Below are 200,439 nucleotides of genomic sequence, written 5' to 3'. Positions count from 1 at the left end.
CGTCCCGCGATGACCGCGGCAGCGTTCTCACGAACGCCCCCAACGTTCCTGGGACATCAAGCCCTGGCAAGCCTCAGACAGCGACGGTCATAACAACCACCCCCTTGAGTCCCGGCTTGTCGCTGACATAGGAACCTTCCACTTTTCCCCCGCACCCTACAAGCGCGAGGGCGATCGCCGCAATAGCAGCTGCTCGCATCGATGCCTCCCTTTGGTTTCATCCGTGCAGACGCGTCGCATCGAACTAACCAACGATTTGTACGAAATCTTATTGTGACTTAAACGCGGGTGACCGAAAGGCGGGTGACGCAAACACTGCCGTAGGTGCCGACCAGAACGCAGATCCCAGCCAAAAGAGTCACGAGCGCGCGCGAAGTGTTGGCGCTCAACATGATTCGCCTGCGCGCAGAGCGGGGATGGAGTCAGGAAGCGTTGGCGTTTGAAGCAGAGCTGCACCGCACCTTCATCGCGCATGTAGAACGCCAAGTCAGGAACATCAGCCTGGACAACGTTGAGCGCATTGCAAAGGCCTTTCAAGTGCCGATCGCTGAATTGCTGACGCCTGAGTTGCTAGAGGCCTGAGACCGATGCTGGCCGCTTGTCGGCTTTTGCTGCCAAAGCCTTGACCGTCCAGCCCCGTGTCGTTCAGCCGGGGCTGAGGCTTCAGTCGTCGGCATTCAGCCTGCAACGCCCCCCGCTTCGGCCGGCAAACAGCTCTGCGGAGCCTTCTTGGCCGCGCCGGACACCGCTCACCTGCCAAATTCGCTGGGCGAGCAGCGCCAAGAGCTTGGTGGCGCTGTACCCGCCGACTTCTGAGCTGCGCCCGCCGACGCCTTGACGCAGGCGGCCCACCGGCCCGCCGACGAAGGCTTAGCCCTCCTCCGCCCTCCCCGCGCCTGCCGGACGCCACCAACAAAAAGTTCAGAGTTGAGTGAACAAAGTTCAGAGATGAATGGTTTTCGACATTTCACGCAGCCTTCGCGTAAACCCCAGCCCCACTTCGCCGCCGCCGTGAGCCCGGCGGTCGCGCCCGCATGGGCTTATTCCGGTTTTGCATGACCCCACCGATCCCGGTGGTTACGGCGTGATTACATTGGATTCGACAATCCTGCCCCCGGGCCCGTGTGCTTGGGCCAGCTCCGACCGGCTGCCCCAAACACATCACCATGATCGGAGCTTTCGCCATGAACCAACCCGCGATGCAGGGCCTGCGTCTGAACCTGCCTGCCTATGTGAAACACGCCCGGCTGATTGCCTGGGTGGCCGAGATCGCGGCGCTGACCGAGGCGGCCGAGGTCTATTGGTGCGATGGCAGCACCGACGAGTACCAGCGCCTGTGCGATCAGTTGGTCGCCGCCGGTACCTTCAAGAAACTCAACCCCGCACTGCGCCCCGGCAGCTACCTGGCCAACTCCGACCCGAGCGACGTCGCCCGCGTCGAGGACCGCACCTTCATCTGCTCCGCGCAGAAGGAAGACGCCGGCGCCACCAACAACTGGATGGCCCCTGCCGAGATGCGCGAGCTGCTGCAGACCGGCCAGGCTGACGGAACCCCGGCGCTGTTCAAGGGCTGCATGCGCGGCCGCACGCTCTACGTCGTGCCCTTCAGCATGGGCCCGCTGGGCTCGCCCATCGCCCACATCGGCGTGGAGCTGTCGGACAGCCCCTATGTGGCCGTCAACATGCGCACGATGACGCGCATGGGCCGCGCCGTCATCGAGCTGCTCGGCGCGGACGGTGATTTCGTGCCCTGCGTGCACAGCGTGGGCGCGCCGCTGGAGGCCGACCAGGCCGACGTGAGCTGGCCCTGCAACAAGACCAAGTACATCGTTCATTACCCCGAGACGCGCGAGATCTGGAGCTATGGCTCGGGCTATGGCGGCAATGCGCTGCTGGGCAAGAAGTGCTTCGCGCTGCGCATCGCGTCCACGATGGGCCGCGACCAGGGCTGGCTGGCCGAGCACATGCTGATCCTCGGCGTCGAAAGCCCGGCGGGCAAGAAGTACCACGTCGCCGCCGCCTTCCCCAGCGCCTGCGGCAAGACCAATTTCTCGATGCTGGTGCCGCCCAAGGGCTTCGAGGGCTGGAAGGTCACGACCATCGGCGACGACATCGCCTGGATCAAGCCGCATTCGGACGGCTCGCTGTACGCGATCAACCCCGAGGCGGGCTATTTCGGCGTCGCGCCCGGCACCAACCACAAGACCAACCCCAACTGCATGGCCAGCCTGGACCGCGACGTGATCTTCACGAACGTCGCGCTGACCGATGACGGCGACGTCTGGTGGGAAGGCATGGAGGCCGACTCGGCCGACAAGGCCCTGCCCGCCCATTTGATCGACTGGCAGGGCAAGGACTGGACGCCCGCGCACGCCCGGGAGACCGGCGCCAAGGCCGCGCATCCGAACGCGCGCTTCACCGTCGCCGCGACCAACAACCCGGCGCTGGACGCCAACTGGGACAACCCCGCCGGCGTGAAGATCGACGCCTTCATCTTCGGCGGCCGCCGCTCCACCACCGTGCCGCTGGTGACCGAGGCGCGCAACTGGACCGAGGGCGTCTACATGGCCGCCACGATGGGCTCCGAGACCACCGCCGCCGCCGCCGGCCAGCAGGGCGTGGTGCGCCGCGACCCGTTCGCGATGCTGCCCTTCATGGGCTACAACATGGCTGACTACTTCCAGCACTGGCTGGACCTGGGCGCCAAGCTTCAGGCCGCGGGCGCCAAGCTGCCGGCCATCTACTGCGTCAACTGGTTCCGCAAGGGCGCCGACGGCAAGTTCGTCTGGCCCGGCTATGGCGAGAACATGCGCGTGCTGAAGTGGATGCTGGACCGCATCGAAGGCAGCGGCAAGGGCGGCGAGCATGTGTTCGGCGTGACGCCCGACTACGGCGACCTGAACTGGCAGGGCCTGGACTTCGGCGCCGACCAGTTCGACACCGTGACCCGCATCGACGCCGCTGAGTGGCATGCCGAGATGAAGCTGCACGCCGACCTGTTCGCCCAGCTCGGCGCCAAGGTGCCGGCCGCGCTGCTGCAGACCAAGGCGGCTATCGAGGCCCGCCTGCTGGCCGAGATCGGCTGAGCGACCTCGACGCATCTGACGACGGGCGCCCTGGGCGCCCGTTTTTGTTGGCGCCGGCCGGTCCGCCGCCCGCCCACCACAGGATCGGCGCCAAGCCCTCCCTGAGCCCTGCCTGCGTCGTCCTGAGGGACCGCAATCGATGCCATCGATGTCATTCCGGCGCCACACTGGTGTTTACCCAAATGACATCGATAACATTTGCCATCAAAGTCCGCTCCATCGAAAGTCGACGACGGCCGCGCCGGCTTTCGGGCCCTACAACAACCACCGGAGACACCTGATGAACAGCTCCCAAGCGCCGCGCGCCGGCGCACGCGCCCTCTTCCGCCCGCAGCTGATCGCCCTGGCGGCAGCCGCCCTGTGCGGCGCCGCCTTCGCCCAGGAGGCCACCAAGCCCGCCGCCAAGCCTGGCGCGGAAGCTCCCGAAGTGAAGGAGCTCGAGGCCGTCGTCGTCACCGGCACGGCGCGCCGCGAAGGCGTGCGCAAGCTCGAAGCCGGCTTCTCGATCACGACCGCGACCGAGGAACAGATCAAGCAGGCCGCGCCCACCAGCACGGCCGACATCCTGAAGACCGTGCCCGGCGTCTTCGTCGAGAGCACCGGCGGCCAGAGCAATGCCAACATCCGCGTGCGCGGCTTCCCGACGCCGGGCGACGGCCCCTACTCCACCTTCCAGCAGAACGGCGCGCCGCTGTATGCGCTGCCGGCGCTGAGCTTCCTGGAACATTCGCAGCTCTTCCGCCTGGACGACACCATCGAGCGCATGGAAGTGCTGCGCGGCGGCCCCAGCCCCATCTTCGGCAGCGGCCAGCCCGGCGTGACGGTCAACTTCATCCAGAAGGACGGCCGCAACCCCGAGGGCAGCCTGCGCGTGACCACCGGCACCGGCGACCTCAAGCGCGTGGACGGCGTCTACGCCGGCCCGCTCTCCGACAAGTGGACCGTCATGGTCGGCGGCTTCTGGCGCCAGAGCCAGGGCCTGCGCGACACCCAGTTCCCGGCCGACGACGGCGGCCAGCTCAGCCTGGTGCTGAATCGCAAGCTCGACGACGGCAACCTGCAGCTCTACGCCCGCGCGCTGAACGACCGCAACGCCTTCTACACGGCCATCCCGGTCGTCGGCAGCGCGGACGGCAAGAGCGTGTCCAGCTACCCCGGCTTCGATGCCAGCACCGCCTATTTCTACGGCAACGAGCTGCGCAACATCGTGCTGGAGACGGGCCGCGCCACCGGCCGCACCCTGCCCAACGGCAAGCCCGAGATCCTGCGCAGCACCGTCACCAAGGACCTGGCCGAGGGCCGCGGCGCCACCGTGCAGACCTTCGGCGCCAACCTCGACACCAGGCTCGGCGACTGGACACTGACCAACAAGCTCGGCCACACCGGCGGCGACGTGCCGACCTATGCGCTGTTCTCCGGCGCCAACCCGCAGACGCTGGGCAGCTACATCGCCTCGCAGGTCACGGCGGCCAACGGCGATGCCGGCGTCGTCGCGGCGGCCGGCAGGGCGGCCACCGGCGGCACGGCCACCTTCACGAACGGCGGCGGCGCCATCACCAATATGGCCATGCCGGTCATCGTCAACGGCATGTGGGCGGTGGACAAGACGCTGCGCTCGACCACCAACGAGACCCGCCTGTCCAAGGAGATCGCCCCGGGCAACAACCTGACCGTGGGCCTGTACCTGGCCGGCTACAGCTCGCACGACGTCTGGACCCTCGGCCAGGCCCAGCTGATGACGGTGCAGCCCCATGCCCGCCTGATCGACGTGGCGCTGGACAACGGCGTCAAGGCCTCGCGCAACGGCTATGTCACGCCGCCCTTCTCCTTCGACCTGGACGCCAGCTACAGCGGCGACACGCGCGCCTTCTTCATCGCCGACGAATGGCAGCTGACCAAGGCGCTGCGCGTGGACCTGGGCGCGCGCCGCGAGACCCAGCACATCACCGGCAGCATCGCGAACGTCAGCAACGGCGACCTGGACAACGACCCGACCACCCTCTACAACAACAACCTCGCCTACTTCAACGGCAGCAACACGCTGATCGACAGCAAGCTCAGCCGCAACTCCTTCACCGGCGGCGCCAACTACGCCTTCAGCCGCGAACTCAGCGCCTTCGTGCGCGTGAACAAGGGCCATCGCATGCCCGACTTCGACGTGCTGCGCGGCCGCAGCGCCAACGAGGCCAAGGCTCCGGTCGAGGACATCAGCCAGTACGAGATCGGCCTGAAGACCGCCACCAAGCTCTACAGCGCCTTCCTGACCGCGTATGCGAACAAGCTGACCAACTCGCAGACCCAGCAGTTCACCAACGCCGGCAACGTCGTGCTGCGGCCGAACAGCAAGGCCACCGGCCTGGAGTTCGAGCTGGCGCTGCGCCCCGGCATGGGCTTCGAGATCGCGGCGACCGGCAACTTCCAGGACGCCAAGTACGAGGACTTCCAGCAGTACAGCGGCAACCGCGTCGAGCGCGCCCCGAAGTTCCAGGCCCGCCTCACGCCGAGCTGGCAGACGCAGACGGCCTATGGCCAGCTGCGCACCTTCGCCACCTTCAGCCACGTCGGCGAGCGCTTCGCGGACCAGACCAACACGCTGAAGCTGCCGGCCTACCAGACCATCGACGCGGGCGCCGTGTTCACGATGGACAGCGGCCTGGAGATCCGCCTGACCGGCACCAACCTGAGCAACAAGGTCGGGCTGACGGAAGGCAACTTCCGCGTGCCGGGGCAGGCGGTCGGGCAGGATGGGGTGTTCCTGGCGCGGCCCTTGTTCGGCCGGGCGTATGAGCTGAGCGTCGGGTTCCAGTTCTGAACGACCGGCCCGCTTGTTCGGAGCGCTGTCTCGATGCAAAAGGCCCAGCCGGGGTTTCGCCCTGGCTGGGCCATAGCCACCAACCAGAAGCCGCAAAAGCCATGACACAGCCATCCAGCTCGCTTCATGCAGCGCCCGCCGCCACCGGCACGCTGCGCATCAAGCTCGCCATCGTCCTCACCTACATGCTGTTCGGCGCGCTGCTGAACAGCGTCGGCGCGGTCAACCTGCTCGTCGTGCAGACGCTGGGCGTTGCAAGGCAGGACGCCGCCCTGCTCGACGCCTGGAAGGACCTGCCCATCGCGCTCACGTCCTTCCTCGTCGCCTCGCTGCTGCCACGGCTGGGGCTGAAGCGATCGATGCTGCTGGCCCTTGCCGCCGTCGGCGCGGCCTGCCTGGCCATGCCGGTGCTGTCGGCCTTCTGGGCCATCAAGCTGCTGTTCGCCACGCTCGGCGCCGGCTTCGCCCTCGTCAAGGTCTCGGCCTATTCCATGATCGGCCTCGTCACGCGGGACCGCGCCGGCCACGCCCGCTTCACCAACCTGCTCGAAGGCCTCTTCATGGTCGGCGTGTTGAGCGGCTACCTGCTGTTCAGCCAGGCCGCCCACGCCGAGGGCCGGCACTGGTTCGACGTCTACCCGCTGCTCGCTGCCCTCTCCGGCGCGGCCTTCGTGCTGCTGCTGCTGAGCCCGCTCGACGAAGGCCCGATCCGCTCGCCCGGCACCACGGTCGCCCAGGACCTCCTCGCGATGGCGCCGCTGCTCAGGCTCGCCCTCGTCGTCGTCTTCCTGCTGTCGGCCTTCCTCTACGTGCTGGTCGAGCAGGGCATCTCGACCTGGCTGCCCAGCTTCAACAAGGAGGTGCTGCACCTGCCCACCGCGATGAGCGTGGGCCTGGCCGTCATCATGCCGGCCAGCACGGCGCTGGGGCGGCTGACGAGCGCCGCCGTCATCGGGCGCCTGGGCTGGTTCGCCGTCGTCATCGCCTGCCTGGCCGGCATCGCCGCCCTCATCCTCGTCGCCCTGCCGCTGGCCGGCCATGCCCAGGCCCTGGGCAGCGACGCCGGCTGGCTCAACGCACCCGCCACGGCCTATCTGCTGCCCGCCACCGGCCTGCTGCTGGCGCCCATCTACCCGGCCATCAACTCGGCCATGCTGAGCGCGCTCCCGCAGCGCCAGCACGCGGCCATGACCGGCCTCATCGTCGTCTTCTCCGCCCTCGGCGGCACGCTGGGCAGCTTCATCACCGGCCGCCTCTTCGTCGCCTTCGACGGCACCACCGCCTTCGCCCTGCTGCTGGTGCCCGTCGCGGTACTGGCCGTCTCGCTCACCCGGCTGCGCCGCCAACTCGCCCCATGACCTCCTCCCGCCAGCGCCCCGGCGACCCGCTCGCCGCCGCGCCCATCCACGCCGTCGCCCCGGCCACCTCCCGCAGCACGGCCACCCCTCACGATCTCTACGGCGAGCTCTTCGTCGACGTGCAGATGCAGCGCGTGTTCGGCGACGGCAAGAGCTTCGTCGATGCCCGCCCCAAGGCCCCGCCGGCCCTGATCCGCGCGCGCTTCGAGGCCGAGCGCCGCCTGCCCGGCTTCTCGCTGCCCGGCTTCGTGCATGCCCACTTCGCGCTGCCCGGCCACGCCGCGGCCAGCGGCCCGCGCCTGGGCATCCGCGAGCACATCCAGGCGCTGTGGCCGCTGCTGGTGCGCGAGCACCGCGACGCGCAGGAGGGCGACAGCCTGCTGCCGCTGCCGCGGCCCTATGTCGTGCCGGGCGGGCGCTTCCGCGAGCTCTACTACTGGGACAGCTATTTCACGATGCTGGGCCTGGCGGCCGACGGCCGGCGCGAGCTGGCCGAGGACATGCTCGCCAACTTCGCCGAGCTGATCCACCGCCACGGCTTCATCCCCAACAGCAGCCGCAGCTACATGCTGAGCCGCTCCCAGCCGCCCTTCTTCTTCAAGATGGTCGAGCTGCTGCACGAGGGCGACCCGGCCACGGGCTTCGCCGCCCACCTGCAGGCACTCAGGGCCGAACATGCGTTCTGGATGGACGGCGAGGCCGGCCTCGCCCCCGGCCAGGCCCACCGCCGCGTGCTGCGCCTGGCCGACGGCGCGCTGGCGAACCGCTACTGGGACGACCGCTGCACGCCGCGCGAGGAGAGCTGGCGCGAGGACGTCGGGACGGCCGAGAAGGCCGGCGGCCGGCCGCGCGAGCAGGTCTGGCGCGACCTGCGCGCCGGCGCCGAGAGCGGCTGGGACTTCTCCGGCCGCTGGTGCGCGGACCCGGCCGACATCGCCAGCATCGAAACCACAGCCATTGCGCCGGTGGACCTCAACGCGCTGCTCGCCGGCCTGGAGGACGCCATCGCGCTGGGCGCCGCGCGCAGCGGCGACGCGGCCACGGCAGGCGCCTTCGAGGCCCGCGCCGCCCTGCGCCGCCAGCTGCTGCAGACGCGCTTCTGGCTGGCCCAGGACGGGAATGGAAGCGGCCATTTCACCGACCTGCACCGGACCGATGCCCAGGCCCGGCGCCCGCTGACAGCCGCAGCCCTCGTGCCCCTGTACCTCGGCATCGCCACCCAGGCCCAGGCCGACGCGATGGCCGCCCAGGTGCAGGCCCGGCTGCTCGGCGCCAACGGCCTGCTGTCCACGACGCTGAACACCGGCCAGCAATGGGACGCCCCCAATGGCTGGGCGCCGCTGCAATGGATGGCGGCCCAGGGACTGGTCCGTTATGGTCACGCGGCGCTGGCGCGCGACATCGCCGAGCGCTGGTGCGCCAGCGTGCACCGCGTCTACCTCGCCACCGGCCGGCTGCTCGAGAAATACGACGTGGCCCAGGACCGCCCCGGCGGCGGCGGCGAGTACGAGACCCAGGACGGCTTCGGCTGGACCAATGGCGTCTTCGTCGCCTTCAAGGATGGACTGCTGAAGGCGCCGGCCCCCTGAGGCTCGGGGTTCGCTCCAGACCGGGCCGTCATCCCGCCGGGCTAAGCTGCGCCCGCCATGCCCGCCACCCCACCCGCATTCAGCCCCGCCGCCGTCGCGCGCTGCCTGCCCTTCGTCGCCTTCATGGCCCTGCTGGCGCTGCGGGGCTATCTGCCGGCCAGCCTCGGCCTGGATGCACGCTGGATCTACGGCCTGCAGACCCTCGTCGTCGCCGGCCTGCTGGCCTGGTTCTGGCGCGGCTACGGCGAGCTGGCGCGCCAGAACCTGCCCGAGGCCCGCGAAACCGGCCGGGCCGTCGTCGTCGGCATCGCCGTCTTCGCCCTGTGGGTGCGGCTGGACGCACCGTGGATGCAGCTCGGCGAGGCGACGGCCAGCTTCGTGCCGCTGGACGCGAACGGCCAGCCCATCTGGCCGCTGATCGCGCTGCGCCTAGCCGGCGCGGCCCTGGTCGTGCCCGTCATGGAGGAGCTGTTCTGGCGCAGCTTCCTGATGCGCTGGGTGCAGCACCCGGGCTTCGAGCGCGTGGACCCGCAGACCGTCGGCATCAAGGCCGTCACGCTGTCGACCTTCGTCTTCACGCTGGCCCACACCCTGTGGCTGGCCGCCGTCATCGCCGGCCTGGCCTATGCCTGGCTCTACCGCAGCAGCGGCAAGCTGTGGACGGCCGTCATCGCCCACGCCGTGACCAATGCGCTGCTGGGCGTGTGGGTCATCTGGACCGGCCGCTGGGAGTTCTGGTGAGGCCGGGGTCACAGCGGGCTGCTACCCGCGCCTTGCGCGGCGTCTGAACAATGGGCGCACGGCACCGCACTCCGGTCGGAGCGGGCCGTGGCAAGACACCCCAAGGAGACGACGATGGCACGCAAGATCCTGATGCTCTGCGGCGACTACGCGGAAGACTACGAAACCATGGTGCCCTTCCAGGCGCTGCAGGCCGTGGGCCACACGGTGCACGCCGTGGCGCCGGACAAGAAGGCCGGCGACTGGGTGCACACCGCGGTCCACGACTTCGAGGGCGCGCAGACCTACAGCGAGAAGCCCGGCCATCGCTTCACGCTGAACGCCAGCTTTGCCGACGTGCGGCCCGAGGCCTATGACGCGCTGCTGATCCCCGGCGGCCGGGCGCCGGAATACCTGCGCATGAACGGCCAGGTCGTCGCCATCGTCAAGCACTTCCTGTCGGCCGACAAGCCCGTGGCGGCCATCTGCCACGGCGCCCAGCTGCTGGCGGCGACCGGCCTGCTGCGCGGTCGCAAGCTGTCCGCCTACCCGGCCTGCCAGGTCGAGGTCGAACTGGCCGGTGCCGAGTACGTCGGCATCCCGGTCGACCAGGCCGTGACCGACCGCAACCTCGTCAGCGCACCGGCCTGGCCCGCGCATCCGGCCTGGATCGCCCAGTTCCTCCAGGTGCTGGGCACGCGCATCGAGCACTGACCAGCGCCGCGGCGCTAGAGTCGGCCGTCGCCGCCCGCGGCACGAAGGAGACGAGGCATGTGCGAGGTGTTCATCAGCGCCGACCCGCAGAGCTACGAGAGCCGCACGCGCTCGGTACGGCTGCACGGCGTCGTCACCAGCATCCGGCTGGAGAACCTGTTCTGGCAGGTGCTCGAGGAGATCGCCGGCCGCGACGGCATGGGCGTGGTGCAGCTGATCGAGAAGCTCTACGACGAGCTGGTGGTCGCGCGCGGCGAGGTCGGCAACTTCGCGTCCTTCCTGCGGGTCAGCGCGCTGCGCTACGAGGCCCTGATCGCGCAGGGGCGGATCCCGGTCGACACCGAGGTGCCGATCCGCTCGCTCGACTCGCCGACCGTGCTGCGCGACCTGCAGGCGGGTTGGGGCCGCCCTCCGCGCCGCATGGCGAACTGAGCCTCAGCGGGGCCGGCCGTTGGGCGTGCGAGCGAGGCCCAGGCCGGGCCGTTCCAGGTCCCTGAAGGCCTCGAACACCCAGGACCTCAGCCCGATGACGACGCTGTAGGGCCGCTTCTCGGCCGACGGCAGCTTCTGGTCCAGCAGATGCTGGCGCGCGAAGTCGTCGGCCGCGCGCTGCAGCCGCTCGGCCAGCTCGCGTGCATGGCCGGCGCCGAACTCGCCGTGCACCAGGGTCAGCAGCTCGCCCTCGCCGTCGAAGCCGCCGGCGAAGAAGTCGGCCATCACACGCTCGCGGAAGTACTGCATCACCGGCCCCTGCGGGCGCCAGCGCAACGTCTTGGCGACCTTGAGCTTGTAGCGGTTGTGCGGCCGCAGCTCGATGACACCGAGCCGGTCCAGCTGGGCCAGCGCCGCGATCGCATCCGCCTCGGCCAGCCGATAGCGCGCCAGCACGTCCTCCAGCGCCCAATGGCTCAGGCAGCAGATCGCGATCAGTAGCAGCTTGGGGTCGGCAACGACGGCGCGCTCCTGCTCCAGGCTCAGCTCGCGCAGCTCCGGCGCCTGCGCGGCCAGGCGGCCGGCCAGCTCGGCGAAGTCCAGCTTCAGCGCGCGGCAGATCTCGTCCACGCGCGACAGCGGCATCTCGCCGCCCGGCGCCAGCATGCGCTTGACGCTGGACTCGGACAGCTCCAGCGCCTGGGCCAGCTCGGCATAGCTCAGGCCCTGGCTCTTCAGCTCGGCCTTCATCAGGGCCACGAGGGATTGCGTGCTCGACATGGGCATGAACGGTAGCGCATGGCGGCACCGAGAGGCCCGGCCTGCGCGCCGCCCCGACAAAAACGGCCGTGCGCGCAACCCGCGGACCGAAGCTCGCGGCCCCACCACTCTCGCCTCTCGACATGCTCACCCGACGCCACCTGCTGTGCTGCGGCGCAGCCGCCGGCCTGTTCACGTCCCTGGCCGGCCCGGCCCGCGCCGGCTTGCTCAACCAATGCCGCGGCAGCCTCCCCGACGCGCTGCGGCCGTTGGTCGAGCGTGCCTTCGATGGCATCGACCCGCCCCAGCTCTGGGACGTGCACACCCATCTGCTGGGCACCGGCGACTCCGGTTCGGGATGCTCTGTCAACGCACAGTTGAGCCAGTGGTGGCACCCGGTCGAGATGCTGCGCAAGCGCCTCATCCTGAATGCAGCCTGCGTGCCGTCCGATGCGCCCAGCGTGGACCGCGCCTATGTCGAGCGCCTGCACGCGCTGGCCGAAGATTTCCCCGCGGGCGCGCGCTGGATGCTGTTCGCCTTCGACCAGGCCTGCAGCGAAGCCGGCCAGCCCGACGCGGCGCGCACGACCTTCCATGTGCCCGACGCCTATGCGGCCCGGACCGCCGCTGCCCACCCACGGCGCTTCGCCTGGGTCGCCTCCATCCACCCCTACCGGCCGGATGCGCTGGCTCGGCTGGAAGCGGCCATTTCAGGCGGCGCCGTCGCACTGAAATGGCTGCCGTCCAGCATGAACATCGACCTACGCGACACGCGGCTGCGGCCCTTCTACGAGCGGCTGGCCGCCACGCGCCTGCCCGTCATCGTGCATTGCGGCGAGGAGCGTGCAGTTCCCGGTGCCGGCCGGCAGGAGCTGGGCAACCCGCTGCTGGTGCGGGCCGCGCTGGAGCAGGGTGTCCGCATCGTCGTTGCACACTGCGCGTCGCTGGGCACGGCGCTGGACCTGGACCGCGGGCGCCCGCGCCCGGCCAGCTCCTTCTCGCTGTTCGCCCGGCTGATGGACGAGGACTGGGGCGGCCGGCTGCTGGGCGATGTCTCCGTCGTGCTGCAGGCCAACCGCGGGCCCGATGTCGCCCGCATGCTGCTGGCACGCGAGGACTGGCACCCGCGCCTGCTGCATGGCTCGGACTACCCGCTGCCCGGCATCCCGGCCGCGATCCGCCTGCCCGCCCTGGTCGGCGCGGGCCTGCTGGAGGCCACCGATGCGCCCGCGCTGGAACGGCTGCGCGAGCACAACCCGCTGCTCTTCGACCTGGCCCTCAAGCGCCTCGCGCGCTGGCGCGGTGCCGCCTTCACCGCGCCCGTTTTCGCGACCCGCCCCCACTTCGAACGCCCATCGGGCGCATGAAACGCTACCTCGCGGCGCTCGCCGTGCGCCTCGGCACTATTCCCGAGCCGGCCTTCGCAGGCATCACGCAAGATCGCGCCCATCGCAACAGCCGGTCACACGACGACAACATGGCCAACGCTCCCGTCATCCGTCGCGACACCGGCGCCTGGCGCCTCCAGGTCTGGGTGTCCTTCGCCATCAGCGTGATGCTGTGCGGCTCGGGCCTGGCCTGGCTGCCCGGCGCCGACCTGGACCGCGCCTTCATGGTGATGGGCTATGTGTTCTGCCTGTCCACCGCCTTCGCGCTGGCCAAGTTCATCCGCGACAACCAGGACCGCCAGGTAGACACGCCGATGTGGCGCCTCGTCGTCTGGAGCGGCTTCGCACTGGCCATGGGCCTGACGGGCTGGGGCCTGTGGCGCATGGAGATACAGCCGGTCTGGAAGGCCTACCTCGGCGTCTGCTGGCTCTACCTGATCTCCAACGTCTTCACGCTGGCCAAGATGCTGCGCGACGCCCACGAGGCCGACCTGTTCGAGGCCCGCCTGCAGGGCCGCCGCGAGGCGATGGCCGCCAGCGCCGAAGCCCAGTGACCCACCCCCGGGAGCCCTCGACATGAAGCCCTTGTTCGCCGCCCTCACCCTGTCCCTGGCCCTGTCCTGCGCGCAGGCCCAGTCAGAGCTCAGCGCGATCTCGGTCGCGCCGGTCGCCCTGTCCGTCATGGCCGTCAGCGCCACCGGCGCGGCCCTCAGCGTCGCGCCGTCGGCCATCCTGGCCGCGGGCGTCACGCTGACCGTCGTCAGCGTCGAGGTGGTCGGCGGCGCGACCGTCTGGGTGCTGGAGCGGGCCTCCGACGGCGTGCGCATCAGCCTGCGCACTTCGGGCCAGCTGGCCAGGGGCGTCGTCGTGTCGACCGGCGCCGCGGTGACCGTCTCGGTCATCGGCGCGGGCACCGTGCTGTCGGTGGCGGGCGAGGTCATCGCCTTCATCCCCAACGAGATCGGCAAGGCCCTGCTCTACAACGAGCAGGTCAGCCGGTGAAACGCATCGCTGCCCTGCTGCTGCTCGCCGCAGCGGCCGCAGCCCAGGCCGGCCGGCCCTGCGAGGAGAAGCCGCAGACGGTTCGCCAGGTCGAGCAGGGCCTGGCCCTCGCCCAGGCCACGGCCCGCCAGCTCGACGCCAGTGGCGCCCAGGTCGTGCTGCTGGCCCGCGCCGGCCAGGATCTCTCCAAGTACGGCCTGCAGTGGTCCCACCTGGGCTTCGTCTACAAAGACACGACGCAACAGCCCGCCGTCTGGCGCGTGATGCACAAGCTCAACCACTGCGGCACCGACCACGCGGCCCTGTACCGCCAGGGCCTGGGCGAGTTCTTCATGGACAAGCCCTACCGCTATGACGCCGCCTATGTCGCGCTCAAGCCCGAATTGCAGCAGGCCCTGCTGCCGGTGCTGACCGACAACGCCCGCGTGGCGCGCTTCAACGAGCGCCGCTACAGCATGGTGGCCTACCCCTTCGCTACGACCTATCAGCAGAGCAACCAGTGGGTGCTGGAGACGCTGGCCGGCGCGGCCGCGCCGGGCCTGGCCACCCGCCGCGACGCCCAGGCCTGGCTGCGCGCCCAGGGCTACCAGCCCACCGACCTGCACCTGTCCACGCTGACCCGCCTCGGCGGGCGCATGACCCAGGCCAACATCGCCTTCGACGATCATCCGAGCGCGCGCCGCTTCACCAGCCACATCGACACGGTCACCGTGGACTCGATGTTTGCCTGGCTGCCGCGCGCGAACCTGTCCGAACCACCGCAACCGGTCAAGCCATGAGCAACGACTCCATGACGCCAAAGGGCCCAGCGCCGGGCCGCCCCCAAGCGGGCCCGCATCCCCTCGGGGGATCGGCCGACGATTTCGTCGGTCGAGGGGTGCCATCTCACCCGAACCAGTTCGCCCTGCTCGGCCAGCGCCGCTTCGCGCCCTTCTTCTGGACGCAGTTCCTCGGCGCCGCGAACGACAACGTCTTCAAGTTCGCGTTCACGCTGATGATCACCTACCAGCTGCAGCTGGCATGGCTGCCGCCCAAGATGGCGGGCCTGGTCATCGGCGCGCTGTTCATCCTGCCCTATGTGCTGTTCTCGGCCACCAGCGGCCAGCTCGCCGACAAGCACGACAAGGCGCGGCTGATGCAGCTCGTGAAGAGCCTGGAGATCGCCATCATGGCCATCGCCGGCTGGGGCTTCTATGCCACCCATGTGCCGGCCCTGCTGCTGTGCGTCTTCCTGATGGGCCTGCACTCGACGCTGTTCGGCCCGGTCAAGTACGCCTACCTGCCGCAGCAGCTGAACGAGCGCGAGTTGACCGGCGGCAACGGCATGGTGGAGATGGGCACCTTCGTCGCCATCCTGCTCGGTCAGCTGCTCGGCGGCGTGCTGGTGGACCAGGCCGTCGTCGGGCCGCAGCATGTCGCCTGGGCCTGCATGGGGCTCGCCATCGCCGGCCGCGCCACGGCCCAGGCCATCCCGGCCAGCCCGTCCACCGACGCCGGCCTCGTCATCAACTGGAACCCCGTCTCCGAGACCTGGCGCAACCTGAAGCTCGCGCACGAGGGCGTGGCCGTGTTCCGCTCGCTGCTGGGCATCTCGTGGATGTGGTTCTTCGGCGCCGTCTTCCTCGCCAACTTCCCGGCCTTTGCCAAGGAGGTGCTGCACGGCGGCCCGCAGGTCGCGTCGCTGCTGCTGGCGGTGTTCTCCATCGGCATCGGCATCGGCTCGCTGCTGTGCGAGGTCATGTCCAAGCGCCATGTCGAGATCGGCCTCGTGCCGCTGGGCGCCATCGGCATGAGCGTGTTCGCCATCGACCTCTACTTCGCCTCCACCGGCCTGCCCGCGAGCGAGCCCTACAGCGTGGGCGGCTTCCTGGTCTTGCCGGCGCACTGGCGCGTGCTGGCGGACTTGGGCGCGTTGGCCCTGTTCGCCGGCCTGTACAGCGTGCCGATGTATGCGCTGATCCAGCTGCGCGCCCAGCCCACGCACCGCGCCCGCATCATCGCGGCCAACAACATCCTGAACGCGGTCTTCATGATCGCCAGCTCCGTCATCGCCGGCGCGATGCTGGGCGCGGGCCTGTCCATCCCGCAGGTCTTCCTGGCCGTCGGCATCGCCAATGCGGTCGTCGCGGCCTACATCTTCCTGATCGTGCCCGAGTACCTGCTGCGCTTCGTCGCCTTCGTGCTGACGCGCCTGGTCTATCGCTTCCGCATCGTGCACGACGAGCGCCTGCCCACCGCCGGAGCGGCCGTGCTGGTCTGCAACCACGTCAGCTTCGTCGACGCCGTGCTGCTGATGGCCGCCAGCCCCCGCCCCATCCGCTTCCTGATGGACCACCAGATCTTCAGGACGCCAGTGCTGGGCTGGATGTTCAGGCTCGCCAAGGCCATCCCGATCGCGCCACAGAAGACCGACCCGGCCACCTACGAGGCCGCGTTCGCCGCGGCCCGCGCAGTGCTGGAGGACGGCGAGATGGTCTGCATCTTCCCCGAGGGCGGCATCACGCGCGACGGCGCGCTGCAGCCCTTCAAGGGCGGCGTCATGAAGCTCGTCGAGGGCCTGCCCGACGTGCCCGTCATCCCGATGGCCCTGGGCAATCTGTGGGGCAGCTATTTCTCGCGCGTCGAAGGCGGCCGAGCGATGGTCAAGCCAGTGCGGCGCGGGTTCTGGAGCCGGGTGAGCCTGAGCGTGGGCACGCCCGCACCTGCCGCCAGCGTGTCGCCAGAAGGCCTTCAAACGAGTGTTCTCGGCTTGCTGGAGGCCGCGGCATGAGCCAATTCGAACGCTTCTTCACGATTGCCCTGCTTGCGGTCGCCACGCTGGGCTTCGGCGCGATGGGCTTGTGCGGAACCGTGTTCACCGTGAGCGCCGTGCCGGACATCTTCCGCCAAGGCCCCAACAGCTACGGTACGGTTGTCCTTATCTTTTCGGTCCCCTGCCTGATTGGCGGCGGGGTGCTGACATGGTGGGCCGGACGCAGGCTGTGGCGGCTGTTCAAGCCTCAGCCGTGATCGCCGACGCCACTACCGGCGCCTGGGTGCACAGCGCCTTCACCTGGGCCGGCATGGCTCTGGGCGCGGCGATGTGGCGGGCAACGCAGCGCCGCCTGGGCGGGGACGGCGTGCTGGCGCCCGGCAACTTCGCGGTCCTCGTCGGTCTGCTGCTTGGCGCCGCCATCGGCAACAAGCTCGTCTTCCTGATCGAGCGCCCCGACGTCGCGTTGGCCGCCTGGCGAGGCCAGGCGCTGTGGCCCGGCCAGAGCATCGTCGGCGGCCTGCTCGGCGGCCTCGTCGGCGTCGAGATCGCGAAGCAGCTCACCGGCCAGACCCGCAGCACCGGAGACGCGATGGTGTGGCCCATCGCCGTAGGCCTCGCCATCGGCCGCATCGGCTGCTTCCTCGCCGGCCTGCATGACGACACCTATGGCCTGCCGACCGACCTGCCCTGGGGCGTGGACTTCGGTGACGGCACGCCGCGCCATCCGACCCAGCTCTACGAGATCGCCGTCGTGCTGCCGCTGGGCTGGGCGCTGTACCGCGCACGCTTCGCAACACCGGGCCTGGCCTTCAAGCTCTTCCTGAGCTCTTATCTGCTGTGGCGTTTCGCGGTCGAGTTCCTGAAGCCCGTCCCCGTCGCGTTTCCGCTGGGCCTGTCGGGCATCCAGTGGACCTGCCTCGTCGCTCTGGCCGCCTACCTGCCCGTCGTCGTGCGTGGCGCACGGCAAGCACCTCCCGTTCCCGCATGAACCGCAAGACCCGCCCCTATCTGTTCTACGACACCACGCAGTCCGTCTGCACGACCTGCCTGCACCCCTGCGAGGCCAAGATCCTCATCAAGGACGAGCGGGTCTACATGGACAAATGGTGCCCGGCCCACGGCACCGAGCGCGTGCTGGTCAGCGACGACGCCGACTACTACCGCCTGTGCCGCGAGGTCTATGTGAAGCCGCCCGAGATGCCGCAGCGCTTCGCGACGCCGATGACCTACGGCTGCCCCTACGACTGCGGCCTCTGCCCCGACCACATGCAGCACAGCTGCCTGTCCATCGTCGAGATCAGCGACCACTGCAATCTGCGCTGCCCGACCTGCTATGCCGCCTCCGGGCCGGAGCGGCTCTCGCACCGCTCGCTCGAAGAAGTCGTCGCGATGCTGGACGCCATCGTCGCGAGCGAGGGCGAGGCCGACGTGGTGCAGATCTCCGGCGGCGAGCCGACGCTGCACCCCGAGTTCTTCGCCATCCTCGACGCCGCCCGCGCCCGACCCATCAAGCATCTGATGGTCAACACCAACGGGCTGCGCATCGCCCAGGACGCCGCCTTCGCCGAGCGCCTGGCCAGCTATGCGCCGGGGCTGGAGGTCTATCTGCAGTTCGACTCGCTCAAACGCGAGGCGCTGATGGACCTGCGCGGCGCCGACCTGCGCGGCCCGCACGAAGCAGCACTGGCCCGGCTGGACGCGCTGGGCCTGTCGACGACGCTGGTCATGACCGTCAAGCGCGGCGTCAACGACGACGAGATCGGCGACGTGATCCGCCATGGCCAGCGCTATTCCTGCGTGCGCGGCGTGACGCTGCAGCCCATCCAGAACGCCGGCCGCGTCGAGGCCTACGACCCGGCGAAGCACCGCCTGACCGTCAGCGAACTGCGCCGCCGCATCGCCGAGCAGAGCGGCGTGTTCACGCCGGCCGACGTGCTGCCCGTGCCCTGCAACCCCGACACGCTGGCGATGGCCTATGCCCTTCGCAATCCTGGCGGCCCCGAAGGCCTGGTGCCGCTGACCCGCTATCTCGACGCCGCCACGCTGCTGGCCGGCGAGCGCAGCACCATCGTCTTCGAGGGCGACCCGGCGCTGAAGGCCCAGGTCTTCAAGCTGTTCTCCACCAACCACTCGCCCGAGAGCCAGTCCAGCTGCCTGTCGGAGCTGCTGTGCTGCCTGCCCAGGATCGAGGCGCCGCGCCTGAGCTATCGCGACGTCTTCCGCGTGCTCATCGTGCAGTTCATGGATGCCCAGTCCCTGGACATCCGCGCGCTGAAGAAGAGCTGCATCCACATCGCCCGACCCGACGGCCGCCTCATCCCCTTCGAGGCCTACAACCTCTTCCACCGCGACGAGCGCGCCCTGCAGCTCGGCCGCATCCAGCGCGGGCTGGACCAGGCCCGCCGCCGGCGCGAGATCCCGATCGCCAGCGCCGCGCCGGCCCGCTGAGGCCGCTGCCTTGGTGGCGAGCCGCGCAGGAGTTCACGGAAATCCGCCGGACCGGCGGGCCGCGTGGCCCGCCCTTGACGCAGCCCAAACGGAAAAGTCGCGGCCCTGCGCTCAAAATCTGCCCTGGCGCGCCCGCGTCGCGCCGATGGAGCATTGATGAAGGCCCTGTTCTCGCTGCTGGCCACCCTGGCGATGGCCCTGCCGGCCGGCGCCCAGACCGAATACCGCTTCTCACCCGTCAACCAGGCCAATCTCACGACGGCGGCGTCCTACTGGAACCCCATCGTGTCCTATGTGTCCGAGAAGAGCGGCGTGAAGCTCTCGCTCAAGCTCGGCCGCACCTCGGCCGACACGACCGCCTTCGTGCTGGCCCAGGAGGTCGAGTTCGCCTTCACCAACCATCTCTTCAGCCCGGAGCGCGAGCAGCTCGGCTGGAAGGTCTTCGGCCGGCGCAACACACCGCCTCTGCACGGCCAGATCGTCGTCGCGGCCGACTCACCCATCACCGAACTCGGCCAGCTCCAAGGCAAGGAGGTCGGCTTCCCCGGCCCCGAGGCCTTCATCGCCTACAAGACCACCTACGCCCAGATGCTGCAGCGCAAGCTCGATGTGCGCACCGTCTTCGGCGGCAACATGGACGGCGCCTTCGCCCAGCTCTTCAGCGGCAAGGTGGCGGCGGTGGGGGCCAACTCGCAGCTGGTCGAGGGCTATGCCAGGCGCGAGGGCCGGCAGTTCCGCGTACTGTGGACCTCCGAGCCCTATTACGATCTCGCACTGATGGTCTCGCCCAAGGTGCCCGAGCGCGATGCCCAGGCCGTGGCCCGCGCCTTCATCGGCATGGCCGCCGACCCGCGCGGGCGCGAGATCCTGGCCACCACCGGCAAGCTCATCGGCCTGCCGCCAGACGCCGTCTTCGTCGCCTCCGATGGCCGCGAATACGCGGCCTACCGGCGCTTCTACCAGAGCGCCCCGCCGCAGCTCCGCTGAGCATGGCCGCCTTCATCGCCCTGTTCCCGCGCTCCCTGGTCGGCCGCGTCTTGCTGCTCTACATGGCCGCGCTGACGCTGCTGGTGACACTGGCCTTCGGCATCTTCATCGCCTATGAGTTCAACTCGAGCCTGGAGGACGCCGAGGCCGATTCGCAGGCCATGCTGGCCATGCTCGCACCGGCCATGGCGGATTCGGCCGTCATCGGCGACTACGACACCATCAAGCGCACGCTGGACCGCGCCATCGCCCACCCGCTGTTCCAGCGCGCCGCCTTCATCGACCTCAAGGGCGGGCGCATCGAGGTCGTGCGCCAGGACCACCCCAGCCCCACGCCGCCCGACTGGCTGGTCGCACGCATCGCCGCACAGCTCGAGCCGGCCAACGCCACCATCTCCGTCGGCGGGCGCGACTACGGCGTCACGCGGCTGACCCCGTGGGGCGAGCGCATCGCGGCCGACATCTGGCAGGTGGTGCGCCTGGCAATGCTGTTCTCCGTCGTCGGAACGCTCGCCGGCGGCGCGCTGGTGTGGTGGCCGCTGCGGCGCTGGCTGGGCCAGCTCGACCGCGTGCGCGACCTCGGCGCACGGCTGCAGCAGGGGGGCGGCCAGGCCATCCAGCCGATGCGCACCGACGAGGCCCCGCTGGAGTTCCAGCGCACCTTCGAGATCGTCAACCAGGTTGCCGCCTCGCTGCAGGCCGAACGCGCCCAGGCCGCCGTCACGCTGGCCTCCATCGCCGAGGGCGTCGCCACCGTCAATCGGGCCGGCGACGTCGTGCTCGCCAACCCCGTGCTCGGCCGCCTGCTCGGCAGCAGCAGCCCCGCGCTGCTGGGCCGGGCCGTCGCCGAGCTGCTGCCCGAGCTCGACATCGACCCCGCGGCCGACACCGGCTGGCAGGGCCGGCGCTTCGAGCGCGGCGAGCAGGTGCTGGAGGCCAGCCTGGCGCCGGTGCGCTCCGAGCAGGGCGAGGCGGCCGGTGCCGTGCTCGTGCTGCGCGACGTGAGCAAGCAGCAGGCGCTGGAGGACCGGCTGCGCGCCGAGCTCGACACCCGCGCTCACGCGATGCAGGCCATGAGCGAGCTGCTCGGCTCTGCCGGTTCGGCGCCATCGGCCGCCCACAGCAATGCCATCGAGCAGCTGTCGCGCCAGGTCGGTGACATGGTCGCGCGGCTGCGCCGCCAGACCGACCAGCTGCACGCCATCTTCAACCTGACGCCCGACGGCTTCATCTCCTTCGATGCCGAGCGCCGCGTGCAATACGTGAGCCCGGCCTGCGCGCTGCTGACCGCGCTGGCCGACCGCGATGTTCTCGGCCGCGACGAGGCCGGCCTCGAGGACCTGCTGCAGGGCCGCTTTGCGGAGGCCGGCACCCAGCGCCCGCTGCGCCTGCAGGAGCTGCGCGACGAGCCGCGCATCATGCGCATGGCGCGGCCAATGCCGCGCATCCTGTCCTTCGCGCTGCACGACGGCGGCGGCGCCGAGACGCCGCAGCTGCTGCATATCCGCGACGTCAGCCAGCAGTTCGAGGTGGACCGGCTGAAGAGCGAGTTCCTGACCACGGCCGCCCACGAGCTGCGCACCCCGATGACCAGCATCTTCGGCTTCACCGAGCTGCTGATCCACCGCGAGCACCCGCCCAAGACCCAGCGCGAACTGCTGCAGCGCGTACACCGCCAGAGCCGCGCCATGATGGACATCCTCGACGAGTTGCTGGACCTGGCGCGCATCGAGTCGCGCCACGCGCTGGACTTCCAGTTCCGCCCCGCCGCCCTGCAGGGGTTGGTGCGCCAGACGGTCGGGGACTTCGGCGTGCCCGAGGGCCGCGAGCCGCCGGCCCTCGCGCTGCCGGAGGCGCCGCTGTGGGTGCACGTCGACACCGGCAAGCTCGGCCAGGCCCTGCGCAACCTGCTGTCCAACGCCTACAAGTACTCGCCGGGCGGCGGCGGCGTCGCGCTGCGCGTGGCGCCGAACGGGCCCGGGCATGTGGACATCGAGATCGAGGACCACGGCATCGGCATGACGCCGCAGGAGCTGGAGCGCGCGGCCGAACGCTTCTACCGCGCGGACAAGTCCGGCGCCATCCCCGGCACCGGCCTGGGCATGGCCATCGTCAAGGAGATCGTCGAGCTGATGGGCGGCAGCCTGCACCTGCGCAGCGAGCCCGGCCGCGGCACGACCGCGACGCTGCGGCTGCGCCTCACCGCGGCGCCTGCGACCGCCCCCGCCACCAGCGCCGCAGGCGCAGCTTGATCGCGCGCGCCGTGCGCCACACCGCGCTGGCCCTCACCCAGGCCAGCAGCTCGGCCTTCCAGCCCGTCCAGCGCGCGTAGAAGCGGGCGAACCACGGCAGCTGCATCAGCGCCGGCTGGATCAGCTGGAACAGCCAGGCCAGCAGCGCCGTGCCGCCCACCTTGGCCGCGACGATGACGGCAACGCCGAACACGACATGGCCCCTGGCGACGAACCAGACGGCCAGCAGCTTGATGGGCAGGATGAACAGGCTGGGCAGCAGCAGCACGACGAAGGCCCAGCGCGGCGGCAGGCGGCGCAGCAGGGCCTCGACATGCCGGATGACCGGCAGCCGCGCCAGCAGCGCAAAGGCCCGCCGCAGCGGCTCCCAGCCCCATTCCTCGAACAGGATGAGCAGCGCGAAGACGACCCGGAAGAGCCAGCGCAACGGGGCGAACAGGAGTCTCAGCATGCCGGCATCTTGCGGGGCGCCGCGGCGGGATGACTAAGGTCAGACCCCGCGCGCGCGGTCGGCCGCGAACTGGGTCCGCCAGGCCGCGAAGCGGCCGGCGTCCAGCGCATCGCGCATCTCCTGCATCAGGTTCAGGTAATAGTGCAGGTTGTGGATGCTGGTCAGCATCGGGCCCAGCATCTCGCCGCAACGGTCGAGGTGGTGCAGATAGGCGCGGCTGAAGCCCTGGCAGCACTCGCAGCCGCAGGTCTCATCCACCGGCTTCTCGTCGCTCTTGTAGCGGGCATTGCGCAGGCGCAGGTCGCCGAAGCGCGTGAACAGATGGCCGTTGCGCGCGTTGCGGGTGGGCATCACGCAGTCGAACATGTCGATGCCCTGGCTGACGCCCTCGACCAGGTCCTCCGGCGTGCCCACGCCCATCAGATAGCGCGGCTTGTGGGCCGGCAGCTGGTGGCCGGTGTGTTCCAGGATGCGCTGCATCTCGGCCTTGGGTTCGCCCACCGACAGGCCGCCGATGGCATAGCCGGGCAGGTCCAGCTCGGCCAGGCCGGCCAGCGAGGCGTCGCGCAGCCCGGTGTACATGCCGCCCTGCACGATGCCGAACAGCGCGTTGGGGTTCTGCAGGCGGTCGAATTCGGCGACGCAGCGCCGTGCCCAGCGCAGCGACATCTCCATCGACTGCCGGGCCTCGCGCTCGGTGGTGAGCTGGCCCTTGCTCTCGTAGGGCGTGCACTCGTCGAACTGCATGACGACGTCGCTGTTCAGCGTCGTCTGGATCTGCATGCTGATCTCGGGCGTCAGGAACAGCTTGTCGCCGTTGACCGGCGACGCGAACTTGACGCCCTCCTCGCTGATCTTGCGCATGTCGCCGAGGCTCCAGACCTGGAAGCCGCCGGAGTCGGTCAGGATGGGCTTGTTCCAGCTCTCGAAGCGGTGCAGGCCGCCGAACTGGGTGATGACGTCCAGGCCCGGCCGCATCCACAGGTGGAAGGTGTTGCCGAGGATGATCTGCGCGCCCATCTCTTCGAGCGAGCGCGGCGTGACGCCCTTGACCGTGCCATAGGTGCCCACCGGCATGAAGATGGGCGTCTGCACGACGCCGTGGTTGAGCGTGAGCGCGCCGCGGCGGGCGCGGCCTTCGGTCTTGAGCAGGTCGAACTTCAGCATGGGGCCGGGATTGTCGCGCGCCGCAGCAGCATCGCGTCGCCGTAGCTGAAGAAGCGGTAGCGCTCGCGGATGGCATGGCTGTACAGCGCCATGACCAGCTCGTGGCCGGCGAAGGCGCTGACCAGCATCATCAGCGTGCTGCGCGGCAGGTGGAAGTTGGTGACGAGGCGGTCGACGACGCGGAACTCGAAGCCCGGCGTGATGAAGATGTCGGTCTCGCGGGCGCCCGCCTGCAGCTGGCCGCCGCGCGCGGCCGACTCCAGCGCGCGCAGCGTCGTCGTGCCGACGGCCACCACGCCGCCGCTGCGCGCACGGCAGGCCGCCACCGCATCCACTGTCGGTTGCGGCACGTCGAACCATTCGCTGTGCATCTTGTGCTCGGCCAGGGTCTGCACGCGCACAGGCTGGAAGGTGCCGGCACCGACGTGCAGGGTCACGTGCGCACTCGCCACGCCGCGCGCGGCCAGCCGCGCCAGCAGGGCTTCGTCGAAATGCAGGGCCGCGGTCGGCGCGGCGACGGCGCCGGGCTGCTTGGCGAAGACGGTCTGGTAGCGGCGCTCGTCCTCGGCCTCGTCGGCATGGTCGATATAGGGCGGCAGCGGCACATGGCCGTGGGCCTCCAGCAGCGCGAAGGGGTCGCCGTCGAAACGCAGGTGGAAGAGGCCGTTGTCCGGCCCGCAGCGGCCCAGCACCTCCGCGTCGAAGGCCTCGGCGAAGCGCACCCGGCTGCCGGGCTTGGGGCTCTTGCTGGCGCGCAGGTGCATCCAGACCTCCCGCGTGCCCGGCAGCACACGTTCGACCAGGGCCTCGACGGCCCCGCCCGAGGCCTTGGCGCCATAGAGCCGTGCCTTGATGACGCGGGTGTTGTTGAAGACCAGCAGGTCGCCGGGCGCGAGCAGCTCGGGCAATTCGCGGAAGACCCGGTCGACCGCCTCGGTGCCGGCCGCGTCCAGCAGCCGCGAGGCGCTGCGCTCGGGCGCGGGATGCTGGGCGATCAGCTCGGGAGGGAGGTCGAAATCGAAATCGGCGACCGCATGGGTCGTCGGCGGGGAGGAGCTCATGGGCGCGCTTGAGGGCCGGACAGACCCGTGCCAAAGGTGGGGCATTGTCCCATTGCCCCGTCTTGACCCATCTCAAGGAAGCGGCCGGGCCGCGGTGGGAGCATGAGCCATGGGGTTCGGCGAGCCCCGGCGCCGCAGGTCGGCGTCGGCGCCGCGCGAGCCCGGCAACCCGGAGAGCCCGATGTTCCATGCCGTCGTCCACCTCGACCACCACCATGCCCAGGTGCTGCATTTCGATGCGCACCAGGTGCACGCCGCGCGCATCGAGCCGCACCACCGGCGCCCGCATGGCGACGACCAGCACGCCGAAGAGCATGCGCTGTTCGAGGCCGTCTGCCAGGCCCTGCAGGACACCCGCGAGGTGCTGGTGACCGGCTCTCACCCCGTCATCGGCCTGTTCAAGCACTATGTCGAGGCCCACCGGCCGCAGCTCGCAACGCGCATCGCCGACTACCGGCCCGCCGCGGAGCTGAGCCAGGGCCAGTTGCTCGCGCTCGCGCGCCAGTTCTTCAACGCCTTCGACCGCATGGCCGGCGTGCCGACGCCGAGCTGAAGCCCGGAGCCCGCTCGGGCGCGTCCCGGGTCGGAACCGGCAGCGTCACGATGACGGGCCAGAATGCGGCCTCGTGAAGCGCCGCTCCTGTCTCGCCCTGGCCGCCCTCGTCGGCATGGAAATCCCGGCCCTGGCGGCCGGGGCCGAGCGCGGCCTGTTCGGCTTTACCGAGAACCTGCCGCCGCTGAACTACCAGGACGAGGCCGGGCCGCAGGGCTTCAGCGTCGAGTTGCTGCGCCTGATGGCCGCTGGCGCCGGCCTGCCGCTGCAGCTGCGGGTGCTGCCCTGGCAGCGGGCCGTGCAGCAGGCCGAGGCCCAGCCGGGCAGTGTGCTGTTCTCGCTGACGCGCACGCCGGAGCGGGAGGCGCAGTTCCAGTGGGTCGGCCCGATCGCGCAGCGGCGCGTGCTGATCTACAAGCTGGCCCGCCGCAGCGACCTGACGCTGACGCAGCTGAGCGAGCTGGGCGATGCACACATCGGCGTCGTGCGCGATTCCGCTGCCGACAGGCAGCTGCAGGCTGCCGGGCTCAGGCCCGGCCAGCAGCTCGAGCACGGCCTGGACGATGCCACCAACGTGCGCAAACTGCTCGCCGGCCGCATGCAATACGTGGTCCTGCTGGACTGGGCCGCCGCCTGGAATCTGCGCCAGCTGCAGTTGCCCTACGACACGCTGCAGGCAGTGATGGAGCTGGACGGCACGCGCAGCTATTTCTACGGTCTGCACCCCGACGCCGACCCGGCCCTGGTGCGGCGCTTGCAAGCAGCGCTGGACGCGATCAAGCACGACGGCCGCTACGAGCGGCTGAGGCAGCGCTACTTCCGCTGAGGCCGGAACCGCGGCCCGGCGGGCACGCTCGGCCCGCGATACCTGGTTTCGTGAGGTGCGCCGGCACAATGCCGGCCATGCCCGAGGCCAGCGTCAAATCCGCACCCCAGAAAGCGATGGAGAAGCTCGGCCTCGTACGCGACATCGACCTCGCGCTGCACCTGCCGCTGCGCTACGAGGACGAGACCCGCATCACCCCCATTGCCGCGCTGCGCGAGAACGAGCCGGCCCAGGTCGAGGGTGTCGTCGTCGACTGCCAGATCGAGATGCGCGGCCGCCGCCAGCTGCTGGTGCGCCTGAAGGACGAGTCCGGCAGCCTGCTGCTGCGCTTCCTGCACTTCTATCCCTCGCAGCAAAAGCAGATGGCGGCCGGCGGCCGGCTGCGCGTGCGCGGCGAGGCGCGCATCGGCTTCTTCGGGCGCGAGATGGTCCACCCCGTCGTCAAGGTCGTGGACGAGGACACACCGCTGGCGCAATCCCTGACCCCGGTCTACCCGGCGTCGGCGCAGCTGCCCCAGGCCTATCTGCGCAAGGCCGTGGCCTCGGGCCTGGCGCGGGCCGACCTGCGCGAGATCCTGCCGGTGGGCGTCGTGCAGAGCGTCGGCATGGGGGGCCTGCCGAGCCTGAAGGACGCGCTCAACTACCTTCACCACCCGCCGCCCAGCGCCTCGCAGGAGGCGCTGCACGAGCACCACCACCCGGCCTGGCACCGCCTCAAGTTCGAGGAGCTATTGGCCCAGCAGCTGTCGCAGCTGCAGGCCCAGCGCGAACGCGCGCTGCTGGTCGCACCGGCGCTGCGTGCGCGGCCCGGCGGTCTGCACGAGAAGCTGCTCGCGGCCCTGCCCTTCCAGCTGACCGGCGCGCAGCAGCGCGTGGCCGAGGAGATCGCGCAGGACCTGGCCCGGCCGCAGCCCATGCACCGGCTGCTGCAGGGCGACGTGGGCTCGGGCAAGACCATCGTCGCCGCGCTGGCCGCGGCCGTCGCCATCGACGCTGGCTGGCAGTGCGCGCTGATGGCGCCCACCGAGATCCTGGCCGAGCAGCATTTCCGCAAGCTGGTCGGCTGGCTGGAGCCGCTGGGCCTCAAGGTGGCCTGGATCACCGGCAGTGTGAAGGGCAAGGCCAGGCAGAAGATGCTGGACGCCGCCGCCTCGGGCGAAGCCCAGCTCGTCATCGGCACGCATGCCGTCATCGAGGACAAGGTGCGCTTTGCGAAGCTGGGCCTGGCCATCATCGACGAGCAGCACCGCTTCGGCGTCGCGCAACGGTTGGCGCTGAGGAACAAGCTGAAGGCGATGGACCTGGAGCCGCATCTGCTGATGATGAGCGCCACGCCGATTCCGCGGACGCTGGCGATGACCTATTTCGCGGACCTCGACGTCTCCACCATCGACGAGCTGCCGCCCGGCCGCAGCCCCATCGTGACCAAGGTCTTCACCGAGTCCAAACGCCACGACGTCGTCGACAAGATCCGCGGCGCGGTGGCCGACGGCGCCCAGGTCTATTGGGTCTGCCCGCTGGTGGAGGAGAGCGAGGTGGTGGACCTGCGCAACGCCACCGAGACGCATGCGGAGCTGAGCGCGGCCCTGCCCGGCGCGAGCGTGGGCCTGCTGCACGGCCGCATGTCATCCACCGACAAGGCGGCCGTGATGGCGCAGTTCTCGGGCGGGCAGATGAGCGTGCTGGTGGCGACGACCGTCATCGAGGTCGGCGTGGACGTGCCCAATGCCAGCCTGATGGTCATCGAGCATGCCGAGCGCTTCGGCCTGGCGCAGCTGCACCAGCTGCGCGGCCGTGTCGGGCGCGGCGCCAAGGCGAGCGCCTGCGTGCTGATCTACAGCCCGCCGCTGTCCGACACCGGCAAGGCGCGGCTCAAGGCCATGGCCGAGACGACCGACGGCTTCGAGATCGCGCGCCGCGACCTCGACATCCGCGGCCCCGGCGAATTCATGGGCTCGCGCCAGAGCGGCGCCGAGCTGCTGCGCTTTGCCGACCTGCAGGAGGACGCGCCCCTGCTCGTCGCCGCCCGCGCGCTCGCGCCGCGGCTGCTGGACGAACACCCAGAGGCCGCGCGCCGCCAGGTGGCGCGCTGGCTGGGTACCAAGGCCGAGTACCTGAAGGCCTAGCTCACTTGCAGGTGAAGCTCTTGGCGTTCACTTCCTTCACATTGCCGGCGCCGCAGGTGGCGACGGCCTGCTCGCTCATCCGGGTGATGGAGACCGAGTCGGTGGAGGTCGTGACCGGCGGCGCGAAGACGCAGGCGCTGAGCAGGGCGGCGGCGGCCAGGGTGGCGGCGAAGGCGATGAAGCGGTTCATTCGAGTTCTCGAGGACAGGGGTTGAAAGAGGCGCGCATCGTCGCCGACGCCGGGGCCCGTGTCGCGCCACAGCCGACGAAGCGCAGAAGCGCGGGGCCGGGCCGCAGCGGCGCCCGACGCGCGGGCGGGCCTCAGCCGCCCAGGCAGATGCCCAGGTCGCGGGCGGTGGCCAGCGTGTCGCCGTCCAGCGGCACGGCCTTCATGCGGCCGGCGACGTCGGCCAGCGGCACGGGGCGCACGTCGTTGCCGTCCAGCGCCACCATGACATCGGCCTGCCCGGCGGCCAGCGCACGCACGGCCGCCGCGCCGAAGCGCAGCGCGGCGACGCGGTCGAAGGCGCTCGGGCTGCCGCCGCGCAGCAGGTGGCCGAGCACGACGCAGCGCGCATCCTTGCCCGTCAGCCGCGCCAGCGCGGCGCTGACCTGCTCGCCCATGCCGCCCAGGCGCTCGGCGTGGCCGGCTTCGGCGCCGCCCAGCAGCGCATGCACGCCGTCCCTGGGGTAGGCGCCTTCGGCGACGACGACGATGGAATAGGCCAGGCCGCGCGCGTCGCGCTGCGCCACCAGGCCGGCCACCGCCGCCAGGTCGAAGGGCAGCTCGGGCAGCAGGATGGCGTGGGCGCCGCCGGCCAGGCCGGCATGCAGCGCGATCCAGCCGGCATAACGGCCCATCACCTCGACGACGAACACGCGGTGGTGGCTGGCAGCCGTCGTGTGCAGGCGGTCGATGCACTCGCTCGCGAAGCCGACGGCGGTGTCGAAGCCGAAGGTCGTCACGGTACCGTCGAGATCGTTGTCGATGGTCTTGGGCACGCCGACGACGCACAGGCCCCGCTGCGCCAGCCGGTGGGCGATGGCGAGCGAGCCGTCCCCGCCCACGGCCACCAGTGCATCGACGCGCTCGCGGGCAAGGGCGTCCAGCAGGTCCTCGGAGCGGTCGAGCAGCGCGATGCTGCCATCGGCCTGCGCGGTCGGGAAGGCGAAGGGATCGCCCTTGTTGGTGGAGCCCAGCAACGTGCCGCCGAGGGCCGCGATGCCTTCGACGCGCTCGCGCGTCAGCGTGATGCAGCCACCCTGCGGGTAGCGCTCGGGCCGCAGCAGGCCGTCGTAGCCGTCGCGGATGCCGATGCAGTCCCAGCCCCGCTGCAGCGCCGCCCGCGTGACGGCGCAGATAACGGCGTTCAGGCCCGGCGCGTCGCCGCCGCCGGTGGTGATGGCGATGCGGCGGATGGGGCGGGTGTTGGCAGGGGGCATGGGTGCAAGTCTGCCACCCGCGGAGGCGGCGCCTACTTCAGGCGCTGCACCCAATAGACCAGCACCTCGGTGCGGGGCTCGATGTCGGTTGGGCTGTAGGTATAGGTCGGCACGACATTGATCGCATCCAGCGTGGCCAGGCCCGAGATGATGCGGCCGAAGACGGCATATCCAGGGTTGGCCGCGCTCTGGTAGTCCAGGCTGGCGTCGTCCTGCACGTTGAAGAAGAACTGGCTGGTCGCCGAGTCGGGGTCGCTGCGGCGGGCCATCGCGATCGTGCCGCGCAGGTTGGACAGCCCGTTGTTGCTCTCCAGCTTGATGGGCGCGTACAGCGGCGCCTTGGCGACCATGCCACTCGTGTAGCCGCCGCCCTGCACGACGAAGTCGCGGTCGACGCGGTGGATCAGCGTGCTCGTGTAGAAGCCCGCGGACACGTAGTTGTAGAAATTGGCCACCGTCTGCGGCGCATAGCTGTCGTAGAGCTCGACGACGATCTCGCCGCTGCTGGTCAGCATGCAGACCGTGCTCCACTTGCTGGCCGCCGATGCGGCGAGGCCGGCCTGGCTGCAAGACTGCGTGGGCGGGTCGGGGTTGGGATTGGGCTGCGGGTAGAGCGTGCCGCCACCACCCCCTCCGCCACCACCACCGCCACCACTGATGTCGATTTCGGCGCCACCGCCGCAAGCGCTCAGCAGCGCGGCCACACTGGCGGTGAGCAACAGGCCGGCGAGGCGGGCATGAAAGCGGCTGGGCAGGCGCATGGGCATCTCCGTGGATGGGAGTTCAACGCGATGTTTCCGGAGCTGTTGACCTGGCTTACAAGCGTTTACACGCGCTGGCTATAGTCCGCGCCGCTGCCCTGGGGCGGCGCGCCTTTCCACTCCTGCCGTACCTGCCATGCACGCCTTTCGCTCCCGCCGTCTTGCCCTCCTGCTCGCCCTGAGCGCCAGCCTCGGCCTCGCCGCCTGCGGTGGCGGCAGCAGCAGCTCGAGCACGTCCACGGACTACTCGGCCTATGGCTGGGCCAATGTGACGGCGCTGAAGATCGTCGACACCACGTTGGGCACCGGCACGCAGGCCGACACGACGAAGAACGTGTCCGTGAACTACACGGGCTATATCTACGACGTGCGAGTTGCCGACACCAAGGGCACGCAGTTCGACACCTCCGTCGGCAAGACACCACTGACGTTCACGCTTGGTACTGGCGCCGTCATCCCGGGCTTCGACCAGGGCGTCACCGGCATGAAGGTCGGCGGCAAGCGCACGATCACCATCCCGGCCACGCTGGCCTACGGCAGCACCGGCGCCGGCAACGGCACCATCCCGGCGAACGCCGCGTTGGTGTTCGACATCGAGCTGGTGAGCGTCAACAACTAACCGGTGACTTCGAGGTTGTCGATGAGCCGCGTGCCGCCCAGGCGCGCGGCGGCCAGCGCCACCAGCGGCTGGCCGTCGACGGCCTCGCCCAGATCGTGCTGGCGGCGCAGCGTGACGTAGTCAGGCGCCCAGCCGGCGTCGCGCAGGGCCTGCATCGCATCGGCTTCCATAACCGCCAGGTGGCGCTCGCCGGCCTGCCAGCGGGCGATCAGGGCCTTGAGCGTGCGCGAGAGGCGCAGGGCCTCGGCCTTCTCGGCCTCACTCAGATAGCCGTTGCGCGACGACAGCGCCAGGCCTTCGGTGCTGCGGCGGGTCTCGCCGCCATGGATGGCGATGGGCAGGGCCATCTGCGCCACCATGCGGCGCAGCACCATCAGCTGCTGGTAGTCCTTCTTGCCGAATACAGCCAGCGTCGGCTGCACGATGTTGAAGAGCTTGTGCACGACCGTGCAGACGCCGGTGAAGAAGCCCGGGCGGAAATGCCCCTCGAGGATGTCGGCCAGCTCGGCCGGCGGCATCACCTTGTAGCCCTGGGGCTCGGGGTAGAGCTCCTTCTCGCTCGGCGCGAAGACGAGGTCGCAGCCAGCGGCTTCCAGCAGCTCGCAGTCGCGCGCCAGCGTGCGCGGATAGGTGTCGAAGTCCTCGTGCGGCGCGAACTGCAGCCGGTTCACGAAGATGCTGGCGACGACGGCGCCGGCCGGGCCGACGAGTTCGCGCGCCTGCTTCACGAGCGCCAGATGGCCGTCATGCAGGTTGCCCATCGTCGGCACGAAGCCGCGCGAATGGTGGATGGCGAGGGCCTCGCGCAGTTCGTGGATGGTGTGGATGACTTGCATGTCAGTGGCGCCCGGCCGCCCGAAGCCGCTGACGCTCCCCATCTGGGGGCAGCGAGCGAAGTGAGCGTGGGGGCATTGTTGTCCTAGAACCCGTGCACCTCGTTGACCGGGAAGGTCCCGGCCTTGACCTCGTCCACATAGCCCTTCACGGCCGCCAGCACGGAATCCTTGCCGGCCATGAAGTCCTTGACGAAGCGGGGCTTGCGGCCCGGCGTGATGTTGAGCATGTCGTGCAGCACCAGCACCTGGCCCGAGCAGCCCACGCCGGCGCCGATGCCGATGACGGGCACCGGCGAGGCGGCAGTGATCTCGGCGGCCAGCGCGGCCGGCACCATCTCATAGAGCAGCATGGCGGCGCCGGCCTCGACGGCCTCCTGCGACTCGCGCTTCATGCGCGCGGCGCCGGCCTCGTCGCGGCCCTGCACCTTGAAGCCGCCCAGCGCGTTGACCGTCTGCGGCGTGAAGCCCAGATGCACGCAGACCGGGATGCCGCGCTCGCTCAGGAAGCGCACGGTCTCGGCCGTCCAGCCGCCGCCCTCGAGCTTGACCATGTGGGCGCCGGCCTTCACGAGGGCGGCCGAGCTCTTCCAGGCCTCTTCCTTGGACACGTGGTAGCTGTCGAAGGGCAGGTCGGCAATGATCCAGGCCCACTTGTGGCCGCGCGACACGCAGAAGGTGTGATAGACCATGTCCTCCAGGCTGACCGGCGCCGTCGAGCCGCGGCCCTGCAGCACATTGCCCAGCGAGTCGCCGATCAGCAGGATGTCCACGCCGGCCTCGTCCAGCAGGCTCGCGAAGGCCGCGTCATAGCAGGTCAGCATCGCGATCTTCTCGCCCGTGGCATGCATCTGCGCGAGGCGCGGCAGGGTCATCGGCTTGCGGTCCGTCATGAGGCTTCTCCGTATAAACCCTGAAGCACCACCCAGGGCGGCCGCAGTGTAGCGTTCGGGTCCCCGCCGAGAAGCTCCCAGCCACCATGACCCTGACCGAGTTGCGCTACATCGTCGCCGTCGCCCGCGAGCGCCATTTCGGCCGCGCGGCCGAGGCCTGCTTCGTGTCGCAGCCGACGCTGTCGGTCGCGATCAAGAAGCTGGAGGAGGAGCTGGACGTCAAGATCTTCGAGCGCGGCGGCAGCGAGGTCAGCGTCACGCCGCTGGGCGAGGAGATCGTGCGCCAGGCGCAGTCGGTCATCGAGCAGGCCGGCGCGATCAAGGAGATCGCCAAGCGCGGCAAGGACCCGCTGTCCGGCGCGCTGCGCCTGGGCATCATCTACACCATCGGCCCCTATCTGCTGCCCGAGCTGGTCAAGCACACCATCGAGCGCTATCCGCAGATGCCGCTGATGCTGCAGGAGAACTTCACCGTCAAGCTGCTGGAGATGCTGCGCACCGGCGAGCTGGACTGCGCCATCATGGCCGAGCCCTTTCCCGATGCGGGCCTGGCCACCGCGCGCCTGTACGACGAGCCCTTCGTCGTCGCGCTGCCGGCCACGCACGCGCTGGCCGGCCGCAAGGCCATCTCCGCCGAGGAACTCAAGCGCGAGACCATGCTGCTGCTGGGCACGGGCCACTGCTTCCGCGACCATGTGCTGGAGGTCTGCCCCGAGTTCGCGCGCTTCTCCAGCGACGCCGAGGGCATACGCCGCAGCTTCGAGGGCTCGTCGCTGGAGACCATCAAGCACATGGTGGCCTCGGGCATGGGCGTGACGGTGGTGCCGCAACTGTCGGTGCCGCGCGAGCCGTCGCCGCATCTGGCCTTCGTGCCCTTCAGCCAGCCCATCCCGACGCGGCGCGTCGTGCTCGCCTGGCGGCGCAGCTTCACGCGCTACGAGGCCATCGCTGCGCTGCGCAATGCGGTCTACGACTGCCAGCTCGACGGCGTCGAACGCCTGTCCTGAGCATCTGCGCCAGGTCTCGCAAAAACTGATGATGACGCCCCGCCGGGGGCTGCCGAGCATGCAGCCCTCGCCGCCTCAAGAGCGGCACAACCGGGGACCGTCACCATGAAGCCGCTCCGTCCCGCACTGCGCCGCTGGCCGATTTCACGGCCGCCAGCGACGCCGCCAGCAAGCAGGCCACCCTCGTCGCGCGCCTCGTGCAGGCCACGACGCTGGCCCGGGCCGATGCTCAAAGCCGTGGCCGGCCAGGCCGACCTCAGCGGCGGCACCGCCTCGGCGGCCGACGTGGCCAGGCAGGTGACGAGCGCCGTCATCGGCGCCCTGCCCGCCATCGCCGGCAAGACGGCCGAGAGCAGCGTCAGCGGACAACACGCCGGACGCGGCCGGCAACATCCACTACACCTCGGTCAACAGGCTCAGCCAGAGCAGCGGCTACAGCGCCGCCGGCACGAACCAGGCCTGGGCGGTCGGCGGCAGCTGCGCCCGCCGCGGCGACCTGCACTGGAACGGCACCGCCTGGGTGGCCTGCCAGCTGGGCGACCGCTTCACGGCCAGCGTGCGCGACGCCCAGGGCCGCGGCACCTACAACTTCTGCAGCGGCCTGGAGAAGGCCGCAGCGTGTGCAGCGCGCTGGACCTGGCCGGCCAGAGCATCGCGAGCACCTTCACGACATGGGCCCGCCCGGCGGCGCTTGATGATTTTGGCTATTGTTAGATTAGTTCTATTTAGAACCATCGCTCAATAGTTGTCATTAAGCTTTGCTTCTCTCTCAGCCCAACCCAGGAGCAGACATGACCGACAACCCCGCCAAGATCGAAGGCAAGTGCCCCTTCCACCATGCCGCCGGCAGCGGCACGACGAACCGGGACTGGTGGCCGAACCAGCTGCGCGTGGACCTGCTGAACCAGCATTCCAGCAAGTCCGACCCGCTGGGCGCCGGCTTCAACTACGCGGAGGAATTCGGCAAGCTCGACTACCGCGCGCTGAAGGCCGACCTCGTCAGGCTGATGACCGACACCCAGGACTGGTGGCCCGCCGACTTCGGCCACTACGGCCCGCAGATGGTGCGCATGGCCTGGCACGCGGCCGGCACCTACCGCACGCTGGACGGCCGCGGCGGCGGCGGGCGCGGCCAGCAGCGCTTCGCGCCGCTGAACTCCTGGCCCGACAACGTCAACATCGACAAGAGCCGGCGCCTGCTGTGGCCGATCAAGCAGAAGTACGGCCAGAAGATCTCCTGGGCCGACCTCTTCATCCTGGCCGGCAACGTCGCGCTGGAATCCATGGGCTTTCGCACCTTCGGCTTCGCCGGCGGCCGCGAGGACGTGTGGGAACCCGACCAGGACGTGAACTGGGGCGCCGAGACGAAATGGCTGGCCGACGACAAGCGCTTCAGCGGCGACCGTGAGCTGGACGCCAACCTCGCCGCCACCCACATGGGCCTGATCTATGTGAACCCCGAGGGGCCCAATGCCAGCGGCGACTACCTGGCCGCGGCCAAGGACATCCGCGCCACCTTCGGCCGCATGGCCATGGACGACGAGGAGATCGTCGCGCTGATCGCCGGCGGCCACACCTTCGGCAAGGCCCACGGCGCCGCGCCCGAGTCGCACAAGGGCCCCGAGCCCGAGGGCGCCGACATCGCCGCGCAGGGCCTGGGCTGGAACAGCGACTTCGGCAGCGGCCATGGCAAGGACACCATCTCCAGCGGCCTGGAGGTGACCTGGACCAAGACCCCGGCGCTGTGGAGCAACAACTTCTTCGAGAACCTGTTCAAGTACGAATGGGAGCTGACGAAGTCGCCCGCCGGCGCCAAGCAATGGGTGGCCAAGGATGCCGAGGACGTCATTCCCGACGCGCATGTGAAGGGCCTGTTCCACAAGCCCACGATGCTGACGACCGACCTGACGCTGCGCTTCGACCCCGAGTTCGGCAAGATCTCGCGGCGCTTCTTCGAGGATCCGCAGGCCTTCGCCGACGCGTTCGCCCGCGCCTGGTTCAAGCTGACCCACCGCGACATGGGCCCCAAGGCGCGCTACCTCGGCCCCGAGGTGCCCAAGGAAGACCTGCTCTGGCAGGACCCGCTGCCTGCCGCCACGCACCAGCCGGGCGCGGCCGACATCGCGGCGCTGAAGGCCGCCATCGCGGCCTCGGGCCTGAGCGTGGCCGAGCTCGTGTCGGTGGCCTGGGCCTCGGCCTCGACCTTCCGCGGCGGCGACAAGCGCGGCGGTGCCAACGGTGCACGCATCGCGCTGGCGCCGCAAAAGGACTGGACCGTCAACCGGCCCGTCGCGAAGGCCGTGGCCCGGCTGGCCGAGATCCAGCAGGCCTCGGGCAGGGCGTCCCTCGCCGACGTCATCGTGCTGGCCGGCAGCGTCGGCATCGAGCAGGCGGCCAGGGCCGCGGGCGTCGCGGTGGAGGTGCCGTTCACGCCGGGCCGCGTCGATGCCAGCCAGGACCAGACCGATGTCGAGTCCTTCGCCGTGCTCGAGCCGCTGGCCGATGGCTTCCGCAACTTCCGCAAGAGCGGCCTCGGCGCGCCCACCGAGGCGCTGCTGATCGACCGCGCCCAGCTGCTGACGCTGACCGCGCCCGAGTTGACCGTGCTGGTCGGCGGCCTGCGAGTGCTGGGCGCCAATGCCGACGGCAGCGCGCACGGGGTCTTCACCGACCGGCCCGGCACCCTCTCCAACGACTTCTTCGTCCACCTGCTGGACATGGGCACGGCCTGGCAGGCGGTGGACGGCGAGGCCGAGGTCTTCGAGGGCCGCGACCGCAGGAGCGGCGCCGTGAAGCACACGGCCACGCGGGCCGACCTCGTGTTCGGCTCCAACTCGGTGCTGCGCGCCTATGCCGAGGTCTATGCCAGCGCCGACGCGAAGGCGAAGTTCGTGCAGGACTTCGTCGCCGCCTGGACCAAGGTCATGAACCTCGACCGCTTCGACCTGAGCTGAAGGAGGACGCCATGGCAAGGACCCTGCAACACGGCCTCGGCTGGGCCATCTTCACCGGCGGCAACCTCGCCGCGCTGGCGGGGCTGCTCCAGGCCGAGCAGCTCGGCCACTGGCTGGCGCATTGAGGACGCGGGGCGGGGCGGGGCGACCCGCCCCGTCACGTCAACCTGAAAGCACCGACCGCCGCCGCGAGGCGCTCGGCCTGCTGCTTCAGCGCCTCGGCCGCGGCGGCGGATTCCTCCACCAGCGCCGCGTTCTGCTGAGTCAGCTGGTCGAGGTGGCCGACGGCCGTGCTGACCTCGACGATGCTGCCGCTCTGCTCGCTGCTGGCCGCGGCGATCTCCTGCATGATGCCCGTCACCTGGCCGACCGAGCCGACGATCTCCGTCATCGTCTCGCCGGCCTCGTGCACGAGGCGCGAGCCGCTCTCCACCCGCTCCACCGAGGCCGAGATCAGCGTCTTGATCTCCTTGGCCGCATCCGCCGAGCGCTGCGCCAGCGAGCGCACCTCCGAGGCCACGACCGCGAAGCCGCGCCCCTGCTCGCCGGCGCGCGCCGCCTCCACGGCCGCGTTCAGCGCGAGGATGTTGGTCTGGAAAGCGATGCCGTCGATGACGCCGATGATGTCGGCGATGCGGCTGGAGCTGGCGCTGATGTCCTGCATCGTGCTGACGACGCGCGACACCACGTCGCCGCCGCGCTGGGCCACGCTGGACGCCGCCGACACCAGCTGGTTGGCCTGGGCCGCGCGCTCGGCATTGAGCTTCACCGTGTCGGTCAGCTGCTCGGCCGAGCTGGAGGTCTGCTCCAGGCTGCTGGCCGTCTGCTCGGTGCGGGCCGACAGGTCCTGGTTGCCGACGGCGATCTCCTGCGAGGCCGTGCGCACCGACTCGCTGCTGTCGCGGATCTCGCGCAGCACGCCGCTGAGCTTCTCGACGAAGGTGTTGAAGCTGCGCGCGATCGCGGCCAGTTCGTCCTCGCCGGCCGTGCTGACGCGGCGCGTCAGGTCACCGTCGCCGGAGGCGATGTCCTGCATCACCTCGTCGAGCTGGGCCAGGCGGCGCAGCCGCTGCGCCACCAGGCCGCCGATGACCAGGCCGGCCAGCACCAGCACGATCGCTGCCGCCACCACCGAGCTGACCGCCAGGCTGCGCAGGCTGGCCAGCGCCTCGGACTTGTTCAGCGCGATGACCAGCACCCAGTCCGTGCCCCTGACCTCGGTGGCCAGCAGCTCGTGGGCCACACCGTCGATATCGGCGGGCTCCAGCCTGGCGCCCGCCGCCAGCTGGTGCAGCCGGTCCGGCGTCAGGCCCGTCACCACGTCCTTGGCCGGCGTGCCACCGCGCTTGAGGTCGGGGTGGGCGATGAAGTTGCCGTCCTTGTCGGTCAGGAAGGCGAAGCTGCTCGGCGTCGGCTTGATGGACTTGACGATGTTGACGACGTTGTCCAGGAACACGTCGCCCGCCGCGACCGCGGTGGTGTTGCCGCCCTCCTTCACGGCGACGGCGAAGGTCACCACCATGCGCTGCGTCGCCGCGTCCTTGTAGGGCGAGGTCAGCACCGGGCCGCTGGCGCCCGCGGCCTGCAGATACCAGGGCCGGCCGGTCGGGTCATAGCCCGGCGGCAGGTTCTGCGGCGCGTTGAACAGGATGCGCTTGTCGGCGAAGGCGACATAGCTGTTGTCGAAGCCGCCCGAATCGTGCGCCTGCACGAGGAACTTCGGCGCATCGGCCTCCGGCACGGCGGCCACCGGCGTCGTCGATTTGACGACCGCCGCCTTGGACGCCGCCCAGTCCGAGATTGCCTGGGCCTGGGCCTGGGCCAGGCCCAGCGTGTTCTTCTGCAGGTCGTCGAGCACCTGGCCGCGTGCGGTCAGGTAGTTCGCCACGGCCAGGGCCAGCAGGCCCAGGGCCATCGACAACACCGCCAGCGCGACCAACTGGGAACGCAGGGACTTGAACTTGGCAAGCATGGGGCCCCTCCTGTGCAGGGCCGCCGGGCACCGCGACGGCCTTCGGATGACACTCCCTGGCGCCGACTCTATCGACCGCCCGGCCCAGCGTCCACGCCCTGCGGGGGCGCCGGGAATCCGTTAGGCTCGGCCGTCTTCTTCAGGAGTGTTCATCCATGGCCAAGAAATCCGCCGCCCCCACGCTCGGCATCGGCATCAGCGAGAAGGACCGCGCCGCCATCGCCGCCGGCCTGTCCAAGCTGCTGGCCGAGACCTACACCCTCTACCTGACCACGCACAACTTCCACTGGAACGTGACCGGGCCGATGTTCAACAGCCTGCATGCGATGTTCATGGCCCAGTACACCGAGCTGTGGAACGCGGTCGACCCCATCGCCGAGCGCATCCGCTCGCTGGGCCATGCGGCCCCGGGCAGCTATGCCCAGTTCGCCAAGCTCAGCGGCCTGCCCGACGCGCCCGCCGAGCCGCCCAAGGCGATGAAGATGGTGGAGCTGCTGATGCTGGGCCACGAGGCCATCGCACGCACCGCCCGCTCCATCTTTCCGCTGCTCGACAAGGCCGGCGACGAGCCGAGCGCCGACCTGCTGACGCAGCGGCTGACCGTCCACGAACAAACCGCGTGGATGCTGCGCAGCCTGCTCGAAGAGTGATGAAGATCGCCGTCGTCACCTTCGACGGCTTCAACGAGCTCGACAGCTTCATCGCGCTCGGCCTGATCAACCGGCTGCACCACCTGGGCTGGCAGGCCGAGATCACGAGCCCGGGCGCCCAGGTCACGTCGATGAACGGCGTGACCGTGCAGGCCCAGCAGCCGCTGGAGTTCGCCAACGAGGCCGATGTCGTGCTGTTCGGCAGCGGCATCCACACCCGCGCCATCGCCACGGACGGCACGCTGCTGGACCGGCTGCGCCTGGACCCCTTGCGCCAGCTCATCGCCGGCCAGTGCTCGGGCACGCTGCTGATGGCCCGCCTCGGGCTGCTGGCCGACATGCCCGCCTGCACCGATTCGACGACCAAGCCTTGGGTCGTCGAGGCCGGCGTGCGCGTGCTGGAGGAGCCCTTCCACGCCCGCGGCCCCATCGCGACGGCCGGCGGCTGCCTGGCCTCGCAATACCTGGCCACCTGGGTCATGGCCCGCCGCGCCGGCCTCGATGCGGCGCGCGACGCGCTGCGCTACGCGGCGCCGGTGGGCGAGAAGGACGCCTATGTCGAGCGCGTGCTGGGTGTCGTCAAGCCTTTCTTGCAAGCGGCATGACGTCTTTCGCCGGCCGACCCGGCTCCGCTCGTGTCGGGTTTTGACCCCCTGTTGCAGCGCCAGCGACCGTTCGCCGCGTCATGCCACGGGCGGGGTCGTACAACCCTAGCCTGCGTGCGGACCGATTCGTGTCTGCCACGGGAGAAAGATCGATGAAAACCTATGCGCTTGTCGCCGCCATCGGCGTCGGCGTGCTCGCCACGGCACTGGCCAGGCCCACCGGCCTGCCGGCGGGCTGGCAACAGTCTGGTGACGCCCAGACCTGCGCAGGCCGCGTCGTGGCCGTGGACGGCGCGCCCAGCCCCCGGGCCTTCAGCATCGACTGCAAGCCCGGCACGTCGGGCTTCTCCAGCCTGATGCAACAGATCGCCGGCACCGACTACGCCGGCAAGCGCGTGCGCCTGAGCGCCGAGTTGCGCGCCGACCGGCTGGCAGCCTGGGGCGGTCTGTGGATGCGTGTGGACAGCGGCCAGCGCGTCGCGGCCTTCGACAATATGTACGAGCGACCGTTGCGCGGCAGCTTCGGCTGGCAACGGGCGGAAGTGGTGCTGGACGTGCCGGCCGACGCCACCGCGCTCAGCTTCGGCTTCCTGCTCAACGGCCCGGGTCAGTTGCAGGCGACGCATTTCCAGCTCGACATCGTGGCGCAGGACGTGGCCACCACCGGCGGCCCCGGCGCGCCCGTGCTGCCCCGCCAACCCAGCCACCTGACGCCTCCTTGAGCCGCGCCGAACACACGCTGGGCAGCGAGCTGGCCCAGGCCCTGAAGGAAGAGCAGCTGGGCTGGCAACGCACCGGCCCGCTGGCGACCGGCGTGCTGGTGTTCGGGTTGGACGGGCTCTGGATGCGCGAGTACGCGTTCTGGCCGCTGGCCCTGGGCCTCTGGCTGGGCTACGCCACCACCGACGGTCTGTGCGGGCTACTCGGCCGCCGCGCCGGCCCCGGGCCACGCGCCACGCTGATCGGGCTGCTGCTCGCGCTGCTGATAGGTGCGGCACTGGGATGGGCCGTCGAACAGGGCCTGCTGACCCAGCCCATGACGGCGGCGGAGCGCATCACCCGGGCGGGGTTGCACCTGAGCTTCGGCGCGCTGCTGCTGGTCCTGCCGCTGGTGCAGGGTCTGCGCCGGCTGCGCGCTGTGCGTCGCGTGGAGCAGGAGCGCGCACGGCTGCGGGCCGAGCTGCAGATGCTGCAGGCCCAGATCGAGCCGCACTTCCTGTTCAACACGCTGGCCACGCTGCGCAGCTTCGTACGCCAGGGCTCGGCGCGTGCGCTGCCGCTGCTCGACGCCGTCAGCGGCCTGCTGGCAACCACGCTGAGCCGCGTGCGGCAGGCAGACGAATCCACGCTGGGCCAGGAGTGTCAGATCGTCGAGCACTACCTCGCCATCATGGCATTGCGCCTGGGCGAGCGGCTGAGCTACCGCATCGACGTGGCCGCCGACCTGCACGCGCTGCCACTGCCGCCGCTGATGCTGCAGCCGCTGGTGGAAAACGCCATCCAGCACGGCATCGAGCCGAGCGAGCATGGCGGGGAGGTGCTGATGCAGGCCCAGCAGGTCGGCGGCCAGCTGCAACTGCGCGTCACCAACAGCGGCCAGGCACTGACCGGCGGCCCGCCCTCGGGCCACGGCCTGGCGCTGGCCAACCTGCGCCAGCGCCTGCAGGCGCTGCACGGCGATCAGGCCCGCCTGACCCTCGCCACCAACGCCCAGGGCCTCACCGAAGCCACACTGCTGCTGCCGCTGCCATGACCACCGCCCTCCTCGCCGACGACGAACCCCAGCTGCTCGACGAGCTGCGAGAACTGCTGGCCGAGGCCTGGCCCGAGCTGGACATCGTGGCGCTGGCCCGCAACGGCACCGAAGCACGCCGCCTGCTGGACAAGCTGCGACCCGACATCGCCTTCCTCGACATCCGCATGCCCGGCATTGACGGCCTCGCACTCGCCCAGCTCGTGCCAGCCGGCACCCGCCTCGTCTTCGTGACCGCGCATGCCGAGCACGCACTGGCGGCCTTCGAGCGGGCCGCGGTGGACTATCTGCACAAGCCCGTCACGCCCGCGCGCCTCGCGGCCACGGTGCAGCGCCTGCAAGCCGCGCAGCTGCCGCGCGCAGGGCTTCGCTTCCTGCAGGCCTGGACGGGCAACACGATGAAGCTGCTGGACGTGGACCAGCTCGCCGCGCTGCGCTCCGAGCAGCGCCACACGCGGGCGCTGAGCCAGGGTGGCGAGCAGCTGCTGCTGCGCACATCGCTGGGCGAACTGCAGCAGGCGCTGGACCCACAGCTGTTCTGGCAGATCCACCGCGGCTCGGTCGTCAACGCCCGCGCCATCGAGCGCATCGAGCGCCGCGACGACGGCGATCTGTGGGTGCATATGCGCGGCCTGGCCCAGGCCCTGCTCGTCAGCCGCGCGCATCGGGGGCGCTTCAAGGGGATGTAGCCGGCGGGCCGGCACGGATAATCGCGGGTTAGCCCGCCCAAAGAACTCCATGTCCGAACCCACCGCCAGCCGCATCGAGACGGAAGTCCGCCGCCGCCGCACCTTCGCCATCATCAGCCACCCTGACGCGGGCAAGACCACGCTGACGGAGAAGCTGCTGCTGTTCTCCGGCGCGATCCAGATCGCCGGCTCGGTGAAGGCGCGCAAGGCCAGCCGCCATGCGACCTCGGACTGGATGGAGATCGAAAAGCAGCGCGGCATCTCGGTGGCCTCGTCGGTCATGCAGATGGAATACCGCGACTGCGTCATCAACCTGCTGGACACCCCCGGCCACCAGGACTTCTCGGAAGACACCTACCGCGTGCTGACCGCCGTGGACGCGGCGCTGATGGTCATCGACGCGGCCAACGGCGTGGAGCCGCAGACGCGCCGCCTGCTGCAGGTCTGCCGCGCGCGCAACACGCCCATCCTGACTTTCGTCAACAAGATGGACCGCGAGGTGCAGGAGCCGCTGGCGCTGATGGACGAGATCGAGCGCGAGCTGGGCATGACGGTGGTGCCTTTCACGTGGCCGGTCGGTATGGGCAAGGCTTTCCACGGCGTGATGGACCTGCGCCAGAAGCGCATGCGCGTGTTCTCGCCCGGCGAGGACCGCGTGGCCGGCACCGAGGAGGTGCTGGAGGGCCTGGACAACCCGGCCTATGCCGAGCGCTTCGGCATGCAGTACGACAACGCCCAGGGCGAGATCGAGCTGGTGAGCGAGGCCGCGCCGGCCTTCGACCGCGAGCAGTTCCTCGTCGGAAAGCAGACGCCGATGTTCTTCGGTTCGGCCGTCAACAACTTCGGCGTGCAGGAGGTGCTGGACGCCTTGGTGGAGCTGGCCCCCGCGCCGGATGCGCGCCAGGCCATGCAGCGCACCGTGCAGCCCGAGGAGCCCAAGTTCAGCGGCGTCGTGTTCAAGATCCAGGCCAATATGGACCCGGCCCACCGCGACCGCATCGCTTTCCTGCGCGTGGCCTCGGGCCACTTCGAGCGCGGCATGCGGCTCAAGGTCGTGCGCTCGGGCAAGGAGCTGCGGCCCAACACGGTCGTGAGCTTCCTGAGCCAGCGCCGCGAGCTGCTGGACGAGGCCTTTGCCGGCGACATCATCGGCATCCCCAACCACGGCGTGCTGCAGCTGGGCGACACCATCACCGAGGGCGAGGCCCTGCAGTACACCGGCCTGCCCTTCTTCGCGCCCGAGATGTTCCGCTCGGTGGAAGTGGCCGACCCGCTGAAGACCAAGCAGCTGCGCGCCGGCCTGACCCAGCTCGGCGAGGAGGGCGCCATCCAGGTGTTCCGCCCCATCGCCGGCAGCGTGCTGCTGCTGGGCGCCGTGGGCCAGCTGCAGTTCGAGGTTGTGGCCCACCGGCTGGAGCACGAATACGGCTGCAAGGCCCGCATCATGCCCAGCCGCTTCCAGGTGGCGCGCTGGGTCACCTGCGACGACCCGGCCGAGCTCAAGCGCTTCATCGACGCCAATGACCACCGCATGGCCTACGACGCGGTGGACGCGCCGACCGTGCTGGTCGAGTACGCGCCCGAGCTGCGCGCCATCGAGGCCAACTGGCCCAAGATCAGGTTCCACGCGCTGCGCGAGCACGCGGGGCTGGTGTTCCAGCAACGGCTGGACGGTTGAACCTGGGTTGAGGCCCGCGCCGGGCCTTCAGAACTTCTTCGGCAGATCCTGGCTGGGCGCGTCGCCCGGCAGGGCCTTGGCCGGGCCACCCGCGCGCGCGGCATGCCGCGAGAGCAGCCGCCACGGCGTCACATCCGACTGCCAGAGGTCCACGACGAAGACCGCGGCCTGCCTGGCGCGCGGCTGCAGCACGAGGCTGGACAGCACCCGGCCGGGCGCTACCTCCTGCGCCAGCACGGCACGCACGGCATAGTCGCCGGCGCCGGGCCGCACCATCGCATCCACCCAGGCTTCGTAGGGCACCGGGCTGTCCGCGTGGGTGGCGGAGATCATGGAGAAGTCGTCGCCGAGCAGGCCTTCGAGCTGGCGCGCGTCATGGGCGCGGGCCGCCGCGAGCACGGACTCTTCGGCCTGCACGGCGGCCTGCACCAGCCGCGTCGGCAGCGGCGTGCCATGGTCGGCCGCCCCGGCCGGGGTGGCCAGGGCGAGCGCCGCGAGGCTTATTGCAGCTTGTTGGCGTAGTCCGTGTAGCACTTGCTATCGACCGCGGACAGGTTGCGCTGGATCAGGTAGTTACGACCGGCCAGCGTCTGGTTGTAGGACGAGCCGTTGGCGGCCGTCTGCTGGTGGCTGCCGAAGGTCCAGGCGCACTTGTCGGCGTTCTCGGCGCCGCTGGCGTCGTACCAGGCATTGGCCTGCGGGTCGCTCAGCGTCTCCTCCAGCTCGTGCGAGACGACCGAGGCCATGCCGTCCACGCCGGGGTTGCCGTTCGGGCTGATGGTCTGGGCCGCGCAGGAGCTCAGGCAGCGGTTGGCATTGCCGACGAAGCTGTACTTGACGACCTGGCCGGAGATCGTCGCCGAGGTGTGCCAGCCGCAGTACTGGTTGCAGAAGCCCGAGGACTCCGACACGTTGGTGGAGGTCAGCACGAAGTAGATCGCGTTGGGGTCGGCCGCGCCCTTTTTCGTGATGTAGCTCTGGACGATGGACTGCACACGCGAGTCGCTCAGCCGCGTGCCCTGGCTGCCGGTGTCCACGCCCTCGTTGTAGGTGCCCAGCAGGCCCGAGACGGCGCCGTTGGTCGAGCTGTAGCTCTTGGTGATGCCCAGATAGTTGGAGCCGCTCAGGCCGGCGATCAGGTCGCGGATGATCTGCTGGCCCGCCGGCGTGTCGCTGCCATTGGTCTGGTTCCAGTTGCCGTACCAGATCACGTGGACGTTGGGCTGGCCCGCCATCACGGGACCGCCGTGGTTGGTGATCGGCGACAGCGAGGTCGTGCCGCCCGCCGTGGGCGCCTCGTTGCTGGCACTGCCATCGTTGATGCGATGCTGCACATGCCGGTTCGGGTTCAGTTCGGAGTTCGACTGCGCCATGGCGGCGCCGGCGAGCATGGCGGCCGCTGCCAGCAGGCCGATTCGAGTTGATTGGTTCATGATGGATTTCCCTCAACGATAGTTGGTCGGTCTGCCACGGCCGTGGGTTTGGCCGAGGAGACCCGCAGGCTAGACAGCGGCCCGCCAGTCCAGCAGCGCAGAAACCCTGAACGGCGCCCCGCCAGACTGTCGCCGAGCTGTCTGCGCCCCGGCGGGTTAGCGAGGAGTGCGGGTTGGCCCTGAGGGGCTTGGAAACTGCGAGCATCCGGCCCGGGAGAACCACATGCAGATACACATCCTGCGCCGGCCTCTTGCGGCCGGCCTGCTCGCCGCCCTCGCCTTCACAAGCGCCCCGGCCGCGCCGCTGACACCCGCCGAGCTGCCCGCCGCCGCGCGCGACTGGCTGCCATGGGCGCTGCAGGGCCAGCCGCCACTAGGCTGCCCGGCGCCGCATGACGCGGCCGAGCCGGCCGTCTGCGTGTGGCCGGGCCGGCTGCAGCTCAGCGTCGGCGCGCGCGACGCGGGCTTCCGGCTCGAGATGCAGGTCTTCGGCGCGCCCGCGCGCGTGGCCCTGCCTGGCGAGGCGGGTGCCTGGCCGCAGGACGTGAAGGCCGGCGGCAAGGCCCTCGCCGTGGCCGAGTCCGGCGGCCACCCGGCCGTGTGGCTGCCGCCGGGCGCCCATGTCGTCGAGGGCCGCATCGCCTGGGGTGCGAAGGAGATGCCGCAGAACCTGGCCGTGCCGGCGGGCCTGGGTGCCATCGTCGTGACCAGCGACGGCGCGACGCAGAGCCGCGCGCCCGACGCCGAGGGGCGGCTGTGGCTGCGCGCCGTTGCCGGCCCGGCCGAGGCCAGCGACAGCCTGGACCTGAAGACCGTGCGCCTCGTCGACGACGATCTGCCGCTGGGCGTGACCAGCGCCTTCGAGCTGCGCGTGGCCGGCCGCGCCCGCGCGGTGGAGCTGCCGCGTGCGCTGCTGCCGGGCTTCGTCGCGATGCAGCTGGACAGCCCCCTGCCCGCGCGCCTGGCCGAGAACGGCCGCCTCGTCGTGCAGGCCCGGCCCGGCGCCTGGCACATCGAGCTGCAGGCGCGGCTGACGGCGCCGGTGCAGGCGCTGAAGCTGCCGCAGGGCGAGGGCGGAGAAGAGGTCTGGGTCGTCAAGGCCGAGCCGGCGCTGCGCCTGATCCGGCCCGAGGGCCCGGCCAGCGTGGACCCGCGCCAGATCGAGATGCCCGAGGCCTGGCGCGCGCTGCCGGCCTTTCGCCTGAAGCCCGGCGACACGCTGAAGCTGACCGAGCTGCAGCGCGGCAATGCCAGGCCGGCGCCGGATGCGCTGAAGCTGACGCGCCGGCTGTGGCTGGATTTCGACGGCGGGGGCCTTACCGCTAACGACCATTTCAGCGGACAGCTGTCGGCCAGCTCGCGGCTGACGATGGCCGCGCCGGGCCTGCTCGGCCGCGCGGCGCTGGCCGGCCAGGACCAACCCATCACCCGGCTGGCGCCCGACGGCCCGGCCGGCTTCGAGGTGCGCCGCAGCGGCGACGGCATCGCGGCCGACAGCCGCTGGCCGCGCGGGACGCTGCCGGCCAGCGGCTGGAGCGTACCCGTGGACCAGCTCGAGGCGACGCTGCAGCTGCCGCCCGGCTGGCGCCTGCTGCACGCCCAGGGCCCGAGCCGCGCCGATGGTGCCTGGGTGTCGATGTGGACGCTGTGGGACTTCTTCTTCGTGCTGCTGGCCGCCTTGGCCGCCTATCGGTTGCTGGGCTGGCGGGTGGGCCTGCTGCTCGGCGTGGCGCTGGCGCTGACCTGGCACACGCCGGGCAGCCCGCCCGCGGCGCTGTGGTTCGGGCTGCTGGCGCTGACGGCGCTGGCGCGCGTGCTGCCGGCCGGGCGGATGCAGACCGGCTTCGCGCGCGGCCGGCTCGCCGTGGCCGTGCTGATCGGCCTGGTGCTGCTGCCGTATGCGGTGCAGGAGGTGAGGCAGGCGATCTACCCGAGCCTGGAACGCGGGGGCATGGCGATGGCCGAGGAGCCCGTCGCCGCCCCTGCGGCCGTGGTCCTGCAGCAGAAGCGCATGGCCAGCGAGCTGCGCAGAAGCGCGCCGGCTGCGCCCTTGGTGCCGCCGCCCAAGTTTTCCGTGCCCTCCAGCAGCGACATGGACCGCGTGGACCCCACCGCCCGCGTGCAGACCGGCCCCGGCCTGCCGGCCTGGCAGTGGCGCGGCCACCATCTGAGCTGGAGCGGCCCCGTCACGCCTGCGCAGACGCTGAAGCTCTGGCTGCTGCCGCCCTGGGCCACGGCGCTGTTGAAGCTGCTCGGCCTGGCCCTGCTCGCGCTCGCGCTGGCGGCCGTGGCGGGGTGGCCACTGCCCCGCTTTCCCCGCCTGCCGCGCGGCGGTGCCGGTGCCGCCCTGGCCCTGCTGGCCGCCCTGGGCCTCGCACCCACACCCGGCGACGCGGCCACGCCAACCCCCATCAAGGCCGAGGACATGGGCGCGGCCTGGCCCAGCGACGCGCAGCTGCAGGCGCTGCGCGGCAAGCTCGCGACGCCGCCGGACTGCCTGCCACGCTGCGCCGAGCTCGCGCGCCTGCTCGTCAGCGCCCAGGGCCCGGCCGTGCAGCTGCGCGCCGAGGTGCATGCCCAGGCCCTGGTGGCCGTGCCGCTGCCCGGCCAGGGCAAGGGCTGGCAGCCGTCCAGCGTGCTGCTGGACGGCCAGCCGGCCGCGACGCGGCGCGACGACCAGGGGCGGCTCTGGGCCGCCGTGCCGGCCGGCGTGCACCAGCTCGTGCTGGCCGCCGACGTGGGCGATGCCAGCGGCCTGGACATCGCGCTGCCGCTGCCGCCGCGCGAACTGCAGACCGAGCTGCGCGGCTGGACGCTGGCTGGCCTGGACCCGCGCGGCCAGAGCAGCGGCGCGCTGACGCTGAGCCGCGAGGCCGCCACGGCCGGCGGCGCGCGCGCCGAAGACGCCGGCACGCAGCGCGACGCGCTGCCGCCGCTGGTGCGCGTGCAGCGCCGCCTGGAGCTGGGCCTGCGCTGGCAGGTCCAGACCCATATCGAGCGCGCCGCCCCCAGCCGCGCGCCGCTGCGCGTGCGCTGGGCCCTGCTGCCCGGCGAGGCCGTGGGCGATGCGCGCGTGACGGTGGAGGGCGGCATGGCCAGCCTGCAGCTGGGCGCCGAGGACGAGGCCGATGTGGCCAGCAGCCTGCAACCCGGCGCGGCGCTGACCCTGGCGGCCGGCCACGAGCCCAACCAGGTCGAGCAGTGGACGCTGGCCGCATCGACGCAATGGCATGCCGAGGCCAGCGGGCTGCCGCCGACGGCCCTGCAGCAGGGCGGCGAATGGCTGCCCGAGTGGCGGCCCTGGCCCGGCGAGACGCTGAAGCTGGCCGTGAAGAAGCCGGCCGGCGTCGACGGCCAGACGCTGACGCTGGACGGCGTGCAGACCCGCATCGAGCCCGGCGAGCGCAGCAGCGACGTGGCGCTGGAGCTGAAGCTGCGGGCCAGCCTCGGCGGCCCGCACACGCTGAAGCTGCCGGCCGGTGCCGAGCTGCTGGGCGTGAAGATCAATGGGGAGCCCCTGGCCCTGCAGCTGCGCGACGGCGCACTGACGCTGCCGCTGACGCCGGGCGCGCAGGCCGCCGAGATCCGCTGGCGGGTGCCCGAAGGCATGGGCGCGGGGTGGCGGCATGCCGGGCTGGCGCTGGGCCTGGGCGGCGTCAACGACAGCCTGACGCTGGCGGTGCCCGAGGACCGCATCGTGCTGGCCGTCGGCGGCCCGCTGATCGGGCCGGCCGTGCTGATCTGGGGCGCGCTGGCCGTGGCGCTGCTGCTGGCCTGGTGGGCGCCGCGCGGCGTGCCAGGCCTGATGGGCCGGCCGGCCTGGGTGCTGCTGGTGCTGGGTGTGGCGCCGGTGTCGCTGTGGGCTCTTGGCGTGCTGGCCGGCTGGTTCGGCGCGCTGGAAGCGCGGCGGCGCTGGGCCGGCCAGGGCTCGCGCGGCCTGCGCATCGCCGTGCAGCTGGGCCTGGTGCTGTTGACGCTGTGCGCCGTCGGCGCACTGCTGGACGTGCTGCGCACCGGCCTGCTGGGCTATCCGGACCTGCTCGTCGCCGGCCCGGATTCCAGCAGCCATCTGCTGAGCTGGATGGGCGACCGCTTCACCGAACACACGGCCGGCGCCTGGGTGCTGAGCGCGCCGCTGTGGCTCTACCGCGCGGCCATGCTGGCCTGGGCGCTGTGGCTGGCGGCCTCGCTGCTGCGCTGGGTGGGCTGGGCCTGGGCCGCCTTCAGCGCGGGCGAGGCCTGGCCGGGCAGGGCGGTGGTGATCGAATCTCGGCCGGAGGCGCCTCCACCGGCGGACCCGGCCTGACGGGCGGGCGGCGGCGCATCGCCGCCCGGGCAGCCTGTTTCAGCGGTTGGTCGAGTAATTGACCGGCAGCCAGTCGTAGCCCTTGCCGTCCGCGCGCAGGTGGCCGATGCCGGGGAAGCTGACGTGGGCCACGGCGACGTAGTAGCCGCCCTGGGCTGCGGCGGCGTAAGCCTTCTCGCGTGCGGGTGCAGCGGCCTTGGGGTCGGAGTCGAATTTGACGGTCACCGCGGGCTTGGGGAACTGCACCGCGGCGACATGCATCAGGTCGCCCCAGAACATGATCTTCTGGCCCTGGCTCTCGGCGACGTAGTTGCTGTGACCGGGCGTGTGGCCGTAGGCGGGGTAGGCCTTCACGCCGGGCACGATCTCGACGCCGGCCTGGCTGCCCTCGAAGGGCTTGAAACGGCCCGCGTCGGCAAAGCCCTTGACGATGGCAGCGATAGCCTTGCCACCGTCGCCGTTCTTCGCAACCTGCTCGGGCGCCAGCCAGAAGTCGCTGTCGCGCTTGTCCAGGCGCAGCGTCGCGTTCGGGAACACCGTCGCGGCCGCGCCGCCGATGTGGTCGCCGTGCATGTGCGTGATGACGATCTCGTCGACCTGCTCGGGCGCATAACCCGAGGCCTTGAGGTTGTCCAGCATGCGGCCGGCGGTCGGCCCGAACAGGCCGGCGGTGCCGGTGTCGACGAGCACGAGCTTGCCGCCGGTGTTGACGAGGTAGGCGTTGACCGAGGTCTCGAGCGGCAGGCCGAGATAGGCATGCTGCAGCGCGCGCACGGTGTTGGCCGCGGGCTGCTGCAGCAGCTTGTCCACGGGCAGGTCCAGCACGCCGTCGTTGAGGGCGGTGATCTCGAAGTCCCCCAGCTGCAGGCGATACCAGCCGGGCGCCTGGCCCTTGAGCTGGGGGCCGGCGGCCAGGGCGGTGCTGGCGCTGAAGGCCAGGGCGAGGGCAACGGAAAGCAGGCGCTTGGGCATCACGGGTCTCCGGGGGTTGGGGCAGCGGCGCAGCATATCGGCGAGCCGATTCCCTGGGTATGGGCCGGCCGATGCCGGCGCTCCTGTCTGCCGACTGGACAGCGGCCGCCCCCCGCATTGGCTGATCTCCGGACAGTGCCGGCCTTGCAGGCAGCAAAACCGCGGGTAAGCGCGCAAGGGTTTCCACCCGATCCGCCCCGTTCTGGCGCGGGCACGGCTTTTGCGCTTTGGCGCCTGGCATCCGACACGACATACACAACCAGGAGACAAGCCATGCCCCGACGCCATCCGGCGCGCTCGCGTCTGCATTTCGCCATCCTCGCCACGCTGGGCGCCACCGCCGCCCTGCCCGCGGCCGCGCAGACCGCGCCCGCCGCCGAGCCGCAGGTGACGACGCTCGAGGTCGTCAAGGTCACGGCGCGCAAGCGCGAGGAGTCGCTGCAGGACGTGCCGGTGGCCGTGACCGCGCTGACGGCCGAGCAGCTGGACCGGCTCGCGGTCAAGGACCTCGGCGACCTGCAGGGCCAGGTGCCCAACCTGACGATCTATGCCGCGCGCGGCAGCAACACGACGATCACGACCTTCATCCGCGGTGTCGGCCAGGCCGACCCGCTGTGGGGCGTGGACCCGGGCGTGGGCATCTACTTCGACGACGTCTACATCGCCCGCCCGCAGGGCGCGCTGCTGGACGTCTACGACGTGCAGCGCGTCGAGGTGCTGCGCGGCCCGCAGGGCACGCTGTACGGCAAGAACACGGTGGGCGGCGCGGTGAAGTACGTCTCCAAGCCGCTGCCGCAGAAGACCGAAGGGGCGGTGACGCTGGCGGTGGGCGACTACGGCCAGGTCACGGCCAAGGGCGCCGTGGGCACGGCCGCGGACGACGGCCAGCTGCGCCTGCGCCTGGCCGGCGCCAGCCTGAACCGCGACGGCTACGGCAAGAACCTGACCGATGGCAGCCCGGTCAGCGACCAGAACACGACCAGCGGGCGCTTCTCGGCCGGCTGGTTCCCGACGGGCTCGAGCTTCAACGCCCAGGTGTCGGTGGACCGCACCCAGGACGCCTCGCACATGCGCGGCTTCCAGCGCCTGGCCGTCAACAAGTTCGACCCCGCCAAGACGCCGCCCGGCGACAGCCGCTACGACATCGCCAGCGGCATGCCGAACGCGAATTCGACGAAGAGCGAGGGCGAGTCGCTGACACTGAACTGGGGCGTCAGCGAGGCCTGGGGCCTGAAGTACATCGCCGCCCACCGCGCCTCCGACACCAGCACGGCCATCGACTTCGACGGCCTGCCCGCCAAGATCGCCGACGTGCGCGCCGAGTACCACGACAGCTCGCAGAGCCACGAGCTGCAGGCCACCTACGAGGGCGCCAGCAGCTCCGGCGTCATCGGCCTGTACTACTTCGACGGCCGCGCCGGCGGCACGGTGCGCAACAACTTCTTCAACCTGAGCTTCGGCACCACCAACGGCACGGTCTACACCAAGGGCAAGGCCGTCTACGGCGACTGGAGCTGGCGCCTGACGCCGCAGTTCAGCGTCAGCACCGGCCTGCGCTACACCGACGAGAGCAAGCGCGCCGTGGTGCTGAACCAGGCCTTCGCGAACGACACCTTCAGCGGCGCGCCCCTCGCCACGCTGGCCAACTTCGACAGCTCGCGCTCCGTGACCAACACTTCGCCGCGCCTGTCGCTCGAGTACAAGGCCAGCAATGCCGTGAAGCTCTACACGACGGCCTCGCGGGGCTTCAAGAGCGGCGGCTACAACATCCGCGCCAACACGCTGGCCGTGCCGGCCTCGGGCCGCCCCTTCGACGACGAGAAGCTGGACTCGCTGGAAGTCGGCGCCAAGATGATCCTGGACGGCGGCCGGCTGGAGCTGAACACCGCCCTCTTCCACAACAACTACAAGAACGTGCAGCTGTCGGTGTTCACCAGCTACACCCAGGCCAACGGCCAGCCCGGCTTCTTCGGCGACTTCACCAACGCCGGCAAGGCCACGCTGCAGGGCGGCGAGCTCGAGTTCCTGTGGATGCCCACGACCGACTGGCGCATCAGCGGCAACCTGGCCGGCATCGACGCCAAGTACGACGAGTACATCGACCGCGGCGTCAACGTGGCCAGCCAGAAGAAGTTCACCAACACGCCCAAGTTCCAGGCCGGCCTCAACATCGAGAACAGCACCAAGCTGCCGCTGGGCCTGCTGCGCTCGCGCCTGGGCCTGACCTATCGCACCAAGGTCTACCCGACGACGGACCTGTCCGAGTCGCTCGCGCAGGACGCCTACGCCCTCGTCAACGCCGGCCTGATCTGGGAGAAGGACAGCCATCTGAGCTTCTTCCTGCAAGGCAGCAACCTGACCAACAAGGCCTACAAGACAGACGGCTACAACATCCCTGCCCTCGGCGTGCTGGATGCCTTCTACGGCCCGCCGCGCACGTTCACGCTCGGTGGGACGTACAAATTCTGATGGCGGGACCCACGCTGGCCTGGCCGCGGTACATTGCCGCGGCCATGCCGCTGTCCAAATCCCAGACACCCGCCCAGCACGACTTTCCGCAGGACGTCGACGGCCTGCTGCGCCTGGCCGCGCAGTCGATGTTCGACGTGCTGGCCCGGTCGACGGAAGGGATGATGGTCATCGGCCGCGACCACCGCGTCGTCTGGATCAGCGACGGCTACAAGCGCTTCCTGCCGGCGCTGGGCTTCAACGACGAGCACGAGTTCGTCGGCCGCCCGGTCGAGGACGTGGTGCCCAACACGCAGATGCTGCAGGTGCTGGAAACCGGCAAGCCGGTGCTCGTCGACCTGTTGACCAACAGGTCCGGCACCTTCCTCGTCAGCCGCCTGCCGCTGCGCAACGATGCGGGCGAGGTGGTCGGGGCGCTCGGCCTGGTGCTGCTGGACCATCCCGAGACGACGATGCAGCCGCTGATCAGCAAGTTCTCGCGGCTGCAGCAGGAGCTGGAGGACACGCGGCGCCAACTGGCCGCGCAGCGCCGGCCCAAGTACACCATCGCCAGCTTCATCGGCGCCAGCCCGGCGGCGCTCGAAGTCAAGCGCCAGGCCCGCCGCGTGGCGCAGACCGATTCCACCGTGCTGCTGCTCGGCGAGACCGGCACCGGCAAGGAGCTGATGGCCCATGCCATCCACTCCGCCTCGCGGCGCGCGCACCGGCCGCTGGTGGGCGTCAATATCGCCGCCGTGCCCGAGACCCTGCTGGAGGCCGAGTTCTTCGGCGTCGCGCCGGGCGCCTACACCGGCGCCGAGCGCAAGGGCCGCGACGGCAAGTTCAAGCTGGCCGACGGCGGCACCCTCTTCCTCGACGAGATCGGCGACATGCCGCTGGCGCTGCAGAGCAAGCTGCTGCGCGTGCTGCAGGAGCAAGAGGTGGAGCCGCTGGGCAGCAACACCGTCATGCGCGTGGACGTGCGCGTCATCGCGGCCACCAGCCGCGACCTGGCCGCAATGGTCGCCGCAGGCAGCTTCCGCGCCGACCTCTATTACCGCCTCAACGTGCTGCCCATCCGCGTGCCGGCGCTGCGCGAGCGCCTGGACGATATCGAGGCCCTGGCCGAGGCGCTGGGCGAGGACATCGCCCGCCGCAGCGGCATGCCGCAGAAGCTGCTGAGCCCCGACGCCATCGAATGGCTGATGCAGCAGCCCTGGCCGGGCAATATCCGCGAGCTGCGCAACACGCTGGAGCAGGTCAGCCTGATGAGCGACGACATGCAGCTGACGGCGGCGCATTTCCAGGGCGACGCGGCGGCACCGGCGCCTGCCGAGGCGCCCGCGCCGGCCACGGCCAGCGCCTTGACCGCCCAGGCCGTGGCGCCGCTGCCCGAGCTGATCGAGGCGCTGGAGCGCGACGCGATCCGCCGCGCGCTGCAGGCCACCGGCGGCAACCGCATGGCGGCGGCCCGGCTGCTGCAGATTTCGCGGGCGTCGTTGTACGAAAGACTGGCGAGATGGCCAGACCTGGAAGTCCAGGTTTCAAACAACGCCTGAATTTCGGACACTCGCACCGTCCCTAACGGCCAGAAACCTCGGGACAACCCGCAGAAAAACCGCCCCGGCGCCCCCTTCCCCGCCGGGCACGGCCCTTGCAAAAAGGGAAGACACCGTCTGCCGACAGAGCAGTGTGAAAAACGAACTTCAGGAGACAAGCCCATGCGCCCCATCACGTCCGTTGTGACGCGCCGCCTCGCGCTCGCCGCCGTCACGCTGGTCACCACCGGCCTCGCGCTGGCCGCCGGCAATGAAATCCGCATCGCCCACGTCTACAGCAAGACCGGCCCGCTGGAGGCCTATGGCAAGCAGACGCAGACCGGCTTCATGATGGGCCTGGACTACGCCACCGGCGGCACGATGACCGTGGCCGGCAAGAAGATCGTCGTCATCGAGAAGGACGACCAGGGCAAGCCCGACGTGGGCAAGAGCCTGCTGGCCGCCGCCTATGGCGACGACAAGGCCGACATCGCCGTCGGCCCCTCGTCCAGCGGCGTGGCCCTGGCCATGCTGCCGGTGGCCGAGGAGTACAAGAAGATCCTGCTCGTGGAGCCCGCCGTGGCCGACTCCATCACCGGCGACAAGTGGAACAAGTACATCTTCCGCACCGGCCGCAACTCCTCGCAGGACGCCATCGGCAACGCGGTGGCCTCGGACATCGCCGGCCTGAACATCGGCATCCTGGCCCAGGACTACGCCTTCGGCCGCGACGCCGTGAAGGCCTACAAGGAAGCGCTGAAGAAGGCCAGGATCGTCCACGAGGAATACCTGCCCACGCAGACGACCGATTTCACCGCCGGCATCCAGCGCCTGGTGGATGCGCTCAAGGACAAGCCCGGCCCCAAGGTCATCGCCGTCGTGTGGGCGGGTGCGACCACGCCCTTCGGCGCGCTGGCCGCGCTGGACCTGCAAAAGCGCTATGGCATCGCCGTCGGCTCGGGCGGCAACATCCTGCCGGCCATGGCCGCCTACAAGCAGTTCCCGGGCATGGAGGGTGCGACCTACTACTACTTCGGCATCCCGAAGAACCCGGTCAACGAGTGGCTGGTGTCCAACCACTACAAGCAGTGGAAGACCCCGCCCGACTTCTTCACGGCCGGCGGCATGAGCGCGGCCATCGCCCTGGTCGAAGCGCTGAAGAAGACCGGCGGCGACACGACGACCAACAAGCTCATCAAGACCATGGAAGGCATGAGCTTCGAGACGCCCAAGGGCCGGATGACCTTCCGCGCCGAGGACCACCAGGCCATGCAGTCCATGTACCACTTCAAGATCAAGGTGGACCCGGCCTTCCCCTGGGGCGTGCCGGAGCTGGTGCGGGAGATCAAGCCCGAAGAGATGAACGTGCCCATCCGCAACAAGCGCTGATTGCGGACGACGGCCCGTGCTCGAAACCAAGAACCTGACGATCCGCTTCGGCGGCCATGTGGCCGTCGACGGCGTGTCCTGCGCCTTCCAGCCCGGCACGCTGACGGCCATCGTCGGCCCCAATGGCGCGGGCAAGACGACCTATTTCAACCTGATCTCGGGCCAGCTGCCCGCGAGCAGCGGCGAGGTCTGGCTGGACGGCGAGAACCTGAGCGACCAGCCGGCCCCGGTGCGCACGCGCCGCGGCCTGGGCCGGGCCTTCCAGCTGACGCAGCTGTTCGCCCACCTGAGCGTGCTGGAGAACGTGCGCCTGGCCGTGCAAGCGCGGCATCGCAAGGGGCTGAAGCTGCTGTCGGTGTGGCTGTCGCACCGCGAGCTGATCGCCGAGGCGCGCACCATCCTCGAGCGCGTGCGCCTCGCCTCGCGCGCCGACGACCTCGCCGCCAGCCTGCCGCATGGCGACCAGCGCAAGCTCGAGGTGGCGATGCTGATCGCGCTCGACCCCAAGGTCTATCTCTTCGACGAACCGACGGCCGGCATGAGCGTGGACGAGGTGCCCGTGGTGCTGGACCTGATCCGCGCGCTGAAGGCCGAGAAGCGCCACACGCTGCTGCTGGTGGAACACAAGATGGACGTCGTGCGCGAGCTGGCCGACCGCATCATCGTGCTGCACCAGGGCCGGCTGGTGGCCGATGGCGACCCGGCGACGGTCATCGCTTCGCCCATCGTGCAAGAGGCCTACCTCGGAGTCGCCGCATGAACCTGCTGGAACTCCGCGGTGTCCATACCCACGTCGGCGCGTATCACATCCTGCACGGCGTGGACCTCGAGGTGCCGGCCGGCCAGGTGACCATGCTGCTAGGCCGCAACGGCGCCGGCAAGACCAGCACGCTGCGCACGCTGATGGGCCTGTGGACGGCCAGCCGTGGCACGGTGAGCTTCAAGGGCGAAGACATCACCCAGCTCGCCACGCCCGCTATCGCCGCGCGCGGCATCGCCTATGTACCGGAAACCATGGGCGTGTTCGGCGAGCTGACGGTGGCCGAGAACCTGCTGCTGGCGGCTCGTCGGGCCAGGAAGCTGGCCGAGTTGGACACGGCGCGGCTGGACTGGCTGTTCGGCTTCTTCCCGGCGCTGAAGACCTTCTGGGGCCATCCGGCCGGCAAGCTGTCGGGCGGCCAGAAGCAGATGCTGGCGATTGCCCGCGCGCTGATCGAGCCGCGCGAGCTGCTCGTCATCGACGAGCCCAGCAAGGGTCTGGCGCCGGCCATCGTGCTGAACCTGATCGAGGCGCTGCGATCGGTGAAGGCTGAGGCGGGGACGACGGTGCTGCTGGTGGAACAGAACTTCCGCGTCGCGGCGGAGCTGGGCGACCGGGTGGCGGTGATGGACGACGGCAAGGTCGTGCATCGCGGGGCGATGGCTGCGTTGATTGCAGATACGGAGTTGCAGCAGCGGCTGCTGGGGCTGTCGTTGGGGGCGCATCAATGAGTTCCATCCCCTGCTTGATGCCAGGGCCCGAGTCATTCGAGGCAGGCGCATGAAACTCGACCCCAAACCCTTGGCCCTCCTCGCCGCGCTGATGCTGCTGGCCCTGCCCCTCACCGGCAGCCCCAGCACCTGGCTCAACCTGACCCTGGCCGGCCTCGCCATGGGCCTCATCATCTTCGTCATCGCCTCCGGCCTGACCCTGGTGTTCGGCCTGATGGACGTGTTGAACTTCGGCCACGGCGTCTTCATCGCGCTGGGCGCCTTCATGGCCACCACCGTGCTCGCCGCCCTCGCCCCCTGGGCCAGCAGCGAAAGCGTCGCCGCCAACCTCAGCGCACTGGCCGCCGCCTGCCTCGCCGGCATGGCCATCGCCGCCGCCGTGGGCGTCGTCTTCGAGCGCGTCCTCGTCCGGCCCGTCTACGGCCAGCACCTGAAGCAGATCCTCATCACGATGGGCGGCATGATCATCGGCGAGGAGCTCATCAAGGCGAGCTGGGGCGCCCAGCTCATCCCGCTGCCCATGCCCGAGACGCTGCGCGGCATCTTCCTGGTCGGCGACGTGGCGGTCGAGAAGTTCCGCCTGCTGGCGATGGCCATCGGCATCGTCGTGCTGGTCGCGCTGCTGCTGGTGCTGAACCGCACCAAGATCGGCCTGCTGATCCGCGCCGGCGTGCAGGACCGCGAGATGGTCGAGGCCCTCGGCTACCGCATCCGGCGCCTCTTCGTCGGCGTCTTCGTCGCCGGCTCGGCGCTGGCCGGCCTGGGCGGCGTGCTGTGGGGCCTGGTGCAGCAGGGCGTCACGCCGCAGATCGGCGCCCAGGTCAACCTGCTGCTCTTCATCGTCATCATCATCGGCGGCCTGGGCTCCACCGTGGGCTGCCTGGTCGGCGCGCTGCTGGTGGGCCTGGTGGCCAACTACGCCGGCTTCATCGCCCCCAAGGCGGCGCTGTTCTCCAACATCGGGCTGATGGTCGCCATCCTGCTGTGGCGGCCCCAGGGCCTCTATCCGGTGGGAGCCAAGTGATGCGCGCGCTGCTGTCCCACGACCTGCCGCGCAGCCGCGTCCTGGCCGCGCTGCTGATCGCCTGCTTCATCGGCCTGCTCGGCGCGCCCTTCATCTTCCCCGGCACGCAGGCGCTGAACGTCGCGGCCAAGATCATCGTCTTCATCCTGCTCGTCGCCAGTTACGACCTGCTGCTGGGCTATACCGGCATCGTCAGCTTCGCGCACACGATGTTCGTCGGCATCGGTGCCTACGGCATCGCGATCGCATCGACGCGGCTGGGTTCGGACTGGGCGTCGCTCGCCATCGGCTTCGCCGCGGCCCTCGCGCTGAGCGCCGTGCTGGCACTGGCGATGGGCCTTGCCAGCCTGCGCGTGAAGGCCATCTTCTTCGCGATGATCACGCTGGCCGTGGCCTCGGCCTTCATGACGCTGGCGTCGCAGCTGAGCGACTTCACCGGCGGCGAGGACGGGCTGAACTTCCAGCTGCCCGAGATCCTGCGGCCCTCGACCGAGTTCATGGACGAGCCGCTGCTAGGCGTCACGCTGGACGGCCGGCTGCTGACCTATTACCTGCTGTTCGTCGCCGTGGCCGCGCTGATCCTGCTGCTGCTGCGCATCGTCAACTCGCCCTTCGGCCGCGTGCTGCAGGCCATCCGCGAGAACGAGTTCCGCGCCGAGGCCATCGGCTACCGGCCTGTCGTCTACCGCACCGGCGCCAACATCATCGCGGCCCTGCTGGCCTGCTGCGGCGGCGCACTGCTGGCGCTGTGGCTGCGCTACACCGGCCCGGAGACGGCGATGAGCATGGAGATCATGCTGGACCTGCTGCTCATCGTCGTCATCGGCGGCATGGGCTCCATCTACGGCGCCGTCATCGGCAGCGTGCTCTTCATCGTCGCGCAGAACTATCTGCAGGCGCTGCTGAAATGGGCCGGCAGCCTGGTGGAAGGCGTACCGATCGTCAGCACGCTGGTGTCGCCCGACCGCTGGCTGCTGTGGCTGGGCCTGCTGTTCGTGCTGGCCGTCTACCACTTCCCCGGCGGCATCGTCGGGCGGCTGCGGCTGGCGGCCTGGACGCGAGGGAGGAGGGTCAAAGCATGAGGTCCCGCTACGTCAACTGCCTGGGCCGCGAGCTGCACGTCACCGAATGGGGCGACGCAGGCGCGCCGACCGTCATCGCCTGGCATGGCCTGGCCCGCAGCGGCCGCGACTTCGACGACTTCGCCACGGCGCTCAGCGCACGCTGGCATGTCGTCTGCCCCGACACCCTGGGGCGCGGCCTGTCGCAATGGGCCGTGGACCCGGCACGCGAGTACTGCCTGGACTTCTACGTCGAGCAGGCCGAGGCCCTGCTGGACCAGCTCGGCCTGCAGAAGGTGCACTGGGTGGGCACGAGCATGGGCGGCGCCATCGGCACGCTGGGTGCGGCAACCCGGCTGCGCGGGCGCATCCGCCGCCTGGTGCTCAACGACAACGGCCCCGAGCTGGCCGCACCGGCGCTGGTGCGCATAAAAGCCTATGCCGGCCAGCCGCCAAGCTTCGCGACGGTGACCGAGCTGGAGGCCTATTTCCGCGAGATCTACGCCAGCTTCGGTCACCTGAGCGACACACAGTGGCGCCACCTGACGGAACACTCCCTGCGCCGCCTGCCCGACGGCCGCGTGACGACACACTACGACCCGGCGCTGGTGGCGCAGTTCGAGCACCACCCCGACGACTATCTGCTGTGGGAGGCCTGGGACCAGCTCGACCTGCCGGTGCTCTGCCTGCGCGGCGAAGACTCGACGCTGCTGACCGCCGAGACCGCCCAGGCCATGCGCGAGCGCGGCCCGCGTGCGGCTGTGGCGTTGATCCCCGGCTGCGGCCACGCGCCGGCCCTGAACACGCCGGAGCAGATCGGCCTGATCGAACGTTTCCTCGCCGCTGACGCCGCCACCCCGTGAATGCCCGTAAGCCGGCCCCGGGTCCCAGGGCCTAGAGTCGCGCAGCCAACCCCAAAGTCCATGAGCGAATTCATCCTCGAGACGCAAGACCTGACCAAGGAGTTCAAAGGCTTCACCGCCGTGGACTCGGTCAAGCTGCAGGTGCAGCGCGGCCACATCCACGCACTGCTGGGCCCCAACGGCGCCGGCAAGACCACCTGCTTCAACCTGCTGACCAAGTTCCTCACGCCCACGCGCGGCCGCATCGTGTTCGCGGGCCACGACATCACCGGCGAGAACTCGGCGCAGATCGCGCGGCGCGGCGTCATCCGCAGCTTCCAGATCTCGGCCGTCTTCCCCCACCTCACGGTGCTGGAGAACGTGCGCATCGGCCTGCAGCGCTTCACCGGCACGAGCTTCCATTTCTGGAGGGGCCTCACCGGCCTGAAGACGCTGGACGCCAAGGTGCTGGCGCTGCTGGAGCTGGTGGACCTGCGCGACATGGCCCAGCTCAAGGCCGGCGACCTGCCCTATGGCCGCAAGCGCGCCCTCGAGATCGCGGCGACGATGGCCATGGAGCCGCAGCTGATGCTGCTGGACGAGCCGACGCAGGGCATGGGCCACGAGGATGTAGACCGCGTAACCGCCCTCATCAAGCGCGTGGCCGAGGGCCGCACGGTGCTGATGGTGGAGCACAACATGAAGGTGGTGTCGAGCATCGCCGACCGCATCACCGTGCTGGCTCGTGGTGCCGTGCTGGCCGAAGGCGACTACGCCACGGTGTCCAGGCATCCGGCGGTGCTGGAGGCCTATATGGGCACCGAGGCGACCGAGCTGGCGGGGGCTCACTGACATGGCAACACCTGCCCTCGAAATCACCAACCTCCACGCCTGGTACGGCGAGAGCCACATCCTGCACGGCATCAAGCTCAGCGTGCAGCCGGGCCAAGTCGTCACGCTGCTGGGCCGCAACGGCGCGGGCCGCACGACGACGCTGCGCGCCATCATGGGCCTGACGGGCGCCCGCAAGGGCTCGATCAAGGTCCATGGCGACGAGACCGTCGGCCTGTCCACGCACCGCATCGCCAACCTGGGTCTGGGCTACTGCCCCGAGGAGCGCGGCATCTTCGCGAGCCTGACGACCGAGGAGAACCTGCGGCTGCCGCCGCTGCTGAAGGCCAGGCGCGGCAAGGTCATGAGCGAGACCGAGATCTACGCGATGTTCCCCAACCTCGCGGAGCGCCGCCACAGCCCCGGCACACGGCTGTCGGGCGGCGAGCAGCAGATGCTGGCCGTCGCGCGCATCCTGCGCACCGGCGCCGACATCCTGCTGCTGGACGAAATCTCCGAGGGCCTCGCACCCGTCATCGTCCAGGCCCTGGCACGCATGATCCGCGCGCTGAAGACCCAGGGCTTCACCATCGTCATGGTGGAGCAAAACTTCCGCTTCGCCGCGCCACTGGCCGACCACTTCATCGTCATCGAGCACGGCGAGGTCGTGCTGTCCTTCCCCGCAGCCGACCTGCCCGCCCACCAGGCCCAGCTGGACGAGCTGCTCAGCGTCTAACCCGCAACCACGCGGTCATCAACCACTGGAGACAACCATGAAGAAAACCCTGATCGCCGCCACCCTCGCCAGCTGCGGCTTGGCCGCCCACGCGCAGATCTCCGGCGACGTCATCAAGATCGGCTTCCTGACCGACATGTCCAGCGTGTATGCGGACATCGACGGCGCCGGCGGCGTCGAGGCCATCAAGATGGCCATCGCCGACATGAAGGGCATGGCCGCGGGCAAGAAGATCGAGTTCATCTTCGCGGACCACCAGAACAAGGCCGACGTCGCCTCCGCCAAGGCGCGCGAATGGATCGACACCCAGGGCCTGGACCTGCTGGTCGGCGGCACGAACTCCGGCGCCAACCTGGCCATGGCCACCGTGGCCGCCGAGAAGAAGAAGCCCTTCATCTCCATCGGCGCCGGCAGCTCCGCGCTGACCAACGCCAACTGCACGCCCTACACCATCCACTACGCCTACGACACCGTGGCCCTGGCCAACGGCACGGGCGCGGCGGTGACCAAAGGCGGCGGCAAGACCTGGTTCTTCCTGACCGCCGACTACGCCTTCGGCGCGGCCCTGCAGTCCGACACGGCCGCCGTCGTGGCCAAGAGCGGCGGCACGGTCAAGGGCAGCGTCAAGCACCCGCTGAACGCCAGCGACTTCTCCAGCTTCCTGCTGCAGGCCCAGAGCTCGGGCGCGCAGATCCTGGGCCTGGCCAATGCCGGCGGCGACACCATCAATGCGGTCAAGGCGGCCAACGAATTCGGCATCACCAAGAGCATGAAGCTCGCCGGCCTGCTGATGTTCATCAACGACATCCACTCCCTGGGCCTGAAGACGACCGAGGGCATGTACCTGACCGACTCATGGTACTGGAACCAGAGCCCCGAGGCCCGCGCCTGGAGCCGCCGCTTCTTCGAGAAGATGAAGCGCATGCCCTCCTCGCTGCAGGCCGCCGACTACTCGGCCGTGAGCCACTACCTGAAGGCCGTCGACGCCGCCAAGACCGACGACGCCGACAAGGTGCTGGCCAAGATGAAGGCCACGCCGATCAACGATTTCTACACCAAGGGCACGATCCGCAAGGAAGACGGCCGCGGTATCCACGACATGTTCCTGCTGCAGGTCAAGTCGCAGAAGGAGTCCACCGAGCCCTGGGACTACTTCAAGGTCGTGACCCGCATCCCGGGCGACGAGGCGTTCACCAAGCTGGCCGATTCCAAATGCCCTCTCGTCAAGAAGTGATCCTCTGAGGACGCTGCGCGATGACTGAGATCTTCGGTATTCCCCTGCCCGCCCTGCTCGGCCAGCTGCTGCTCGGCCTGGTCAACGGCTCGTTCTACGCGATGCTGTCTCTGGGCCTGGCGGTCATCTTCGGCATGCTCAACATCATCAACTTCGCCCATGGGGCGCTGTACATGATGGGGGCCTTCTTCGCCTGGATGGGGCTGGAATACCTGGGCCTGAACTACTGGTTCATGCTCGGTCTCGCGCCGCTGGCCGTCGGCCTCGTCGGCATCGTCATAGAGCGCACGATGCTGCAGTGGCTCTACAAGCTGGACCACCTCTACGGCCTGCTGCTGACCTTCGGCATCACGCTGGTCATCGAGGGCGTGTTCCGCTCGGTCTATGGCGTCTCGGGCCAGCCCTACTCGGTACCCGACCAGCTCACCGGCGCCACCAACCTCGGCTTCATGATCCTGCCCAACTACCGCGGCTGGGTGGTCGTGGCGTCGCTGGTGGTCTGCTTCGCGGTCTGGGCGCTGATCGAGAAGACCTCGCTCGGCGCCAAGCTGCGCGCCGGCACCGAGAACCCCAAGCTCGTGCAGGCCTTCGGCATCAACGTGCCGCGCATGGTGACGTTGACCTATGCCGGCGGCGTCGCGCTGGCGGCCTTCGCCGGCGTGCTGGCCGCGCCCATCCTGCAGGTGTCGGCGCTGATGGGGTCCAACCTCATCATCGTGGTCTTCGCCGTCGTCGTCATCGGCGGCATGGGCTCCATCCTCGGCTCCATCCTGACGGGCCTGGGCCTGGGCCTGGTGGAGGGGCTGACCAAGGTCTTCTACCCCGAGGCGTCCAACACGGTGGTGTTCGTCGTCATGGCCGTCGTGCTGCTCGTCCGACCGGCCGGCCTGTTCGGCAAAGAGAAATGAACAAGAAGCTCATCGGCTACATCGCCCTCTTCGTCGGCATCGGCCTGCTGCCGCTGTTCGGCGCCTATCCCGTCTTCGTGATGAAGGTGCTGTGCTTCGCGCTGTTCGCCTGCGCCTTCAACCTGTTGGTCGGCTTCACGGGCCTGCTGTCCTTCGGCCACGCGGCCTTCCTCGGCACGGCCGCCTATGTGACCGGCCATGCGCTCAAGGTCTGGGGCCTGCCGACGCCGGTGGGCCTGCTCGCCGGCATGCTGGGCGCGGCCGGCGTGGGCCTGGTGTTCGGCCTGCTGGCCATCCGCCGCTCGGGCATCTACTTCTCGATGATCACGCTGGCCCTGGCGCAGATGCTGTACTTCTTCTTCCTGCAGGCGCCCTTCACCGGCGGCGAGGACGGCCTGCAGTCGGTGCCACGCGGCAGCTTCCTGGGCCTGAACCTCGAGAACGACCTGGTGCTGTTCTACGTCGTGCTCGGCATCTTCATCGCGGCCTTCTGGCTGATCTATCGCATCGTGCACTCGCCCTTCGGCCAGGTGCTGACCTCCATCCGCGAGAACGAGGCGCGCGCCACGTCGCTGGGCTATGACACGGCCCAGTTCAAGCTGCTGGCCTTCGTGCTGTCCGCCGGCCTGGCCGGCCTGGCCGGCGCCACCAAGACCCTGGTGCTGGGCTTCGCGACGCTGACCGACGCAATCTGGACCACCTCCGGCCTCGTCATCCTGATGACCCTGGTGGGCGGCATGGGCACGCTCGTCGGCCCGATGGTGGGCGCCCTGGTCATCATCGCGCTCGAGAACAAGATCGGCGACCTCGGCAACCTGCTGGCCGACCTGACCGGCGTGGCCTGGTTCCAGGGCCTGGGCGAATCGGTCAGCCTGGTCACCGGCCTGATCTTCATCGTCTGCGTGCTGGCCTTCAGGCGCGGGCTGGTGGGCGAGACGGTGGCACTGTGGGAGCGCTGGTCTTCGAAGCGCGCCGCCTGAAGACGAGCACATTGCCGGCCATCACCAGCACCAGGCCGGCCAGGGCCGGCGCCGTCCAGCGGTAGCCCTCGGCCCAGGCCGACACGTTCAGCGCGACGACCGGGAACAGCACCGTGCTGTAGGCGGCGCGCTCCGGCCCGAGGCGCCCGACCAGCGTCAGATAGGCCGTGAAGCCGATGACCGAGCCCGGGATGGCCAGGTAGAGCCAGGCGCCGACATAGCGGGCACTCGCGTCGAAGGCCAACGGCAGGCCGGCCAGCAGCGCATAGCCCGCCAGCAGGGCCGTGCCGACCGCCATGCCCCAGGCATTGGTCTGCACCGGTTTCAGCCCCTGGCCCTGCAGCGCGGCCGACAGCAGGTTGCCGGTGGAGAAGCACAGCGTGCCGCCCAGCGCCCAGGCCAGGCCGGCCAGGCTGGCTTGGCCGCCGCTGATCTCGGGCCAGAACAGCAGCACCAGGCCCGTCAGCCCCAGCGCGCCACCGGCCAGCACCTGAGGCGCGATGGTGCGACCGTGCACGACGCGCGCCAGCAGCGCGTTCCAAAGCGCCGCGCTGGAGAACACGACGGCGACGAGGCCGCTGGCCACCGTGCGGCTCGCGTTCAGGAAGCAGACGAAGTTCAGGCAGAACAGGCACAGGCCCTGGGCCAGCACCCAGACGAGCGCCCGGCCGCGCGGCACGACGAGTTGGCGCCGCCACAGCAACCAGGCGAACAGCAGCAGCGCCGCCAGGCCGAAGCGGTAGGCGATGGACAGCGCGATGGGCACGGGGCCCAGCTGCCACTTCAGCGCGATCCAGGTCGTGCCCCAGATCAGCACGACCAGCACATACAGGAATGCATTCATGCCGCCAGCATGGGGCTCCAAGCCGCCGCGCGATTGCATATTCCTGCGCTTCGTCGCCCCCACCACGGCAGGGGCAAGGCCGCCGGCCCTAGCATCGCGGCATGCTCGACCTGACCGCCGGCGCCACCGACCAGCAGCCCGTCTTCGACGTGCTGGGCCGCTCCAGCGCGCGCCGCGAGCGCGAGCTCGGGCTCGGTGACGGGCTGCGCCTGGTGCAGTGGCACAACCACGGCGGCCGCATGGACTACCGGCGCCCCGGCCACCACACGCTGTCGGTCTATCTGCAGGGCGGGCATGCCACCCACCTCGTCGAGACGCCGCGCGAGACCGGCCGCCCCGGCTGCCACTGCGTGCTGCCGGCCGAGCACGAATCGCGCTGGAACGTGGCCGGCCCGCTGCGCTTCGTGCACCTCTATCTGTCGGACGGCGCCTGGGCGGACCGCGTCGTGCGCCTGCTGGACGCCGAGCCACGGGCCATCACGCTGGAGCAGCGCATCTTCGGCGAAGACGCCGTGCTGGCCGCCTGGGCCCAGGACGTGGCCGCGCGCGACTGGCAGGCGCCGGACGAGCGCCTGCGCATCGACGCGCTTAGCCAGGCCGCGCTGGACCACCTGGTGCTGCAGGCCGCCAGGCCCCGCCAGCGCGAGCGGGCCGAACGGGCCGAACGGGCCGCCGCGGGCGGCCTGTCGGGCGCGGCGCGCCGGCGCGTGCTGGCCTGCGTCGACGCCCATCTGGACGGTGGCGAGCTCAGCCTGCCGCGGCTGGCCGCCGAGGCCCACCTGTCGGAGTTCCACTTCGCGCGCATGTTCCGCGCGTCGATGGGCTGCAGCGTTCACGACTGGGTGGCCGCGCGCCGGCTGGAGCGCGCCCGCACGCTGCTGCGCGACACGCGCCTGCCGCTGGCCGATATCGCCGCCGCCTGCGGCTATGCCGGCGCCAGCCACCTGAGCCAGCGCTTCAAGGCCGGCGTCGGCGTGACGCCCGGCGGCTACCGCGGCGCGCTCGGCGCGCGCTGATGCGCGTGGCTGCTGCCAGCACGTCGTCAGCAATCACGGCGAGTTAGGGGGCACATCGGGCAGCGCTGTGGCCCACTATCCACCTCATGTTCACGCCCGCCCGACTCCGCGTCGCCGCCGCCCTGCTTGCGTCGGTGCTCGGCTTCGTCGTGGCACTGACACTGCCCGCCAGCGGCCTGCTGCCGTAGCGCCTCCAGGCCCTGAACCTGGGGAATTTCTCCGTCCGCCAGGCCTGCCTTCCGTCCCTAAACTCCGCCCGCACTCTGTGAGGGATTCGGATGGCTTCCAGCATCGTGAAGGCCGCTGCTGCGGCGGTGGCCGTGGCCGGCGCGGCCGTGGCGGGGTATTTCGCCTGGCAGCACGCCAAGGCGCCCAGCCTGCCCAACAGCGCCGACATCGGCAGTGAGCAGGCGTTCGCGTTCACCGAGTGCCGCGCGCGGCTGTTCGACGGCTCGCCGGCCATCGCCGTCGTCTTCACGCAGCCGCTGGACGGCAAGCAGGACTTCGCCAAGCTGCTGACGGCCAGCGAGGGCGACGCGCCCAAGGTCAAGGACGACGGCAGCAGCGAGAAAAAGACAGCGCCGGCCGACGCCAGCTTCAAGCCCTTGGCCGCACGCTGGGTGCTGGCCGACAACCCGCGCGTGCTCTACCTGCCCTATGTCACGCCGGACCGCAGTTACCGCATTGCGCTGACGGCCGATATCGCGTCCCGCGGCGGCGCCAAGCTGGCCACGCCGCAGAGCTGCGAGGCCGTCAGCGAGGCCATGCCGCAGAGCTACTACTTCGCCAGCAAGGGCCTGGTGCTGCCGGCGGGCCAGAACGGCGGCCTGCCCATCGTCACCGTCAACACGCCCGAGGTGGACGTGCAGTTCCTGCGCATCAAGCCGGCCTCGCTGCCGGCCTTCCTGGAGCAGGTGGGCGGGCGGCGCGAGCGCAACGCCCAGGCCGGCGAGGACGACTGCGAGGGCGGCTGTTACTACGACGGCTACAGCGACAACCAGCGTCGCCTCAAGGGCACCGTGGGCGGCTGGGTGCTGGACGAGCTGCGCGCGATGAGCGACAGCGTCTACATCACCCGCTTCACGACCGACCCGCGCCCCAACCGCCGCAACGTCAGCTTCCTGCCCGTGGAGGGCATCAAGGAACTGCAGGAGCCCGGCATCTACATCGCGGTGATGAACACGCCCGGCCGCTTCGGCTGGGACTACCAGGTCACGCACTACTACGTCACCGACATCGGCCTGCACCTGCGCCGCCATGCCGCCCAGCTGGACGTGTTCACGACCTCGCTGAAGAGCGGCAAGGCGATGTCGGGCATCGAGCTGAGCCTGGTGGACGACGCCGGCAAGGTGCTAGCCCAGGCCCAGAGCGACGGCGACGGCCATGCGGTCTTCAACGGCAACAGCGACAAGGCCCGCGCGGTGCTGGCGCGGCGTGAGGGCAAGGAGATGTCCGTGCTGTCGCTGCGCGACGCCGCGCTGGATCTGACCGAGTTCGAGGCCACGGGCTACCCGTCGCGCAACAACAAGCTCTTCGTCTACGCCGGCCGCGACCTCTACCGGCCGGGCGAGAACTTCCAGCTCTCCGTGCTGGCGCGCGACGCCGACGGCAAGCCTCAGCCCAAGCCCCTGCCCATCACCATCACGGTCAAGAAGCCCGACGGCAGCAAGCTCGTCGAGCAGCTGGTTCAGCCCAACAAGGCGGGCACCGGCTACTACCAGCAGGGCATCACGCTGCCGGCCGATGCGCCCACCGGCGGCTGGACGGTCCAGGCCCGCATCGACCCCGGCGCCAAGGTGCCCGATGCGCAATGGGCCTTCAAGGTCGAGGAGTTCCTGCCCGAGCGCATGAAGCTCACGCTGACCGCCGCCGAAGGCCCGATGAGCGGCGACGGCGCGCTGCCGGTGCAGGTGCAGGGCGACTACCTCTACGGCGCGCCCGCTGCCGGCAACCGCTTGCAGGCCAGCGCCTACAGCGAACGGCTGCTGAACCCGCTGCCGCAGCAGCTGCCCGGCTTCATCTTCGGCACGCTGGACGACGACAAGGCCAAGAACCGCCAGGACCTGGAAGCCCAGGACCTCGACGAGCAGGGCCACGCCGAGATGACGCTGGCGCCCCAGCTCGCCGAACGCAAGTCGCCGATGAAGCTGCGCGCGGCCTTCAGCCTGCTAGAGAGCGGCGGCCGGCCGGTCGTGCGCGCGCTGGAGCGCGTGTGGTGGCCCGCGCCGGTGCTGGTGGGCGTGCGCCCGCTGTTCGACCGTAACGTGGCCGCCGAGGGCTCGCTCGCCGAGTTCGAGCTGGTGCGCGTGGACGCCAAGGGCCAGTTCAGGCCGGCCAAGGCGCTGGACCTGAAACTCGTCTACGAGGAGCGCCAGTGGTATTGGCGTTATGACGACGGCCGCGGCTGGAACTCCGGCTTCAACGTGAGCGAGGAGCTGGTGGAGGCGCGCACGCTGGCGCTGAACGCACGCACGAAGATCAGCCTGCCCGTGCGCTGGGGCCGCTACCGGCTGGAAGTCACCGACCCCGAGTCCAAGCTGACCACGCGCTACGCCTTCTATGCCGGCTACGGCGCGCAGGATGCCGACGATGTCGGCAACCGCCCCGACCGCGTGCAGCTCAAGCTGCAGGGCGCGCCCTTCAAGCCGGGCGACGTGGCCAAGCTCGCCATCAAGCCGCCGCACGACGGCGAGGCCATCGTCACGGTGGAAGGCGACCGCGTGCTGTGGGCCAGGCGCATCGGCGTGAAGGCCTCGGGCACCGACCTGGAGATCCCGATTTCGAGCGACGCCGCCTGGGCGCGGCACGACCTCTACGTCACCGTCGCCGCCTTCCGCCCCGGCAGCGAGGGCGACCGCGTAACGCCGGCCCGCGCGCTGGGCCTGGTGCACCTGCCGCTGAACCGCGAAGACCGCAAGCCGAAAGTGACACTGACCGCGCCGGCCAAGGCCGTGCCGTCCACGCCGCTGACCGTGGGCGTCAAGGTCCCCGCGCTGGCCGGCAAGGCGGCCATCGTCACCGTCAGCGCGGTGGACGTGGGCATCCTGAACATCACCAACTTCAAGACGCCCGACCCGCAGGACTTCTTCTTCGGCAAGCACCGGTTTGGCGCCGACATGCTGGACCTCTACGGCCGCCTCATCGAGAAGATGGAGGGCAATGCGGCCAAGCAGCGCTTCGGCGGCGATGCGGGCAAGCGCGATTCGCAGTCCATGCCGCGCAAGCTGCTGCTGGTGGACCTGTTCAGCGGCCCCGTGGCGCTGGACGCCAAAGGCGAAGCCACCATCAACCTGAAGCTGCCCGACTTCAACGGCACGCTGCGCGTGATGGCCGTGGTCAGCAGCGCCGACAGCTATGCGTCGGCGCAGGCCGAGACCGTCGTCGCCGCGCCGCTGGTGGCCGAGCTGAACATGCCGCGCTTCGTGTCGCCCGGCGACAAAGCCACCATCGCGCTCGACGTGACCAACCTCAGCGGCGCGCCGCAGGAGGTCAAGGTGGCCGTGTCTTCCAGCGGGCCCGTGCGCATCACCGGTTCGACCGAGCCGGTCAAGCTCGCCGACAAGCAGCGCCAGATCCTGCGCTTCCAGGCCGAGGCACTGGACGCCTACGGCCTGGCGCCCATCGAGGTCAAGGTCGGCGCCGGGGCCCTGAGCCTGACGCGCCAGGCCGCGCTGCAGGTGCAGCCCGTCACGCCGCTGACGCGCGAGAGCCGCCGACTGCGCCTGGAGCCCGGCGCCACGCAGGCGCTGGACAAGGCCCTGCTGGACGCCTACTGGGCCGGCTCGGCCAGCGTGGCGCTGACCGTCTCCAACACGCCGCCCATCGACATCAAGGATCAGGTGCAGGGCCTGCTGATGTACCCCTACGGCTGCCTGGAGCAGACCACCTCCAGCGCCTACCCCCTGGTCTTCATCGACGACGAGGCCGCCAAGCGCTGGGGCATGACGCCGGTGCCGCGCGAGGAGCGCGCCAAGCGGCTGGACAGCGCCTTCGCCCGCCTGGCCGGCATGCAGCAGCCCAAGGGCGGCTACGGCCTGTGGGCGGCCAGCAGCCCCTACGAAGCCTGGCTGAGCGCCTACGTCACCGGCTTCCTGCAGGACGCGCGCGACGCCGGCTTCGCCGTGCCCGAGGCCATGCTGAAGCGCTCGCTGGACAACCTGCTGGAGCAGTTCCAGCGCAGCCCCGCCCAGCAGACCGTGCCACCCAAGGCCCCCAGGCGCGACGACAAGGGCCACCTCAGCGACTACCGCGACGCCGAGCTGCTGCGCATCGCCCACCAGCGCTTTGCCGAGGCCGCGCACGCCGGCTACATCCTGGCCCGCGAGCAGAAGGCGCCGCTGGCCACGCTGCGCACGCTGCACGACCAGTACCGCGCCAATGCGCTGTCGCCGCTGCCGCTGGTGCAGCTCAGCCTGGCGCTGAAAGCCATGGGCGACGAGCCCCGCGCCAAGGTGGCGCTCGACGACGCGATGGCCCGCGGCTACGGCTACCAGCCCGAAGACCTGGGCAACACTTGGTGGGGCCAGTGGCTGGGCGACTACGGCTCGCGCGTGCGCGACCGGGCGCTGGCCTATGCGCTGCTGCTGCGCCACAAGGTGCAGCACGAGCGCCGCGAGAACCTGCTGTTCGACCTGTCCGACGACTTCAGCCGCCGCAACTACTACTCCACGCAGGAGCGCCTGGCCCTGTTCCTGGCCGTGCAGGCCGCGGGCGCCACCAAGGACGACAGCTGGAAGACTGCCGTCACCGTCGGCGCCAAGGCCGAGCCCTGGACCGGCAACGGCGTGGGCCAGCAGAGCTTTGCGGCCGCGCAGCTCAAGTCAGGCATTGCGCTGAAGAACGACGGCAGCGCACCGCTCTTCGTCGACATCACCGCCCAGGGCTATCCCGTCAAGCCGCCGGCGCCCAGCAGCGACCGCATCTCGGTGGAGCGCGCGATGTTCACGACCGACGGCAAGCCCGTGACGGCGCGCCAGTTCAGCACCGGCGAGATGTTCGTCGTGCGCTTGCGCGTGAAGGCCAGCCAGGCCATCAAGGACGGCCTGGTCGTGGACCGCATCCCGGCCGGCTTCGAGATCGAGAACCTCAACCTCAGCCAGGGCCCCCAGGCCGGCGAGTTCACGGTGGAGGGCGTCAACGTGGCCCAGGCGAATGCGAACGAGCGCATCGTGCACACCGAATACCGCGACGACCGCTTCGTGGCCGCGGCCCAGCTGGGGCAGCCGCTGGAGATGTTCTACCTGGTGCGGGCGGTGACGCCGGGGCGCTATGTGGTGCCGGCGACTTTTGCGGAGGATATGTATCGGCCGGAGGTGAGGGGGATTGGGAAGGGGGAGGGGGAGATCAACGTGGTGGACAAGAAGTGAGCTCGCCAAGGCCGACCCTCTTACCATCCGCACGATGGGCCCATGCCCTGAGGAGTGATTCATGACAGCGATCGAAGCCCAATTGATCGAGCGGCTGAAGAAGCTGCCACCGAACCGCGTCGCCGAGGTCATGGATTTCGTCGACTTCCTGACCGCGCGCGAGGAACGCGCCGCGGCCGCGCAGCGCCTCACCGCTGGCCTGGCGAGGCTGGATGGGCTGGAGCTGCCGCCCGTCAGCGACGACGAGGTCGAAGCCGAGATCCAGGCGGCGCGCGCAAAGGCGCAGCCCCCAAGGCGCCTGAGCGGCGGCAGGCATCGTGCGGCTATTGCTCGACACAAATCTGCTCGTCTCGGGCGTCATCGCAGGCGGGCTGCCTCGGCGCTTGCTGTTGAGCGCCTTGGCGGGCGATTTCGAGCTTTGCACCAGCGAGGTGTTGCTGGCTGAGTTGCTCGACCTGCTCAATCGGCCCAAATTCGCGGCTCGGCTCGAACAGGTTGGGCTAACCGCGCAAGCCGTCGTCGACAACCTGCGCCGGATCGCCCTCGTCGTCACGCCTGCCGAAACGCCGAGCGTTGTGCCCAGCGCACCCCGATGACGATCATGTCCTCGCTGCGGCCTTGGCGGGCACGGTGGAATTGATCGCGACGGGCGACCGGCGCGACTTGTTGCCACTGGGGAGTTATCAGGGCATCCCGATCGTCGATGCAAGAAGGGCGGTGGAAGTGCTGGAGACAGGATGGCCGCAACTTGATATTTGAGACCCGGATTTCTGCGGAAGTTCAAACCAGGTGGGTCGGGGTGAACGGAGCAACTCCCAACAAACCATGCCGACCCAGCTGCTGCGGTCCTCAGAAGACTGGCGCGCCATCCGGAATACGCTGCACCTGTTGACCGTGCCGGACATGCGCAAGCCCATCAAGGAAGGCGTGGCCGAGTCCGTGGATCATTGCGCGACTGAGCCCGGCTGGCGAGCTAGCGACTGCGCCAGCTTCAGCAGCTGAAGGCGACACACAATCCCCCATGGCCAAACCCGCTCCCAAACTCAGCCCCGAAGAAATCAAGCGCGTGATCGCCACCGCTTGGGATGACCGGCCGCCCTATGACAAGGTGATGCTGGAGCACGGCATCGGCCACGGCCAGTTGGTGGCCCTGCTGAAGCGCGAGCTGACGCCGGCGGCCTACAGGCTGTGGGCGGCCAAGGGCAAGGCCGCCAAGGGCCCCACCAAGCGCTCGACCTGGCCTCACGGACGCTGAACGGTGCGTATCGCCCCCGCTTTTTTTGCCTCGCTCGCCTTGCTTGCCGCTGCCGGTGAAGCCATCGCCGCCCCGCTGCCTCCGGCCGCCCGCGCCGAGGTCAACGCCCTGCTGAACCGCCTGCAGGCCTCCGGCTGCGAGTTCAACCGCAACGGCAGCTGGTACACCGGCGCCGAGGCCAAGGCGCACCTGCTGAAGAAGCTGGACTACCTGGAGGGGAAGGACATGGTGCAGACCCCCGAGCAGTTCATCGAGCGCGGCGCGTCCGACAGCAGCATGAGCGGCAAGCCCTATCTCGTGCGCTGCGCGGGCAGCAAGGCACCGGTGGAGAGTGCGCAGTGGCTGAAGGCCGAGCTGCAGACGGTGCGAGCGATGCGGGCCGCGTCCAGCCCGCGCTGAACAATTCGCGCCGCATTTGCTTGCCACGGCTTTCTTGAGTTTGTGTAATCGTTCGATTACAGTTCGCCGATGACGTACACCGTGAGGCGGCTCGAGCCCTTCTCGGACTGGCTCAGGGGCCTGAAGGATGGCCTCGTCAGGCAGTCTCATCAAGCGGCTGCGCAAGGTGCAACTGGGCAATCTCGGCGACATGGAAGCTGTTGGCGAAGGGGTGTACGAGATGCGCGCGCACTTCGGTCCGGGCTGGCGCATGTACTACGTCCTGCGGGGCAACACGCTGATCGTCATGCTGGGCGGTGGCGACAAGTCGATGCAGCTTGCCGACATCAGCCGGGCCATCAAGCTGGCCCGCTCCCTGGAGGATTGAACGATGACCCAGAAGATCAAGGTTTCCGAGCTGCCCGAGTTCGATGCCGCCGAGTACCTGAACAGCGAAGGAGAACTGGCGGCCTACCTCACGGCGGTTCTGGAAGAGAACGATCCGGCGCTGCTGGCTGCCGCGCTCGGCGATATCGCCCGCGCTCGCGGCATGACGCAGATCGCCAAGGAATCGGGCATCACGCGTGAGGCGCTGTACAAGGCGCTCCGGCCCGGCAGCGAGCCGCGCTTTGACACGGTGAGCCGCGTCTGCGCGGCGCTCGGCGTGCGCCTGGTGGCCCAACCCATGCATCCGGCCTGAGTGCCGACAGCACAAACGACGGGCATGCCAAGCCCTCGCCGCCTGCGCCGCTTCGAACTCACCCTCGCCGCGCTGCTGCTGGCCGTCCTCGCGCTGGACTTCGCCTTCCCGCTGCCCCGGCCCGCGGCCGACTCCCCCACGCTGACCGTGCTGGCCGCCGACGGCACGCCGCTGCGCAGCTGGGCGAGCGAGGACGGCGCGCAGCGCCAGCCGACGACGCCCGAGGCCGTGTCGCCGCGCTACCTGGAGGCGCTGCTGCACTACGAGGACCGCTGGTTCCGCTGGCACCCGGGCGTGAACCCGGTGGCGCTGGCGCGCGCGGCCTGGCAGTGGGCGCGGCATGGGCGCATCGTGTCGGGCGGGTCCACGCTGACGATGCAGGTCGCGCGGCTGGTGGACGACAAAGCCGCCGGCCGCAGCGTGCCGGCCAAGCTGCGCCAGATCGCCCGCGCGCTGCAGCTCGAACTCCACTGCAGCAAGCGCGAGATCCTGACCCTCTACCTGAACCTCGCACCGATGGGCGGGCCGCTGGAGGGCGTGGAGACGGCCAGCCGCGCCTACCTCGGCAAGGGCGCGGCCGAGCTGTCGCCCGCGGAGGCTGCGCTGCTCGTCGCGCTGCCGCAGTCGCCCACCCGGCTGCGCCCCGACCGTGCCGTGCAGGCCGCCCAGGCCGCGCGCGACAAGGTGCTGACGCGCATGCAGACCCTGCACGTCTGGCCCGCCGCCGAGGTGGCCGACGCCAAGCTGGAGCGCGTCTTCGCGCCGCCGCTGCGCGCCCGCTGGCTGGCCCCGCTGGCGGCCGAGCGGCTGCGCCAGCAGGCCCGCCGCGAGGGCAAATCGGAAGCCGTCATCCAGACGACGCTGGACGCCGGCCTGCAGGCCCGCCTGGAGCAGCTGCTGACCGACCGGCTGAACACGCTGCCCGAGGCCAATTCGATGGCGGCCCTCGTCGTCGACAACCGCACGCTGGAGGTGCGCGGCTATGTCGGCTCGGCCGACTTCGGCGATGCGCGCCGCGGCTCCCACGTCGACATGGTGCGCGCCCAGCGTTCGCCGGGCTCGACGCTCAAGCCCTTCCTCTACGGCATGGCGCTGGACGAGGGCCTGATCCATTCCGAGAGCCTGCTCATCGACGCGCCGCAGAACTTCGGCGGCTATGCGCCTGGCAACTTCCAGGCGGATTTCTCGGGGCCGGTCAGCGTGTCCGAGGCGCTGCAGCGCTCGCTGAACGTGCCCGCCGTGGACCTGCTGGACCGCCTCGGCCCCGAGCGCTTCGCCGGCCGGCTGCGCCACGCGGGCCTGCGGCTGCGCATGCCGGCCAACGCGGCGCCCAACCTCAGCCTCATCCTCGGCGGCGGCAGCACCTCGCTGGAGGAGCTGGTCGGCGCCTACACGGCGCTGGCCCGGGGCGGTCTCGCCGGCCGGCCGCGCCTCACGCCCGAGGCGCCCGCCCAGGAGGTGCGGCTGATGAGCGAGGGCGCCGCCTTCATCGTGCGCGAGATCCTGGAGAACGGCGGCCGGCCCGGCAGCCCGTTCCGCGAAAGCAACCAGCGCGTGGCCTGGAAGACCGGCACCAGCTTCGGCTTCCGGGACGCCTGGGCCCTGGGCGTGACGGACCGCTACACCTTCGGCGTCTGGGTCGGCCGGCCCGACGGCACGCCCAACCCCGGCCATTTCGGCGCCAACACCTCGGCGCCGCTGCTGCGCGACATCGCCGCGGCCCTGGGCCCGGCCGAGGCCAGGCAACAACTGGCCCCGCGCCGCCAGCCCGGCAGCGTGCGCGCCGTCGCCATCTGCTGGCCGCTGGGCCTGGCCGAGGCCGCAACCCGGCCCGACCACTGCCTACAGCGCCGCACCGCCTGGACGCTGGACGGCGCCGCGCCGCCGACGCTGCCGGACCGGCTGCAGCCCGGCGGCCTCGTCGAGGCCGCGTGGACCCAGGGCAAGACACGCGTGCGCCCCGACTGCGCCGCCAGCGCAACGCCCGTCGAGGCCCTGCGCTGGCCCACGCTGCTCGGGCCTTTTCTGGATGCCACCCAGCTCGACCCCGTCGAGCGCCTGCCCTGGGCTGCCGGCTGCGCGCCGCGCACCGCGACGTCGCAGGCCCTGCGCATCGTCGGCCTGGAGCCCGGCACCGTGCTGCGCCCCGCGCCGGGGCAGCGCGACGTGACGCTGCGCCTGCAGGCCATCGGCGCACAGCAAGGCGTCAACTGGCTGCTCGACGGCCAGCTCGTTGGCAGCAACGACAAAGCCGGCGCGCTGCAGCTGCTGACGCTGCAACAGGCCGGCGCCCACGCGCTGACGGCGCTGGACGGACGCGGCCGATGGGCGCGCGTGGCCTTCTCGCTGCAGGCCGGGGCGCCGCCCCGAGCGAGCAAAACTGCCGCGCAAGCGCCCATGACCGGCGCCAGCCCCGCCGCTCTTCGCTAAGCTGCCATCCTTGGGCCCGATGATGTGGTGTTCGCTGCACGTGTGGCCTCCCCGACGATGAATGAGCTGTTGATCTGGATCCTGGGCGCCGCGCTCGCGGCGGTGTTTGTTTGGCTGCTGTGGCTGGGCCGGCGGCGCCAGCAGCGCGTGCGCGAGGCTTCCGCCCACCGCGAGGCCCAGCGCCTGGCGCTGGAACAGGCCGAGCATGTGGCCCGCGCCCAGCGCCTGGCCGCCGAGATGGCCGCCCCCGCCGAGGCCGGCGAGCGTGAGGCCCAGCAGCAGGCCGAGCAGCAAGCCGCCCAAGCTGCCCAGCGTGAGGCCGAGGAGGCCCAGGTCCGCCGCCAGGCCGAGCGCCGCGCCCAGGAAGAAGCCGAACGCCAGGCCCGCGAGGAACTCGAAGCCCGCGAAGCTGCCCGCCGCGCCGAGGAGGCCGAAGCCGCCCGGGCCGCCGCCGAGGCATCGGCCCGCGCCGAAGCCGAACGCCGGGCGCGCGAACAAGCCGAGCGCGAGGCTGCCGAAGAAGCTGCCCGCCAGGCCGCCGCAGCCGAGGCCGCACGCATCGCCGCCGAGATCGAGGCCCGCGAACGGGCCGAATGGGAGGCCGCCCGGGCCGCCGAGCTGGACCGCCTGGCCGCCGAGGCCGCAGCCCGCGCGGAAGCCGAGCGCCTGGCCCGCGAACGCGCAGAGCAGGAGGCCGCAGCGCAGCGCGCGGCAGCCGAAGCCGCGGCGGCCCGTGGCGAGGCCGAGCGCCTCGCACGCGAACGGGCCGCGCAGCAGGCGGCAGCAGCAGCAGCCACCCGCGAGCTGCGTGCCGACGAAACCCTGGTGCTGGTGGCCGACGACTCCAAGATCGTGCGCGTCAAGCTCAGCCGCCTGCTGGCCACCAAGAGCTACCGCGTGGCCCTGGCCGAGAGCGGCGAGCAGGCGCTGGCGCTGATGGCCGCCGAGCGCCCGCATGTGCTGATCACCGACGTCGAGATGCCCGGCATCGACGGCTTCGAGCTGACCCGCCAGGTGCGCGCCGCCGCCGCCACGGCCGCGCTGCCGGTGCTGATGATCACGTCCTCCGACGACAAGCAGGAAGCCGCCGCCGCCGCCGGCGTGACCCAACTGCTCGGCAAGCCCTTCTCCGAGGGGGCCCTGCTGGCCGCCATCGAGCGGGCGCGGCTGGCGGTGCGGGTGGCGGCCTGAATCACAGCCCCTCGTCCAGTCCCGCCGCGCTGAACGCGGGCGCGCCTGACCGGTCTTGCAGACCGCGCTGCGACTTGCGCCGCAGCCCTTCGGCTGGCGCATCGCGCCCGCTGGGCGCAATGTGTCCGGCCTCAGCCCCCGCGGGGACGGCGATGCTTGCGGCGTCGAGCCGCAAGCACATCGCCAACGCGGGCCGGCTTGGGGCGGCCCGGCGCTCGGCCCGCCAAGGCCGGCGTCGGTGTCAGCCCGCGTTGCCGGCCTTCTGCACCTCGCGCGCCCACCTGGGCGCCCATTGCAGCAGCGGCGCAATCGCCACCAGCAACGACCGCCCCTGGGCGCCAAGCCGGTAGCCGCTGCCCGCGTCGTGCTCGACGAGCAGGGCCTCGCGCAGCTCGGTCAGGCGCTGGTTCAGCACCGAGGCCGACAGGTCGCCGCAGGCGGCCTGCAGCGCGCGGAAGTTCAGGCTCGCATCCTCGGCACGCAGCTCCCACAGGATGCGCAGCGTCCAGCGACGCTGGAAGAGCTCCAGCGCCGCATTGATGGCGTCCTTGCCCGAGGGTGGGCTCTCGGCCGCCGCGAGCCGGGCCAGGCGTTTCGTCGTCATTGCTTTGATTTTAGAAGCAGATCCGACTAGAGTCCGATCACCCAACGCTTCTGATTTCGAAGCATGAACACCTCAGCACATTCGCCCCGCATTGCGCCCCAACCCCTGCCGCTGCCGCCCGAGCTTGCCGAACGCATGGCCCGGCTGCTGCCCGCCGGCACGCCGCCACCGCAGATCTTCCTGACCGTGGCCCGCCACGCCGAGCTGTTCAAGGAGATGGTGGACAGCGGCTTTCTCGGCCCCACGGGCCTGGCGGACCGCCGGCGCCTGCCGCCGCTGCTGCGCGAGGCGCTGATCCTGCGCACCTGCGCCGCCACGCGCTGCGGCTACGAGTTCAACCTGCACGAGCAGACGATCTCGCGTCGCATGGGCCTGAACAGCGCGCAGATCGACGACCTGCGCCGGCCCGCGCCGGACCCGACGCTGTGGACGCCGGCCCTGCTCGCCGCGCTGCGCCTGGTGGATGGCCTCGTCGCGCGCATAGACGTGGACGACGCGACCTGGGCGGCGCTGCGCGAGCACTTCGACGAGCCCACGCTGATCGAGATGACCCAGATCGTCGGCCACTACACGGGCGTGGCGATGCTGGCGGCGTTGGCGCGGCCGGCCTGGGATCAATACCGCTGACTAGGCCCGCAGCCTCTCCAGCCTCTGCGCGCGGAACGCCGCCAGCTTCTGCGCGTAAGGGTCGAGCGCGTCCTCGGGCCTGCCCAGCGGCAGCCCCACCACGGTCGCGAACCTGTCCGGCGTAACCTGGCCATGCGCCAGCAACTCGTCCACCAATGCTAGCAATGCGCCCCGATGGATTTCGAGCAGCTGCGTTGCGCGCGCGTGCTCGGCCTGCAGCAGCGCCTCGATGGGCGCGTTGCTGGCCTCTACGTCGGTACAAAGGTTGTCCTCGCTGTCGACCGACACGTCGACGCGGCCGATACGCGCGCCGTGACCGAGGTGGCGCAGCATGCGCGCTGCCGCTTCCGTGGCCTTGCGCAGGTCGCTCTCGGCACCGCTGGAGCTCATCTCCGGCCCGAAGACGAGCAGTTCGGCGGCACGGCCGGCGAGGCTGGTGCAGATGGAGTCGAGCAGGTTCCGGCTCGACCAGACCTTGCGCGAGGTGTAGGCGTTGTAGCCGCCCTCGAAGCTGGCCACATGGATCTTGATCTCGGTCGGCGCACGGTCAAACAGCAATGCGTGCACCAAGCCGTGGCCGGCCTCGTGCACGGCCAGCAGCGCGCGGAAGTCGGCGTTGCTGCGCTGGCGCAGGCGGCTGATCTCGAAGGGCGCGGCGATGGCCTGCGACTGGCCGCGCCAGTGCACGACCAGGCTGCGACCATCCGCGGTGAGGCCCACGCCGTCGCCAGCCACCGCTCCGCGCTCCAGCGCCCACAGCGCGGCCTTGGCCAGGCCCGCACCGAGGATGGCATGAAGCGACGAGAACAGCGGCCGGGTGCCCTGGGCGGGGAAGACGGCGTTGGCGTAGATCTGCTCGCGCACGCTGGCGGCCAGCTCGAAGTGCAGGCCGCAATGTGCCTCAGTCTCGCGGGCATAGCGGGCACAGTCCTGCTCGATCAACTGCTCGTAGGCGCGACGCGACAGCGAGGGGTAGATCACATGCTCGTTACCCAAGCGTGCCACCTGCTCGGGCTTGAAGCGCCTGTTCAGCGCCTGCTTGACGTCGATGACGCTCAGCTTGCCAGTCAGTGAGTGGAAGGTGTCGGCATCGCTGTCGCAGTCGTCCACACTGGTGGCGAGCTCCTCGTACATCTCGTCGAGATTGCCGCAGACGAACACGAGCAGGCGGCTGTAGTCGGTCTCCCACTGCTGCTGCCCGCTCTCGTGGAAGGCGCGCAGGCGCTGCTGGATCTGCTCAGGTGTCCAGGCCATGATCTCCAGCAGCGGCGCGTCGAGCTTGAGCTGACGCTGCAGCTCCTGGGCCTCCCAGCTGCGCAGCTTGAAGCGCAGCCCGGCGTCGGCGGCGTCGGCGCGTTCGGCGTCGAAGGCCGCCTCGGCAATGGCTGATTCGATATCACCCAGCAGCGATAGCGCCGGCGGCAGACGGCCATCGGACAGCAGGGCCCAGACGTCCTGGTAGCGCTCGACGCGTACCTCGCCGCGCTTGTTGTCGATAGTGCGAAAGCGCTGGAACTCGTCGAGCGCGAGGATGCCTGGCTCGCCCTCACGCACGCCGGACTGGGCCAGCATGCCCGAGATGCTCTGTGCACCGCGCCAGCCCGCACCGTTGGAGAAGCCGTCCATCTGCACTTCGACGAAGCGGTCGTAAAAACCCAGCAACTGCGCCAGGCGGCGCACGAGCTGGGTCTTGCCGGTACCGGTCAGGCCCCAAAGGCAGACGATGACGGGCCGCGAGACGAGCTCGGGCAGCACATACCAGGCACGCACCGAATCGATGACGCGGTCGATGATGGGGTCGATGCCAAAAAGCTCGGTCTTGAGCTGGGTGGCAATGGCCTGCAGCTGCTGGTTCTTCTGCGCCAGCTGCGCGCGCAGTTCGTTCTGGGAATCACTCATCCCAATCCTTTCTTCGCAGCAGCGCCTGCAGCGCCACGCGGTCGGCACGGCGCTGGGCGCCGCGACTCTGGATGTGCTGGCCGGCGCCACGCAGGCCACGCTGGACCATGGCGCGCGCGCCGGGGCTCGCTTCGAGCACCAGCGTCATCGGCTGTTTCATGCGGCGCAAGGCCTTGACCCGGCCTTCTTGCAAGGCGCGGGAACGGAGTTGGTCACTCATTCGGTTTCCGAAAAGCAAAAGCCCCGGCTCTTTGGAGGCGAGGCTTTGCACGCCACGCGGTCTGAGGCCGTATCTGGGAACAGACACGGTCCGGCCGGGGCTCGGGAACCGTGTTCAGTCGATGGTCGAGATGAACAGGGAGGACATAAGAGGGATCTCCGTCATGCGGGCGCTGTCGTGGGCGCCGTCGGCAATGGGGAGCGAATGATGGGGGCGTCGGCAGCCTGGCGCAAGCGGGATGGGGCCGCCGCGTTGTGATGCACCAACGGGGCGGATGAGGCGGACGCCAGTCATCCTGGCGTTAGGTGGCGGCGGTTTCAGCGCCAACCAGGCATGCGCGCTGTACCCAAGCGCGACACCGGCAGCCGTTCGTACTGCTCCACGCCGGAGCACCCCCGTGGCCACGACGCCATGCGCCTGTTCCACGATGGCAATTCCGCCGGCGCGGTTGACGATTGTCAAAGCTGGCTCAGTTAGGCCTGCCTAGCCTGCAGGCGAAAACGGCTTTCATCCACGGAGAGAACCTCATGAAATCACGCCTCCTTTCGCTGCTCGCCCTGTCGATCACGGCGTTGCCGGTCTGGGCCGCGCCGGCCGCCGAGGACGCCGCCATGCTCAAGCTGGCCACCGGCAGCGGCTGCATGACCTGCCACCACATCGAGCCCGGCGCCAAGGGCCCCGAGGGCCTCGCGCCCATCGGCCCCGCTTGGCGCGACGTGGCGACCAAGTACCGTAGCGTGGCCGACGCCCAGAACCAGCTGACGCGCACCGTGATGACCGGCTCCAACCCCTACAGCAGCCACTGGAAGGGCAAGGTCAGCGGCCTGGCCATGCCGCCCAACGAGGTCGCGATCAAGGAGGCCGACGCACGCCTGCTGGTGGGCTGGATCCTGAAGCTGGACGCGCCGAAGTAGCGGGGCCCGCGGCCGGCTGTCAACGGCGCGACGGCCGGGCGCGCTATCGTTGGCCTGTCGTTCCATCACCCGCGAGCCCCACGATGCGCCTCGTCCTCATCACCACCCTGGCCCTTGCCTCGGCCGTCGCCGCCACGGCTGCGCAGGCCGACTCCTTCGTCTCCTCCGCCGCCGGCGCCGGCTCGGCCTCGTCCGGCAGCGTGTCCGACTCCTTCAAGCAGTCCTCCGGCAGCAGCAGCGGCGGCGAACGCCATGCCGAGGGCCGCTACCGCGTCACCGAGGTGGCCCGCGCCGACGAGGCCGGCAAGTTGCGCCTGACGCTCAGGCGCGATGGCGCCGAGCCGGTCGAGCTGACCCTGCCCCAGCAGGCCCTGGCCGCGCGCACCGTCAACATCGGCGACGAGGTGCAGGCCACGCCCCAGCCCTATGGCATCGCGTTCGCGCATGCCGACACCGGCCAGGCCTTCTACCTCGTGCTGGAAGACGCCTGGCATCGCGAGCTGGCGGCGCGCGTCGTCACGCCTTGATCCTCCGCTTCGCCGCGGCCGCCGCCCTCGCGCTGGCCGCCGGCGGCGCCCAGGCCGGCTCGCCGCCGCGCGGCTGCGACCGCAGCCACGACATCACGGCCGCGCAGCAGGACCGTCTGCTGCGCTTCGCGGCCGCCATCCGCGAGGTGCTGGCCGGCTCAGGCGCCCAGGCCGCGCTGATCTCGCGCTCGGGCACCGACCTGTCGCGCTTCGGCCTGCGCTACTCGCATGCCGGCATCACGCTACCCGACGGCCTGGGCAGCCCCTGGGCGGTGCGCCAGCTCTACTACGCCTGCGCCGAAGGCGCGCCGCGCCTGTTCGACCAGGGCCTTGCGGGCTTCGTGTCGGGCAGCGACGACGCGGACGTGGGCTTCGTCAGCCTGCTGCTGCTGCCGCCCGAGGCTGCAGCGCCGCTGGCCGCGGCGACGCTGGACAGGGGTCTCGCCCTCGGCCTGCTGAACGCGCGCTACAGCGCCAACGCCTACCCGTTCAGCCCGATGTTCCAGAACTGCAACCAGTGGGTGGCCGAGCTGATCGCGGCCGCCACGGCGGGCAGCACGACCCGCGAGGACGCCCAGGCCTGGCTACGGCGCGAGGGCTATGCGCCCGAGCCCGTGCATGCCTCGCCCTGGCTGATGCTGGCCGGCCGCTTCGTGCCCTGGCTGCATTTCGGCGACCACCCGGCTGAGCAACTCGATGCCGGCGCCGTGCAGACCAGCCTGCCCGCCAGCCTGGAAGCCTTCGCGATGCAGCGCTGGCCCGCGGCGCGGCGCATCGAGTTCTGCCACGGCCCGCAAGGCGTGCTGAGCCGCGACGACGGCGAGCCGCTGCCGGCGGGCTGCGTGCCTTAGCCCCGCGCCGGGATCCTGAGCCCGCGCTGCACGGCCGGGCGCGCGAGGAAGGCCTGCAGCACGCGGTCGACCTCGCGGAAGTCGTCGTAGCCGACGAGGTCGCGCGCGCCGTAGAAGCCGATCAGGTTGTTGACCCAGGGCCAGGTGGCGATGTCGGCGATGCTGTATTCGTCGCCCAGCAGCCAGGCCCTGCCCTTCAGGTGGGCGTCGAGCACGCCCAGCAGGCGGCGCGCCTCGGCGGCATAGCGGTCGCGCGGGCGCTTGTCCTCGTAGTCCTTGCCGGCGAATTTGTGGAAGAAGCCGACCTGGCCGAACATCGGCCCAATGCCGCCCATCTGGAACATCAGCCACTGCAGCGCCTCGTAGCGCCGGGCGGGCTCCGCGGGCAGCAGCTGGCCGGTCTTGTCGGCCAGGTAGACCAGGATGGCGCCGCTCTCGAACAGCGGCAGCGGTGCGCCGCCCGGGCCGTCGGGGTCGAGGATGGCGGGGATCTTGAGGTTCGGGTTCAGCGAGCCGAACTCCGGGCTGCGCTGGTCGCCGCTGTCGAAGCTGACCAGATGCGGCTCGTAGGCCAGGCCCGTCTCCTCCAGCATGATGCTCACCTTCACGCCGTTGGGCGTGGGCAGGGAGTAGAGCTGCAGGCGCTCCGGGTGGGCGGCGGGCCATTTCTTCGTGATGGGGAAGGCGCTGAGGTCGGGCATGGCGGGGAATGGTTTTCCGAAGCGGCGGACTGTAGGTGCCGCCGCCATGGCCTGATGCGGGCGGGGATTTCGGCGTCGGCGTAGGAAGCTACGCTAAACATCCATGGGTGCAAGCGCAGCAGGCGCTGGTCAGTGCTCCCAGCTCGGCTTGCGCGTCGCCTTGCAGAACCGTTCGACGGCCGCCTTGTCGTCCGGCTCGATGTGGGGCTCGAAGGCTGCCAGGGCATCCATGACATGCGCACTGCGCCGGTACTTGCGCTTCAACCGCGCCAGTTCGGCATCCGTGCCGCGGCAGCTCTGGCAGATCGACCAGTCGATGTCCTTCCGACGCTCCTCGTCATAACCGCCTTCGCCCCGCCAGTGGTCGCAAGATTCCCGCGTCTCGACAAAGGCCTGCACGTCGCGAGGCAGCGGAGCCGGATCGGCCCAGGATGCCAATGACGCCCACAGCAGCAACAGCCCGATGGGACTGGACAGTCTCATGGAGATCAATACCGCTCCACATGCGCCGACGCCCGCGGCCCCGGCTCGTAGGGGTCGGGCCAGTAGTCGGTCACGCGCACGATGAGGCCGTCGCGGACGTCGAAGATGGACAGGCCCGTCATCGTCGGCGCGCTGCTGAAGAAGTCGATTGGGTCATCGCACCGGCCGCGTCGGCGATGCACCGGAGCACCTCGACCCGCCAGGGCTGGGGCCAGGTGGCGAAGAAGTCCACATAGCCCGGTGCGCCACGGATGCGCTCGCGGCTTTGCGGCGCCTCGTAGACCATGCCGGGATGCAGCAGCCGGCCGAACGCGACCCATTCGCGCGCGTTGGCGAGCTGCCAGTGGCGCAGGACGAGGTCGCGGGTCGACGGGCTCATGGTGCGGGCGTGGCGTGATGGCGGGGCTGGGCAGACTATGCCAACAAAGCCGGGCCCGGGCGGCGTGAAAATGTCCGCCATGACTTCCGCCGCCCCCGTCGCCGCGCCGCCGTCGCGGCTCGCGCTCTACCTGCAGCTGATCCGCTGGGACCGCCCGGCCGGCTGGCTGCTGCTGCTGTGGCCGACGCTGTCGGCGCTGTGGATCGCGGCGGACGGCTTTCCCGGCTGGCATCTGCTGGCCGTGTTCACGCTGGGCACGGTGCTGATGCGCTCGGCCGGCTGCTGCGTGAACGACGTGGCCGACCGCGACTTCGACCGCCATGTGAAGCGCACCGCGCAGCGCCCGGTGACGACCGGCGCCGTGTCGGTGAAGGAGGCCCTGGGGCTGGGCGCGGCGCTGGCCCTGCTGTCCTTCGGCCTGGTGCTGACGACCAACCCGCCGACCATCCTGCTGAGCTTCGGGGCCCTGGCCGTGGCCATCGTCTACCCGTTCGCCAAGCGCGTGCTGGCCATGCCGCAGGCCGTGCTGGGCGTGGCCTTCTCCTTCGGCATCCCGATGGCCTTCGCGGCGGCCCTGGGCGGCACGGAATGGAATCTGCGCTCGGTGCCGCTGTCGGCCTGGGCGCTGCTGGTGGCCAACCTGTTCTGGGTGCTGGCCTACGACACCGAGTACGCGATGGTGGACCGCGACGACGACCTGCGCATCGGCGTGCGCTCCTCGGCCGTTGCGCTGGGCCGCTTCGACGTGGCCGGCATCATGGCCTTCTACGCCATCCACCTCGGGCTGTGGACCTGGCTGAGCCTGCGCCTGGGCCTGGGGCGCTGGTTCCTGCTCGGCGTGGCCGTAGCGGCGGCGCAGGCGGTCTGGCATTTCCTGCTGATCCGCGGGCGCGAGCGCGATCCCTGCTTCCGCGCCTTCCGCGCCAACCACTGGCTGGGCTTCGCCGTCTTCGCCGGCACGGTGCTGGACCTGACGCTGCGGCACTGAACGTGCAGGCGCCAGTGTCGGTACCTACCGACATTGCATGACATTCCCGTTACATTCGCCGCGAGGCGGCAACGACCGCCGTGCGATGAACGCGTTTGCAGGGAGTGATGCGATGACGAATCCGATCCGCGGTGCCGCGGCGCTGGCCGTGGTGCTGGGCCTGGCATTGAGTGGCTGCGGCGGCGGCGGTGGCGGGGCGGCAAGCCCTGGCGGCAGCTCGGGCTCGTCGGGTTCCAGCGGGTCTTCGGGCTCCTCGGGCAGCGCCTCCTTCGGCCCCGCCGGCCCCTCGGCCAGCTTCGCGCAGCAGTGCGCGGCCAACAACACGCTGGCAGCCGCCAGCCTGCGAACGGCGACGCTGGACACCGAGAAGAAATGGCTGCGGGCCTATTTCGACGAGGCCTACCTCTGGCGCGACCAGGTGCCCAGCGTGGACCCGAGCTGGGCCGCCTACAGCGACAGCGACAGCTATGTCGCGATGGACAACTACTTCCAGGCTCTGAAAACGACGCAGCTCACCGCCAGCGGCAACAAGCGCGACCGCTTCAGCTTCACGATCTCGACCGCATCCTGGAACGCGCTGTTCACCGACGCCGTCGAGGCCGGCTATGGCATCGAGTGGAAGCTGACGAACACGACGCCGCCGCGGCTGATCCGCATCGCCTATGTGGAGCCGGGCAGCCCGGCCGAGCAGGCGGGCCTGATGCGCGGCGACCAGCTCGTCAGCGTGGACGGCACCAGTGCCGATGCCGCCGACCAGGCCGGCGTGGACGCGCTCAACGCCGGCCTCTTCCCCACGGCGCTCAACCTGCCGCACAGCTTCGTGTTCACGCGCGCCAACGGCACGACGCTCAACCTCGGCCTGACCAGTGCCAACGTGACGAAGACGCCCGTGCCCATCGCCCGCGTCGTCACGACGCCGGCCGGCACGCGGGCCGGCTATCTGCTGTTCAACGACCACATCGCGCCGTCCGAGGCCCAGCTCATCACGGCCATGCAGGGATTCCAGGCCCAGGGCCTGCACGAGCTGGTGCTGGACCTGCGCTACAACGGCGGCGGCTATCTCTACATCGCCAGCGAACTGGCCACGATGATCGCCGGCACCGCCGCCACCAGCGGCCACAACTTCGAATCACTGACCTACAACGCGCGGCGCAGCAGCGAGAACACGGCCAACCCCTTCCAGAGCACGTCCTGCTACCTCGTCGGCAACAACTGCACGAGCCAGCAGCCGCTGCCGGCGCTGAACCTGACGCGCGTCTATGTGCTGGCGCAGTCGGGCACCTGCTCGGCCAGCGAGACCATCATCAACGGCCTGCGCGGCATCAATGTCGACGTGGTGCTGGTGGGCGGCAAGACCTGCGGCAAGCCCTATGGCTTCACGGCCCGGGACAACTGCGGCGTCAGCTACCTGCCCATCGAATTCGGCGGCGTCAACGACAAGGGCTTCGGCGACTACGCCGACGGCTTCGAGCCCACCACCGGCGCCGACACCAGCACGCGCTTCGTGCACGGCTGCAGCGTCAGCGACGACTTCGCCCACGCACTGGGCGACCCGGCCGAGGCCATGCTGGCCACGGCCCTGGGCCATCTGGACAAGGGCAGCTGCCCCGTGCTTGCGGGCGCGTCGGCCACCACCATGCATGCGCTGGACGCGGCCACCGGCAAGGGCGGCGTGCCGCTCGTGCCCAGGCGCCACCCGGGGCGCAGCAATGCCGTGCTGCTGACGCATTAGGGCCTGTTGACACTGCGGCAGCAGGCCCTAGCCCTTGCGGTTCACGCCGCCGGAGAAGCGAGCGCGGATGGCGTCCATCCAGCCCAGCAGGGCCAGCGTCTCGGCGTGCGGCATGCGCGGGCTCTCCGGCAGGCCGGCGCGAATGCAGGCCTGGGCCTCGGCGATCTCGCCCTCGAAGCCGTTGACGACGAAGGGCGCCGCCTCGCACCGCGTGGGCGCCTTGCGCGTGACCAGCTCGGCGGCCTCGGCCTGCCAGAAGTCCGTCGGGAAGCGCAGCGCCGCCTTGCTGCCCAGCGCCTCGAAGGCATTCATCGAGTGGGCGTCGAAGCCGCAGCGGAACTGCGAGCTCACGCCGCCGGGGAAATGCAGCGTCACGACGACGGCCGCGTCCACGCCGGTGGGTGCGAGCTGGGCGCTCACGTCGATGGCCGTCGGCTCGGGGCAGGCGCCGTCGTTCATCTGCTGCAGCACCCAGCGTGTGACGGCGAGGTTGTAGATGCCAATGTCCCACAGCGCGCCACCGGCCAGCGCCGGGTTGAAGGCGCGGTGCTGCGGGTCGTAGGGCGCCGAGAAGCAGAAGCTCGACTGCATCGCCCGCAGTTCGCCGATCGCGCCCTCGCGCAGCCAGCGGCCGGCCAGCTCGTAGGCCGGCAGGAAGCGCGTCCACAGCGCCTCCATCAGGAAGACGCCGCGCTCGCGTGCCAGATCGACCAGGGCCTGGCCCTCCTCCAGCGAGGTCACCAGGGGCTTCTCGCACAGCACGGGCTTGCCCGCGAGCAGGGCCGCGCGGACGTATTCGCCATGGTTGGAATGGGGCGTGGCGATGTAGACGGCGTCCACTTCGGCGCTGGCCAGCAGCTCGGCGAGGTCCGTCGTCACGCGGGCGGGCTCGCCGGCCTGCTGCCACTGCCGGGCATAGGCCAGCCCCTTGGCCACGTCGCGCGCGAACACGGCCGCCAGGCGGGCGCCCGGCACGGCGGCCAGCGCGCCGGCAAAGCGGTTGGCGATGCCGCCGGGGCCGATGACGCCCCAGCGGAAGATGTCGTGGTCAGGGGCCATGGCCGAGTGCTTTCACCAAGTCGGATTGCGTCAGGATGCCGACGAGCCGGGCCTGCTCGCCGACGATGGGGATGTGGTGGTGGCCGGTGTCGGAGAACAGCGGCACCAGCTCGGCGATAGCGCGCTCGGCGCTGGCCACGCGCACCTGGCGGCTCATGATCTGGCCGACGACCTCGGGCTTGATCGAATGCGTGGCGGGCGAGGGCTTCAGCAGCGCCTGCAGCCGGCCGGCCAGGCCCTCGCGCTGCTGGCCTTCAGCCGCGCGCATGAAGTCGGCCCGCGTGACGATGCCGACGATGCGCTGCACGCGGTCCACCACGGGCAGGGCCTTGATGCCGTGGCGCTGCAACAGCGTCCAGGCCTCGGCCAGCGGCGTGCCGAACTCGACGGTGATGACGGGGCTGGACATGATGTCCGCGCAGCGCAGCCGCCCCAGGCGCTTGCCATAGCTGAGCAGCTCGGCCTCGTGCAGCAGGTCGGCGAGGTCGTCGCGCGGCACGTCCAGCACCTGGTTGTAGCGGGCCAGCACGGCGTCGAGCTCGGCGTCGCCGAAGCGCGGCGGCGCGATGCTGGCACCCAGCGCCGGCGCATGCGGCTGCTGGGAGTGCGGGTAGCGCCGGCCGGTGAGCGTGTTGTAGGCCATGCCGGCCAGCACCAGCAGCAGCGAGTTCAGCGCGACGGGCAGGAAGGCGAAATGCCAGTCATGCGTCGCGGTCAGCACCATCAGCAGGCCGGCCGCGCCGCCGGGCGGGTGCAGGCAGCGCAGCAGGAACATCACGGCGATGGCCCCGGCCACGGCAACGGCGGCCACCACCAGCGGCGGCAGCGGCAGCCACTGCATGCAGGCGATGCCGACCAGGGCCGACAGCGTGTTGCCGCCCACCACGGCCCAAGGCTGGGCCAGCGGGCTGGCGGGCAGGCCGAAGACGAGCACCGCGCTCGCGCCCAGCGGCGCGACGAGCCAGGGCAGGGCCGGCGCCATGGCCGCATGGCTGAACGCCCCCGCCAGCAGCAGGCCGAGGCCGGCGCCAAGCACGACGCGCAGGCGCTCGCGCGCATTGACCGCCTGCGGCGCAGGCCGCAGCGCGTTCAGCCAGGCGAGAACGCGGTCGGGTGGCGGGGAGGTGTCGGGCATGGACGGCGGGGCAGGGAAGGCCAAGCCGCCGATTGTGTCCGCCGCCGGCACCGCGGCCGGTTCAAGCTGGTTTCAGCTCAGGCGCGACCGAGCAGGCCGGCCATCTGCACTTTCAACGTCACGGCCTGGGCACGGCGCTCCTTGGTCGCGGCGCGCTGGTAGGCGGCCTCGGCCTTTTCGCGCAGGGCCACGGCCCGCTCCAGCGCCTCCTGATAGCGCTCCACCGTGTAGGTATTCTCGGTGCCGATGTAGACGCTGCGCGCCAGCGGCGTTTCGCCGAAGCGCGGCAGCGTCACCGCGAAGCTGCAGTCGCGCACGCGGCTGCCCGCGCGCTGGCGCACGATGGGGCCGGAGATGCCCGAGGGCAGGTCGCTCTGCTTCTTGCGGCTGGGGGTGCGGCGCAGCCTGGACGGCGCCGGCATCGTCGCGATGCGTTTGAGCAGCTCTTTGGTGGCCAGCGCCAGCGCCTTGCGCGCGCCGCTGCCGTCCTGGCTGTGGTCCGAGTACAGCTTGGTGCCGCCATAGCGCAGCTGCCAGCCATGTGTCGACAGATGGTCGATCCGTTGAATGCACTGCGGCACCACAAAGTGTTCGCCGCTGAAGATCACCACGTCTCGGGTCTTCATGTTGCTGCCCCTCTTGCTTGCCCACCGTCGCAGTGCGCGGCGGGTCGTCTAACGCCCCTTTGGTACGGTTGAGTTTATGAGCGTTTATGGGCACGCCGCTAATTTATGACTCCGTAAAAACACTTCCATCACCACGTCGTCAGGTCCGCGACAGCTGACGCGACGGTCGGGCGGGTCGCGGCCCGGCCGGCGCCCAGGCGAAGCGCGGCTGCGGCCAGCGGCGGTTGATGAGGGGCACGGCCAGGCTGGCGACGAACAGGGCGACGATGAGGCCATGCGGCCGAAAGCCCAGGTACTGCCAGCCGAAGGCGCCCGCCGCCACGGCTACCGCATAGGCCAGGCGGGCGTCGCGGCGCTGCGGCGTCGTCATCGGGTCGGAGATCATGAAGAAGGCGAACAGCAGCACGGCGCCGTTGCCGACCTGCTGCAGCCACATCGCGGCGCCCGGGTCCCAGGCATAGCCCAGCCACAGCAGGCGGCCGGCCAGCAGCACGGCCCAGCTGGCCAGGAAGACGAGGCTGACGTCCCAGCGCTGGGCGCGGCGCGTGACGACGAGGCCGAGCGCGATGAACCACAGCGCCGCCAGCGTCTGCGCGCCCCACTGCCCGGGGCTGAGCCAGGTGCCCGGCAGCCAGGCCCAGGCCGCGAAGGCCGCCAGGTTGGCCGGGTTGAACACATGGCTGCGCACGGCGCCGCTGCCGGCGCGCAGCAGGTATTTGCTGCTCATGGCCACGGCTGCCAGCAGCGGGTGAGCCCAGAGGTTCTCGGCGCGCACGAGGATGCAGATGCCGAAGGCCGAGACCAGGGCGCTCAGGTAGCCGCCCCACTGGCGGCGCTGCGGCAGGGCCAGGCCCCATTGCCAGGCGGCCTGGGTCGCCAGCGCGGCGCCGAAGCACAGCGCGACCTGGGCCGGCGTGATCGCGAAGTCGCGTGCCAGCGCGCCCAGCAGCAGGAAGCTGGCCAGGAAAACGATTTGCAGCCAGCGCGCGTCGAGCTTCATCGCGTGCCGAACAGGCGCTGCCACCAGGGCCGGTCGGGCATGGCGGCCGGCGCGCCGTAGCGCTGCGCGTCGGGCAGCGCATCGATGCGCGCCAGGCTCCAGCCGGTCAGCTGGGCCAGCGCCAGCTTCTCGCGCTGCAGGCGCTCGGGCAGCTCGCGCTGGTAGTAGCTGCCGGCGGCCTGCAGGCCGGCCCGCTTGGCGGCCGTGCAGACGGACTCGCAGTCACGCTGCAGCACGGCGGGGTCGTCGGAGTCCACGCCGGGCTTCTCGCGGTAGCTGCCCTTGGCGCCCAGCCAGCTCGCCACCTTGGGCTTGCACAGCGCCGGGCAGTCCTTGCCGTTGAGGTTGGCAAAGCAGGCGCCGAGCGTGCCGTCATAGGGCTGCTGGATGACGTAGCGGGCCTGCCAGTTCTGCTGGTCCGAGGTCTGCGTCAGCATCAGGTCCTCGGGAAAGCTGTTGGCCGTGTAGCGCAGGTGCAGCCGCGTGACCATGGTGGGTGTGCCGCCCCAGCGCTGGTTCATCAGGGCCGCGTCCATCTTGCCGGCCTCGGCACCGGGTGTGACCAGGGCCTTGAAGTTCTGGATCGGGTCGCCACCCCCCGTCCAGAAGGCACCGAGCTTGCGCTGTTCCTGCAGCGTCAGCGGCTCGGCCGCGCAGGGATCGCAGAAGCCCATGTTCCAGAAGTATTCGGTCCACACGACGCGGTAGTCCTCGCGCCTAGCCTGTTCGCTGAACATGTCCTGGTAGACCTGTTTGAACAGCGGCTTGGCGAAGAAGGGCAGGTTCACGCCGGTGGGCAGGCGGGCCGTGCGGTAGCTGCTGCTCTCGACGCGGCCTCGGGCGCTCAGCACGTAGACGATCAGGTCCTGCGGCTTGTCGGGCGGGGCGTTCAGCATGCCCAGCCGCATTGGCAGCATGAACTTCTCGCTCTCGAACGCGAACTGCAGCGGGCGCAGCATCGTGTAGCCGGTCCGGGCCTGGTTCTGCAGGTTGACCTTGGCGACGAAGAACTTCATGCCCTGGGCGATATAGGGCCTGAGCGCCGCGCTGGCGCCCTTGGGGATGCGGTAGCCGTTCTCGGCCAGCCAGGTCTCCAGCCCGTCGGATTGCGTGGCCGACAGGCTGACGATGTCGTATTCCTCCAGCGTGTAGCGGGCCTCGACGGTGACGCCGAGGGCGGCGTCGCGGGCGGATTTGGCCGCCGGCGTGGGCGCGTACGCGATGGGCATGGGCGGTGGGTAGGGAATCTCCCCCCACCTGAAATCGAACCTGCACGGATCGCTGTCGTGGTACTCCGCCAGCCGCGGCGCCGAGAACGCGTCGAGGTGCTCGACGATGGCCTTGTCCAGCACCCGCACCTGGCCCTCGCGGATCACCTGAGGCGTGGGCACGACGAGGGCGAACTCGGTCAGCGCGCCCTTGTAGTCGTTGACCATCGTCAGCACGGTGCGCGGGCCATCGCGCGCGATGACGACCTGGCTGGCCTCGTTGAACAGCGAGGCATCCGCCTTGCCGGCGTAGAAGCCGCAGAAGGCCTGGGCGGACAGGCTCAGCAGCGCCAGCGTGGCGGCGCAAGCGAAACGGCGCATGGGGGCTCCCTGGAATGTGTCCAGTGACTCTAGCGGCGCGGCCGCCCGGGGCGTTGTCCGGCCAAACCCGGAGCGAACAGCTCCATCACGCGCAGTTGCGCGCCGCTGCGGCTGAACACCGAGTTGCGCGACCACTGCATCTGCGCCGGCAGCGGCGTGCCGACCGCGGCCTGCCACTGGCGCGCGGCATGGCGGCGCGTGTGGCCCTGGCGGGCCAGGCGGCGCGGCTGCAGCTCGCTGCGGTGGATGCGGTAGTCGTCGTAGAGCAGATGGGCCAGCGGCTTGGCGCCCAGGCCCTTGAGCGCGCGCCAGGGGCCGGTCGTCGCGCGCTGGTGCACGGCGGAGCGCGCCCATACCAGCGGCTCGCCGTCGACACGCAGGATCACCTCGCGCACGACGGTCAGCCCGCGCGGCGGCAGCCCCAGGGCCAGTCGCTCCAGCGCACGGAAGGGCGCCACGCCCTGGCGCAGCACCTGCACCTCGAAGCGTTCACCCAGCCGGGCCAGGCGGCGGCTCAGGGAGCCCGGCGCCCGCAGCCAGTCGCGCAGGCTGTTGCGGCTCGCAATCCCCATCAGCCGAATTCGCGGCCCAGCTCGGCGGCGCGCTGCTGCGCCGCCAGCACCGCGCGGCGGATGGCCGCGTCGACCGCGTCGGCCTGCATGGACGTGATGGCCGCATGCGTCGTGCCGCCCTTGCTCGTCACGCGCTCGCGCAGCGTCGTCGGCGACTCGTCGGAGGCCAGGCCCAGGGCCGCGGCGCCCGCGCAGGTGGCCAGCGCCAGGCGCCGGCCCTGCTCGGCCGTCAGGCCCATCTCCACGGCCGCGGCCATCATGGCCTCGACGAAGAAGAAGAAATAGGCCGGGCCCGAGCCCGACAGCGCCGTGACGGCGTCGAGGTCGGCCTCGCGCTCGACCCACAGCGTCTGGCCGGTCGGCGCCAGCAGGCGCTCGACCGTGGTGCGCTCCTCGGCCGACACCGCCGGGCGCGCGTACAGCCCGGCGATGCCCTGGCCGATCAGGGCCGGCGTATTGGGCATGCTGCGCACGACGCGCTCGCTGCCGGTGGCCCGCACGAGCGAATCCGACGGGATGCCGGCCATCACCGACAGCTGCAGCGCGCTGCCCACCCAGGCGCGCAGCGGCGCGGCAGCCTCGACGAACAGCTGGGGCTTGACGGCCCAGACGACGGTGCCGGCATCCCCCAGGCTGGCGTCGCCCGCGGCCAGGGCCCGCACGCCGAACTCGGCCAGCAGTTTGTCGCGCTGCGGCGCGTGGGGCTCGACGACGCGCAGCTGCGCCGCGGCCAGGCCGGCACGCAGCAGGCCGCCGATGACGGCGCTGGCCATGTTGCCGCCGCCGATGAAGGCAATCACTTGGGAGCTCATGGCATGAAGTCTAAGCGTCGTGTTTTCCCGCAGCCGCCGGGACACAAAGCAGCGACATGGCCGGGCTATCGTTGCGCGGCAACCGACTCCCGCCCCGCCCATGACGTCTGCCCGCTCCGTCCTGTTGCTCTGCGCTGCCCTCGCCGCCTGCGCCGGCGGCCCGCCCGCACCCAAGCCCTGGGCCGAGACGGCGACGCGCGAGCTGCACCTGTCGCTGGCCAGCTTCGAGGCGCAGGGCCGGCGCGTGAACATCACGCGCAGCGCCGCTGCCGCTCCGGGCCAGCCGGTGGTCGTCTACCTGCCGGGCCTGGGCCAGGGCAGCGAGGCCGGTCAGCGCTGGGCCGCGGCCTGGGCCCAGGCCGGCTACACCGTGCTGGGCCTGCAGCCGCTGGAGGCCGACGCCGCGGCCTGGCGCTCCGAGCTGGCGCGCACCGGCGAGTTCCGCGAGCTGGGCCTGCTGCACTACGGCGACGCGCTGCGCGCCGAGCGCCTGGACGTGCTGCGCCGCCTGCTGCCGGCTCTGCGTGCGGCCCAGCCGGCGCTGGACTGGAGCCACGCCGCGCTGGCCGGCTACGAAACCGGCGCTCAGACGGCGCTGGACGCGCGCGCCGATGCCGGCTGGCAAGCGGTCGTCGCGATCAGCCCGCCGGCCATGCAGGCGCCGGCCGGCGGCGCCGCCACGCTGCTGGTCACCAGCGACACCGACCAGGACCCGCTCGGCCTGCTGCGCCGCCCCGCCGAGCGCCGGCAGGCCTTCGACGGCCTGACACCGGGCAACGGCTGGCTGCTGAACCTCGGCGCCGTCTCGCATGCGGCGCTGGCCGGTACGCTGGCGCCCGAGGGCTGGCATGCGCAGGACCAGCACCGTGGCCAGGCCGGCGGCATGGGTGGAGGCCGCGGGCGCGGCGGCATGGAGGGCGGCGGCCCGCAGGGGCCGGCAGGGGGTGGCGCGCGCGGGCCGCGCAGCGGCAGCGCGACCGAGGCGGCCCAGTCCGACCTGGGCGAGGCCCTGCACGCCAGCACGGCCTTCCTGGATGCACGGCTGCGCGGCCAGCCGCTGGACTTGCCGCAGCTGCTGAAACGCTAGTCAGCCTCCAATCCGAGGAAGCCGCCGCTCTGGTGCGCCCAGAGCCGCGCATAGATGCCGTTGCGCGCCAGCAGCTCGGCATGGCTGCCCTGCTCGACGATGCGGCCGGAGTCCATCACGACGAGGCGGTCCAGCGCCGCGATGGTGGAAAGGCGGTGCGCGATGGCGACCACCGTCTTGCCCTCCATCAGCGAGTACAGCGACTGCTGGATGGCCGCCTCGACCTCGCTGTCCAGCGCGCTGGTGGCTTCGTCGAGCAGCAAGATGGGCGCGTCCTTCAGCATCACGCGGGCGATGGCGATGCGCTGGCGCTGGCCGCCGCTGAGCTTGACGCCGCGCTCGCCGACATGGGCCTCGAAGCCCGTGCGACCCTTGGCGTCGGACAGGCCGGCGATGAACTCCTCGGCATGCGCCCGCTCGGCGGCACGCTCCAGCTCGGCCCGGCTGGCGTCGGGGCGGCCGTAGAGGATGTTGTCGGCGACGGACCGGTGCAGCAGCGAGGTGTCCTGCGTGACCATGCCGATGTGGCGGCGCAGGCTGTCCTGGGTGACGCTGCGGATGTCCTGGCCGTCGATCAGGATGCGGCCGCCGCCCTCCTGCAGGTCGTGCAGGCGCAGCAGCAGGTTCACCAGCGTGCTCTTGCCCGCGCCGCTGCGGCCGACCAGGCCGATCTTCTCGCCGGGCCTGATGGCCAGGTCCAGGCCGTCGACGACCACCTTGCCGTTCGGGTAGGCGAAGCACAGCTGCTCGAAGCGCACCTCTCCGCGCGGCACGGTCAGCGCGGTCGCGTCGCTCGCATCCGTCACCGTCTGCGGCCTGGTCAGCGTGGCCAACCCGTCCTGCACGGTGCCGATGTGCTCGAACAGGGAGGCCATCTCCCACATGACCCAGTGCGAGATGCCGTTCAGCCGCATCGCCATCGCGGTGGCCGCGGCGACCGCACCGACGCCGATGGCCGACACGCCCCACAGCCACAGCGCCAGCAGCGCCGTGCTGCCCACCAGCAGGCCCGACAGCACCGCGTTGACCACCTCGAAACCGGTCACCAGGCGCATCTGGCCGTAGGCCGTCAACATGAAGTCCTGCATCGCCGACTTGGCATAGGCGGCCTCGCGGCGGCCGTGGGCGAAGAGCTTGACGGTGGCGATGTTGGTGTAGGCGTCGGTGATGCGGCCGGTCATCAGGCTGCGCGCGTCGGCCTGGGCCTGGGCCACCTTGCCCAGGCGCGGCACGAAGAAGCGCAGCGCGACGAGGTAGAGGCCCAGCCAGGCCGCGAAGGGCAGCATCAGCCGCGCGTCGAAGCTGGCGACGATGCCGACCAGGGTGCCGAAGTAGACGGCCACGTAGACGAGGATGTCCACGACGATGAGCCAGGTATCGCGCACGGCCAGGGCCGTCTGCATGACCTTGGTGGCGATGCGGCCGGCGAACTCGTCGCCGAAGAAGGCCAGGCTCTGGGCCAGCATGCGGCGGTGGAAGATCCAGCGCAGCCGCATCGGGAAGTTGCCGAACACGCCCTGGTATTTGGTCAGCGCCTGCGCGGCCGCGAACGCGACGAGGGCGGCCAGCGTGGCCAGCAGCATGAACACGACGGGCTGGGGCCGGTTCCACAGCTCGGCCGGCTTCACCCGCGCGAGCCAGTCGACGAGGGAGGCCATCAGGCTGAACAGCAGGGCCTCGGACGCCGCGATGCCGGCCGTGAGCAGCGTGACGACGAGGAGATGCCGCCTCACGCCATCGGCGCAGCGCCACAGGAAGGCGAAGAAGCGCGTCGGCAGCGCGTCGGCCTGGGCCGCGGACTCGGGGTAGGGATCGACGAGGCGCTCGAAGCGCGCGGTGAGCGGTTGGAACAGCGACATGCCGGGAGTGTCGCCGGGCAGCGCTGTCAAAACATGGCATTAGGGCTCGGCCGCCGGGCCCTGGCGGCGGCCTACTGGCTGGCGGCCGAGGCCGGCGGCACCGGCACGACGACGCCGGGCGTCAGCGGGATCTCGTCGGCCGCGGTGACGCCGGTGACGAAGTAGCGCGTCTCGCCGAAGCAGGAGCCCGGCAGGCCGACCTTCTCCTCGTAATGCAGGTTCACGCGCTTGCCCATGACCTTGTTGATCGCCTCGGCCGTGGCCTGGTCATGCACGGTGAACTGGAACTTCTCGACCGTGCTGGTGCCGGGCAGGGACACCAGGGCCTGCTCGCCCTCCCAGGTCTTGCAGACCCAGCCCTTGCGCGAGAACTTCTGCACCCAGCCGGCGCGTTCGCCCTCCGAGTAGCTCCAGTGCCAGGCAAAGGCGAACCAGGCCGCGATGAGCAGCAGCAGGGCGACGACGGACAGGGCGATCTTCAGGCGCATGGCGGACGATGGGAGGAGCCGGGGGCGCGGCGATTGTGCGTCAGCGCATGCCCGCGATCATCATGCCCAGGCCGACGATGCCGACTGCCCAGACCGCCGTGCGCAGGAAGGGCAGGCCCAGCAGATAGACCGGGATGTAGGCGATGCGTGCCCACAGGAAGACCTCGGCGCCCAGCAGCACGCGCTCGCCGGTGGCGCCGGCGAGCTGGGCCGTCAGCGCGAGCGCCGCGAACAGCACGAAGTTCTCCAGCGTGTTGGCCGCCGTGCGCTGGGCGCGGCCGGCCAGCGGCGTGGCCTCGGGCAGGTCGGCACGGTTGCCGAAGGCCAGCATCAGCCCTTTAGGCGTCCAGGCGCGGGCGCGGATCAGGCTGGCCACGAGCAGCATCAGCCAGGTCAGCACGGCCATGCAGATCACCAGGGACAAGAGCTTGGGCATCGCACACTCCTCGGGTCAAAGGGGGCGCCAGCCTACGTCAGCCCGGGCGCGCGCCAAAGCGGGTTTGCGAGCGCTCGCGCGCCCTGGCGGCCTCGACCTCGCGGTTCTTCGGCTCGGCCGAGGTCGTCAGCGAGGCGATCAGCGTGCGCGCCTCGGCCGCGATGGCCGCCACCGCATGGTCGAAGGCCGCCGCATTGGCCTGCGAAGGCACATTGAAGCCACTGAGCTTGCGCACGAACTGCAGCGCCGCGTCGCGGATCTCGACCTCGGTGGCCGGGGGCTCGAAGTTGAACAGGGTGCGGATGTTGCGGCACATGCGGGCCTCCTTCAGTCAGCGTCGGGATGCCGCTCGCGCCAGGCCCGCAGCGCGCGGCGGTACTCGTCCATCGCCAGGTCGTGCAGGTCGAAGATGCAGGGCGAGCAGCCGTTGCCGCAGCAGGCATCGAAGTCGGGCTCGGGCGGCGGCTGGGGCATGGGGTCGGGATCGGGCGCGGGGCAGGGCGTCATCGGGCCGATTTTCCGGCACGGCCGTGGCTATCATCGCCCGCCACCCGCACGCAGAGTCCCGAGCTTTCATGACCCCCACCATGGCACGAGCGCTGCTCCTCGCGGGCGCCATGCTGCTCGGGTCGATCGCGGCGGCCGTGCCGGCGCAGGAGCCGCCCCGCGTCGTGGTCTATCCCGCGACCAGCGCCGCCGGCGACCAGCGCGGCGACTACTACGTCAACCTGCTGAAGCTGGCCCTGGCCGGCGCCGACGGCCACTTCGTCGTGCAGCCCTCGGCCGATCCGAGCGTCGCGACGCGCGCCTTCGCGAACATGGGCACCGGCCGCGGCATCGACGTGATCTGGGCGCCGACCACGGCCGAACTGGAGCGCGACTACCTGCCCGTGCGCATCCCGCTCGACAAGGGCATCCTCGGCTGGCGCATCTTCCTGATCGCCGAACACGATCAGGGCCTGTTCGAAGCCGTCAACTCGCAGGAGCAGCTCAAGGCCTTGCCGGCCGGCCAGGTCGGCGAATGGGCCGACACCGCCGTCCTGCGCGCCAACGGCCTGCCCGTCGTCACCGCAACGCACTACGAAAGCCTGTTCAGGATGCTGGCGGTGCAGCGCTTTCGCTACCTGCCGCGCGGCATCGGCGAGATCGCGGGCGAGCTGCGCAACTACGGCTCGCTCGGGCTGGTCATCGAGCCTCGCCTGGCATTGCACTACCCGATGTGCACCTACTTCTTCGTGTCGCGGCAGAACGCCGAACTCGCGCGGCGCCTCGAGCAGGGCCTGCGGCGCGCGCAGAAGGACGGCGCGTTCGAGCGGCTCTTCCGGCAGTTCTACGGCGATGCGATCCAGGCCGCGAAGCTGGAGCAGCGCCGGGTCTTCGAGCTGGACAACCCGACCGTCACGCCCTCGTCCTGCCCGCGGTCCGGCCTGCCAACGGCTCCCTAACAACTTCCTAACGGCCGCGCGCCTAGCATTGCCCCACCGCAACACCCAGGAGAGCAGCGTGCTGATTGCCACCACGGAAAACCTCGCCGGCCATCGCGTCGCCGAGGTCAAGGGCCAGGTCTTCGGCGTCGTCGTGCGCAGCCGCGGGCTGGCCGGCAACATCCTGGCGGGGCTGAGGTCCATCGTCGGTGGCGAGATCACCGAGTACACCCAGTTGCTCGAGGAGGCCCGCCGCCACGCCATCGACCGCATGGTCAAGAACGCCAGCCTGATGGGCGCCAATGCCGTCGTCATGATGCGCTTCGACTCGTCGGAGATGGGCCAGACGATGAGCGAGATCGTCGCCTACGGCACCGCCGTCGTCGTCGAGAAGCTGCCGGGCTGAGCCATGCTGCGCAACTTGCTGCTCATCGTGGCGCTGGCCGTCGGCGCGCTCGGCCTGGGTGCCCGCCTGGCCGGCCATCGGGACGCGACGCCTTTCGCCATCTGGGGCTGCATGATCGCCGCGGCGGTGCTGGTGGAACGCTGGCGCTACAACAAGGCGCGCAGCGCCACGGACGGCGATGGCTGGCAGAAGACCGAGGAGCGCTTCGTCGACCCCGAGTCGGGGCAGACGATGCAGGTGCTCTACAACCCGCGCAGCGGCGAGCGGCGCTACGAAGCCGCCGACTGAACGCTCAGTCGACCGCCGCTCGGCGGGCACGCAGCTGCCGCACGCGCGCCTCCAATGCGGCCAGCTCGCGCTCGTGCTCGCCGGCCTTGATGGCCTCGATGCGGTCGCGGATGGCGCGCAGCTCGCGCAAGGGCTCGGATTCGGCCTGCTGGCGCTCGGCCAGGTCGATCAAGGCCTCGGTGATGAGGCCGAGCTGGTGGCCGTAGCTGGCCACCTCGAAGGCCTGGGCCTCGATGCGTGCATTGCCGGCCTGCGGCTTGATGCCGTTGAAGAACCAGTCCAGGCGCGGCTCGATGTCCTGCGCCACGTCACCGCTGAAGGGCAGGCGCAATTGCGGTGCCCAGAGCCAGAACCAGGGAAACATCGCATCCTCCCGCGCGCCCGGACCGCAGGCGCGTGGCGGCATGGTGGCGCAGGCCCACGGCGGCGACAAGTTAGCCTTTGGGGATGGACTCGCTGATTTCCGCCGCCGCACGGGCGCTCGCCACCGGCGACGCGCTGCAGGCGCTCAAGCATGTGGCGCTGCGCGACGACCCGCCGGCGCTGGCGCTGCGCGGCATCGCGATGGCCCAGCTCGGCGAGCTGGCGCGCTCGCGCGAGCTGCTGAGGCGCGCCTCGCGCGAGTTCGGCGCGCACGAGGTGCTGGCGCGGGCGCGCTGCGTCGTCGCCGAGGCCGAGGTGGCGCTGGCCCTGCGCGACTTCGGCGACCCGCCGCACGCGCTGGCCGCCGCGATGGCCGAGCTGGAGGCGCGCGGCGACCGCGCCAATGCGCTGCAGGCGCGGCTGATCGCGGCGCGGCGCTGGCTGCTGCTGGGTAGGCTGGACGCGGCGGCCGAGTTGCTTGCGCCGGTCGGCAGCCAGGGCCTGCCGCCGCTGCCCGCGGCCGTGGCGGCGCTGGCAGCGGCCGAGCTGGCCCTGCGCACGCTGCGCATGGCCGACGCACAGGCCGCGCTGGAACGCGCCGAGGCCGCGGCGCGCCGGGCCGGCATCCCGGCCCTGCAGGCCGAGGTGGCGCGGGCCCGGAGCCTGCTGCAGCAGCCAGCCGCGCGGCGCCTGTGCGCTGGCGAGGCCCAGCCCCTGCGCCTGGCCGAGGTGGTGGCGCTGCTGGACTCGGGCGCCCTCGTCGTGGATGCCTGCCGCCATGGGCTGCGCGCGGGCGAGGCCAGTCTGATGCTGGCGCGCCGGCCCATCCTGTTCACGCTGCTGCGCGCACTGGCCGAGGCCTGGCCGGGCGACGCCGGCCGGGACGCGCTGATCGCCCGTGCCTTCCGCCTGCGCGAGGCCGACGACAGCCACCGCGCGCGGCTGCGCGTGGAGATGGGCCGGCTGCGTGCGCTGGTGGCGGGCCTGGCGGACATCGCGGCCACGCCGCGCGGCTTCGCGCTGCGGCCGCGCGACGGCCGCGCGGTGGCCGTGCTGGCGCCGCCTATGGACGGCGAGCAGGGCGAGCTGGTGGCGCTGCTGGCCGACGGCGCGGCCTGGTCCACCTCGGGGCTGGCCCTGGCCCTGGGCGCCAGCCAGCGCACGGTGCAGCGCGAGCTGGCCGGGCTGGAGGCCGCCGGCCGCGTGCGCGCCATCGGCCAGACCCGGGCGCGGCGCTGGCTGGCGCCGCCACTGACGGGTTTCACGACGATCTTGTTACTCCCTGCCGCGCTGCCGCTTGAGTAGATTGCAGTCATGCGCCAAGCACGGCGCGCAGCCAGGAGCGACCGCATGAGCACCAAGACCCGAACCGCCGAGATCGTGCGCGAGTACGGCCCCTTCGCCGGCGTCGCCAACATCGGCGGCGTCACGCATGACGGCGAGTGCATCTGGGCCGCCGCCGGCTCCGCGCTGCTGGCCATCGCCCCGGCGAGCGGCGAGGTCGTGCGGCGCATCGCCCGCGCGGCCGATGCCGGCACGGCCTTCGACGGCCGCTACCTCTATCAGATCGCCGAGTCGCGCATCGACAAGATCGACCCCGCCAGCGGCGAGATCGTGTCCTCCATCCCGGCGCCGGGGCAGGGCAGCGACTCGGGCCTGGCCTGGGCCGAGGGCAGCCTGTGGGTGGGCCAGTACCGCGGGCGCAGCATCCACCAGATCGACCCGGCCACCGGCGCCATCCGCCGCACCATCGAGTCCGACCGCTTCGTGACCGGCGTGACCTGGGTCGACGGGGAGCTCTGGCACGGCACCTGGGAGGGGGAGGCGAGCGACATCCGCCGCATCGACCCCGCCAGCGGCGCGGTGCTGGACTGCCTGCAGATGCCGCCGGGCACCGCTGTCAGCGGCCTGGAGTCCGACGGCCGCGACCTCTTCTATGCCGGCGGCGGCAACAGCAGCAAGGTCCGCGCCGTGAAGCGGCCCAGGCCCGCCAGCGCCGCCTGATTTCCCCCCGAGCAAACGCCCCACCCGGCCGGGTGGAGCCGCTGCATTGCCCATCCAACCCAAGGAGATGCCATGAATGCCCCCATCCAACACCCCATCGTCAGCCGCGACCACTGGATCGCCGTACGCAAGGCCCTGCTCGCCCGCGAGAAGGAGCTGACCCGCCTCGGCGATCGCATCGCCGCCGAACGCCGTGCCCTGCCCTGGGTCCGGCTGGAGCAGGACTATCTGTTCGACACCGCGGATGGCCCGCGCCGCTTGAGCGAGCTCTTCCAGGGCCGGCGCCAGCTGCTGGTGCAGCACTTCATGTTCGGCCCGGGCTGGGAGCAGGGCTGCAAGAGCTGCTCCTTCATGGCCGACCACCTGGACGGCATGGCCCCCCACCTGGCCCACCGCGACATCGCGCTGCTGGCCGTGTCGCGTGCACCGCTGGCCGAGATCCAGGCCTTCCGCCAGCGCATGGGCTGGCGCTTCCCCTGGGTCTCGTCACACGGCAACGACTTCAACCGCGACTTCCACGTCAGCTTCACGCCCGAGGAGCGCGCGCGCGGCGAGGTCTTCTACAACTTCCACATGACAGCCTTCCCGCTGGAGGAGGCGCCCGGCGTCAGCGTCTTCAGCAGGGACGACACGGGCCAGGTCTTCCACACCTACTCGACCTTCGGCCGCGGCGTGGAGGTGATGATGGGCACCTACAACCTCGTCGACCTGACGCCCCGGGGCCGCGACGAGGACGGCCTCGAGTACACGATGGCCTGGGTGCGCCACCACGACCGCTACGAGGATATGGCCGCGCCGGCCGCCGCCTGCTGCGGCAGTGCCAGGGCACAGGCCTGAGGGCAGGGCCATGGCCGCAGCCTGGCTCGGCATCGCGCCCTGGCTCGCCGTGGCCGGCGCCGGCGCGCTGCACGGCCTCAACCCCTGCACGGGCTGGGCGCTGGCGGCGGCCTGCGGCCGGCACGACCGCCGCGAGGCGCTGCGCGCGCTGCTGCCGCTGGCCCTGGGCCACGCGGCCTCGGTGGCCCTGGTGGCCGCGCTGGTGGCCGCGGGGCTGGCGATGGAGCACCTGCCCTGGCTGGCCGGCGCCGGGCTCGCCGGCCTGCTGCTCAAGCTCGCGCTGACGCGGCGGGCCGGGCAGCTCGGGCTGGGGCTGTGGTCCTTCGGCATCGCCACCGTCCACGGCAGCGGCCTGATGCTGCTGCCGGCCCTGCTGCCGCTGTGCCTGAGCGCGTCGCCCGCACGCGAGATCACGGCCTCGGGCTCGCTCGCGCTGGCGCTGGCGGTCGTCGGCGTTCACATGGCGGCGATGCTGGGCGTCACGGCACTCGCGGCCCGGGCGGCGCTAATGCTTCGCCCGCGGCGCCAGCAGGCGCTGCACCGCGCAGAACAGGAACAGCAACCCGCCGATGACGATCTTGGTCCACCAGGAGCTGAGCGTGCCGTCGAACGCGATCAACGTCTGTATCAGGCCCAGCACCAGCACGCCCGACAGCGCGCCGGCCACATAGCCATAGCCGCCGGTCAGCACGGTGCCGCCGATGACGACCGCGGCGATGGCGTCCAGCTCCACGCCCTGGGCATGCTGGCCATAGCCGCTGAGCATGTAAAAGGCGAACAGCAGGCCGGCCAGTGACGCGCAAAAGCCGCTGAGCGCGTAGACGGCGACTTTGGTGCGGCCCACGGGCAAGCCCATCATCAGCGCCGAGGCCTCGCTGCCGCCCAGCGCGTAGACGCCGCGGCCGAAGGCGGTGCAGTGCGCGACGTAGAGGCCCGCGGCCAGCACGACGAGCGCAATGAGCGCACCGGGCGACAGGAAGGCACCGCTGAAGGGGCCCGGCAAGGGGATCTGCGTCTGCGACAGCGTGACGAACAGCGGCGCGTCGATGGTGATGCTGTCCACGCTGATCAGGAAGCACAGGCCGCGCGCCAGGAACATGCCGGCCAGCGTGACGATAAATGCTTGCAGCTTGAACACATGGATCACTACGCCCTGCAACGCGCCGAAGGCCGCGCCGCCGACCAGGGCGAGGGCGATGACCGCTTCGGCCGGCCAGTGCGCCACCTGCAGCAGCCAGGCGCTGACCATCGTCGTCAGCGCCAGCACCGAGCCCACCGACAGGTCGATGCCGCCGGACAGGATGACGAAGCTCATGCCCACCGCGATGACGAGCAGGAAGGCGTTGTCGATGAGCAGGTTGAGCACCACCTGCGTGGAGGCGAAGCCGGTGTAGCTGCCGGCGCCGGCGCCGAACAGCGCCGCCATCAGCGCGACGCTGACCCAGCTGGTGAAGGAGGGGGCCGCCACGGCCCTGCGCAAGGCCTGTTTCATTGGGACCTCCGCGTGGACCAGACCGGGGACTGCGAGATGCAGACCGCGAACACGACGATGGCCTTGACGACCATCGTCACCTGGGGTGGCACGCCCAGCGCGTAGATGGCGGAGGTCAGCGTCTGGATGATGAGGGCGCCGACGAGGCTGCCGGCCAAGCTGAACCGGCCGCCGCCCAGCTGCCCGCCGCCGAGGGTGACCGCGAGGATGGCGTCCAGCTCCAGCAGCAGGCCGGCGTTGTTGGCGTCGGCGCTCCTGATGTTGGACGAGATCATCAGCCCGGCCAGGCCCGCACCGAGGCTGCAGTAGACATAGACGAAGAACACGATGGCCGCGGTGCGCACGCCGGCCAGGCGCGCGGCCACGGGGTTGATGCCGACGGCCTGGATGAAGAGCCCCAGGGCCGTGCGCTTCATCAGCAGCGCCGTGAGGCCGGCCACCGCGGCGACGACGAACAGCGACACCGGCAGACCGAGCAGATGGCCGCCGCCCAGCCAGAAGAAGCTCACCGGCTCGTAGACCGTGATGATCTGGCCGTCGGTCAGCAGCTGGGCGAGGCCGCGGCCGGCGACCATCAGGATCAGCGTCGCGATGATGGGCTGCAGGCCCAGGGCGGCGACGAGCAGGCCGTTCCACAGGCCGCACAGCAGCGCGGCGCCCAGGGCCGCGGCGATGGCGATCGCCAGGCCCTGCGAGCCGACGAGCACGCAGCCCACCGCGGCGGCGATAGCGACGACGGCGCCCACCGACACGTCGATGCCGCGCGTGGCGATGACCAGGGTCATGCCGAGCGCCGCGAGCATCAGGGGCGCCGCGCGGTGCAGGATGTCGATGAGGTTGCCGTAGAGGTGGCCGTCCTTGATCTCGAGATGCAGGAAGCCGGGCACGCAGGCGGCCGCGACGGCGAGCAGCAGCGCGAGCGCCGCGACGGGCCGCGCGAGGGGATGGTTCCAGGCCTTGGTGCGGGCGCTTGGGGTGGACATGGAAAGGCTGGGGGAATTCATGCGGCTTCGGCGGTGGCTGGCTCGGCGGCGATGACCTCGAGCACGCTGCGCTCGTCCAGCTCGCCGCGGCGGTAGACGCCGGCGGCGCGGCGGTCGCGCAGCACCAGGAGGCGGTCGCTGCAGTGCAGGACCTCGGGCAGTTCGGAAGAGATGAAGACGATGGCCATGCCCTGCCCATCGGCGCCGTGGGCGAGGGCGCGGACCATGTCCATCAGGTCCTCCTTGGCGCGCACGTCGATGCCGCGCGTGGGTTCGTCGAGGATGAGGACGGCCGGCCGCGTGGCCAGCCAGCGGGCGAGCAGGGCCTTCTGCTGGTTGCCGCCGGAAAGCTGGCCAATGGGCGTGTCGGCGCTCGCCGTCTTGATGTCCAGGCGCCCGATGTAGTCCTCCGCCAGGGCCTGCTGCTGCTCGCGGTTCATGACCAGGCGCAGGCCGGCGCGGGCCTGCAGCGCGAGCAGGATGTTGTCGCGCACCGAGAGTTCGAGGACGGCGCCCTCGTGCTTGCGGTCCTCGGAGCAGAAGGCGATGCCGGCGGCGATGGCCTCGCGCGGCGAGCGCCAGCGGCGCCTGCGGCCCTGCATGTCGACATGGCCGGCGTCGGCCGCGTCGGCGCCGAACAGCAGCCGCGCCGCCTCGGTGCGGCCCGAGCCCAGCAGGCCGGCCAGGCCCAGCACCTCGCCGCCGCGCAGTTCCAGGTCGAGGGGGTGTAGCGCGCCGCGCCGGCCCAGGCCCTCGGCGCGCAGCACAGGGGCGCCGGTCTGCGGGGCGCGGCTGTCCAGGCGGGAGGCTTGCTGGTCGGGCGGCGCGCCCACCATCTTGTTGACCAGGGCCAGGCGGCCGAGCTCGCTGGCCAGGTATTCGCCCTCGGTCTCGCCGTTGCGCATGACGGTGATGCGATCGGCCAGCGCATAGGTCTGGTCGAGGAAGTGGGTGACGAAGAGGATGGCCAGGCCCTGGTCGCGCAGGCGGCGCAGCACCGCGAAGAGGCGCTGCACGGCCGCGTCGTCGAGGCTGGACGTGGGCTCGTCGAGGATGAGCACGCGCGCCGAGATGCGCAGCGCGCGGGCGATGGCCACCATCTGCTGCACGGACAGCGAGTAGCGCGACAGCGGCGCGGTCACGTCGATGTCGAGGTCCATCTGCGCGAGCACGCGCTTCGCTTCCGCGTTGACGGCGGGCCAGGCTATGCGGCCCCAGCGCTGAGGGAAGCGGCCGGCGCAGATGTTCTCCGCCACGCTGAGGTTGGGGCAGAGGTTGACCTCCTGGTAGACGGTGCGGATGCCGTGGGCCTGGGCGTCCTCGGTGCGCTTGGGGGCGATGTGGCTGCCGTCGAGGGTGATGCTGCCGGCGTCGGGCTGGTAGAGGCCGGTCAGCACCTTGATCAGCGTCGACTTGCCGGCGCCGTTCTGGCCCATCAATGCGTGGACTTCGCCGGGGAAGAGGCGAAGGCTGACGTTGCTGAGGGCTTTGACGCCGGGGAAGGATTTGTGGAGGCCGGAGAGTTCCAGCACGGGCTTTGTCTTTGTCACGTCATGGACCCTTCGGTTTGGTGCGAAGAGTGGTGCAGGGAGTTCCCCCGGCGCGATGCATCGAACGCCAAGGCCGACAGCAAAGGCATCCCACCTCCACGAGCAAGCATCAGTACTTCCGGTTCGGCAACTCTTTCGCCGCCACTTCGGCCGGAAACACTCCTTCGTTCACCGTGATCCGCTTCTCGACTGGCTTCTTCGCCGCCACATCCCTGGCCAGCTGCATCAACTGCGGCCCCAGCAGCGGGTTGCACTCGACGGTCACGTTCAGCTTGCCCGCCTTCATCGCCTCAAAAGCCCCGCGCACGCCATCGATGGAGACGATGGCGATGTCGACGCCCGGCTTCAGCCCCGCCTCCTCGATGGCCTGGATCGCGCCGATGGCCATGTCGTCGTTGTGCGCATAGAGCACGTCGATCTTCTTGTCGCGAGCCTTCAGGAAGGCCTCCATCACCTCCTTGCCCTTGGCGCGCGTGAACTCGCCGGACTGGGAGCGGATGATCTGCAGCTTTGGGTTGCCCTTGATGACCTCCTCGAAGCCCTTCTTGCGGTCCAGGGCCGGCGCCGAGCCCACGGTGCCCTGCAGCTCGACGATGTTCAGCGACGCGTTCGGCGTCTTGGCGGCGCGCTCCAGCAGCCAGCGCCCGGCCCGGCGGCCCTCCTCGACGAAGTCGGAGCCTATGAAGCTGACGTAGAGCGAGGGATCGGCCACCTTGACGGCGCGGTCGGTCAGGATGACGGGGATGCCGGCGGCCTTGGCCTCCTTCAGCACCGTGTCCCAGCCACTCTCCACGACCGGCGAGAAGGCGATGACGTCGACCTTCTGCGCGATATAGCTGCGGATGGCCTTGACCTGGTTCTCCTGCTTCTGCTGCGCGTCGGCGAACTTCAGCGTGACGCCGGCCTCCTTGGCCGCGGCCTTGATGGAGGCCGTGTTCGCGCTGCGCCATTCGCTCTCGGCGCCGACCTGGGAGAAGCCGAGCACCAACGGCGCGGCGACGGCGGCCAAGGCGGGCAGGGACAGCGCGGCGGCGAGCAGCGTGCGGCGGGCGATGCGGAATTTCATGGTTTGTCTCCGTGGGTGGAAGGCTGTCTAGCGCAGCAGCCGCAGGCCGTAGAGGCTGCCGGCGATGGAGCCCGGCTGGGCGATGAACTTCAGGGCGAGCTTGCCGTCGGCGCTGCGGGCCAGGTCGGCGGGCAGCGCGAAGTCGCGGGTGTAGAGCTCGCCCGGCGTGTCGACGACGGCCAGCTCGATCTGCGCGATGAGGTGGCCGTTGACGACAAGGTCGAAGCGGCGGCCGGCGTCGCCCTTGGCAAAGCTCAGACGCAGCATGCGGCCCGCTGCCTGCGGGTCGTTCAGCACATAGCCGAACCACTGCCGCGCATGCCGCCAGCGGCCGGCGGGCGCGATGCCGCTCTCGACGCCTTCGCCCTGGAAGCCGTGGTCGGACTCGGGCTGCTGCTCGCCGGGCGCGACCTGGTCGATGGTCTGCGCGTCCAGCGCGAGGCGGGCCGCTTCGGCCCTTGCCAGCTCGTCGCGCAGCAGGCTCTGCCGGGCCGGTGTGCTGCGCGCCCAATAGATCATGTAGCGCGAGCCGTGCAGGCGGAAGAAGGGGATGAGCTTGAGCTTGTCGGCGCCCGGGCCACCCTGGATGAGGCCGGGCGCCGTGAAGGTCAGCGGCTGGCCGGGCACGGGCCGCAAGCGCCGGATGAAGTCGGCGCGGTCGCTGACGAAGACCGGCGCGGCCTCCTGCGGGCAGACAGGCCCCTGGGCGATATGGCCCATGCGCGAGTCGTCGGCACGGAAGCTCAGGGTCTCGCCGGGCTGCGGCGTCCTGGCGGCCAGCACGATGGGGCCGTGCAGCACCGCGACGTAGTTCTTCAGGCCCGGCATGGGCTCCAGCGTCGTGCGCATCGGCAGCTCGACGTCGACTTGGTCGCCCGCGGCCCAGCGGCGGCGCAGCTCGACATAGCGGCCGGGCCCGGCCTTCACGGCGACGGCCCTGCCGTTGAGCCTGAGCTTCAGCGCGCCCGGCGCGACCCAGCCGGGGTAGCGGATCTTCAGCGCGAACTCGCCCGCGTCATTCACGGTCAGCCGCGTGCGCGCCTCGTCGGGGAAGCGGGTGCTCTGCGTGACATGGACGCCGCGCTCGCGCCAGTCCAGCGTGGAGGCGATGAAGAGGTTGACGTAGAGCGTGTCGCCGTCGTGGGCGTAGATGAACTCGCCGTGGCGGGCATGGCTCTCCAGGCCCGAGCCGACACAGCACCACATGCCCTGATCCACCTGCGAGTAGACGCGGTAGTGCTGGGGCCGCATCGGCGTGAAGTAGACGAAGCCGCCGTCGCCGGGATGCTGGGCCGCGAGGATGTGGTTGTAGAGGGTGCGCTCGTAGAAGTCCGCGTAGCTGCCGACCTCGGGCGACTCGTGCTGCAGCAGCGCGGTCAGCTTCAGCATGTTGTAGCTGTTGCAGGTCTCGGGGCCTTCCACCTCGTCCAGCATGGGCCGGAAGTCGTCGGCCGCGTGGAAGTGTTCCTTTACGCTGTTGCCGCCGATGGCGACGCTGCGTTTCTCGACGACGTCGTGCCAGAAGAACTCGGCGGCGCGCCGGCCTTCGTCGTCTGCGCTCAATTGCGCAATTCGCTCGAAACCGATGACCTTGGGGATCTGCGTGTTGGCGTGCAGGCCGGTCAGCACGTCGCGCCCCTCGGCGAGCGGCTTGAGCAGGGCCTGGTGAGAGAAGCGCTGCGCGAGCGCGAGGTAGCGCGGGTCGCCGGTCATCTCGGACACGTCGGCCAGCACCTCGTTCATGCCGCCCTGCTCGGCGCGCAGCATGTCCTGCATCTGCGCGTCGCTCAGCTGCGCGGTGAGCTGCAGTGCCCAGTCGGACAGGCGCACGAGCATGGCCCTGGCGTCGGCATTGCCGGCATGCACCCAGGCGTCGCGCAGGCCGGCGAAGAGCTTGTGCAGGTTGTACCAGGGCACCCAGCGGCCATTGACGGAGAAGCTGTCGACCTTCAGCTCGCCACGGGCGATCTCGGCCCAGGCCTGGGCGCCATCGGGGATGCCGCCGAGATAGCCGCTGCCGATCGCGTCCTGGCAGCGCTTGAGCTCGGCGACGAAGTGGTCGAGGCGCTGCCTGACCTCGGCGTCGCCGGTGGCGGCCCACATCAGCGCCAGCGCCGACAGGTAGTGGCCGCCCATATGGCCGTCCAGGCCCGAGGACTCCCAGTTGCCATAGCTGGGCACCGGCACCGGCAGGCCGGCCTCGCGCCGGAAGGGCGCGAGCAGGCGCTCGGGGTCGAGGGCCAGCAGGTAGTGCAGGTCGGTGTCCTGGGCGTCGAGGAAGGGCCCGTCCTGCAGGCGCACCCGGTCCAGCGGGAAGGCCTGCGTTGCCGCAACCGCGCCGTGAGCACACAGCGCGATGGCAAGGGCGGCGAGCAGGCGTTTCACGGTCAGGCGCTCAAGCGGACGGCCCAGAGCGCGACTCCAGTTGCCGCTGCGGTGCTTGCCGTCGACGACAGCACGCTGAAGCCCACGACGAAGGCGCTGGAGTTCGTGTTCCATTGCCGGGACAGCACGCCCTTGTAGGTGACGCCGCCGCTCACCACGGTGAGCTTGTTGTTGCCGTTGTGCGTCCAGGTTCCGGTCATGCCGCCGCTGCCGCCGACCGTGCCGTCGGTGTTGAGCGTCACGACGATGGAGGTCTTGCTCACCGCCGTGATGTCCTTGCCGTGGTTGACGAGCTTGTAGGTGCCGGCCGCCTGCGCGGCGCTGACGTCGGCGGTCTGCGCGGGGCTGGCCAGGCTCAGCGGCGCATAACGCAGCGGCGCGATGACCAGCCAGCCGTCCTCGTTCAGGTGCATCTCGTGCACGCGCAGCTCGTGGTACTCGCCGGTGCCGGGGAAGCGCGAGTGGAAGATGATGAAGTACTGGTCCGTCGTCGCCTCGTAGTAGGCCGAGTTGTGGCCCGGCGACACATAGCCCAGCGGGGTGCCGGTCTCGAAGGCGGCATTGACGTAGTCGTGCCCGCCCATCATCTTCATGCCGTAGTTCTGGATGCTGGGCCGGTCGAAGGGCACGCTGGCCCTGACGGTGGCCATGTCGGTGCCGAAGCCGTCCAGGTAGGGGCCGTCCGGCGCCAGCGAGCGTGCGATGCGCACGTTGTAGCCGCCGTTGGCGGCCAGGCCGCCCCAGGACGTGAACAGGTAGTAGTACTTGCTCGTCGGGCTGTAGAGGATGTAGGCGCCCTCGATCTCGGCATGGTTGCCGCCCATCAGGTGCTTGCCATAGCCCTGGCCGGCTTGGGCCAAGCCCGTCGTCGCATCCATCGCCATGATGAAGATGCCGCCCGAGTAGGAGCCATAGACCATCCACCAGTTGCCCGCCGCGTCCTTGAAGACCTGCGGATCGACGACGTTGGGGTGCTTGGTCGCGTCGTAGGGGGTGCCGTCCTCGGACACGCCCACCATGCCGGACTTCAGCAGGATCTGCTTGTTCGCGTACGGCCCTTCGACATTGCCGGCCACGGCCACGCCCAGCGCGGACAGCGGGCTGCTGCCCTGGCAGGAGCAGTAGTAGTAGTAGAACTTGCCGTCGGGCAGCTGCTCCACGTCCGGCGCCCACAAGTCGGTCACCGTGGTCCACGCGAAGGTGGCGGCCAGCTCGGTCGTCACCTTGTCGCCGAACAAGGGGTTGTTGTTGTCGACGCCGTCGGCCAGCTTGGTCCAGTTCATCAGGTCCGTCGTCTTGGCCGCCGCGAGGTGGGAACCGAAGACGTAGTAGGTGCCGCTGGTCTTGATGACGGATGGGTCGTGGACCGAAGCGTTGCCGAAGCTCAGCGCGGTCTGGACCGGGTTGGGGTTGGTCGTGGTGGTACCTGTGCCAGTGCCAGTGCCGGTGCCAGTGCCGGTTCCCGTGCTGGTGTTGCCACCACCACCGCCACCACCGCCGCAGGCGGTCAGGGCGAGGGCGGCAGAACCCGCGAGGAAGTTGCGTCGGTTCTGAAGGGCCATGATGTGTTTGTCTCCGGGTCGGGTGGTGGATGCCGGCGCAGCCTAGGAGGCTCGGCGGCGGCGCACCAATGACATTGCAGGCGCGGGCGATCCTGGTTTTGATATGCCGCGTGTGAGGCACGGACGCAGCGCAACGCCTGGGCAAGCAGCATGGCGGGCCAGGTGTTGCGGGTCAGCGGAAGTCGCCGGTCGATGGAGCCGTCAGCCCTCGACCGCGACGACGACGATGGACTTGGCCGGCAGCTTCAGCGTGAGCCTGCCGTCGACGGCCTGGGCCTCGTAGGCCACGGGCGTGACCTGGGGCGCCTTGCCGAGCTCGTTCTGTGCGTCCATCGCGGTGGCGGTCAGCAGGCGGCCCTTGACGGACTTCGGTGCATTCGCGCCGACCTGCAGCACCAGCTCCGCGCCCTGCGTGGCGTTGGAGTTCACGACGCCGACGTAGAGCTTGCCGTCCCTGCCGCGCGCGGCGGTGGCGCTGAGCTCGGGCATCTCGGTCGCGCCGACCTTGTAGACCGGGTTGTTCTCGATCGTCGCGGGCAGCGAGGTCGCGTCCTGGAAGGGCGTGTAGAGCGCGAACGCGTGGTAGGTCGGCGTCAGCACCAGCTTGTCCCTGCTGGTGAGGATCATGGCCTGCAGCACGTTGACCATCTGCGCGACGTTGGTCATCTTCACGCGGTCGGCGTGGGCGTGGAACACGTTGAAATGCAGGGCCGCCAGCAGCGCGTCGCGCAGCGTGTTGCGCTGCACGAGGAAGCCGGGGTTGCTGCCGGGCTCGGGGTCGTACCAGCTGCCCCATTCGTCGAAGTAGATCTCCAGGCGCTTCTTCGGGTCGTTCCTGTCGAGAACGGCCGCGGTCTTGGTCAGCGTGCTGTCGATCTTGCTGACCTGCGACAGCATGGAGATCCACTCGGCCTCGGGGAAGCCGGCCGCCGGGCCCTTGGGCTCCCACTGGCCGCTGGGGAAGGTGTAGGCGTGGTGGGAGATGGCGTCGAAGTTGAAGCGCACGCTCTTGCTGAGCACGTCCTCCCAGGTGGTGTCCTGGTCGTTGCCGCCGCTGGCGACGAACTTGGGCCGGTTGTTCTCGGGCGTCTTCAGGAAGGTCGCCCAGTGTCGGTACATGTCGGCGTAGTACTCGGGCCGCATATTGCCGCCGCAGCCCCAGGTCTCGTTGCCGACGGCGAAGTAGCTCACCTTGAACGGCTTGTCGTGGCCGTTCTTGCGGCGCAGGTCCGCGAGCGTGGAGTGGCCCTCGGCCGTCATGTACTCCAGCCACTCGGCCATTTCCTGCGGGCTGCCCGTGCCCATGTTGCCGTTCACATAGGCCTCGGCGCCGAGCTGGTCGACGAGGTCGAAGAACTCGTGCGTGCCGACGGCGTTGTTCTCCGCCACGCCACCCCAGGTGGTATTGACCTTGACCGGGCGTTGCTTGCGCGGGCCGATGCCTTCGCGCCAGTGGTATTCGTCGGCGAAGCAGCCGCCGGGCCAGCGCACCAGCGGCACCTTGAGTTCCTTCAGCGCCGCGACGACGTCCTTGCGCCAGCCGCGCACATTGGGGATCTTGGACTCGGGGCCGACCCACATGCCCTCGTAGATGCCGGTACCCAGGTGCTCGGCGAACTGGCCGTAGATGTTGCGGTGGATGACGGGGCCGGGCTGGTCGGCATTGACGACCAGCTTGATGTCGGCGGCCTGGGCGGCGCAGGCCCAGGCCAGGCTCGCCGCGAGGGCCAGCAGTGGCTTCTTCATGTCTCTTGTCTCCTTCGTTGTTCTGTCAGGGCCTGACGCGTCAATTGCGCGTCAGTGCGCCATCGCGGCGCCGCCAGACGCCGCGCTCGTTGGGCTCGCGCAGCACGGCCGGCAGCAGCGCACGCGGCAGGTTCTGGTAGCAGACCGGGCGCAGGAAGCGCTCGATGGCCGCGGTGCCGACCGAGCTGCTGCGGCCATCGCTCGTGGCCGGGAAGGGGCCGCCGTGCACCATGGCCGTCGACACCTCGACGCCGGTCGGGTAGCCGTTGGCCAGGATGCGGCCGACCTTGCGCTCCAGCGCGGGCAGCAGGCGGCGCGCGGCAGCGAGGTCGGCCTCGTCGTCGTCCTGCAGCTGCAGCGTGGCGGTGAGCTGGCCCTCCAGGCCCTCGACGACGGCGAGCAGCTCGTCCAGGTCGCGGCAGGCGACCAGCAGCGAGGCGGGGCCGAAGATCTCGGCCGACATCGCGTGGTTGGCCAGGAAGGCCGCGCCGCTGGTCTTGAACAGGCTGGGCGCGCCCTGGCAGCCAGCGGACTCACCGCGCAGCAGGCTGTCCACGGCCGGCTGGCCGGCGAGTTGCTCCTCGCCGCGCTGGTAGGCGCCGGCGATGCCGGGGGTCAGCATGGTCGCGGCGGGCACGGGCCTGAGGGCCTCGGCGGCAGCGGCGGCGAAGCGGTCGAAGTCGGGGCCGGCGATGCCCAGCACCAGGCCGGGGTTGGTGCAGAACTGGCCCACGCCCATCGTCAGCGAGGCGGCGAAGCCGGTCGCGATGTCGGCGCCGCGGCGGCTGAGGGCGCCGGGCAGCAGGACGACGGGATTGATGCTGCTCATCTCGGCATAGACGGGAATCGGCTGCGGCCGGGCCGCGGCGGCGGCCATCAGCGCCATGCCGCCGCTGCGCGAGCCGGTGAAGCCGACGGCCTGGATGGCCGGGTGGCGCACCAGGGTGTCGCCGATGCCGTGGCCGCTGCCGGTCAGCAGCGCGAACACGCCGGCCGGCAGGCCAGCCTGGCGCACGGCCTCGACGACCGCGCGGCCGACGAGTTCCGACGTGCCCGGGTGGGCCGAGTGCGCTTTCACGACGACGGGGCAGCCGGCGGCCAGGGCAGCCGCGGTGTCGCCGCCGGCGACCGAGAAGGCCAGCGGGAAGTTGCTGGCGCCGAACACGGCCACCGGGCCGACGCCGACGAAGCGCAGGCGCAGGTCGGGCCGCGGCGGCGTGCGCGTGGGCAGGGCGGTGTCGATACGGGCGTCCTGCCAGGAGCCTTCTCGCAGCAGCTCGGCGAACAGCTTCAATTGGTTCATCGTGCGGCCACGCTCACCTTCGAGGCGGGCGCGCGGCAGGCCGGTCTCGGCCATCGCACGGGCGATGAGCTCGTCGCCCAGCGCGAGGATCTGGGCCGCGATCAGGTCGAGAAGGTCGGCGCGCTCGTGGTCGGTCGTCGCGCGGAAGGCGTCGAAGGCGGCACCGGCCAGCACGCAGGCTTCGTTGACTTGGGGCCCATCGACGGCGTTGAAGTCGGGGCCGAGGGCCTCGTTCCTGCCCGGGTCGAAGGCCTGGAAGGCGGCGCCGTTGCCGCGCACGGCCTGGCCGCCGATCAGCGCCAGACCCTGGATGGTGTTGCTCATGGTGATTTCAATGTGAATGGCGCGGCACGGCCGAGCCGCGCTTGCCGCGCAGGAAGTCGAAGTCGCAGCCCTCGTCGGCCTGCAGCACATGCTGGACGTAGAGCTGGCGGTAGCCGCTGGCGTCCTGCGGGTCGATGGTCTGGGCCGCGGCCCAGTCGGCCAGGCGCTGCGCCAGCTCGGCATCGGAGATGTCCAGGTGCAGGCGGCCGGCCGCGCAGTCCAGCTCGATGAAGTCGCCCTCCCGCACGACGGCCAGCGGGCCGCCGGCACGGGCCTCGGGCGCGACATGCAGCACGACGGTGCCGTAGGCCGTGCCGCTCATGCGTGCGTCGGAGATGCGCACCATGTCCTTCACGCCGGCCGCCAGCAGCTTGGGTGGCAGGCCCATATTGCCGACCTCGGCCATGCCGGGGTAGCCCTTGGGGCCGCAGTTCTTCATGACGAGGACGGAGCTGGCGTCGACGTCGAGAGCAGGGTCGACGATGCGCGCCTTGTAGTCCTCGAAGTTCTCGAACACGACGGCGCGGCCGCGGTGCTTCATCAGTTCGGGCGTGGCGGCCGAGGGCTTGAGCACGGCGCCGCGCGGCGCGAGGTTGCCGCGCAGGATGCAGATGCCGCCGTCCTCGATGAGGGGGTTGTCCAGCGTGCGGATGACTTCGTCGTCGTAGATGGGCGCGTCGACGACGTTCTCCCACAGGCTCTTGCCGTTGACGGTCAATGCATCCTTGTGCGGCAGCAGGCCGGCCTCGCCCAGGCGGCGCAGCACGGCGGGCAGGCCGCCGGCGTAATAGAACTCCTCCATCAGGAAGCGGCCCGAGGGCAGCAGGTCGACGAGGGTGGGCGTGCCGCGGCCGATGCGGGTCCAGTCCTCCAGCTCCAGGTCCACGCCGATGCGGCCGGCGATGGCCTTCAGGTGGATCACGGCATTGGTGGAGCCGCCAATGGCGGCGTTGACGCGGATGGCGTTCTCGAAGGCATGCTTGGTCAGCACCTTGGACAGCGTCAGCTCCTCCCAGACCATCTCGACGATGCGCATGCCGGACAGATGGGCCAGCACATAACGGCGTGCATCGACGGCGGGGATGGCGGCGTTGTGCGGCAATGACGTACCCAGCGCCTCGGCCATGCAGGCCATGGTGCTCGCCGTGCCCATGGTGTTGCAGGTGCCGGCCGAGCGCGAGTGGCCGGCCTCGGCGGCCATGAAGTCGTGCATGCTGATCTCGCCGGCCTTGACCTGCTCGTGCAGCTGCCACACGGCCGTGCCCGAGCCGATGTTCTTGCCGCCCAGCTTGCCGTTGAGCATGGGCCCGCCGGTGACGACGATGGCCGGCACGTCGACGCTGGCCGCGCCCATCAGCAGGGCCGGCGTGGTCTTGTCGCAGCCCACCAGCAGCACGACGGCGTCCATCGGATTGCCGCGGATGCTCTCCTCGACGTCCATGCTGGCGAGGTTGCGCGTCAGCATGGCCGTGGGGCGCAGATTGCTCTCGCCGTTGGAAAACACCGGGAACTCCACCGGCCAGCCGCCCGCCTCGATGATGCCGCGCTTGACATGCTCGGCCAGCTTGCGGAAGTGGGCGTTGCAGGGCGTCAGCTCGCTCCAGGTGTTGCAGATGCCGATGATGGGCTTGCCCTGGAACTCGTGGTCGGGGATGCCCTGGTTCTTCATCCAGGAGCGGTACATGAAACCGTTCTTGTCCTGGGTGCCGAACCACTCGGCGGAACGCAGCTTGACCTTGCGCTTCTTGTCGTCAGTCGTCATGGGTCTTGTCTCGGGACTGGGTGTTCTTTGCCCCGCAGGGGGCATTGCAAGACGATGCTAGGAGCCGGTGGAATTGCAATCCAATCAATTTCCTCCGTGTACCGATATGGAAACCGGTATCAGTCGCGGCGGGAGGGCTTGCCGAACAGCGGCATGCCGTCGGCACTCCAGCGCAGCGGCTTCACGAAGGTATGGCGGTCGGGGTTCCACAGCGGGTCGCCCGCTATCTCGGTGTAGGTGCGGGCGTGAAAGACCAGCAGCACCTCGTCGGGCGTGGCGCCCACCGTGAAGCTGTTGTGGCCGGGGCCGAAGACGCTGTCCTCGGCGCAGCTGCACATCACCGGCTCGGCGGACTTGCGCCAGCTCCTCGGGTCGAGCAGGTCGGCGCCCTCGTCCGCCCACAACAGGCCCATCGCATAGTTCTCGTCCGTCGCGCTGGCCGAGTAGCTGATGAAGACGCGGCCGTTGCGGATCAGCACCGACGGCCCCTCGTTGACAAGGAAGCCGCGGCATTCCCAGTCGAACTCGGGCCGGCTGAGCAGCACCGGCGCGCCGGCGAGCTGCCAGGGCGTCTTCATAGCCGCGATGTAGAGGTTGGAGTTGCCGGCAATGGCCGGGTCCTTCTGCGCCCACAGGTAGTGGAGCCGGCCGCGATGCGTGAAGGTGGTGGCGTCCAGGCAGAAGCTGTCCATGCCCGTGTCGACGGGGCCGAGGAACTCCCAGGGCCCGCCGAGCGGGTCGGCCGCGCTGTTGCGGATCGCGTACATGCGGTGCTGGAACATGCCCAGCCCGTCCAGGGCCCGCGTCGGCGCCGCGGCGAAGTAGACATACCAGGCGCCGTCGTTGAAATGCAGCTCCGGCGCCCAGATCAGCTCGGACCAGGGCCCCGTGTCGGGCTTGTGCCAGACGTCGAAGACCGGCGCGTCCACCAGGCCTTCGAGGGTGGTCGCACGGCGCACCTCGATGCGGTCGTACTGCGGCACCGAGGCGGTGAAGTAATAGAAGCCGTCGGCGTGACGGGAGATGTGGGGGTCGGCGCGCTGGCGGATCAGCGGCTCAAGCAGGTCGGACATGGGATGTACGGCAGGAAGGAAAAAGGGCGTTGCCGGGGAGGCCCCTGCAACGCCCTGGACAGGCCAAGGGCCGTCGGCTTACAGCTTCCAGCGGAACCCGGCCGAGAACGAGCGGCCGATCTGGACCGTACCGAAATTGGTCGTCTGCGGGCTGCCCGCATCGCCGAAGTGGTAGTACTGCTGCTGCTTCTCGTTCGTCAGGTTGACGCCGCTGACATCGAAGGACATGCGATCGTTGATGTTGTAGGTCAGCTGGAAATCCAGGCTGTGTTCCGGCTGGCGCCAGATGCCGATCGGGTTGGCAAACAGGGCGGCCTCGTTGGCGGCCAGGAAGCCGGAGCGCCAAACATAGGACAGGCGCGCGCCGACCGGGCCCTTTTCGTAGGCCAGCGTGGCGTTGTAGGAGCGGTTCGACACGCCGAAGAACGGGGTCTTGAGTTGGGCGACGACGACGCCGGCATCGTTGGCGTCGGGCACGTTCTGCGACGAGGTCAGCTGCGTGTAGCTGCCCTGGAAGCCCAAGCCGTCCAGAACCCACGGCAGACCCTTCGGGAAGTAGATCGTGCCCAGTTCGAAGCCGCTGATCCTGCCGTTGGAGGCGTTGACCGGCGAGTTGATGACGTAGTCGTAGCCGTTGCTGTGGTCGCCGCCCGAGGTCGAGTTGGCGAACGGGTCGTTGGCCCGATCGACGTGAACCTTGTGACGCAGGCCCACCACCAGGCCTTCGATCCGGCGCGTGAACGCCGTGCCGTAGAGCGCGCTGTCCTTCTGGAAATACCACTCGGCCGTCAGGTCGAGGTTCTTGGAGCGCGTCGGCTTCAGGTCGGGGTTGCCGCCGCTGCCCGAGCCATAGCCGACCTTGGAGACGTCGTCACCGAGTTGCAGCACGGGGTTCAGGTCGCCGAAGTTCGGGCGGCGCAGCGTTTCGCCGTAGTTGAAGCGCAGCAGCACGTCCTTGGCCGGGTCGTAGCGCAGGGTCAGGCTGGGCAGGAACTTGCCGGTCGACTTGCTGGCGCTGGACGGCGTGACCACCTTGGTCGTGGCATCGACCTTGTAGAAGGTCATGTCGGTGCCGACATTCGTGTAGCGCACGCCGAAATTGCCCTTCAGGTGATGGCCGAACAGTTCGTTCTCGGTATCCGCCATCAGATAGAGGTTGCTGGTCTTTTCGTCGACGTCGAAGGTCTTCTGCAGATGCAGCTGGTCCGTCGTCTGGAAATTCGCGTCGACCGAGTGGTAGAGCTTGCGCCAGTCGTCGATATGGTCGCGGATGTAATAGGCGTTGGGTTCCAGCCATGTGCGCGGAACGCTCGAGATGTCCGTGCCGAAGCCCGAGTTGGTCCAGTAGTAGTTCGAGCCCAGCGAGGACAGGCTGCGGCCCAGGAAGCTCGATTGCGTCCGGTTGGCTTCAGACGCCTTGCGGTCGTCGAAGCGCGCGCCGAAATGCAGTGTCTTCACCGCGCCCCAGTCGGCGTCGTAGGTGCCCGACAGGTTGGCCGTCGCGGCACTGCCCTGGTTGCGGTTGGCGTTGTCGTAGAACTGCGCCACGTTCCACTGGGTCGGGTCGACCAGCTTGGCATCGTCGTTGAAGTGGAACGACATATTGCCGCCGCCGGAATTGAAGTCGACGCTGATGGCATCTGCCACACGATCGATCCGGGTGGCGGTGAATTCCGAGTGGTAGGTGCTGGTCTGGTAGGACAGGTCGCCGTCCAGGCGCAGGCGGTCACCCAGGTTCCACTTGCCGTTCAGCGCGTAGACATAGGAGTCGGTGGCCGAGGTGGTGTAGTCGCCGCTGTTGAAGCCGTAGACCGAACCGACGTTCGTACGGGTCTTGACGATGTTCGTGCCCGGGTAGGTCGTGATCGACCCCGCGGGGTTGCTCCCCAGATTGCCCCACCAGTCGACGAAGCTGAACAGCAGCTGGTTGAAGGTCTTGTCGCGATAGCCGTTGTACATCGCCTCGAAGGTGTACACCGCGTCGTCGTTGGGCTTCCACTGCAGCGCGAGGTTCGCGGCCGGGCGCTCCCGCTTGCCCTGGACGTCGCTCTGGAAGACGGCGTCGCGCGACAGGTAGTAGGGATAGGCCTTGCCGTTGAAATTCAGCGTCGAGCCCGCCGCCTCCGGCAGGCCGGTATGGGTGCCGGGCGTCCAGACCGAGGTGTCGAAGATGCGCTGCAGCGGCGTGTAGCCCGCCGGGTCTTCGCCGGCATTGGGGCTGGCGAACGGCACCATGGCGCCCGGCGTCACGCTTTCGTTGCGGTATTGCGTCTTGGTCTCCGACAGATTGACCAGCGCGCCGAATTCGCCGGCGCCGGTCGTCCAGCGGTCGCTGAACATGGCGCTGAGCTGCGGATTCGCCTTCTTCGCGGGATCGAGATAGGTTTCACGCGCCGACAGGGAGATCTTCCGGCCCTTGAAATCGAAGGGGCGCAGCGACTTGACGTCGATCTGGCCGGCGATGCCGGTTTCCAGCTGGCTGGCGTCGCGCGTCTTGAAGACGTCGATCTGGCGCACCAGCGTCGAGGGGATGTCCTGCAACGCGACCTGCGTGCCGGACGCCGTGAAGATGTTGCGGCCGTTCCAGGTGGTTTCGACGTCGGGCATGCCGCGGATGGACAGGGTGCCGACCTCGCCGCCCGCGCGGTTCGTGACCTGGATGCCCGTCACGCGCTGCAACGCTTCGACGACGTTGTTGTCGGGCAGCTTGCCGATGTCTTCGGCGACGACCGATTCCACGACCTGGTCGCTGGTGCGCTTGACCGCCAGGCTCTTGGTCAGCGAGGCCTTGACGCCGGTGACGGTCACCGTTTCCAGCTGCGTCTCGGTCTTCGCGGCTTCCTGGGCCACGGCGATGGTGGACAGGGCGGCGAGCGCGGCGGCGGCCGTCAGGCGCAGCGCGAAGCGCCGGTTGTCGGTGCCTGCACGCAGCACCATGGCAGATTTCTTCATCTTGTCTCCGGGATCGTTATTGGAGGGAGCGACCAACCTCTGCAACCGCCCAGGACCTCTGTGGCGGGCCTGTGGAGCTGGGGTATGAAGTCATGCTAGGGAAGCGACCGATCCGCGACTAATCACATTTTTGGACTTCTCGATGCTGGTTTGCGCATCGCGTGTCCGGGTTAGCCCCGAGCTCTCCCAGGGGCACAAGGGCCGATCAGCGCGCGACTGCGATGCGCGGGGGCATGCGGTCGAGGGCTGCTGTCGAGCCTGAGCAACAGCAGGCGCTCAGGTTGCGAGCTTCAGCGCCGCCTGGTGCAGCCGCACCATGTGATACGGGTCGGGCTGCTCGTCCTTGCAGCCGCCGCTCCTGCAGGGCAGCGCATAGGCGGCCTGCCAGCCGCCCTGCCCGGCGTCGACGAGCTGCTCCCGCACGAGGCCCAGCGTCTGCTCGTAGCGCCGCCACAGGTCGTTGCGGCCGCTGGCCTGGGCCGCGACGAGCAGCGCATGCAGGCATTCGGCCTGCTGCCACCAGCCCTTGCTGGCATCGGCCCTGGCGCCGTCCGGGAAGGCACGCGTGCCGCAGCCGCCGTCGATCTCGTCATAGCCCGCGGCCAGCGCATAGGCCAGCACGCGCTCGGCCACCTGAGGGTAGACGGGCGAGACGGCCGCGCCCGTCGTCAGCAGATGGCTCCACTCGAACTGGTGGCCGAGGTCGATGTAGCCGCCGGCGTCCTTGCTGGGCAGGGGCTTCCAGGCCTCGTCGTACCACTCGGGGATGCGCGCGCCGCCGCCGTCGGACTCGGCCTGGCCCTGCAGCAGCCGGTAGGCGACGAAGTCGCCGAGGCGGCGCGCGCCGGCCTGTGCGGCCTTGTCGCCACTGCCCTCGGCCAGCGCCAGCACGGCCTCGAACATGTGCATGACGGGGTTCTGCGTGCGCGCGCCGGGGAAGGGCTTGAAGTCGCGCCCGCATTCGTTGACGAGGCCGCCCATGGCGTCGAAGAAGCCGGTCTCGATCTCGGCCCAGGCCCGTAGCGCGGCATCGCGATGACGGGCGTCGCGGCCGACGCGGTAGAGCTCGGCCAGGGCCAGCAGCGCGAAGGCATGGCCGTAGGCGCGCTTGTGCATCGCGCGTGGGCTGCCGTCGGGCGCCAGCGTGTGGAAGAAGCCGCCGTGCAGCGGGTCGTGGAAGCGCTCGAGCAGCAGGTCCGCGCCACGGCGGGCGAGGTCGAGATAGCGCCGCTCCTGCGTGAGTTCGTGACCGGCCGCGAAGGCGTAGACGAGGCGGGCCTGGCCGGTCAGCTCCAGCTCGGCCTGGGGCTGGGGCGTCCAGGCGCGGTCGAAGGCGAGCTGGAAGCTGCCATCGGGCCGGGGCGAATGCCGGCTCCAGCGCTGCAGCAGCGCCTCGAGGTCGGCCCGGTGCCAGGCGGTGTCGATGCGGCTGCGCTGCGGGCCCGCAGGCTCGCCGCAGCCGGCCAGGCCGCTCAGCAGCGCAAGAATAGCGCGGCGGTCGAACTGCGGGTGGGCATGCGTGACCAGGGGCGGGCTCCTTTCAGGGAGCTCCGACTCTAGCCGCCGCAGGCTTGCCGCGCGGCGTCAGGCGCCTCGCGTGACGGGCATGCGGACCTTGTCCGCCGGCAGCTTCATGTGGCTGGCCAGCTCCAGCTTGGCCAGCGAGTTGCGGTGCACCTCGTCCGGGCCGTCGGCCAGGCGCAGCGTGCGCTGGTGGGCCCACATCATGGCCAACGGCGTGTCGTCAGAAACGCCCGCGCCACCGAAGACCTGGATGGCCCAGTCGATGACCTGCAGGGCCATGTTGGGCGCGACGATCTTGATCATCGCGATCTCGGCCTTGGCGACCTTGTTGCCCACGGTGTCCATCATGTAGGCGGCCTTCAGCGTCAGCAGGCGGGCCTGCTCGATCATGCAGCGCGCCTCGGCGATGCGCTCCTGCGTGACGGTCTGCTGGGCCAGGGTCTTGCCGAAGGCGGTGCGGGCGATGGCGCGTTCGCACATCAGCTCCAGCGCCCGCTCGGCCGCACCGATGGAACGCATGCAGTGGTGGATGCGGCCGGGGCCGAGGCGGCCCTGCGCGATCTCGAAGCCGCGGCCCTCGCCCAGCAGGATGTTGCTGGCGGGCACGCGCACGTTCTTCAGCTCCACTTCCATGTGGCCGTGGGGCGCGTCGTCGTAGCCGAACACGTTCAGCGGGCGCACGACGGTGATGCCGGGCGCATCGGCCGGCACGACGATCATGGACTGCTGCTCGTGCCTGCCGGCCTCGGGGTTGGTCTTGCCCATCACGATGTAGACGGCGCAGCGCGGGTCGCCGGCGCCGGAGCTCCACCACTTGCGGCCGTTGATGACGTAGTCGTCGCCATCGCGCTCGATGCGGCATTCGATGTTGGTGGCGTCCGACGAGGCCACGGCCGGCTCCGTCATCAGGAAGGCCGAGCGGATCTCGCCGCGCAGCAGCGGCTCGAGCCAGCGGTCCTTCAGCGCCTCGCTGGCGTAGCGCTCCAGCGTCTCCATGTTGCCGGTGTCCGGCGCCGAGCAGTTGAAGACCTCGGGCGCCCAGAAGACGCGGCCCATGATCTCGCACAGCGGCGCGTATTCGAGATTGCTCAGGCCCTCGGGCGCGCGACTGGACTTGGGCAGGAAGAGGTTCCACAGCCCGGCCGCGCGGGCCTTGGGCTTGAGCTCCTCGATGACCCGGGTCGCGATCCAGGGGTTGCCGGCACGGCGGTTGGCGGCCACCTCGTCGAGATAGCGGCTCTCGTTCGGGGTGATGTGTTCGGCGAAGAAGGCGAGCAGGCGCTGTTGCGCTTGCATGACCTTGGGGCTGTAGTCGAAGTTCATGGCGCGGCTTTGTGTCGAGTGCGGGTGGCGCCAGTTTGGCGCAGCAGCGGCCGCGCACTTGTCACCGAGGCATCAAAACTGTGGGTGCGTTCAGCCCACCAGCAGCCTGTCCTCGGCCAGGGCCAGCGCGGCCGGCGTGCCGCTGAGCACCAGGGTGTCGCCGCCGGCCAGCGTCGCCCCGTCCACCGGCTGGCCCTTGCCACTGGCGCGACGCAGTGACACCACGGCGACACCGAGGGCCTGCAGGGCCAGCTCGTCCAGCGGCCGGCCGCTGTGCGCGCTGGCGGTGGGCAGGGTGACGGAGGCGAGGCGCGCCTGGTCCAGCTCGTCGACGGTGTCGTCGTCCTGGCCGTGGAAGTAGCCGCGCAGCAGGCCGTAGCGCTTGTCGCGCGCGTCGCGCGTGATGCGGATGACGCGGCGCATCGGCACGCCCACCAGGGCCAGCGCGTGCGAGGCCAGCATCAGCGAGCCCTCGATGGCCTCGGGCACGACCTCGGTGGCGCCGGCGCCGCGCAGCTTCTCGAGGTCGCTGTCGTCGATGGTGCGCACGACGACGGGCACCTTGGGCGCATGGGTCTGCACGAGGTGCAGGATCTTCAGCGCCGAGGGCGTGTCGGGGTAGCTGACGACGACGGCGCTGGCCCGCGCCAAGCCCGCGGCCATCAGGCTCTGCACCTTGGCCGCGTCGCCGAACACGACGCTCTGGCCGGCCGCAGCGGCCTGGCGCACGCGGTCGGGGTCGAGGTCCAGCGCCATGTAGGGGATGTGCTCGCCGTCCAACAGGCGTGCCAGGTTCTGGCCCGAGCGGCCGTAGCCGCAGATGATGACGTGGGCCTCGCTCTTGATGGACTTCTTCGCGATGGTGGTCAGCTGCACGGACTGCATCAGCCAGTCGCTGCTGCTGAGCTTCATGACGATGCGGTTGCTGTACATCACGATCAGCGGCGTCGCGAGCATGGACAGCACCATGCTGGCCAGCACCGGGCTGACCCAGGGCACGCCGATCAGGTTCTGCTGGGCGCCCAGCGTCAGCAGCACGAAGCCGAACTCGCCGGCCTGGGCGAGGTAGAGACCGGTGCGCAGGGCCACGCCGGGCGGCGACCTGAACAGCCGTGCCAGCGCGGCGATCAGCGCGAACTTGGCCAGCACGGGCAGGGTCGTCAGCAGCACGACCAGCCACCAGCTGTGCACCAGCGGATGCCAGTCCAGCTTCATGCCGATGGTGATGAAGAACAGGCCCAGCAGCACGTCGTGGAAGGGCCGGATGTCGGTCTCGACCTGGTGCTTGTATTCGGTCTCGGCGATCAGCATGCCGGCGACGAAGGCGCCCAGGGCCAGACTCAGGCCGGCATGCTCGGTCAGCCAGGCCAGGCCGAGGGTGACGAGCAGCAGGTTGAGCATGAAGAGCTCTTCGCTCTTGCGCCGGGCGACCAGCGTCAGCCACCAGCGCATCAGCTTCTGGCCGCCATACAGCAGCAGGCCCAGCAGCACGGCCGCCTTCACGCCGGCCACGGCCAGCGCGTCGGCCATCCCGGCGGCGCCGCTGTTCAGCGCCGGGATCAGCACCAGCAGCGGCACCACGGCCAGGTCCTGGAACAGCAGCACGCCCATGACCAGCCGGCCGTGCGGCCCCTCCAGCTCGAGCCGCTCGGCCATCAGCTTGACGACGATGGCAGTGGAGCTCATCGCCATGGCCGCGCCCAGCACGAGAGCGCCGCGCCAGCCCAGGTCCCAGGCCCAGCCCAATGCCGCGAAGCCGGCCACCAGCAGCGCGTTGCCGAGGATGGCGCCGGCGATGGTCAGCACCACCTGGGCCAGGCCCAGGCCGAAGACGGCCGTCTTCAGCGCGCGCAGCTTGGGCAGGTTGAATTCCAGCCCGATGACGAACATCAGGAAGACGACGCCGAACTCGGCCAGGTACTGGATGCTGGCCGAATCGTGGGCGAAGGCCAGCGCATTCGGGCCGATCAGCACGCCCACGGCCAGGTAGCCCAGCATGGGCGGCAGCTTCAGCGAACGGCAGGCCACCACGCCGAGCACCGCGGCGACAAGATAGAGCAGGGCGAGGTCCAGGGAGGTCACCGGGCGATGGTATTCGGGCCGCGGAGGACTTCCCGCCCGGGCGCCCCGGCCGTGAAATCCGACACCGGAAACCGATGCCATGCGTTGCGTGCATAAGCGCATACGCACTTGGCTAGACAAGCCCTGGCGGCGGAGGGAAGCTTCGCGCTACCGTTCGCCCCACTAAAAGTTACGGAGCATTTCATGCCCAACCTGTCCTTTGTTTCGCCCACGCGCAACAGCCCGTGGGGAACGTATCTGTCGCAGATCGACGCCGTGGAACCCTATCTGGGCCATCTGAGCCGCTGGGTCGAGACGCTGCGCCGCCCCAAGCGCGCGCTGATCGTGGACATCCCCATCGAGCTGGACAACGGCACCATCGCCCACTTCGAGGGCTTCCGCGTCCAGCACAGCCTGACCCGCGGCCCCGGCAAGGGCGGTGTGCGCTACCACCCCGACGTCACGCTGGAAGAGGTGATGGCCCTGTCGGCCTGGATGACGGTGAAGAACGCCGCGGTGAACCTGCCCTATGGCGGCGCCAAGGGCGGCATCCGCCTGGACCCCAGCCTGCTGTCGCTGAAGGAGCTGGAGAAAGTTACGCGCAGGTACACCAGCGAGATCGGCATCATCATCGGCCCCAACCAGGACATCCCGGCACCTGACGTCAATACCAACGGCCAGATCATGGCCTGGATGATGGACACCTATTCGATGAACACCGGCGCGACGGCGACCGGCGTCGTCACCGGCAAGCCCATCCCGCTGGGCGGCTCGCTGGGCCGCGTGGCCGCCACCGGCCGCGGCGTCTTCGTCGTCGGCCGCGAGGCCATGCGCCGCCTGAACATCGACATGGACGGCGCCCGCGTCGCCGTGCAGGGCTTCGGCAACGTCGGCTCCATCGCCGCCAAGCTGTTCGCCGCCAACGGCGCCAAGGTCGTCTGCGTGCAGGACCACACCGGCACCATCCTGAACGAGAACGGCTTCGACATGGCCAGCCTGCTGGAGCACGTCGCCAAGTACCGCGGCGTGGCCGGCTTCGCCGGTGCCGACAAGATCGACAACGAGAACTTCTGGGACGTGCAGAGCGACGTGCTGATCCCGGCCGCGCTGGAAGGCCAGATCACCGCCGAGCGCGCCAAGCGCATCCGCACCCGCCTCGTGCTGGAAGGCGCGAACGGCCCGACCACGCCCGACGGCGAGGACGTGCTGACCGACCGCGGCATCGTCGTCGTGCCCGACGTGATCGCCAACGCCGGCGGCGTGACCGTGTCCTATTTCGAATGGGTGCAGGACTTCTCGTCCTTCTTCTGGACCGAGGACGAGATCAATGTGCGCCTGGACAAGATCATGATCGGCGCCTTCAAGCACATCTGGGAGACCGGCGAGCAGCACAAGATCGCGCTGCGCACGGCCGCCTTCACGGTGGCCTGCACGCGGGTGCTGCAGGCGCGCGAGGAGCGCGGCCTCTACCCCTGAGTCGGGACCGAGAACAAGCCCAGCGGCTTGTTCGACGCCCGACGAAGGCCGACCCGCATGCAGGCGGGTCGGCATCAGCCCCGGCCACGCCGCCGCACCAGCCCGCCCCGTGCGGGCTTTTTCGTGCCCGGCGCAAATATAGGTACGTAGGCACAATTTCGTGAGTCCGGATGGACAGACGGCGCCAGACAGGCAGAGTCGCGCCGCTTCGCCTTGGAATCCGTCGTGCCCACCGAATCCCCCATGCCCCTCGTCGGCCGCCGTCAGCTGCTGCGCGGCGCCGTCGCGTCGGCCCTGCCCGCGCTCGGCCTGCCAGCCGCCGCCTCCTCCTCCGGGCCGCTGACCGTCGGCGGCCTGCCGGTCACCTGCAACCTGACCCTGCCCGTCGCCTGCACCGCGCGCGCCGCCAGCAACAAGGCGGCCGGCAGCGCGGCCTTCCAGTTCGAGTACAGCAAGTACAACGGCTGGCCCGAAATCAAGGAATCGCTGATGACGGGCCGCATCCAGGCGGCCTACATGCTGGCGCCGCTGGTGATGGACCTGGCGGACAAGCGCATCCCGGTGAAGATCGTCTCCCTGGGCCACCGCTCCGGCGCCGTCATCATGGTGCGCAGCGACTCGCCCTACAAGAAGTTCCGCGACCTTGCGGGCAAGCGCATCGCCATCCCCAGCCGCTTTGCGGTGGACTTCCTGTTCCTGCGCAAGATGCTGGCCCGGGAGGGCATGACGCCGAAGGACATCCAGATCATCGAGATGCCGCCGCCCGACATGCCGGCCGCGCTCTACGCCAAGGCCGTGGACGCCTATTGCACCGGCGAGCCCTTTGGTGCCGCGGCCCAGCGCGCCGGCTATGCCAGGCCGCTGCGCATGACGCGCGACGAGTGGCGCAACTACATCTGCTGCGTGCTGACCGTGCGCGAGGAGCTCATCAAGGAGAACCGGCCGCTGGTGCAGGATCTCGTCAACCATGTGCAGGGCGCCGGCAACTGGCTGGACCTGCAGCAGGCCAACCGCGAGAAGGCCATCCAGATCGCCGCCGGCCGCAAGTTCTTCAACCAGGACCCCAACATCCTGCGCTTCGTGATGGAGAACCCGACGGACCGCGTGACCTACGGCGACCTGCGCATGATCCGCGCCGAATTCGACGAGCTGATGCAGCTGTCCATCGAGGCCGGCACGCTCAAGGCCCCGGTGGCCTACGAGAAATACGTCGACGAGAGCTTCGTCAAGGCGGCCAAGGCCGCACCCATCCCGATATGAAGCGCCGCCACCTGTTGTTGTCGCTGGCCGTCGTGCTGCCGCTGGCCGCCCGGGCCATCACGCCGCAGCTCAAGGCCGGCGTCTTCGAGCCCGCCCAGCCCGCGCCCGAGTTCACGCTCAAGGGCAGCGACGGCGCCGAACTCAAGCTCGCGCGCTTCAAGGGCAAGCTGGTGCTGCTGGTGTTCGGCTTCACGAACTGCCCCGAGGTCTGCCCGACGACGCTGGCCACGCTGGCCCAGGCGCGCAAGGACCTGGGCGCCGACGCGGCCGACGTGCAGGTCGTCTATGTGACGGTGGACCCGGAGCGCGACGACGTCACCCGCATCCGCAAGTACCTGGGCGCCTTCGATGCGAGCTTCATCGGCGGCACCGACACGCCCGACACGCTGGCCGCGATGCGCAAGCGCTACGGCGTCGTCGCCGAGAAGATTGCGCCCAAGCAGGGCAACGCGTACGGCATGAACCACTCCACGTCGGTCTGGCTGATCGACCGCACGGGCAAGCTGCGCGGCATGATGCCCTACGGTCACGAGGCCAAGGACTTCGTCCACGACCTCCGGCTGCTGCTGGCCTCGAAGTGAAACGACTGCTCTGGCTCCTGCCGGCGCTGCTGCTGGCCCCGCTCGCCTGGGCCGCCTTCGCGCCCGTCGCCCTGTCCACGCGCGACGAGCTGTTCGAGATCCCGCCCGGCACCTACGCCCGCCGCATGGCCGGCAACAAGGTCGAGATCCTGCCCGACCGCATCGATCTGACGCTAGGCCTGAACGACGTGCTGCTGCTGCGCAACCGGGACGAGGTGCCACAGCAGTTCGGGCCCGTGCTGATCATGCCGGGGCAGAGCTTCAGGCTGCCCTTCGAGGTCGCGTCGACCTACAGCTTCGCGTGCAGCGCCCACGCCAGCGGGCAGATGAGCATCGTCGTCGCACCCACGCCCGCCCCGGGCTGGCCGAGGCTGCAATGGCGCTGGCAGCGCTGGAAGAAAAAACAAGCCCTTCAGGAGACCGTCGCTTGAACCTAGATTCGGCAGTTGAGTGCGCCCAAGGGGCTGGGGAGGCGGCCGGCTGGCAAGGCGCGCCGACGAAGTGGGCGCCTGCCCACGAGGAGAAGCAACGCAGCCAGCGGGCCGAAGCGCCAGTCCAGCGGGCGCGCAGCGCTGCTCATCGAAGTGGTGATCGCCGCCTTGGCGCGAAGGCCTCGATGCACGGAGCCTTTCGATGAGTAGCGAGCGCTCAACTGCCGGATCTAGGTTGAATTCACGCCTGGGCAAGATATGGCCGCCACTGGCCGTCATCGCCATCCTCATCGCGGCCTGGTGGGGCATCGTCGTCTACACCGACAGCCCCATATTCCCGACGCCCTGGGCCGTCGTCACCGGCACGCTGGAGCTGGCCCAGGACGGCACCCTGTGGGAGCACATCACCGCCTCGCTGACGCGGGTGGGCATAGGCTTCGGCCTGGCCATGCTCGTCGGCATCCCGCTGGGCCTGTGGATGGGCTGGGTGGATGCGGCCTACCGCACCTTCAATCCCATCTTCCAGATGCTGCGGCCGATCTCGCCCATCGCCTGGATCCCGCTCGCCATCCTGTGGTTCGGCGTCGGCGATCTGTCGCCCATCTTCCTGATCTTCATCTCCTCGGTCTTCCCGCTCATCGTGCAGACGACCTCGGGCGTGCACACCATCGACCGGCGCTACCTGCGCGCGGCAGCCAACTTCGGCGTGTCGCGCAGCGTGATGTTCCGCCGCGTCGTCATCCCGGCCGTGCTGCCGGAGATCATCATCGGCATGCGCATCGGCATCGGCGTGGCCTGGCTGGTGGTGGTGGCGGCCGAGATGATCGCGCTGCGCTCGGGCCTGGGCTATCTCATCATGGACTCGCGCAACGCCGGCAACCGCTACGACCTCGTCATCGCCAGCATGATCCTCATCGGCGTCATCGGCCTGCTGCTGGACGGCATCACCCGCCTCCTCGAAAAACTCAAGACCGTGCGTTGGCGCTATGTCCGATAACAAGCCCCCCAAGATCGCCGTCAGCGGCCTGAGCAAGAGCTTCAAGGCCGCCAAGGGCGGCCTGCTGCCCGTCATCGCCGGCGTCGACTTCGAGGTCGCCGAAGGCGAGTTCGTCGCCATCGTCGGCCCCTCGGGCTGCGGCAAGTCCACGCTGATGAACATCCTCGCCGGCTTCGATCAGCCCGATGCCGGCCGCCTGCTCATCGACGGCAAGCCCCACCCCGGACCCAGCCCGCAGGGCATCGTCATCTCGCAGCACGGTTCGGTCTTCCCCTGGCTCACCGTGCAGCAGAACCTGATGTTCGGCCTCGGCGAGCAGCATGGCGGCGACAAGGTGGCGCTGGCCGACCACTACGCGGCCATGGTCGGGCTCAAGGGCTTCGAGAACGCCTACCCGCACGAGCTCTCGGGCGGCATGCTCAAGCGCGTGGAGCTGGCGCGGGCCTTCATCGTCAAGCCCGAGATCCTCTACCTCGACGAGCCCTTCTCGGCGCTGGACGCGCTGATGAACCTGCGCATGCGCAACGAACTGCTGCGCATCCTCGCGGAGGAGAAGCACACCGTGCTGCTCATCACCCACGACGTCGACGAGGCCCTCTACATGGCCGACCGCATCCTCGTGCTGTCGCCACGGCCCACGCGCATCCAGGCCCGCTTCGAGCTGGACATGCCGCACCCGCGGCGCCTGATCAGCCCCGAGATGGACGCGCTGCGCGAGTCCATCCTGAAGGAGCTGGGGCTGGAGATGCCGGCGTGAGGTGATGCCCCTCGCCCAGTCGCGACCTGCTGAACGCGGTCGCGTCTAGGCGGTCCCCCAAGGGGACGGCGATGGTCCCGGCGTTGAGCCGCTCGCACATCGCCGGAGCGGGCCGGCTTGGGAACTGGAGTCGGACACAAGCAGCCCCTGCGGACTGCTTGTGCCTACGCAAGGCCTTGGGCCTCTGGCCCATGGCGGGCCCGGCGCTCGGCCCGCAGGGAATCAGGCGTCGTCGACCGGCTTCAGCACGGCGCCCGTGCTGTCCAGCACCCGCAGCGTCACCGGAACGGCCGGCGCGATGCTCCGCGTGACGGTGCAGAAGTCCTCGAAGGTATCGAGCACGCGCTGGATATGGGCCAGCTCGGCGGCCGGCTTGCCGAGGTGGATGTCCACGGCCAGCCCTTGCACGCGGTTGCGGTTGCGCTCGTTGCGGCCCACCGTGGCCAGCACCTCGGTGCGCAGCGGCGAGGGGTCGTCCTTGTACTTCTGGCAGGCGAACCAGATGGACGCGCTCAGGCAGTTGCCCACCGCCGAGGCCAGCAGCTGGACGGGGTCGGGCCCGAGGCCGGTGCCGGCCGGCGGCGGCTCGTCGGACAGCAGCACCGGCAGCTCCGGCGCATAGCGGTGTTCGAACTGGTAGCCCTGGCGCTGGGTCAGGGTGACGCTGGGTTGGTCCATGAAGCCTCCGTGTGTGAAGGCGATTCTCAGCGCAGGTCTTCGGTCTCGAAGTAGATCTCGGTCAAGCCCCTGGCCTTGAAGGCTGTTTGCACGGCACCGCTGGGCCTGGACAGGCCCTGAATGGCGACGGCGACCTCGCCGCGGACCTGAGGCGAGTCCAGCCGCAGGATGTGGTCGAAGTCCGGCCGGCGGTCGATGCGCTTGAAAGCGAACCACTCGTCGCCCTTGCCGATCAGCCGGTAGCTCCCCGTTGCAGCCTCGCGCGGAGCCGCCCGAAGGCGGCGGAACAGCAGCACCTCGTCGACGACGACTTGCTGCTCGCCCGCCTGCGGCTTGCCGCCACGCTCGAAGTGGCCTTCGAAGAAGCGCGCCTTGAACTCGCGCAGCGGCTTCACGTGGCCGGGCGCAAGGCGCAGCAGGTCGAAGGCTTCGGGGTCGAAGGTCCAGAGCCTGGGCTCGCGCGCCAGCGTGTCGCGCAGCGCCCGGTCGGCCGCCGCGTCGGCGATGTGGAAGCGGAACACGAGCTGGCTGTCGTGCGGCGCATGGAACATCGGCAGATGCGAGGCATACAGGCCCTCGCGGCCGCCGAAGACGGCCATGCCGTGGCTGCCCATCGCGGTTTCCTCCGCGCGACCGAGAGCCGGCAGCAGCGCGGCGAGTGCGAAGCTGCGGCGCCTCATTCGGCCGCCACGATGAGCTTGCCGCGGTGGTCGCTCGTGAACAGGCTCTGCAGCGTGGCCGGCAGGTTCTCGAAGCCCTTCACGACCGTCTCCTCGAAGACGATCTCGCCGCGCTGCAACATCGGCCCGACGACGCGCAGCATCTCGTCCATGCGATGCAGGTAGTCGCGCGCCAGCATGCCCTGGATGGTGGCACGCTGGTAGAGCATGTGGTGCAGGAAGCGCGGGCCGAGTTCGGGCGTGTCCAGGCCACCGGAATACTGGCTGATGGCGCCGCAGATGACGATGCGGGCGCGGCGGTTGATCAGCGGGATGACGGCATCGGTGATCCAGCCGCCGACGTTGTCGAAATAGACGTCCACGCCGCCGGTCAGGGCCTTGATCTCTTCGGCCAGCGAAGCCGTGTCGGCATGGGCCTTGTAGTCCACCGCCCAGGTCAGGCCGAGCCGGCTGCGCAGCCACTCGCACTTGGCGGCGCCGCCGGCAATGCCGAGCACGCGGCAGCCGTTCTTCAGCGCGAACTGCGCGACCAGCGAGCCCACGGCCCCGGCCGCGCCGGATACGACGACGACCTCGCCCGCCTTTGGGGCCCCCGACTCCATCAGCCCGAACCAGGCCGTGCGCCCCGGCATGCCCAGCACGCCGATGGCCGTGGACGGTGGCGCGAGCGCCGGGTCGAGCCTGCGCAGCACCGAGTGGTGGACGCGCGCATGCGTCTGCCAGCCCAGCATGCCCTCGACCCAGTCGCCCTCGGTCAGGCCGGGCACCGACGACGCCAGCACGCGGCCGACGACGCCGGCCGTCTGCACCGTGTCCAGCGCATGCGGCAGCTCGTTGTAGGTCGGCTTGAGCGACTGGTTGATGCGCATATACGGGTCCACCGACCAGTACCGCGCCTCGACCAGCACCTCGCCGGCCGACAGCGCGGTGGCCAGCGGCATGGTGACGAGTTCGTAGTGCTCGGGCCCAACCAGGCCCTCAGGGTGGCGGCGGTAGAGCCACTGGCGGTTGTTCAGCTGTGCATCCATGCGGCCGATTCTGGGCAGTTGCACATTTCCTGTGAAGCAAAACAAAGTCCACAATCGATGCCCAATAAGACACGAATGAACATGGACATCGCCGACCTGCGCAGCTTCCTCGTCATCGCCCGCCACGCCAACCTGCGCGCGGCGGCGGACGAGCTGCACCAGACGCCGTCGGCCCTGTCCAAGGCCGTCAAGCGGCTGGAAGCCTCGCTGGCCACGCCCGTCTTCGACCGCGTCGGCAAGGCCATCCGGCTCAATGCGGCCGGCGAGCGGCTGCGCGAACGGGCACTGGCCCTGGTCGCGCTGGCCGACCAGACCGAGGCCGAATTCCGTGGTGTGAGCCTGCGCTCACATTGCCGCCTGCTGGCGCCAGCCGTGCTGCAGTGGGGTTTCGGAGCGACCCTCGCGGCGCGCCTGTCGGCCAGCCGGCCGCAGGCCAGCCTGGCCTTCGTCACGCATTTCGAGGACGCTGCGCTGGCCGCCCTGGCCCGCGGCGAGGGCGACCTGGCCCTGGTGACCGGCGTGGCCCTGGGTGCCGCGCTGCCGGCCGGGCTGGCGGCGAAACGCCTGGGCGAGATTCGCATGCAGCTGGCCGCCGGCCCGGACCACCCGCTGGCCGGCCGCGGCGAGGTGCCGACCGCCGAGGTGCTGCGGCACGACTTCGCCTGCCCGCAGCATTCGATGTTCTGCGGCCTGGAGCGCGGGGCCCGTGCCGATGGCTGGCGCGACGACCGCCTGCCCAGACGCATCCGCTTCTGGCTGGACGACCTGCAGCTGTTCTTCAGCCTGGTGCGCAGCGGCCAGGCCCTGGCCTATCTGCCCGACTTCGCGCTGGCGGAGTCGCCGGGCCTGGTGCGCCTGACCGTGCCCGACTGCCCCTACGAGTGCGTCGAACAGGTCCACCTCGTGTGGCGGCCGGCCACGGCCAGCGGCTGGCTGGCGGCCTGTGTGGCCGCCCTCTGACAAGCCCTGTCATCGAGCGGGACGGCTGCCGCGTTGCCGGATGTTGCGGCGCCCGCCGGGTGCCAGCAACAAAGCGCAACCCGACGACGGAATAATGCCGCCATGCTTCGCATCCGCACCCCAGTCCTGATGGTCCTGCTCGGCGCCCTGCTGGCCGGCTGCAGCGCCCTGCCCTCGCTGGAAAAGCCCAGGAAGGCCGTCTACCTGGGCGAGAGCTTCACCGCCGACGAGACCTTCTCGCGCCTGTTCGACGCCAGCCTGGGCGACACCTGCGAGGCCGCGCGGCGCGCGCTGCTGAGCCAGGGCTATGTCATCAGCAAGGCCGACGGCGGCCTGGTGCAGGGCGCCAAGAGCTTCCAGCCCGAGGGCGAGGTGCATGTGGAGATCAGCTTCCACGTCGTCTGCGTCAGCGACGGCCCCAAGCAGCAGGTCGCCACGGCCTATGTCAGCGCCCAGCAGGACCGCTACGCCCTCAAGCGCAACCCGCAGGCCGCGAGCCTCGGCGTCAGCGCGCTGGGCTCGATCTCGGTGCCGCTGTCGTCCACGCAGGACTCCCTCATCAAGGTCGCGTCCGAGACCATCCCGGCCGGCGAGTTCTACGACCGCTTCTTCACGCTGATGCAGCGCATGCTGCGCGAGTCCGCGCCCGACCGCTGAGCCGGCAGCGCGGCGCAAGTAAAGCCGCCGCGCGGGATTGCTTCACACCCGCCCGGGCCGCGCCCCGCCTAGGATGGGGCGGACATGGCCGCGCCCACGCCCTCCACCGCCGTGCCCGAGGTGCCGGGCCGCGCCCCTCCGGCGGGCCTGAGGGCGCTGCTGGCGACCGCCTGGCGGGTACCGGGCGACGACCCGCCGCAGCGGGCCCGGCTGCGCCAGGACCAATGGCGCGCCGTCGTCGACCAGCTGCCCGCCTCCGTGCTGGCCACGGTCGTCACCGTGGGCCTGCTGCTGGCCGCACTCGGCCGCCAGGCCGACGCGGTCCGACTCGGCCCGCTGCTGTTCGGGCTGGCCCTGCTCAACGGCTTCAACTTCGCGCTGTGGTGGTGGGAGCGCCACCGCCGCGCGCCCGATGCGTCGCCACGCGGCCTGGGCGCCGGCCTGCTGCTGGCGCTGGACCTGTTCGTCGGCGGCGTGCTGGACGCGCTGCTCGTGCTGCAGGCCGCCCAGCTGGTGCAGCCCGGCCTGCATGCGCCGCTGGTAGCCGGCCTGGCCGGCGCCATCGCCGCGGCGGCCTGGATGTTCGCGCTGCTGCCGGTGGTGGCCGTCGCCTGGGTGCTGGGCGCCTGCGGCACGCTGGCCGCGGGCATCGCCGGCCTGCCGCTGGCCTGGATGGACGGCCTGCTGCCGCTGCTGCCGCTGTATGCCCTGGTGCTGTGCATGGCGGCGCTGCTGAACGCGCGGCTTTTCCTGCTCGGCCGCCAGGCCCAGCACGAGGCCGCACGCGACCGGCTGACCGTGTCGCTGCTGCTGCGCGACTTCGAGCAACACGCCAGCGACTGGCTCTGGGAGATCGACGCCGGCGGCCGGCTGCGCCATGTGTCGCAGCGCCTGGCCGAGCGCCTGGGCCAGCCGGTCGGGGCGCTGGTTTCGCAGCCTTTGCTGGCCCTGCTGGCAAGGCACCTGCCTGCCGACGACGCCGAGGCCCGGCAGCGCCTGGACCAGCTCGGTACAGCGCTGGCGTCGGACGAGCCGCTGCGCGACCATGACCTGCGCCTACAGGTTGCCGGCAAGGATGTCTGGTGGTCGCTGAGCGGGCGGCGGCTGGGCGGCGACGGCGGCTGGCGCGGCGTCGGCAGCGACGTCAGCGAGGCACGCGAGCGCGAACGCGAGCTGCTGCGCCTGGCCAACCAGGACCCCGTCACCCGCCTGGCCAACCGCCACCAGTTCCAGCGCCGCCTGGCCCTGCACCTCGGCGGCGGCGGGCCGGTCTCGCCCTGCACCGTGCTGCTGCTGGACCTGGACTGCTTCAAGCAGGTCAACGACAGCCTCGGCCATGCGGCCGGCGACCACCTGCTCGCGGCGGTGGGCGAGCGGCTGCAGGAGAGCCTCGCGGCGCGGCGCGGCAGCGGCGACCTCGTCGCGCGCCTGGGGGCCGACGAATTCGCGCTGCTGCTGCGCGGCGAGCCCAGCGTCGAGGCCATCCAGCGCCTGGGCAAGCAGCTGCGCTCGGCGCTGCGGGTGCCGGTGGTCATCGACGGCCACGAGATCGACGTGCGGGCCAGCATCGGCGCGGCCAGCGCGCCGCGCCACGCGCAGACGCCCGATGCGCTGCTGCGCGCGGCCGACCTGGCCCTGGCTGCCGCCAAGGCCGCCGGGCGCGACCGCCTCGTGCTGTTCGAGCCCGCGCTGCAGCAGGAAGCCCAGGAGCGCCTGGCCCTGCTGGCCGACCTGCGGCTGGCGCTGGATGCCGGCCAGCTCGAGATGCACTACCAGCCGCAGATCGAGCTCGCCAGCGGCCGGCTGGTCGGTTTCGAGGCGCTGATGCGCTGGCGCCACCCCAAACGCGGCATGGTGCCGCCCGCCGTCTTCATCCCGCTGGCCGAGGACGGCGGCCTCATCGTGGCCATGGGCGCCTGGGCGCTGCAGGTGGCCTGCCGCGACGCCGCGCGCTGGCCCGGCGAGCTGCGCGTGGCGGTCAATGTGTCGGCGCTGCAGTTCGAGCGCAGCCCCATCGAGCTGCACGTGCTGGGTGCGCTGGAGAGCAGCGGCCTGGCCGCGGAGCGCCTGGAGATCGAGCTGACCGAGTCGGCCGTGCTGAAGGAAGCCCATCACGCCATCGACCTGCTGACACGGCTGCGTGCGCTGGGCGTGCGCATCGCGCTTGACGACTTCGGCACAGGCTTCTCGTCGCTGGCCTATCTGCGCCGCCTGCCGCTGGACCAGATCAAGATCGACCGCGCCTTCATCGCCGACCTGGACCACCCGCATGCCGGCGGCACCGCGCGCGCCATCGTCTCGGCCATCCACGACCTCGCCCACGCGCTGGGCCTGCACACGGTGGCCGAAGGCATCGAGACCGCCGAGCAGCAGCAGGTGCTGGCCGAACTGGGCTGCGGCCTCGGCCAGGGCTTCCTGTTCGCCCGGCCGCTGCCGCGCGATGCGACGCAGGCCTTCGTCGAACTGGCCCACCGTGAGGGCCTGGCGGCGGCCCGCGAGGCGCAGCATGGCCGCGGCCCCGCCAGCACGCAGGCGGCCCCCTGGCCCACCACAAGGCTGCCGGCGCGCCAGGCGCCGCAGCTGCCCGAGACGCGCTTCAACGGCGGCAAATCCTGAGCGGCGCTGGCGCCGGAGCCGGGTTCAGTGCGCCGGCTCGCCGAGCAGCGCGCGGTCGATGTCACCACTGGCGATGGCGCCGCGCAACGCCTCGCCGAGGCGACGTGCCAGCTCCCCATGTCCCGGGCCGACCCAGATATAGAACGGCAGCTGGTTGATGACCTGGGCCTGCAGCGGCCCGCGCGGCAGATTCGCCTCCGCCTGGCTCAGCGAGGCGAGCACACAGTAGTCGACCCGCCCGGCCGCGGCCATGCCCAGGCAGGCAGAAGGCGTGGCCACCGGGTAGCCTGTCCCGCCCTTGGGCAGCTGGTACTCCACGGCGCGCTGGCCGTGCACATGGGCGATGCGATAGCGTGCCAGCCCGGCGAGCGACACCGGCACAGGTGCCGGCAGCGGCCGGCGGCCGTAGGCCCGCACCACGACGGTCCCGAGCGGCGGGTCGACACGCAGCGCGCCAGGCACGTCCTTGTCGAAGCCGTCGACACGCGCAATGTCGACGTCGTAGAGGCCGGCCTTGAGGCTGGCGACAGCACGCTCCGGCGGCTCCTGCGTCAGCGTGTAGCTCAGGCCGGCCTGATGCATCATGATGGCGACTGCCCGCTGGCCGGCCTCGTAGTCGGTCGGGCTGGTGGTGGCGATCACCACGCGCAGCGCTGCCGGCTCGGCTGCGCCACACAGGGCCGGCAGCAACGGCAGCAGCAGCGGGGCGTAACGGAACCAGGGGGCGGGTCGCAGCATGGCCGCCATGCTAACGATGCTTGCAGGGCGGCGCGCTGCGCCGTCCGACCCGGGCGGCAGCAGCGGCAGCAAGGCGCAACACATCGACAGGGCTGGGCGCAGCATGGGGCGATGCCAGGTCACCGGGGCACCGCGCCGGATGCATCGAGATACATCGGCATGGCGGCCTGCAGCAGACTGGCGCGATGACCCTGCAGATCATCGAGACCCCCGTGACCCTGACGGTGGAACAGAGCCTGACCGGATGGCGGCGCGAGTTTTGTGTGGAGCTGCTCGGCGACGGCCAGGCGCGCGTCTTCCTGAGAGCGCTGGCCGCGGCCTCGCTGAAGGCCACCGAGTTGCAGCGCGCCCTGCTGTTCCACCGTGTGGCGGCCGAGTTCGCCGACCTCCCCGGCTGCGTCGCAGCCGCGCGCGAGCCGCTGGAGCGCCTGGCCGGCAGCGCCATCCGGCAGGTGCCGGCCCAGGACAACCTGTTCGCGGCGGTCAGCTACGACCGCGCCGCCTGGGACGCGGTCGTGGACGCGGTGGAGCGCTGGCCCCGCCGCCAGCGCCCGGCCGGCCGCTCCCCGGCCTGAAAAGGCCGTACACGATGTGACCGCGAGCGAATCCCGCCACAGGGTGTAAGCGGCGCCACCGCTCAGAGGTTGAGAGTCTTTCGGCCGTGCCCGAAAGGCTCTCGACCTTTCAGTTCGCAAGGCGCCCTGCCCGCTCCAGCAGCAGGGCGCGCTGCACCTCGTTCTGCGTCAGTTCGGCCGCCTGCAGATAGGCCTCGCGCGCCTCGCCCACGCGGCCCAGGCGTTCCAGCACGTCGGCCCGGGCGCCGGCCAGGAAGGGGTAGCGCTGCAGCTGCGGTTCGGCGGCCAGCGCGTCCAGCAGCGGCAGGGCCGCGGCCGGGCCGGCGGCGAAGCTGACGGCGACGGCGCGGTTCAGCGCAATGACGGGCGAAGGATTGAGGGCCAGCAGGCGGTCGTAGCCGGCGACTATCGATCTCCAGTCGGTGTCCTCGGCACGCGCGGCGCGGGCATGGCAGGCGGCGATTGAACCCTGCAGCGTGTAGGGGCCCGGCTCGCCCAGGCCCAGCGCGCGCTCCAGGGCCGCGAGGCCGCGCTGGATCAGCAGCCGGTCCCAGCGGCGGCGGTCCTGATCGGGCAGCAGCACGGGCCGGCCGGCGGCGTCCAGGCGCGCGGGCAGTCGCGAGGCCTGGATCTCCAGCAGCGCGGCCAGGCCATGCACCTCGGAGTCCAGCGGCAGCAGATGCTGAAGCTGGCGCGCCAGGCGCAGGGCCTCGTCGCACAGGGCCGGGCGCAGCAGGCAGGCGCCGCTGCCGGCGCTGTGGCCCTCGTTGAAGATCAGGTAGACCACGGCCAGCACGGCCGCGAGGCGCTGCTCGCGCTCCTCGGGGCCGGGCAGCTCGAAGGCCTGGCCGTTGAGGGCCTTCTTGGCGCGCACGATGCGCTGGGCCACGGTGGCCTCGGGCTGCAGGAAGGCGCGCGCGATCTCGGCCGTCTCCAGGCCGCCGAGCAGGCGCAGGGTCAGCGCGACCTGGGCCTCGCGCGGCAGCGCCGGATGGCAGGCGATGAAGATCAGGCGCAGCAGCTCGTCGCCGATCTCGGCCTGCTCGCGGGCGGCGTCGAGGTGGTCGACGAAGTCGGGCACGGCATGGGCCTGGGCGGCCTCGTCGTCGGCCGCCAGGGCCTGGTGCTCGCGCTCCAGCATCGTGCGGCGGCGCAGGCGGTCGAGGGCGCGGTTGCGGGTGGTGGCCATCAGCCAGGCGGCAGGGTTGGCGGGCTGGCCGTCGCGCGGCCAGGTCTCGAGGGCGGCGACGAGGGCGTCCTGGGCGCAGTCCTCGGCCTCGTCGAGGTCGCGCAGCATCCTGGCTGCCGCGCCGACAAGGCGGCTGCGCTCGATGCGCCAGACGCCGGCTGCGATGTCCGCATGGCTCACGGGGTCAGGCGCCGTCGTAGGCCTTTTGCAGGGCCGCCAAGTCGATCTTCTCCATCGCCCAGATGGCCTGGAACACGCGCTGCACGCGGGCCGGGTCGGGGTCGCGGATCATCTCGAACCAGGCCGCGGGGATGACCTGCCAGGAAAGGCCCCAGGCATCCTCGACCCAGCCGCAGGCCTTGGGCTTGCCGCCCTTCGCCTGCAGTTGCTCCCAGAGGTGATCGACTTCGGCCTGGTTTTCGCAGGCGACCATCAGCGAGAAGGCCTCGTTGAGCTTGAAGTGCGGCCCGCCGTTGAAGGCCGTCATCTGCTGGCCGAGCAGTTCGAACTGCACCACCATGACGGAGCCGGCCTCGCCCGGCGAGTTCTCGCCCCAACGCTGGGTGTGCACGACATGCCCGCTGCCGAACACCTTCAGGTAATGCGCTACCGCGTCCTCGGCGCCCTTCTCGTACCAGATGAAGGGCGTGAGCTTTTGTTGGATGTGCATGTTGCTTACTCCTGCGGTGGCATGCCGCTCATGTAGACCAGCTCCCAATGATGGCCGTCCGGGTCCTCGAAGCCATGGCCGTACATGAAGCCATAGTCCTGCGGCTCGCTCGGGATGCTGCCGCCGGCGGCGCGGGCCTTGGCGACGAGGGCATCGACCTCCTCGCGGCTTTCGCAGCTCAGGCAGACCCAGCCGCCGGTCGAGGTCTTGTTGTCGATCAGCGTCTTGGGGGTGAAGGTGCGGGCGAATTCCTCGCTCAGCAGCATCGCGTAGAGGTTGTCGCCCAGCTCCAGGCCGGCGCCCTTGTCGTTGGTGAACTGCGGGTTGAAGCGGTAGCCGACGGCCTCGAAGAAGTCCTTGCTCCGGGCCAGGTCCTTGACGGGCAGGTTGACGTAGATCTGCTTGTGCATGGTGGGTCTCACTGGGGTTTGACGAGGGGTTGGACGAGGTGGATGAGGTTGCCGCAGCCGTCCTCGAACATGACGGCTTTGATGGGGCCCATGTCGACGGGCGCGCCGCGCACGAGGACGCCGCGCTCGCGCAAGGTCTGCGCCTCGGCCTCGACGTCCTCGGTGACGAAGGCCGTGCAGGGCCGGCCGCTCTCGTAGAGCGAGCGCTGGAAGATGCGCGCGGCGTCGAAACCGGCGATGGATTCGAGCTGCAGCTCGACGCCGTGCGCGCCCTCGGGCGACACGACGGTCAGCCAGCGGTAGGGGCCCATGGCGATGTCGGCCATCTTCCTGAAACCGAGCTTGCCCGTGTAGAAGGCCAGGGCCTTCTCGTGGTCGTCGACGAAGACGGTGCTGATCTTGATCTGCATAGCGGTGCTTTCAGTGCGTGGATTCGGCCAGGGCCTTCAGGCGCAGCAGCGCCTGCGGCCAGCTGGCCTGCAGGAAGTCGGTGAAGCCGTCGGCCCAGCTCTGCAGCTGCACGACGAGCCGGGTGCCGCCCTCGGGCGTGGGCGCGAACACATAGCGCTCATGCGCGGGCTCGCGGGCCAGCGGGCTGTCTGCCACGGGGCGGCCTTCCCTGATCTCGCCGACCAGGCGCAGCGCCATCAGCTGGTGCAGGCGGCTCTCGTCGACCACGGCCTCCATGCCGAAGCCGCGCGGGTCCAGGAAGCGCAGCCGGCGGCCCGCGGCCCAATGGCCCTCGTAGTAGGAGCCCTCGGCGAAAGCGCGGGTCCAGTCGCGGTAGGCGATGGGGTCGAACATGCAGTCCCAGACCCGCACCACCGGCGCCGCGATGGCGATGTCGAATTGCAGGTCCTTCATCCCTGGCCGCCTTCCGCGATCTGGCGCAGGTTCTGCAGGCCGTCCTCGAAGTCGCTACCCACCAGTTTGTCCATGTCCATGAACAGGCCCATCAGCTTGTGCATGAAATTGGCGGGGCCGTGCATGCGCCAGCTCACCTCGGTGGCGCCGTCGGCCGTGGGCCGCAGCGCGAACTCGGCCTGGTTGTGGGCCTCGAAGGGCTTCACGAATTCCAGCTTCATCTGCACCGCCCGGCCAGGCTGCTGGCCGGTGATCTCCAGGCTGCCGGTACCGACCTTGTCGCTCTCCCACGCATAGCGCGAGCCGATGCCGGCGGCGGCGCCGTCGTAGCGGCCCTTGATCAACGGGTCCTTGCGCTCATAGGGGTTCCAGCGGTTGAAGCCGCGCAGCTCGCCCACCAGGGGCCAGAGCCTGTCGGCGGGCGCGGCGATGCGCAGCCGGCGCTCGACGCTGAACTCGCCGGGGCGGGTCGAGGCATAGGCCATCAGCAGCAGGACGGCGGCGGCCAGGCAGATCAGCACGATCGAAAACTTGCTCATGCCGTGCTCCCCTCAGGCCCGGAAGGCCATGTCGCCGCCGGGCGCGAAGTCGGCGTCCTCGTAGAGGCGGCGCACCTCGACCACGCAGTCCTGACCCGGGAAGGGGTTGGGAAAGCGGCTGGCCCAGGCCTGGGCCTCCTCCACGGAGCGCACCTGGATCAGCGTGTAGCCGGCGATCAGCTCCTTGGTCTCGGCAAAGGGGCCGTCGACGATCTCGCGGCGGCCGTCAGGCCGGTAGTGCTGGCGCCAGCCGTCGCGGCTGGGCCGCAGGCCGGCGGCGTCCAGCAGCACGCCGGCACGCGCCATCTCTTCGTGGAAGCTGCCCATCTGCTCGAAGACGGGTTGCAACTCGGGGCCGGGCGGGTCGCCGCGCTCGCTGGTGGCGGTGGCGCGGACCTGGATCATGAATCGCATGGTGGGTCTCCTGGGTTGGCGAGGCGGCGCAAAACTCGGCGGCCTTCATTCCCACGACGATCCGGCCCGGCCCGGATCGACAATCCTCGGGAAACTACCTAGCCCACGTCGGTCAGTGCGACCGAGGCGTTTCAGGCGTAACAGGGCCCCACGCCGCGGATCTCCACGGTCGCCCATTCGGCTGCCGGGCAGCGTTCGGCCCAGGTCAGCGCGACGGCGGGGTCCTCGGTGTCGAGCAGGAAGTAGCCGCCCACCATCTCCTTGGCCTCGGCGAACGGGCCGTCCCAGACCTGGGTGCCGCCCTCGCGCCTGGTCATGCGCCTGGCGGCCGTGCCGAGGGAGTTGGTGCCGAGCAGCAGGCCCGCCGACTGCAGATCGGCGGCGAAGTCCTGCATGCGCCGGTAGACCACCTCGCCGGCGGCACGGCCGCGCTCGGCGCGCTGGCCTGGGGGTTCGACGATGAGCAGCATCTGGGGCATGGCGGGAATCTAGTCAGCGACAAGGTGATAACGCCGATTCTGGACTGCTTGTACCCGGCTGGTGCAAAGTCAGCCCATCGGTGCCCGCCGAGGCGCCGGCAGAGGTCAGGGATGAACGACAGCCCCCAGGTCGCGATGTTGTCCGTGCGCGCCGTGCCCGGCCTGCCCATCGTTGCGGCAGCATCGGGCCTGAACCGCGTGCTCGGCCACGAACCCGGCGAGCTGCGCGGGCGCGGCTTCGCGTCGCTGTGCCCGCCGCTGCAGCCCGATGGCCGCGACTCGCATCAGACGCTGGCCCGTCTCTTCGACGAGATGGCGGGCGGCGGCTCGAGCAGCCTGGCCTGGACCTTCCTGACGCATGCCGGCGTCGCCCGCCCGCACGAGCTGCACCTGACGCGGATGGGGAACGACGGCGAGCCCCTGGTGGCCGTCTGCATCGTCGACCTGAGCCGGCTCAAGTTCATCGAGGCGATGAGCGCCGCCGAGAACGAGCTGCTGCAGATGGTGGCCACGGGCCAGCCCCTCGCGCCGGTGCTGGCGCGGCTGACGGCCCTCATCGAGGCCCAGTTCGACGGCCTGTTCTGCTCCGTACTGCTGCTTGACCTGGGCGGCCGGCACGTGCGCACCGGCGTCGGCCCGCGCATGCCCGGCGACTACATGCGGGCCCTGGACGGTTTCGAGGTCGGCCCCGCCGCCGGCAGCTGCGGTACGGCCATGCACGACGACCGCACCGTCGTCGTCACCGACATCGAAACCGACCCACTGTGGGCACCCTACAAGCATCTGGTCACTCCGTATGGCTTCCGGGCCTGCTGGTCCGAACCCATCCACGCGGCCGGCCAGGGCGTCATCGGCAGTTTCGCGATGTACTACCGCGAATGCCGCGCGCCCGGCGAGCAGGAGCTGGCCGCGCTGCGCAGCGCCAGCCACCTGGCCGGCATCGCGATCGACCAGGACCGTCGCGAACAGGAGCGCCTGCGCGCCGCACAGTGGCTCGAGGAGCAGGTGGACAAGCGCACCGCCGAGCTGCTGGCCGCGCAGGACGAACTCGTCAACAGCCGCAAGCTCGCGGCGCTGGGCCAGATGCTGTCCGGCATCGCGCACGAGATGAACACGCCGCTGGGCAACGCGCTGCTCGCCGCGGACGTGTTGCGCAGCCGGGGTCGTGTGCTGGCCGATAGGCTCGCCGGCAATGCGCCGCTCAAGCGCAAGGAGCTGACCGACCTGCTCGGCCAGACCTCGGGCGCCGCAGAGCTCGTGCAGCAGAACGTCGACCGCGCGCTGCGCCTCATCAACCGCTTCAAGCAGCTCACCGAGGACAGCGGCCGGGCGGTGCGCATGCGCTTCCAGCTGCGCGACGCGGTGCTGCAGGCCTGGGCCCGCGTGCAGACGCGCTTGCGCGTGCGCCATGTGCAGTTCGTCTGCGACCTGCCCGAGGACCTCGCGCTGGACGGCTACCCCGAGGTGCTGCACCAGGTGCTGGAGCAGCTTCTCGAGAACGCCTGCCTGCACGCCTTCCACGGCAGCGCCGGCCAGATCCGCGTCGGCAGCGCGCCGGCAGCTCTGAACCGCCTCGTGCTCGAGGTGCGCGACAACGGTGCCGGCATGCCACGCGCCGACGTCGAGCGTGCCTTCGAGCCCTTCTTCACGACCACCTTCGGCCAGGGCGGCAGCGGCCTGGGCCTGTTCGTCGTGCACAACCTCGTCAGCGGCCTGCTCGGCGGCAGCATCCAGCTCGACAGCCAGCCGGGCCAGGGCACGACGGTCCGGCTGGAGCTGCCGCTGCTGGATGCATTACGACTGGCGGCCTGAACCCCTCAGTTTGCGGGCCGAGCGCCGGGCCGCTCCCAGGCTCACCTCAGCGGCGGATCGGCGAGCCGCCGCGCCAGGCGGGGTCCGACCAGCGCTGGAAGGCGCCGAGCAGGGCCGGCTCGGGTGACTGGCGCTCGGTGGCCAGCGTGGCGAGGGACACGACCTCGAAGCTGCGGCGGTACCTGCCCTCGGCGCGGAACTCGCGGGCCAGCAGCATCTGCGCGCCGCCCGGCACCCAGCCGGCGAACTCGGCCACGCCCAGGCCCGGCTGGGCCGGCGCTGGCGGCATCACCTCGATGCGCCAGCCGTCGCGATCCTTGACGAACAGCCACAGCTCGCGCCAGCCGTCCAGCGGCTGCACCGCCAGGGCCAGTGCGCGGCCTTCGCGGTTCAGCGACGCGGACGCGAGCGCGACCTGACCGAAGCTGCAGCGGCGCGCGGCCAGCTTGGGGCCTTCCTTCAGCTCGACGCAGCGCTCGCCGTCGGCGCCCGGTTGCAGCACGAGCTGCACGGCGCCGAGGTCGCGCGCCGCCAGGCTCGTGCCCAGCCAGCGCGCGGCGTTCACGCGCATCGCGGCGTCGGCATAGGCGGCCTGGTCGTCCTCGGTCAGCTCGGTCGGCACGATGGCGGCGAACTCGGCCAGGGCCGGCGCGGCCTCGCCGGTCGCGCCGCGGCGCAGCTGTGCGAACGCCAGGCTTGCACTGACCGCTGCGCGGCGCATCTGCAGGCGGTTCTTCCAGTGCGGGGGCAGCGAGGCGGCGTCGACCTGGGCCAGCACCTGCTGGCGCCACTGGTCGCGCGCCTCGGCCTCGCGCGGCGTGGCGCGCGGGTTCAGGCAGTCGGGGCGGGTCAGCGCGAGCGCTGCGCGCACACGCTGCTCTGGCGTGGCGGCCACGGCCAGCACGCGGCGGAAGGCCTCGCCGTCGTAGCAGACCTGCACGCGACCGTCCTCGGCGTCGAACTGCTCGAACTTCAGGCCATAGCGCGCGGCCACGTCGATCTGCGCGGCCAGCTGGCCCTCGGCGGGCTTGGCATTCGGCAAAGCGGCGCGGTCGGCAATGCGCTCGGCGAAGGTGCCCATCGCGTCCAGCGCCTCGGCCCCGCCGGGGCCGGCCAGTTCGGCCGGCGTGGCGGCCTGCACATAGGCGGCGGCCAGGCCGAGGCCCAGGCCTTCGGTGCCCCATTGCTGGCGGGCCAGGCGCAGCTGGGCCAGCAGCTCGGCCGTCGCGCCGTCGCCGCGCGGCATGACCAGCACCTGGCCCTTGCGCAGCCAGCCGCCGCGCTCGCGGCGGTAGTCCCAGACCTGCCAGTGGTCGCCGCGCTCGGCACGGATCTCCAGCGCCTCGCCGCGGCCCATCTGGGCCTGCAGCGAGGCCGTGTCCCGCGGCGCGCCGCGCAGCGGTGCGTCCTGCACGACGAGGCCGGCGCGCGGGAAGTCCGCCGGTGCGGCATCCGCCTTCGTGATGACGAGGGCCGCAACGGCGGCGGCCAGGACGATCAGCGCAATGCGACGCATGATGGCTTACTCCTGCTCCGTGCCGTTGGCCTGCTGCGCGGCCTTGGGCACCGTCGTGCCGGCCAGCAGTGCACTGCCGATGAAGCCGCCCGAGCCGGGCGGCGCGATGATGACCTGCACCTTGTCCGAGAGCTTGTCGGCCATGGCCTTCTGCACCAGCAGCGGGTGGCGGGTCAGCAGCTCACCTTCGGTCGCCATCTGGCTGGCATTGGCCTTGCCCACCTGCGCGAGCCGGTAGGCCTCGGCATCGGCCAGCTTCTGGCGTGCTTCGGATTCAGCGGCTATCTCGATGCGGCGCGCCTTGGCCGCGCCTTCGGCCTGCTGGATGCGCGCGGCGCTGTCGGCCTGGGCTTCCAGCGCGCGCTGCTCGATCTGCTTCTGCTTGAAGGGCAGCACATGCTTCATGGCCTCCTCCTGCGCCCTGGCGGCGATGATCTGCTCGCGGCCGGCGGCCTCGGCGGCGGTCTCGCGGCGCACCTTGTCGGCGGCGGCCTGCAGCTCGGTCTCCTTGACCTTCTTGTCGGCGATCTCCAACGTGTAGCGCATGCGCTCGCTGGCCAGGCTGTCGGCCAGCAGGCTGTCCATGCCGCGGCGGTAGTCGGGCGGCAGGTCCACCGAGCCGATCTGCACGCCCTTGAGCACGATGCCATCGGCGGCCAGCTTCGCCCGCAGCTCGGCTTCCAGCGACGCGGCGATCTCGGCGCGCTGGCTGGAGAAGATCTCGCGCACCGTGTGCCTGGCGATCTGCTTGTAGACGACGGCCTGCACGGCCGGCGTGATGACGTCGGCCTCGATGTCGTCGGGCAGCTTGCGCGCCAGCTCGGCCAGGCGTGTGGTGTCGACGGCCCAGCGCACATTCATGTCCAGGCCCAGCGACAGACCTTCGATGGACTGCAGCGGCGCCGGGCCGCCGGCCTTGGCCAGCGAGGCGGGATGGAAGCTCTGGTCGCGCAGCGGGAACAGGCGCACCTCGTGCAGACCGGGGATGCGGACGAAGCTGCCCTCGCGGAACTCGCTGGTGCCGCCGCTGAACTGGTTGGTACGCAGCGCGGCCTGGCCGCGCGGCACGGCCTGGATGGGCGGGTGAGTCACGACGGCATAGCCCGCGCCGGTCACGGCCGTCAGGATCAGCAGCGGGGGCAGGGCGCGGCGCAGCGAGCGCGCGGCGCCGGGCGCAGCGTCGAGCCCGCGGCTGGCGCCACGGCCGAAGGCATTGCGGATCGAGGCAGCGAGGGTCTTGAGGCGTTGCAGCATGGTGGGCTCCTTGGTGGCTGCATCGCTTCTTGTTGTTGGCGATGCATGGCAGCCATGGTTCCCAGTCATGCGGGAAGGGACGAGGGGGAGGCGGGGTGGGAGTCTTCCGTCGGGGCGGAAGATTCCTTCCACCGCCACTGCGCCCCCGCTCCAGATAATCCCCTCATGCCCCGCATCGCCGTCATCGAAGACGACCCCACCACCAGCGCCCAGCTCGCCGGCTGGATTCGCGCCGCCCGCCCCGAGCTGGTCGTCGACCAGCATTTCGACCGCGACTCGGCGGAGGCTGCGCTGCGGCGCGAGCGCTACGACCTCGTCGTGCTGGACATCGAGCTGGGCCGCGAGCGCAATGCGGGCGTGGCGCTGATCAACGAGATCAACAAACAGGGCCTGGGCACGCCGGTGCTGGTCGTGTCGGCCATGCCGGCGGCCATCTACCGCAGCATCATGAAGGCGCTGGACGCCTGGGACTACCTGCAAAAGACGACCTTCGACGAGGCCGAGTTCGTCGAGACCTTCCTCGACATCCTGCGCACCGCGCGCCTGAAGGAGCCGGCCAAGACGGCTGCCCCCAGGCCCGCGGACGACAGCCTGCAGCTCGACCCGCTGAAACAGCGCACGCCGATGTGGCGTGGCCAGCGCATCAACCTGCCGCTCACCGCGCAGCGCATCCTCGCGACGCTGCACGAGCGCACGGGCGAGGTGGTCAGCTATGAAGAACTGTTCGACGTCGTCAAGAGCGGCCGCAACCGCGACAACGTGCGCAAGCACGTGGCCACGATCCGCGATGCCTTCCGCGACGTGGACCCGACGTTCGACGGCATCGAGAACATCCCGATGCGGGGCTTTCGCTGGTCCGGCGGATGAAGCTCGGCCGGGTCGACTTTCCCTTGCCCGACATGCCGCGCCTCGGCGTCGCGGCCTTTCGCAATCGCATCGTCTTCCACCTCGTCTTCGTCGCCCTGGTGCTGGCCACCCTGGCGCTGGCGCTGGCGCTGTTGAACGAGGAGCGCCAGCGCAACGCGCAGCGCTACGAGCAGACCTTCGCGAAGTCGCTGGCCGAGATCGTCGCGCAGCTGCGCCACCCTTCAGGCCAGCTGGCGCTGATGAACCCGGAGCCCTCGCAGGTGGAGGCCGGCTGGGTTGCGCCGCTGGTGCTGCCCTTCGCGGCCATCGACTTCGACGACGCGACCAAGGCCCAGCGCGCGGTCGACATGGCCGGCTGCGCGCTGCAATACCCGGGCGGCGCCAGCCTGTGCGTGGCGGTGGGCAGCAATGCCTATGCCGGCGGCTTCGCCTACCTCGTCGCCAGCCTGGACGCGCCGCCGCTGGTGCCGCGCGAGCACGGCGCGCTGGACCTGGCCGACCTGCATCGCCTGCGCATCACCCTGCGGCGCGATGGCGCCGAGCAGCACTGGCTGGCACCCGTCGAGGCGCTGGACGCGCAGCGCGGCCAGCTGCCCGGCTTCATCGTCGACGGGGCCGACAACAGCACCACGCTGCCGCGCAAGGCCCGCCCGCAGCGCGACTTCCGCGGCTGGGTCTGGCGCGAGGGACCCTGCTTGAATGCTGCCACCAGCGCGGCGGACTGCGTGCGCCGCACGACGATCTCCGTGCGCCTGCCGGTCGAGGCCTTCCGCGAGGCGCTGTTCCGCCCCGGCGGGCCGCAGTGGCCGCCCGCGGACCTGGCCCGCACCGGCCTGCGCCTGGCGCTGCTCGGGCCCGGCGGCGCGACCCTGTTCGACAGCGCCACGCCCGGCGCCCAGCCGCCGCTGACGCTGGCGCGGCTGTCCGGCACGCTGGCGCCGGGCGAGACGCTGAGGATCACGCGCGGCGCCAACGTCGTCGCGCTGCTGCAGGGCGCCGACGAGACCTCTACGCCGCCCTCGCCCTGGCTGACCGCGCTGATCCAGCACCTGCCCGCGCCGGCCACGCCGCGCAGGCTGCAGGCCACCGACACCGTGACGACGCCGGCCGGCCGCTTCGACGTCACGCTGACCGGCGACCTGCTCGGCCTGGACCGCTCCCTGAGCGCCAGCGCCGCGCGCCTGGCCTGGCCGGTGGGCGCGATGCTGGGATCAATAGCGCTGGCCTGGCTCATCATCGAGCTCGGCCTGATCCGCCGCGTGGCCACGCTGACGAAGCGCGCCGCCGCCCTGTCCCACCAGCTGCAGGCGCCCGAGCGCTTCGAGCTGGGCACGCTGGACGTGGCCGACCTGCGCGGGCGCGACGAGCTCGGCATCCTGGCCGGCAGCCTCGCCGATCTGCTGCAGCACGCGCGCGACAGCCTGCGCCGCGAGCAGCTGCGCGCCGAGCGCGAGCACGACCAGTGGCATGCGGTGGGCCACGAGATCATGTCGCCGCTGCAGTCGCTGATGCTGCTGCACGCGGCCGACGGCGACCCGAGCCGGCGCTATGTGCAACGCATGCAGCAGGCCGTCAAGGTGCTCTACGGCCAGGCCTCGCCCAGCGAGGCCCTGGCCGCCGCGACGCTGGCCGTGGGCCGGCTGGACCTGGATGCCTTCCTGCGCGGCGTGGCCGAGAACGCGGCCTATGCCGGCATCGCCGACGTGGCCTATGCGCCGGCCGGTGAGCCCGTCTGGGTGCAGGCCGACGAATACCCGCTGGAGGATGCGATCACGCATGTGCTTGGCAATGCCGACCGCTACCGCCTGCCCGGCACGCCGATCACGCTGACGCTGCGCATCGAGGGCGAGCTCGCAACGGTCGACATCCACAACCAGGGCCCGCAGATCGCCGACGACCAGCTCGCGCGCATCTTCGACTACGGCGTCAGCGATGCCGAGCCCGAGGACGGCGTGAGGCGAGGGCAGGGCCTGTTCGTGGCCAAGACCTATCTGGCCAAGATGGGGGGCAGCATCGCGGGGCGCAATGTGGGCGATGGCGTGGTGTTCGAGATCGGGCTGCGGACCGCCTAGGCTTTGCGCACGCGGCTCAGCAAGTCCCGCGCCGCCAGCTCCGAGCTGAGCGACGCCTCCAGCGGCGCCCGGCACAGCCCGGCGTGGGCGTATTGCAGGTTCTCGTAGATCTCGGCGCTGGCCGGGAAGTGGTCCAGCAGCAGCGTCAGGGCCTCATGGCCCTGGTGGGCCTGCAGCTCGGCACCGATCTTCTGCACCAGCAGCCGGTACTGGTGAGCGTCGGCCGCCGCGCCCTGGCCGTCGAGCGCCTGCAGCAGTTGCGCGAGGCGGACGAAGGGCAGCAGTTCGGTGGGAACGGTGAGCCGGACGACGGAGGACATGGTGGTGGCTGTGCGAGGTCTTCAGGCACACAGATGCCCCCGCACCGCCGCGTTTCAAGATGCCGGCCCGTGACAGGCTGCACGGCAGCCGCGCGCCATCAGGCAACATCGGCCGCTTTCACACCCAGAAGGCAAGCCACCCATGTTCAAGTCCGCCGCCGCCTCGCTGCTCGCGCTGAGCCTCGCCCTGCCGGCCCTGGCCGCCGAGCTGCGCGTGCCCCTGCCGGGTCGCGACGACCTGGTCATGGACCTGCCCGAGGGCTGGCATGCGCAGATCCGCCGCCCGCGCCCGGAGCTGCCGCCCACCGTGGAGATCACGGGCGCCGATGCCGCGGCGCTGCAGGTCCTGGTCACGCCCATCTGGCCGGTCGCCCCAGCCCAGACCCCGACGGCCAACGACATCCGGGCCCTGGTGCAGGGCGCGGCCGACCGGGCCCGGCCGCGCGCCGTCGAGGCCGAGCTCAAGCTCAGCGATCTGGCGGCGACGGGCCGGCACGGCTACTACTTCTCCGCCACCGACCGCACGCCCGAGCCGGGCGGCTTCAGGCATCTCACGCAGGGCGCCGTCGCCGAGGGCGAGCTGCGCGTGAGCTTCACCATCCTCGCCAACGGCGAGGCGGACGAGCCCACCAGCCAGGCGCTCGCGCTGCTGCGCTCGATGCGCCGCGCCCCCGCGCACAAGGCACCTTAGGGCAACGACCGGGCGGCTACTTCTCGCCCACCACCAGCAGCGTGAACGAGCCGGGCTTCATCGTGCGGCGCGGGCGCGTCTGGCCCGGCGCGGCGGGCTGCTCGTCGAACTCGGCGGTGACGAGGTAGACCCGGTGCTGCGCCGCGTCGAGCGCCATCGTGCGGGCGCCACGCGCCGTGGCGACGGTCTGCCGGGGCGTGTAGCGGTCGGCCGCCGCGGCCTGGATGACGGACAGCGTGCCGTCGCCCTGCGAGCTGAAGACGAGGCCGCGCTCCGCGTCGAAGCCGTTGGCGTCCACGCCCTCGCCGATGGGCAGCTGGGCGACGGTCTTGCCGGTGTCGGCGTTGACGACCAGCAGCGCCTTGTTGTGGCAGCCGACGAAGAGCCGGCGGGCCGCGCGGTCCATCGCCAGGCCGGCGGGCTCGTCGCAACCGGGCAGCGGCCAGGTCGCGACGACGGCGCGGGTCTTCAGGTCGATGGCCTGGAGCTGGTTCGTGTCCTCGATGTCGATGAACATCCGGCCGCGCCCGTCGACCACGGCCGCCTCCGGCTTGCCGGCCAGCGCGATGGTGGCGACGAGCTTGTCGCCCACCGCGTCGATGACGCTGGCGTCGTGGCTGCGGCCGTTGAAGGCGAGCACCTGCTTCGTCCCCTCGTCGTAGGCGATGAAGTCCGGGTTCTCGCCCTTGGGCGTGGCGATCTTCGCCGTCGTCTTCAGGCTGCTGGCGGTGAAGACACTGACCGAGTTGTCGCGGCCATTGCTGGTGAAGCCCTTGTCCAGCTCCGGCGCCAGCGCGATGCCATGCACGCCGGGCGTGTCGGGGATGTCGCCGACGACGCCGCCGGTGCGCGGGTCCACCACCTGCACATGCTGGCCGCGGGCGATGAAGAGGCGGTGCGAGGGCGCGTCATAGCTGAGGTAGTCCCAGCCGCCTTCGCCGCCGAGGGTGTAGCGCTGCAGCACCTGGAAATCGGCCGCGGCGGCGGCCAGCGGCAAAAGCGCGAGGGCCAGCAGGCCGGGCAGGCGGAACTTGGCGGTCTTGGGCATCATGTGTGCTCCGTCGGACGGGGAAGGCAGTGTAGGCAGCCCGGCCTTGAAACGGCTGCCACCACCTCCACGTCCGGCTGCTGCCCGCTTCCCGGGGGCCCGACGCGCCCCCTACGCCCGATGAAATCTCTCGGCAAACGCGCCTCCGGCCTCCGCCTCGAACGCATGCGGGACTCGCCCCGCTACCTGAAGAGCGAGGCGGGCGAGGGCTTCCGCAACGTGCATCCCATCCAGCCCGGCCTGCGCGACAGCACCGAGCGGCCGTCGCTGGGCGACTTCCTCTGCGCCGAGGGCCGGCGCACGCCGCAGGGCCCGCTGCCCTCGGTCAACCCGCTGGACGCCTGGCTCAAGCCCACGGGCAGCGGCCTGCGCGCGACCTGGCTGGGCCACTCCACCGTGCTGATCGAAATCGACGGCCTGCGCGTGCTGACCGACCCGGTCTGGGGCAAGCGTGCCTCACCGTCGCAGCTGGCCGGCCCCAAGCGCTTCCAGCCCGTGCCGCTGGCGTTGAAGCAGCTGCCGGCGCTGGACGCCGTCATCATCTCGCACGACCACTACGACCACCTGGACCACGGCACCATCCGCGAGCTGGTCAAGCTGCAGGGCGTGCCCTTCATCACCTCGCTGGGCGTGGGCGCCCATCTGCAGGCCTGGGGCGTGCCGCCGGAGCGCATCGTCGAGCTGGACTGGTGGGAGCACTGGCAGCACCCCGCAGCCGAGCTGCGCATCCACGCCACGCCGTCGCAGCATTTCTCGGGCCGCTCGCTGGGCGACCGCAATGCGACGCTGTGGTCTTCCCTCGTCATCGAGACGCCGCGGCACCGCGTCTTCTTCAGCGGCGACACCGGCCTGACCAGCGAGTACGCGGCCATCCGCGAGCGCTTCGGCGGCTTCGACCTCGTGATGCTGGAGGTGGGCGCCTTCCACCCGTCCTGGGGCGACATCCACCTCGGGCCCGAGAACGCACTGAAGGCGCTGCAGCACCTCGGCGGCGGCGCCTTCCTGCCGGTGCACTGGGGCACCTTCAGCCTGGCCCTGCACGACTGGGACCAGCCGGCCGAGACGCTGCTGGAGCTGGGCCCGAAGCAGGGCGCGCAGCTGCTGATGCCGAGGCTGGGCGAGGCCGTGGAGCCGGCGCACGGCGAGCCGGCCAAGCCCTGGTGGCGCGCGGCGGACGTGCCGGCGCACCGGCGGGCCAAGCCCGCCAGGCCAGCCAGGCCGGCGGCCGAAACCGAGGACCCGCGCCAGCTGCCCCCGGCCATGCCCTGGCCGCTGGACTGAGTCGCGGCCGAGGACAGCGCCTGCGCGCTGTCCGACGCGTGACGAAGGACCGCCGCCCTGCCAGGCGGCGGGCATGGGGCGCGACCGAGGACATGCCGGGGCCAGTGGCCCCGGCCTTCGCGAGGCACAAACGGTCCACCGGACCGTTGTTTGTGTCCGCGCTCAGCGAGTGACGATGGGGAAGGTCCCCGGCGCCTTGTCCATCAGGCCGAGGAAGCGCAGCAGGTCGATCCGGCTGCCCGTCACCTTGATCTCGTCCGACGTCAGCATGTCCTTGGCACCGGCCGTGCCGGCCATCATGCGCACGAAGAAGGTCTTGGTCAGCGTCATCGTCGCGTTCGCATCGGCGGCCGGTTCGGCGCGACGGAAGTGCAGCACGGCGTTCTCAATCCACAGCGCATAGGACTCCTTGGTGTCGGTCAGCACGAGGTTGATCTTGAAGTCCTTGCCCTCGGCGGCCGGGCCGTCGAGGCCGGCGGCCATGGCTTCGAGGAAGCGCTCGATGGGGGTCTGCACCAGCATGTCGAGGAAGGCGGCGCGGCTGGTGCCCTGCTTGGGCGCGCCGCCGCGCAGCTCGGCCGCCGCGGTGAGATAGCTGTTGCGCCAGGTGGCGGCCTCGGCCGCGTAGCCGAGCTGGTCGTAGCTGCGCGCCAGCAGCTCGCGCGCGGCCCGATTGCCGGCGTCGGCGAAGACGACATGGTTCAGCAGCTCGACGGCCCAGCGGTAGTCGCCCTGGTCGAAGGCCTGCTGCGCGGCGGCCACGGCCTTGTCGGCGCCGCCGGCCAGCGCGACATAGCGCCTGGCCATCTCCACCGGCGGCAGCGGGTCGAGGTGGGCCGGGTTGCCGTCGTAGGCCCCCAGGTAGAACTGGTAGACGGCCTTGACGTTGTGGCGCAGGTCGCCGTAATAGCCGCGCGTGCCGAAATAGCCCTGCAGCGAGGCCGGCAGCCTGATCTGGTCGGCGATCTCATTGGGCGTCAGGCCGGCGTTGATGAGGCGCACGGTCTGGTCGTGGGTGTATTTGTAGACGTCACGGTGCTTGGTGATGAACTCGGCGATGCGCTCGTGGCCCCAGATGGGCCAGTTGTGCTGGCCGACGTAGACCTCGGCGTCGCCGAGCTGGTCCAGCGCCTGCTGCATATAGCCGGCCCAGCGCAGCGCGTCGCGCACCTTGGCGCCGCGCACGGGCAGCAGGTTATGCATGGTCTGGGCGAGGTTCTCGGCGCCGCCGTAGAGCTTGAGCGCCGGCACCGAGAACGTCATCTCGGCCGGTGCCTCGGCGCCGGGGACGTTGTGGAAGACGAAGCGCACGCCGTCCAGCACGCGCTCCTCGGTGGGCTGCGTGATGAGGTCGGTGGGCGCCAGCACGCCGAAGCTGCCGTAGCCCACGCCCTTGCCCAGGCCGGTGTCGACCATGCCCCTGGCCGAGCGCTCGAGGTTCTTGCCGAACTGGTAGTAGGAGCGCCGGCCCATCGCGGTGCCCACCAGCACGTTCTCGCTGGTGGCCTCTTCCATGAAGCCGGCCGAGGCGACGACGGGCACGCCGCCGCGCACCTGCTCGGGCGTGAGCACGCCGAGGGCGCCGCCGAAGTGGTCGATATGGCTGTGCGAGAACAGCAGCGCCGTGACCGGCTTGTCGCCCAGCTGCCGGCGCGCGAAGGCGAGGGCCGCGGCGGCGGTCTCGCGGCAGGTCAGCGCGTCGACGACGATCCAGCCCGTCCTGCCCTCGATCAGGGTCATGTTGCCGAGGTCGAAGCCGCGCAGCTGGTAGACGCCATCGACGACCTTGAACAGGCCGGCCTGGGCATTGAGCTTGGCATGGCGCCAGAGGCTGGGATTGACCGTGGGCGGCGCGTCGCCGGCGACGAAGTGGAAGGCGTCGAAGTCGGTGATGACGCTGCCGTCGGCCGCGAGGATCTTTCCCGTGGGGCGGGCGACGAGGCCGCGCTGGGCGTCCTCGAAGCCCTGGGCGTCGGCCAGTGGCAGCGTCTTCGCGAACTGCGCGTTCGCCTGCACCGTCGTGGCGGTGGCTTCGCCGGCCGGGGCGGCGGTTTCGCGGCTGCAGCCTGCCAGCGCCAGGGATGCAAGGACTGCGGTCGTCATCGTCTTCATGGGGTCGTCTCCTGGGTCTTCAGCGCCGGGCGTCGGCGCGGATCAGGTCGGCGGCCTTTTCGCCGATCATGATCGTGGGTGCATTGGTGTTGCCACCGATCAGCGTCGGCATGACGGAGGCGTCCACGACGCGCAGGCCGCCGACGCCCTGCACGCGCAGCCGGTCGTCGACGACGGCCATCGCGTCCGGCCCCATGCGGCAGGTGCCGACCGGGTGGTATTGCGTGTCGGCACGGGCGCGGATGTCGGCCTCGAGGCCGGCCGCGTCGTCGGCGCGCACCGGGTAGAGCATGTCGCCGCGGACGCCGTCGAAGGGGCGGGACTCGACGAGGCGCTGCTGCAGTTGCGCGCCCTTGACGAGCAGTTCGAGGTCGCGCGCGTCGCTGAGGAAGCGCGGGTCGATGCGCGGCGCGGCCAGCGGGTCGGGCCCGGCCAGCTCGACCGTGCCGCGGCTGTGCGGACGCAGCACGTCGACGTGGCAGGAGATGCCGTGGCCCCAGTGCAGCTTGCGGGCATGGTCGTCGACGATGCCGAGGACGAAGACGAGCTGCAGGTCGGGCACGGCGACGTCGGGCGCGGAGCGCAGGAAGGCGCCGGACTCGGCGATGCTGCTGGTCAGCAGGCCGGTGCGCCGCTGCCGCCATTCGGCCACCGCGCGCGCCAGCCGCACGCCGCCGCGCAGCGAGATGCCAAAGGTGGGCGTGCTCGGCTTGCAGCGCCAGGTCTGCACATAGTCGATGTGGTCCTGCAGGTTCTGGCCGACGCCGGGCAGGTCGCGCTGCACGGCGATGCCCATGCGCTGCAGGTGGGCGCCCGGCCCGATGCCCGACAGCATCAGCAGCTGCGGCGAACCGAAGGCGCCGGCGCTGACGATGACCTCGCGGCGCGCGCGCAGGCTGCGGGCCGCGCCGCCGATGCGGCAGTCCACGCCGGCCGCGCGGCCGTCGGCCAGCTGCAGCCGGGTCGCCTTGGCGTGGGTGATGACCTTCAGGTTGGGCCGGCCCAGGTTGGGCGTCAGATAGGCCTTGGCCGCGCTGCAGCGCTCGCCGTTGACCTGGGTGACCTGGTAGACGAAGGAACCGAACTGCTCGGCGCCGTTGTAGTCGTCGATGTTGGGCAGGCCCTGCAGCGCCGCGGCGGCCAGGAAGGCCCGGTTGATGGGGCTGGGGCTGCGTGGCAGGCACACGTTCAGCGGGCCGTCGCGGCCATGGGCGGGGTCGGCGCCGAACTGCTCGTTGTGCTCGGCGCGGCGGAAGTAGGGCAGCACGTCTTCGTGGGACCAACCGGCGTTGCCGAGGCTGGCCCAGTGGTCGTAGTCGTGGCGATGGCCGCGCACATAGAGCATCGCGTTGATGCTGCTGCTGCCGCCCAGCGTCCTGCCGCGCGGCTGGTAGCCGCGGCGCCCACCCAGGCCCGGCTGCGGCACGGTCTGGTAGGCGTAGTTGTTGATGCGCGTCGGCACCATCGCGACGACGCCGGCCGGCGCGTGGATGAGCACGCTGCTGTCCGGGCCGCCGTTCTCCAGCAGGCAGACGGACACGGCGGGGTCCTCACTGAGGCGCGCGGCCAGCACGCAGCCGGCCGAACCGCCGCCGACGATGACGTAATCGAACTCCACTTCCCGCTCTCCTCTGCCCGCCCGGGGCCCTGGACCTGAAGGATGGGGGCCGGTGATCAATACGTCCAACGCATAATTCGTCGACATCCATTGCAGCGACTGCATAGTGAACCTGCGCCAGCTCAGCCACCTGATCGCGTTGGCCGACGCCGGCCGCTTCGTTGCCGCCGCGGAGCGCGTGCACCTGAGCCAGGCGGCGTTCAGCCGCAGCATCCAGGCGCTGGAGGCCCACTGGGGGCTGCGCCTCGTCGAGCGCGGGCCGCAGGGCGCGGTGCTGACGCCGGCCGGCCGCACGCTGGTCGAACGCGCCCGCCGCCTTGTCTTCGACGCCGACTGCCTGGAACGCGATGCAGCCCTGCTGCGCGGCGGCCTGCTGGGCGAGCTGGTCTTCGGCGCCGGACCGGTGCCGGCCGCCACGCTGGTGCCGGCGCTGCTGGCCGAGCTCAGGCGGCAGGCGCCGGGCGTCGTCGCGCGCGTGCGCTACGGCAATGTGGACAGCCTGCTCGCGCAGCTGCAGGACGAGGCCATCGAGTTCTTCATCGGCGACCCGCGCATGCTGAGCGACACGAGGGGGCTGGAGGTCGTGCCTGTGGCCCGCATCCACGGCGGCGTCTATGCCCGCGCCGGCCATCCGCTGCTGGGCGCGGCCCGGGCGACACCCGCCGACCTGGCCCGCTACGGCCTGGGCCTGGTGTCGATATCGCCGCAGCTGCAGGCCTATGTCGCCCAGGGGCTGGGCTTTGCGAGCCCGGCCGAGCTGCCGGTCGTCGTCGAGTGCGACGACCTCGTCACGCTGGCGCGGCTGGCCGCCGACGGCGACCTGCTCGCCGCACTCCCGCGCGGCCTGCCCATCATCGAGAGCCTGGGCCTGCAGCCGCTCAGAGGGATGAAGACGCTGGGCGAACTCTTCGTGGACGCCCATGCCTTCTGGCTGCGCGGGCGCACGCTGGCGCCGGCGGCACAGACGGCGATCGGCCTGTTCCAGACGGTGGCGGGCTCGGCAGGCTGAAAAGCAAGGCTGGCCGAGCCGCTCGCGGCACCCTCAGGGGCTCAGCCGCGGCGGCGGCCGTGGTCATGCACGACCTCGCCGTCGGACTTCGTGAACGGCGGCAGCGGGCCGACGGGCAGCAGCTCCAGCACCGCCTCGGACGGCCGGCACAGCGCCGTGCCCAGCGGCGTCACGACGATGGGGCGGTTCAGCAGCACGGGGTGGCGCTCGATCGCGTCCAGCAGCGCATCGTCGCCGAGGCCCGCGTCGCCCAGGCCCAGCTCGGCGAATGCCGCTTCCTTCTCGCGCAGCAGCGCACGCAGCGGCACACCGGCGGCAACGGCCAGCGCGCGGATCTCGTCGCGGCCGGGCGGCGTGCTCAGGTAGTCGACGACGCGCGGCTCGAAGCCGGCATGGCGGACCAGCGCCAGCACATTGCGCGACGTGCCGCAGCGGGGGTTGTGGAAGATCGTGATGTCAGTCATCGCGGGAGTCTGCCCCAAGGCTTCGGTGTACCAGCAGGGCCAGCGCCGCGCCGGCCAGCTCGGCCACGACGAAGCCCGGCACGCTGGCCGGCGCGATGCCGGCAAAGCTGTCGCTGAACATGCGGCCGAAGGCGGCGGCCGGGTTGGCGAAGGACGTGGACGCCGTGAACCAGTAGGCCGCGCCGATATAGGCGGCCACCATGGGCGCCACGCGCGCCGGCGGCGCGCGCAGGATGACCAGCAGCAGGCCGCAGGTGGCCACCGCCTCGGCGACCCACTGCCCCACGCCGCCGCGCAGCTTGGTGGAGAACTGCAGCAGGCTCATGTCGAACATCGCATGGGCCAGCCAGGCACCCAGCACCGCGCCCAGCAGCTGGGCCGCGACATAGGCCGCCAGCGCAGCCACGGCCAGTTCGCCGCGCAGCGCCATGGCCAGCGACACCGCGGGGTTGAAATGGGCACCGCTGACCGGCCCGAAGACCTCGATCAGCACATACAGGCCACCGACCGTGGCCAAGGTGTTGGCCAGCAGCGCGAGGGCGACGTTGCCGCCCGCCAGGCGCTCGGCCATCACGCCGGAACCGATGACGACGGCCAGCAGCAGGGCCGTGCCGAGGCATTCGGCGAACAGGCGGCGGGGCAGGCCCGCCGTCACGACGCCACGATCTCGGCGAGACGCTGCTGCAGCGCGGGCCGGTTCAGCGTGGCCAGCGGCAGATGCAGCAGCTGCAGCATGCGATAGCCGATGGCCTGGCGCGTCAGCTCGAAGGCACGGCGCTTGCCTTCGTCGCCGCCCTCGGCGTTGGACGGGTCGGGGTAGCCCCAATGGGCCTTGACGGGCTGGCCGCCACCACCGCCATGGCCGCCGAAAAAGACCGGGCACTGCTCGGCCGCGGCGCTGTCGCAGACGGTGATGACGACGGACAGCGGCGGCGCGTCCGGCGTCGTGAACTCGTCCCAGCTCTTGCTGCGATAGCCCGTGGTGTCGACGCCGGCCCGGTGCAGGGCCTCGAGCGCGAACGGGTTGATGCGGCCGCTGGGCGCGCTGCCGGCGCTGTGGGCGCGCACATCGCGGCCGAGCTTCTTGGCCCAGTGGTTGAGCATGCCCTCCGCCAGCACGCTGCGGGCGGAGTTGTGGGTGCAGAGAATGAGGACGTGGACGGTCATGGGTCAGCAGCAGCTGGGGCCGGGGTTGGACTTGACGGGGATGGCCACGGGCTTGCCCCGCGACGTCGCCGGACAGCAGGCCGAGGCTGCCTGCGGTGCGGCGGCCTGGCTGGCGCTGAAGGTGGGGATGTCGGCCAGCGTCTGGAAGTGCTCCCAGGCGATGCCTTGCGGGTCGGTCACCCAGTGCTTGTCGCTTTGCGCGTAGCAGCAGGTGGTGGCGCCTTCGTCAAGCAGCGGCGCATCCGCCGCCTGCGCGCGGGCCTTGAGCTCGGCCAGTTCCTCGGCGGTGTCGGCCTGGATGCCGAGGTGGTCCACGCCCGGCTTGCCGCCGCGAGAGGAGATCGCGAAGTTGATGCGCGGGTCGTCCAGCATCCATTTCGCGTAGTCGGCCTCCAGCCGCGTCGGCGGCACGCCGAAAAGCTTGGCGTAGAAGGCCACGCTGGCCTGCAGATCCTCGACATGGGCATGCACATGGAAACGCTTCATGGGAACTCCTTGTTCGGCTTCAGCAGCAGGAAGGCCTGGGCACGGCGCAGCCGGCGCCCTGGCAGCAGTTCTCGGTCAGATAGCCCAGCAGCGCATTCATGCGCTCGTAGGCCGCGCGGTAGACGAGGTTGCGGCTCGCGCGCTCCTGCGTCACCAGGCCGGCGTTCACGAGCTCCTTCAGGTGGAAGGACAGCGTGTTGGCCGGGATGTCCAGGCCCTCGGCCATCGTGCCCGGCGTGAGGCCGGCCTGCCCGGTGACGACGAGGGCACGGAAGACCTTGAGCCGCACCGGCTGGGCCAGCGCGGCAAGGGCTTTGACGACGGCTTGTTCATCCATATTTCCAGAATACTCGAATCATTAAACACATGCAACCACCAACGCAGAACGGAGCCTGGCCACTGCGCCGTCAGGTCACGTCGCCCAGTCCGCTTCCAGGCTATTGCGAAACACCGCGTCCAGCGCCGCGAGCACCTCGCCTCGCGGCGAGGCATTCGGTTGGATCTGTTCCAACCGCTCCAACTCGGTCTCGATGAAGTCGTTGATGCTGTGCACCGGCGCTGAGAGCCCGAGCTCTGGCGCTGCTCGCTTGCGTGCCAGCAACTCGTGGATGTCCGTCAGCAGCGCGGGCTGGTCATCAACGAGGTGCAGCAGCTTCGCGAACTCTATAGGCGCAGCCGTTTGATAGCGCTCCAGCCAACGTACGGACAGCAGTGGCCGCAGCACATAGAAGTACTTCTTCAGCGGCACCTCGTCGCCACGCAGGTAGCCGCGATAGTTGGTCTTGGCCATGCTGCGGTAGTGGTGCACGCCGCTAACGCAGGAATACACGGTGGGCATCAACGCCCGCACTCGCGCGGCAAAGTCGCCGTTCTCGGCATAAACGATGGGCGATTGCACCCATTCGATGAAGGCCGGGTTGGACTTCCAGAAAAGGCGCAGCGCCTTGCGCAGGTCCCAGCCATTCAGGTCGATGTCGTCGACGATGGGGTACTCGATGACGTCCCGCTTTTCCTCCAGGCCAACGGACAGGTACCAATCGCGGCGGTGCACGTAGATGAAGCGGGCGTCGTAGTCGCTGTTCGGCGACTCGAAGCCCCAGGCCCGACTGCCGGACTCGACTGCCAGCAAGACCATCACATCGTGCTCGCTCTCCGCACGCCGGATGCGCTGCAGGATTTCCTCTCTGACAGGGGCTGGAATCATGGCATTGCTGAACCGTGATGGGAATCTGACCGGAGCGCGCATTCTGCGGGCGGACAGACAATCGCGCCGCCGCTTCTGCCGCTCCTCTGATACCTCATGACTGTTCAGCGTCTCGCTCCCCTCGCCCTGCTGCTGACCGCCGCCCTCGCGCTGAGCGCCTGCCAGCGCGTCAACAACGTCCCCGCCGCGCTGCCCGCCGCCTCCGCCCCGCAGGACGGCAGCGCCACGGCCCGGCTGCGCGAGCAGGCCGACGGCCTGCTGGCCCTGCACCGCCAGATCGTCGTGCTGATGGACGGCGAGGCCGCGCTGCCGCCCGTGCAGCGCCGCGAGGTGCAGGCCCTGGGCCAGCAGCTCTTCCACGAGCTGCTGCAGCGCCAGCAGGCCCTGGCCGACGCCGCGCTCAAGCCCGGGGCGCTGGAGGCCACGACGGCACTGCTGGCGCGCATCGAGAGCGAGCCGGTCTGGTTCGACGCCGACCGCCTGGCCTTCAAAGAGGTGCTGGACCAACTCGCCACGGGGCTGAAGAGCGCGCAGACGCTGGACGCCATCAAGCTCGCGCGCCGCGCCCAGGACGACCTGGACACGCTGGCCGAGGTCGAGAAGGCCTACGAGCAGGAGCTCAAGGAAGTGTTCGGCGGCTTCGCGAAGCGCGGCATCGAGCTCAAGCGCGAGAAGTGGACCGACTATGTCGCCAAGCTGAAGGCCCTGCACACGCGCGAGGCGGTGATGAAGCAGCACGGCGCCCAGCTGCCCGCGGCCGCCGACCTGGCGCCGGAGCCGCCGGCATCAGCGGCCTCCGGCGCCATGCGCGGCGTGGCGGCCAAGGACCGCGAGGTCTTCGGCGACAAGCTGCCTCCCAAGACCGTGCTGCTGAGCTTCGACGACGGCCCGCATCCGCGCTACACCGACGAGATCCTCGACATCCTGAAGCGCTACCAGGCGCCAGCCGTTTTCTTCGAGCTGGGCCAGAACCTCGGCAAGGTCGGCGCCGACGGCCAGGTGCAGCCGGGCAACGGCAGCGCCGTGGCCAAGCGGGTGCTGGCCGCCGGCCACCAGATCGCCAACCACAGCTTCACCCACGGGCTGATGAGTAAGTTCGAGCTGCCCAAGGTGAAGGAGGAGGCCGCCAACACGGAGGCGCTGCTGGACGCAGCGGGCCGCAACGGCGACGCGCTGTTCCGCTTTCCCTATGGCGCGCGCAACGATGGGGCCCTCTCCACCATCGAGGCACTGAAGCTGCGCTCGATGATGTGGAACGTGGACTCGCTGGACTGGAGCGACCCCATCCCCAAGAGCATCGCCGCGCGCGTGCTCGGCGAGCTGGACAAGCAGCAGCGCGGCATCGTGCTCTTCCACGACATCCACGCCCGCACCGTGCAGGCCCTGCCGCTGGTGCTGGACCAACTCGCCGCCGAAGGCTGGCGCTTTGCGAGCTACCAGAACGGGCAGTTCGTCGTCTCCACCGACAAGGCCGTCGCCGCGCCGCCGCCCGCGCCCGGCGAGCTCTACCGCGACAGCCATGCGCTGATCATCGGCATCGACCAATACACGGCCTGGCCCAGGCTTTCGCACGCGGTGCGCGACGCCCAGTCGGTGCGCGAGTCCCTGGTCACGCGCTTCGGCTTCAAGGCCGACAACGTCACGCTGCTGACCGATGCCGACGCCACGCGCGCCAACATCCTGAAGGCGCTGAACGAGCGCTTCGGCGACGTGAAGCGCGTGAAACGCGACGACCGCGTGTTCGTCTTCTTCGCCGGCCACGGCAGCACCCGCAAGCTGCCCAGCGGCCGCGAGGTGGGCTATATCGTGCCGGTGGACGCCGGCCTGAACGACCTGCAGGCCGACGCGATCGCGATGCCGCAGCTGCAGGAGGTGGCCGAGGCTCTTCCCGCCAAGCATGCCCTCTTCGTCATCGACGCCTGCTACTCGGGCCTGGGCCTGACCCGTGGCGGCACGCCGGCGGCGGACAGCAACTTCGCCCGCACCAATGCGCGCCGCATCGGCCGCCAGATGATGACCGCCGGCGGTGCCGATCAACAAGTGGCCGACGACGGCCCCGGCGGCCACTCGGTGTTCACGTGGACGCTGCTGCAGGCGCTGAGCGGCAAGGCCGACCTGAACGGCGACGGCCTCATCACCGCCACCGAGCTGGCCGCCTATGTGGCCCCCGCCGTGTCGGCCATCGCCCACCAGACGCCCGCCTTCGGCAGCCTGCCGGGCAGCGAGGGCGGCGAGTTCGTCTTCGAGCTGCCGGCCTCGGCCGAGCCGGCCCTCAGCGGCGCCGTGGCCCAGCTGGACGACAAGGCCAGCCGGCTCGCGCTGAAGGTGGACGAGGCCAGCAGCGCCGGCCGCCAGCCCGCGGCCGCCGCGTCAGGCGCGGCCAGCGCCGTGCAGGTCACCATCAAGGGCCTGGACGGCAAGGACCAGGCCCTGGCCGCGACGACGGCGCGCGTCGACCCCGGTGCCCGCGTCGCCGCCCAGCGCGCCAACGACCGCGGCCTGCAGCTCTACCGCGAGCGCCGCTACGACGAGGCCGAGGCCGCGTTCAAGGAGGCGCTGCAGCTGGTGCCGAAGTTCGCGCTGGCGGCCAACAACCTCGGCTTCGTGCTCTACCGCCGTGGCAAGTTTGCGGACGCGTCAGCGTGGTTCGAGAAGGCCGTCGAGATGGACGGCAGCCGCGCACTGGCCTGGCTCAATTTGGGCGACGCGCGGCTGCAGGCCGGCGACGAAGGCAAGGCGATGGCGGCCTACAAGACCTTCCTGGAGCTGGCGCCCAAGCATGCGAGGGCGGCGGAGCTGAAGGCATGGATTGCGAATCCGTCGGAGGGGACGAGGCCGAAGCCGTTGTGAGGAAGGCAGGCATGAATGACGAACGCGTCGTGCAGTTGATCCAAGCCTTTTTCTCCTCCCTGTCGGAAGGTGTTGCGCTGCTGGTGGCTGACCCAGGCGTGGTGGCCGCGCGGACCAGCCTGGGTGAAACGGCGCTGCACTATCTATGCGTGGAAAACCAGGTCGAGGCGGTTCGCGAATTGATGCGTCGAGGCGCCGCGGTGGACACCGTCAACGAGGTGGGTTCGACGCCGCTTTCGGACGCTTGTTCGCTTGGCTATCTGGATCTTGTGCAGACCCTCCTGGAAGCTGGTGCGTCGTTATGGCTCGAAGGTCAGCACGACCCGACGCTGCATCAGGCCGTTCGCGGCGCAAACGTCGAGATCGTGAAACTCATCCTTGACGCCGGAGCATCCGTCAACGAACAGGCTGACCTTTCTGAAACCGCGCTTCATATCGCCGTCGAGGACGATCATCTGGAAATCGCCGAGCTGCTGCTTTCGCGCCGCGCCGATCCAGATCTGAAACGCATATTTGACGAAACCGCCCTGGACGTCGCCGAGCGTCATGCCAGCACAAGGTGCATGGCACTCTTGTCAACCAAACACTGAGGCCGAAGCGGTCCTTGACTCAGGTGCCATCGCCCTCGCCAAGCAAGCGGCGCAACATGACAACGAGTTCCGGCAACGCATCCTGAACCACGTTCCATACCGTTTCATGGTTCACGACCGCATAGCCGTGAATCAGCAGGTTGCGGAAGGCGACGATCTGGCCCAGGCGCGGGACTTGAGCGGCCAAGCCAGCATCGAGCTTGGCCAGTTGCCCCAACGCTTCGCCGATGATTTCGAACTTGCGCTCCACGGCCGAATGGAGCAATTCATCGGCAGCGTATTGCCGGGCATCGCGTCCCTGCACAAAGCCCCGGATCGCCTCAGCGGCGCTCAGGGCATCCCACAAGAAGGCGCGCGGATCACGCTGCATAAAGCAGCTCGCGCTCCCGCTCGATCTGGCGCAGCACGAAGGGGTTGCGTACGGCGCCGGCCTGAACGAGATCGACCCGGCGGCCCAGCAGGGCCTCGAAGTCGCGCCGCGCGGCATCCCACTCGTCCAGACCCACGCGGTACCCGGGCTCGAAGGACACGAGCAGATCGGCGTCGCTCTGCGGCTTGAAATCATCGCCCCGCGCCGCCGAGCCGAAGACCTCCAGCCGCTCGATGTGATGGCGGCGGCAGAGCGCGGCAAGCGCGTCACGGGCCTGGGCAATGCTGAGATGCATGCTGCGAGTGTAGGCAGGCGCCGAGCGGCGCGCCTCCCGCCTCTTGAGACTTCCGAAACACCTCAGCCTCGCAAGGCCCCCAAGCCTAGAATGAGCCTTCCCGTCGCGTATCTGCTCAACGGCGCGACATCGGTGGCTGGACGCCGGCGCATTCCTCCCTCGCGCCCCCAGGCTCGCCGGCTCCCGCCGGCCTGTAGCGGTCGTCAACCTCCTTCAAGCGGCGAGCCCCAACCCCGGACCTTCTCGAAACCCCTGTCGAGCCGGTCCACGCCACGCTGCCATCGCTCGCCGTCCCGGCCGATCCCCGCGCCCTTCCCCACGAAGGCTCCCGTCATCGCCGGCAACGGCCACTGCGGTGGCACGCATCCTGCACGTCCGCACCGGCGGGCATTCGCCCGCCCTGCTTCCCTGGAGATCCTGATGATGAACGCCGTCGCCCCACCCCTCGCCCCCGCACGACGCGACGCCCTTCGCGACGAGCTGCCCGCCACCGTGGACCTGCTCAGGCGCAGGCGCGCAGCCGACATCGCCGAGGACGATATCGAGGCCTATGTGGCCCTGCACTGGCTCGAATGGCATGGCGGCTCGCTGCGCCTGACGACGACCGGCGAGAACCTCTGCAAGCACCTGGCCTCGCAGCGAACCGCCGCGCTCTGAACGCGCCTGCCGGCCATGACTGCCGTCGACCCCCTGCTGCTGGCCACCGTGCGGCTTGCGACCTTCTCGGGCAGCAAGGGCCTGACGGGGGCCAGCGGCTTCTTCTTCCGCCGCGGCGAGCGGCTCTATCTGGTCAGCAGCCGCCACGTCTTCATCGACGAGGAAAGCGGCCACCACCCCGACCGCATCGAGATCGAGCTGCATGCCGATGCGCACAACCTCGCCGAGTCCAGCACCCTGTCCGTGCTGCTCTACCGCGATGGCCTGGCGGAATGGCGGCAGGGCGAGGATGACGGCGGCGGCATCGACGTCGCGGTGCTGGCCATCGAGGCCGGCGCGCTGCCGCCCACGGTGGCGCTCGCGGCCTTCACGGCCGACAGCCTGCCGGGGCCGGGCGACACGGTGCCGATCGGCACCCCGGTACTGATCCCGGGCTTCCCGCTGGGCTTCCATGACGGGCTGCACCACCTGCCCGTGGTCCGCCAGGGTGCGGTCGCCTCGCCCTATGGCTGGCGCTTCCAGGGCATGGGCTGGTTCCTGACCGACGCGCGCACTCACCGCGGCATCAGCGGCGCACCCGTGGTGATGCGCGCGCCGGGCCGCGCGCCGCTGCCCTGGCTGCTGGTGGGCATCCACGCCTCGCGCTTCGACATGGGCAACCGCGACCTGAGGGCCGATGAATCGCTGGGCCTGAACGCGGCCTGGTACCCGGACATCATCCTGACGCTGACCGGCGCCGGCCGGCCATCCGCGGCGCCAACGGCGCGGCGCAGCGCGCAGGAGCTGCCCTCGTGAACCTGCGGGCGGACCACCACGGCGAGGAGCGGCGGCTGTTCCTGCTGCGCCGCAAGATTGCCGCGGCCGAGGCGACGCTGCGCACCCTCGAGGCCGCCATTCTGCAGGCCCGCAGCGCGCAGGGCCTCGCCACCGCTCACGATGCGCGCCTGGAGAACGAGCGCCTGCTGGCCCAGAACCACCGGATGAGCCAGGAGTCCGTGAGCGTCAATGCCGCGCTGCAGCAGGCCGTTCAGGCGGCGCAGACCGACCCGCTGACCGGGCTGCGCAACCGCGAGGTGCTGTGGGACCGGCTCGCCCACGACCTGTCGCTGGCGCGCCGCCACGGCAAGCGGCTGGCCGTCTACTTTCTCGACGTCGACGACTTCAAGCAGGTCAACGACGAGTTCGGCCATGCCGCGGGCGACCTGCTGCTGCAGCATGTGGCCCGGGTGCTGCTCGCCAGCGTGCGCGACAGCGACACGGTGTGCCGCATCGGCGGCGACGAGTTCGTCATCCTCGCCTCGGCCACGCTGCCCGAGGACGCCGTGCAGATGGGCACCAAGATCGGCCGGGCGCTCGGCACGCCCTGCGTGCTGGCCGGCCATGTGATGGCCGTGTCGGCCAGCATCGGCTGCGCCCTCTTTCCCGAGGATGGGGAGTCGCCCGGTGTGCTGGTGCACAAGGCCGACGAGGCGATGTACCGCCGCAAGCGCGCGCGGGCGCTGGAACGCTAGCCTGTGTTCCACTTCCGCCGTGAAGTCCTCGTCCTCCGAATCCAGGCCCGCACCGCCGGCCTTTCCCCTCCCCCAGCCCCGCCACGCCGCCCGACTGCCCGCCGGCCTCGCGCCCGAGGACTGGGCCCGCATCCGCCAGGCGGCGCATGCGCTGCCGCAGGTGTTGACGCCGGCCGACCTCGATGACGGCAGCGAGGACGCGCTGGAACGCCTGGGCGCCATCCAGATCTCCAAGGCCGCCGGCGGCGCACGGCCGAGCCGCTGGATCCTGCCGGCGCACATCGCCGTGGCGCTGGCCCAGCTGCAGGCCACGCCGCAGACCAACACGCTGCGCCCGCAGCTGCAGCAGCGCCTGCACCAGCTCGAATCGCTCGGCCTGCGCCGCGAGGGCCTGGTGTTCACGCGGCTGTGCATCCACCCGGTCGTGCTCGCCCACGAGGGCTGGCGCATCGACCTGTCGCACCGCGTGCCGGTGCCGGAGGAGCCCGTCTGGGCCTTCTTCCGCGACGGCGACGCGGCCGCGCTGCGGCATACGCTGGGCCAGGCGCCCGAGTATTCGTTCAAGGCCGAGCTGGCCCTGCACCTGAACCACCTCATCGCGCGCAGCGAGGCGATGGGGCATGCCAGCCAGCTTGCGTCCCTGCTGCCGCGCCTGCAGGCCGAATGCGGTGTGCCCATGCCCTTCGACGACCTGAAGGCCGCGCTGACCCGCGCCCAGGACCGCTGGGAGCAGCAGGTCGAGGAGCAGGACGCGCTGACCAGCCTGGGCCGCGAGCTGGCCTTCCAGGGCTACCCGGACAGCTTCGACGCCGCACGCAAGCTGGGCCGCAAGGTCACGCTCTACCTCGGCCCGCCCAACAGCGGCAAGACCTACTCGGCCTTCGAGCGGCTGGCCCAGGCGCTGGACGGCGCCTATCTGGCGCCGCTGCGCCTGCTGGCGCTGGAAGGGCGCGACCGGCTGGTGGGCCGCGGCGTGCCCTGCTCGCTGCTGACCGGCGAGGAGAACGTGCCGGCGGCGAACGCGCGCGTGGTCAGCAGCACCATCGAGATGGTCAACACGCGCGACGTCATCGACGTGGCCGTCATCGACGAGGCGCAGATGATCTTCGACGACTCGCGCGGCTGGGCCTGGACCCAGGCCATCGTCGGCGTGCCGGCGCGCGAGCTCATCATCATCGCGTCGGCCTATGCCGCGCCGGCCATCGAGCGGCTGCTGCAGCTCTGCGGCGAGAAGCCCGAGCGCCGCCTGTTCGAGCGCAAGCAGCAGGTGCAGCTGATGCCCGCGCCTGTGCCCATGACGCACCTGCAGGCCGGCGACGCCGTGGTGGCCTTCAGCCGCCGCGACGTGCTGATGCTGCGCGACCAGATCGCGCAGGACGGCCATTCGGTCAGCGTCATCTACGGCGCGCTGCCGCCCGAGGTGCGCCGCCGCGAGGCCGAGCGCTTCGCCGTCGGCGCCAGTGACGTGCTGGTCGCGACGGACGCCATCGGCATGGGCCTGAACCTGCCGATCCGCCGCGTGCTGTTCTCGACGCTGGAGAAGTTCGACGGCGTCGGCGACCGTGAGCTGTCGGTCAGCGAAGTGCACCAGATCGCCGGCCGCGCGGGTCGCTATGGCATGCACGACGAGGGCTTCGTGTCGGTGCTGAAGGAGGCCGAGGCCGACGCGATGAAGTCGCTGCGCCAGCTGCTGCCCAAGGAGCCGCGTGCGCCGCGCGACTTCAAGTGCCCGGTGGCACCCAACTGGCGCCATGTGCAGACCATTTCGCAGCGCATGGGCGTGAACAAGCTCCACGCGGTGCTGAGCATCTTCATGCAGCAGCTGCGCCTGGACGACGCCCATTTCGCGGTGGCCGAGCTGGAGCAGATGCTGGAGCTGGCCGAGATGCTGGACCGCAACGCGGCGGCGCTGCCGCTGCAGGAGCGCTTCCGCTACGCCCAGGCGCCGGTGGACTCGCGGCTGCCGATGCTGGTGGAGCAGTACGCGAGCTGGGCCACCAACCACGCCCGCACGGGCAAGGCTGGCGAGCCTCACTTCCTGGACGAGTACGACCAGCACGGCCGCCTGGACCGCATGGAACAGGCGCTGCGCATCTGCACGCTGTGGCTGTGGCTGGACCTGCGCTTTCCCGGCGTGTTTGGTTACGTGGATGCGGTGGTCGACCTGCGTGGGCGGCTCAACGACGGCATCGAGCGGCAGCTGAAGGGGAAGAGGCCGTTGTGGCAGAGGCGGGGGCGGTGAGTTAGCAAATCCGCTAACATTGCCGCATGGCGTTCGAGATCGGCTACTTCCACGCCCGGGTGCTCGCCGAGATCGAGTCCTGGCCCGTGGATGTACTCGCCGACGACGCCCGACTCGCCGAACTTCTGATGGGACATGGCCCCAGCCTGCGCTTGCCGCACTCGCGCGCCTTCGGGGACGGCTTGGTCGAGCTCCGGCCGCGTGGACGCGAGGGCATAGGCCGGGCGTTCTACTGCTTCCTTGTGGGCAAGCGCGTCGTCGTACTGCATGCCTTCATCAAGAAATCGCGGCAGACGCCCGACAGTGATTTGAAACTTGCGCGTAAGCGCCTCAAGGAGGTGCAGCATGGCTGACCTGAAGTACACGCCCGTTCCGCACGACCACGCGACCCTGCTGGCCAAGGCGAAGAAGCGCGCCGGGTTCACCGAGGCCTATGACGCGCTGGAGCTCGAATACGCGCTGGCCGGCCAGATGCTCAAGGCGCGCGCCAAGGCCGGCCTGACACAGGATGCGGTGGCCGAGCGCATGGGCACGACCAAGAGCGCCGTGTCGCGGCTGGAAGCAGCCGGCCGCCATGCGCCCTCGCTGACCACGCTGAAGAAATACGCTGCGGCCGTGGGCTGCGATTTGCAGGTGAAGCTGGTGGCGCGCAAGCCGGCCTGACGCGGCCCTCCGTGCCTCAGCGCGCCAGCACGCCCAGCGCCATCAAGTCCTTCGCCGACGCCAGGATCGCCTCCCTCGGCGCCCTCGGCACCCAGCCCAGCACATCCCGCGCATGGCCTGAATCCTGGTGCCGCATCGTGCCCAGCTCGCTCGCCGCATTGCGCACCAGCGGGCTGAACCTGGCCAGCAGCCTCACGCTCCAGTCCGGCAGCGTCAGCGTCGGCACCTTGCGGGCCTGATCGCCCAGTTCGGCGCGCAGAATGGCGGCGATCTCGCGCAGCCACAGGAAACCGCCGCAGGCGATGAAGCGCTCGTCGGCCATGCCGGGTGCCGTCAATGCGCGCCAGTGCAGCTCGGCCACGTCACGCACGTCGACGATGCCGAAGCCGATGTTGGGCAGGGCCGGCAGGCGCCCTTGCAGCAGACTCTGCACGATGACGACGCTGGCCGAGTAATCCGCGCTGGCCACGGGCCCGAGCACGACGGAGGGGTTCACGGTGCAGAACTCCAACCCGCCACCCTCGCGCGCCACCCAGTCGCGCGCGCCGCGCTCGGCCACGGTCTTGGACTGCACATAGGGCGGGATGCCGGGCGTGTCGAGGTCGGTCCAGTCGGCCTCGGTGAAGCGATGCTCGCCCGGGCCGTGGCCATAGGAGATCGCCGCGACGGAGGAGGTCATCACGACGCGCCGCGCGCCGGCATCGCGAGCGGCCTTCAACGCCCGCAGCGCGCCATCGCGGGCCGGCACGATGAGCTCGTTGGCATCGCGCGGCACGCCGGCCGGCAGCGGCGAGGCGAGATGCGCCAGATGGCTGCAGCCGGCTGCGGCCTCGGCCCAGCCGGCGTCAAGCATCAGATCCGCGGCGAAGCAGCGCAGCTGATCCTTTTTTGCGCCGCGCTGGGCGCCGAGCAGCTGACGCAGGGCCGGCTCGCGCTGCAGGTCGCGCACGGTGGTGTTGACCTGCCAGCCCGCGGCCAGCAACTGGCGGATCAGCACGCCGGCGATATAGCCGCTGCCGCCGGTGACGAGGATGCGAGGGGTGGAGGCCATGCGGCGGATTGTGCGGGCCGGCCATGACGAGAAATGCCCCCCACCGGGCCCCTCGCGCGGCCCCGGCGTTGAACCGGCGCCACACCCGTGGCTGCCCGGCAGGCCTCATGCGCCCAGCTTCGACGCCGGCGGCGCGCAAGCCGGCACAACACCCATGACCAGAGTCACGCGCGGGCGACTGCGCATTGCCAGCCGGGCCGGACGCGGGGACAGTCGCAGCTTTTGCCAACCTCACCGGGATTGCCTTGACCTCCGCCACCCTGACCGCGGGCCGCGCCGACGCCACAAGCGACACGCGCGCCCGCCACGACCGCGCCTTCCTCGGCCACCCCGCCGGCCTCGGCTGGCTGTCCTTTTGCGAGCTGTGGGAGCGCTTCAGCTACTACGGCATGCAGGCCCTGCTGGTGCTCTATCTGGGCAACTACCTGTTCCTGCCCGATCACATCGGCAACGTGGCCGGCATCGGCACGCTGCGCGCGGCCATCGAGAGCGTGACCGGCCCGCGCTCGACGCTGCAGCTGGCCTCGGCCGTGTTCGGCCTGTACACCGGCTTCGTCTACCTCACGCCCATCTTCGGCGGCCTGCTGGCCGACCGCGTGCTGGGCCGCACGCGCACCGTCGTGCTGGGCGCGCTGCTGATGGCGCTGGGCCACTTCCTGATGGCCTTCGAGGCCGCGCTGCTGCCGGCCCTCGGCTGCCTGCTGCTGGGCGTGGGCTGCTTCAAGGGCAATATCGCCGCCCAGGTGGGCGACCTCTACGCGCCGGGCGACAAGCGCCGCGCCAGCGCCTTCCAGATCTTCATGCTGGCCGTGCAGATCGCCGTCATTGCCGCGCCCATCGTCTGCGGCACGCTGGGCGAGAAGGTGGCCTGGCACTGGGGCTTCGGCGCCGCCGGCGTGGGCATGCTGCTCGGCCTGTTCGTCTACCTGGGCGGGCGGCGCTACCTGCCGCCCGAGGCACCGCGCAAGGCGGCCAAGGCCGAGGCCGAAGTGCAGCCTCCGCTGGGCCGCCGCGGTGTGCTGCAGGTGGTGCTGCTCGTGGCCATCCTGCCGCTGCTGATGCTGTCCATCGTCGGCAACCAGCAGTTCAACAACGCCTACCCGCTGTGGTCGCAGAAGTTCATGGACATGTCGGTCGGCGGCTTCGAGGTGCCGGTGACCTGGCTGCAGGCCGTGGACGCGACGGTCAGCTTCATCACGATGCTGGGCTCCATCGCCTTCTGGCGCTGGTGGGCCACGCGCCGCCGCGAGCCCGACGAGGTCGCGAAGATCGCGCTGGGCTGCTTCCTCGCGGCCGGTGCGCCCGCGCTGCTGCTGATCCCGGCCCTGTCCATCGAGGCCGGCGGCGCCAAGATCAGCATCCTGTGGACCTTCGCCTACACGTTGGTCAACGACATCGGCTTCGCCAACATCCTGCCGGTGGGCCTGGCGCTGTACTCGCGCGCCGCGCCGCGCGGCCTGCAGGGCGTGATGATCGGCATCTACTACCTGCACCTCTTCCTCGGCAATATGTTCGTCGGCTGGCTGGCCGGGCTGCTGGAGGTGCTGCCGGGTTCCAAGTTCTGGCTGCTGCACGCCGCGCTGGTGGCCGGCGCCGGGGTGGGCATGCTGCTGGTGAAGCTGCTGTTCGGCCGCCTGCTGGCGCCGGACGAGGACGCCGCCAGCGCCCAGGCCGCATAAGCCCGGAACGGGCCGGTATGGACGACGCCCTCGACCGCCTGGCCCGCGAACTGTCCCTGGATACGCCAGCGCGCGAGGGCCTGCGGCTGCGTTTCGGCCTGGCCTGCGCGCAGCGCGTTCACCACCTGCTCGAAGACCCGGCCGTCGTCGCCTGCCTCGACGTGCTGGCCCGCTTTGTCGCCGGCCACGCGTCACGCGAGGAACTGGACGCGGCAGCGGCCGAAGCCGCGCGGCTGGCCAACCACCACCCGGGCTCGCGCTCGCTGGACGGCGTGGGCCATGCGGCCGTGTCGGCCTCCTATGCGGTCGCCAACGCGCTGGCCGGCCGGGCGCTGCGCGCCGCCGAATACGCGGCCTATGCCGCCGTCTACGGCGGGGGTGGCTACGGCGCCGTGCAGCAGCGCGAGTCCTTCCAGCCCGAGTTCGACTGGCAGCGCGCCGAGCTGGCCCGGCTGGCGGCGTAGCGCCTGCCTACACTGCGCCGCATGATCACCGTCCATCACCTGAACAACTCGCGCTCGCAGCGCGTGCTGTGGCTGCTCGAAGAGCTCGACCTGCCCTACGAGATCAAACACTACCAGCGCGATGCCAAGACCTCGCTGGCGCCGCCCGAGCTGAAGCGCGTGCACCCGCTGGGCAAGAGCCCCGTCATCACGGACGGCGCGCTGACGGTGGCCGAGAGCGGCGCCATCCTGGAGTACCTGGTGGACAAGTACGGCCAGGGCCGGCTCAAGCCCACGAACGAGCAGGACCTGCTGCACTACCGCTATTACATGCACTTCGCCGAGGGCTCGGCGATGCCGCCGCTGCTGATGAAGCTGGTCTTCAACAAGATCAAGCGCGCGCCCATGCCCTTCTTCGTCAAGCCCATCGCCAAGGGCATCGCCGACAAGGTGCTTTCCAGCTTCGTGCAGCCCAACATCGACGCGCAGCTGCAGTTCCTGGAGAGCGAACTGGCCGCACGGCCCTGGCTCGCCGGCGCCGATTTCTCGGCGGCCGACGTGCAGATGAGCTTCCCGCTGGAGGCCGCCGCGGCGCGCGGCGGGGCGATGGACGGCTACCCGAAGATCAAGGCCTTCCTGGAGCGCATCCATGCGCGGCCGGCCTACCAGCGCGCGCTGCAGCGCGGCGGGCCCTACAGCCTGATGAGCTGAGCCGCCTACACTGCCCCGGGGCTGCGCGCTGCGCAGCCTTCCCCGTCTTGCCCCGCCGGCCTGTCGCCCGGCCGCTGTGAACCGCAGCGGCGCTGACCTCCCCGTGTCGCATCGCGATTCATCACGCAGGTCATCCGAAAGGGGCCCATGCCCGGCTACGACGTCAAGGTCCAGACCCTCGCCATCGGCGGCGCGGCGGACCTTCAGATCCGCTCCCTGCTCGACCACCAGCAGTTCGCCGACCCGGCGGGCGCCGCCGCGGCGCTGGGCATCTCGTCCGCGCAATGGCCGCTGTTCGGCCAGGTCTGGCCCTCGGGCCTGCACCTGGCCGCCGCGATGGCCGTGCGGCCCCTGCCCGAGGGCGAGCGCATCCTGGAGATCGGCTGCGGCCTGGCCCTGGCCAGCCTGGTCTGCCACCGCCGCGGCGCCGAAGTCACGGCCAGCGACATCCACCCGCTGGCCGGCGCCTTTCTGCTGGAGAACCTGCGCCTGAACGAGCTCGCGCCGATGCGCTACTGCCACGGCGACTGGGGCGAGGACGCCGCGCTGCCCGGCAGCGGAACGCCACGCGTGCAGGGCCGCTTCGACCTCATCATCGGCAGCGACGTGCTCTATGAGCGCGACGACGGCGGCGCGCTGGCGGCCTTCATCGAGAAGCACGCGTTGCCACGCTGCGAGCTGCTGATCGTGGACCCGAACCGCGGCAATAGAGGGGCGTTCTGCAAGCGGATGGCGGGGTTGGGGTTCGAGTTCAGCGAGACGCTGCTGAGTGCGGAGGCGGGGAGGCCGGACTACCGGGGGCGGTTGATGAGGTTTGTGAGGGCGGCCTGAGTTGATGTCTCAATCGCCCAGCTCTTCCAAATATGCAGCCATCGTCACAGCCGATTCGATGTAGCTCAGCACTGCGCCTTGGGCGAAATTCGCATCTGCCGAATGCACGGCTTCATTTCTCAGCCGTCTGAGCTTTTCGAATATTCCTAGCTGCCGCGGTCGCAACAGGCCACCTTTCTGCAATCTTTGCATCAGGTGTTGAGGCCCTGGCACTGCAGGTGCGCTACCCAAACCAGTTCTTTGGATGGCATCCGCCGCGGCGGACTCCACCAACAACCAAGCTTCCAGGATTGCAGCTCGAGGCGCCAGTCCCGCCAGCGTCGTCAGTCTCTCTTGCGCATCTGACCGAGTAGCTAGACCGATCTTCAGATCTAGCTTCGGTGCGTCCTGAGGGACGACTTCTTTGACCTCGGCGGCCAACTGCTTCGTCGCTTCCCCGAACTCAAGTTCGACATCCTTGTACTTCAGCTTTCGCAGGGAGCTGGCAATCTGAGGCAACTCCTTGCGGACCATCCAGAGCAGTGCAATCAGCGTGGCCGGCCATGCCAGCGCTTCAATGATCTTGCTTATGAACGTAAGCCAGTCCATTGCTACCTCTCCCTGGTCAATCGCTTCTGCGATTTGGGTCCGTATTCCACCATCATGCACCCCGCCCCCTGTGGGTCCTCGCAGCAGGCCGCCAGCCGCTTCAGGCTCTCGTTGAACTGCTCGTCCCACTGCGCCTTGCTATGCAGATTGCCCGGGCTCATCCAGTGCGATTGCGGGAAGCGCCTGGACCACTCGTCGCCGCCCTGCTGAGGCGCATTGCCGGTGGACTGCTGCATCGCGACCTGGCAGGAGTTCATATTGCCCATGCGGTGGCAGGCCGTGCAGCTGTTGCCGCGCGTCGTGATGCCGAAGGCCTTGAGCCTGGCCCAGGCCTTCTTGAAGTCTTCGCCGATGGCCTTGGGCTCGTAGAAGCCGAAGGGGTCGCCGGGCAGTTGGGTGGTCTGCGCGATATAGGGCGAATACATGAAGGGCCCGCTGTCGTGGCAGTTCACGCAGGCGGGCTGGCTCCACGCGACCTGATGGGGCGTCTGCCAGACCTTGTCGGCCGGCAGGGCCTTGACGCCGTCGGGGCTGGCGGCCTCGGCCTTGCGCGTCAGCCTGCTGGGCGACGGCACCCAGCGGCCGTCGATGCCGCTGGCGGCGGTGAGCGGCGGCGCGGCCTTGGCCGTGAACCAGCAGGTCTTGCCGGTCTTCAAGCTGTGGGAGATGACGTTGATCTCGTCGAACAGCAGGCTGCCGGCCGGCCGGGCGAGCTGCTTGCGACAGATGGCGCTGATCTGCGCGGTCTTGTCGTCGCGCAGCACCAGGGCCCGGCTGCCGGGCACGCATTGGCTTTGCGCGTCGGCCTGGGGCAGCAGCGAGGGGCGGTCGCAGCGCTGGGGCGCGGTGTCGGCCGGCACCGGCCGGCCATCGACGGTGATGGGGATCTCCTGGCCGGCCATGCAGTTGAAGGCCGGGATCTCGCTGACCTGCTCGGCGCATTGGCGGCCGTAGTCGAACAGGGTCTCGGCGTGGGCTGCGCCGCACAGCGCCAGCAGCAGCAGGGCTCGTCTCATGCGACCACCAGCCCTTTCTCCGCCAGCACGACGGCGCGAATCGCCTGGTGGTAGCGGGCGTAGCCGGTGCAGCGGCAGATGTGCTGGCCCACCGCTTCTTCGATGGCGGCGTCGAGCTGCTCGCGCCTGATCGGCTTGGCGCGCAGCCGGCCGAGCAGCATCTCGGTGGCCATGACGAAGCCGGGTGTGCAGTAGCCGCACTGGAAGGCGAAGTGGTCCAGGAAGGCCTGCTGGACCTTGCTCGGTTGCGCCATGCTGCCGGTGCCTTCGACGGTGGTGATGGACTGGCCCTGCAGCAGCGCGACGGGCGTGGAGCAGGCGAGCATCGGTTGCGCCTGGCTGCCCGGCTGCCGGCGCGCGCTCACGGTGCAGGCCTTGCAGACGCCGATGCCGCAGCACAGGCGGGTGCCGGAAAGGCCGAGTTCCTCGCGGAGGAAGTCGATCAGGGGGAGATCGGTGGGGACTTGGGTGTCGACGGGGGTGCCGTTGACGTGGAATTGGACGGGGACGAGGTCGGTCATGGCTTGGCGCCTTTGGTTTGATGCGAGGAGTGGTGCCGGGAGTTCGCCCCGGCGGGGCCCGGCCTGAATGGCGCTCATGCCAAAGCCCTCCCGATATCCGCCGCAGTGATCGGCAGACTCCGAAACCTCTTCCCCGTCGCATGCGCAATCGCATTCCCGATCGCCGGCGCAATCGGGCACAGCACCGCTTCCGCTATCCCCTTCGCCGTCGGCTCCTCACTCGGCAACGTCGTGATGTTCAGCCGCCCCAACGGCACGTCTGCGCTCAGCGCGACGTGATAGCGGTCCAGGTTCCAGCGCCCGTCGCCCGCGCCGCCCGCCTCCAGCGGCAGGTTCTCCAGCAGCGCATAGCCGATGCCCATCGCGACGCCACCCTGGGCCTGGCCCATCAGCAGGTCGGGCTGCAGCACCTTGCCGGCATCGACCATCAGCTCCACGGCAACGACCCGCGGCTCAAAACTCCCGGGCCCGATCTCTACGGCCACCAGCACGCCCGACGGCGCGTACAGGCTGCGGCCGTAGAGCCCGGCCGCGGGGTTGGGCGGGATGACGTCCTGGCGCAGCAAGGGCTTCCACGCCGCCTGGCCGCCAGCGCGCAGCGACAGCCCGTCAATGGGCAGCAGCAGCGGCGGGCCGGCGGGCAGGTCGTAGGTGGCCGACACCCAGGCACCCTCGTACAGCCCATGCACCATGGCCGCGCCCGTCAGCCCGGCCTGGTGGACCTTGGCGGCCAGCACGTGCAGCGGCAGCGGCGCCAGGCCCGGGGCGACGAGCCGGCCGGCCTCCCAGCGCGTCCTGCCCTGCAACTGCGCCAGCGGCACGCCCCAGATCGCGGCGGCGGCCGGCAGCAGGCCGGTCTCGAACAGCACGCGGCTGGCCTGCTCCGTCACATGGACCTGGTGGAAGGCCGTCAGGCAGGCGCTGCTGGACATCGCGAAGCCGGCGGTCCAGTCCGGCTTGCTCCAGTCGCCGCCCTTGTAGGTGCTCACGTCCAGCGCGTTGAAGCTGCCGACGTCGCCCATGACGATGTCGTGGGCGTTGCGGCCCAGCCAGCCGGCGGTGGAGATGGCCAACGTCGTCGCCGAGCCGTTGCCCATGTCCACGCAGTTGCTGCGCACGGTCAGGCGCCCGGTGGCGTCCAGCGACACCTCGGCCATCACGCCGTCCTTGCCGGTGCCATAGGCCTGGTTGGCGAGCGCAAAGCCGACGCCGTAGCGCACGCCCTCGCGGGCCTTGCGCGCCTTGACCGCCTCGCGCTCGCGCCACAGCGGCTGCTCGCGCGCGCGGCGGCAGATCTCGCGCAGCGTCATCGCCTGGGTCAGCGGCGCGCCGGTGATGGTGCGGTCGCCCTCGCGCAGCGCATTGATCTCGCGCAGCGCGATCGGGTCGCGCTGCAACGCCACGGCCACCTCGTCCACCAGGGTCTCGACGGCGAAGCTGGCCTGCGGCCCGCCGAAGCCGCGCATGGAGCCGGCCACGACGCCGGTGCTGGGCTGGGCGATGGCGTCGACATAGGCCTGGCGGATGTCGTAGCCGCTGAGGCCGCAGTAGGCGGCCAGCATCGCGACGAACTGGCTGTAGTTGTTCTGGCCGCCCGAGGGCAGTACCTGCTGGCTGCCGAAGGCGAGGAAGCGGCCGCTCCTGCGGTCCACCGCGATGCGCTGGCCGATGTGGCTGGCGAGCTGCTTGAGCCCGCTCTGGAACTGCTCATAGCGGTCCTGGGCGATGCGCACCGGGCCGTCCGCCAGCGCGGCCGTAACGGCCAGCAGCGGCGGGAAGGTGGACACGTCGCGCCCGCCGAAGCCGCCACCGGGGTAGCAGGAGTTCAGCACCACGGTCTTGGCCTGGATGGGGCAGCCGCTGCCGAACATTGCCAGGCTGTCGCCCGCGTCGCCGTTGGTGGCCTGGGTGCCGAGCACGAGGTGCAGCGTGCCGCTGCCGGCGCCGTCCAGCCAGGCCAGGCCGGCCTCGGGCTCCATGAACATCGGGTCCAGCACCTGGGTGCTGTAACTGCCGCCGAGCTGCAACACGGCGGGGTCGGGCGTGGCCAGCGTCGCATCAATGCGCTCGCGCAGCGCCCTGGCGGTGCTGTTGTAGGGCTGAGCCTTGGAGTCCGGCGCGAAGGGGTCGGACTCGCAGCCCAGCTGCACCTGCGAGAAGGGCGCGACGCCCGCGGCCTCGTAGCGCGTCAGGTAGTTGACCGGGCTGTAGGCCTTGGCCTGGGGCGGCGGCGGTGGCGGCGCCCCCGTCTTCACGACGCCGGGCTCGAACTGCAGCGCGCGCCTGGCGCGGCGGCAGGCATTGGCGTCGGCGAAGACCAGGATGGCCACGGCCTGGCCGCGGAACTGCGGCGCCGCGCCCACCGGCACCAGCAGTTGCCTGACGCCGTCGGCGCCCTCGGTGGAGAAGGGCAGGCTCAGGTTCAGCGAGGCCAGGTCGCGCTGCGGCCAGGGGAAGCCGGCCAGCGGCGTCTGCGTGATCGTCAGCAGCGGCTCGGCCCCGGCCTCGGCCAGGCGAGCCAGGTCCAGGCCGGCGAACGCGAGGCCGGGCCGCGTGGCGCGCAGGATCATCGCGACGCGCTCGGCGCGCGGCCAGCCCGGCATGTCGGCGGCGCGGAAGTCGCGCGCATAGATCTTCTGGCCCGTGACCTTGGCCAGGCCGTCGATGCGAAAGCGCGCCTTGCCCGGCCCGGCTGACCAGTCGGGCGCACCCGGCGGCATGTGCGGCTGGGTCGGCGTGCCCTCGGGCTGCGGGCGGGCGCCGGGCAGCTTGAGGGCCGGCGGCTTGAAGGCCAGCGCCAGCTCGTGCACCAGCAGCGTGGCCGCCGCCGCGCCGCTGCCGATGACGCGCCGGCGCGTCAGCTGGAATGGCCCGTCCGTCTGCAGGGTCGCCTGCGGGGTCTGTGACACGCCTGCCTCCCATCCTTGCGATGGGGGCGGAGTGTGTCACCACGGCGCCGGGCGGAGACAGAGGGTCAAGCCGGATTCGCGCCGGGATTTGCTCTCGGCACGTCAGCCGGTGGATCGGCAGCGCTGCGCGCAGGGGCGCGGGTGACGAGCAGCAGGGCACCAGAGGTTCGGATAGGGTGGGCAGCTCCACGCAAAGAGTGCTCCGCACGCCACCATGCAACGCCGCCTGCTGCTGACCCTGCCCCTGCTCCCCTGGCCCGCGCTGGCGGCCGGCTCCACGGCCCTGCCGAACGTGCGCGTGCTGCCCGAGCCGCTGCCCATGCCGGGCCTGGGCCGCAGCCGCACGCTGCGCCTGTGCCTGCCGCCCAGCTATGAGCGCGAGCCGCAGCGGCGCTACCCGGTCGTCTACATGCACGACGGCCAGAACCTGTTCGACACGGCGACCAGCTATGCCGGCGAATGGGGCGTGGACGAGACCTGCGCCGCGCTCGCGCAGGAATCCGGCTTCGAGGCCCTCGTCGTCGGCATCGACAACGGCGGCCCGCATCGCAACACCGAGATGGCGCCCTACGACCATGCCGAGCTCGGCAGGGCCGAGGGCCCGGCCTACCTGGACTTCATCGCGCGGACGGTCAAGCCCTTCATCGACGCCGGCTGGCGCACCCGGCCCGGGCGCGAGCACACGGCGCTGATCGGCAGCTCGCTGGGCGGCCTCATCAGCCACGCGGCCCTGCTCTGGCATGGCGGGGTGTTCGGCCGCTACGGTCTGTTCAGCCCGTCCTACTGGGCCGCGCCACAGCTGTTCGACGCCACGGCCGCGGCCAGGCTGCCGGCCGATACGCAAGTGCACCTCTACGCCGGCGGCCGCGAGGGCGGCAGCATGCTGCCCCTGGCCGAACGCATGCACGCGCTGCTGGCCAGGCAGTTGCCGCCCGCGCGGCTGAGCCTGCATGTCGCGCCCGAGGCCGGCCACAACGAGGCCGCCTGGCGGGCCGAGCTGCCGGCGGCGCTGAAAACGCTGTTCAGGCCGGGCTGAGCGCGCCGTCGCCGACGGTGCTGCGCACGACGTCCAGCCGGGTTTCGCGCAGCCAGCCGTCCGGGCCCCCGGGCGCCTCGCGCGGGCTCAGACCCCGGGCGCTGACGGCGCCCACATAGCCGTCGCGGCCCTGGGCCTTGGCGGCGTAGAGCGCCGAGTCGGCCAGGCCCAGGCAGGCGCGCCAGTCCCACAGACGCGGCTGGCGCGGGTCCAGCGGGAAGGCGCTGAAGCCGATGGACACGCTGACCTTCACGCTCGCGCCGGGGCCGATGTCGAAGGGCCGGTCGCGCACCGCGGCGCAGACGCGCGCGGCCAGCTCGGCGGCGTCGCGGCGCTCGGTCTCGCGCACCAGCACGAGGATCTCCTCGCCGCCCCAGCGCACCAGCGAGTCGGTGTCACGGAAGACGCTGCGCAGCCGGTCGGCCAGCTGCACCAGCACGGCGTCGCCGGCCGCGTGGCCGTGCTCGTCGTTGATGCGCTTGAAGTGGTCCAGGTCCAGCAGCATCAGCAGCAGGTCGGCAGCGGGGCCGGGGCCGTCGCCCGTGCCCTCGTAGCCGGGCTGCTCGAAGCGGCGCAGGCACAGGCGCAGGTCGTCGTCCAGGCGCAGCTCCAGATAGCGGCGGTTGCGCAGGCCGGTGAGGGCGTCGGTCAGGCTCAGCTCGCGCAGCTCGGCGGTGCGCTCGTCCACCAGCGCGCGCAGCTCGGCCTCGCGCAGGCGCAGCGAGCGCGTGCGCCAGCGCATCCAGGCCCAGATCGCGGCCAGCGCCAGCAGCACGCCGGCGGCGCGCGCCCAGGCCGTCTCCCACCAGGCCGGCAGCAGCTCGACGGGCAGCTGCAGCTGGCCGGCGCCCCACAGGGTCTGGTGGGCCGTGGCCCTGACCTGCAGCGTATAACGGCCGGGCCTGAGCGGGCCGAAGCTGGGGTTGCGGGCGCTGGCGTCCGCGCTGGTCCAGTCGTTGTCCAGGCCGACGAGGCGGTACTGGTAGCGCAGCCGCGCGGGGTCGGCGAAGTCCAGCGCGGCGAACTCCACGCCCAGGCTGCGGGTGCCGGCCGGCAGCCTCAGGCCCGGGTGCAGCGCCGCCGGGCTGTAGGGCTGGCCGTTGACGCGCAGCGCGCTGATGACCAGCGGCGGGCTGGCCGGCGCCGCCGCGAAGGCCTCGGGCAGCACGCGCAGCAGGCCGCGGCTGCCGCCGAACAACAGGCCGCCGCCGGGCAGCTCGGTGCTGGCGAAGAACCAGTAGCTGCCGAAGCTCGCACCCTCGGCGCTGCCGAAGCTGTCGACCCGCCCACTGCGCGGGTCGTAGACATTGATCTGGCTCCAGATGCGGCCCTGGCCGTCCTCGTGCAGGTTGCCGCCGAAGGAGCCCTCCAGGCCCAGGCGCTCGCTGACGCGCTCGAAGCGCGCGCGGCCCTCGGCGTCCCAGCCGCGCAGCCGGTGCAGGCCGCCGACGGCCGTGTCCACCCACAGGCTGCCGTCGCGCCCCCACAACAGGCCGACGACGATGGGGCTGGCCAGCGCCTCGCCGGGTGCCTGCGGCACGGCCTCGGGCCGGCCCTGGCCGGCGCGCACGCGGAAGAAGCCCTGCTGGCCGCCCAGCCACAGTTCGCTGCCGGGCGCCTCGACGAGGGCATGGATGCCGCCGTGCAGCGGCCGGCCGTCGGCCAGCCCGACCCGCTCCAGCGCAGCGGCCTCGGGGCCGGCCAGCCGGTACAGGCCCTCCTGCGTGCCGACCCAGACCTCGCCGCCGGTGCGAACCAGCAGGCGCTGCGCCCGCCCGCCGTCCAGCGCCCAGTCGCGCAGCAGCCGGCCCGAGGCCGCACGGTGCTCCAGCCGACCGGCCGCGGCCATCCACAGGCTGCCGTCGCCGGCCTCGGTCATGATCTCGACGACCGTGCCGCGCTCGCGCGGGAACACGCCCAGCGTCTGCAGCTCGCGCCGGCCATCCAGGCGCACCACCTGGCCGTGCTGGGTCGCGCCCAGCACTTCGCCCGCATGCCCGCCCTGGCGCAGCGTCAGCACGGCGCGCACGTCGGCATCGGCCAGCGGGCTGCCGGGCTCGAGGTCGGGGCCGCGCACGGCCAGCGCCGGGTGGAAGAGGTGGCGCTGCAGGCCCAGGCCGTAGCCGCTGACCCACATCGCGCCGCTGTGGTCGCGCAGCAGGCGGCTGATGTCGTTGCCGGCCAGGCCCATCACGCGGCGCGGGTCGTGGGTCAGCCGCGCCTCGACGGCGCCGTCCGACGGGTTCACCCACAGCAGGCCGGTCTTGGTGCCCACCCACAGCCGGCCGTCGACCGCCTCGGCCAGCGCCTGCACCGGCGTGCCCAGGGCCTGCAGCCAGCGCACGCGCTCGCCCTCCACGACGCCCAGCCGCCCGTCCTGCGTGCCCAGCCAGACCCGGCCGCCGCGGCCCTCGGCCAGGGCCAGCACGGTCGCGCTGGCCGGCAGGCCGCCCTCGGCGGGCAGCGCCAGCGCCTCCCAGCGCCCACCCGGGCGCAGCCGCGAAAGGCCCTGCCAGTGGCCGGCCCAGACAGTGCCGTCGGCGCCGATCTGCAGCGCCAGCACGCGCTGCTCGGGCCTGCCGTCGACGTCCAGCGCCTGGGCCTCGAAACGCTTGGAGGCCGGCAGCCAGCGGTACAGGCCCTGGCCGACGGTGCCGACCCAGACGGCGCCGTCGGCCGCGGTCGCCAGCGCCCGGATCGGCGAATGCGGGCCGCCTCCGCCGGCCGGGCTGCCGAAGGTTTCGACACGGTCCTGCTCGGGGTCGTAGGCGGCCAGGCCGAGGATTTCCGTGCCTATCCACATGCGCCCGTCGGCGCCGGGCGCCAGCGCGCGCACCCAGCCCAGGCTGCGCTGCGACGGGGCCTCCCGGGCCAGCTCGATGGGCCGCAGCCGGTAGCCGTCGTAGCGGGTCAGGCCCCGGGCCGTCGCGACCCAGATGAAGCCGGCACGGTCCTGCGCCACCGTCGGCACCGAGTTCAGCGGCACCGTCACGCTGCGGAACTGCACCTCCAGCGGACTGCCACCCGCGCGGGCTGCGACCAGCCCGAACGCGAGGGCCAGGCCCGCAAGGCCACGAATTAGGGGGTGCATGGGCCGGAATGCTAAGGGCCGGATGTGGCAGCTCCGGTCCGGCAGGGCTTTCGGCAGGGGCGGCGGTGCCGACTACGACACGCTCGCCCCGACAAACGTGCTGCGGCTTCAGGCCGCCATCGCGTCCACCACCACCCGCCCGTCCAGCAGCCGCAGCGTGCGCGAAGCCTGGGCCGCATGCTCGGGCGAGTGGGTGACCATGACCAGGGTCGTGCCCTCGGCATTGAGCTCGCGCAGGATGCGCATGACCTCGGCGCCGTGGGCGCTGTCGAGGTTGCCGGTGGGCTCGTCGGCCAGCAGCAGGGCCGGGCGCGCGGCGATGGCGCGGGCGATGGCCACCCGCTGCTGCTGGCCGCCGCTGAGCTGGCTGGGCCGGTGGCCGGCGCGGTGGGCGAGGCCCAGGCGCTCCATGACCTCGGCGACGCGCTCGCGGCGGGCGCGGGCCGGCAGCTCACCGTATTCCAGCGCCAGCGCGATGTTCTCGGCCACGCTGAGGTCGTCGATAAGGTTGAAGCTCTGGAACACGAAGCCGATGCGGCCGCGGCGCAGCGTGTTGAGCCGCTTCTCGCTCCAGCCGGCCACATCCTGGCCGTCGAACCAGTATTCGCCGCCAGAGGGCGCGTCCAGCAGGCCGAGGATGCCCAGCAGCGTGGACTTGCCGCAGCCCGAGGGGCCGGTGATGGCGAGGTATTCGCCGGCCTCGATGTCGAGGTCCAGGCGGTCCAGCGCCGTGGTCTCGATGTCACCGGTGCGGAAGGTCTTGGTCAGGTGGCGGAGCTTGAACATGGTCAGTCTTGCAGTCTCAAGGAAGTGGCGTTGAGGAAGGGCCGGTAGCTGGACACGACAGCGCGCTCGCCAGGCTGCAGGCCGCCGAGCACCTCGACGACGCCGGCGGCGCGGCGGCCGAGCTTGAGCTCGCGGCGCCCGGCATGGCGGCCGTCGGCGTCGAGCACGAAGGCCCAGGCGCCGCCGGTGTCGGCCGTGAAGCCGCTGTCCTGCAGCAGCAGGGCGGGGCCGGGCCGGCCCAGCGTCAGCCGGGCGTCCAGGCCCTGGCCGGCCTGCAGGTCGGCGGGGCCGGCGCCGTCGAAGCTCAGCTCGACACTGAAGCGGCCGTCGCTGACCTGGGGGTCGATGCGCGACACGCTCAGCGCGAACTCGCGGCCGTCACGCTCCAGCGTGCCACGCAGGCCTTCATGGACGCGGTCGAGGTGGAATTCGTCGATGCGCGTCGTCAGCTTGAAGCGGCCGCTGCTGTCGATGCGCGCGATGCGCGTGCCGGCCTGCACGCTCTCGCCGAGCTGCAGCGCGAAGCCGGTCAGCCGGCCGGCCACCGGCGCGCGCACGGCCAGGCCGTCGCTGGCGGCGCGCAGCGCCGCGAGGCCACGCTCCAGCTCGGCCACGGCGCGCTCCATCGCGCGCACCGACTGCCCGCGCGTGGCAAGCTCGGCATCGCCATCGGCCCGCAGCTGGGCCAGCAGGCGCTGCGCCTGGGCCAGCCGGTCGGCAGACTCCTCCAGCGCGGCCGGCGACACGAAGCCGGTGGCCGCCAGCGCCAGGTTGCGCTCGTGGGCGCGGCGCGCCCGCTCCTCCTCGAAGCGGCCCTGGGTCAGCTCGCGGCGCTGCTGGGCCTGGGCCGCGACGAAGGCGGCGCGGAAGGTGGCGAGATTGGCGAGCTGCTGGGCGGCTTCGCTGGAGCGCTGCATCAGCTCCTGCGCACGCTGGCTGCTGTTCAGCACGAAGAGCAGCTGGCCGGCCTCGACCTGGGCGCCATCCTTCACCAGCACCTGCTCGACGCGACCGTTCTCGGCGGCATCCAGCAGCACGGTGTGCAGGGGCTGCACGCTGGCGCGCGTGACGAGCACGTCGTCGAACACGCCCCGGCGTGCGGCAGCGATGTCCACATCCCCCAGCGCCACCGGCAGGCCGCGCGGCAGCCTCTGCCAGGCCAGGAAGGCCAGGCCGGCCACGGCAGCGGCGGCCAGCGCGCGCCAGACCCAGGACGCGCGCCGCGGCGGCAACGCGCGGTCCATGCGCGCGCCACTGGTGGCCGACAGGACAGTGCTCATCCCTGTAAAGCCTGGGCAGGCCGCAGCGCGAAGGCCGCGAACAGATGTCTCAGCACGGCCAGCACCGTGACGGCGACCAGGGCTGCTGCCGCAATCGCCAGCGGCCCGAGGCCGAAGGGGCCCATGTCGGCGCGCTCGACGAACTGGCCCAGATAGGCCTCGGCCAGCCAGCCGGCCAGCGGCAGCGCGATAACGCAGGCCAGGCCGACGACGAGGCCGAACTCGCGCGCCAGCAGCCGCGCCACCGCGCCATGGCCGGCGCCATGCAGCTTGCGCAGCACGATCTCGCGTTCGCGGCGGCGCAGCGTGTGGGCCGCCAGCGCATAGATGCCCAGGGCCGACATGAACAGGGCCAGCGCGCCGACGACGGCGACGAGGCGGCCCAGGCGAACGTCCTCCGCGATCCTGCGGGCCTGCTGGTCGGCCACGCTCAGCACCTGGGGCGACTCCTCGGGCAGCACCTCGCGCAGCAGCGCGGCCAGCTTCGCGCGCGTGGCGGCCGGGTCGCGGCTGTGCAGGCTGATGACGCCGCCGCGCATCTCGCTGCGCGGGCGCAGCACATTGGGCACGTGGGCGCTGCGCGTGTCCTCGAGCCGGATGTCGGCGATGACGGCGGCCACCGTCGCGGGCTTGCCGCCGTAGTACTGCGAGTTCGTGCCCAGCGTGCGGCCGACGGCGCTCTCGGGCGGGCTGAAGCCCAGAGCCTGCGCGGCACTGCGATCCAGCACGACGGCGTCGGCCTCGGCCGCGTGGTCGGGCGACAGGCGCCCGGCCAGCACGCGCACGCCGTAGACCTGCAGCCAGCCGGGCGTGAACTCCAGGCTGGTGCGCAGGTTGACGGGCTGGCCCGACACGCCCTTGAACTCGGAGTAGTAGGACGCGAAGTCGCGCCCCGGCACGTCGCTGCTGGCCGCCGCAGCCTCGACCTCGGGCCAGGACTTGATGCGCGCCAGCAGCGTGCGCAGCTGCGCCGGCTGGATCTCCCAGGGCAGGTCGAAGGCCAGGCGGTCCTGCACCGCGAAGCCCCGCTGCAGCGCGCCGGCATGGTGGTTCTGCCACAGCACGACGGCCGTCATCGCCGTGAACAGCGCGGCCGCACCGAACTGCAGCAGGGTCAGGCCGCGGCGCAGCCAGCGGCCGGCGGCGCCCTCGCTGTGGCTGCGCCCGGCCAGGGACGCGGCCGGCTGCACGCGCTGGGCAATCAGCGCCAGCGGCAGGGCGCTGCTGGCCGCGACGACGACGGACAGGCCCAGCACCAGCGCGAGGCCGGCCGGGGCCAGCACGGCCGCGTTGAACTCGTGCGCCATCAGCGAGGCGACGACCGGCGTGGCCCACCAGGCCAGCAGCAGGCCCAGCGCGCCGGCCAGCAGCGCGACGACCCAGGCCTCGACGAAGAACTGCGCGGCCAGGGCCGCTGCGCCTGCGCCCAGCGACTTGCGCAGCCCGATCTCGCGCTGGCGCCTGAGCGTGCGCACGCTCCACAGGTTGATGAAGTTGATGACGGCCATGGCCAGCACGCTGGCCGCGGCGGCGCCGAGGGCGCCCATCTGCAGCAAGCGCAGCGGGCTGCCGGCGCCCTGCAGCGGACGATCGCGCATCGGCATCGCGCGCAGGTAGGCGAACTTGCCGCCACCCTTCAGGAAGTCGGCCGGCAGGCCCGGCGGGATGGGCTGGCGGTCCAGCAGCTGCTGGGCCAGCGCGCCCATGTCCTCGGCCCGAGCGCCGGGCTGCAGGCGCGCATACAGGTGGCCGGCGCCCAGGGCCCAGCTGCTCTCCTGCTCGACGAAGGCCTTGGCCGCCGGCGCGTTGAAGCCGGTCAGCGCGTCATAGGCCTCCAGCGCCGCATGCGGGTTGGGCGTGGGGATAAGGGCCAGCACGGTCAGCGTCACGTCGACCTTGCGCGGCTCGGCTTCGCCGTACATCGCGACGGCCGCCGTCAGCTGGCGGCCGATGACCTGGGTCGTGCCGAACAGCTTCATCGCGCCGGCCTCGGTCAGCGCGATGCCCTCGGGGCTGGCCATGGCGGCGGCCAGGTCGCCGGACAGGGCCTTGAGCGCGAACAGCTCGCGGATGTCGGGGTCGGCCAGCAGCGTCCACAGCCGCGCATGGCGCTGCGTGCCGGCGGCATCAGTGGCGCGGGCCGGCAGCGGCACGTTCAGTGCCCGCGTCATCGGGCCCAGCGGCGCGCCGGCCTCGCGCAGCCCCGCGGCCAGCGGCGTGGCCGGCACGTCGGGAAACCATTCGGTCGTGATGCCACCGGGGCCGCGCACGCGCCACTCGAAGGTGAGCATGCGGTCGATCTCCGGCAGGCCGGCGTCGGCCCAGAGCTTGTCGCGGACCATGGCCGCGGCCAGCAGGGCGAGCGCCAGGCCCAGGGCCAGGCCGAGGACGACGAGGGCGGCGGGTCCGGGCTCGCCGCGCAGCTGCCGCCAGGCGCCGCGCCAGGCGGTGGAGGAGAGGAGCAGGTTCATGGGCCAGGCTTGGTGCAAGAGCCGGGCCATGCCCGTCTCCCTGGGAGACGCGGCGGCCAGTGTCCACTTGCGGACAGCCGGACTGTCCGCTTCCGGACACCGCCTTGCCGGGGCGGACAACGGCCGCTTAGAGTCGCGCCCTCTGATGAGCGGCATCCTGATCCTCGACGACGACCCCGACGTGGCCCTGGCCGCGCGGCTGGCGCTGCGCAAGCTCGGCGCCGTGAGCGTGCGCCATCAGCCGCGCGAGCTGGCCGCCGCACTCGACGAGATGGCACCCGACGTGCTGCTGCTGGACATGAACTTCGCGCCCGGCGCCAGCGACGGCGCGGCGGGCCTGGCGTTGCTGCGCGAGGTGATGGCACGCCGCGATGCGCCGACCGTCGTCGTCATGACGGCCTATGCCGAGGTCGAGCTGGCCGTGCAGGCGCTCAAGGGCGGCGCGGTGGACTTCATCACCAAGCCCTGGACCAACGAGCGCCTCGTCGCCTGCGCGCAGGCCGCGCTGGCGCGCCGCGCGCCGGCGCCCGCCGCGGGCGAGCTGCTGGGCGAGTCGGCCGCAATGCAGTCGCTGCGTGCGCAGATCGCCCAGGTCGGCGTCAGCGAGGCCAGCGTGCTCATCCTCGGCGAGAACGGCGTCGGCAAGGAGCTGGTGGCGCGCGCGCTGCATCGTGCATCACGGCGCGCGACCGGGCCGCTGCTGGCCGTGGACATGGGTTCGCTGCCCGAAGCCCTCGTCGAGAGCGAGCTGTTCGGCCACCGCCGCGGCAGCTTCACGGATGCACGCGAGTCGCGCCCGGGGCGCTTCGTCGCGGCGGCCGGCGGCACGCTGTTCCTCGACGAGATCGGCAACCTGCCGCTGGGCAGCCAGGCCAAGCTGCTGGCCGCGCTGGAGCGCCGCGAGGTGACGCCGCTGGGCAGCGACAGGCCCGTGGCCGTGGACGTGCGCGTGCTGGCCGCCACCAATGCACCCGAGGCCGAGCTCTTCGACCCGCGGCGCTTCCGGCCCGACCTGCTCTACCGCCTCAACACCGTGGTGCTGCGCGTGCCGCCGCTGCGCGAGCGCGGCGCCCAGGACATCGCGCTGCTGCTGCGCCACTACCTCGCCCAGTTCGCCAGGGCGCGCCCCGTCGAGCTGGGCGCCGATGCGCTGGCGCGGCTGTGCGCCTACCGCTGGCCCGGCAATGTGCGCGAGCTGCGCCAGGCCTGCGAGCGCGCGATGCTGCTGGCGCGCGGGCCGGTGCTCGGCTGGGAGGACTTCGGTCTGACGACGGCGGTGCCGAACCCGCCCGCCGAAGCGGGGCTGGACCTGGCCCAGCGCGAGCGCGAGGCCGTGCAGCAAGCGCTGGCCCAGGCCGACGGCAATATCAGCCAGGCCGCCAGGCTGCTGGGCCTGAGCCGCGCGGCGCTGTACCGGCGGCTGGACAAGCATGGTCTTTGAGACCGGACCGAAGACAAGCCGCGACGGCTTGTCTGACGCCGGTCGAAGGGCCGGCGGCCTGCATGCCGCCGGCCATGACCGCACCCGCGTCGCTTTGGCCTCGGTCGCGCTGGCGGCCAGTGCCGCGGCCGGCGTCGCCACGCTGGGTTCGCCGCGCGCCCTGGTCGCCTGCGCGCTGGCGGCCCTGGCCTCGGCCGCCCTCGGCTGGACAGCCTTGGCACGCCTGGCCCGGCCGCGCGAACCGCTGCCACCCGACCCGCTGCCCGCGCCGCGGCCCGACCTGGACGCCGCGCTGGAGCACGCGCCGCTGGCGCTGTGGCGCCTCGTTGCCGGGCAGGCACCCTTGCCCCTCAACGCCGCGGCACGCCGCCTGATCGCGCCGGGCCGCGCGGTGGAGCCTGCCAGCCTGCTCGCGCTGCTGGACGCCGGGCCGGGCCGGCGCATCGTCACGCTGCCCACCGAGCACGGCCAGGAGCGCGCCGTGCTGGCCGTGTCGGCGCTGACCGTGCAGGGCCAGGCCTGGCGGCTCGCGGCGCTGGCGCCCATCGAGTCGGAGCTGGAAACCGAGACCCTGGTGGCCTGGCGCCAGCTGGTGCAGGTGCTGACCCACGAGATCATGAATTCGCTGACGCCCATCGCCTCGCTGGCCGCCAGCGCGCCGGCCCTGCTGGAGGCCGGCGAGCCTGCGGAGCTGCAGGCGGCGCTGGCCGCGCTGGCGCGGCGCGCGGCCCATCTGCAGGGCTTCGTCGAGCGCTACCGCAGCGTCAGCCAGCCGCCCGCGCCGACGCTGGCCGACACGCCGCTGCTGCCGCTGCTGCAGGCCGTGCAGCGCCTCGTCGCGCCGGCCTGGGGCGCGGCGGGCGGCACGGTGGACATCGACGTCGAGCCCGCCAGCCTGGCCCTGCGCACCGACGCCGGCCAGCTGGAACAGGTGCTCATCAACCTCGCCCAGAACGCACTGCAGGCCTGCACCGGGCGGCCGGCGCCGGCGCTGCGCATCGAGGCCCGCCTGAGCCGCGGCGCGCGGCTGCGGCTGACGGTGGCCGACAACGGCCCGGGCGTGCCGCCGGGGCTGGAGGCGCGCATCTTCACGCCCTTCTTCACGACCCGCGAAGGCGGCAGCGGCGTGGGCCTGGCCGTCGTGCGCCAGTTGGTGCACGGCCTGGGAGGCACGGTGCGGCACGCCAAGCGGCCGGGTGGCGGGGCTTGTTTCGTACTGACCTTCTGAACTGTCCGGCCTGCGCCTCAACTGCAGGCACGCCCCGGCATTCCTCGGTGGTGCGGCCCGGTGACGGGTGTTAGGCTGCCCGCGTTTGCACGTCGGGGATGGAGATGCTTCAGGAGTTGCAGGAGTTGTTGGGCGCGTACTTGATGCCGGTGCTGATCGCAGTGCCGCTGGCCATCATCGTGCTCATCGCCGCCTTCAAGCGTGACGACTACCGGCCGTCGCGCGACTACGCACCGCCACCGCGCCCACCCGTACCACCGCAGGCCCCGCGCGCGGCCCAGCCGCCCGTCGAACTGCCGCCGCTGCCGGTCGACCCCAATGCCGGCCCGAGCATGGCCAGCGCCTTCGTCATGGCGCCGTCGCCCATGCAGCCGCCGCAGCCCGCGCCGGTCATCCCGGAGGGTCCGCCCGCCATCCTGGTGGCCGACGACTCGGCCGTCGTGCGCACCAAGCTCAAGCGGCTGCTGGAAGGCGCCGGCTTCGTCGTGCTGCAGGTCAACGACGGCAACGAGGCCCTGGCCGAGCTGGAAGCAAAGCCCGAGATCGCCGTGCTGATCACCGACCTGGAGATGCCCAACAAGGACGGCTTCGAGCTGATCGCCGACGTGCACGGCAGCCTCGCGACCGAGGACCTGCCCGTCATCGCCATCACCGGCCACGACGAGCTGCACGGCCGCGTGGGCCAGATCGAGGGCGTCTACGGCATCTTCAAGAAGCCCTGGAGCGACCGCGAACTGCTCAAGCGCGTGCAGTCGCTGACGCATCTGCGCTCGGCCGCCTCGCGCCGCGCCCGCCGCGCGACCGACCAGCGCCCGCCGGCCAGCGCCTGAGCCAGTCCACCTCCCGCGATATTCCGGGCCGAGCGCCGGGCCGCCCCCCAAGCCGGCCCGCGTGGGCGATGTGCTTGCGGTTCAACGCCGCAAGCATCGCCGCCTCCTCGGGGGGCGGCCCAGCGTACCCGCTGAGCCGGGGGCTTCAATCTCGTTGCGCTCTTGGGCTGACCAGGGTCGCCACGATCACCAGCGCCAGCGCCATCAGCAACACCGGCAGGACCTGGCCCGTGGCGGGATCGAACAACAGGCCGGCGCCGGCCAGGGCGGCGCTGCTGGTCAGCGCGTCGCTGAGCTGCAGCGCCGAGGTGTTGCTGCCCTGGCTTTCCGGCGGCGACAGCTTGAGCAGCAGCACCGACAACATCGGGAAGGACAGGCCGATGCCCAGGCCCACGGTGGACCAGCCCGCCAGCACCAGGCCCGAGGGCAGGGCGGCGAGCAGCGGCGCGATGACGACGAGCAGGCCCAGTGCCGTCAGCCCGAAGCCGCCGGGCAGCAGCAGGCGGCGCTGCTCGGCCCGGCTCACGCGGGCCTGCAGTGCGCTGCCGATGCTCCAGGTCACGGCGCCCGCGCTGAGCGCGATGCCGGCCTCGGTCAGGCTCCAGCCGAAGCGCCGGGTCACGAGCAGCGGCAGGAAGGCCTCGGCGCTGGCGAAGGTGGCCGCGATCAGCCCGCGCAGCAGGATGACCGAGGGCAGGCCGCGTGCGGCGCGCAGCGCGCCGGCCGGCAGCAGCGGGCGCGCGGCGAGGCCGGCCAGGGCGAGGCCGGCGACGAACAGCAGGGCCGCGCCGGCGCCGGCACGCTGGCTGGCCGCATGCAGCATCAGCACGCCCAGGCTGGCGAGCAGGGCCCAGCGCATCGCGCCCCAGCGCAGCGCCTCGCCGCTGCCCGTGCCCACGCGCCGCAGCGAGGGCAGCATGGCCGCGGCCGCCACCGGCACGGCTGCCGCAACGGCCAGGAAGACCGCGCGCCAGCTCACGGCCTGCACGAGGAAGGAGGCCAGCGCCGGACCGACGAGGCCGGGCACCACCCAGGCGCCCGCAAACATCGCGAACAGCTTGGGATGCAGCTGCTGGGGCACGACCTGGCCGACGCCGACATACAGCGTCACGCCCAGCACGCCGCTACCCAGCCCCTGCAGGCCGCGGCCCAGCACCAGCCAGGGCATGGACGGCGCAAAGCCCGCCAGCAGCAGGCCGGCCAGGAAGGACGCCAGCCCGGCGAGCGCGGCGCTGTAGGGGCCGCGCCTGTCGCAGAGCTGGCCCGCGGCCGTCATGCCCAGCACCGAGGTCGCCAGCGTCGCGCCGAAAGCCAACGCATAGAGCGGCAGGCCGTCCAGTGCGGTGGCCACGGCCGGCATCGCGGTGGCCACGGCGATGGACTCGAAGGCCAGCATGGAGATCAGCGCGACGGCGCCCGCGCAGGCGGCACGACGGCCGGGGGCGAAGAGGGCGGTGTCGGCCGTGGAAGCGGGCATGGAGGTCAACATTTTGGGGAGCCTAGAAGCTCAAGCCCACTTCAAGTCAAGCGGGTATCGAAGGCCGAGGGGACAATCGGGCCATGTCCCTTTCCGTGTTGCACTGTGCCTCAGCCGGCTTCGAGTCGGCCTGCCGCATCCCTGCCCTGCCCGCCTCGCACCGCAGCCATGGCCTGCATGGCCACAGCTATTTCGCCACTGTCCGCTCGGCGCTGCCGGCCGGCTGGGCCGCCTTCCCCGGCGGCGAGGTGGAGGCGCTGCGTGCGCGCATGGCCGACACCGTCGCCCCGCTGGACCACGCGCTGCTGAACGACCACCTCGCCGAGCCCACCGACGAAAACCTGGCGCGCTGGGTGCGCAGCCGCCTGGCCGTGCCCGGCATCGCTCAGGTCGGCGTGCAGAGCACCCCGCACAGCGGCGTCGACCTCGATGGCGCCGGCCACGCCCATGTGTGGCGCCGCTACCGCTTCCAGGCCGCCCACCAACTGCCCCATGTGCCCGCCGGCCACCAATGCGGGCGCATGCACGGCCATGGCTTCGAGGTCATCCTGCATGCGAACGCCGACCTGGGCGAGCGCGACCTGTCCATCGACTACGACCATCTCGACGAGGTCTGGGCGCCGCTGCATTTCGAGCTGAACTACCGCTGCCTGAACGACATCCCGGGTCTGCAGAACCCGACCAGCGAGAACATCTCGGCCTGGTTGTGGCAAAGGCTCAAGCCCGAGCTGCCCGAGCTGAGCTGGGTGACCGTCTACGAAACCGGCTCCAGCGGCGCCAACTTCAACGGCCAGAGCTACCGCATCTGGAAGGAGATGACGCTGGACAGCGCCGTTCGCATGCGCCACGCACCCGCGGGCCACCCGCTGGCCGGCATCCACGGCCATACCTTCACATTGAGGTTGCACCTGGCCGCGCCGCTGGACCAGGTGATGGGCTGGACCGTGGACTTCGGCGACGTGAAGCGCCTGTTCAACCCCATCTTCAAGCGGCTGGACCACCACCCGCTGTTCGAGATCGCCAACTTGCCGGATGGCGACGCGGCGAGCCTGGCCGCCTGGGTGCTGCGCGAGGGCGGCGGCGTGCTGCCGCAGATCGACCGCGTGGATCTGTACGAAACGCGCGGCTCGGGCGCCATCGTCAGCCGCGCCGACTCCGAAGAACTGATCCCCGTATGACCTATTCCGTCAAAGAGCTGTTCTACACGCTGCAGGGCGAGGGCGCCCAGGCCGGCCGCGCGGCCGTGTTCTGCCGCTTCGCCGGCTGCAACCTCTGGACCGGCCGCGAGCAGGACCGCGCGACCGCAGTCTGCAATTTCTGCGACACGGACTTCGTCGGCACCGACGGCGAGGGCGGCGGCAAGTTCGCGACGGCGCAAGCGCTGGCCGACACGATCGCCAAGGCTTGGCCGGGTGGTGGAAAACCGTATGTCGTCTGCACCGGCGGCGAGCCGCTGCTGCAGCTGGATGAACCGCTGATCGACGCGCTGCACGCCCACGGCTTCGAGGTCGCCGTCGAAACCAACGGCACGCAGCCCGCGCCCAAGGGCCTGGACTGGATCTGCGTCAGCCCCAAGGCCGACGCGCCGCTGCTGCTGACCTCGGGACACGAGTTGAAGCTCGTCTACCCGCAGCCGCTGGCACAGCCGGAGCGCTTTGCCCACCTGGACTTCCAGCACTTCTTCCTGCAGCCGATGGACTCGGTGCTCAAGCGCGAGCACACCCAGGCGGCGGTGGACTACTGCATGACGCACCCGCAATGGCGGCTGTCGGTGCAGATGCACAAGGTGGTGGGAATCGCCTGACCGAGGCCGCAGGGCCATCAGTCGACCAGGACGATGTCGTCCTTGGCCTGCGGCGGGATCTTGATCACGATGGCCTTGACCGGGCCGGCCGTGACCAGGGTGCCGGCGTGCGGCGTGCCGCGCGGAATGATGATGAGGGTGCCGGGCTTGAAGTCCTTGCGCTCCCCGCCCAGCCACATCGCGCCGCTGCCTTCGACGATGTACTGGATTTCGTCGCTGTGCCTGTGAATATGCTTAGGCACGTTGCCGGACTGGATGCCGACCGTGGCGTTGTCGGTGACGACCAGCGTCTTCGCACGCAGCTCCGGGCTGGCCGTACTCGGCAGCGCTTCATGGTTGAGCGCCGTCAGGTCGATCATCATCGGCGACAGTGGCGCGGCTTCGGCATGCGCTTCGGGGACAAGCTGGCGCAATTGCGGCGACACCAGGATTCCGGCCATGAAGGCCGCACCGAGGGCAAGGCTGGACGCAACGACGTTAGATCGCATGGCGGTTCTCCTTTCAGGGCGCTTCGCGCAGAACCATTCTGCGACTGGACGCATCAACGCCCTCAGCAGCCCATCTCCACCGCCTGCAGCACCGCCCCGTCCCGCGCATCGGTCGCCACGGCAATCCAGCGGCTGGCATGGCCTGGTTCACCGGCGCTCACGGGCACCATCCACTGCGCAGGCGCACGGCCATCCCAGGCCGGCAGCCGCGCGTAGTCGCGCACGACGCTGTCATGGTTCAGCGTCTCGCCACGGTTCTCGCCAGCGCGGACGCGACTCTGGTGGCCGTCCTCCACACGCGCCCACCAGACCTGGATGTGCGCCGGTGCGCCGGCGAGGGCCTCGGCGCTCAGGTGCAGCTCGCCATTGGCCATGCGCGTCCATGCCAGCCGCACGCGGGCCGGTTCGCTGGACGGCGCCGGCAGACTGGCGCCGCGCCAGTCGCGCCCGTTGACGACGATCTGCGGCGTGTAGGCATAGCGCGAGCCGTTGACGCCCACGCCCTGCTTCTGGCGCTCGGTGTAGGCCGGGCTGGAGAAGCGGTCCGGCCAGCCCAGGCCGTTCCAGTAGTCGACATGGAAGGCCGCGGCGATGACGCCGGGCCGGCCCTTGAGCGAGCTCAGCCAGCGGTCGGCCGGCGGGCAGGAGGAGCAGCCCTCGGAGGTGTAGAGCTCGACGACTCGCGGTACGGCGGCGCCGCTCTGCACGGTGACGCCGGGGCAGGTCTGGGCCGACACGAGGGCGGGCAGGGCCAGAGAGAGCAGAGAAAGCAGGAAAGGGTGGAGCAGCTTCATGGGAACTGAGTCGCCGCCACCCGGCTCAACCTGACAGTCATCGGGATAGGGGCCGGCCATTGACGGCCGAACCCCTCCCACACCACCCGGCATGCGGGTCCGCACCGGGCGGTTCGAGAAGTTGAGGTCATGAG

At 70.7% G+C, this 200,439-nt stretch carries 189 protein-coding genes; 103 read left to right on the top strand and 86 right to left on the bottom strand.

What is annotated here, in order from left to right; genetic code table 11:
* Window positions 1–324: 324 nt before the first annotated feature.
* The 8 genes from EV671_RS08625 (at window position 325) to EV671_RS08590 (ending at window position 10,711) form a co-directional block, all read left to right on the top strand.
* Window positions 325–582: a helix-turn-helix domain-containing protein gene (locus tag EV671_RS08625; protein ID WP_341540503.1), complete on the top strand. Its 258-nt coding sequence runs from the start codon at window positions 325–327 to the stop codon at window positions 580–582.
* Window positions 583–1,184: 602 nt separating this feature from the next.
* A complete protein-coding gene (locus EV671_RS08620; RefSeq protein WP_132570892.1) occupies window positions 1,185–3,086 on the top strand; it encodes a phosphoenolpyruvate carboxykinase (GTP) in 1,902 nt (633 codons plus the stop codon).
* A gap of 280 nt (window positions 3,087–3,366) precedes the next feature.
* Window positions 3,367–5,898 carry a TonB-dependent receptor gene (locus tag EV671_RS08615; protein WP_165917508.1) on the top strand — a complete coding sequence of 844 codons (2,532 nt, stop codon included), beginning with the start codon at window positions 3,367–3,369 and terminating at the stop codon, window positions 5,896–5,898.
* Between the two features lie 101 nt (window positions 5,899–5,999).
* On the top strand, window positions 6,000–7,256 hold the full coding sequence (locus tag EV671_RS08610; RefSeq protein WP_132570890.1) for an MFS transporter: 1,257 nt from the start codon (window positions 6,000–6,002) through the stop codon (window positions 7,254–7,256).
* Window positions 7,253–8,845, top strand: coding sequence for an alpha,alpha-trehalase TreF (treF, locus tag EV671_RS08605; protein WP_132570889.1), 1,593 nt, complete (start codon window positions 7,253–7,255; stop codon window positions 8,843–8,845). Before EV671_RS08610 ends, treF begins: the two co-directional genes overlap by 4 nt.
* 57 nt (window positions 8,846–8,902) lie before the next feature.
* Window positions 8,903–9,586, top strand: a complete 684-nt coding sequence (locus tag EV671_RS08600; protein ID WP_132570888.1) for a CAAX prenyl protease-related protein — start codon at window positions 8,903–8,905, stop codon at window positions 9,584–9,586.
* 114 nt (window positions 9,587–9,700) lie between these two features.
* Window positions 9,701–10,279, top strand: coding sequence for a DJ-1/PfpI family protein (locus EV671_RS08595; protein WP_132570887.1), 579 nt, complete (start codon window positions 9,701–9,703; stop codon window positions 10,277–10,279).
* Between the two features lie 57 nt (window positions 10,280–10,336).
* The gene (locus EV671_RS08590; RefSeq protein ID WP_132570886.1) at window positions 10,337–10,711 is read left to right on the top strand and encodes a ribbon-helix-helix domain-containing protein; all 375 of its coding nucleotides are present in this window, start codon (window positions 10,337–10,339) and stop codon (window positions 10,709–10,711) included.
* Between the two features lie 3 nt (window positions 10,712–10,714).
* Here EV671_RS08590 and EV671_RS08585 read toward each other — a convergent pair whose 3' ends face one another.
* Window positions 10,715–11,491 carry a helix-turn-helix domain-containing protein gene (locus EV671_RS08585; RefSeq protein ID WP_132570885.1) on the bottom strand — a complete coding sequence of 259 codons (777 nt, stop codon included), beginning with the start codon at window positions 11,489–11,491 and terminating at the stop codon, window positions 10,715–10,717.
* 122 nt (window positions 11,492–11,613) lie between these two features.
* Between EV671_RS08585 and EV671_RS08580 the strand changes: the two genes are divergently transcribed.
* The 10 genes from EV671_RS08580 (at window position 11,614) to EV671_RS08535 (ending at window position 22,302) form a co-directional block, all read left to right on the top strand.
* Entirely contained in the window at window positions 11,614–12,837 is a 1,224-nt protein-coding gene (locus EV671_RS08580) for an amidohydrolase family protein (RefSeq protein ID WP_132570884.1), read from the top strand.
* Window positions 12,838–12,947: 110 nt separating this feature from the next.
* Window positions 12,948–13,412, top strand: a complete 465-nt coding sequence (locus EV671_RS08575) for a YiaA/YiaB family inner membrane protein (RefSeq protein WP_132570905.1) — start codon at window positions 12,948–12,950, stop codon at window positions 13,410–13,412.
* 22 nt (window positions 13,413–13,434) lie between these two features.
* Window positions 13,435–13,860 (top strand): hypothetical protein, encoded by a 426-nt coding sequence (locus EV671_RS08570; RefSeq protein WP_132570883.1) that lies wholly within the window; start codon window positions 13,435–13,437, stop codon window positions 13,858–13,860.
* Window positions 13,857–14,639, top strand: a complete 783-nt coding sequence (locus EV671_RS08565; protein ID WP_132570882.1) for a DUF2145 domain-containing protein — start codon at window positions 13,857–13,859, stop codon at window positions 14,637–14,639. The genes EV671_RS08570 and EV671_RS08565 overlap by 4 nt, the downstream gene beginning before the upstream one ends.
* An 11-nt stretch (window positions 14,640–14,650) precedes the next feature.
* Window positions 14,651–16,630 (top strand): MFS transporter, encoded by a 1,980-nt coding sequence (locus EV671_RS08560; RefSeq protein WP_132570904.1) that lies wholly within the window; start codon window positions 14,651–14,653, stop codon window positions 16,628–16,630.
* Window positions 16,627–16,869, top strand: a complete 243-nt coding sequence (locus EV671_RS08555) for a hypothetical protein (RefSeq protein WP_132570881.1) — start codon at window positions 16,627–16,629, stop codon at window positions 16,867–16,869. Before EV671_RS08560 ends, EV671_RS08555 begins: the two co-directional genes overlap by 4 nt.
* Window positions 16,866–17,603: a prolipoprotein diacylglyceryl transferase gene (locus EV671_RS08550; RefSeq protein ID WP_207911118.1), complete on the top strand. Its 738-nt coding sequence runs from the start codon at window positions 16,866–16,868 to the stop codon at window positions 17,601–17,603. The genes EV671_RS08555 and EV671_RS08550 overlap by 4 nt, the downstream gene beginning before the upstream one ends.
* Entirely contained in the window at window positions 17,600–19,063 is a 1,464-nt protein-coding gene (locus EV671_RS08545) for a radical SAM protein (protein WP_132570879.1), read from the top strand. The genes EV671_RS08550 and EV671_RS08545 overlap by 4 nt, the downstream gene beginning before the upstream one ends.
* Window positions 19,064–19,219: 156 nt before the next feature.
* Complete coding sequence (locus EV671_RS08540; protein WP_132570878.1) at window positions 19,220–20,050, top strand: phosphate/phosphite/phosphonate ABC transporter substrate-binding protein; 831 nt, start codon at window positions 19,220–19,222, stop codon at window positions 20,048–20,050.
* Window positions 20,051–20,052: 2 nt separating this feature from the next.
* Window positions 20,053–22,302: a sensor histidine kinase gene (locus tag EV671_RS08535; RefSeq protein WP_132570877.1), complete on the top strand. Its 2,250-nt coding sequence runs from the start codon at window positions 20,053–20,055 to the stop codon at window positions 22,300–22,302.
* Here the strand turns inward: EV671_RS08535 and EV671_RS08530 are convergent.
* From EV671_RS08530 to queA, 3 genes are read right to left on the bottom strand one after another with little or no spacing between them, the layout of a single operon-like run.
* Entirely contained in the window at window positions 22,250–22,753 is a 504-nt protein-coding gene (locus EV671_RS08530) for a hypothetical protein (RefSeq protein WP_132570876.1), read from the bottom strand. The two genes, EV671_RS08535 and EV671_RS08530, sit on opposite strands and share 53 nt — an antisense overlap.
* Window positions 22,754–22,792: 39 nt before the next feature.
* Window positions 22,793–23,920 (bottom strand): tRNA guanosine(34) transglycosylase Tgt, encoded by a 1,128-nt coding sequence (gene tgt, locus EV671_RS08525; RefSeq protein WP_132570875.1) that lies wholly within the window; start codon window positions 23,918–23,920, stop codon window positions 22,793–22,795.
* On the bottom strand, window positions 23,914–24,981 hold the full coding sequence (gene queA, locus EV671_RS08520; protein WP_132570874.1) for a tRNA preQ1(34) S-adenosylmethionine ribosyltransferase-isomerase QueA: 1,068 nt from the start codon (window positions 24,979–24,981) through the stop codon (window positions 23,914–23,916). Before queA ends, tgt begins: the two co-directional genes overlap by 7 nt.
* A 181-nt stretch (window positions 24,982–25,162) precedes the next feature.
* Here queA and EV671_RS08515 point away from each other — a divergent pair, with 181 nt between their 5' ends.
* The 3 genes from EV671_RS08515 (at window position 25,163) to recG (ending at window position 28,486) form a co-directional block, all read left to right on the top strand.
* Window positions 25,163–25,534, top strand: coding sequence for a hypothetical protein (locus EV671_RS08515; RefSeq protein WP_132570873.1), 372 nt, complete (start codon window positions 25,163–25,165; stop codon window positions 25,532–25,534).
* 73 nt (window positions 25,535–25,607) lie between these two features.
* A complete protein-coding gene (locus tag EV671_RS27305; protein ID WP_243655653.1) occupies window positions 25,608–26,360 on the top strand; it encodes a substrate-binding periplasmic protein in 753 nt (250 codons plus the stop codon).
* 77 nt (window positions 26,361–26,437) lie between these two features.
* Window positions 26,438–28,486: an ATP-dependent DNA helicase RecG gene (gene recG, locus EV671_RS08510; RefSeq protein WP_243655652.1), complete on the top strand. Its 2,049-nt coding sequence runs from the start codon at window positions 26,438–26,440 to the stop codon at window positions 28,484–28,486.
* A 1-nt stretch (window position 28,487) separates the two neighbouring features.
* Here recG and EV671_RS08505 read toward each other — a convergent pair whose 3' ends face one another.
* The 3 genes from EV671_RS08505 to EV671_RS08495 form a co-directional block, all read right to left on the bottom strand.
* Window positions 28,488–28,676, bottom strand: a complete 189-nt coding sequence (locus tag EV671_RS08505; protein WP_132570871.1) for a hypothetical protein — start codon at window positions 28,674–28,676, stop codon at window positions 28,488–28,490.
* Between the two features lie 131 nt (window positions 28,677–28,807).
* Complete coding sequence (locus EV671_RS08500; RefSeq protein ID WP_132570870.1) at window positions 28,808–29,929, bottom strand: 6-phosphofructokinase; 1,122 nt, start codon at window positions 29,927–29,929, stop codon at window positions 28,808–28,810.
* A gap of 32 nt (window positions 29,930–29,961) precedes the next feature.
* Window positions 29,962–30,690: a peptidylprolyl isomerase gene (locus EV671_RS08495; RefSeq protein ID WP_165917507.1), complete on the bottom strand. Its 729-nt coding sequence runs from the start codon at window positions 30,688–30,690 to the stop codon at window positions 29,962–29,964.
* Window positions 30,691–30,826: 136 nt separating this feature from the next.
* Between EV671_RS08495 and EV671_RS08490 the strand changes: the two genes are divergently transcribed.
* On the top strand, window positions 30,827–31,309 hold the full coding sequence (locus EV671_RS08490; RefSeq protein WP_132570868.1) for an FKBP-type peptidyl-prolyl cis-trans isomerase: 483 nt from the start codon (window positions 30,827–30,829) through the stop codon (window positions 31,307–31,309).
* Here EV671_RS08490 and panC read toward each other — a convergent pair.
* Both panC and panB read right to left on the bottom strand, forming a co-directional pair.
* Entirely contained in the window at window positions 31,306–32,145 is an 840-nt protein-coding gene (gene panC, locus EV671_RS08485) for a pantoate--beta-alanine ligase (protein WP_132570867.1), read from the bottom strand. The two genes, EV671_RS08490 and panC, sit on opposite strands and share 4 nt — an antisense overlap.
* A gap of 83 nt (window positions 32,146–32,228) precedes the next feature.
* Window positions 32,229–33,035 (bottom strand): 3-methyl-2-oxobutanoate hydroxymethyltransferase, encoded by an 807-nt coding sequence (gene panB / locus EV671_RS08480; protein ID WP_132570866.1) that lies wholly within the window; start codon window positions 33,033–33,035, stop codon window positions 32,229–32,231.
* A gap of 86 nt (window positions 33,036–33,121) precedes the next feature.
* Between panB and EV671_RS08475 the strand changes: the two genes are divergently transcribed.
* Window positions 33,122–34,042, top strand: coding sequence for a hydrogen peroxide-inducible genes activator (locus EV671_RS08475; RefSeq protein ID WP_132570865.1), 921 nt, complete (start codon window positions 33,122–33,124; stop codon window positions 34,040–34,042).
* Window positions 34,043–34,474: 432 nt separating this feature from the next.
* Here EV671_RS08475 and EV671_RS26695 read toward each other — a convergent pair whose 3' ends face one another.
* Window positions 34,475–34,624, bottom strand: coding sequence for a hypothetical protein (locus EV671_RS26695; RefSeq protein ID WP_165917506.1), 150 nt, complete (start codon window positions 34,622–34,624; stop codon window positions 34,475–34,477).
* A 209-nt stretch (window positions 34,625–34,833) separates the two neighbouring features.
* On the opposite strand from EV671_RS26695, the gene katG reads away from it, so the two are divergent.
* Window positions 34,834–36,996 (top strand): catalase/peroxidase HPI, encoded by a 2,163-nt coding sequence (gene katG, locus EV671_RS08470; RefSeq protein WP_132570864.1) that lies wholly within the window; start codon window positions 34,834–34,836, stop codon window positions 36,994–36,996.
* A 157-nt stretch (window positions 36,997–37,153) separates the two neighbouring features.
* Here katG and EV671_RS08465 read toward each other — a convergent pair whose 3' ends face one another.
* Window positions 37,154–38,968: a methyl-accepting chemotaxis protein gene (locus EV671_RS08465; RefSeq protein ID WP_132570863.1), complete on the bottom strand. Its 1,815-nt coding sequence runs from the start codon at window positions 38,966–38,968 to the stop codon at window positions 37,154–37,156.
* 155 nt (window positions 38,969–39,123) lie between these two features.
* Here EV671_RS08465 and EV671_RS08460 point away from each other — a divergent pair, with 155 nt between their 5' ends.
* The 6 genes from EV671_RS08460 to EV671_RS08435 all read left to right on the top strand — a co-directional run bounded on the left by EV671_RS08460 (window position 39,124) and on the right by EV671_RS08435 (window position 44,343).
* The gene (locus EV671_RS08460; protein ID WP_132570862.1) at window positions 39,124–39,618 is read left to right on the top strand and encodes a Dps family protein; all 495 of its coding nucleotides are present in this window, start codon (window positions 39,124–39,126) and stop codon (window positions 39,616–39,618) included.
* Window positions 39,618–40,223 carry a type 1 glutamine amidotransferase family protein gene (locus tag EV671_RS08455; protein ID WP_132570861.1) on the top strand — a complete coding sequence of 202 codons (606 nt, stop codon included), beginning with the start codon at window positions 39,618–39,620 and terminating at the stop codon, window positions 40,221–40,223. The genes EV671_RS08460 and EV671_RS08455 overlap by 1 nt, the downstream gene beginning before the upstream one ends.
* 152 nt (window positions 40,224–40,375) lie before the next feature.
* On the top strand, window positions 40,376–40,945 hold the full coding sequence (locus tag EV671_RS08450) for a hypothetical protein (protein WP_132570860.1): 570 nt from the start codon (window positions 40,376–40,378) through the stop codon (window positions 40,943–40,945).
* Window positions 40,942–41,976 (top strand): sensor histidine kinase, encoded by a 1,035-nt coding sequence (locus EV671_RS08445; protein WP_132570859.1) that lies wholly within the window; start codon window positions 40,942–40,944, stop codon window positions 41,974–41,976. Before EV671_RS08450 ends, EV671_RS08445 begins: the two co-directional genes overlap by 4 nt.
* Window positions 41,973–42,665, top strand: a complete 693-nt coding sequence (locus tag EV671_RS08440; protein WP_132570858.1) for a LytR/AlgR family response regulator transcription factor — start codon at window positions 41,973–41,975, stop codon at window positions 42,663–42,665. The genes EV671_RS08445 and EV671_RS08440 overlap by 4 nt, the downstream gene beginning before the upstream one ends.
* A 49-nt stretch (window positions 42,666–42,714) precedes the next feature.
* Window positions 42,715–44,343, top strand: a complete 1,629-nt coding sequence (locus EV671_RS08435) for a peptide chain release factor 3 (protein ID WP_132570857.1) — start codon at window positions 42,715–42,717, stop codon at window positions 44,341–44,343.
* A gap of 27 nt (window positions 44,344–44,370) precedes the next feature.
* Here the strand turns inward: EV671_RS08435 and EV671_RS08430 are convergent, their stop codons facing one another.
* Window positions 44,371–44,877 carry a hypothetical protein gene (locus EV671_RS08430; RefSeq protein ID WP_132570856.1) on the bottom strand — a complete coding sequence of 169 codons (507 nt, stop codon included), beginning with the start codon at window positions 44,875–44,877 and terminating at the stop codon, window positions 44,371–44,373.
* Window positions 44,844–45,776 (bottom strand): hypothetical protein, encoded by a 933-nt coding sequence (locus tag EV671_RS08425; RefSeq protein ID WP_132570855.1) that lies wholly within the window; start codon window positions 45,774–45,776, stop codon window positions 44,844–44,846. The genes EV671_RS08430 and EV671_RS08425 overlap by 34 nt, the downstream gene beginning before the upstream one ends.
* Window positions 45,777–45,999: 223 nt before the next feature.
* On the opposite strand from EV671_RS08425, the gene EV671_RS08420 reads away from it, so the two are divergent.
* Window positions 46,000–50,082 (top strand): hypothetical protein, encoded by a 4,083-nt coding sequence (locus EV671_RS08420; protein ID WP_132570854.1) that lies wholly within the window; start codon window positions 46,000–46,002, stop codon window positions 50,080–50,082.
* A 39-nt stretch (window positions 50,083–50,121) separates the two neighbouring features.
* Here the strand turns inward: EV671_RS08420 and EV671_RS08415 are convergent, their stop codons facing one another.
* Complete coding sequence (locus EV671_RS08415; RefSeq protein ID WP_132570853.1) at window positions 50,122–51,054, bottom strand: MBL fold metallo-hydrolase; 933 nt, start codon at window positions 51,052–51,054, stop codon at window positions 50,122–50,124.
* 273 nt (window positions 51,055–51,327) lie between these two features.
* Between EV671_RS08415 and EV671_RS08410 the strand changes: the two genes are divergently transcribed.
* The 13 genes from EV671_RS08410 to EV671_RS08350 all read left to right on the top strand — a co-directional run bounded on the left by EV671_RS08410 (window position 51,328) and on the right by EV671_RS08350 (window position 65,536).
* Entirely contained in the window at window positions 51,328–53,523 is a 2,196-nt protein-coding gene (locus EV671_RS08410; protein ID WP_132570852.1) for a TonB-dependent receptor, read from the top strand.
* A gap of 44 nt (window positions 53,524–53,567) precedes the next feature.
* Window positions 53,568–55,061 carry a sigma-54 interaction domain-containing protein gene (locus tag EV671_RS08405; RefSeq protein ID WP_132570851.1) on the top strand — a complete coding sequence of 498 codons (1,494 nt, stop codon included), beginning with the start codon at window positions 53,568–53,570 and terminating at the stop codon, window positions 55,059–55,061.
* A gap of 162 nt (window positions 55,062–55,223) precedes the next feature.
* A complete protein-coding gene (locus tag EV671_RS08400) occupies window positions 55,224–56,429 on the top strand; it encodes a substrate-binding domain-containing protein (RefSeq protein WP_132570850.1) in 1,206 nt (401 codons plus the stop codon).
* Window positions 56,430–56,445: 16 nt separating this feature from the next.
* Entirely contained in the window at window positions 56,446–57,189 is a 744-nt protein-coding gene (locus EV671_RS08395) for an ABC transporter ATP-binding protein (protein ID WP_132570849.1), read from the top strand.
* Window positions 57,186–57,920 (top strand): ABC transporter ATP-binding protein, encoded by a 735-nt coding sequence (locus tag EV671_RS08390; protein ID WP_132570848.1) that lies wholly within the window; start codon window positions 57,186–57,188, stop codon window positions 57,918–57,920. Before EV671_RS08395 ends, EV671_RS08390 begins: the two co-directional genes overlap by 4 nt.
* A gap of 49 nt (window positions 57,921–57,969) precedes the next feature.
* Window positions 57,970–58,944, top strand: a complete 975-nt coding sequence (locus EV671_RS08385; RefSeq protein WP_132570847.1) for a branched-chain amino acid ABC transporter permease — start codon at window positions 57,970–57,972, stop codon at window positions 58,942–58,944.
* Window positions 58,941–60,026 carry a branched-chain amino acid ABC transporter permease gene (locus tag EV671_RS08380; protein ID WP_207911116.1) on the top strand — a complete coding sequence of 362 codons (1,086 nt, stop codon included), beginning with the start codon at window positions 58,941–58,943 and terminating at the stop codon, window positions 60,024–60,026. Before EV671_RS08385 ends, EV671_RS08380 begins: the two co-directional genes overlap by 4 nt.
* The gene (locus tag EV671_RS08375) at window positions 60,023–60,868 is read left to right on the top strand and encodes an alpha/beta fold hydrolase (protein WP_132570845.1); all 846 of its coding nucleotides are present in this window, start codon (window positions 60,023–60,025) and stop codon (window positions 60,866–60,868) included. The genes EV671_RS08380 and EV671_RS08375 overlap by 4 nt, the downstream gene beginning before the upstream one ends.
* Window positions 60,869–60,928: 60 nt before the next feature.
* On the top strand, window positions 60,929–61,699 hold the full coding sequence (locus EV671_RS08370; protein ID WP_132570844.1) for an ABC transporter ATP-binding protein: 771 nt from the start codon (window positions 60,929–60,931) through the stop codon (window positions 61,697–61,699).
* Between the two features lies 1 nt (window position 61,700).
* A complete protein-coding gene (locus EV671_RS08365; protein ID WP_132570843.1) occupies window positions 61,701–62,414 on the top strand; it encodes an ABC transporter ATP-binding protein in 714 nt (237 codons plus the stop codon).
* A gap of 37 nt (window positions 62,415–62,451) precedes the next feature.
* Window positions 62,452–63,648: an ABC transporter substrate-binding protein gene (locus tag EV671_RS08360; RefSeq protein ID WP_132570842.1), complete on the top strand. Its 1,197-nt coding sequence runs from the start codon at window positions 62,452–62,454 to the stop codon at window positions 63,646–63,648.
* Window positions 63,649–63,668: 20 nt separating this feature from the next.
* Entirely contained in the window at window positions 63,669–64,556 is an 888-nt protein-coding gene (locus EV671_RS08355; protein WP_132570841.1) for a branched-chain amino acid ABC transporter permease, read from the top strand.
* On the top strand, window positions 64,553–65,536 hold the full coding sequence (locus EV671_RS08350) for a branched-chain amino acid ABC transporter permease (RefSeq protein ID WP_132570840.1): 984 nt from the start codon (window positions 64,553–64,555) through the stop codon (window positions 65,534–65,536). The genes EV671_RS08355 and EV671_RS08350 overlap by 4 nt, the downstream gene beginning before the upstream one ends.
* Here the strand turns inward: EV671_RS08350 and EV671_RS08345 are convergent.
* A complete protein-coding gene (locus tag EV671_RS08345; protein ID WP_132570839.1) occupies window positions 65,469–66,380 on the bottom strand; it encodes a DMT family transporter in 912 nt (303 codons plus the stop codon). The genes EV671_RS08350 and EV671_RS08345 overlap by 68 nt on opposite strands.
* Window positions 66,381–66,481: 101 nt before the next feature.
* Here EV671_RS08345 and EV671_RS08340 point away from each other — a divergent pair, with 101 nt between their 5' ends.
* The 12 genes from EV671_RS08340 to EV671_RS08295 all read left to right on the top strand — a co-directional run bounded on the left by EV671_RS08340 (window position 66,482) and on the right by EV671_RS08295 (window position 78,716).
* On the top strand, window positions 66,482–67,396 hold the full coding sequence (locus tag EV671_RS08340; protein ID WP_132570838.1) for a helix-turn-helix transcriptional regulator: 915 nt from the start codon (window positions 66,482–66,484) through the stop codon (window positions 67,394–67,396).
* Between the two features lie 278 nt (window positions 67,397–67,674).
* Window positions 67,675–72,762, top strand: a complete 5,088-nt coding sequence (locus EV671_RS08335; RefSeq protein ID WP_132570837.1) for an alpha-2-macroglobulin family protein — start codon at window positions 67,675–67,677, stop codon at window positions 72,760–72,762.
* A gap of 61 nt (window positions 72,763–72,823) precedes the next feature.
* Entirely contained in the window at window positions 72,824–73,207 is a 384-nt protein-coding gene (locus tag EV671_RS27300) for a DUF2281 domain-containing protein (protein ID WP_243655651.1), read from the top strand.
* The gene (locus tag EV671_RS27955) at window positions 73,089–73,358 is read left to right on the top strand and encodes a PIN domain-containing protein (RefSeq protein ID WP_165917505.1); all 270 of its coding nucleotides are present in this window, start codon (window positions 73,089–73,091) and stop codon (window positions 73,356–73,358) included. The genes EV671_RS27300 and EV671_RS27955 overlap by 119 nt, the downstream gene beginning before the upstream one ends.
* 34 nt (window positions 73,359–73,392) lie before the next feature.
* Window positions 73,393–73,521, top strand: a complete 129-nt coding sequence (locus tag EV671_RS27720) for a hypothetical protein (protein ID WP_277592361.1) — start codon at window positions 73,393–73,395, stop codon at window positions 73,519–73,521.
* Between the two features lie 66 nt (window positions 73,522–73,587).
* Window positions 73,588–73,764 (top strand): hypothetical protein, encoded by a 177-nt coding sequence (locus tag EV671_RS26690; RefSeq protein WP_165917504.1) that lies wholly within the window; start codon window positions 73,588–73,590, stop codon window positions 73,762–73,764.
* Between the two features lie 19 nt (window positions 73,765–73,783).
* Window positions 73,784–74,017, top strand: coding sequence for a DUF2805 domain-containing protein (locus EV671_RS08320; protein WP_132570835.1), 234 nt, complete (start codon window positions 73,784–73,786; stop codon window positions 74,015–74,017).
* A gap of 39 nt (window positions 74,018–74,056) precedes the next feature.
* A complete protein-coding gene (locus EV671_RS08315; RefSeq protein WP_243655649.1) occupies window positions 74,057–74,416 on the top strand; it encodes a YfeK family protein in 360 nt (119 codons plus the stop codon).
* A 127-nt stretch (window positions 74,417–74,543) separates the two neighbouring features.
* Complete coding sequence (locus EV671_RS08310) at window positions 74,544–74,783, top strand: type II toxin-antitoxin system RelE/ParE family toxin (RefSeq protein ID WP_338139930.1); 240 nt, start codon at window positions 74,544–74,546, stop codon at window positions 74,781–74,783.
* A 3-nt stretch (window positions 74,784–74,786) separates the two neighbouring features.
* Window positions 74,787–75,095: an addiction module antidote protein gene (locus EV671_RS08305; RefSeq protein ID WP_132570834.1), complete on the top strand. Its 309-nt coding sequence runs from the start codon at window positions 74,787–74,789 to the stop codon at window positions 75,093–75,095.
* A 24-nt stretch (window positions 75,096–75,119) separates the two neighbouring features.
* Window positions 75,120–77,525 (top strand): penicillin-binding protein 1C, encoded by a 2,406-nt coding sequence (gene pbpC / locus EV671_RS08300; RefSeq protein WP_132570833.1) that lies wholly within the window; start codon window positions 75,120–75,122, stop codon window positions 77,523–77,525.
* Window positions 77,526–77,582: 57 nt separating this feature from the next.
* A complete protein-coding gene (locus EV671_RS08295; protein ID WP_132570832.1) occupies window positions 77,583–78,716 on the top strand; it encodes a response regulator in 1,134 nt (377 codons plus the stop codon).
* A gap of 241 nt (window positions 78,717–78,957) precedes the next feature.
* Here EV671_RS08295 and EV671_RS08290 read toward each other — a convergent pair whose 3' ends face one another.
* Complete coding sequence (locus tag EV671_RS08290) at window positions 78,958–79,320, bottom strand: winged helix-turn-helix transcriptional regulator (RefSeq protein ID WP_132570831.1); 363 nt, start codon at window positions 79,318–79,320, stop codon at window positions 78,958–78,960.
* Window positions 79,321–79,383: 63 nt separating this feature from the next.
* On the opposite strand from EV671_RS08290, the gene EV671_RS08285 reads away from it, so the two are divergent.
* Window positions 79,384–79,947 carry a carboxymuconolactone decarboxylase family protein gene (locus tag EV671_RS08285; protein WP_132570830.1) on the top strand — a complete coding sequence of 188 codons (564 nt, stop codon included), beginning with the start codon at window positions 79,384–79,386 and terminating at the stop codon, window positions 79,945–79,947.
* On the opposite strand, the gene EV671_RS08280 is transcribed toward EV671_RS08285, so the two are convergent.
* Window positions 79,948–81,846 (bottom strand): AAA family ATPase, encoded by a 1,899-nt coding sequence (locus EV671_RS08280; protein ID WP_132570829.1) that lies wholly within the window; start codon window positions 81,844–81,846, stop codon window positions 79,948–79,950.
* Window positions 81,839–82,066, bottom strand: coding sequence for a hypothetical protein (locus EV671_RS08275; protein ID WP_132570828.1), 228 nt, complete (start codon window positions 82,064–82,066; stop codon window positions 81,839–81,841). Before EV671_RS08275 ends, EV671_RS08280 begins: the two co-directional genes overlap by 8 nt.
* A gap of 527 nt (window positions 82,067–82,593) precedes the next feature.
* Here EV671_RS08275 and EV671_RS08270 point away from each other — a divergent pair.
* The 3 genes from EV671_RS08270 to EV671_RS08260 all read left to right on the top strand — a co-directional run bounded on the left by EV671_RS08270 (window position 82,594) and on the right by EV671_RS08260 (window position 84,358).
* Window positions 82,594–82,980 carry a c-type cytochrome gene (locus EV671_RS08270; protein WP_132570827.1) on the top strand — a complete coding sequence of 129 codons (387 nt, stop codon included), beginning with the start codon at window positions 82,594–82,596 and terminating at the stop codon, window positions 82,978–82,980.
* An 83-nt stretch (window positions 82,981–83,063) separates the two neighbouring features.
* Window positions 83,064–83,507, top strand: coding sequence for a hypothetical protein (locus EV671_RS08265; protein WP_132570826.1), 444 nt, complete (start codon window positions 83,064–83,066; stop codon window positions 83,505–83,507).
* Window positions 83,504–84,358: a DUF2145 domain-containing protein gene (locus EV671_RS08260; RefSeq protein WP_243655648.1), complete on the top strand. Its 855-nt coding sequence runs from the start codon at window positions 83,504–83,506 to the stop codon at window positions 84,356–84,358. The genes EV671_RS08265 and EV671_RS08260 overlap by 4 nt, the downstream gene beginning before the upstream one ends.
* Here EV671_RS08260 and EV671_RS08255 read toward each other — a convergent pair.
* From EV671_RS08255 to EV671_RS08245, 3 genes are all read right to left on the bottom strand, one after another.
* Window positions 84,355–85,059 (bottom strand): glutathione binding-like protein, encoded by a 705-nt coding sequence (locus EV671_RS08255; RefSeq protein ID WP_132570825.1) that lies wholly within the window; start codon window positions 85,057–85,059, stop codon window positions 84,355–84,357. The genes EV671_RS08260 and EV671_RS08255 overlap by 4 nt on opposite strands.
* 129 nt (window positions 85,060–85,188) lie before the next feature.
* Window positions 85,189–85,515, bottom strand: coding sequence for a hypothetical protein (locus EV671_RS08250; RefSeq protein ID WP_132570824.1), 327 nt, complete (start codon window positions 85,513–85,515; stop codon window positions 85,189–85,191).
* Between the two features lie 145 nt (window positions 85,516–85,660).
* A complete protein-coding gene (locus EV671_RS08245) occupies window positions 85,661–85,921 on the bottom strand; it encodes a nuclear transport factor 2 family protein (protein WP_165917503.1) in 261 nt (86 codons plus the stop codon).
* A 79-nt stretch (window positions 85,922–86,000) separates the two neighbouring features.
* Here EV671_RS08245 and ubiA point away from each other — a divergent pair, with 79 nt between their 5' ends.
* Both ubiA and EV671_RS08235 read left to right on the top strand, forming a co-directional pair.
* Window positions 86,001–86,909: a 4-hydroxybenzoate octaprenyltransferase gene (gene ubiA / locus EV671_RS08240; RefSeq protein WP_132570822.1), complete on the top strand. Its 909-nt coding sequence runs from the start codon at window positions 86,001–86,003 to the stop codon at window positions 86,907–86,909.
* 112 nt (window positions 86,910–87,021) lie between these two features.
* Window positions 87,022–88,641, top strand: a complete 1,620-nt coding sequence (locus EV671_RS08235; RefSeq protein WP_132570821.1) for a S41 family peptidase — start codon at window positions 87,022–87,024, stop codon at window positions 88,639–88,641.
* Between the two features lie 27 nt (window positions 88,642–88,668).
* Here EV671_RS08235 and EV671_RS08230 read toward each other — a convergent pair whose 3' ends face one another.
* The 7 genes from EV671_RS08230 to proC all read right to left on the bottom strand — a co-directional run bounded on the left by EV671_RS08230 (window position 88,669) and on the right by proC (window position 95,434).
* Window positions 88,669–89,700 carry a Gfo/Idh/MocA family protein gene (locus tag EV671_RS08230; protein WP_132570820.1) on the bottom strand — a complete coding sequence of 344 codons (1,032 nt, stop codon included), beginning with the start codon at window positions 89,698–89,700 and terminating at the stop codon, window positions 88,669–88,671.
* Window positions 89,690–90,835, bottom strand: a complete 1,146-nt coding sequence (locus EV671_RS08225) for an HPP family protein (RefSeq protein ID WP_132570819.1) — start codon at window positions 90,833–90,835, stop codon at window positions 89,690–89,692. The genes EV671_RS08230 and EV671_RS08225 overlap by 11 nt, the downstream gene beginning before the upstream one ends.
* Window positions 90,836–90,912: 77 nt before the next feature.
* Window positions 90,913–91,461 carry a hypothetical protein gene (locus EV671_RS08220; RefSeq protein ID WP_132570818.1) on the bottom strand — a complete coding sequence of 183 codons (549 nt, stop codon included), beginning with the start codon at window positions 91,459–91,461 and terminating at the stop codon, window positions 90,913–90,915.
* 139 nt (window positions 91,462–91,600) lie between these two features.
* Entirely contained in the window at window positions 91,601–92,461 is an 861-nt protein-coding gene (locus EV671_RS08215; RefSeq protein WP_132570817.1) for an RnfABCDGE type electron transport complex subunit D, read from the bottom strand.
* Window positions 92,458–94,050: a DUF2330 domain-containing protein gene (locus EV671_RS08210; protein WP_132570816.1), complete on the bottom strand. Its 1,593-nt coding sequence runs from the start codon at window positions 94,048–94,050 to the stop codon at window positions 92,458–92,460. Before EV671_RS08210 ends, EV671_RS08215 begins: the two co-directional genes overlap by 4 nt.
* Before the next feature lie 29 nt (window positions 94,051–94,079).
* Complete coding sequence (locus EV671_RS08205; protein ID WP_132570815.1) at window positions 94,080–94,622, bottom strand: chorismate--pyruvate lyase family protein; 543 nt, start codon at window positions 94,620–94,622, stop codon at window positions 94,080–94,082.
* Window positions 94,622–95,434, bottom strand: a complete 813-nt coding sequence (gene proC, locus EV671_RS08200) for a pyrroline-5-carboxylate reductase (protein WP_132570814.1) — start codon at window positions 95,432–95,434, stop codon at window positions 94,622–94,624. The genes EV671_RS08205 and proC overlap by 1 nt, the downstream gene beginning before the upstream one ends.
* A 100-nt stretch (window positions 95,435–95,534) precedes the next feature.
* Here proC and EV671_RS08195 point away from each other — a divergent pair, with 100 nt between their 5' ends.
* Entirely contained in the window at window positions 95,535–96,521 is a 987-nt protein-coding gene (locus EV671_RS08195) for a hypothetical protein (protein WP_132570813.1), read from the top strand.
* On the opposite strand, the gene EV671_RS08190 is transcribed toward EV671_RS08195, so the two are convergent.
* The 5 genes from EV671_RS08190 to EV671_RS08170 form a co-directional block, all read right to left on the bottom strand.
* Window positions 96,518–98,380 carry an ABC transporter ATP-binding protein gene (locus tag EV671_RS08190; protein WP_132570812.1) on the bottom strand — a complete coding sequence of 621 codons (1,863 nt, stop codon included), beginning with the start codon at window positions 98,378–98,380 and terminating at the stop codon, window positions 96,518–96,520. The genes EV671_RS08195 and EV671_RS08190 overlap by 4 nt on opposite strands.
* Before the next feature lie 71 nt (window positions 98,381–98,451).
* A complete protein-coding gene (locus tag EV671_RS08185; protein WP_207911115.1) occupies window positions 98,452–98,868 on the bottom strand; it encodes a hypothetical protein in 417 nt (138 codons plus the stop codon).
* A 40-nt stretch (window positions 98,869–98,908) separates the two neighbouring features.
* Window positions 98,909–99,304: an MAPEG family protein gene (locus EV671_RS08180; protein WP_132570811.1), complete on the bottom strand. Its 396-nt coding sequence runs from the start codon at window positions 99,302–99,304 to the stop codon at window positions 98,909–98,911.
* 37 nt (window positions 99,305–99,341) lie between these two features.
* Entirely contained in the window at window positions 99,342–99,620 is a 279-nt protein-coding gene (locus tag EV671_RS08175) for a DUF2277 domain-containing protein (protein WP_132570810.1), read from the bottom strand.
* An 11-nt stretch (window positions 99,621–99,631) separates the two neighbouring features.
* Window positions 99,632–99,811: an oxidoreductase-like domain-containing protein gene (locus EV671_RS08170; RefSeq protein ID WP_132570809.1), complete on the bottom strand. Its 180-nt coding sequence runs from the start codon at window positions 99,809–99,811 to the stop codon at window positions 99,632–99,634.
* Window positions 99,812–99,891: 80 nt separating this feature from the next.
* Between EV671_RS08170 and EV671_RS08165 the strand changes: the two genes are divergently transcribed.
* The 3 genes from EV671_RS08165 to EV671_RS08155 are packed head-to-tail and all read left to right on the top strand — an operon-like array spanning window position 99,892 to window position 101,422.
* Window positions 99,892–100,749, top strand: coding sequence for a hypothetical protein (locus EV671_RS08165; protein WP_132570808.1), 858 nt, complete (start codon window positions 99,892–99,894; stop codon window positions 100,747–100,749).
* Between the two features lie 58 nt (window positions 100,750–100,807).
* The gene (locus tag EV671_RS08160) at window positions 100,808–101,134 is read left to right on the top strand and encodes a YbjQ family protein (protein WP_132570807.1); all 327 of its coding nucleotides are present in this window, start codon (window positions 100,808–100,810) and stop codon (window positions 101,132–101,134) included.
* Window positions 101,135–101,137: 3 nt separating this feature from the next.
* A complete protein-coding gene (locus EV671_RS08155) occupies window positions 101,138–101,422 on the top strand; it encodes a hypothetical protein (protein ID WP_132570806.1) in 285 nt (94 codons plus the stop codon).
* Window positions 101,423–101,426: 4 nt separating this feature from the next.
* Here the strand turns inward: EV671_RS08155 and EV671_RS26985 are convergent, their stop codons facing one another.
* A complete protein-coding gene (locus tag EV671_RS26985; RefSeq protein ID WP_207911114.1) occupies window positions 101,427–101,786 on the bottom strand; it encodes a hypothetical protein in 360 nt (119 codons plus the stop codon).
* A gap of 83 nt (window positions 101,787–101,869) precedes the next feature.
* On the opposite strand from EV671_RS26985, the gene EV671_RS08145 reads away from it, so the two are divergent.
* The 3 genes from EV671_RS08145 to EV671_RS08135 all read left to right on the top strand — a co-directional run bounded on the left by EV671_RS08145 (window position 101,870) and on the right by EV671_RS08135 (window position 104,626).
* Window positions 101,870–103,090, top strand: a complete 1,221-nt coding sequence (locus EV671_RS08145; protein WP_132570805.1) for a helix-turn-helix domain-containing protein — start codon at window positions 101,870–101,872, stop codon at window positions 103,088–103,090.
* A gap of 45 nt (window positions 103,091–103,135) precedes the next feature.
* Complete coding sequence (locus EV671_RS08140) at window positions 103,136–103,789, top strand: NHL repeat-containing protein (RefSeq protein ID WP_132570804.1); 654 nt, start codon at window positions 103,136–103,138, stop codon at window positions 103,787–103,789.
* Window positions 103,790–103,861: 72 nt separating this feature from the next.
* Entirely contained in the window at window positions 103,862–104,626 is a 765-nt protein-coding gene (locus EV671_RS08135) for a DUF899 domain-containing protein (RefSeq protein ID WP_132570803.1), read from the top strand.
* 505 nt (window positions 104,627–105,131) lie between these two features.
* Here EV671_RS08135 and yjfF read toward each other — a convergent pair.
* From yjfF to EV671_RS08065, 14 genes are all read right to left on the bottom strand, one after another.
* Complete coding sequence (gene yjfF, locus EV671_RS08130; RefSeq protein WP_132570802.1) at window positions 105,132–106,118, bottom strand: galactofuranose ABC transporter, permease protein YjfF; 987 nt, start codon at window positions 106,116–106,118, stop codon at window positions 105,132–105,134.
* On the bottom strand, window positions 106,115–107,101 hold the full coding sequence (locus tag EV671_RS08125; protein WP_243655647.1) for an ABC transporter permease: 987 nt from the start codon (window positions 107,099–107,101) through the stop codon (window positions 106,115–106,117). Before EV671_RS08125 ends, yjfF begins: the two co-directional genes overlap by 4 nt.
* Before the next feature lie 17 nt (window positions 107,102–107,118).
* Window positions 107,119–108,651 (bottom strand): sugar ABC transporter ATP-binding protein, encoded by a 1,533-nt coding sequence (locus tag EV671_RS08120; protein ID WP_243655646.1) that lies wholly within the window; start codon window positions 108,649–108,651, stop codon window positions 107,119–107,121.
* A 109-nt stretch (window positions 108,652–108,760) separates the two neighbouring features.
* A complete protein-coding gene (locus tag EV671_RS08115; protein ID WP_132570800.1) occupies window positions 108,761–109,717 on the bottom strand; it encodes an ABC transporter substrate-binding protein in 957 nt (318 codons plus the stop codon).
* A gap of 27 nt (window positions 109,718–109,744) precedes the next feature.
* Entirely contained in the window at window positions 109,745–112,102 is a 2,358-nt protein-coding gene (locus EV671_RS08110) for a glycoside hydrolase family 127 protein (protein WP_243655645.1), read from the bottom strand.
* A 2-nt stretch (window positions 112,103–112,104) separates the two neighbouring features.
* Entirely contained in the window at window positions 112,105–113,664 is a 1,560-nt protein-coding gene (locus EV671_RS08105) for a glycoside hydrolase family 43 protein (RefSeq protein WP_132570798.1), read from the bottom strand.
* Window positions 113,665–113,865: 201 nt separating this feature from the next.
* Window positions 113,866–115,410: an alpha-N-arabinofuranosidase gene (locus tag EV671_RS08100; protein WP_132570797.1), complete on the bottom strand. Its 1,545-nt coding sequence runs from the start codon at window positions 115,408–115,410 to the stop codon at window positions 113,866–113,868.
* Window positions 115,411–115,450: 40 nt separating this feature from the next.
* Complete coding sequence (locus EV671_RS08095; RefSeq protein ID WP_132570796.1) at window positions 115,451–117,037, bottom strand: aldehyde dehydrogenase (NADP(+)); 1,587 nt, start codon at window positions 117,035–117,037, stop codon at window positions 115,451–115,453.
* A 7-nt stretch (window positions 117,038–117,044) separates the two neighbouring features.
* Complete coding sequence (locus EV671_RS08090; RefSeq protein ID WP_132570795.1) at window positions 117,045–118,799, bottom strand: IlvD/Edd family dehydratase; 1,755 nt, start codon at window positions 118,797–118,799, stop codon at window positions 117,045–117,047.
* A gap of 119 nt (window positions 118,800–118,918) precedes the next feature.
* Complete coding sequence (locus EV671_RS08085; RefSeq protein ID WP_132570794.1) at window positions 118,919–119,872, bottom strand: glycoside hydrolase family 43 protein; 954 nt, start codon at window positions 119,870–119,872, stop codon at window positions 118,919–118,921.
* 78 nt (window positions 119,873–119,950) lie between these two features.
* The gene (locus EV671_RS08080) at window positions 119,951–122,824 is read right to left on the bottom strand and encodes a TonB-dependent receptor (RefSeq protein WP_243655644.1); all 2,874 of its coding nucleotides are present in this window, start codon (window positions 122,822–122,824) and stop codon (window positions 119,951–119,953) included.
* Between the two features lie 276 nt (window positions 122,825–123,100).
* Window positions 123,101–124,114 (bottom strand): AGE family epimerase/isomerase, encoded by a 1,014-nt coding sequence (locus EV671_RS08075; protein WP_243655655.1) that lies wholly within the window; start codon window positions 124,112–124,114, stop codon window positions 123,101–123,103.
* Between the two features lie 294 nt (window positions 124,115–124,408).
* Complete coding sequence (locus tag EV671_RS08070) at window positions 124,409–125,671, bottom strand: acyl-CoA dehydrogenase family protein (RefSeq protein WP_132570792.1); 1,263 nt, start codon at window positions 125,669–125,671, stop codon at window positions 124,409–124,411.
* Window positions 125,672–125,761: 90 nt separating this feature from the next.
* Entirely contained in the window at window positions 125,762–127,753 is a 1,992-nt protein-coding gene (locus EV671_RS08065) for a monovalent cation:proton antiporter family protein (RefSeq protein ID WP_132570791.1), read from the bottom strand.
* 183 nt (window positions 127,754–127,936) lie between these two features.
* Between EV671_RS08065 and EV671_RS08060 the strand changes: the two genes are divergently transcribed.
* From EV671_RS08060 to EV671_RS08035, 6 genes are all read left to right on the top strand, one after another.
* Complete coding sequence (locus EV671_RS08060) at window positions 127,937–129,208, top strand: Glu/Leu/Phe/Val family dehydrogenase (RefSeq protein ID WP_132570790.1); 1,272 nt, start codon at window positions 127,937–127,939, stop codon at window positions 129,206–129,208.
* Between the two features lie 225 nt (window positions 129,209–129,433).
* The gene (locus tag EV671_RS08055; RefSeq protein ID WP_243655643.1) at window positions 129,434–130,468 is read left to right on the top strand and encodes an ABC transporter substrate-binding protein; all 1,035 of its coding nucleotides are present in this window, start codon (window positions 129,434–129,436) and stop codon (window positions 130,466–130,468) included.
* The gene (locus tag EV671_RS08050; RefSeq protein ID WP_132570789.1) at window positions 130,465–131,049 is read left to right on the top strand and encodes an SCO family protein; all 585 of its coding nucleotides are present in this window, start codon (window positions 130,465–130,467) and stop codon (window positions 131,047–131,049) included. The genes EV671_RS08055 and EV671_RS08050 overlap by 4 nt, the downstream gene beginning before the upstream one ends.
* Entirely contained in the window at window positions 131,046–131,480 is a 435-nt protein-coding gene (locus tag EV671_RS08045) for a cupredoxin domain-containing protein (RefSeq protein WP_243655642.1), read from the top strand. Before EV671_RS08050 ends, EV671_RS08045 begins: the two co-directional genes overlap by 4 nt.
* A 235-nt stretch (window positions 131,481–131,715) precedes the next feature.
* Window positions 131,716–132,477, top strand: a complete 762-nt coding sequence (locus EV671_RS08040; protein ID WP_243655641.1) for an ABC transporter permease — start codon at window positions 131,716–131,718, stop codon at window positions 132,475–132,477.
* A complete protein-coding gene (locus EV671_RS08035; RefSeq protein ID WP_132570787.1) occupies window positions 132,467–133,234 on the top strand; it encodes an ABC transporter ATP-binding protein in 768 nt (255 codons plus the stop codon). Before EV671_RS08040 ends, EV671_RS08035 begins: the two co-directional genes overlap by 11 nt.
* 222 nt (window positions 133,235–133,456) lie before the next feature.
* On the opposite strand, the gene EV671_RS08030 is transcribed toward EV671_RS08035, so the two are convergent.
* Genes EV671_RS08030 through EV671_RS08020 form a run of 3 tightly spaced genes read right to left on the bottom strand, consistent with a single transcriptional unit; the run spans window position 133,457 to window position 135,620 of the window.
* Window positions 133,457–133,912, bottom strand: a complete 456-nt coding sequence (locus tag EV671_RS08030; RefSeq protein ID WP_132570786.1) for an OsmC family protein — start codon at window positions 133,910–133,912, stop codon at window positions 133,457–133,459.
* 26 nt (window positions 133,913–133,938) lie between these two features.
* Complete coding sequence (locus EV671_RS08025; RefSeq protein ID WP_132570785.1) at window positions 133,939–134,592, bottom strand: hypothetical protein; 654 nt, start codon at window positions 134,590–134,592, stop codon at window positions 133,939–133,941.
* Window positions 134,589–135,620: an NADP-dependent oxidoreductase gene (locus EV671_RS08020; RefSeq protein WP_132570784.1), complete on the bottom strand. Its 1,032-nt coding sequence runs from the start codon at window positions 135,618–135,620 to the stop codon at window positions 134,589–134,591. Before EV671_RS08020 ends, EV671_RS08025 begins: the two co-directional genes overlap by 4 nt.
* 75 nt (window positions 135,621–135,695) lie before the next feature.
* On the opposite strand from EV671_RS08020, the gene EV671_RS08015 reads away from it, so the two are divergent.
* From EV671_RS08015 to EV671_RS08005, 3 genes are all read left to right on the top strand, one after another.
* Complete coding sequence (locus tag EV671_RS08015) at window positions 135,696–136,580, top strand: LysR family transcriptional regulator (RefSeq protein WP_165917502.1); 885 nt, start codon at window positions 135,696–135,698, stop codon at window positions 136,578–136,580.
* Window positions 136,581–136,682: 102 nt separating this feature from the next.
* Window positions 136,683–137,237: a DUF2242 domain-containing protein gene (locus tag EV671_RS08010; protein WP_132570782.1), complete on the top strand. Its 555-nt coding sequence runs from the start codon at window positions 136,683–136,685 to the stop codon at window positions 137,235–137,237.
* 84 nt (window positions 137,238–137,321) lie between these two features.
* Window positions 137,322–139,853: a putative bifunctional diguanylate cyclase/phosphodiesterase gene (locus EV671_RS08005; protein WP_132570781.1), complete on the top strand. Its 2,532-nt coding sequence runs from the start codon at window positions 137,322–137,324 to the stop codon at window positions 139,851–139,853.
* A gap of 24 nt (window positions 139,854–139,877) precedes the next feature.
* On the opposite strand, the gene EV671_RS08000 is transcribed toward EV671_RS08005, so the two are convergent.
* Window positions 139,878–140,591: a type 2 periplasmic-binding domain-containing protein gene (locus EV671_RS08000; RefSeq protein ID WP_132570780.1), complete on the bottom strand. Its 714-nt coding sequence runs from the start codon at window positions 140,589–140,591 to the stop codon at window positions 139,878–139,880.
* A gap of 185 nt (window positions 140,592–140,776) precedes the next feature.
* Between EV671_RS08000 and EV671_RS07995 the strand changes: the two genes are divergently transcribed.
* The gene (locus EV671_RS07995) at window positions 140,777–141,166 is read left to right on the top strand and encodes a hypothetical protein (protein WP_132570779.1); all 390 of its coding nucleotides are present in this window, start codon (window positions 140,777–140,779) and stop codon (window positions 141,164–141,166) included.
* A 109-nt stretch (window positions 141,167–141,275) separates the two neighbouring features.
* On the opposite strand, the gene EV671_RS07990 is transcribed toward EV671_RS07995, so the two are convergent.
* From EV671_RS07990 to EV671_RS07955, 8 genes are all read right to left on the bottom strand, one after another.
* Window positions 141,276–142,535: an RNA polymerase sigma factor gene (locus EV671_RS07990; RefSeq protein WP_243655640.1), complete on the bottom strand. Its 1,260-nt coding sequence runs from the start codon at window positions 142,533–142,535 to the stop codon at window positions 141,276–141,278.
* A 4-nt stretch (window positions 142,536–142,539) separates the two neighbouring features.
* A complete protein-coding gene (locus tag EV671_RS07985) occupies window positions 142,540–143,025 on the bottom strand; it encodes a VOC family protein (RefSeq protein WP_132570778.1) in 486 nt (161 codons plus the stop codon).
* A 5-nt stretch (window positions 143,026–143,030) separates the two neighbouring features.
* Complete coding sequence (locus tag EV671_RS07980) at window positions 143,031–143,435, bottom strand: VOC family protein (RefSeq protein WP_132570777.1); 405 nt, start codon at window positions 143,433–143,435, stop codon at window positions 143,031–143,033.
* Between the two features lie 8 nt (window positions 143,436–143,443).
* Entirely contained in the window at window positions 143,444–143,845 is a 402-nt protein-coding gene (locus tag EV671_RS07975; RefSeq protein WP_132570776.1) for a VOC family protein, read from the bottom strand.
* 10 nt (window positions 143,846–143,855) lie between these two features.
* Window positions 143,856–144,299: an SRPBCC domain-containing protein gene (locus tag EV671_RS07970; RefSeq protein ID WP_132570775.1), complete on the bottom strand. Its 444-nt coding sequence runs from the start codon at window positions 144,297–144,299 to the stop codon at window positions 143,856–143,858.
* Entirely contained in the window at window positions 144,296–144,838 is a 543-nt protein-coding gene (locus EV671_RS07965) for an SRPBCC family protein (RefSeq protein WP_132570774.1), read from the bottom strand. The genes EV671_RS07970 and EV671_RS07965 overlap by 4 nt, the downstream gene beginning before the upstream one ends.
* 12 nt (window positions 144,839–144,850) lie before the next feature.
* A complete protein-coding gene (locus EV671_RS07960) occupies window positions 144,851–145,252 on the bottom strand; it encodes a YciI family protein (RefSeq protein ID WP_132570773.1) in 402 nt (133 codons plus the stop codon).
* A 131-nt stretch (window positions 145,253–145,383) separates the two neighbouring features.
* Window positions 145,384–145,731: a YciI family protein gene (locus EV671_RS07955; RefSeq protein WP_132570772.1), complete on the bottom strand. Its 348-nt coding sequence runs from the start codon at window positions 145,729–145,731 to the stop codon at window positions 145,384–145,386.
* Window positions 145,732–145,842: 111 nt separating this feature from the next.
* Here EV671_RS07955 and EV671_RS07950 point away from each other — a divergent pair, with 111 nt between their 5' ends.
* Window positions 145,843–147,543, top strand: a complete 1,701-nt coding sequence (locus tag EV671_RS07950; protein WP_132570771.1) for a GAF domain-containing sensor histidine kinase — start codon at window positions 145,843–145,845, stop codon at window positions 147,541–147,543.
* Between the two features lie 46 nt (window positions 147,544–147,589).
* Here EV671_RS07950 and EV671_RS07945 read toward each other — a convergent pair whose 3' ends face one another.
* A complete protein-coding gene (locus tag EV671_RS07945) occupies window positions 147,590–149,059 on the bottom strand; it encodes a hypothetical protein (protein WP_243655639.1) in 1,470 nt (489 codons plus the stop codon).
* 6 nt (window positions 149,060–149,065) lie between these two features.
* On the bottom strand, window positions 149,066–150,313 hold the full coding sequence (locus tag EV671_RS07940) for an SPFH domain-containing protein (protein ID WP_132570770.1): 1,248 nt from the start codon (window positions 150,311–150,313) through the stop codon (window positions 149,066–149,068).
* A gap of 165 nt (window positions 150,314–150,478) precedes the next feature.
* On the opposite strand from EV671_RS07940, the gene EV671_RS07935 reads away from it, so the two are divergent.
* On the top strand, window positions 150,479–151,180 hold the full coding sequence (locus tag EV671_RS07935; RefSeq protein WP_132570769.1) for a response regulator transcription factor: 702 nt from the start codon (window positions 150,479–150,481) through the stop codon (window positions 151,178–151,180).
* A 32-nt stretch (window positions 151,181–151,212) separates the two neighbouring features.
* The gene (locus tag EV671_RS07930) at window positions 151,213–153,252 is read left to right on the top strand and encodes a sensor histidine kinase (protein WP_132570768.1); all 2,040 of its coding nucleotides are present in this window, start codon (window positions 151,213–151,215) and stop codon (window positions 153,250–153,252) included.
* Here EV671_RS07930 and EV671_RS07925 read toward each other — a convergent pair.
* Window positions 153,249–153,572 carry a hypothetical protein gene (locus EV671_RS07925; RefSeq protein WP_132570767.1) on the bottom strand — a complete coding sequence of 108 codons (324 nt, stop codon included), beginning with the start codon at window positions 153,570–153,572 and terminating at the stop codon, window positions 153,249–153,251. The two genes, EV671_RS07930 and EV671_RS07925, sit on opposite strands and share 4 nt — an antisense overlap.
* 142 nt (window positions 153,573–153,714) lie before the next feature.
* Here EV671_RS07925 and EV671_RS07920 point away from each other — a divergent pair, with 142 nt between their 5' ends.
* Window positions 153,715–154,263, top strand: coding sequence for a hypothetical protein (locus EV671_RS07920; protein ID WP_132570766.1), 549 nt, complete (start codon window positions 153,715–153,717; stop codon window positions 154,261–154,263).
* A gap of 16 nt (window positions 154,264–154,279) precedes the next feature.
* Here EV671_RS07920 and EV671_RS07915 read toward each other — a convergent pair whose 3' ends face one another.
* Window positions 154,280–155,314 (bottom strand): YncE family protein, encoded by a 1,035-nt coding sequence (locus EV671_RS07915; protein ID WP_207911113.1) that lies wholly within the window; start codon window positions 155,312–155,314, stop codon window positions 154,280–154,282.
* Between the two features lie 162 nt (window positions 155,315–155,476).
* Between EV671_RS07915 and EV671_RS07910 the strand changes: the two genes are divergently transcribed.
* On the top strand, window positions 155,477–156,592 hold the full coding sequence (locus tag EV671_RS07910) for an MBL fold metallo-hydrolase (RefSeq protein WP_243655638.1): 1,116 nt from the start codon (window positions 155,477–155,479) through the stop codon (window positions 156,590–156,592).
* 162 nt (window positions 156,593–156,754) lie between these two features.
* Here EV671_RS07910 and EV671_RS07905 read toward each other — a convergent pair whose 3' ends face one another.
* Together EV671_RS07905 and EV671_RS07900 are read right to left on the bottom strand one after the other, a co-directional pair.
* The gene (locus EV671_RS07905) at window positions 156,755–158,704 is read right to left on the bottom strand and encodes an alkyl/aryl-sulfatase (RefSeq protein WP_132570764.1); all 1,950 of its coding nucleotides are present in this window, start codon (window positions 158,702–158,704) and stop codon (window positions 156,755–156,757) included.
* Between the two features lie 19 nt (window positions 158,705–158,723).
* Window positions 158,724–160,322 carry a GMC family oxidoreductase gene (locus EV671_RS07900; protein WP_132570763.1) on the bottom strand — a complete coding sequence of 533 codons (1,599 nt, stop codon included), beginning with the start codon at window positions 160,320–160,322 and terminating at the stop codon, window positions 158,724–158,726.
* 106 nt (window positions 160,323–160,428) lie between these two features.
* Here EV671_RS07900 and EV671_RS07895 point away from each other — a divergent pair, with 106 nt between their 5' ends.
* Window positions 160,429–161,331, top strand: a complete 903-nt coding sequence (locus tag EV671_RS07895; RefSeq protein WP_132570762.1) for a LysR family transcriptional regulator — start codon at window positions 160,429–160,431, stop codon at window positions 161,329–161,331.
* A 41-nt stretch (window positions 161,332–161,372) separates the two neighbouring features.
* On the opposite strand, the gene arsC is transcribed toward EV671_RS07895, so the two are convergent.
* The 6 genes from arsC to EV671_RS07865 form a co-directional block, all read right to left on the bottom strand.
* A complete protein-coding gene (gene arsC, locus EV671_RS07890; RefSeq protein ID WP_132570761.1) occupies window positions 161,373–161,795 on the bottom strand; it encodes an arsenate reductase (glutaredoxin) in 423 nt (140 codons plus the stop codon).
* The gene (locus EV671_RS07885; protein WP_243655637.1) at window positions 161,788–162,450 is read right to left on the bottom strand and encodes an aquaporin; all 663 of its coding nucleotides are present in this window, start codon (window positions 162,448–162,450) and stop codon (window positions 161,788–161,790) included. Before EV671_RS07885 ends, arsC begins: the two co-directional genes overlap by 8 nt.
* A complete protein-coding gene (locus EV671_RS07880; protein WP_132570760.1) occupies window positions 162,447–162,962 on the bottom strand; it encodes an arsenate reductase ArsC in 516 nt (171 codons plus the stop codon). Before EV671_RS07880 ends, EV671_RS07885 begins: the two co-directional genes overlap by 4 nt.
* Before the next feature lie 3 nt (window positions 162,963–162,965).
* Window positions 162,966–163,448 carry an ArsI/CadI family heavy metal resistance metalloenzyme gene (locus tag EV671_RS07875; protein ID WP_132570759.1) on the bottom strand — a complete coding sequence of 161 codons (483 nt, stop codon included), beginning with the start codon at window positions 163,446–163,448 and terminating at the stop codon, window positions 162,966–162,968.
* A 19-nt stretch (window positions 163,449–163,467) separates the two neighbouring features.
* Window positions 163,468–163,785, bottom strand: coding sequence for an ArsR/SmtB family transcription factor (locus EV671_RS07870; protein WP_132570758.1), 318 nt, complete (start codon window positions 163,783–163,785; stop codon window positions 163,468–163,470).
* A gap of 75 nt (window positions 163,786–163,860) precedes the next feature.
* Window positions 163,861–164,652 (bottom strand): nucleotidyltransferase domain-containing protein, encoded by a 792-nt coding sequence (locus tag EV671_RS07865; protein ID WP_132570757.1) that lies wholly within the window; start codon window positions 164,650–164,652, stop codon window positions 163,861–163,863.
* Window positions 164,653–164,748: 96 nt separating this feature from the next.
* Here EV671_RS07865 and EV671_RS07860 point away from each other — a divergent pair, with 96 nt between their 5' ends.
* Window positions 164,749–167,502 carry a polysaccharide deacetylase family protein gene (locus EV671_RS07860; RefSeq protein ID WP_132570756.1) on the top strand — a complete coding sequence of 918 codons (2,754 nt, stop codon included), beginning with the start codon at window positions 164,749–164,751 and terminating at the stop codon, window positions 167,500–167,502.
* An 11-nt stretch (window positions 167,503–167,513) separates the two neighbouring features.
* On the top strand, window positions 167,514–168,092 hold the full coding sequence (locus tag EV671_RS07855) for an ankyrin repeat domain-containing protein (RefSeq protein WP_165917501.1): 579 nt from the start codon (window positions 167,514–167,516) through the stop codon (window positions 168,090–168,092).
* Between the two features lie 19 nt (window positions 168,093–168,111).
* On the opposite strand, the gene EV671_RS07850 is transcribed toward EV671_RS07855, so the two are convergent.
* Together EV671_RS07850 and EV671_RS07845 are read right to left on the bottom strand one after the other, a co-directional pair.
* Entirely contained in the window at window positions 168,112–168,462 is a 351-nt protein-coding gene (locus EV671_RS07850; RefSeq protein ID WP_132570754.1) for a HepT-like ribonuclease domain-containing protein, read from the bottom strand.
* On the bottom strand, window positions 168,452–168,757 hold the full coding sequence (locus tag EV671_RS07845) for a nucleotidyltransferase family protein (protein ID WP_132570753.1): 306 nt from the start codon (window positions 168,755–168,757) through the stop codon (window positions 168,452–168,454). Before EV671_RS07845 ends, EV671_RS07850 begins: the two co-directional genes overlap by 11 nt.
* Before the next feature lie 420 nt (window positions 168,758–169,177).
* On the opposite strand from EV671_RS07845, the gene EV671_RS07840 reads away from it, so the two are divergent.
* From EV671_RS07840 to EV671_RS07815, 6 genes are read left to right on the top strand one after another with little or no spacing between them, the layout of a single operon-like run.
* Window positions 169,178–169,414 (top strand): hypothetical protein, encoded by a 237-nt coding sequence (locus EV671_RS07840; RefSeq protein WP_243655636.1) that lies wholly within the window; start codon window positions 169,178–169,180, stop codon window positions 169,412–169,414.
* A 15-nt stretch (window positions 169,415–169,429) separates the two neighbouring features.
* Window positions 169,430–170,209 (top strand): S1 family peptidase, encoded by a 780-nt coding sequence (locus EV671_RS07835; RefSeq protein WP_132570752.1) that lies wholly within the window; start codon window positions 169,430–169,432, stop codon window positions 170,207–170,209.
* Window positions 170,206–170,925, top strand: coding sequence for a GGDEF domain-containing protein (locus EV671_RS07830; protein ID WP_132570751.1), 720 nt, complete (start codon window positions 170,206–170,208; stop codon window positions 170,923–170,925). Before EV671_RS07835 ends, EV671_RS07830 begins: the two co-directional genes overlap by 4 nt.
* 19 nt (window positions 170,926–170,944) lie before the next feature.
* Complete coding sequence (locus tag EV671_RS07825) at window positions 170,945–173,167, top strand: helicase-related protein (protein WP_243655635.1); 2,223 nt, start codon at window positions 170,945–170,947, stop codon at window positions 173,165–173,167.
* Window positions 173,168–173,193: 26 nt separating this feature from the next.
* Complete coding sequence (locus EV671_RS07820; protein WP_132570749.1) at window positions 173,194–173,520, top strand: type II toxin-antitoxin system RelE/ParE family toxin; 327 nt, start codon at window positions 173,194–173,196, stop codon at window positions 173,518–173,520.
* Window positions 173,513–173,830 carry a helix-turn-helix transcriptional regulator gene (locus EV671_RS07815; RefSeq protein WP_132570748.1) on the top strand — a complete coding sequence of 106 codons (318 nt, stop codon included), beginning with the start codon at window positions 173,513–173,515 and terminating at the stop codon, window positions 173,828–173,830. The genes EV671_RS07820 and EV671_RS07815 overlap by 8 nt, the downstream gene beginning before the upstream one ends.
* A 16-nt stretch (window positions 173,831–173,846) precedes the next feature.
* Here EV671_RS07815 and EV671_RS07810 read toward each other — a convergent pair whose 3' ends face one another.
* Complete coding sequence (locus tag EV671_RS07810) at window positions 173,847–174,881, bottom strand: NAD-dependent epimerase/dehydratase family protein (protein WP_132570747.1); 1,035 nt, start codon at window positions 174,879–174,881, stop codon at window positions 173,847–173,849.
* A gap of 245 nt (window positions 174,882–175,126) precedes the next feature.
* Between EV671_RS07810 and EV671_RS07805 the strand changes: the two genes are divergently transcribed.
* The 4 genes from EV671_RS07805 (at window position 175,127) to EV671_RS07790 (ending at window position 178,545) form a co-directional block, all read left to right on the top strand.
* The gene (locus tag EV671_RS07805) at window positions 175,127–176,560 is read left to right on the top strand and encodes a peptide MFS transporter (RefSeq protein ID WP_132570746.1); all 1,434 of its coding nucleotides are present in this window, start codon (window positions 175,127–175,129) and stop codon (window positions 176,558–176,560) included.
* A 17-nt stretch (window positions 176,561–176,577) separates the two neighbouring features.
* The gene (locus EV671_RS07800) at window positions 176,578–177,024 is read left to right on the top strand and encodes a hypothetical protein (protein WP_132570745.1); all 447 of its coding nucleotides are present in this window, start codon (window positions 176,578–176,580) and stop codon (window positions 177,022–177,024) included.
* Between the two features lie 21 nt (window positions 177,025–177,045).
* Entirely contained in the window at window positions 177,046–177,714 is a 669-nt protein-coding gene (locus EV671_RS07795; protein WP_132570744.1) for a glutathione S-transferase family protein, read from the top strand.
* A gap of 147 nt (window positions 177,715–177,861) precedes the next feature.
* Window positions 177,862–178,545, top strand: a complete 684-nt coding sequence (locus EV671_RS07790; protein ID WP_132570743.1) for a class I SAM-dependent methyltransferase — start codon at window positions 177,862–177,864, stop codon at window positions 178,543–178,545.
* 9 nt (window positions 178,546–178,554) lie between these two features.
* On the opposite strand, the gene EV671_RS07785 is transcribed toward EV671_RS07790, so the two are convergent.
* The 4 genes from EV671_RS07785 to EV671_RS07770 all read right to left on the bottom strand — a co-directional run bounded on the left by EV671_RS07785 (window position 178,555) and on the right by EV671_RS07770 (window position 183,579).
* A complete protein-coding gene (locus EV671_RS07785) occupies window positions 178,555–179,133 on the bottom strand; it encodes a hypothetical protein (RefSeq protein ID WP_132570742.1) in 579 nt (192 codons plus the stop codon).
* Between the two features lie 2 nt (window positions 179,134–179,135).
* Entirely contained in the window at window positions 179,136–180,149 is a 1,014-nt protein-coding gene (locus tag EV671_RS07780; protein ID WP_132570741.1) for a hypothetical protein, read from the bottom strand.
* Entirely contained in the window at window positions 180,146–180,670 is a 525-nt protein-coding gene (locus EV671_RS07775) for a (2Fe-2S)-binding protein (RefSeq protein ID WP_132570740.1), read from the bottom strand. The genes EV671_RS07780 and EV671_RS07775 overlap by 4 nt, the downstream gene beginning before the upstream one ends.
* A 74-nt stretch (window positions 180,671–180,744) precedes the next feature.
* On the bottom strand, window positions 180,745–183,579 hold the full coding sequence (locus tag EV671_RS07770; RefSeq protein ID WP_132570739.1) for a xanthine dehydrogenase family protein molybdopterin-binding subunit: 2,835 nt from the start codon (window positions 183,577–183,579) through the stop codon (window positions 180,745–180,747).
* Window positions 183,580–183,793: 214 nt separating this feature from the next.
* Here EV671_RS07770 and EV671_RS07765 point away from each other — a divergent pair, with 214 nt between their 5' ends.
* The gene (locus tag EV671_RS07765) at window positions 183,794–184,615 is read left to right on the top strand and encodes an alpha/beta hydrolase (protein WP_132570738.1); all 822 of its coding nucleotides are present in this window, start codon (window positions 183,794–183,796) and stop codon (window positions 184,613–184,615) included.
* Here the strand turns inward: EV671_RS07765 and EV671_RS07760 are convergent.
* The 4 genes from EV671_RS07760 to EV671_RS07745 all read right to left on the bottom strand — a co-directional run bounded on the left by EV671_RS07760 (window position 184,602) and on the right by EV671_RS07745 (window position 192,243).
* Window positions 184,602–187,706, bottom strand: coding sequence for a ligand-binding sensor domain-containing diguanylate cyclase (locus EV671_RS07760; protein WP_132570737.1), 3,105 nt, complete (start codon window positions 187,704–187,706; stop codon window positions 184,602–184,604). The genes EV671_RS07765 and EV671_RS07760 overlap by 14 nt on opposite strands.
* Before the next feature lie 108 nt (window positions 187,707–187,814).
* The gene (locus tag EV671_RS07755) at window positions 187,815–188,492 is read right to left on the bottom strand and encodes an ABC transporter ATP-binding protein (RefSeq protein WP_132570736.1); all 678 of its coding nucleotides are present in this window, start codon (window positions 188,490–188,492) and stop codon (window positions 187,815–187,817) included.
* Between the two features lie 2 nt (window positions 188,493–188,494).
* A complete protein-coding gene (locus tag EV671_RS07750) occupies window positions 188,495–189,772 on the bottom strand; it encodes an efflux RND transporter periplasmic adaptor subunit (RefSeq protein WP_132570735.1) in 1,278 nt (425 codons plus the stop codon).
* Complete coding sequence (locus EV671_RS07745) at window positions 189,769–192,243, bottom strand: FtsX-like permease family protein (protein WP_132570734.1); 2,475 nt, start codon at window positions 192,241–192,243, stop codon at window positions 189,769–189,771. The genes EV671_RS07750 and EV671_RS07745 overlap by 4 nt, the downstream gene beginning before the upstream one ends.
* Window positions 192,244–192,388: 145 nt before the next feature.
* Here EV671_RS07745 and EV671_RS07740 point away from each other — a divergent pair, with 145 nt between their 5' ends.
* The 3 genes from EV671_RS07740 (at window position 192,389) to EV671_RS07730 (ending at window position 195,742) form a co-directional block, all read left to right on the top strand.
* Window positions 192,389–193,684: a sigma-54-dependent transcriptional regulator gene (locus EV671_RS07740; RefSeq protein WP_132570733.1), complete on the top strand. Its 1,296-nt coding sequence runs from the start codon at window positions 192,389–192,391 to the stop codon at window positions 193,682–193,684.
* Window positions 193,685–193,712: 28 nt separating this feature from the next.
* Entirely contained in the window at window positions 193,713–194,912 is a 1,200-nt protein-coding gene (locus tag EV671_RS07735; RefSeq protein ID WP_243655634.1) for a sensor histidine kinase, read from the top strand.
* 98 nt (window positions 194,913–195,010) lie between these two features.
* On the top strand, window positions 195,011–195,742 hold the full coding sequence (locus EV671_RS07730) for a response regulator (RefSeq protein WP_132570731.1): 732 nt from the start codon (window positions 195,011–195,013) through the stop codon (window positions 195,740–195,742).
* A gap of 145 nt (window positions 195,743–195,887) precedes the next feature.
* Here EV671_RS07730 and EV671_RS07725 read toward each other — a convergent pair whose 3' ends face one another.
* Entirely contained in the window at window positions 195,888–197,219 is a 1,332-nt protein-coding gene (locus EV671_RS07725) for an MFS transporter (RefSeq protein WP_165917500.1), read from the bottom strand.
* Between the two features lie 83 nt (window positions 197,220–197,302).
* On the opposite strand from EV671_RS07725, the gene EV671_RS07720 reads away from it, so the two are divergent.
* Together EV671_RS07720 and queE are read left to right on the top strand one after the other, a co-directional pair.
* Window positions 197,303–198,397: a 6-carboxytetrahydropterin synthase gene (locus EV671_RS07720; protein ID WP_132570729.1), complete on the top strand. Its 1,095-nt coding sequence runs from the start codon at window positions 197,303–197,305 to the stop codon at window positions 198,395–198,397.
* Entirely contained in the window at window positions 198,394–199,023 is a 630-nt protein-coding gene (gene queE, locus EV671_RS07715; RefSeq protein ID WP_132570728.1) for a 7-carboxy-7-deazaguanine synthase, read from the top strand. Before EV671_RS07720 ends, queE begins: the two co-directional genes overlap by 4 nt.
* 17 nt (window positions 199,024–199,040) lie before the next feature.
* On the opposite strand, the gene EV671_RS07710 is transcribed toward queE, so the two are convergent.
* Window positions 199,041–199,463 carry a cupin domain-containing protein gene (locus tag EV671_RS07710; protein ID WP_243655633.1) on the bottom strand — a complete coding sequence of 141 codons (423 nt, stop codon included), beginning with the start codon at window positions 199,461–199,463 and terminating at the stop codon, window positions 199,041–199,043.
* Between the two features lie 110 nt (window positions 199,464–199,573).
* Window positions 199,574–200,305 (bottom strand): DUF1223 domain-containing protein, encoded by a 732-nt coding sequence (locus EV671_RS07705; RefSeq protein ID WP_165917499.1) that lies wholly within the window; start codon window positions 200,303–200,305, stop codon window positions 199,574–199,576.
* Window positions 200,306–200,439 lie beyond the last annotated feature (134 nt).

The organism is Roseateles saccharophilus, from assembly GCF_004342485.1.
Taxonomy (GTDB): domain Bacteria; phylum Pseudomonadota; class Gammaproteobacteria; order Burkholderiales; family Burkholderiaceae_C; genus Pelomonas; species Pelomonas saccharophila.
The sequence above is the reverse complement of the archived record's forward strand: the minus strand, read 5'-3'. Positions and strand labels throughout refer to the sequence as shown.

Bases quoted from the DNA above. Each gene is read 5' to 3' on its own strand.
- EV671_RS08375 (WP_132570845.1), top strand. From the start codon at position 60,023: ATGAGGTCCCGCTACGTCAACTGCCTGGGCCGCGAGCTGCACGTCACC.
- EV671_RS08350 (WP_132570840.1), top strand. From the start codon at position 64,553: ATGAACAAGAAGCTCATCGGCTACATCGCCCTCTTCGTCGGCATCGGC.
- EV671_RS08570 (WP_132570883.1), top strand. From the start codon at position 13,435: ATGAAGCCCTTGTTCGCCGCCCTCACCCTGTCCCTGGCCCTGTCCTGC.
- EV671_RS07800 (WP_132570745.1), top strand. From the start codon at position 176,578: ATGGACGACGCCCTCGACCGCCTGGCCCGCGAACTGTCCCTGGATACG.
- EV671_RS08220 (WP_132570818.1), bottom strand. From the start codon at position 91,461: ATGAAGACCCGAGACGTGGTGATCTTCAGCGGCGAACACTTTGTGGTG.
- EV671_RS08125 (WP_243655647.1), bottom strand. From the start codon at position 107,101: ATGTCCACCCCAAGCGCCCGCACCAAGGCCTGGAACCATCCCCTCGCG.
- EV671_RS07720 (WP_132570729.1), top strand. From the start codon at position 197,303: ATGTCCCTTTCCGTGTTGCACTGTGCCTCAGCCGGCTTCGAGTCGGCC.
- EV671_RS07935 (WP_132570769.1), top strand. From the start codon at position 150,479: ATGCCCCGCATCGCCGTCATCGAAGACGACCCCACCACCAGCGCCCAG.
- EV671_RS07815 (WP_132570748.1), top strand. From the start codon at position 173,513: ATGGCTGACCTGAAGTACACGCCCGTTCCGCACGACCACGCGACCCTG.
- EV671_RS08320 (WP_132570835.1), top strand. From the start codon at position 73,784: ATGGCCAAACCCGCTCCCAAACTCAGCCCCGAAGAAATCAAGCGCGTG.
- EV671_RS08335 (WP_132570837.1), top strand. From the start codon at position 67,675: ATGGCTTCCAGCATCGTGAAGGCCGCTGCTGCGGCGGTGGCCGTGGCC.
- EV671_RS08275 (WP_132570828.1), bottom strand. From the start codon at position 82,066: ATGAGTGACCAACTCCGTTCCCGCGCCTTGCAAGAAGGCCGGGTCAAG.
- EV671_RS08435 (WP_132570857.1), top strand. From the start codon at position 42,715: ATGTCCGAACCCACCGCCAGCCGCATCGAGACGGAAGTCCGCCGCCGC.
- EV671_RS08060 (WP_132570790.1), top strand. From the start codon at position 127,937: ATGCCCAACCTGTCCTTTGTTTCGCCCACGCGCAACAGCCCGTGGGGA.
- yjfF (WP_132570802.1), bottom strand. From the start codon at position 106,118: ATGAAACAGGCCTTGCGCAGGGCCGTGGCGGCCCCCTCCTTCACCAGC.
- EV671_RS07865 (WP_132570757.1), bottom strand. From the start codon at position 164,652: ATGATTCCAGCCCCTGTCAGAGAGGAAATCCTGCAGCGCATCCGGCGT.
- EV671_RS08370 (WP_132570844.1), top strand. From the start codon at position 60,929: ATGAGCGAATTCATCCTCGAGACGCAAGACCTGACCAAGGAGTTCAAA.
- EV671_RS08270 (WP_132570827.1), top strand. From the start codon at position 82,594: ATGAAATCACGCCTCCTTTCGCTGCTCGCCCTGTCGATCACGGCGTTG.
- EV671_RS26690 (WP_165917504.1), top strand. From the start codon at position 73,588: ATGCCGACCCAGCTGCTGCGGTCCTCAGAAGACTGGCGCGCCATCCGG.
- EV671_RS07785 (WP_132570742.1), bottom strand. From the start codon at position 179,133: ATGGACTGGCTTACGTTCATAAGCAAGATCATTGAAGCGCTGGCATGG.
- EV671_RS08205 (WP_132570815.1), bottom strand. From the start codon at position 94,622: ATGGGGATTGCGAGCCGCAACAGCCTGCGCGACTGGCTGCGGGCGCCG.
- EV671_RS08575 (WP_132570905.1), top strand. From the start codon at position 12,948: ATGGCCAACGCTCCCGTCATCCGTCGCGACACCGGCGCCTGGCGCCTC.
- EV671_RS07810 (WP_132570747.1), bottom strand. From the start codon at position 174,881: ATGGCCTCCACCCCTCGCATCCTCGTCACCGGCGGCAGCGGCTATATC.
- EV671_RS07780 (WP_132570741.1), bottom strand. From the start codon at position 180,149: ATGAGACGAGCCCTGCTGCTGCTGGCGCTGTGCGGCGCAGCCCACGCC.
- EV671_RS07905 (WP_132570764.1), bottom strand. From the start codon at position 158,704: ATGAAGACGATGACGACCGCAGTCCTTGCATCCCTGGCGCTGGCAGGC.
- katG (WP_132570864.1), top strand. From the start codon at position 34,834: ATGACCGACAACCCCGCCAAGATCGAAGGCAAGTGCCCCTTCCACCAT.
- EV671_RS08390 (WP_132570848.1), top strand. From the start codon at position 57,186: ATGAACCTGCTGGAACTCCGCGGTGTCCATACCCACGTCGGCGCGTAT.
- EV671_RS08355 (WP_132570841.1), top strand. From the start codon at position 63,669: ATGACTGAGATCTTCGGTATTCCCCTGCCCGCCCTGCTCGGCCAGCTG.
- EV671_RS08545 (WP_132570879.1), top strand. From the start codon at position 17,600: ATGAACCGCAAGACCCGCCCCTATCTGTTCTACGACACCACGCAGTCC.
- EV671_RS08175 (WP_132570810.1), bottom strand. From the start codon at position 99,620: ATGTGCCGCAACATCCGCACCCTGTTCAACTTCGAGCCCCCGGCCACC.
- EV671_RS08505 (WP_132570871.1), bottom strand. From the start codon at position 28,676: ATGAACCGCTTCATCGCCTTCGCCGCCACCCTGGCCGCCGCCGCCCTG.
- EV671_RS08410 (WP_132570852.1), top strand. From the start codon at position 51,328: ATGCCCCGACGCCATCCGGCGCGCTCGCGTCTGCATTTCGCCATCCTC.
- EV671_RS08050 (WP_132570789.1), top strand. From the start codon at position 130,465: ATGAAGCGCCGCCACCTGTTGTTGTCGCTGGCCGTCGTGCTGCCGCTG.
- EV671_RS08440 (WP_132570858.1), top strand. From the start codon at position 41,973: ATGACCACCGCCCTCCTCGCCGACGACGAACCCCAGCTGCTCGACGAG.
- EV671_RS08615 (WP_165917508.1), top strand. From the start codon at position 3,367: ATGAACAGCTCCCAAGCGCCGCGCGCCGGCGCACGCGCCCTCTTCCGC.
- EV671_RS07710 (WP_243655633.1), bottom strand. From the start codon at position 199,463: ATGGCCGGAATCCTGGTGTCGCCGCAATTGCGCCAGCTTGTCCCCGAA.
- EV671_RS07875 (WP_132570759.1), bottom strand. From the start codon at position 163,448: ATGAAGCGTTTCCATGTGCATGCCCATGTCGAGGATCTGCAGGCCAGC.
- EV671_RS08190 (WP_132570812.1), bottom strand. From the start codon at position 98,380: ATGTCGCTGTTCCAACCGCTCACCGCGCGCTTCGAGCGCCTCGTCGAT.
- EV671_RS08170 (WP_132570809.1), bottom strand. From the start codon at position 99,811: ATGACGCCCTGCCCCGCGCCCGATCCCGACCCCATGCCCCAGCCGCCG.
- EV671_RS08070 (WP_132570792.1), bottom strand. From the start codon at position 125,671: ATGAACTTCGACTACAGCCCCAAGGTCATGCAAGCGCAACAGCGCCTG.
- EV671_RS08005 (WP_132570781.1), top strand. From the start codon at position 137,322: ATGGCCGCGCCCACGCCCTCCACCGCCGTGCCCGAGGTGCCGGGCCGC.
- EV671_RS27300 (WP_243655651.1), top strand. From the start codon at position 72,824: ATGACAGCGATCGAAGCCCAATTGATCGAGCGGCTGAAGAAGCTGCCA.
- pbpC (WP_132570833.1), top strand. From the start codon at position 75,120: ATGCCAAGCCCTCGCCGCCTGCGCCGCTTCGAACTCACCCTCGCCGCG.
- queA (WP_132570874.1), bottom strand. From the start codon at position 24,981: ATGAGCTCCTCCCCGCCGACGACCCATGCGGTCGCCGATTTCGATTTC.
- EV671_RS08280 (WP_132570829.1), bottom strand. From the start codon at position 81,846: ATGAGTGATTCCCAGAACGAACTGCGCGCGCAGCTGGCGCAGAAGAAC.
- EV671_RS08610 (WP_132570890.1), top strand. From the start codon at position 6,000: ATGACACAGCCATCCAGCTCGCTTCATGCAGCGCCCGCCGCCACCGGC.
- EV671_RS08035 (WP_132570787.1), top strand. From the start codon at position 132,467: ATGTCCGATAACAAGCCCCCCAAGATCGCCGTCAGCGGCCTGAGCAAG.
- EV671_RS07945 (WP_243655639.1), bottom strand. From the start codon at position 149,059: ATGCGTCGCATTGCGCTGATCGTCCTGGCCGCCGCCGTTGCGGCCCTC.
- EV671_RS07705 (WP_165917499.1), bottom strand. From the start codon at position 200,305: ATGAAGCTGCTCCACCCTTTCCTGCTTTCTCTGCTCTCTCTGGCCCTG.
- EV671_RS08195 (WP_132570813.1), top strand. From the start codon at position 95,535: ATGACGTCTGCCCGCTCCGTCCTGTTGCTCTGCGCTGCCCTCGCCGCC.
- EV671_RS07795 (WP_132570744.1), top strand. From the start codon at position 177,046: ATGATCACCGTCCATCACCTGAACAACTCGCGCTCGCAGCGCGTGCTG.
- EV671_RS08215 (WP_132570817.1), bottom strand. From the start codon at position 92,461: ATGAAGCTCGACGCGCGCTGGCTGCAAATCGTTTTCCTGGCCAGCTTC.
- EV671_RS08180 (WP_132570811.1), bottom strand. From the start codon at position 99,304: ATGCCCAAGCTCTTGTCCCTGGTGATCTGCATGGCCGTGCTGACCTGG.
- EV671_RS07845 (WP_132570753.1), bottom strand. From the start codon at position 168,757: ATGCATCTCAGCATTGCCCAGGCCCGTGACGCGCTTGCCGCGCTCTGC.
- panB (WP_132570866.1), bottom strand. From the start codon at position 33,035: ATGACGGACCGCAAGCCGATGACCCTGCCGCGCCTCGCGCAGATGCAT.
- EV671_RS08080 (WP_243655644.1), bottom strand. From the start codon at position 122,824: ATGAAGAAATCTGCCATGGTGCTGCGTGCAGGCACCGACAACCGGCGC.
- EV671_RS08450 (WP_132570860.1), top strand. From the start codon at position 40,376: ATGAAAACCTATGCGCTTGTCGCCGCCATCGGCGTCGGCGTGCTCGCC.
- EV671_RS08600 (WP_132570888.1), top strand. From the start codon at position 8,903: ATGCCCGCCACCCCACCCGCATTCAGCCCCGCCGCCGTCGCGCGCTGC.
- EV671_RS08100 (WP_132570797.1), bottom strand. From the start codon at position 115,410: ATGAAGAAGCCACTGCTGGCCCTCGCGGCGAGCCTGGCCTGGGCCTGC.
- EV671_RS08265 (WP_132570826.1), top strand. From the start codon at position 83,064: ATGCGCCTCGTCCTCATCACCACCCTGGCCCTTGCCTCGGCCGTCGCC.
- treF (WP_132570889.1), top strand. From the start codon at position 7,253: ATGACCTCCTCCCGCCAGCGCCCCGGCGACCCGCTCGCCGCCGCGCCC.
- arsC (WP_132570761.1), bottom strand. From the start codon at position 161,795: ATGACTGACATCACGATCTTCCACAACCCCCGCTGCGGCACGTCGCGC.
- EV671_RS07940 (WP_132570770.1), bottom strand. From the start codon at position 150,313: ATGCTGCAACGCCTCAAGACCCTCGCTGCCTCGATCCGCAATGCCTTC.
- EV671_RS08385 (WP_132570847.1), top strand. From the start codon at position 57,970: ATGAAACTCGACCCCAAACCCTTGGCCCTCCTCGCCGCGCTGATGCTG.
- EV671_RS08345 (WP_132570839.1), bottom strand. From the start codon at position 66,380: ATGAATGCATTCCTGTATGTGCTGGTCGTGCTGATCTGGGGCACGACC.
- EV671_RS08015 (WP_165917502.1), top strand. From the start codon at position 135,696: ATGAACATGGACATCGCCGACCTGCGCAGCTTCCTCGTCATCGCCCGC.
- EV671_RS08155 (WP_132570806.1), top strand. From the start codon at position 101,138: ATGCTGCGCAACTTGCTGCTCATCGTGGCGCTGGCCGTCGGCGCGCTC.
- EV671_RS08530 (WP_132570876.1), bottom strand. From the start codon at position 22,753: ATGCTGAGACTCCTGTTCGCCCCGTTGCGCTGGCTCTTCCGGGTCGTC.
- EV671_RS08620 (WP_132570892.1), top strand. From the start codon at position 1,185: ATGAACCAACCCGCGATGCAGGGCCTGCGTCTGAACCTGCCTGCCTAT.
- EV671_RS08235 (WP_132570821.1), top strand. From the start codon at position 87,022: ATGACGAATCCGATCCGCGGTGCCGCGGCGCTGGCCGTGGTGCTGGGC.
- EV671_RS08090 (WP_132570795.1), bottom strand. From the start codon at position 118,799: ATGACGACTGACGACAAGAAGCGCAAGGTCAAGCTGCGTTCCGCCGAG.
- EV671_RS08585 (WP_132570885.1), bottom strand. From the start codon at position 11,491: ATGTCGAGCACGCAATCCCTCGTGGCCCTGATGAAGGCCGAGCTGAAG.
- EV671_RS08295 (WP_132570832.1), top strand. From the start codon at position 77,583: ATGAATGAGCTGTTGATCTGGATCCTGGGCGCCGCGCTCGCGGCGGTG.
- EV671_RS08595 (WP_132570887.1), top strand. From the start codon at position 9,701: ATGGCACGCAAGATCCTGATGCTCTGCGGCGACTACGCGGAAGACTAC.
- EV671_RS07910 (WP_243655638.1), top strand. From the start codon at position 155,477: ATGCGGGACTCGCCCCGCTACCTGAAGAGCGAGGCGGGCGAGGGCTTC.
- EV671_RS08460 (WP_132570862.1), top strand. From the start codon at position 39,124: ATGGCCAAGAAATCCGCCGCCCCCACGCTCGGCATCGGCATCAGCGAG.
- EV671_RS07840 (WP_243655636.1), top strand. From the start codon at position 169,178: ATGATGAACGCCGTCGCCCCACCCCTCGCCCCCGCACGACGCGACGCC.
- EV671_RS07730 (WP_132570731.1), top strand. From the start codon at position 195,011: ATGGAGATGCTTCAGGAGTTGCAGGAGTTGTTGGGCGCGTACTTGATG.
- EV671_RS08555 (WP_132570881.1), top strand. From the start codon at position 16,627: ATGAGCCAATTCGAACGCTTCTTCACGATTGCCCTGCTTGCGGTCGCC.
- EV671_RS08415 (WP_132570853.1), bottom strand. From the start codon at position 51,054: ATGCCCAAGCGCCTGCTTTCCGTTGCCCTCGCCCTGGCCTTCAGCGCC.
- EV671_RS08185 (WP_207911115.1), bottom strand. From the start codon at position 98,868: ATGCGCCTGAAGATCGCCCTGTCCGTCGTCGCCCTGCTGCTGCTCATC.
- EV671_RS08140 (WP_132570804.1), top strand. From the start codon at position 103,136: ATGAGCACCAAGACCCGAACCGCCGAGATCGTGCGCGAGTACGGCCCC.
- EV671_RS26985 (WP_207911114.1), bottom strand. From the start codon at position 101,786: ATGTTTCCCTGGTTCTGGCTCTGGGCACCGCAATTGCGCCTGCCCTTC.
- EV671_RS07750 (WP_132570735.1), bottom strand. From the start codon at position 189,772: ATGAGCACTGTCCTGTCGGCCACCAGTGGCGCGCGCATGGACCGCGCG.
- EV671_RS08495 (WP_165917507.1), bottom strand. From the start codon at position 30,690: ATGCGCCTGCCCAGCCGCTTTCATGCCCGCCTCGCCGGCCTGTTGCTC.
- EV671_RS08290 (WP_132570831.1), bottom strand. From the start codon at position 79,320: ATGACGACGAAACGCCTGGCCCGGCTCGCGGCGGCCGAGAGCCCACCC.
- queE (WP_132570728.1), top strand. From the start codon at position 198,394: ATGACCTATTCCGTCAAAGAGCTGTTCTACACGCTGCAGGGCGAGGGC.
- ubiA (WP_132570822.1), top strand. From the start codon at position 86,001: ATGACTTCCGCCGCCCCCGTCGCCGCGCCGCCGTCGCGGCTCGCGCTC.
- EV671_RS08145 (WP_132570805.1), top strand. From the start codon at position 101,870: ATGGACTCGCTGATTTCCGCCGCCGCACGGGCGCTCGCCACCGGCGAC.
- EV671_RS07725 (WP_165917500.1), bottom strand. From the start codon at position 197,219: ATGCCCGCTTCCACGGCCGACACCGCCCTCTTCGCCCCCGGCCGTCGT.
- EV671_RS08425 (WP_132570855.1), bottom strand. From the start codon at position 45,776: ATGAACCAATCAACTCGAATCGGCCTGCTGGCAGCGGCCGCCATGCTC.
- EV671_RS07915 (WP_207911113.1), bottom strand. From the start codon at position 155,314: ATGATGCCCAAGACCGCCAAGTTCCGCCTGCCCGGCCTGCTGGCCCTC.
- EV671_RS07790 (WP_132570743.1), top strand. From the start codon at position 177,862: ATGCCCGGCTACGACGTCAAGGTCCAGACCCTCGCCATCGGCGGCGCG.
- EV671_RS08225 (WP_132570819.1), bottom strand. From the start codon at position 90,835: ATGCCCGACACCTCCCCGCCACCCGACCGCGTTCTCGCCTGGCTGAAC.
- EV671_RS08340 (WP_132570838.1), top strand. From the start codon at position 66,482: ATGCTCGACCTGACCGCCGGCGCCACCGACCAGCAGCCCGTCTTCGAC.
- EV671_RS07970 (WP_132570775.1), bottom strand. From the start codon at position 144,299: ATGAAGGACCTGCAATTCGACATCGCCATCGCGGCGCCGGTGGTGCGG.
- EV671_RS07835 (WP_132570752.1), top strand. From the start codon at position 169,430: ATGACTGCCGTCGACCCCCTGCTGCTGGCCACCGTGCGGCTTGCGACC.
- EV671_RS08590 (WP_132570886.1), top strand. From the start codon at position 10,337: ATGTGCGAGGTGTTCATCAGCGCCGACCCGCAGAGCTACGAGAGCCGC.
- EV671_RS07950 (WP_132570771.1), top strand. From the start codon at position 145,843: ATGAACGACAGCCCCCAGGTCGCGATGTTGTCCGTGCGCGCCGTGCCC.
- EV671_RS08285 (WP_132570830.1), top strand. From the start codon at position 79,384: ATGAACACCTCAGCACATTCGCCCCGCATTGCGCCCCAACCCCTGCCG.
- EV671_RS07850 (WP_132570754.1), bottom strand. From the start codon at position 168,462: ATGCAGCGTGATCCGCGCGCCTTCTTGTGGGATGCCCTGAGCGCCGCT.
- EV671_RS07745 (WP_132570734.1), bottom strand. From the start codon at position 192,243: ATGAACCTGCTCCTCTCCTCCACCGCCTGGCGCGGCGCCTGGCGGCAG.
- EV671_RS08310 (WP_338139930.1), top strand. From the start codon at position 74,544: ATGGCCTCGTCAGGCAGTCTCATCAAGCGGCTGCGCAAGGTGCAACTG.
- EV671_RS08020 (WP_132570784.1), bottom strand. From the start codon at position 135,620: ATGGATGCACAGCTGAACAACCGCCAGTGGCTCTACCGCCGCCACCCT.
- recG (WP_243655652.1), top strand. From the start codon at position 26,438: ATGCCCGAGGCCAGCGTCAAATCCGCACCCCAGAAAGCGATGGAGAAG.
- EV671_RS08420 (WP_132570854.1), top strand. From the start codon at position 46,000: ATGCAGATACACATCCTGCGCCGGCCTCTTGCGGCCGGCCTGCTCGCC.
- EV671_RS08000 (WP_132570780.1), bottom strand. From the start codon at position 140,591: ATGCTGCGACCCGCCCCCTGGTTCCGTTACGCCCCGCTGCTGCTGCCG.
- tgt (WP_132570875.1), bottom strand. From the start codon at position 23,920: ATGCTGAAGTTCGACCTGCTCAAGACCGAAGGCCGCGCCCGCCGCGGC.
- EV671_RS07755 (WP_132570736.1), bottom strand. From the start codon at position 188,492: ATGTTCAAGCTCCGCCACCTGACCAAGACCTTCCGCACCGGTGACATC.
- EV671_RS08580 (WP_132570884.1), top strand. From the start codon at position 11,614: ATGCTCACCCGACGCCACCTGCTGTGCTGCGGCGCAGCCGCCGGCCTG.
- EV671_RS08465 (WP_132570863.1), bottom strand. From the start codon at position 38,968: ATGCTTGCCAAGTTCAAGTCCCTGCGTTCCCAGTTGGTCGCGCTGGCG.
- EV671_RS07820 (WP_132570749.1), top strand. From the start codon at position 173,194: ATGGCGTTCGAGATCGGCTACTTCCACGCCCGGGTGCTCGCCGAGATC.
- EV671_RS08475 (WP_132570865.1), top strand. From the start codon at position 33,122: ATGACCCTGACCGAGTTGCGCTACATCGTCGCCGTCGCCCGCGAGCGC.
- EV671_RS07975 (WP_132570776.1), bottom strand. From the start codon at position 143,845: ATGCAGATCAAGATCAGCACCGTCTTCGTCGACGACCACGAGAAGGCC.
- EV671_RS08030 (WP_132570786.1), bottom strand. From the start codon at position 133,912: ATGGACCAACCCAGCGTCACCCTGACCCAGCGCCAGGGCTACCAGTTC.
- EV671_RS07855 (WP_165917501.1), top strand. From the start codon at position 167,514: ATGAATGACGAACGCGTCGTGCAGTTGATCCAAGCCTTTTTCTCCTCC.
- EV671_RS07955 (WP_132570772.1), bottom strand. From the start codon at position 145,731: ATGCCCCAGATGCTGCTCATCGTCGAACCCCCAGGCCAGCGCGCCGAG.
- EV671_RS07965 (WP_132570774.1), bottom strand. From the start codon at position 144,838: ATGAGCAAGTTTTCGATCGTGCTGATCTGCCTGGCCGCCGCCGTCCTG.
- EV671_RS08405 (WP_132570851.1), top strand. From the start codon at position 53,568: ATGCCGCTGTCCAAATCCCAGACACCCGCCCAGCACGACTTTCCGCAG.
- panC (WP_132570867.1), bottom strand. From the start codon at position 32,145: ATGCAAGTCATCCACACCATCCACGAACTGCGCGAGGCCCTCGCCATC.
- EV671_RS08560 (WP_132570904.1), top strand. From the start codon at position 14,651: ATGACGCCAAAGGGCCCAGCGCCGGGCCGCCCCCAAGCGGGCCCGCAT.
- EV671_RS08515 (WP_132570873.1), top strand. From the start codon at position 25,163: ATGTTCCATGCCGTCGTCCACCTCGACCACCACCATGCCCAGGTGCTG.
- EV671_RS08135 (WP_132570803.1), top strand. From the start codon at position 103,862: ATGAATGCCCCCATCCAACACCCCATCGTCAGCCGCGACCACTGGATC.
- EV671_RS07985 (WP_132570778.1), bottom strand. From the start codon at position 143,025: ATGCACATCCAACAAAAGCTCACGCCCTTCATCTGGTACGAGAAGGGC.
- EV671_RS08490 (WP_132570868.1), top strand. From the start codon at position 30,827: ATGCACGCCTTTCGCTCCCGCCGTCTTGCCCTCCTGCTCGCCCTGAGC.
- EV671_RS07740 (WP_132570733.1), top strand. From the start codon at position 192,389: ATGAGCGGCATCCTGATCCTCGACGACGACCCCGACGTGGCCCTGGCC.
- EV671_RS08025 (WP_132570785.1), bottom strand. From the start codon at position 134,592: ATGAGGCGCCGCAGCTTCGCACTCGCCGCGCTGCTGCCGGCTCTCGGT.
- EV671_RS08245 (WP_165917503.1), bottom strand. From the start codon at position 85,921: ATGAGCCCGTCGACCCGCGACCTCGTCCTGCGCCACTGGCAGCTCGCC.
- EV671_RS08400 (WP_132570850.1), top strand. From the start codon at position 55,224: ATGCGCCCCATCACGTCCGTTGTGACGCGCCGCCTCGCGCTCGCCGCC.
- EV671_RS07930 (WP_132570768.1), top strand. From the start codon at position 151,213: ATGCCGCGCCTCGGCGTCGCGGCCTTTCGCAATCGCATCGTCTTCCAC.
- EV671_RS07980 (WP_132570777.1), bottom strand. From the start codon at position 143,435: ATGCACAAGCAGATCTACGTCAACCTGCCCGTCAAGGACCTGGCCCGG.
- EV671_RS08210 (WP_132570816.1), bottom strand. From the start codon at position 94,050: ATGCGCCGTTTCGCTTGCGCCGCCACGCTGGCGCTGCTGAGCCTGTCC.
- EV671_RS08255 (WP_132570825.1), bottom strand. From the start codon at position 85,059: ATGCCCGACCTCAGCGCCTTCCCCATCACGAAGAAATGGCCCGCCGCC.
- EV671_RS08105 (WP_132570798.1), bottom strand. From the start codon at position 113,664: ATGGCCCTTCAGAACCGACGCAACTTCCTCGCGGGTTCTGCCGCCCTC.
- EV671_RS07995 (WP_132570779.1), top strand. From the start codon at position 140,777: ATGACCCTGCAGATCATCGAGACCCCCGTGACCCTGACGGTGGAACAG.
- EV671_RS07920 (WP_132570766.1), top strand. From the start codon at position 153,715: ATGTTCAAGTCCGCCGCCGCCTCGCTGCTCGCGCTGAGCCTCGCCCTG.
- EV671_RS08085 (WP_132570794.1), bottom strand. From the start codon at position 119,872: ATGTCCGACCTGCTTGAGCCGCTGATCCGCCAGCGCGCCGACCCCCAC.
- proC (WP_132570814.1), bottom strand. From the start codon at position 95,434: ATGAGCTCCCAAGTGATTGCCTTCATCGGCGGCGGCAACATGGCCAGC.
- EV671_RS08115 (WP_132570800.1), bottom strand. From the start codon at position 109,717: ATGAAATTCCGCATCGCCCGCCGCACGCTGCTCGCCGCCGCGCTGTCC.
- EV671_RS08455 (WP_132570861.1), top strand. From the start codon at position 39,618: ATGAAGATCGCCGTCGTCACCTTCGACGGCTTCAACGAGCTCGACAGC.
- EV671_RS07760 (WP_132570737.1), bottom strand. From the start codon at position 187,706: ATGCACCCCCTAATTCGTGGCCTTGCGGGCCTGGCCCTCGCGTTCGGG.
- EV671_RS08360 (WP_132570842.1), top strand. From the start codon at position 62,452: ATGAAGAAAACCCTGATCGCCGCCACCCTCGCCAGCTGCGGCTTGGCC.
- EV671_RS07880 (WP_132570760.1), bottom strand. From the start codon at position 162,962: ATGACCGTCCACGTCCTCATTCTCTGCACCCACAACTCCGCCCGCAGC.
- EV671_RS07775 (WP_132570740.1), bottom strand. From the start codon at position 180,670: ATGACCGACCTCGTCCCCGTCCAATTCCACGTCAACGGCACCCCCGTC.
- EV671_RS08230 (WP_132570820.1), bottom strand. From the start codon at position 89,700: ATGGCCCCTGACCACGACATCTTCCGCTGGGGCGTCATCGGCCCCGGC.
- EV671_RS08540 (WP_132570878.1), top strand. From the start codon at position 19,220: ATGAAGGCCCTGTTCTCGCTGCTGGCCACCCTGGCGATGGCCCTGCCG.
- EV671_RS08095 (WP_132570796.1), bottom strand. From the start codon at position 117,037: ATGAGCAACACCATCCAGGGTCTGGCGCTGATCGGCGGCCAGGCCGTG.
- EV671_RS08165 (WP_132570808.1), top strand. From the start codon at position 99,892: ATGGCACGAGCGCTGCTCCTCGCGGGCGCCATGCTGCTCGGGTCGATC.
- EV671_RS07765 (WP_132570738.1), top strand. From the start codon at position 183,794: ATGCAACGCCGCCTGCTGCTGACCCTGCCCCTGCTCCCCTGGCCCGCG.
- EV671_RS08305 (WP_132570834.1), top strand. From the start codon at position 74,787: ATGACCCAGAAGATCAAGGTTTCCGAGCTGCCCGAGTTCGATGCCGCC.
- EV671_RS07960 (WP_132570773.1), bottom strand. From the start codon at position 145,252: ATGCGATTCATGATCCAGGTCCGCGCCACCGCCACCAGCGAGCGCGGC.
- EV671_RS08010 (WP_132570782.1), top strand. From the start codon at position 136,683: ATGCTTCGCATCCGCACCCCAGTCCTGATGGTCCTGCTCGGCGCCCTG.
- EV671_RS07870 (WP_132570758.1), bottom strand. From the start codon at position 163,785: ATGGATGAACAAGCCGTCGTCAAAGCCCTTGCCGCGCTGGCCCAGCCG.
- EV671_RS08500 (WP_132570870.1), bottom strand. From the start codon at position 29,929: ATGCCCCCTGCCAACACCCGCCCCATCCGCCGCATCGCCATCACCACC.
- EV671_RS07860 (WP_132570756.1), top strand. From the start codon at position 164,749: ATGACTGTTCAGCGTCTCGCTCCCCTCGCCCTGCTGCTGACCGCCGCC.
- EV671_RS08535 (WP_132570877.1), top strand. From the start codon at position 20,053: ATGGCCGCCTTCATCGCCCTGTTCCCGCGCTCCCTGGTCGGCCGCGTC.
- EV671_RS08365 (WP_132570843.1), top strand. From the start codon at position 61,701: ATGGCAACACCTGCCCTCGAAATCACCAACCTCCACGCCTGGTACGGC.
- EV671_RS07925 (WP_132570767.1), bottom strand. From the start codon at position 153,572: ATGTCCTCCGTCGTCCGGCTCACCGTTCCCACCGAACTGCTGCCCTTC.